General features: G+C 72.0%; 174 protein-coding genes, 1 tRNA gene and 4 pseudogenes (1 of these 179 cut by a window edge). 103 read left to right on the forward strand and 76 right to left on the reverse strand.

The annotated features are described in order from the left end of the window. Nucleotides 1–179 precede the first annotated feature (179 nt). Nucleotides 180–842: a TrkA family potassium uptake protein gene (locus tag AB0447_RS08610; protein WP_351309362.1), complete on the reverse strand. Its 663-nt coding sequence runs from the start codon at nucleotides 840–842 to the stop codon at nucleotides 180–182. Then, nucleotides 839–1,507 (reverse strand): TrkA family potassium uptake protein, encoded by a 669-nt coding sequence (locus AB0447_RS08615; protein WP_366475813.1) that lies wholly within the window; start codon nucleotides 1,505–1,507, stop codon nucleotides 839–841. The genes AB0447_RS08610 and AB0447_RS08615 overlap by 4 nt, the downstream gene beginning before the upstream one ends. A gap of 198 nt (nucleotides 1,508–1,705) precedes the next feature. Between AB0447_RS08615 and AB0447_RS08620 the strand changes: the two genes are divergently transcribed. The 3 genes from AB0447_RS08620 (at nucleotide 1,706) to AB0447_RS08630 (ending at nucleotide 7,993) form a co-directional block, all read left to right on the forward strand. Then, complete coding sequence (locus AB0447_RS08620) at nucleotides 1,706–3,757, forward strand: APC family permease (RefSeq protein ID WP_366475814.1); 2,052 nt, start codon at nucleotides 1,706–1,708, stop codon at nucleotides 3,755–3,757. 207 nt (nucleotides 3,758–3,964) lie between these two features. Then, nucleotides 3,965–5,302: a class I SAM-dependent RNA methyltransferase gene (locus AB0447_RS08625; RefSeq protein ID WP_366475815.1), complete on the forward strand. Its 1,338-nt coding sequence runs from the start codon at nucleotides 3,965–3,967 to the stop codon at nucleotides 5,300–5,302. 579 nt (nucleotides 5,303–5,881) lie between these two features. Further along, the gene (locus tag AB0447_RS08630) at nucleotides 5,882–7,993 is read left to right on the forward strand and encodes a DUF2075 domain-containing protein (protein WP_366476000.1); all 2,112 of its coding nucleotides are present in this window, start codon (nucleotides 5,882–5,884) and stop codon (nucleotides 7,991–7,993) included. Nucleotides 7,994–8,048: 55 nt separating this feature from the next. Here the strand turns inward: AB0447_RS08630 and AB0447_RS08635 are convergent, their stop codons facing one another. The 3 genes from AB0447_RS08635 to AB0447_RS08645 form a co-directional block, all read right to left on the reverse strand. After that, on the reverse strand, nucleotides 8,049–8,177 hold the full coding sequence (locus AB0447_RS08635; protein WP_366475816.1) for a DUF6408 family protein: 129 nt from the start codon (nucleotides 8,175–8,177) through the stop codon (nucleotides 8,049–8,051). A gap of 197 nt (nucleotides 8,178–8,374) precedes the next feature. After that, on the reverse strand, nucleotides 8,375–10,237 hold the full coding sequence (locus tag AB0447_RS08640; RefSeq protein ID WP_366475817.1) for a DUF2075 domain-containing protein: 1,863 nt from the start codon (nucleotides 10,235–10,237) through the stop codon (nucleotides 8,375–8,377). 319 nt (nucleotides 10,238–10,556) lie between these two features. Further along, entirely contained in the window at nucleotides 10,557–11,531 is a 975-nt protein-coding gene (locus AB0447_RS08645) for a LysR family transcriptional regulator (RefSeq protein WP_366475818.1), read from the reverse strand. A 156-nt stretch (nucleotides 11,532–11,687) separates the two neighbouring features. On the opposite strand from AB0447_RS08645, the gene AB0447_RS08650 reads away from it, so the two are divergent. Next, nucleotides 11,688–12,842: a M6 family metalloprotease domain-containing protein gene (locus AB0447_RS08650; protein WP_366475819.1), complete on the forward strand. Its 1,155-nt coding sequence runs from the start codon at nucleotides 11,688–11,690 to the stop codon at nucleotides 12,840–12,842. 64 nt (nucleotides 12,843–12,906) lie between these two features. Here the strand turns inward: AB0447_RS08650 and AB0447_RS08655 are convergent, their stop codons facing one another. Beyond that, complete coding sequence (locus tag AB0447_RS08655; RefSeq protein WP_366475820.1) at nucleotides 12,907–14,655, reverse strand: ABC transporter substrate-binding protein; 1,749 nt, start codon at nucleotides 14,653–14,655, stop codon at nucleotides 12,907–12,909. A gap of 159 nt (nucleotides 14,656–14,814) precedes the next feature. Here AB0447_RS08655 and AB0447_RS08660 point away from each other — a divergent pair, with 159 nt between their 5' ends. Together AB0447_RS08660 and AB0447_RS08665 are read left to right on the forward strand one after the other, a co-directional pair. Then, nucleotides 14,815–16,080, forward strand: coding sequence for an alpha/beta fold hydrolase (locus tag AB0447_RS08660; protein WP_366476001.1), 1,266 nt, complete (start codon nucleotides 14,815–14,817; stop codon nucleotides 16,078–16,080). Nucleotides 16,081–16,146: 66 nt separating this feature from the next. Continuing rightward, nucleotides 16,147–17,373 carry a M6 family metalloprotease domain-containing protein gene (locus AB0447_RS08665; protein WP_366475821.1) on the forward strand — a complete coding sequence of 409 codons (1,227 nt, stop codon included), beginning with the start codon at nucleotides 16,147–16,149 and terminating at the stop codon, nucleotides 17,371–17,373. Nucleotides 17,374–17,402: 29 nt separating this feature from the next. Here AB0447_RS08665 and AB0447_RS08670 read toward each other — a convergent pair whose 3' ends face one another. After that, nucleotides 17,403–19,604, reverse strand: coding sequence for an MMPL family transporter (locus tag AB0447_RS08670; RefSeq protein WP_366475822.1), 2,202 nt, complete (start codon nucleotides 19,602–19,604; stop codon nucleotides 17,403–17,405). A gap of 11 nt (nucleotides 19,605–19,615) precedes the next feature. Beyond that, nucleotides 19,616–21,412 carry a hypothetical protein gene (locus tag AB0447_RS08675; protein WP_366476002.1) on the reverse strand — a complete coding sequence of 599 codons (1,797 nt, stop codon included), beginning with the start codon at nucleotides 21,410–21,412 and terminating at the stop codon, nucleotides 19,616–19,618. A gap of 289 nt (nucleotides 21,413–21,701) precedes the next feature. On the opposite strand from AB0447_RS08675, the gene AB0447_RS08680 reads away from it, so the two are divergent. From AB0447_RS08680 to AB0447_RS08735, 12 genes and pseudogenes are all read left to right on the forward strand, one after another. Next, on the forward strand, nucleotides 21,702–22,100 hold the full coding sequence (locus AB0447_RS08680) for an SseB family protein (RefSeq protein ID WP_366475823.1): 399 nt from the start codon (nucleotides 21,702–21,704) through the stop codon (nucleotides 22,098–22,100). Then, entirely contained in the window at nucleotides 22,097–22,660 is a 564-nt protein-coding gene (locus AB0447_RS08685; RefSeq protein WP_366475824.1) for a hypothetical protein, read from the forward strand. The genes AB0447_RS08680 and AB0447_RS08685 overlap by 4 nt, the downstream gene beginning before the upstream one ends. After that, entirely contained in the window at nucleotides 22,660–27,282 is a 4,623-nt protein-coding gene (locus AB0447_RS08690) for a putative T7SS-secreted protein (RefSeq protein ID WP_366475825.1), read from the forward strand. Before AB0447_RS08685 ends, AB0447_RS08690 begins: the two co-directional genes overlap by 1 nt. A 28-nt stretch (nucleotides 27,283–27,310) precedes the next feature. Beyond that, nucleotides 27,311–27,730, forward strand: a complete 420-nt coding sequence (locus tag AB0447_RS08695; RefSeq protein WP_366475826.1) for a contact-dependent growth inhibition system immunity protein — start codon at nucleotides 27,311–27,313, stop codon at nucleotides 27,728–27,730. A gap of 157 nt (nucleotides 27,731–27,887) precedes the next feature. Further along, on the forward strand, nucleotides 27,888–28,337 hold the full coding sequence (locus AB0447_RS08700) for a hypothetical protein (protein WP_366475827.1): 450 nt from the start codon (nucleotides 27,888–27,890) through the stop codon (nucleotides 28,335–28,337). Nucleotides 28,338–28,514: 177 nt separating this feature from the next. After that, a complete protein-coding gene (locus AB0447_RS08705; protein ID WP_366475828.1) occupies nucleotides 28,515–28,730 on the forward strand; it encodes a hypothetical protein in 216 nt (71 codons plus the stop codon). 81 nt (nucleotides 28,731–28,811) lie between these two features. Beyond that, a pseudogene (locus AB0447_RS08710) lies at nucleotides 28,812–29,084 on the forward strand (hypothetical protein); the annotation flags it as partial. Nucleotides 29,085–29,181: 97 nt separating this feature from the next. Beyond that, the gene (locus AB0447_RS08715; RefSeq protein WP_366475829.1) at nucleotides 29,182–29,571 is read left to right on the forward strand and encodes a hypothetical protein; all 390 of its coding nucleotides are present in this window, start codon (nucleotides 29,182–29,184) and stop codon (nucleotides 29,569–29,571) included. A 22-nt stretch (nucleotides 29,572–29,593) separates the two neighbouring features. Beyond that, complete coding sequence (locus AB0447_RS08720; protein ID WP_366475830.1) at nucleotides 29,594–31,453, forward strand: RHS repeat-associated core domain-containing protein; 1,860 nt, start codon at nucleotides 29,594–29,596, stop codon at nucleotides 31,451–31,453. Beyond that, complete coding sequence (locus tag AB0447_RS08725; RefSeq protein ID WP_366476003.1) at nucleotides 31,437–31,511, forward strand: hypothetical protein; 75 nt, start codon at nucleotides 31,437–31,439, stop codon at nucleotides 31,509–31,511. The genes AB0447_RS08720 and AB0447_RS08725 overlap by 17 nt, the downstream gene beginning before the upstream one ends. Next, nucleotides 31,498–31,986: an Imm50 family immunity protein gene (locus AB0447_RS08730; RefSeq protein WP_366475831.1), complete on the forward strand. Its 489-nt coding sequence runs from the start codon at nucleotides 31,498–31,500 to the stop codon at nucleotides 31,984–31,986. The genes AB0447_RS08725 and AB0447_RS08730 overlap by 14 nt, the downstream gene beginning before the upstream one ends. Beyond that, complete coding sequence (locus AB0447_RS08735; protein ID WP_366475832.1) at nucleotides 31,973–32,368, forward strand: Imm50 family immunity protein; 396 nt, start codon at nucleotides 31,973–31,975, stop codon at nucleotides 32,366–32,368. The genes AB0447_RS08730 and AB0447_RS08735 overlap by 14 nt, the downstream gene beginning before the upstream one ends. 97 nt (nucleotides 32,369–32,465) lie before the next feature. On the opposite strand, the gene AB0447_RS08740 is transcribed toward AB0447_RS08735, so the two are convergent. After that, nucleotides 32,466–32,924, reverse strand: coding sequence for an Lrp/AsnC family transcriptional regulator (locus tag AB0447_RS08740; RefSeq protein WP_366475833.1), 459 nt, complete (start codon nucleotides 32,922–32,924; stop codon nucleotides 32,466–32,468). Between the two features lie 120 nt (nucleotides 32,925–33,044). On the opposite strand from AB0447_RS08740, the gene AB0447_RS08745 reads away from it, so the two are divergent. Further along, the gene (locus tag AB0447_RS08745; protein ID WP_366475834.1) at nucleotides 33,045–34,049 is read left to right on the forward strand and encodes an asparaginase; all 1,005 of its coding nucleotides are present in this window, start codon (nucleotides 33,045–33,047) and stop codon (nucleotides 34,047–34,049) included. 90 nt (nucleotides 34,050–34,139) lie between these two features. Next, nucleotides 34,140–37,496 (forward strand): NACHT domain-containing protein, encoded by a 3,357-nt coding sequence (locus tag AB0447_RS08750; protein WP_366475836.1) that lies wholly within the window; start codon nucleotides 34,140–34,142, stop codon nucleotides 37,494–37,496. Nucleotides 37,497–37,514: 18 nt separating this feature from the next. Here AB0447_RS08750 and meaB read toward each other — a convergent pair whose 3' ends face one another. The 4 genes from meaB to AB0447_RS08770 all read right to left on the reverse strand — a co-directional run bounded on the left by meaB (nucleotide 37,515) and on the right by AB0447_RS08770 (nucleotide 43,870). Continuing rightward, on the reverse strand, nucleotides 37,515–38,510 hold the full coding sequence (gene meaB / locus AB0447_RS08755; protein ID WP_366475837.1) for a methylmalonyl Co-A mutase-associated GTPase MeaB: 996 nt from the start codon (nucleotides 38,508–38,510) through the stop codon (nucleotides 37,515–37,517). A gap of 10 nt (nucleotides 38,511–38,520) precedes the next feature. After that, nucleotides 38,521–40,719, reverse strand: coding sequence for a methylmalonyl-CoA mutase (gene scpA, locus AB0447_RS08760; RefSeq protein WP_366475838.1), 2,199 nt, complete (start codon nucleotides 40,717–40,719; stop codon nucleotides 38,521–38,523). Beyond that, nucleotides 40,716–42,593 carry a methylmalonyl-CoA mutase family protein gene (locus tag AB0447_RS08765; protein ID WP_366475839.1) on the reverse strand — a complete coding sequence of 626 codons (1,878 nt, stop codon included), beginning with the start codon at nucleotides 42,591–42,593 and terminating at the stop codon, nucleotides 40,716–40,718. The genes scpA and AB0447_RS08765 overlap by 4 nt, the downstream gene beginning before the upstream one ends. Before the next feature lie 62 nt (nucleotides 42,594–42,655). After that, nucleotides 42,656–43,870 carry an ROK family transcriptional regulator gene (locus tag AB0447_RS08770; RefSeq protein WP_366475840.1) on the reverse strand — a complete coding sequence of 405 codons (1,215 nt, stop codon included), beginning with the start codon at nucleotides 43,868–43,870 and terminating at the stop codon, nucleotides 42,656–42,658. Nucleotides 43,871–44,508: 638 nt separating this feature from the next. Here AB0447_RS08770 and AB0447_RS08775 point away from each other — a divergent pair. From AB0447_RS08775 to AB0447_RS08800, 6 genes are read left to right on the forward strand one after another with little or no spacing between them, the layout of a single operon-like run. Next, nucleotides 44,509–45,549, forward strand: a complete 1,041-nt coding sequence (locus tag AB0447_RS08775; RefSeq protein WP_366475841.1) for a TauD/TfdA family dioxygenase — start codon at nucleotides 44,509–44,511, stop codon at nucleotides 45,547–45,549. Nucleotides 45,550–45,578: 29 nt separating this feature from the next. Next, a complete protein-coding gene (gene ssuE, locus AB0447_RS08780; RefSeq protein ID WP_366475842.1) occupies nucleotides 45,579–46,136 on the forward strand; it encodes an NADPH-dependent FMN reductase in 558 nt (185 codons plus the stop codon). A gap of 47 nt (nucleotides 46,137–46,183) precedes the next feature. Continuing rightward, nucleotides 46,184–47,218 carry an ABC transporter substrate-binding protein gene (locus tag AB0447_RS08785; protein WP_366475843.1) on the forward strand — a complete coding sequence of 345 codons (1,035 nt, stop codon included), beginning with the start codon at nucleotides 46,184–46,186 and terminating at the stop codon, nucleotides 47,216–47,218. A 7-nt stretch (nucleotides 47,219–47,225) separates the two neighbouring features. Beyond that, nucleotides 47,226–48,017 carry an ABC transporter ATP-binding protein gene (locus tag AB0447_RS08790; RefSeq protein WP_366475844.1) on the forward strand — a complete coding sequence of 264 codons (792 nt, stop codon included), beginning with the start codon at nucleotides 47,226–47,228 and terminating at the stop codon, nucleotides 48,015–48,017. Then, nucleotides 48,014–49,099 (forward strand): ABC transporter permease subunit, encoded by a 1,086-nt coding sequence (locus AB0447_RS08795; protein WP_366475845.1) that lies wholly within the window; start codon nucleotides 48,014–48,016, stop codon nucleotides 49,097–49,099. The genes AB0447_RS08790 and AB0447_RS08795 overlap by 4 nt, the downstream gene beginning before the upstream one ends. A 31-nt stretch (nucleotides 49,100–49,130) precedes the next feature. Further along, nucleotides 49,131–50,519 carry an LLM class flavin-dependent oxidoreductase gene (locus AB0447_RS08800; RefSeq protein ID WP_366475846.1) on the forward strand — a complete coding sequence of 463 codons (1,389 nt, stop codon included), beginning with the start codon at nucleotides 49,131–49,133 and terminating at the stop codon, nucleotides 50,517–50,519. Between the two features lie 152 nt (nucleotides 50,520–50,671). Here AB0447_RS08800 and AB0447_RS08805 read toward each other — a convergent pair whose 3' ends face one another. The 3 genes from AB0447_RS08805 to AB0447_RS08815 are packed head-to-tail and all read right to left on the reverse strand — an operon-like array spanning nucleotide 50,672 to nucleotide 53,015. Next, the gene (locus AB0447_RS08805) at nucleotides 50,672–51,589 is read right to left on the reverse strand and encodes an NADP-dependent oxidoreductase (protein WP_366475847.1); all 918 of its coding nucleotides are present in this window, start codon (nucleotides 51,587–51,589) and stop codon (nucleotides 50,672–50,674) included. A 47-nt stretch (nucleotides 51,590–51,636) separates the two neighbouring features. Next, nucleotides 51,637–52,359 carry a DUF2470 domain-containing protein gene (locus AB0447_RS08810; RefSeq protein WP_366475848.1) on the reverse strand — a complete coding sequence of 241 codons (723 nt, stop codon included), beginning with the start codon at nucleotides 52,357–52,359 and terminating at the stop codon, nucleotides 51,637–51,639. A gap of 47 nt (nucleotides 52,360–52,406) precedes the next feature. Continuing rightward, nucleotides 52,407–53,015 carry a helix-turn-helix domain-containing protein gene (locus AB0447_RS08815; protein ID WP_366475849.1) on the reverse strand — a complete coding sequence of 203 codons (609 nt, stop codon included), beginning with the start codon at nucleotides 53,013–53,015 and terminating at the stop codon, nucleotides 52,407–52,409. A 98-nt stretch (nucleotides 53,016–53,113) separates the two neighbouring features. Between AB0447_RS08815 and AB0447_RS08820 the strand changes: the two genes are divergently transcribed. Together AB0447_RS08820 and AB0447_RS08825 are read left to right on the forward strand one after the other, a co-directional pair. Next, a complete protein-coding gene (locus tag AB0447_RS08820; protein WP_366475851.1) occupies nucleotides 53,114–53,509 on the forward strand; it encodes a cell division protein SepF in 396 nt (131 codons plus the stop codon). Nucleotides 53,510–53,927: 418 nt separating this feature from the next. After that, entirely contained in the window at nucleotides 53,928–55,097 is a 1,170-nt protein-coding gene (locus AB0447_RS08825) for an ATP-binding protein (RefSeq protein WP_366476004.1), read from the forward strand. Nucleotides 55,098–55,110: 13 nt separating this feature from the next. Here AB0447_RS08825 and AB0447_RS08830 read toward each other — a convergent pair whose 3' ends face one another. Next, complete coding sequence (locus AB0447_RS08830; protein WP_366475852.1) at nucleotides 55,111–56,334, reverse strand: transposase; 1,224 nt, start codon at nucleotides 56,332–56,334, stop codon at nucleotides 55,111–55,113. A gap of 143 nt (nucleotides 56,335–56,477) precedes the next feature. Between AB0447_RS08830 and AB0447_RS08835 the strand changes: the two genes are divergently transcribed. Next, nucleotides 56,478–56,861: a nucleotide pyrophosphohydrolase gene (locus tag AB0447_RS08835; RefSeq protein WP_366475853.1), complete on the forward strand. Its 384-nt coding sequence runs from the start codon at nucleotides 56,478–56,480 to the stop codon at nucleotides 56,859–56,861. 120 nt (nucleotides 56,862–56,981) lie between these two features. Next, nucleotides 56,982–57,467, forward strand: a complete 486-nt coding sequence (locus tag AB0447_RS08840; protein WP_366475854.1) for a DUF6099 family protein — start codon at nucleotides 56,982–56,984, stop codon at nucleotides 57,465–57,467. Nucleotides 57,468–57,529: 62 nt separating this feature from the next. Here AB0447_RS08840 and AB0447_RS08845 read toward each other — a convergent pair whose 3' ends face one another. Then, nucleotides 57,530–57,730 carry a hypothetical protein gene (locus AB0447_RS08845; protein ID WP_366475855.1) on the reverse strand — a complete coding sequence of 67 codons (201 nt, stop codon included), beginning with the start codon at nucleotides 57,728–57,730 and terminating at the stop codon, nucleotides 57,530–57,532. Between the two features lie 207 nt (nucleotides 57,731–57,937). Between AB0447_RS08845 and AB0447_RS08850 the strand changes: the two genes are divergently transcribed. From AB0447_RS08850 to argF, 7 genes are all read left to right on the forward strand, one after another. After that, on the forward strand, nucleotides 57,938–58,861 hold the full coding sequence (locus AB0447_RS08850) for an LLM class F420-dependent oxidoreductase (RefSeq protein WP_366475856.1): 924 nt from the start codon (nucleotides 57,938–57,940) through the stop codon (nucleotides 58,859–58,861). A gap of 7 nt (nucleotides 58,862–58,868) precedes the next feature. Then, complete coding sequence (gene mmuM / locus AB0447_RS08855; RefSeq protein WP_366475857.1) at nucleotides 58,869–59,732, forward strand: homocysteine S-methyltransferase; 864 nt, start codon at nucleotides 58,869–58,871, stop codon at nucleotides 59,730–59,732. 43 nt (nucleotides 59,733–59,775) lie between these two features. Beyond that, nucleotides 59,776–61,263, forward strand: a complete 1,488-nt coding sequence (locus AB0447_RS08860; RefSeq protein WP_366475859.1) for a 3' terminal RNA ribose 2'-O-methyltransferase Hen1 — start codon at nucleotides 59,776–59,778, stop codon at nucleotides 61,261–61,263. Beyond that, nucleotides 61,260–63,839 carry a polynucleotide kinase-phosphatase gene (locus tag AB0447_RS08865; RefSeq protein WP_366475860.1) on the forward strand — a complete coding sequence of 860 codons (2,580 nt, stop codon included), beginning with the start codon at nucleotides 61,260–61,262 and terminating at the stop codon, nucleotides 63,837–63,839. The genes AB0447_RS08860 and AB0447_RS08865 overlap by 4 nt, the downstream gene beginning before the upstream one ends. 445 nt (nucleotides 63,840–64,284) lie before the next feature. Then, the gene (locus AB0447_RS08870; protein ID WP_366475861.1) at nucleotides 64,285–64,752 is read left to right on the forward strand and encodes a hypothetical protein; all 468 of its coding nucleotides are present in this window, start codon (nucleotides 64,285–64,287) and stop codon (nucleotides 64,750–64,752) included. Nucleotides 64,753–64,798: 46 nt separating this feature from the next. Further along, nucleotides 64,799–66,025, forward strand: a complete 1,227-nt coding sequence (locus AB0447_RS08875; protein ID WP_366475862.1) for an arginine deiminase — start codon at nucleotides 64,799–64,801, stop codon at nucleotides 66,023–66,025. A 111-nt stretch (nucleotides 66,026–66,136) separates the two neighbouring features. After that, the gene (argF, locus tag AB0447_RS08880; protein ID WP_366475863.1) at nucleotides 66,137–67,135 is read left to right on the forward strand and encodes an ornithine carbamoyltransferase; all 999 of its coding nucleotides are present in this window, start codon (nucleotides 66,137–66,139) and stop codon (nucleotides 67,133–67,135) included. A 12-nt stretch (nucleotides 67,136–67,147) separates the two neighbouring features. On the opposite strand, the gene AB0447_RS08885 is transcribed toward argF, so the two are convergent. Continuing rightward, nucleotides 67,148–67,594 carry an ATP-binding protein gene (locus AB0447_RS08885; RefSeq protein ID WP_366475864.1) on the reverse strand — a complete coding sequence of 149 codons (447 nt, stop codon included), beginning with the start codon at nucleotides 67,592–67,594 and terminating at the stop codon, nucleotides 67,148–67,150. Nucleotides 67,595–67,770: 176 nt separating this feature from the next. Here AB0447_RS08885 and AB0447_RS08890 point away from each other — a divergent pair, with 176 nt between their 5' ends. Together AB0447_RS08890 and AB0447_RS08895 are read left to right on the forward strand one after the other, a co-directional pair. Continuing rightward, complete coding sequence (locus tag AB0447_RS08890) at nucleotides 67,771–68,598, forward strand: enoyl-CoA hydratase family protein (protein ID WP_366475865.1); 828 nt, start codon at nucleotides 67,771–67,773, stop codon at nucleotides 68,596–68,598. Nucleotides 68,599–68,602: 4 nt separating this feature from the next. Next, nucleotides 68,603–70,840, forward strand: a complete 2,238-nt coding sequence (locus AB0447_RS08895; protein ID WP_366475866.1) for a bifunctional salicylyl-CoA 5-hydroxylase/oxidoreductase — start codon at nucleotides 68,603–68,605, stop codon at nucleotides 70,838–70,840. Between the two features lie 66 nt (nucleotides 70,841–70,906). On the opposite strand, the gene AB0447_RS08900 is transcribed toward AB0447_RS08895, so the two are convergent. Next, the gene (locus tag AB0447_RS08900) at nucleotides 70,907–71,716 is read right to left on the reverse strand and encodes a PaaX family transcriptional regulator C-terminal domain-containing protein (protein WP_366475868.1); all 810 of its coding nucleotides are present in this window, start codon (nucleotides 71,714–71,716) and stop codon (nucleotides 70,907–70,909) included. A gap of 4 nt (nucleotides 71,717–71,720) precedes the next feature. Next, nucleotides 71,721–73,319 carry an AMP-binding protein gene (locus AB0447_RS08905; protein ID WP_366475869.1) on the reverse strand — a complete coding sequence of 533 codons (1,599 nt, stop codon included), beginning with the start codon at nucleotides 73,317–73,319 and terminating at the stop codon, nucleotides 71,721–71,723. 146 nt (nucleotides 73,320–73,465) lie between these two features. Here AB0447_RS08905 and AB0447_RS08910 point away from each other — a divergent pair, with 146 nt between their 5' ends. The 3 genes from AB0447_RS08910 (at nucleotide 73,466) to AB0447_RS08920 (ending at nucleotide 75,531) form a co-directional block, all read left to right on the forward strand. Then, nucleotides 73,466–74,599, forward strand: a complete 1,134-nt coding sequence (locus AB0447_RS08910; protein WP_366475870.1) for an acyl-CoA dehydrogenase family protein — start codon at nucleotides 73,466–73,468, stop codon at nucleotides 74,597–74,599. Continuing rightward, nucleotides 74,596–74,994: a RidA family protein gene (locus tag AB0447_RS08915; protein WP_366475871.1), complete on the forward strand. Its 399-nt coding sequence runs from the start codon at nucleotides 74,596–74,598 to the stop codon at nucleotides 74,992–74,994. The genes AB0447_RS08910 and AB0447_RS08915 overlap by 4 nt, the downstream gene beginning before the upstream one ends. 93 nt (nucleotides 74,995–75,087) lie before the next feature. Beyond that, nucleotides 75,088–75,531 (forward strand): hypothetical protein, encoded by a 444-nt coding sequence (locus AB0447_RS08920; RefSeq protein WP_366475872.1) that lies wholly within the window; start codon nucleotides 75,088–75,090, stop codon nucleotides 75,529–75,531. A 15-nt stretch (nucleotides 75,532–75,546) separates the two neighbouring features. Here the strand turns inward: AB0447_RS08920 and AB0447_RS08925 are convergent, their stop codons facing one another. Then, entirely contained in the window at nucleotides 75,547–76,917 is a 1,371-nt protein-coding gene (locus tag AB0447_RS08925) for an aminopeptidase P family protein (protein ID WP_366475873.1), read from the reverse strand. 172 nt (nucleotides 76,918–77,089) lie between these two features. On the opposite strand from AB0447_RS08925, the gene AB0447_RS08930 reads away from it, so the two are divergent. The 14 genes from AB0447_RS08930 to AB0447_RS08995 all read left to right on the forward strand — a co-directional run bounded on the left by AB0447_RS08930 (nucleotide 77,090) and on the right by AB0447_RS08995 (nucleotide 93,388). Then, a complete protein-coding gene (locus AB0447_RS08930) occupies nucleotides 77,090–79,486 on the forward strand; it encodes a collagenase (protein WP_366475874.1) in 2,397 nt (798 codons plus the stop codon). A gap of 82 nt (nucleotides 79,487–79,568) precedes the next feature. Then, entirely contained in the window at nucleotides 79,569–80,729 is a 1,161-nt protein-coding gene (locus AB0447_RS08935; RefSeq protein ID WP_366475875.1) for an FAD-binding oxidoreductase, read from the forward strand. A 160-nt stretch (nucleotides 80,730–80,889) separates the two neighbouring features. Continuing rightward, nucleotides 80,890–81,252, forward strand: a complete 363-nt coding sequence (locus AB0447_RS08940; protein WP_366475876.1) for a (2Fe-2S)-binding protein — start codon at nucleotides 80,890–80,892, stop codon at nucleotides 81,250–81,252. A gap of 58 nt (nucleotides 81,253–81,310) precedes the next feature. Continuing rightward, entirely contained in the window at nucleotides 81,311–82,789 is a 1,479-nt protein-coding gene (locus tag AB0447_RS08945; protein WP_366476005.1) for an NAD(P)/FAD-dependent oxidoreductase, read from the forward strand. Between the two features lie 87 nt (nucleotides 82,790–82,876). Next, nucleotides 82,877–83,812: a dihydrodipicolinate synthase family protein gene (locus AB0447_RS08950; protein ID WP_366475877.1), complete on the forward strand. Its 936-nt coding sequence runs from the start codon at nucleotides 82,877–82,879 to the stop codon at nucleotides 83,810–83,812. A 26-nt stretch (nucleotides 83,813–83,838) separates the two neighbouring features. Beyond that, complete coding sequence (locus AB0447_RS08955; RefSeq protein WP_366475878.1) at nucleotides 83,839–84,843, forward strand: proline racemase family protein; 1,005 nt, start codon at nucleotides 83,839–83,841, stop codon at nucleotides 84,841–84,843. Beyond that, nucleotides 84,840–85,853, forward strand: a complete 1,014-nt coding sequence (locus tag AB0447_RS08960) for a proline racemase family protein (RefSeq protein ID WP_366475879.1) — start codon at nucleotides 84,840–84,842, stop codon at nucleotides 85,851–85,853. Before AB0447_RS08955 ends, AB0447_RS08960 begins: the two co-directional genes overlap by 4 nt. 24 nt (nucleotides 85,854–85,877) lie before the next feature. Beyond that, a complete protein-coding gene (locus tag AB0447_RS08965; protein WP_366475880.1) occupies nucleotides 85,878–86,831 on the forward strand; it encodes an ornithine cyclodeaminase family protein in 954 nt (317 codons plus the stop codon). Nucleotides 86,832–86,871: 40 nt separating this feature from the next. Further along, entirely contained in the window at nucleotides 86,872–87,531 is a 660-nt protein-coding gene (locus tag AB0447_RS08970; protein ID WP_366475881.1) for a GntR family transcriptional regulator, read from the forward strand. Between the two features lie 191 nt (nucleotides 87,532–87,722). Beyond that, nucleotides 87,723–89,474, forward strand: a complete 1,752-nt coding sequence (locus AB0447_RS08975) for an ABC transporter substrate-binding protein (protein ID WP_366475882.1) — start codon at nucleotides 87,723–87,725, stop codon at nucleotides 89,472–89,474. Beyond that, nucleotides 89,474–90,433, forward strand: a complete 960-nt coding sequence (locus AB0447_RS08980) for an ABC transporter permease (RefSeq protein WP_366475883.1) — start codon at nucleotides 89,474–89,476, stop codon at nucleotides 90,431–90,433. The genes AB0447_RS08975 and AB0447_RS08980 overlap by 1 nt, the downstream gene beginning before the upstream one ends. Next, nucleotides 90,430–91,416: an ABC transporter permease gene (locus AB0447_RS08985; protein WP_366475884.1), complete on the forward strand. Its 987-nt coding sequence runs from the start codon at nucleotides 90,430–90,432 to the stop codon at nucleotides 91,414–91,416. Before AB0447_RS08980 ends, AB0447_RS08985 begins: the two co-directional genes overlap by 4 nt. Next, a complete protein-coding gene (locus AB0447_RS08990; protein ID WP_366475886.1) occupies nucleotides 91,416–92,423 on the forward strand; it encodes an ABC transporter ATP-binding protein in 1,008 nt (335 codons plus the stop codon). The genes AB0447_RS08985 and AB0447_RS08990 overlap by 1 nt, the downstream gene beginning before the upstream one ends. Nucleotides 92,424–92,452: 29 nt before the next feature. After that, nucleotides 92,453–93,388: an oligopeptide/dipeptide ABC transporter ATP-binding protein gene (locus AB0447_RS08995; protein ID WP_366476006.1), complete on the forward strand. Its 936-nt coding sequence runs from the start codon at nucleotides 92,453–92,455 to the stop codon at nucleotides 93,386–93,388. Between the two features lie 112 nt (nucleotides 93,389–93,500). Here the strand turns inward: AB0447_RS08995 and AB0447_RS09000 are convergent, their stop codons facing one another. Beyond that, entirely contained in the window at nucleotides 93,501–95,564 is a 2,064-nt protein-coding gene (locus tag AB0447_RS09000; protein ID WP_366475887.1) for a prolyl oligopeptidase family serine peptidase, read from the reverse strand. Between the two features lie 156 nt (nucleotides 95,565–95,720). Here AB0447_RS09000 and AB0447_RS09005 point away from each other — a divergent pair, with 156 nt between their 5' ends. Further along, nucleotides 95,721–97,196, forward strand: a complete 1,476-nt coding sequence (locus AB0447_RS09005; protein WP_366476007.1) for an MFS transporter — start codon at nucleotides 95,721–95,723, stop codon at nucleotides 97,194–97,196. Nucleotides 97,197–97,586: 390 nt separating this feature from the next. Here AB0447_RS09005 and AB0447_RS09010 read toward each other — a convergent pair whose 3' ends face one another. Both AB0447_RS09010 and AB0447_RS09015 read right to left on the reverse strand, forming a co-directional pair. Beyond that, the gene (locus AB0447_RS09010) at nucleotides 97,587–98,462 is read right to left on the reverse strand and encodes a helix-turn-helix domain-containing protein (protein WP_366475888.1); all 876 of its coding nucleotides are present in this window, start codon (nucleotides 98,460–98,462) and stop codon (nucleotides 97,587–97,589) included. Nucleotides 98,463–98,519: 57 nt separating this feature from the next. After that, on the reverse strand, nucleotides 98,520–99,890 hold the full coding sequence (locus AB0447_RS09015) for a cytochrome P450 (protein ID WP_366475889.1): 1,371 nt from the start codon (nucleotides 99,888–99,890) through the stop codon (nucleotides 98,520–98,522). Between the two features lie 300 nt (nucleotides 99,891–100,190). Here AB0447_RS09015 and AB0447_RS09020 point away from each other — a divergent pair, with 300 nt between their 5' ends. The 4 genes from AB0447_RS09020 to AB0447_RS09035 all read left to right on the forward strand — a co-directional run bounded on the left by AB0447_RS09020 (nucleotide 100,191) and on the right by AB0447_RS09035 (nucleotide 103,744). Next, complete coding sequence (locus AB0447_RS09020) at nucleotides 100,191–100,412, forward strand: hypothetical protein (protein WP_366475891.1); 222 nt, start codon at nucleotides 100,191–100,193, stop codon at nucleotides 100,410–100,412. 78 nt (nucleotides 100,413–100,490) lie between these two features. Then, on the forward strand, nucleotides 100,491–101,384 hold the full coding sequence (locus AB0447_RS09025; protein WP_366475892.1) for an RNA polymerase sigma-70 factor: 894 nt from the start codon (nucleotides 100,491–100,493) through the stop codon (nucleotides 101,382–101,384). A gap of 169 nt (nucleotides 101,385–101,553) precedes the next feature. After that, a complete protein-coding gene (locus AB0447_RS09030; RefSeq protein ID WP_366475893.1) occupies nucleotides 101,554–102,795 on the forward strand; it encodes a glycosyltransferase in 1,242 nt (413 codons plus the stop codon). Between the two features lie 202 nt (nucleotides 102,796–102,997). Next, on the forward strand, nucleotides 102,998–103,744 hold the full coding sequence (locus AB0447_RS09035) for a class I SAM-dependent methyltransferase (RefSeq protein WP_366475894.1): 747 nt from the start codon (nucleotides 102,998–103,000) through the stop codon (nucleotides 103,742–103,744). Between the two features lie 264 nt (nucleotides 103,745–104,008). Here AB0447_RS09035 and AB0447_RS09040 read toward each other — a convergent pair whose 3' ends face one another. The 5 genes from AB0447_RS09040 to AB0447_RS09060 all read right to left on the reverse strand — a co-directional run bounded on the left by AB0447_RS09040 (nucleotide 104,009) and on the right by AB0447_RS09060 (nucleotide 111,611). Further along, entirely contained in the window at nucleotides 104,009–105,739 is a 1,731-nt protein-coding gene (locus AB0447_RS09040) for an ADP-ribosylglycohydrolase family protein (RefSeq protein ID WP_366475895.1), read from the reverse strand. Further along, on the reverse strand, nucleotides 105,736–106,455 hold the full coding sequence (locus AB0447_RS09045) for a DarT ssDNA thymidine ADP-ribosyltransferase family protein (protein ID WP_366475896.1): 720 nt from the start codon (nucleotides 106,453–106,455) through the stop codon (nucleotides 105,736–105,738). Before AB0447_RS09045 ends, AB0447_RS09040 begins: the two co-directional genes overlap by 4 nt. Further along, on the reverse strand, nucleotides 106,452–107,837 hold the full coding sequence (locus AB0447_RS09050; RefSeq protein WP_366475897.1) for a 3'-5' exonuclease: 1,386 nt from the start codon (nucleotides 107,835–107,837) through the stop codon (nucleotides 106,452–106,454). Before AB0447_RS09050 ends, AB0447_RS09045 begins: the two co-directional genes overlap by 4 nt. Before the next feature lie 127 nt (nucleotides 107,838–107,964). Continuing rightward, entirely contained in the window at nucleotides 107,965–109,494 is a 1,530-nt protein-coding gene (locus AB0447_RS09055; protein ID WP_366475898.1) for a UDP-N-acetylglucosamine 1-carboxyvinyltransferase, read from the reverse strand. 182 nt (nucleotides 109,495–109,676) lie between these two features. Further along, nucleotides 109,677–111,611: an amidohydrolase gene (locus AB0447_RS09060; protein WP_366475899.1), complete on the reverse strand. Its 1,935-nt coding sequence runs from the start codon at nucleotides 111,609–111,611 to the stop codon at nucleotides 109,677–109,679. A gap of 164 nt (nucleotides 111,612–111,775) precedes the next feature. Between AB0447_RS09060 and AB0447_RS09065 the strand changes: the two genes are divergently transcribed. From AB0447_RS09065 to AB0447_RS09085, 5 genes are all read left to right on the forward strand, one after another. Then, the gene (locus tag AB0447_RS09065; protein WP_366475900.1) at nucleotides 111,776–112,837 is read left to right on the forward strand and encodes a LacI family DNA-binding transcriptional regulator; all 1,062 of its coding nucleotides are present in this window, start codon (nucleotides 111,776–111,778) and stop codon (nucleotides 112,835–112,837) included. A 176-nt stretch (nucleotides 112,838–113,013) separates the two neighbouring features. After that, nucleotides 113,014–115,731 carry an aconitate hydratase AcnA gene (gene acnA / locus AB0447_RS09070; protein ID WP_366475901.1) on the forward strand — a complete coding sequence of 906 codons (2,718 nt, stop codon included), beginning with the start codon at nucleotides 113,014–113,016 and terminating at the stop codon, nucleotides 115,729–115,731. A 296-nt stretch (nucleotides 115,732–116,027) separates the two neighbouring features. Beyond that, complete coding sequence (gene ngcE, locus AB0447_RS09075; protein WP_366475902.1) at nucleotides 116,028–117,458, forward strand: N-acetylglucosamine/diacetylchitobiose ABC transporter substrate-binding protein; 1,431 nt, start codon at nucleotides 116,028–116,030, stop codon at nucleotides 117,456–117,458. 28 nt (nucleotides 117,459–117,486) lie between these two features. After that, nucleotides 117,487–118,431 (forward strand): sugar ABC transporter permease, encoded by a 945-nt coding sequence (locus AB0447_RS09080; RefSeq protein ID WP_366475903.1) that lies wholly within the window; start codon nucleotides 117,487–117,489, stop codon nucleotides 118,429–118,431. Nucleotides 118,432–118,446: 15 nt separating this feature from the next. Next, a complete protein-coding gene (locus AB0447_RS09085; protein WP_366475904.1) occupies nucleotides 118,447–119,373 on the forward strand; it encodes a carbohydrate ABC transporter permease in 927 nt (308 codons plus the stop codon). Between the two features lie 54 nt (nucleotides 119,374–119,427). Here the strand turns inward: AB0447_RS09085 and mgtA are convergent, their stop codons facing one another. Beyond that, nucleotides 119,428–122,205 (reverse strand): magnesium-translocating P-type ATPase, encoded by a 2,778-nt coding sequence (gene mgtA, locus AB0447_RS09090; protein WP_366475905.1) that lies wholly within the window; start codon nucleotides 122,203–122,205, stop codon nucleotides 119,428–119,430. 448 nt (nucleotides 122,206–122,653) lie between these two features. Here mgtA and AB0447_RS09095 point away from each other — a divergent pair, with 448 nt between their 5' ends. The 6 genes from AB0447_RS09095 to AB0447_RS09120 all read left to right on the forward strand — a co-directional run bounded on the left by AB0447_RS09095 (nucleotide 122,654) and on the right by AB0447_RS09120 (nucleotide 131,169). Then, the gene (locus AB0447_RS09095) at nucleotides 122,654–123,871 is read left to right on the forward strand and encodes an ROK family transcriptional regulator (RefSeq protein ID WP_366475906.1); all 1,218 of its coding nucleotides are present in this window, start codon (nucleotides 122,654–122,656) and stop codon (nucleotides 123,869–123,871) included. Between the two features lie 117 nt (nucleotides 123,872–123,988). Further along, nucleotides 123,989–125,101 (forward strand): substrate-binding domain-containing protein, encoded by a 1,113-nt coding sequence (locus tag AB0447_RS09100; protein WP_366475907.1) that lies wholly within the window; start codon nucleotides 123,989–123,991, stop codon nucleotides 125,099–125,101. Nucleotides 125,102–125,237: 136 nt separating this feature from the next. Then, nucleotides 125,238–126,026, forward strand: coding sequence for an ATP-binding cassette domain-containing protein (locus tag AB0447_RS09105; protein ID WP_366475908.1), 789 nt, complete (start codon nucleotides 125,238–125,240; stop codon nucleotides 126,024–126,026). Further along, on the forward strand, nucleotides 126,023–127,324 hold the full coding sequence (locus tag AB0447_RS09110) for a sugar ABC transporter permease (RefSeq protein ID WP_366475909.1): 1,302 nt from the start codon (nucleotides 126,023–126,025) through the stop codon (nucleotides 127,322–127,324). Before AB0447_RS09105 ends, AB0447_RS09110 begins: the two co-directional genes overlap by 4 nt. Before the next feature lie 223 nt (nucleotides 127,325–127,547). After that, nucleotides 127,548–129,464, forward strand: coding sequence for a 1-deoxy-D-xylulose-5-phosphate synthase (dxs, locus tag AB0447_RS09115; protein WP_366475910.1), 1,917 nt, complete (start codon nucleotides 127,548–127,550; stop codon nucleotides 129,462–129,464). 154 nt (nucleotides 129,465–129,618) lie between these two features. Further along, nucleotides 129,619–131,169: an amino acid permease gene (locus AB0447_RS09120; RefSeq protein ID WP_366475911.1), complete on the forward strand. Its 1,551-nt coding sequence runs from the start codon at nucleotides 129,619–129,621 to the stop codon at nucleotides 131,167–131,169. Nucleotides 131,170–131,258: 89 nt separating this feature from the next. On the opposite strand, the gene AB0447_RS09125 is transcribed toward AB0447_RS09120, so the two are convergent. Beyond that, entirely contained in the window at nucleotides 131,259–132,353 is a 1,095-nt protein-coding gene (locus AB0447_RS09125; protein ID WP_366475912.1) for an LCP family protein, read from the reverse strand. Between the two features lie 134 nt (nucleotides 132,354–132,487). Here AB0447_RS09125 and AB0447_RS09130 point away from each other — a divergent pair, with 134 nt between their 5' ends. Continuing rightward, nucleotides 132,488–133,609, forward strand: a complete 1,122-nt coding sequence (locus AB0447_RS09130) for a hypothetical protein (RefSeq protein WP_366475913.1) — start codon at nucleotides 132,488–132,490, stop codon at nucleotides 133,607–133,609. Nucleotides 133,610–133,642: 33 nt separating this feature from the next. On the opposite strand, the gene AB0447_RS09135 is transcribed toward AB0447_RS09130, so the two are convergent. From AB0447_RS09135 to AB0447_RS09150, 4 genes are read right to left on the reverse strand one after another with little or no spacing between them, the layout of a single operon-like run. Continuing rightward, on the reverse strand, nucleotides 133,643–134,746 hold the full coding sequence (locus AB0447_RS09135) for a hypothetical protein (RefSeq protein WP_366475914.1): 1,104 nt from the start codon (nucleotides 134,744–134,746) through the stop codon (nucleotides 133,643–133,645). A gap of 10 nt (nucleotides 134,747–134,756) precedes the next feature. Then, the gene (locus AB0447_RS09140; RefSeq protein WP_366475915.1) at nucleotides 134,757–135,659 is read right to left on the reverse strand and encodes an N-acetylneuraminate synthase family protein; all 903 of its coding nucleotides are present in this window, start codon (nucleotides 135,657–135,659) and stop codon (nucleotides 134,757–134,759) included. Between the two features lie 3 nt (nucleotides 135,660–135,662). Beyond that, complete coding sequence (locus tag AB0447_RS09145) at nucleotides 135,663–136,868, reverse strand: acylneuraminate cytidylyltransferase (protein ID WP_366475916.1); 1,206 nt, start codon at nucleotides 136,866–136,868, stop codon at nucleotides 135,663–135,665. Nucleotides 136,869–136,919: 51 nt separating this feature from the next. Next, complete coding sequence (locus AB0447_RS09150) at nucleotides 136,920–138,194, reverse strand: DUF6716 putative glycosyltransferase (protein ID WP_366476008.1); 1,275 nt, start codon at nucleotides 138,192–138,194, stop codon at nucleotides 136,920–136,922. Between the two features lie 340 nt (nucleotides 138,195–138,534). On the opposite strand from AB0447_RS09150, the gene AB0447_RS09155 reads away from it, so the two are divergent. After that, nucleotides 138,535–139,509 carry a glycosyltransferase family 2 protein gene (locus tag AB0447_RS09155; RefSeq protein WP_366475917.1) on the forward strand — a complete coding sequence of 325 codons (975 nt, stop codon included), beginning with the start codon at nucleotides 138,535–138,537 and terminating at the stop codon, nucleotides 139,507–139,509. After that, nucleotides 139,509–141,245, forward strand: a complete 1,737-nt coding sequence (locus AB0447_RS09160) for an alpha-2,8-polysialyltransferase family protein (protein WP_366475918.1) — start codon at nucleotides 139,509–139,511, stop codon at nucleotides 141,243–141,245. The genes AB0447_RS09155 and AB0447_RS09160 overlap by 1 nt, the downstream gene beginning before the upstream one ends. 107 nt (nucleotides 141,246–141,352) lie before the next feature. Here AB0447_RS09160 and AB0447_RS09165 read toward each other — a convergent pair whose 3' ends face one another. From AB0447_RS09165 to AB0447_RS09185, 5 genes are all read right to left on the reverse strand, one after another. Continuing rightward, nucleotides 141,353–143,491, reverse strand: a complete 2,139-nt coding sequence (locus AB0447_RS09165) for a 3-hydroxyacyl-CoA dehydrogenase NAD-binding domain-containing protein (RefSeq protein WP_366475919.1) — start codon at nucleotides 143,489–143,491, stop codon at nucleotides 141,353–141,355. Next, nucleotides 143,488–144,717 (reverse strand): acetyl-CoA C-acyltransferase, encoded by a 1,230-nt coding sequence (locus tag AB0447_RS09170; RefSeq protein ID WP_366475920.1) that lies wholly within the window; start codon nucleotides 144,715–144,717, stop codon nucleotides 143,488–143,490. Before AB0447_RS09170 ends, AB0447_RS09165 begins: the two co-directional genes overlap by 4 nt. Nucleotides 144,718–145,029: 312 nt before the next feature. Then, entirely contained in the window at nucleotides 145,030–146,313 is a 1,284-nt protein-coding gene (locus AB0447_RS09175; protein WP_366475921.1) for a ribonuclease D, read from the reverse strand. A gap of 195 nt (nucleotides 146,314–146,508) precedes the next feature. Then, the gene (locus tag AB0447_RS09180; RefSeq protein ID WP_150206749.1) at nucleotides 146,509–147,171 is read right to left on the reverse strand and encodes a response regulator transcription factor; all 663 of its coding nucleotides are present in this window, start codon (nucleotides 147,169–147,171) and stop codon (nucleotides 146,509–146,511) included. Between the two features lie 229 nt (nucleotides 147,172–147,400). After that, nucleotides 147,401–148,051, reverse strand: coding sequence for a DUF3000 domain-containing protein (locus tag AB0447_RS09185; RefSeq protein ID WP_366475922.1), 651 nt, complete (start codon nucleotides 148,049–148,051; stop codon nucleotides 147,401–147,403). Nucleotides 148,052–148,142: 91 nt separating this feature from the next. Here AB0447_RS09185 and hemE point away from each other — a divergent pair, with 91 nt between their 5' ends. Both hemE and AB0447_RS09195 read left to right on the forward strand, forming a co-directional pair. After that, nucleotides 148,143–149,207: a uroporphyrinogen decarboxylase gene (hemE, locus tag AB0447_RS09190; protein ID WP_366475923.1), complete on the forward strand. Its 1,065-nt coding sequence runs from the start codon at nucleotides 148,143–148,145 to the stop codon at nucleotides 149,205–149,207. Between the two features lie 7 nt (nucleotides 149,208–149,214). After that, nucleotides 149,215–150,105 (forward strand): aminoglycoside phosphotransferase family protein, encoded by an 891-nt coding sequence (locus AB0447_RS09195; RefSeq protein WP_366475924.1) that lies wholly within the window; start codon nucleotides 149,215–149,217, stop codon nucleotides 150,103–150,105. A 42-nt stretch (nucleotides 150,106–150,147) separates the two neighbouring features. Here the strand turns inward: AB0447_RS09195 and AB0447_RS09200 are convergent, their stop codons facing one another. The 3 genes from AB0447_RS09200 to AB0447_RS09210 form a co-directional block, all read right to left on the reverse strand. Next, on the reverse strand, nucleotides 150,148–150,870 hold the full coding sequence (locus AB0447_RS09200; protein ID WP_366475925.1) for a hypothetical protein: 723 nt from the start codon (nucleotides 150,868–150,870) through the stop codon (nucleotides 150,148–150,150). Nucleotides 150,871–150,999: 129 nt separating this feature from the next. Then, the gene (locus AB0447_RS09205) at nucleotides 151,000–152,382 is read right to left on the reverse strand and encodes an FAD-dependent oxidoreductase (protein ID WP_366475926.1); all 1,383 of its coding nucleotides are present in this window, start codon (nucleotides 152,380–152,382) and stop codon (nucleotides 151,000–151,002) included. 57 nt (nucleotides 152,383–152,439) lie between these two features. Next, a complete protein-coding gene (locus AB0447_RS09210; protein ID WP_366475927.1) occupies nucleotides 152,440–153,534 on the reverse strand; it encodes a DUF4349 domain-containing protein in 1,095 nt (364 codons plus the stop codon). Nucleotides 153,535–153,724: 190 nt separating this feature from the next. On the opposite strand from AB0447_RS09210, the gene hemG reads away from it, so the two are divergent. Beyond that, nucleotides 153,725–155,215: a protoporphyrinogen oxidase gene (hemG, locus tag AB0447_RS09215; protein WP_366476009.1), complete on the forward strand. Its 1,491-nt coding sequence runs from the start codon at nucleotides 153,725–153,727 to the stop codon at nucleotides 155,213–155,215. A gap of 22 nt (nucleotides 155,216–155,237) precedes the next feature. Continuing rightward, nucleotides 155,238–155,951, forward strand: coding sequence for a hydrogen peroxide-dependent heme synthase (hemQ, locus tag AB0447_RS09220; protein WP_351889993.1), 714 nt, complete (start codon nucleotides 155,238–155,240; stop codon nucleotides 155,949–155,951). 113 nt (nucleotides 155,952–156,064) lie between these two features. Here the strand turns inward: hemQ and AB0447_RS09225 are convergent, their stop codons facing one another. The 4 genes from AB0447_RS09225 to AB0447_RS09240 all read right to left on the reverse strand — a co-directional run bounded on the left by AB0447_RS09225 (nucleotide 156,065) and on the right by AB0447_RS09240 (nucleotide 161,445). Further along, entirely contained in the window at nucleotides 156,065–157,711 is a 1,647-nt protein-coding gene (locus AB0447_RS09225) for an alpha/beta hydrolase (protein WP_366475928.1), read from the reverse strand. Between the two features lie 87 nt (nucleotides 157,712–157,798). Then, the gene (locus AB0447_RS09230; RefSeq protein ID WP_366475929.1) at nucleotides 157,799–158,578 is read right to left on the reverse strand and encodes a TIGR04222 domain-containing membrane protein; all 780 of its coding nucleotides are present in this window, start codon (nucleotides 158,576–158,578) and stop codon (nucleotides 157,799–157,801) included. Between the two features lie 99 nt (nucleotides 158,579–158,677). Further along, entirely contained in the window at nucleotides 158,678–159,649 is a 972-nt protein-coding gene (locus tag AB0447_RS09235) for a TIGR04222 domain-containing membrane protein (RefSeq protein ID WP_366475930.1), read from the reverse strand. Further along, complete coding sequence (locus AB0447_RS09240) at nucleotides 159,646–161,445, reverse strand: DUF692 family multinuclear iron-containing protein (protein ID WP_366475931.1); 1,800 nt, start codon at nucleotides 161,443–161,445, stop codon at nucleotides 159,646–159,648. Before AB0447_RS09240 ends, AB0447_RS09235 begins: the two co-directional genes overlap by 4 nt. Nucleotides 161,446–161,687: 242 nt before the next feature. On the opposite strand from AB0447_RS09240, the gene AB0447_RS09245 reads away from it, so the two are divergent. After that, nucleotides 161,688–161,903 carry a hypothetical protein gene (locus tag AB0447_RS09245; protein ID WP_366475932.1) on the forward strand — a complete coding sequence of 72 codons (216 nt, stop codon included), beginning with the start codon at nucleotides 161,688–161,690 and terminating at the stop codon, nucleotides 161,901–161,903. Nucleotides 161,904–161,955: 52 nt separating this feature from the next. On the opposite strand, the gene AB0447_RS09250 is transcribed toward AB0447_RS09245, so the two are convergent. Next, nucleotides 161,956–162,702: an aminoacyl-tRNA hydrolase gene (locus AB0447_RS09250; RefSeq protein WP_366475933.1), complete on the reverse strand. Its 747-nt coding sequence runs from the start codon at nucleotides 162,700–162,702 to the stop codon at nucleotides 161,956–161,958. Nucleotides 162,703–162,785: 83 nt separating this feature from the next. On the opposite strand from AB0447_RS09250, the gene AB0447_RS09255 reads away from it, so the two are divergent. The 4 genes from AB0447_RS09255 to AB0447_RS09270 are packed head-to-tail and all read left to right on the forward strand — an operon-like array spanning nucleotide 162,786 to nucleotide 165,239. Continuing rightward, nucleotides 162,786–163,457, forward strand: a complete 672-nt coding sequence (locus AB0447_RS09255; RefSeq protein WP_366475934.1) for an AIM24 family protein — start codon at nucleotides 162,786–162,788, stop codon at nucleotides 163,455–163,457. A gap of 8 nt (nucleotides 163,458–163,465) precedes the next feature. Then, nucleotides 163,466–164,389: an ATP-binding cassette domain-containing protein gene (locus tag AB0447_RS09260; protein WP_366475935.1), complete on the forward strand. Its 924-nt coding sequence runs from the start codon at nucleotides 163,466–163,468 to the stop codon at nucleotides 164,387–164,389. Then, the gene (locus tag AB0447_RS09265) at nucleotides 164,386–165,042 is read left to right on the forward strand and encodes an ABC transporter (protein ID WP_366475936.1); all 657 of its coding nucleotides are present in this window, start codon (nucleotides 164,386–164,388) and stop codon (nucleotides 165,040–165,042) included. The genes AB0447_RS09260 and AB0447_RS09265 overlap by 4 nt, the downstream gene beginning before the upstream one ends. Nucleotides 165,043–165,056: 14 nt before the next feature. Continuing rightward, on the forward strand, nucleotides 165,057–165,239 hold the full coding sequence (locus AB0447_RS09270; protein WP_366475937.1) for a hypothetical protein: 183 nt from the start codon (nucleotides 165,057–165,059) through the stop codon (nucleotides 165,237–165,239). 15 nt (nucleotides 165,240–165,254) lie between these two features. Here AB0447_RS09270 and AB0447_RS09275 read toward each other — a convergent pair whose 3' ends face one another. The 4 genes from AB0447_RS09275 to zapE all read right to left on the reverse strand — a co-directional run bounded on the left by AB0447_RS09275 (nucleotide 165,255) and on the right by zapE (nucleotide 169,263). Beyond that, nucleotides 165,255–166,169: a polysaccharide deacetylase family protein gene (locus AB0447_RS09275; RefSeq protein WP_366475938.1), complete on the reverse strand. Its 915-nt coding sequence runs from the start codon at nucleotides 166,167–166,169 to the stop codon at nucleotides 165,255–165,257. 90 nt (nucleotides 166,170–166,259) lie between these two features. Next, nucleotides 166,260–167,603, reverse strand: a complete 1,344-nt coding sequence (locus AB0447_RS09280) for an alkaline phosphatase PhoX (RefSeq protein WP_366475939.1) — start codon at nucleotides 167,601–167,603, stop codon at nucleotides 166,260–166,262. 67 nt (nucleotides 167,604–167,670) lie between these two features. Then, nucleotides 167,671–168,099 (reverse strand): OsmC family protein, encoded by a 429-nt coding sequence (locus tag AB0447_RS09285; protein ID WP_366475940.1) that lies wholly within the window; start codon nucleotides 168,097–168,099, stop codon nucleotides 167,671–167,673. A 54-nt stretch (nucleotides 168,100–168,153) separates the two neighbouring features. Further along, nucleotides 168,154–169,263: a cell division protein ZapE gene (gene zapE / locus AB0447_RS09290; RefSeq protein ID WP_366475941.1), complete on the reverse strand. Its 1,110-nt coding sequence runs from the start codon at nucleotides 169,261–169,263 to the stop codon at nucleotides 168,154–168,156. A gap of 35 nt (nucleotides 169,264–169,298) precedes the next feature. On the opposite strand from zapE, the gene AB0447_RS09295 reads away from it, so the two are divergent. From AB0447_RS09295 to msrB, 4 genes are all read left to right on the forward strand, one after another. Further along, nucleotides 169,299–170,111 carry a pyrimidine reductase family protein gene (locus AB0447_RS09295; RefSeq protein ID WP_366475942.1) on the forward strand — a complete coding sequence of 271 codons (813 nt, stop codon included), beginning with the start codon at nucleotides 169,299–169,301 and terminating at the stop codon, nucleotides 170,109–170,111. A gap of 125 nt (nucleotides 170,112–170,236) precedes the next feature. Then, on the forward strand, nucleotides 170,237–170,704 hold the full coding sequence (locus AB0447_RS09300) for an indole-3-glycerol phosphate synthase (protein ID WP_366475943.1): 468 nt from the start codon (nucleotides 170,237–170,239) through the stop codon (nucleotides 170,702–170,704). Nucleotides 170,705–170,908: 204 nt separating this feature from the next. Beyond that, complete coding sequence (gene murC, locus AB0447_RS09305) at nucleotides 170,909–172,306, forward strand: UDP-N-acetylmuramate--L-alanine ligase (protein ID WP_366475944.1); 1,398 nt, start codon at nucleotides 170,909–170,911, stop codon at nucleotides 172,304–172,306. Between the two features lie 20 nt (nucleotides 172,307–172,326). Then, entirely contained in the window at nucleotides 172,327–172,734 is a 408-nt protein-coding gene (gene msrB / locus AB0447_RS09310) for a peptide-methionine (R)-S-oxide reductase MsrB (RefSeq protein ID WP_366475945.1), read from the forward strand. Nucleotides 172,735–172,800: 66 nt separating this feature from the next. On the opposite strand, the gene AB0447_RS09315 is transcribed toward msrB, so the two are convergent. The 5 genes from AB0447_RS09315 to AB0447_RS09335 all read right to left on the reverse strand — a co-directional run bounded on the left by AB0447_RS09315 (nucleotide 172,801) and on the right by AB0447_RS09335 (nucleotide 177,643). Continuing rightward, nucleotides 172,801–173,724 (reverse strand): phosphorothioated DNA-binding restriction endonuclease, encoded by a 924-nt coding sequence (locus tag AB0447_RS09315; RefSeq protein WP_366475946.1) that lies wholly within the window; start codon nucleotides 173,722–173,724, stop codon nucleotides 172,801–172,803. Nucleotides 173,725–173,827: 103 nt separating this feature from the next. After that, nucleotides 173,828–173,903 (reverse strand) — tRNA-OTHER (locus AB0447_RS09320). A 66-nt stretch (nucleotides 173,904–173,969) separates the two neighbouring features. After that, nucleotides 173,970–175,343 (reverse strand): hypothetical protein, encoded by a 1,374-nt coding sequence (locus AB0447_RS09325; protein WP_366475947.1) that lies wholly within the window; start codon nucleotides 175,341–175,343, stop codon nucleotides 173,970–173,972. A 183-nt stretch (nucleotides 175,344–175,526) separates the two neighbouring features. After that, nucleotides 175,527–176,360: a hypothetical protein gene (locus AB0447_RS09330; protein ID WP_366475948.1), complete on the reverse strand. Its 834-nt coding sequence runs from the start codon at nucleotides 176,358–176,360 to the stop codon at nucleotides 175,527–175,529. After that, nucleotides 176,360–177,643, reverse strand: coding sequence for a VWA domain-containing protein (locus AB0447_RS09335; protein WP_366475949.1), 1,284 nt, complete (start codon nucleotides 177,641–177,643; stop codon nucleotides 176,360–176,362). Before AB0447_RS09335 ends, AB0447_RS09330 begins: the two co-directional genes overlap by 1 nt. 61 nt (nucleotides 177,644–177,704) lie before the next feature. Here AB0447_RS09335 and AB0447_RS09340 point away from each other — a divergent pair, with 61 nt between their 5' ends. Further along, nucleotides 177,705–178,928, forward strand: a complete 1,224-nt coding sequence (locus AB0447_RS09340) for a cytochrome P450 (protein WP_366475950.1) — start codon at nucleotides 177,705–177,707, stop codon at nucleotides 178,926–178,928. 84 nt (nucleotides 178,929–179,012) lie between these two features. Here the strand turns inward: AB0447_RS09340 and AB0447_RS09345 are convergent, their stop codons facing one another. Beyond that, on the reverse strand, nucleotides 179,013–179,651 hold the full coding sequence (locus AB0447_RS09345) for a LuxR C-terminal-related transcriptional regulator (RefSeq protein ID WP_366475951.1): 639 nt from the start codon (nucleotides 179,649–179,651) through the stop codon (nucleotides 179,013–179,015). Then, the gene (locus tag AB0447_RS09350; RefSeq protein ID WP_366475952.1) at nucleotides 179,648–180,274 is read right to left on the reverse strand and encodes a response regulator transcription factor; all 627 of its coding nucleotides are present in this window, start codon (nucleotides 180,272–180,274) and stop codon (nucleotides 179,648–179,650) included. The genes AB0447_RS09345 and AB0447_RS09350 overlap by 4 nt, the downstream gene beginning before the upstream one ends. 333 nt (nucleotides 180,275–180,607) lie before the next feature. Here AB0447_RS09350 and AB0447_RS09355 point away from each other — a divergent pair, with 333 nt between their 5' ends. From AB0447_RS09355 to AB0447_RS09365, 3 genes are all read left to right on the forward strand, one after another. Then, nucleotides 180,608–183,982: a type 2 lanthipeptide synthetase LanM family protein gene (locus AB0447_RS09355; protein ID WP_366475953.1), complete on the forward strand. Its 3,375-nt coding sequence runs from the start codon at nucleotides 180,608–180,610 to the stop codon at nucleotides 183,980–183,982. 101 nt (nucleotides 183,983–184,083) lie between these two features. Further along, nucleotides 184,084–184,308 carry a hypothetical protein gene (locus tag AB0447_RS09360; protein ID WP_366475954.1) on the forward strand — a complete coding sequence of 75 codons (225 nt, stop codon included), beginning with the start codon at nucleotides 184,084–184,086 and terminating at the stop codon, nucleotides 184,306–184,308. Between the two features lie 89 nt (nucleotides 184,309–184,397). Next, the gene (locus tag AB0447_RS09365; protein ID WP_366475955.1) at nucleotides 184,398–187,301 is read left to right on the forward strand and encodes an AAA family ATPase; all 2,904 of its coding nucleotides are present in this window, start codon (nucleotides 184,398–184,400) and stop codon (nucleotides 187,299–187,301) included. An 86-nt stretch (nucleotides 187,302–187,387) separates the two neighbouring features. Here the strand turns inward: AB0447_RS09365 and AB0447_RS09370 are convergent, their stop codons facing one another. The 9 genes from AB0447_RS09370 to AB0447_RS09410 all read right to left on the reverse strand — a co-directional run bounded on the left by AB0447_RS09370 (nucleotide 187,388) and on the right by AB0447_RS09410 (nucleotide 212,094). Then, entirely contained in the window at nucleotides 187,388–188,659 is a 1,272-nt protein-coding gene (locus tag AB0447_RS09370; RefSeq protein WP_366475956.1) for an MFS transporter, read from the reverse strand. Between the two features lie 28 nt (nucleotides 188,660–188,687). Continuing rightward, on the reverse strand, nucleotides 188,688–190,016 hold the full coding sequence (locus tag AB0447_RS09375; RefSeq protein ID WP_366475957.1) for a cytochrome P450: 1,329 nt from the start codon (nucleotides 190,014–190,016) through the stop codon (nucleotides 188,688–188,690). Further along, entirely contained in the window at nucleotides 190,013–197,365 is a 7,353-nt protein-coding gene (locus AB0447_RS09380) for an amino acid adenylation domain-containing protein (RefSeq protein ID WP_366475958.1), read from the reverse strand. The genes AB0447_RS09375 and AB0447_RS09380 overlap by 4 nt, the downstream gene beginning before the upstream one ends. 388 nt (nucleotides 197,366–197,753) lie before the next feature. Next, a complete protein-coding gene (locus AB0447_RS09385) occupies nucleotides 197,754–204,140 on the reverse strand; it encodes an amino acid adenylation domain-containing protein (RefSeq protein WP_366475959.1) in 6,387 nt (2,128 codons plus the stop codon). Nucleotides 204,141–204,327: 187 nt separating this feature from the next. Next, the gene (locus AB0447_RS09390) at nucleotides 204,328–206,796 is read right to left on the reverse strand and encodes a lantibiotic dehydratase (protein ID WP_366475960.1); all 2,469 of its coding nucleotides are present in this window, start codon (nucleotides 206,794–206,796) and stop codon (nucleotides 204,328–204,330) included. A gap of 12 nt (nucleotides 206,797–206,808) precedes the next feature. Further along, complete coding sequence (locus tag AB0447_RS09395; RefSeq protein ID WP_366475961.1) at nucleotides 206,809–207,078, reverse strand: acyl carrier protein; 270 nt, start codon at nucleotides 207,076–207,078, stop codon at nucleotides 206,809–206,811. Beyond that, a complete protein-coding gene (locus AB0447_RS09400) occupies nucleotides 207,075–208,130 on the reverse strand; it encodes a pyridoxal-phosphate dependent enzyme (protein WP_366475962.1) in 1,056 nt (351 codons plus the stop codon). Before AB0447_RS09400 ends, AB0447_RS09395 begins: the two co-directional genes overlap by 4 nt. After that, on the reverse strand, nucleotides 208,127–209,632 hold the full coding sequence (locus tag AB0447_RS09405; protein ID WP_366475963.1) for an amino acid adenylation domain-containing protein: 1,506 nt from the start codon (nucleotides 209,630–209,632) through the stop codon (nucleotides 208,127–208,129). The genes AB0447_RS09400 and AB0447_RS09405 overlap by 4 nt, the downstream gene beginning before the upstream one ends. Continuing rightward, complete coding sequence (locus tag AB0447_RS09410; protein WP_366475964.1) at nucleotides 209,632–212,094, reverse strand: lantibiotic dehydratase; 2,463 nt, start codon at nucleotides 212,092–212,094, stop codon at nucleotides 209,632–209,634. The genes AB0447_RS09405 and AB0447_RS09410 overlap by 1 nt, the downstream gene beginning before the upstream one ends. Nucleotides 212,095–212,373: 279 nt before the next feature. Between AB0447_RS09410 and AB0447_RS09415 the strand changes: the two are divergent. The 3 genes and pseudogenes from AB0447_RS09415 to AB0447_RS09425 form a co-directional block, all read left to right on the forward strand. After that, nucleotides 212,374–212,559: pseudogene (locus AB0447_RS09415) on the forward strand (MbtH family NRPS accessory protein); the annotation flags it as partial. A 290-nt stretch (nucleotides 212,560–212,849) separates the two neighbouring features. After that, nucleotides 212,850–214,913, forward strand: a complete 2,064-nt coding sequence (locus AB0447_RS09420; RefSeq protein WP_366475965.1) for a phosphocholine-specific phospholipase C — start codon at nucleotides 212,850–212,852, stop codon at nucleotides 214,911–214,913. A 124-nt stretch (nucleotides 214,914–215,037) separates the two neighbouring features. Then, on the forward strand, nucleotides 215,038–215,793 hold the full coding sequence (locus AB0447_RS09425; RefSeq protein WP_366475966.1) for an alpha/beta hydrolase: 756 nt from the start codon (nucleotides 215,038–215,040) through the stop codon (nucleotides 215,791–215,793). Between the two features lie 79 nt (nucleotides 215,794–215,872). Here the strand turns inward: AB0447_RS09425 and AB0447_RS09430 are convergent, their stop codons facing one another. Together AB0447_RS09430 and AB0447_RS09435 are read right to left on the reverse strand one after the other, a co-directional pair. Then, nucleotides 215,873–216,685, reverse strand: coding sequence for a helix-turn-helix transcriptional regulator (locus tag AB0447_RS09430; protein ID WP_366475967.1), 813 nt, complete (start codon nucleotides 216,683–216,685; stop codon nucleotides 215,873–215,875). A 97-nt stretch (nucleotides 216,686–216,782) separates the two neighbouring features. Continuing rightward, nucleotides 216,783–216,989: a hypothetical protein gene (locus AB0447_RS09435; protein ID WP_366475968.1), complete on the reverse strand. Its 207-nt coding sequence runs from the start codon at nucleotides 216,987–216,989 to the stop codon at nucleotides 216,783–216,785. A gap of 273 nt (nucleotides 216,990–217,262) precedes the next feature. On the opposite strand from AB0447_RS09435, the gene AB0447_RS09440 reads away from it, so the two are divergent. After that, nucleotides 217,263–219,983 (forward strand): polymorphic toxin-type HINT domain-containing protein, encoded by a 2,721-nt coding sequence (locus AB0447_RS09440; RefSeq protein ID WP_366475969.1) that lies wholly within the window; start codon nucleotides 217,263–217,265, stop codon nucleotides 219,981–219,983. Nucleotides 219,984–220,883: 900 nt separating this feature from the next. Here AB0447_RS09440 and AB0447_RS09445 read toward each other — a convergent pair. The 3 genes and pseudogenes from AB0447_RS09445 to AB0447_RS09455 form a co-directional block, all read right to left on the reverse strand. Further along, nucleotides 220,884–221,195: pseudogene (locus tag AB0447_RS09445) on the reverse strand (tyrosine-type recombinase/integrase); the annotation flags it as partial. Between the two features lie 209 nt (nucleotides 221,196–221,404). Next, complete coding sequence (locus AB0447_RS09450; RefSeq protein ID WP_366475970.1) at nucleotides 221,405–221,743, reverse strand: hypothetical protein; 339 nt, start codon at nucleotides 221,741–221,743, stop codon at nucleotides 221,405–221,407. 245 nt (nucleotides 221,744–221,988) lie between these two features. Then, nucleotides 221,989–223,173: a helix-turn-helix transcriptional regulator gene (locus tag AB0447_RS09455; RefSeq protein ID WP_366475971.1), complete on the reverse strand. Its 1,185-nt coding sequence runs from the start codon at nucleotides 223,171–223,173 to the stop codon at nucleotides 221,989–221,991. A 1,441-nt stretch (nucleotides 223,174–224,614) separates the two neighbouring features. On the opposite strand from AB0447_RS09455, the gene AB0447_RS09460 reads away from it, so the two are divergent. From AB0447_RS09460 to AB0447_RS09490, 7 genes and pseudogenes are all read left to right on the forward strand, one after another. Beyond that, nucleotides 224,615–224,860, forward strand: a complete 246-nt coding sequence (locus AB0447_RS09460; RefSeq protein WP_366475972.1) for a hypothetical protein — start codon at nucleotides 224,615–224,617, stop codon at nucleotides 224,858–224,860. Between the two features lie 670 nt (nucleotides 224,861–225,530). Further along, nucleotides 225,531–226,697, forward strand: a complete 1,167-nt coding sequence (locus tag AB0447_RS09465) for a helix-turn-helix domain-containing protein (protein WP_366475973.1) — start codon at nucleotides 225,531–225,533, stop codon at nucleotides 226,695–226,697. Nucleotides 226,698–226,704: 7 nt separating this feature from the next. Further along, nucleotides 226,705–227,073 carry a hypothetical protein gene (locus tag AB0447_RS09470; RefSeq protein ID WP_366475974.1) on the forward strand — a complete coding sequence of 123 codons (369 nt, stop codon included), beginning with the start codon at nucleotides 226,705–226,707 and terminating at the stop codon, nucleotides 227,071–227,073. Between the two features lie 273 nt (nucleotides 227,074–227,346). Then, nucleotides 227,347–227,556, forward strand: a complete 210-nt coding sequence (locus AB0447_RS09475) for a hypothetical protein (RefSeq protein ID WP_366475975.1) — start codon at nucleotides 227,347–227,349, stop codon at nucleotides 227,554–227,556. Nucleotides 227,557–228,115: 559 nt separating this feature from the next. Next, nucleotides 228,116–228,271, forward strand: a pseudogene (locus AB0447_RS09480) (transcriptional regulator); the annotation flags it as partial. A 155-nt stretch (nucleotides 228,272–228,426) separates the two neighbouring features. Then, a complete protein-coding gene (locus AB0447_RS09485; RefSeq protein ID WP_366475976.1) occupies nucleotides 228,427–228,762 on the forward strand; it encodes a hypothetical protein in 336 nt (111 codons plus the stop codon). 547 nt (nucleotides 228,763–229,309) lie between these two features. Continuing rightward, nucleotides 229,310–229,876: a hypothetical protein gene (locus tag AB0447_RS09490; protein WP_366475977.1), complete on the forward strand. Its 567-nt coding sequence runs from the start codon at nucleotides 229,310–229,312 to the stop codon at nucleotides 229,874–229,876. 107 nt (nucleotides 229,877–229,983) lie between these two features. Here AB0447_RS09490 and AB0447_RS09495 read toward each other — a convergent pair whose 3' ends face one another. Beyond that, nucleotides 229,984–230,118 (reverse strand): YqhA family protein, encoded by a 135-nt coding sequence (locus AB0447_RS09495; RefSeq protein ID WP_366475978.1) that lies wholly within the window; start codon nucleotides 230,116–230,118, stop codon nucleotides 229,984–229,986. A gap of 90 nt (nucleotides 230,119–230,208) precedes the next feature. After that, a protein-coding gene (locus tag AB0447_RS09500; RefSeq protein ID WP_366475979.1) for an alpha/beta hydrolase-fold protein crosses the window boundary here: on the reverse strand, nucleotides 230,209–230,686 show its 3' end. Its footprint extends 641 nt past the window's final position; the window shows 478 of its 1,119 coding nt (coding positions 642–1,119); its start codon lies beyond the right edge, outside the window; it ends in the stop codon at nucleotides 230,209–230,211.

The following is a 230,686-nucleotide window of genomic DNA, read 5'->3' on the forward strand; positions in this document are numbered from 1 at the left end:
GCGCCTTGGTGGGCGGGGCCGCCCCCCCCCCGCCCGCCCGGGGGGGGGGCCGCGGGGGGGCCGGCGGCCGGCCCCCCCCCCCCCGGCCGGGGGGGGGGGGGCCCCCCCCCCGCCCCCCCGCCCCCCTTTTTCGCTGCACGTCGTGCTTTCGCTGCACGTCGTGCGCGGCGGGCCTTTGCCTAGCGGCGGGCCTGGAGGAGGTCCTCCAGCTGCTCCTCGCGCGCCTGCGCGGCCACGAACAGCAGCTCGTCGCCCGCCTCCAGCGTCTCCTCCGGGCTCGGCGTGAGCACCCGGTTGCCCCGGATGATCGTCACCAGCGAAGTGTCCTCCGGCCACTCGATCTCGCTGATCTGAGTGCCGGTCACGGAGGACTCGGGCGGCAGCGTCAGCTCGACCAGGTTGGCGTCGCCGTGGCTGAAGCGCAGCAGCCGGACCAGGTCGCCGACGCTCACCGCCTCCTCGACCAGCGCCGACATCAGGCGCGGGGTGGAGACGGCGACGTCCACGCCCCAGGACTCGTTGAAGAGCCATTCGTTCTTCGGGTTGTTGACCCGGGCGACGACGCGCGGGACGCCGTACTCGGTCTTCGCGAGCAGGGAGACGACCAGGTTCACCTTGTCGTCGCCCGTCGCTGCGATGACCACGTTGCAGCGCTGGAGCGCCGCCTCGTCCAGCGAGGTGATCTCACAGGCGTCGGCCAGCAGCCACTCCGCCTGCGGCACCCGCTCCACCGAGATGGCCGTCGGCGCCTTGTCGACCAGCAGCACCTCGTGGCCGTTCTCCAGCAGTTCACCCGCGATGGAGCGGCCGACGGCTCCGGCTCCGGCGATCGCGACCCTCATGCGTGTGCCTCCTCGGGCCCCTCGGCGAAGGCTTCCTCCACCTTGGCGATCTCGTCCGTCCGCATCATCACGTGGACCAGGTCGCCCTCCTGCAGCACGGTCTGGGAGGTCGGCAGCATCGCCTCGCCCAGCCGCGTGAGGAACGCGACGCGGACGCCGGTCTCGTCCTGAAGCCGGCTGACCTTGTGCCCGATCCAGGCGTGGGAGGTGTGCACCTCGGCGAGCTGCACACCGCCGCTCGGGTCGCGCCACAGCGGCTCCGCGCCCGAGGGCAGCAGCCGGCGCAGCATCTGGTCGGCGGTCCACCGTACGGTCGCCACGGTCGGGATGCCCAGTCGCTGGTAGACCTCGGCGCGCTTGGGGTCGTAGATGCGGGCGGCGACGTTCTCCACACCGAACATCTCGCGGGCCACGCGGGCGGCGATGATGTTGGAATTGTCACCACTGGAGACGGCGGCGAAGGCGCCCGCCTCCTCGATTCCGGCCTCGCGAAGTGTGTCCTGGTCGAAGCCGACTCCGGTGACCCGGCGGCCGCCGAATCCCGCTCCCAGCCGACGGAACGCGGTGGGGTCCTGGTCGATCACCGCGACCGTATGCCCCTGCTGCTCCAAGGTCTGCGCGAGGGCGGAGCCCACTCTTCCGCAGCCCATAATGACGATGTGCACGGCCGTCCTTCCGGCTGTCAGCGGCTGTTGTTCTCTCCAGCCTCATTCACGCTCAGGCTTCACAGGGTCTCAGACCATGGCCCAAGCTACACACGGGTGGTCGCCCGTGTGGTCCGTAACCGCGCAGTGGTGCGTAATTGGCCCGCGGCGGGGGTGGTGGTTGGGCAGCGGTCTTTTCGAACGCTTAACATCCTCTGCGTGTCCAAACTGACCGACGTGCCCAAACGGATCCTGATCGGCCGGGCGCTGCGCAGCGACCGCCTCGGGGAAACACTCCTTCCCAAGCGGATCGCCCTTCCCGTCTTCGCTTCCGACCCGCTCTCCTCCGTGGCATATGCCCCGGGCGAGGTTCTGCTGGTCCTTTCGATCGCGGGTGTGTCGGCGTACCAATTCAGCCCCTGGATCGCGGCCGCGGTCGTTGTCCTGATGTTCACCGTCGTGGCGTCCTACCGGCAGAACGTCCACGCGTACCCCAGCGGCGGCGGCGACTACGAGGTCGCCAACACCAACCTCGGGCCCAAGGCCGGCCTCACCGTCGCCAGCGCCCTGCTCGTCGACTACGTCCTGACCGTCGCCGTATCGATCTCCTCGGGCGTCGAGAATCTCGGCTCCGCCGTGGATTTCGTCATCGAGCACAAGGTGCTCTCGGCGATCGTCATGATCCTTCTCCTGACGCTGATGAATCTGCGCGGAGTGAAGGAATCGGGCAAGCTCTTCGCGATCCCGACGTATGTGTTCGTCGCCGCCGTTTTCATCATGATCGCCTGGGGTGCCTGGCGCGGTATGGTCATGGACCAGACCATGTCGGCCCCCACCGCCGACCTGGAGATCAAACCCGAGCACCAGGGACTGGCCGGCTTCGCCCTGGTCTTCCTGCTGCTGCGGGCCTTCTCCTCCGGCTGTGCCGCCCTCACCGGCGTCGAGGCCATCAGCAACGGCGTACCCGCCTTCCGCAAGCCCAAGAGCAAGAACGCGGCCACCACCCTGGCCCTGATGGGCGGCCTCGCCGTCACCATGTTCTGCGGCATCATCGGGCTGGCCATGGCCACCAACGTACGGATGGCCGAGAACCCGGCCGCCGACCTGCTGCGCGACGGCACCCCGGTCGGCGACTCCTACGTCCAGCACCCGGTCATCTCCCAGGTCGCCGAGGCGGTCTTCGGCCCCGGCAGCTTCCTGTTCATCCTGCTCGCCGCCGCCACCGCGCTGGTGCTGTTCCTCGCCGCCAACACGGCCTACAACGGCTTCCCGCTGCTCGGCTCGATCCTCGCCCAGGACCGCTACCTGCCGCGCCAGCTGCACACCCGCGGCGACCGGCTGGCCTTCTCCAACGGCATCGTGCTGCTGGCCGGCGCCGCCATACTGCTGGTGTGGGTCTACGACGCCGACTCCACCAAGCTGATCCAGCTCTACATCGTCGGCGTGTTCGTCTCCTTCACGCTGAGCCAGATCGGCATGGTCCGGCACTGGAACCGGCACCTGAAGACCGAACGGGACACGGCCGCGCGCCGCAGGATGATCCGCTCCCGGGCCATCAACACCTTCGGCGCCTTCTTCACCGGCCTGGTCCTGGTCGTCGTCCTCGCCACCAAGTTCACCCACGGAGCGTGGGTGGCCCTGCTCGGCATGCTGATCTTCTACGCCACCATGACCGCGATCCGGAAGCACTACGACCGGGTCTCGGAGGAGATCGCCGCCGCCGAGGGCCCCTCCGACGACAGCGTCCGCCCTTCCCGCGTCCACTCGATCGTGCTGGTCTCCAAGATCCACAAGCCCACCCTGCGGGCCCTCGCCTTCGCCAAGCTGACCCGCTCGGACACCCTCGAAGCACTCAGCATCAGCGTCGACGCCGCCGAGACCAAGGCGCTGCGCACCGAGTGGGAGCGGCGCGGGATCAACGTCCCGCTGAAGATCCTCGACTCGCCGTACCGCGAGATCACCAGGCCGGTCGTCGAGTACGTCAAGGGGCTGCGCAGCGAGAACCCGCGCGACGCGGTGAGCGTCTACATCCCCGAGTACGTGGTCGGCCGCTGGTACGAGCACCTGCTGCACAACCAGAGCGCACTGCGGCTCAAGGGCCGGCTGCTCTTCACCCCCGGCGTGATGGTCACCTCGGTGCCCTACCAGCTGGAGTCCTCGGAGATCGCCAAGAAGCGGGCGAAGAAGCGCCAGGAGTGGAACGCCCCGGGCGCGGTACGCCGCGGCCCGGTGAACGCCGCACGCCCGAAGGACCCCGCGTCGAAACCCTGACCGGGGCACTGACCCGACCGGGGCGCTGACTGGGCTGGGGACCCGACCGGGCTGGGGAACGTGACAAGTTCGGTCCCGTGACAGGGTCGGTGAGGTGACAGGCTCGGTCACGTGACAGGGTTGGTGAACGGCGGGACGAGATCCACGTAAACTGGTGGGTCGGTCGTCCGGCCGTTCCCCTTTTCAGGTTTTTGGAGTCTCCCCACCATGACGAGCGCCGAGCAGAACGAGAAGCAGTCACTGGTCGGGGAGGAGTACGAGGTCGAGGTCGGCCCCGTCGCGCACGGCGGACACTGCATCGCCCGCACCGCGGAGGGCCGGGTCCTCTTCGTCCGCCACGCCCTCCCCGGCGAGAAGGTCCTCGCCCGCGTGACCGAGGGCGAGGAGGACTCCCGCTTCCTGCGCGCGGACGCGGTCACCGTCCTCACGGCGTCCAAGGACCGGGTCGAGGCCCCCTGTCCGTACGCCGGCCCCGGCAAGTGCGGCGGCTGCGACTGGCAGCACGCCAAGCCCGGCGCCCAGCGCCGGCTCAAGGGCGAGGTCGTCGCCGAGCAGCTTCAGCGGCTCGCCGGGCTCACCCCGGAAGAGGCCGGCTGGGACGGCACGGTCATGCCCGCCGAGGGCGACAAGCTGCCCGCCGGGCAGGTCCCGCAGTGGCGCACCCGCGTGCAGTACGCGGTGGACGAGGACGGCCGCATCGGCCTGCGCAAGCACCGCTCGCACGACATCGAGCTGATCGACCACTGCATGATCGCCGCCCCGGGCGTCAGCGAGCTGGGCATCGAGAAGCAGGACTGGCCCCAGATGGCCACCGTCGAGGCCATCGCCGCCTCCGGCTCCGGCGACCGCCAGGTCGTCCTCACCCCCCGCCCCGGCGGCCGCCTCCCGCTCGTCGAACTCGACAAGCCGGTCTCGGTCCTGCGCGTGGAGGAGAAGGACGGCGGCGTCCACCGCGTCCACGGCCGCCCCTTCGTGCGCGAGCGCGCGGACGGCCGCACGTACCGGGTCGGCATGGGCGGCTTCTGGCAGGTCCACCCGCAGGCCGCCGACACCCTGGTCAAGGCCGTGATGCAGGGCCTGATGCCGCGCAAGGGCGAGATGGCCCTGGACCTCTACTGCGGCGTCGGCATCTTCGCCGGCGCCCTGGCCGAGCGCCTCGGCGACTCGGGCGCGGTGCTGGGCATCGAGTCCACCAAGCGCGCGGTCGAGGACGCCCGCCACAACCTGGCCGACCTGCCCCGGGTCCGCATCGAGCAGGGCAAGGTCGAGCAGATCCTGCCGCGTACGGGCATCACCGAGTGCGACCTGATCGTCCTGGACCCGCCGCGCGCGGGCGCGGGCAAGCAGACGGTCCGCCACCTCGCCGGCCTCTCGGCCCGCCGCATCGCCTACGTGGCCTGCGACCCGGCGGCCCTGGCCCGCGACCTCGGCTACTTCAAGGAAAACGGCTACAAGGTCCGCACCCTCCGCGTATTCGACCTCTTCCCGATGACCCACCACGTGGAGTGCGTGGCGATCCTGGAACCGATCGCAAAGGGCCTCTGACCTGCACGTTAGGCAGTGTGCATTGTGAGCGTTAAGGGCGACGCAGATTCGACGCTCATGACGCACGTTTGACGCACGTTCTGATGGGGCGTCGTCATGTTGGACGGCAAAGTCTGCAGGATGAGGCACGACCCACACGCCGGACGGGCATTTGGACCAGGCGGTGTTCTCCGAGGCACCGGACGTCTCGGAGAACCGGTCGTCCTCATGTGAAGGGCGGTGCCGCCTGCTGCTCTGCTGTGCATGACGTGGACGGCATTCAAGGGTTCCGGCCACGGTTGGCGCTTCGCACTGAAGAGCTGCTGGGCTCGGCCATCCGGCAGTAGAGGCTCTTCGGAGATCCCAACGGCCGACGTCCGAGGCAGCTGTGAGGAAGCGGGCAGCGGACCTCTGGTGACCCGGGGTTGATCCGGCCACGATGTCCGTACGTTTCGGCCGAGGGTCGTAGCCCGGCGTTCCTCGGCGGGCGACCCCTTCTCTAAGATCACCGATACCGATTGCGGCCCGACGGACTTCCTCGCGAGGACATGTCCCCACCCGCACGAGCTACTCGTGCCCTGGGGGAACCACCTCGTGTCCATGCTCCTGCTGAAGCTCTCGGCGCAGGATCTGCTCGCTCTGCACAGGCGCCGCCACATGGTGTCGCACCTCGCTGCGCGCTGGCGGTACTTCCGCGGCTCTGACGCCTCGGTCACCGAGCGCTCCGCCTGGGCGGAGAGTCTGATCAGTCTTGCGAACGACCTGGTCGCCGCCGATCGCGGGAACGTGGAGATGGTGGTCGAGTGCGCTGCCACGCTCGACGAATCCGACCGTCCGAATCCCCGGCTCGTCGACGTAGTCCTGGTCGGCCGGCATCCGCACGAGGACCGGCCGTCCGTACAGCTCGTCGAATTGAAGCGCTGGTCGACGGTGACCAGGATCGAACGGGCCACCGCGGAACTGGTGCACGTGCCGGGTATGGGCGACAAGAAGCATCCGGCGCTGCAGCTGCGTGAGTACTACGAGGCGTTCACGAGCAGCAGGGGTCCCTTCGAGAACTCCGCATTCGAGTGCGGGGGTTTCGCCTACCTCCACAACGCCACGGACGACTCCGTACGTCCGTTGATCGGTGTTGACGCACCGACGGGCGCGTACGCCCGTGTGTACACGGCCGACCGGCGCGCTCAGTTCCTAGACGACCTCAGGGAGAGCTTCGCCGCCGTGGGCGGGGCCTCGGAGGCCGAGACCATGCTGCGGACCATGGGGTTGCGCAATACACCGCTGCTCGACGCCATGAACTGGTCCCGAGGTGACGACACCGTATTTACCCTGCGCGGACGGCAGAAGGTGGTTGCGGACCAGATCCTGGACGCGGCGTCCAAGGTCCTTCCCGGCCCCGAGCAGCCCGCCCTGGTTCCGGACGAGAGGCGCGTGATCTTCCTGGTGACAGGTGGCGCCGGTACGGGCAAGAGTGCCATCGGCCTGCAGATCAAGGCGAAGCTGGAGGCACAGGGCCGGACCGTGAAGTACGCCAGCGGAAGCAGGGCTTTCAATGCGGCCATTCAGGAGCACGTCGGTTACGGGGACAGGGAGTTCAAGGAGACGTTCGCCTACTTCAGCAACTTCGTCGACACCCCGGTCCCCCCGCTGGACGTTCTGATCTGCGACGAGGCGCATCGCCTGCGCGACCGTTCGACGAATCGGTTCTGGACGCCGGAAGAGCGGGAGAAGTGGGGGAAGGGGCCGCAGGTGGACGAGCTGCTCGACGCGTCACGCCTGACGGTGTTCTTCCTGGACGAAGGACAGTCCGTGCGTCCGAAGGAAGTCGGCACCGTCCAGCTGATCAAGGACGCGGCCGAGCGCCACGGCGCTGACCTGCTCGAGTATCGCCTGCGCGAGCAGTTCCGGTGCGGTGGCAGTGGTTCCTACATCCGCTGGGTGCGCGCCGTACTCGGCGTGACGGACGACGTGCCAGAGCTCTGGAGGCCGGACGGACTGATGCATGTCGAGGTCGCGGACACCCCGGAGGAGCTCGAACGGATCATCCGGACGGAGGCCGAGGCCGGCGCGTCCGCGCGCATGGTTGCGGGCTACTGCTGGCCTTGGACGGACCCGGTGGGTGAGGAGAAGCGACTGGAGGCAGATGTCCGGATCGGTGAATGGCATAGGCCCTGGAACGCGAAGAGCGAAAGCTTCTGCGCTGACGGGGTGCCGCCGTCGGACATCTGGTCCGTCCACGCCAACGGCCTCGGTCAGATCGGCTGCGTCTACACGGCACAGGGCCTGGAATGGGACTGGTGCGGCGTGATCATGGGTGAGGACATGGTGCGGCGTGGTGATGAGTGGGTGTTCCGCCGAGGCAAGGAGCGCAAGGAAGGCCCGGATTCGGACATCAAGCGTGTCGATCTGCCCGGTTCGTTCGACCCGAAGGTCAGCGCCTCCAGTGTGGACGACGACGACTTCGCGCGGCTCGTCCGCCAGGCGTACCACGTGCTGCTGACCCGGGCGAGCCGTGCGACGGTGCTGTACTCCACGGACGAGGAGACCCGCGCCTACCTGAAGGGCCTGGCGGGCCAGGTGGAGATTCACGGGCTTCGCCCCACTCGGTGGAATCTTCCGAAAGAGGCTCGCCCACCGCACCTGCCGCGGGCGAACGGGAGGCGTAGCCGGAAGCGTCGGAAGTCGTCGGGTCCCGACCTTCGACTGTTCTGACACCGGGCATCGGGCAGTGGAGTGGCGGGCTCTCCGGGCCCGCCACGTACCTGCGTCAGAAGAGCAGGTCCGCCACCGCAGTCAAGGCCGTCGCCAGAAGGCTGGAGACAACTCCAACAGCGATGTCGATCAGGATTTCGCGAATCCGTTCACGACGCGCAGGCTTGTACTCGACGATGCTCATGTCGGCCTTCCAGGTTGGTGAGATCTGAATGGCAGGGGGCGCCCTGCGGGCAGCCACGCTCACGTCGTGTGTCGCCACACGACGGGCACAACCATTCGTCACTCACGGCCTGTTCGGCTTCACGCATGAACCACAGCCTCGTACCCTCCGGGAAGGTGCGCAGCGAGGTCATGCTATCCGTCGACCGGTGCCGTAGCTCAGGAAATAAGCGAGCGGAGCTTCTCACGCGTTTCAGGGTCCGTCGAGTAGACGACCGTTCCGATCATGCCCCGGGTCAGCAGTACCTTGTAGGTGTTGCGGACGAGCCGGTCGACGTCGTCGTCCGGTGTTGCCTTGGTGAACGAGGGGTCTTTCGACGCCGAGCGGTCCACCACCCACCGGTCGGTCCGCCAGACCAGGTCCGGTCCCATGATCACGCCCGACCAGTCGTACTCGAAGCCCTGCGCCGTGTACACGCACCCGACCTGGTCGAAGCCCGCGGGATCGGTCGCCCAGAGCGGGGCCGGTGGCGCGCCCAGAAGGGATCGGTCTCCGTACAGGTTCCACGGTTTCGACCAGTCGCCGATCACCACGTCCGAGGGCAGCGCGGTCATCCCGGGAGTGATCTTCGTGGTCCACTTCCAGCAGTAGCCGGCGGAGAGCCGGGCGCCGTACCCGTGGGCCCGCTTGTCGCTCAGGAACTCCTCGAGCGCTCGCGGGCTGTCCACCGTCAGCAGCTGCACCTTGCCGTCCGGCTCCCATACGACCGGCCCGTCGCCCTCCAGCCTCAAGAGACTGGTCACCCAGCGCAGATAAGCGTCGCTTCCCCCGCAGCGGAACTGACTGTCCAGCTCCACCAGCGTGCAGTCAACCTCCTGTTCGGCCGCGGCCTGTCGGATCTGCTCGACCGTCCCCATCTCGCCCGGACGCACCACCTGGTGCTGGTCGAGCAGGAACACCGGAACCCGGGCCGCGTCGATCAGCTCGGCGACCTGCGGCCGCCCGCTACGCAGGGCGGCCTTGGTGTAGCGGTTGGCGGAGGTCTTGCGGAGACGGTGTGCCTCGTCGCACACGAGCACATCGATGTCGTTGGGCTCGGCCTCCATGAAGCTGTTGAAGTACCGGAACAGGCGCTGAACCTCCGGCTTGCGCGCACCCGCGACCTTGCGCATCGTCTTGGTGAACGACTGTGACCCGGTCGCGTGGAGTGCAGGCACACCGCGCCGGTACAGGTCGCCGAGCACGGACAGGGCGATCACGCTCTTGCCGGAGCCGGGTCCCCCGGTGACGACAACCACCTGCTTGCGGTTGGACCGACGGGCCTTGCGGACCGCTGCCATCACCGTCTCGTAGGCGAGCCGCTGCTCGTCCAGAAGCACGAACTGCTCCCGGTCACGGACCTCTTCGGCAGCCACGGCCATCAACTGCTTGGACGGCCGCACCCTGGCCTGCAAGAGGTCGTCGGCAGCGGCGGCACCCGGCTTCGCGGCCAGCCTAGAGCGCAGGTAGTCCAGGAATGCGCCGCGCTGGTCGCCGGTGAACATACGGCCCCGGTGGTCCTCCTCGACCTCGCGTAGTCCCGCCACCCCGAACTCGGTCGCGTTGTGCAGGAAGGCCACACCGGTGACGGATGCAGGGTTCCGCTCGAGAGCCCCGTTGAACGAGACCAGGTAGTCGCAGTAGCCCCGCACCTGCTCGATGGGGTTGAGGACGGGATCCGGGTAGGAGGGCACGCGGCACCGCAGCGGATCGTCCTCCTCCGGGTGAGCCTCGCTCCATTGCTTGAGTTCCACAACGACGTACGACGGATCGCCGGAGGCCGGATGCACCCCGGCCAATATCACGTCCGCGCGCTTGCTGGTCAGCGGCAGCCCGTACTCCAGCAGCATCTCGACCTCACCGAGACCCGCTTCGACCAAGGCGTGCGTGAGGGCGGGGATGCTGCGCTCCCAGGACCGGACCTCCGCAACGTGGGGCTTGTAGCCGTGCCTGTGGAGGAAGTTCTCGCTCAGGAGTTCCGCCAGCCGTCCTTCGAGACGGGTGCGGTTGGCCAAGGACGCCGCGGACTCACGGAACAGCAAGAAATCGCCCCCAGGCAGCACGGAGTAGCTCGTGCGGGTGGGGGCATGTCCTTCGGTTCCACGGAGGTGGAGCGGAAGCCCGGCGGGCCGCTGAGATTGTCCTCGTCATCCTATGGCAGCTATGGATCAAGCAGCCAGGGCACGAACCTCGATCCAGGTCGAGGGACCTCAGCGCTGAATAGGGCAATTCGTGGAGCGTGGCCGCACCGGACCCGGTGCCGTCGACGCGTACTCCCGCCTCCGACCAGACGTCCGGAATGCGTTGACTCCCGTCTGGAACCTGCTGCCACGCCCTGGCCAGGGAGTGGGCGGGCGGCGGTCAGGGGTGGGGCCGTTGGCGGCCGGGCGTGGTCGGGTTCAGGTGCTGCCAGTGGGTGTATGCGGGGCTGGATGTGCAGGTGGTCTGGTAGCCGGTGGTGACTCGGCGGAGGATTTCCGTTTCGTAGGACGTGAGGGGGCCGTCCTGGCGCCAGGCCAGGAGGTGGCGGTACCACAGGGGGTTTCCGGTCAGGGGGCGGATCGCGATGCCGGGGGTCTCGATGAAGGTGGCCTGGCAGAGGCTGACGGCCAGGCCCGCTCGGATGATTTCGATCAGTTGCCGGCCTTCCGCTTCGTAGGGGGCGGAGGGGGTGCGGCCCGTCAGGGCGCAGACCGACGCCCAGTATTCGCGGGTGCGGTCGCCGTCGGGGCGGGGCACCGCCCAGTCCTCGTCGAGGAGTTCGGGCAGTGAGACCTCGTCGTGCGCGGCGAGGGGGTGGGTCGCCGGCAGGAGGGCGAAGACCGGCTCGGTGGCGATCGGGTGGAGGGTCACGCCGTCCCGCTGCGGCAGCTGTTCGTCCGGGTGGTCGCCGAGCACCGCCGCTTCCAGCCGGCCCGCGGCGAGGTCGTCGAGCAGGGCGAAGGGGGAGTACTGGCAGCGGGAGGTCAGGTCGGCCTCGGGCAGGAACGCCTTCACGGCCAGGAGGAGATGGCCGAGCAGCGGAGCGCCGACCGAGCCGATGCGGATCCGGTCCGCGGCCGACATGCGCCGGGCGGCGCGGGCCGTGTCGGCGAGCAGCCCGTCGATGCCCGGCAGGATGGCGCGGGCCCGGCCGAGTACCAGCTCACCGAAGGGCGTGGGGACCGTGCCCTCCTGCCGCCGGTCGAACAGGGTGCCGCCCAGCATGGTTTCGATGCGGCGCAGTTGGGCGCTGAGGCCCGGCTGCGTCATGTGGAGTGCGGTGGCCGCCCGGGTGAGGCTCCCCTCCTCGGCGATCGCACGTACCACCCGCAGGTGCCGTATCTCCAGATCCATGGCGCGGATGTTATGGACCGACGACAGCTTTCGGACAGGGGCGTGCGTCGACAGTCTTATGTGAAATGTCACACGCCGTTCATCGTTCATGGAAGGTGCGATCACGTGAGAGCCCCACATCTCCCGTCGAAAACCGTTCGGTCGGCTGTCTCGGCGTTGCTTTTCGCCGCCCTGTTCCCGCTCCTCCTCCTCGGCGCGCCTCCCGCCCGCGCTGCCGTGGCCGCCGACAGCGTGTCGTCCTGCGCGCTGCGCGGCACCACCGGCTGGACGGACGAAGGGCGCGACACGGACTACTCCGTGTTCAAGCGCCCGGTGGGAACCGTCAGGGTTGCCATGATCTTCGTGGACTTCCCGGACGCGCCGGCGACGGAAACCCCGGCCCAGGACGCGGCACAGCTCACGCCCGGCGCTGACTGGCTGTGGAACGCCTCCTACGGCAAGGCGTGGCTCGCCATCACCCAGCACCCGCGCTGGGTGAGGATGCCGCACCGCTCCACCGACTACGGCTACGCGCGCGGGCTGACGCACGAGTTGCACGAGGCGTACCTGAAGGACGCGGTCGCGGCGGCCGATCCCCACGTGGACTTCTCCCCGTACGACATGGTCTACGTCGTGGCGACGAAGAACGCGTCGGCGGTCTCCTTCACCCCCACCTATGTGTACGACCCCGGAACGGCGGGCGTCGTCGCCGACGGCAGGAGGATCAGGTGGGCGGTGACCTTCGGCCAGGACATGTGGCACTGGGGCAGGAAGTTGGTGGCCCACGAAACCGGCCACGCCTTCGGGCTGCCCGACCTGTACGCCTTCGCTGCGGGCACCGATGCCCACCGCTTCGTGGGCGGGTGGGACGTGATGGGCCTGATCGGAGGGGCCGGGTCGCAGTACTTCGCCTGGCACTCCTGGAAGCTGGGCTGGACCCGGGACGATCAGGTAGTCTGCCGGGCCTCGGCAGGCAGTGACACCGTGTACCTCACTGCAGTCGAGTACGGGTCCGGCACCAAGATGGCGGTCGTCCGTACCGGCCCCACCACCGCGTACGTCGTCGAGTCGCGACGGGCCGTCCAAGGGGACACGGCCGTCTGCTCGACCGGTGCGCTGATCTACCGGGTGGACACCTCCGTGCGGACCGGCGAAGGGCCGATCCGGGTCATGGACGCCAAGCCGGGCGCCACGCCGGCGCCCGGCTGCCGGCCGCTGGACGACGCCCCGTACTGGGCCGGTCAGTCGTTCACCGACGCCACGGCAGGTGTCCGGATCGACGTGCTGAGTGCGGACGGGTACGGGGAGACCGTACGGATCACCAAGTCGTAGCGCGCCCGCGGACGGCTGTGCCCCGGCTCCTCGATCGTAGGGAGCCGGGGCACGCCTCGTTCCTTCAGCCGGTGCTCTGAGCGGGGTTCTTGAGGCCGACGGTGGCGTAGTCGATCTGGCCGCCGAAGGACGTGTGGCCGAAGGCGCCCGCCACGTTGGTGCCGAGCAGCAGGGGCATGCGTTCCATGACGACGGGTACCGCCGGGGCCTTGGCGAGGATCAGGCCGTCCAGTTCGCGCCACGCCGTGCCGGCCTGCGCGGCGTCGGTCATGGCGGCGATCTCGTCCATCCGCTTCATGGTCGCCTCGTCGCGGAAGAGCGAGTGGTTCCCGGAGTTGCCCTTCTCCTTGATGTAGCGGCCGTCGAAGACGAAGGGCAGGAAGGTGGAGCCGGAGGGGTAGTCGGGACACCAGCCGGTGTAGACCAGGCCGGTGCGGTTCTTGGTGTCGCCGATGGTGTCGTAGAAGGCGGACGGGTCCACCGTCTCGATGGTGACCTTGATCCCGGCGCGGCCCAGCGACTGCTGGATCGACTCGGCGGTCCCCTTGTCGCCGTTGGAGACGGTGATGGTGGTGGCGAAGCCGTCCGGCTTGCCCGCCTCCTTCAGCAGCTGCTTCGCCTTCTCCACGTCACCGGTGGCGGGGATCTTCAGGGTGTCGGGCTGGCTGCCGCCGAAGAGCGGGCCGGGCATGTAGGCGGTGGCCACGTCGTTGAGCGCCGGCCCGCCGGAGGCGGTCACGATGCCCTCGCGGTCCAGGGCGTACTGCACTGCCTGCCGCACCTTGACGTCGTCGAACGGCGCGCTGCCGGTGTTCATCTGCACCATCTCGGTGCAGGTGGTGGACTCGGCCAGGAGCCGCGCCCTGACGTCGGCCTTGGTCAGCACCTTGGGGGTGCTCTCGGGGCGCAGCTTGCCCCAGGACACGGCGGAGGCGTCCACGCCCGCCGAGGCGATGAGCCGGTCGTCGATCTGGTTGGCCCTCAGCCCCATCACGACGACCACCTTGTCCGGATACGCCTTGCGCACCGCGTCGGTCTTGGCGTCCCAGTGCTCGTTGCGGACCAGGACCAGCTTCTTGTCCCGGTCGTACGACTCGATCCGGTACGGGCCCGAGGAGAACGGGCGGCTGTCGTACTGCGGGCCCTTGTCCTGGGCCTTGGGCACCGGGGCGAAGGTCGGCAGCACGGTCGCGTAGGGGAACTCCGCGAAGGGTTTGCGGAGTTCGAAGACGACCGTGTGGTCGTCGGGCGTCCTGACCGAGTCGAGGTGCCGGCCCTGAGCGGGGCCCCGGTACCCCTCGGCGCCGGCCAGGTAGCGGGCCGCGTAGTCGGGGCCGCCGGGCAGGTCGGGGGAGAAGGACCGCTCCACGTTGTACTTGATGTCCTGGGCGGTGATCGGCGAGCCGTCCTCGTACTTCAGGCCCTTCTTGAGCTTGAAGGTCCACGTCCTGGCCCCGTTGGAGGAGACGCCGAGGTCCTCGGCGAGGTCGGGGACCAGTTCCCCGCCCTTGGCGCCCGGCTCCGCCCGGTAGGTGACGAGGGTGCGGTAGAGCAGCCGGGTTCCGAAGTCCATGTCGCCCAACACCCAGTTGCGGGCCGGGTCGAGGTGGGTGAAGTCCTGGTTGGACAGGACGGTGAGGGTGCCGCCCTTCTGCGGGGTGCCGCCGACCACCTGTCCGCTGTTGGACGTTGCCGGGTTCTGGCCGCTGCGGTCGCCGCCCGCCTTCTGTCCGCCGGTGCAGCCGGCCGCGGCCCCGAGGGTGAGGGCGGCCGCCAGGGCGGTGGCGAGAGTGGTTCTGGTGCGCGCGTTCATGGGTGGTCACTCCCGGAGCCGGTGAAGCCGAAGCTGGAATGTGACCCGTAAAATAGTAATGTGAAATTGCATTGCTCAAGATGTCGCGTAACCCCATAACACGGTGCTATGCCCCGGCGGGAGCTTTTCGCGGCGGGCGCGGTGATCGACGCTGACGTCATGAATCCGGCGTACGCCACCACCGATCACTTCTTCACCGTCCCGCTGGACCACTCCCTCCCGGCCGGTCCGACCATCCGGGTGTTCGCGCGGGAGGTCGTCGACCCGGCCCGCACCGGTGAACAACTGCCGTGGCTGCTCTATCTGCAGGGCGGGCCCGGCGGCAAGGCTCCCCGTCCTTCGGCGGGTTCGCCGGGCTGGCTGCCCCAGGCGCTCAAAACCCACCGGGTGCTGCTCCTCGATCAGCGCGGCACCGGCCGTTCCACCCCGGTCACCGCCCGCACGGCCTCCCGGTTCGACTCCCCGGCCCGACTGGCCGCGCACCTGTCCTGCTTCCGCGCCGATGCCATCGTGGCCGACGCGGAACTGATACGCCGCCAACTGTGCGGTGACGCCCCCTGGGAGACGCTCGGCCAGAGCTACGGCGGCTTCATCACCCTCACCTACCTCTCCCGGGCCCCCGAGGGGCTGCGGGCCTGCTACGTCACCGGCGGCCTGCCCGGCTTCACCGCGACCGCCGACGACGTGTACGCCCGCACCTACCCCCGGGTGCGGGACAGGGTCCTCGACCTGTACGCCCGCTACCCCGACGACGCCCCCCGACTCCGCAGGATCGCCGACCTCCTCGCGGCCCACGACGTCCGGCTGCCGGGCGGCGACCGCCTCACGGTCCGCCGCCTGCGCACCCTCGGTCTCGCCCTCGGCATGGGTGACGGCTTCGAACGGATCCACTGGCTCCTCGACGAATCCCTGGACGAGGACGGCCGGTTGACGGACACCTTCCTCCACCAGGTGGAGGCCCTGACCGGCTTCACCGACAACCCGCTGTTCGCCGTCATGCAGGAGACCCTGTACGGACAGGGAACCGGTCCCACCGACTGGGCGGCCTCCCGGGCACTCGCCGGCTTCCCCGAATTCGCCGAGGACGCCGACCCCCTCCTGCTCACCGGAGAGATGATCTACCCCTGGATGTTCGAGGAGATCAAGGGCCTGCGCCCCTTCGCGGACGCCGCAGACCTCCTGGCCCGGCGCGGCGACTGGACCCCGCTCTACGACCCTCACCGCCTGGCCGCCAACGACGTCCCGCTCGCCGCGGTCGTCTACCACGACGACATGTACGTCGACGCCGGCCTCTCCCTGCGCACGGCGCGTGCCGTCGGCTCCGCCCGTGTCTGGGTCACCAACGAGTGGGAGCACGACGGCGTCACCGCCTCCGGCGGCCGCGTCCTCGCCCGCCTGATGGACCTGGCCGCAGGCCGCGCCTAACCCCCGTTCCCCGCCTCGCTCCGCTGCCCTGTCCGTCCGTCACGGACCGCCTCCGACGGGAGTCCCATGTCTGCCCTGTCCGCCCTCTCCGCCGTACCTGCCGTGCCTGCCCGCCTGGGTGTCATCACCGCAGCTCTCGCCCTCGCCGCGGGCCTGACAACCTCCGCCACAGCGAACGCGGTCGCCCCCTCCACCGAGCCCCGGCCGGCTGCTCCCGCCTCCGACTGCTCGCTCCCCGGCAGGACCGGGTGGACCGACGAAGGCCACGACACCGACCGCGTCCGGTTCCAGCCGTCCACGGGCACCCGGCGCGTCCTGACGCTGTTCGTGGACTTCCCCGACGCCCCGGCCACCGACGCCACGGACGCGTACGCCGCCCAACTGGCCCCGGCCGCCGACTGGATGCGCACGGCCAGCCACGGCCGCTCCCGCCTCGCCCTCACCTCCCTGCACCGCTGGATCCGCATGCCCGCGGACTCGGACTCGTACGGCTTCCAGCGCGGCCTGACCTTCGAGACCCACGAGAAGTACGTACGCGACGCCATCGCCGCCGCCGACCCGTACGCGGACTTCTCGCACTACGACATGGTCTACGTCGTTCCCACCAGGGCGGCCTCCGCGATCTCCTTCTCCCCGACCTACCTCCACGACCCCGCCACGGCCGGCGTGACCGCCGACGGCACCCGCCTGAAGTGGGGTGTGACCTTCGGTCAGGACCTCTGGCGCTGGGGCCACAAGGTCGTCGCCCACGAGACCGGCCACACCTTCGGCCTGCCCGACCTGTACTCCTTCACCGGCGCCACCCATCAGCACGTCGGAGGCTGGGACGTGATGGGCAACATCGCCGGCCACGCTCCCCAGTACCTCGGCTGGCACTCCTGGAAGCTGGGCTGGACCCGCGACGACCAGGTCGCCTGCCTCGCCGCCACCGGACAGCGGCGCACCGTACGCCTGACCCCGGTGGAACGGCCCGGCGGCACCAAGATCGCCGTGCTGCGCACCGGCGAGACGACGGCGTACGTCGCGGAGTCCCGCCGAGCGGAGGGCACCGACCAGGACGCCTGCTCCGCAGGCGTCCTCATCTACAAGGTCGACTCCGCGACCCCGACCGGCGAGGGACCGGTCCGGATCGTCAACGGCAACCCCGGCGCAACCCCGCCGGCCGGCTGCACCGGCCCCGACATGGCGGCCTTCACCCCCGGCCAGACCTTCACGGACCCCGCCGCCGGCATCCGCATCGACGTCCTTGCCGGCGGCAGGACGGGGGACGTCGTACGTCTGCGCAGGTCCTGAAGGCGCGGCACCGGTGCCGCCGTACGTCGTCAACGTTGCGGTGCGGGCTCCGGTGCGGTCCCCGGTGCGGGCCGGGCCGCCGGGGCCGGCGGGCTGAGGCGGGTGCGGCGGAGGGCCCGTGGGGACCACCAGTTCGCCGTGCGGAGGAGGGTCATCGTGGCCGGGACCAGGAGGCAGCGGACCAGGGTGGCATCGACCACCACGGCGACCGTCAGGGCGACGGCCAGCTGTTTCATCATGATCAGCCGGCCCAGGGCGAAACCGGTGAAGACGATGCACATCAAGGCGGCCGAGGAGCTGATGATGCGGGCGGAGCGCTGGACTCCGAGCTCGACCGCGCGGTCGTTGGGCACCCCGGAGTCGTGGAGTTCCTGGATGCGGGAGAGCAGGAACACCTCGTAGTCCATCGACAGGCCGAAGGCCAGGGCGAACACCACCACGGGCAGCCAGTAGCCCAGTCCGCCCAGGGTGTGCACGCCCAGCGTGCGGGCGCCCCAGCCGTCCTGGAAGACCAGGACCAGGGCGCCGAACGAGGCGCCCAGGGACAGGGTGTTCATCGCGATGGCCTTCAGCGGGAGCAGCACCGAGCCCGTCATCCGGAAGAGGAGGACGAAGGTGGTCAGCGCGATCAGGGCGGCTGCCTGGGGCGCGTGGTCGGCGACCTCGGCTCTGAAGTCGAGGTCGAGGGCGGGGCGTCCGGTAATCCAGACCGGGAAGTCGGGCGGCCGGTCCGCCCGGAGGCGCCGGACCAGCCCTTCGGCGGCCGTGCCGGCGGAGTCGGACAGCGGGGTGATGCGGACGACCGCGACGCCGGGGCCGGCGGCCGTAACCGTGCCGACCGCCTCGACGTCCGGGCCGCCGGCGAACCGGGCCGCCCACCCCTGGAGCCGGGCCGGGTCGGTGCGTGCCACGACGACCACCGCGTCGGCGCGGTGCTGGGGGAACCGCTCGGCCACGGCGTCGGCATAGCGGCGCGCCTCCGCCCCCGGCGGGAGCTGCTGCTCCCCGACGGGGCTGACCAGGTGGACGCGGAGGAAGGGGATGGCGCAGGCGAGCAGCAGCACCCCCACGCCGACGGCCACGACCGGTGCGTGCCGGCGGGTCCGGCGGGCCAGCCGGGCGAACCCTCCGGAGTCCGTGTGAGGGGCCGCGGCACACGCCCCGATCCGCTTCGGGAAGGCCGCCAGGAGCGCCGGGGTCAGGGTCAGCGCCGCCGCGAGGGAGAGGGCGACGGTTCCCGCCGCGGCCAGGCCGATCGCGGCGTAGAACTCGCTGGGGAAGGCGGCCAGTCCGCACAGGGCGGCGGCCACGACCAGCCCGGCGAAGCGGATCGCGCGGCCCGCGGTGCCCATCGTCCGCACCACCGCCTCGGGGACGCCGTGTCCCGCGGCCCGCTCCTCCCGGAACCGCCCCACCGTCACCAGCGAATAGTCGATGGCCAGGGCCAGCCCCACCATCGTCGTCGTCGAGAGCGCGGGGGTGGTGAGGCCGTACCAGCGGGAGAGGAGGAGCAGCCAGAGCATGCCCGTGCCGACCGTGCAGACGGCCGCCAGCACCGGTACGGAGGCGGCCACCAGGCCGCCGAAGAGCACATAGACCACCGCCAGGGTCACCGGCAGTGTGATCATCTCGCTGCGCCGGGTGTCGGCCAGCGACTGGTCCGCCACCGCGCGGCGCGCGCGATCGCTGCCGCCGAGGGTCACCTCCAGGCCGGGGACGGCGTCGGCGATGTTCCGCAACCGGGATTCGACGGCCTGTTCGGACGAGCTGCGCAGGCGGTCGGGAAGGTTCTGTTCCAGGCGGACCGAAACCAGGGCGGCGCTGCCGTCGGCCGAGACCGCCGAGGGGTTCCGGCCGGGGCCGGTCACCGAGGACACACCGGGGACCGCCGACAGGTCGTGTTGCGCGGAGGCCAACTCCCGCCGGAACCGGGGATCGGCGACCGGCATGCCCGCCACCACCGCGTCGATCTGCGCTCCGTACGACCGGACGCCGTCCATCAGACGGTTCGCCCGGACCGACTCGTGCGGGGCCACGCTCCAGGGCTGCCGGTCCAGCCGGTCCACCACGGGGCCGACGGCGGCCAGGCCGGCGCCCAGGAGCAGCAGCCACACCAGCAGGACGAGCCGGTGGTGGCGGACGCAGGCGAGCGCGAGCCGGGCCGACAGCGGTGCCGCCCACAGTGACACCGGGGCTTCCCGCCGTGACACCGGGGCTTCCCGCCGTGACACGGGGGTCTCCTTCAGGCTGCGCATCGGCGGTCCCCGGCGCGGTACGCGGAGCCGATCGTGACGTTGCCCGGCCGGGCCACCGTCAGCCGGGTCAGCCCGCCGTCGGCCCCGGCCGGGGCCAGGCATCCGCCCGCCGCCCGGAGCCACGGCGAGTAGGCGATCCGCAGGGTCACGGTGCCGGGCCTGGGCATCCGTACCACCACCTCGGCACGGTCGGACCGCACCACGGACGCGGGTGCCGTCACCAAGGGCGTCGGATTGCTGACCCGGTAGACGCGCCAGTTCGCGTCCCGCCACACCGCCTGGAGGTACGCGGGGCCGCTCGCCACCAGGGCGTGTTCCCGCTCCGAGGCGGCGTCCAGCGGGCCGGCGTGCAGCACGACGAAGCCCACCGCCCAGCGGTCGAGCCAGGCGCGGTACGACGCTTCGGTCAGCGTTCCCTCGTAGAACAGGCGGCCGCGCTCGACATCGGCCTGCCGGTTCCAGCCGCGCGCCAGAGGGACGTACGGCGCCAGCACGGCCGCCTCGCGATGGCTGCGTGCCATGACCACCTCCACCCTGCTGCGGTCCGCCCCCAGCCGTTCGAGGGCGCGTACGACCCCGCCGGTCTGCGCGGCCCATGCGGGGACCCGGGCGGTGTCGCCGATGTGGGCCGCGGTGTTCCCGCCGACCCAGGCCACGGAGAGGAGGAGGGCGAGGGCGAGAGAACCCCGTCGCACCGTCAGGAACCGCCGGTGGACGCCGTCGGCCAGCGCGGCGGCGAGCAGGAGCGGGGGGACCGCGAGATGGGCGAGCCGCTCGACGTTCGTCCCCACCGGCGAGGGGAACAGATAGGTCAGTCCGACTCCCACCGCGTACACCGCCGCGGCCGCCCTCACCGTGCGCCAGGAGCGCGGGGCCGCCAGGGCGGCGGCCACTCCCATGAGCAGCGGGGGCCAGAGCCGTACCAAGGGCATGGGCTGTTCGCCCTGGAAGGGGAACAGCCAGGCGGTCAGGCCGAGGACGGCGGCGGGGGGCAGCAGTGTCGCGGCGGCCGCCGCCGCCCGACGGGAGGTCAGCAGCCCTGCCGCGCCCACGACCAGGAGGAACAGCCCGGCGACGGGGCTCGCCATCGTGGCCAGCACCGCCCAGCAGGCGATGACCGGGCCGCGGCGCCGGCTCGTGCGGTGCCGGCTCATGCGGCGCCGGCTTGCGCGGCGCCCGTTCGCGGGGTCCCTGTTCACGCGGCGCCCGTTCGCGCGGACCCCGTTCGCGCGGTCCTCGCGCGCGCGGTCCTCGCTCACGCGGTGACCGCCGGCGCGGTGGCCGCCGGCGCGGTGCCCGCTCACGAGCGCCCGTACCGCCGCGAGCCCGAAGGCGGCGCCCAGCAGGAATGTGGTGCGTCCCGAGGCCGCCTGGCACCAGAGCATCAGGCCCGCCAACAGGGCGGGCCAGCAGGCCCGGTGCAGGCCGCTGCCGGCCCAGAGCCGTCCCGCCAGCCAGGTGGACACCAGGCCGCTCGCCACGGTCACGGGAACCACCCCGAAGGCCGCCATCACATAGGGCGAGATCAGGCTGTAGGCGCCGGTGTGCAGCCCGCCGTGCCAGGACAGGTTGTACGCGGAACCGGGGTGGCGTGCAGCGAACCCGGCCCACGCTTCCTGAGCCGCCAGATCCCCGCCACCGGTCGCCAAGGCCACCGCCCACAGGGCGTAGAGCGGAAGCACGCACACGGTGGCGAACAGCGGCACACGGCGGCGCCGGTGCCACGGCTCGCGGGCGGGCGCTGCCGCGGCGCCCACGTCGCCGGGCGCTGCCGCGGCGCCCATGTCGGCGGGCACTGCCATGTCGCCGGGCACTGCCGCCCCTGCGTCGCCGGGCGCCACCGCACCCGCGCCGCCCGGCGCGACCTGGCGCGTGGACAGTTCGACTGGGGTCACGGGCCGGGCTCCGTTCGGCTGTTCTGCGGGGGCTGGCCGGTCACACGATCGTCGACGGCGTGCCTGCCCAGCCGATGGCGCGCCCGGGGGCCGTCCGGAGTGCCCTCGCACGGCCCCCGGGTTGGTCCCCCGGCTGCCGTCGCGTAGGTTGGACGGCCGAGCGAACGGGGGCGTTGACATGGGACTGGTCGAAGAGATAGCCGGGATGCGGGCCGAGGAAGGTGACCCCGGGCGGCTGCTGGGCGAGTTCCGGCGGGCGGTGCTGCTGGCGCCGGTGGCCGACGGCGCCCTGATGTCGGGGCAGCAGGGCGGGATCCGCTGGATCTACGCCTTCACGGACGAGGAATCGCTGGCGCGCTTCGCCCTCCGGCGGGGCGCCGACGCGACGGCCGAGCTGGAGTACCTGGCCATCCTCGGTGCGCGGCTGGTGGACGCGGTCGTACCGGAGATGGACGGGCCGACCGGGGTGGCCGTCAACGTCGCCGACGAGGACGGCTCGATGCTGTTCCCGCCGGTCGGCGGGATCGTGCCGGACGCCGCCGCCGTCGACCTGGCGGGGCAGGAGGACGCCCGATGAGCGGCAACGAAGACCTGGGGATGGACCCCGCCGCGGTCAAGAACATCACCGAGGGCCTGCGCGGCGCGGTGGCCGAACTGCGGGAGATCGGGACGGCCGGCGGCGCTTCGATGGGCGCCGGCTTCGAGTCCATGTCGATGACCGGCATGGAGGCGGGCCACCCCGGCCTGGCCGATGCGTTCGAGGGCTTCTGCGAGCTGTGGGAGTGGGGCGTACGGGGTCTGGTGCAGGACGCGAGCACGCTCGCCGCCAACCTCGGGATCGCGGCCGGCACGCTCTGGGAGGAAGACCAGTACATCCAGGGCGCGTTCAAGGTCGCCGTCAACGCGGGGTACGGCAACCCGCACGCCAGTGAGGACGACATCGAGAAGAAGGAGTGGGGGGACCTCTTCCGCGGCGACGTCTACAAGCCGGACTGGAGCGGCGAGTCCTTCGAGAAGGCCGGCGAGGACATCAAGGGGACCTGGCAGCAGACCGGCGAGACCCTCAAGAACAACGGGCGGATCGGTTCGCTGAACGATCTGCTGGAGCAGGCCAAGGGTAACGGGGGCAACGGCTGATGGGCTGGCGGGACTTCACACCGGACTTCATCGAGGACGCCGGCGAGGACGTGGTCGAGGGGATCGGCGACGGCGTCGAGTGGGTCGGCGACAAGACCGCCGACCTCGCCGAGGACGTCGGCTGGGACGACGGCGCCGACTGGATCCGCGAGAAGAGCCGGTCGCTGGCCAACAGCATGGGCGCCGAGGTCGCCGAGCTGGAGCTCGACCAGACCGAGGACCCCAAGAAGATCATCTACGGCAGCGTCTCCAAGATCCGGGAGAACGCCAAGCACCTCGCCGACTTCCGCACGAACTTCGACAAGGTCGGGAAGGGCATCAAGGGCCTCAACGCCGACGCCATCAAGGGCGTGACCGCCGACTCCTACGCGGAGCACGTCGCGAAGCAGCCCCCGAAGTGGTTCAGGGCAGCCGACGCCTTCGAGAAGGCCGAGGGCGCGCTGACCCGGTTCGCCGAGACCGTGGAGTGGGCGCAGGGCCAGGCCAAGGACGCCATCGAGCAGTACAAGACGGCGAAGAAGACCTCCGAGGACGCCCGCACGGCCTACAACAACAAGGTCGACGAGTACAACGACGCGGTCAAGGCGAAGAAGGACGACCTCCCGCCCCGCCCCTCGGGGTTCACCGACCCGGGCGCGGCCGGCATCAAGGCCGCGTACGACAAGGTCATCGAGGCGCGCAAGCAGCGCAACGAGGCCGCGGACACGGCCAAGGCGGCGGTGGAGGCGGCCCGCGACGCCGCCCCGCCCAAGCCCTCGTACGCCGCGCAGGTCGGCGACGGCTTCGAGGCGATGGTGATCGACACCACGCACCTGGTCGGCGGCGTCATCAAGGGCACGGCCGGCATCGTCAACTTCGCCCGCTCGGTCAACCCGCTGGACCCGTACAACCTGACCCACCCCGCCGAGTACGTCACCAACCTGAACAACACGGCGGCGGGCCTGGTCACGGCGGTCAACGACCCGGTCGGCACCGCCAAGAACATGGTCGACGCCTTCCAGAAGGACCCGTCGGAAGGCCTCGGCAAGCTGATCCCGGAGATCCTGGGCACCAAGGGCCTGGGCATGGCGAAGAAGGCGGCGACGGTCGGCAAGTTCGCCGACAACGGCAAGCCCAGCAGCCCCGGTCGTACGTCCAGTACCGACGGACCGCTGGAAACGTCACGCAACAAGACGAACGAGATCAAGTGCGATGACGACCCCGTCGATGTCGCGACGGGCCGCGTCGTCCTCCCGCACACGGACCTCGTGCTCGACGGGGTGCTTCCGCTGGTCTTCCGGCGTACCTTCGAGTCGGCGTACCGCGCGGGCCGGTGGTTCGGCCCGTCCTGGGCCAGCACGGCCGACCAGCGGCTTGAGATCGACGCTGAAGGCGTCCTGATGCACCGGGAGGACGGCAGCCTCCTCGCCTACTCTCATCCGGCGCCCGGACTGCCGGTACTCCCGCGCCACGGTCAGCGGTGGCCGCTCGAACGCCTGCCGGACGGGGGTTACCGGGTCAGCGACCTTGAAACCGGACACACGTGGTGGTTCGACGAGCAGACCCCGGAACTGGCCGTGCTGGCCAGGCAGGAGAACCGGAACGGGGACTGGACAGCCTTCGAATACGACGCGGAGGGCGCTCCGCGGGCCGTCGCGCACAGCGGCGGTTACCGACTGCTCATCGCGGTCGAGGACGGCCGTGTCCGAGGGCTGTCGCTCGCCGACGGTACGCGGATCGTAGGCTTCGGCTACTCCGGCGGCAACCTCACCGAGGTGGTGAACGCCTCGGGCAGGCCGCTGCAGTTCTCCTACGACGCCCACGACCGCATCGTGTCCTGGACCGATACCAACGGCCGCCGTTTCGATTACACCTATGACGACAGGCACCGCTGCGTCGCTCAGGTCGGTGGCAACGGGCACATCGATTCGCGCTTCGATTACGGCGGCAGGGACGAGGCCACCGGGCTTGCCGTCACTGCCATCACCAACGTCTTCGGCCACACCCGGCGCTATGTCATCAACGACTCGGCACAGGTCGTCGCGGAGATCGACGCCACTGGAGCCGTGCGGCGGTTCGAGTGGGACGGCTACAACCGTCTCCTGGTGGAAACCGACCCCCTGGGCCACACCACCCGTTTCACGTACGACGAGCAGGGCAGGCTCGTCGAAATGGTGCGGGAGGACGGCCTCGCCGCGAAGGCCGAGTACGACGAGCACAGCCTGCCGGTCAGGATCGTCCGGCCCGACGGCACCGTGATCCGCCAGACCTTCGATGAGCGCGGCAACCGTACTTCGGTCACTGAACCGGGCGGTGCCACGACTCTCTTCGGCTACGACGCACGCGGGCGCCTGGAGTCGGTAGCCGACGGTATGGGCAACATGTCGCGGATACGCTGCGACAGCGCCGGCCTGCCTTTGGAGATCACCGATCCGCTGGGTGCCGTCACCTCCTTCCAGCGCGACGCCTTCGGGCGCGCCGTGCGGGTGGTGGACCCGGTGGGCAACACGACGCTGCTGCGGTGGAGCGTTGACGGCCGGTTGCTGTACCGCCGGGACCCGGACGGAGCCGAGCGCCGCTGGGACTACGACGGAGAAGGGAACTGCGTCCGCCACACGGATGCCGCCGGCGGTGTCACGCACTACGAGTACGGCGACTTCGACCTGCTGACGGCCCGAACCCACCCCGACGGCACGCGGTACACCTTCGTCCACGACCTCGACCTGCGGCTGACAGAGGTCGTCAACCCACAGGGCCTGACCTGGTCGTACACGTACGATCCGGCAGGCCGACTGGTTGCCGAGAAGGACTTCGACGGACGTGTCGTGTCCTACGGCTACGACGCCGCGAGCCGCCTGACGTCCCGGAAGAACAGCCTGGGCGAAACGATTCGCTATGAGCGGGACGTGCTGGGCCGGATCATCCGCAAGGACGCGGACGGTGCCGTCACCACATACGAGTACGACCTCTCCGGCCGACTCGCCGTGGCAGCGGGTCCGGATTCCTCCATCACCTGGCTGCGTGACCGTGCCGGCCGTTTGGTCTCCGAAACCGTCGACGGCCGGGAGATGTCCTTCGGATACGACCTCCTCGGGCGGCGGGTCCGCCGCACCACACCCACCGGAGCGGTCAGTGAATGGGCGTACGACGTAGCCGGCAACCTCGCCTCACTGACCGCCAACGGTCACGGCATGCGATTCGGCTACGACGCCGCGGGGCAGGAGATCGAGCGGCACATCGGCGGGACACTGAGACTCTCACAGTCCTGGGATCCCTCCGGCCGTCTGGCCGGCCAGACGGTCACCGCCGGTGACCGGCTGCTTCAGCACCGCGGGTATGAGTACCGCGCCGACGGTCACCTGGTCTCCGCGGACGACTCGCTTGCAGGCCGCCGGGAATTCGAGCTCGATCAGGTTGGCCGGGTCACCGCCGTGCAGGCCGGCTCATGGTCCGAACGCTACGCGTACGACAGCGCCGGCAACCAGACACAGGCCGACTGGCCGCCGACGGCCGGCCGCGGCGACGCCCGGGGCGCCCGGGAGTACGCGGGCACACGCGTGCTCCGTGCCGGCGGGCAGCGATACGAGCATGATGACCTGGGCCGGGTGGTCCTGCGCCGCCGGACCCGGTTGTCGGGCGGGTCGGAGACCTGGCGCTACAGCTGGGATACGGAGGACCGGCTCACCTCGGTCGTCACCCCGGACGGCACCGTGTGGCGCTACCGGTACGACCCTCTCGGCCGACGCATCGCCAAGCAGCGGCTCGGGGGTGATGACGGCCTGACGGTCGTGGAGGAGGTCCGGTTCACGTGGGATGGCACCAACATCTGCGAACAGGTGACGTCAACGAGTGACGCCCATGTCGTCCTGACGTGGAACCATGAGGGTCTCCACCCCATCGCGCAGACCGAGCGCGTGCTGTCAGCGTCCCAGGAAGAAGTCGACAGCCGATTCTTCGCCGTTGTCACCGACGTCATCGGCAGCCCGACGGAACTGCTCCACGAGGACGGCCGGGTGGCCTGGCGTGCGCGCAGCACCCTCTGGGGCACCACGTCGTGGTCCCGCGAGTCCACGGCGTTCATCCCCCTGCGCTTCCCCGGCCAGTACTTCGACCACGAGTCCGGGCTCCACTACAACTACTTCCGTATGTACGACCCGGAGACGGCGCGCTACCTGACGCCTGACCCGATCGGCCTGGGCCCGGCTCCCAACCCCTGCGCATACGTCCCCAATCCGCAGACCTGGTCGGACCCGCTCGGCCTGGCCGGATGCCACCGGGCACTCGGGCTCAGTTCCGACGCGCAGCGCGCACTGGAGAAGCTGGAGAACATCAAGAGGGACCCGGTCGGGGCCATCAACTCGGAGCCGAACCACAACCACTACAGCGCCGCCCGCCGCGAAGCCAATGGCGAAGTCGTCGCCAGGAAGGAGGACGGCACGCCCTTCGACCACATCAAGGACCTCTCCCAGGGGCGCAATGGGCTCGACAAGGTCCGCAGGATCCTCGAGGCAGAGCTGGACCGGCTCCCCGAAGGCCTGACGGAGCGCGGGCTGGAAGTGTTGATGAAGAAACGCAAGGAGACCATTGACATGCTCGACCAACTGAACGGATTCCTCCACTCCATTGGCCACCGCAAGGGGTGACGGAGAACGCTGGGGTAGGTTGGGGCCCATGAAGAGCACATTCGACCGGAGCCGCTCGCTGGAGCAGTTGGAAGGCCGGCGCTGGCCGGATCCTCCGCAGGACAGCACCAGCCTGGTGAAGGTGGTCCACGCTCTGCGGCGTCGGCCCGTCGAGCAGCTCACGGTGGAGGAGCTCGCACGGCTCATCGGCCAGGAAGTCGGGTTGCGCTGGCTGATGCCGGTCGCCCTGGAGATCCTTCGGGAGACCGCGCCCGGCCAGGCTGCGGGCGGCTTCTACGACGACGACCTGCTGACCGCCGTCCTCACGGTGAACCCGGACTTCTGGCGGGCCGAGCCCGGGCCGGCCGCGGAACTGCGGGAAATTCTTGGCATCCTGGTCGACCTCGGGCCCTACATCGAACCGGATGCCGAGAGGTTCCTGAAAGCCTTCCCCGGCGTCGACTCGTAGCGGTTGCCGGTGCCGAAGGGGGCCTGGGTGATCTCGTCGCGAACCGGCACCACCTACTCGGCCCTCTCTTCGGTCCGGTGACAGCGTGCAGTGTCCTCTGCGGTTCGGGCACATCGGGGCCCTACGGCCCGCCCCGACGAATTGCCGAGATGACGTGATGGAACCGATGGAAGACCCGGACATCCGGGAGTGGGTGACCGGTGTGGGCGGCGACGTCGACTACCTGGACTTCCTGGCGCAGCGCGTGGGCATCGCCGAGTGGTCGGCGATCTCGCGCGTGTTCATGCCCCGGTTTGTCGAGGTGGGGGACTGCGTGCTGTGGGACCGGGCCTATGAGCCTGGAAACTTCGCACGATGGCAGACGGAACTCCCCGGAAATCTGACTGCGGTGGAGGCCGTCCTCAACCAGTTCCGGCTGTGGCAGTACCTCGACTTCGACTCCGACGCCCAGGCGACGGCCCTCGCCGAGGACATCGCCTTCTGCTGGCGCGGCGCGCTCGCGCGGCAGTTTCCCGCCCGCGAGTTCGACGTCTCGGTGGTGGCCACGGAGGACGGCCCCGTCGTCCGCTGCACGACGCGCCGGCCGGTGGCGGAGTCCGGCACGTGATCGGTGGAGTTCGCCGCTGCGGGCGCCGAGGCGCTCGGCACCGCCGTGCGGCTCCACGGCGGCCTGTGAGCGCGCCGCTGTGACCGGAGCCGAGTCGTCGCGTCCTTGATGGCCACCGGCAGTCTGTGTGGGCTGCGGCCCGGGGGCGGGCGCGGGGATGCAGATCGGGCCGTCCCCGTGGAGTTCGTCGAGGTGGAGGACGTGCCCGGGCGGGCGCTGCGCCGGGACTACGGGCTGCTGGAGTTGTACTTCTCGGCGGACGGCCGGGCCGGGTGGGCGCTGACCGGCGGCATGCTCCAGGTGCACCGGCTGGCCGGGGAGCCGGAGCTCGCCGCCGGGTGGCGGCGGGCGGTCGGCGCGGACTTCGCCCCGTCCACCGCGTGGGTGGACTGATACCAACGGCAGCCGCTACGACTATGAGTACGACGAACTCGACCGCTGCGTCTTCGAAGGCGGCAATCCGGCCATTACACGATGCGGTTCGACTATGACGAAGTCGACCCGTCCACCGGTCACCGCGTCACCACCACCACGAACGCGGCCGGGCATGTCCGCCGCTACGTGGTGAACGAAGCCCGTCAGATCGTGGCGGAGACCGGGGCTCTCGGCGCCTTCACCCGGTCCCGATACGACCGGCGCAACCGTTTGCTCTCCCGTACCGACCCGCTGGGGCGGACCACCGAGTTCCACCGTGACGGGGAAGGGCGCCTGACGCGCGTGGTGCGTCCCGACGGCCGGGAGCTGATCACACAGTACGACGCCGAGGGCCGACCGGTCCTGCAGACCCGCGCCGAACCGCACCAGCTGGCGACACGCCTACGACGCCCGGGGCAACCGCACCTCGGTGACCAACCCGGCCGGCGCCACGACGCGCTACACGTACAACGAGTACGGTCACGTCATCGCGGTCACCGACCACTTGGGCGGCACCACCCGCATCCACTGCAACGGAGCAGGACTTCCCGTCGAGATCACCGACCCGCTCGGCGCGATCACACGTTACGAGCGGGACGCCTTCGGCCGCGCCGTGCGCATCACCGACCCGCTCGACCGGGTCACCGGCTTCGCCTGGACACCGGAGGGCCGGCTGGCCCGCCGCATCGAGCCGGATGGCTCCGAACAGACCTGGACGTACGACGGCGAGGGCAACTGCCTGACGCACCGGGACGCCAACGGCGGAGTGACGGAGTTCGAGGACCGGTCCGGACCGGGTCCGGCACACCTTCGTGCATGACGCCGAGCTGAGGCTGGTAGAGGTGGCCGGTCCGCTCGGCCGGTGGACCTACACCTACGACGCCTCCGGGCTGCCGGCCTCCGAGACGGATTACGACGGCCGCACCCTCCACTACTCACACGATGCCGCCGGCAGGCTGGTCGCCCGTACCAACGCGGCCGGCCGCACCACCCGGTTCGAGTACGACGTACTGGACCGGCGTGTCGCCAAGGAGGTCGAAGGCGCGGTCACCCGATACGAGTACGACGTGTCGGACCGCCTCTCGGCTGTGACCGGTCCCGACTCCCGGATCGTCTACGTGCGCGATGCTGCCGGTCGGATCCGCTCCGAGACCGTCGACGGCCGCACCCTGCTGCGCACCTACGATGAACTGGGCCGGAGACGTACCCGCACCACTCCGTCCGGTGCAGTGAGCTCCTCGTCCTACGACGCGGCCGGCCGGCGGAGCGAGCTGTCGGCCTCAGGCCGCCGTATCGTCTTCGAACGCGACGCCCTCGGCCGCGAGACCTGCCGTCGCATCGGTGAGACCGTCGCCCTGGAAACCGAGCGGGACGAGCTCGGCCGGACGCTGGCCCAGCACATCCGGACCTCGGACGGGCGTACCCTGCAGCGGCGCGGCTACAGCTACCGCGCGGACGGCAACCTGTTGGCCATCGACGACCTCCTCGCCGGCTCGCGCCGGTTCGCCCTGGATCCGGTGGGCAGGGTCACGGCCGTCACAGCCGAAGACTGGACCGAGCGCTACGCCTACGATGCGGCCGGCAACCAGACCGAGGCATCCTGGCCGCAGTCCCATCCGGGCGGTGCCGACGCTGCCGGTGGCCGTACCTATCAGGGAACTCGGCTCACTCGGGCCGGCTCGGTCCGCTACGAGCACGATACGTCGGGCCGAGTGACACTACGTCAGTGTAGTCGGCTGTCCCGCAAGCCCGAAACGTGGCGCTACGCCTGGGACGACGAAGACCGGCTGATCTCCGTGACCACGCCGGACGGCACGGTGTGGCAGTACACCTACGACCCTCTGGGCCGCCGCACAGGCAAGCGGCGCCTCGCCGCGGACGGTGTGACGGTCGTGGAGGAGACCGTCTTCGTCTGGGACGGCAATACGCTGTGCGAGCAGACGACCTCCTCCGCTGAGCTCGCCCATCGGATCTCGCTGACCTGGGACCACGAGGGACTTCAGCCGCTGGCCCAGACCGAGCGGATACTCGGCCCGCAGGGCGGGACTGCTGGGCAGGAGGAGACCGATCGTCGCTTCTTCTCCATCGTCACGGACCTGATCGGCACCCCTCAGGAACTTGTCGATGAGGACGGGGAGATCACCTGGCGGACCCGCTCCACGGTGTGGGGAACCACCGGCTGGAACACCGACGCCCGCGCTTACACGCCGTTGCGCTTCCCGGGGCAGTACTTCGACCACGAGAGCGGGCTGCACTACAACCTCTTCCGTCACTACGACCCCGAGACCGGGCGATACGTCACGGCGGACCCGCTCGGGCTCGCACCCACCCCGCACCCCTCGACGTACGTGCCCAACCCGTTCGTGTGGACAGACGCGCTGGGGCTCGCCCCGGACGCGGATGCGTGCCCGAAGGTGGGGAAGACCAAGGAGGAGCAGAAGCAGAAGGCCCTGCGCGATGCCGGCATCCCCGAAGGCACCGAGCCCTTCGACGTCAACGACTGGGTGGAGGCACGCGGCCCCGAGTGGGCGGGAGGCAAGAACGTCCTCGGGCCGGACGGGAAGCCGATCTACTACACCGAGGAATGGTACGAGCATCCGAACGGTGACATCGTCGTATACCAGGACCACTGGTTCGGTCATCAGAAACCCGGTGAGCCGGGCTACCAGCCCGGCTCACCTTCACGTGCGCCCGTACGATGACACCCGTAACGGCCAGATCGACGGAGCCGAGGAGCATTACTACTATGACCTGGAGTGACCTCGTCGCCAATCGACGTGCGGTCCTCGATCCGCTCTTCGACGAACTGCCCGAACTGACCGGGGTCCGGCTGCGGTCGGTGCGCGTCGACGGGTGGGCTCCGACCGTCACGCTGCGCATCGACCTGCCGGTCTTCCCGGATCGGTGGGAGGGCGCGCTCGGCGACACCGTCCAGTGCCACCTGCAGTTCGGGCACGTCGCGGACTTCGCGATGGAGGGCTGGCAGCCGCCCGCGACCGTGGACTTCTCTTTTGAGGAGCTTCCGGATCACCGGCTGGCCGTACGGGTCACGGGGTCGGGCGTGCGGCTGTCGTTCACCTCGCACGCGTCCCCGCTCGCCGGTCACCTCAGCGTGTTCACGCAGGATGCCGACGGCGGAGACGGCGGTCCGCACCAGTTCGTCCGCAAGCTCGATGCCAAGCTGTACGACACCGTCCCGCCGATTACTGCGAAGACCTTCTATGAACACCTCTGAGCTGTCCGGGCCGAACGAGCTGAGTGAGCTGTTCGGGGGCGGGCCGCCTGCCCTGGGCGACTGCCTGCTGTTCTCGGTGCACATCGACGAGCGGGACACCTCGGTGACCCTCGGATTCGAGACCCGGGAGCTGCCGACCCGGCCGAAGGCGGAATGGGCCGGGACGGTCTACAACACCTTCGTCTTCTCGGTGCTGTTCCCCCGGGTGGCCGGCCTCAGCCTGCGGGGAATCCTCGCCGAGGAGCACCGCGAGGTGTCCCTCACGCCGGCGCCCGAGGGCCGCATCGCCGTTTCCGTGACCGGCCCGCACCGGTCGCTGGAGTTCACCGCCGCGGGCGCCCGGGTCGTGGGCACCGCCGTCCGGCTCCAAGGCGGTCTGTGAGGGGCCGCGTGACGGTGACCGGAGCCGAGTTCATCGCCTCCTTGCAGGCCACCGGCCGTGCGGCCCGGGTCGGGTCGGGTGCGGGACGTGTGGAGCGTCAGCTTCGGGTGACGGGCAGGCCCGTCGGTTCCTTGATGCGCTTCATGATGATCTGGGAGTTCACCTCGGTGACCCCCGAGAGGGCGGTGAGCTGCTCGATCCACAGGCGTTCGTACGCGCGGAGGTCGGCCACCGCGATGCGGAGCAGGCAGCCCGGGCTGCCGAAGAGGCGGTAGGCCTCGACGACGTCCGGAATGTCCTGGAGGGCGGCCTCGAAGGCCTCCACCGCCTCGCGGTCGCGGCGGACCTCGACGGAGACCAGCACCTCGAAGCCGCGGCCCACCGCCTCGGGGTCGATCACCGCGCGGTAGCCCTGGATCACCCCGTCCTGTTCGAGCTGACGCACCCGGCGCATGCAGGGTGACGGGGTGAGGCCCACTCGCTGGGCCAGCTCCTGGTTGCTGAGCCGGCCGTCCTGCTGGAGCTCGCGCAAGATTTCACGGTCGATCGCGTCCATGGCGCAATTATCCCCCACGGAGTATGAACGTGGCGCGGCCATTGGCAATCCGATTGCGCGCGCAAGTTCCTATCATTGCGGGGATACGTATGTGTGTGCGAGGGGAAGGGTAGGCAGGCCGTGGGACGGATCGTCGTCATCAGCACCGGCGGGACGATAGCGAGCCGCTGGCAGGGTTCCGGCTTCGCCGCGGACGCGGACGGCAATGAGGTCATGGCCACCGCGCCGCTGCCCGAGAACGTCACCGTCGAGGTCGTCGACCTGTTCAGCGTGAACAGCCCCCGGCTCACCACCGCCCACCAGCTCACCCTGCTGCGCACCGTGCACGAGGTGCTGGCCGACCCCGGCGTCGACGGCATCGTCGTCACCCACGGCACGGACACCCTGGAGGAGTCCGCCTTCCTCGTGGACCTGCACCACCACGACGAGCGCAGCGTCGTCTTCACCGGTGCGCAGCTGCCCATGGGCGCGGAGAACGGGGACGGCCCCGGCAACCTGTACGACGCGCTGCTGGTGGCGGCCACCACGCGCGGGCTCGGCGTGCTGGTCTCGTTCGCCGGCCGGGTACACGGCGCGCGCGGCACCATCAAGACCCAGACGCTGGCGGCCGACGCCTTCGCCGACCCGTCGGGGGACTGGCTCGGCAAGATCGGCTTCGGGAAGGTGACCGTGCTGCGGCAGCTCGAGCGGCCGGCCCCGCTGGAGCTGCCCGCGATGCCGGACGCGCTGCCGCGGGTGGACATGGTCATGCACCACGCCGACGGCGATCCGCTGCTGTTCCGCGCGGCGGTCGAGGCCGGGGCGCGGGGCGTGGTGCTGGTCGCCACCGGGGCGGGCAACGCCACCCCGGAGTTCGTGGACGCGGTCAAGGACGCGACCGCGCGCGGTGTGCTGGTGGCGCTGACCACGCGGGTGCCGGCCGGGCCGGTCACCGAGATCTACACGCACGGCGGAGCCGTCGACCTGGTCGCCGCCGGTGCGGTGCCGACCGGCACGCTGCGCGCCGGGCAGGCGCGGATCGCGGTGCTCGCGGCACTGCTGGCCGGGACCGGCCCCGTCGAGCAGGAACGTTACCTCCGGCAGGCCCTCGGTATGCCGGAGGCCGCTCCGGTATACATCGCGTAAAGCGCGTCTCATCCTCGGCGGCTCCCCACACCCACCTCCCCTCGCAGGGCTACGATCTGATCATCGGTCAGAGCTCAGCGGGGGGCGTGCGTGGAACCGGGGACCATCGGCATTCGACTGGCGTCGGCGGTGCTCGGCCCGCTGGTGCGGAAGCTGTTCGTCAGCGAGGGGCCGGGCGCCGGGATCGTCGACAAGCCGGTCCGGATCTCCGGGTACGTCTCCTTCAGGGGCGAGAAGCGCAGCCTGACCGAGGCCGACGTCCGCAGCCTGGCCGCGAAGGTCGTCAAGCACGCCCTCCGCACCGGCGGCGAGCGGCCGGTCCCCGCCGACGAGGAACAGGCGGTCACCGATGCCCTGGCCGCCACCCTCGGGGCGCTCGGCGAGCTCACCATCACGGACCTGGACGCGGTCCGGCTGGGCGCGCACGCCTTCGCGCGCGAACTGCGCCGCGCCGCCGACCACCCGGAACGCGAACTGAGCGCGGACGCCACCTACTTCTACGAGCGCCTGCTCGACTCGGCCTGTCTGCACATCCTGCACTTCTTCACCCAGCGGTCCACCTTCGTGGCGCACACGCTGGTCGAGCAGACCCGGGCGGTCGGCGAGCTGACGGCCAGGGTCGACGAGCTGATCCGGCGCCATCCGCTGCCGGGTGCGGAGGACGTGGCGTTCGAGCAGAAGTACCTGCGGTACGTGGCGAGGAAGCACGGCAGGCTGACGATCTACGGGATCGACCTCAACCGGTCGCCCGAGCGGTGGCCCCTGGACGTCGCCTACCTGAGCCTGGAGGCGACGTCCACGGGCGTACGCGACCCGCGCGCTGCCGTGTCCACCATCGAAGTCTTCGACCGAGCGCTCGCCGAGGCGATGCAGGGCCACCTCGACGAGGAGGCCCCGGGAGTCGGCCCGCAGCCCGCGGACCAGGTCCCGGCCACCAACCGCCGGGTGCTGCTCCGCGATGAGGCCGGGTCGGGCAACTCCGCCCTGGGGCGGTGGACGGTCGGTGCCATGCACCAGGACCCCGCCCCGGCCCCGCAGCCCGCGGACCAGGTCCTGGCCGCCAACCGCCGGGTGCTGCTCCGCGGCGAGGCCGGATCGGGCAAGTCCACCCTGGTGCAGTGGCTGGCGGTCAGTGCCATGAACCCGGACCCGGCCCCGGGGATGGCCTACCTCCACGACCGGATCCCGTTCGTACTGCCCCTCCGTACCGTCACCCGCAACGGCGACCGGCTCCCCGCCCCCAAGGACTTCCTCTCGGCCGTGGACTGCCCGCTGGCCGGCTCCCAGCCCGCCGGCTGGGAGCAGCGCGTCCTCGCCGCCGGCCGCGGCCTGATCCTCGTCGACGGCATCGACGAGGTGCCCGAGCGGGAGCGCGAACGGACCCGCCGGTGGCTGCGGGACCTGATGGACACCTACGACGGGGACAACCGCTGGCTGGTCACCTCCCGCCCGTCCGCCGTGGGCGAGCGCTGGCTGGCGGAGGAGGGGTTCAGCGAGCTCACGCTGTCCGCCATGGGCCCCGCCGAGGTCGCCACGTTCATCCGGCGCTGGCACGAGGCGGCCCGCCCCGACGCCGAGGACCCGGCCGAGCTCGGCGCGTACGAAGAGCAGCTGCTGGCCGCCGTACGCACCAAGCCGGACCTGGGGCGGCTGGCCACCAACCCGCTGATGTGCGGGCTGATCTGCGCCCTGCACCGCGACCGGCGCGGCTACCTGCCGCACGGCCGCAAGGACCTCTACGAGGCCGCGCTGTCCATGCTGCTGAGCCGCCGTGACCGCGAGCGGGACATCGAAGTCCCCGAGCTGGGGGAGGACGCGCAGCTGGACCTGCTGCAGCGGCTGGCGTACTGGCTGATCAAGAACGGCCGTACGGAGATGGACCGCTCCCGGGCGGAGGACATCATCGGTCGGGCCCTGCCCGCCGTGCCCGAACTGGCCGCGCTGGGGGACGCCCGGGCGGTCTACGAGCACTTCCTGCTGCGCAGCGGCCTGCTCCGGGAACCCACCCCGGACACCGTGCACTTCGTGCACAAGACCTTCCAGGACTTCCTCGGGGCCCGCGCGGCCGTCGAGGAGGGCGACTTCGGCCTGCTGAACGGCCACGCCGGGAACGACCAGTGGGAGGACGTCATCCGGATGGCGGTCGCCCTCGCCAAGCCGCGCGAGCGCGCCGAGATCCTCCGGGGCCTGCTGGCCGCGGGGGACCGGTCCGAGGACCGGCGGTCCCAGGCGTGCGCGTACCTGTTGGCCGCAGCATGCCTGGAGCAGGCCACCGTGCTCGCCCCGGCCGTCCGCGAAGCCGTGCAGGAGCGCACGGCCACCCTCATCCCGCCGAGGAGCGAAGAGGAGGCACGTGCACTGGCGGAGGTCGGTCCGCTGGCCCTGGGGCTGCTGCCGGGACCGGAGGGGCTGGACGATTTCGATGCGTACTGCGTGACCGTCGCAGCCACCCACATCGCAGTGGACGCGGCCCTTCCGTTCCTCGCCCGGTACGCGGAGCACCCCTTCCTGTCGATCCGTTCCCAACTCGTGTGGGCATGGTCTCGCTTCGAGGCCGCTGCGTACGCCGCGGAGGTCATCGCCCGGCTGGATCCCACCGGGCTCGACTACACGGTGCGGACGGCGGAACAGCTGGACCTGCTCCGCCGGCTCCCGGCGAGGCCGCGCGGGCTGGACGTCCGCAGCGGCGTCCCGCTCGAGGACCTGGCCGCCTACGCCGCCGAAACCGGGCTGACCTCACTCGTACTGGCCCACCCCGACGTGACCGGCCTGGACTTCCTGGCCGGTCAGAAGGAGCTGTCGGGGCTCAACCTCCGGGAGTGTCCCGCCCTCGTCGACCTGTCGCAGGCCGACGGGCTGCCGCTCGACACCCTGCAGTTCAACGCCTCCCCGGACCTGCGCGCCCATCCGGTCGGCTCGCTGCCCCGGCTGCTGGGGCTCTGGGCGAACTTCTCCGCGGGTACGGCGTGGGACGTCCACCTGCTTCCCGCCGCCCCATTGCTCCGCGTCCTGCGTCTGGGGTCCGAGACGCCTCCGGCACGGGGTCTGAGCGGACTGAGCTCCTACCGCACGCTCGAAGTCCTTGAACTGAGCCCCGCGTGCGGCCCGTTCTCGGCCGACGACTGGCGGGAGATCCTCGGTCTTCCCCGGTTGTGGGACCTGCAACTGCACGTGTCGGCCTTCGAAACCCTGCCCGCCGACGCGGTCCTCGCTTCGCTCACCAGCCTCCACGTCCACGGTGAGTCAGGGGACGCAGGCACGGTCACCCACAGACTCCCCGACCTGTGCCCGGCGATGCAGAAGCTGGCCCTGCCGGCGGGCGTCGATCTCGACCTGGCGCCGCTCGCCGGCCTCCCGCACCTGACGTCCGTGTACGTACCCGTGCCGGCGCACCTGATCCTCAACGCCGAGGCCCTGCCCGACCGGGTCCGCCTGACCACGCTCTGACCCCACGGGGACGGAAGCTCAGGCCCCCGCCGCCTCCCCGAACGCCTCCAGGATCCGGTCCGCCGCCGACGTCGCCGTCAGCTCCCCGTCCCGGACCGCCGCCTCCAGGTCCGGGGCCAGGCCGCGCACCCCCGGGTGGGCGTGGAGGCGGTTCAGGAGTTCGTCGCGGACCATCGACCAGGTCCACTCCACCTGCTGGGCCGCCCGCTTCGCCGCCAGGCGGCCCGTGGAGGACAGCAGGGTGTGGTGGGCCTCCAGGCGGGACCAGACCTCGTCCAGGCCGGTGGACTCGCGCGCGCTGCAGGTCAGGACCGGCGGGGTCCACGCCGCGTCCGCCGGGTGCATCAGGCGGAGCGCGCCGGACAGTTCGCGGGCCGCGGACTTCGCGTCCCGCTCGTGCGGGCCGTCCGCCTTGTTGACCGCGAGCACGTCCGCCAGCTCCAGGACGCCCTTCTTGATGCCCTGCAGCTGGTCGCCCGTACGGGCCAGGGAGAGGAGGAGGAAGGAGTCGACCATGCCGGCGACCGTCGTCTCCGACTGGCCCACGCCGACCGTCTCGACGAGGACGACGTCGTAGCCCGCCGCCTCCATCACGATCATGGATTCGCGGGTGGCCTTCGCGACCCCGCCCAGGGTGCCGGCGGAGGGGGAGGGCCGGACGAATGCCGCCGGGTCCACCGACAGGCGTTCCATCCGCGTCTTGTCGCCGAGGATGGAGCCGCCCGTCCGGGTGGACGACGGGTCCACGGCGAGGACCGCCACCCGGTGCCCGAGCGCCGTCAGCATCGTGCCGAAGGCATCGATGAAGGTGGACTTCCCGACGCCCGGCACACCGCTGATGCCGATCCGCCGGGCCCGCCCCGCGTGCGGCAGCAGCTCCGTCAACAGCCGCTGGGCCAGCGCCCGGTGGTCGGCGCGGGTGGACTCGACGAGGGTGATGGCGCGGGCGATCTGCGCGCGCTTCCCGTCGAGCACACCCTTCGCGTACGCGTCGATGTCGATACGAGGGGGCATGACCGGCGGCCTACTGCAGCTCGTGGCCGAGGTCCGCCGCCAGGCGGGTCACCAGGTCGTGCGCCGCGTCCGGGATGACCGTGCCCGGCGGGAAGACGGCCGTCGCGCCCATCTCCAGCAGGGTGGGCACGTCCGCCGGCGGGATGACACCGCCCACCACGATCATGATGTCCTCGCGGCCCTCCTCCGCCAGCTGCTCGCGCAGCGCCGGTACGAGGGTCAGGTGGCCGGCCGCCAGCGACGAGACGCCCACCACGTGGACGTCCGCCTCGACGGCCTGGCGGGCCACCTCCGCCGGGGTCTGGAACAGCGGGCCGACGTCCACGTCGAAGCCCAGGTCGGCGAAGGCGGTCGCGATCACCTTCTGGCCGCGGTCGTGGCCGTCCTGGCCCATCTTGGCGACCAGGATGCGGGGGCGCCGGCCCTCGGCCTCCTCGAACCGGTCCACCAGTGCGCGGGTGCGCTCCACCGACGGGGACTCCCCTGCTTCGTTGCGGTACACACCGGAAATCGTACGGATCTGGCTCGCGTGCCGGCCGTACACCTTCTCCAGGGCGTCCGAGATCTCGCCGACCGTGGCCTTGGCGCGCGCCGCGTCCACCGCCAGGGCGAGCAGGTTCCCGGAACCGTTCCCCGCCGCGTTCGTCAGCGCCCGCAGCGCGTCCTGGGTGACCGCCTCGTCGCGCTCCTCGCGCAGCCGCCGCAGCTTGGCGATCTGCTGGGCGCGCACCGAGGAGTTGTCGACCTTGAGGACCTCGATCTGCTCGTCCGTCTCGACCCGGTACTTGTTGACGCCGATCACCGGCTGCCGGCCCGAGTCGATCCGAGCCTGGGTGCGGGCCGCGGCCTCCTCCACCCGGAGCTTGGGGATGCCCGCGTCGATGGCCTGCGCCATGCCGCCGGCCGCCTCGACCTCCTCGATGTGCTGCCAGGCCCGGCGCGCCAGGTCGTACGTCAGCTTCTCGACGTACGCGCTGCCGCCCCACGGGTCGATGACCCGGCAGGTGCCCGACTCCTGCTGGAGCAGCAGCTGGGTGTTGCGGGCGATGCGCGCCGAGAAGTCCGTCGGGAGGGCCAGCGCCTCGTCGAGGGCATTGGTGTGCAGCGACTGGGTGTGGCCCTGGGTCGCCGCCATCGCCTCGATGCAGGTGCGGGTCACGTTGTTGAACACGTCCTGCGCCGTCAGCGACCAGCCCGAGGTCTGCGAATGGGTGCGCAGGCTGAGGGACTTGGCGTTCTTGGGGTCGAACTGCTTGACCAGACGCGCCCACAGCAGGCGGGCGGCCCGCAGCTTCGCGACCTCCATGAAGAAGTTCATGCCGATCGCCCAGAAGAACGACAGGCGCGGCGCGAACGCGTCCACGTCCAGCCCGGCACCCTGCCCGGCCCGCAGGTACTCCACGCCGTCCGCGAGGGTGTACGCCAGCTCCAGGTCGGCCGTGGCCCCCGCCTCCTGGATGTGGTACCCGGAGATCGAGATGGAGTTGTAGCGCGGCATGTGCTGCGAGGTGAAGGCGAAGATGTCGGAGATGATCCGCATCGACGGCTTCGGCGGGTAGATGTAGGTGTTGCGGACCATGAACTCCTTGAGGATGTCGTTCTGAATGGTCCCGGCGAGCTTGTCGGGGGAGACGCCCTGCTCCTCCGCCGCCACGATGTAGAGGGCCAGGACCGGCAGCACCGCGCCGTTCATGGTCATGGACACGGACATCTTGTCGAGCGGGATCCCGTCGAACAGCTGCCGCATGTCGTAGATGGAGTCGATCGCCACGCCCGCCATGCCGACGTCACCGGTCACCCGCGGGTGGTCGCTGTCGTAGCCGCGGTGCGTGGGCAGGTCGAAGGCGACCGACAGGCCCTTCTGGCCGGCCGCGAGGTTGCGCCGGTAGAAGGCGTTGGACTCCTCGGCGGTGGAGAAGCCCGCGTACTGCCGGATCGTCCAGGGCTGGTTGACGTACATCGTCGGGTACGGGCCGCGGAGGTACGGAGCCACGCCCGGGTACGTCGCCAGGAAGTCCAGGCCCTCCAGGTCCCGCCCGGTGTACAGCGGCTTGACGCCGATCCCCTCGGGGGTCTCCCACAGCAGGTCCGAGGCGGCCGTGCCGGTGGACTCCTTGACGGCCGCCCGCCACTGGTCCTCGGTGGCGCCGCCGGGAGCTCCCGGAGCGCCCGTGTCGAGCAGCAGCTCGGAGAAATCGGGGATGCTCATCGGGCAACTCCCATCCGGTCGAGTACGGAGGACAGCACGGCCACCGCGTCGCAGCCGGCGTAGACGTACTCGTCCACGAAAGGCCCGGCGGTGCCCGGCCGGCCGGCCAGGAACAGGGTCGTGGCGCCCGCCGCGCGCAGCGCGGCCGCCACCGCCCCGGCCTGCTCCTCGTACAGGGGGTCGCTGGAGCACAGCACGGCCATGCCGCCGTCCGCGCCACTGGCGGCGAAGGCCGGGCCGGCCGTCCCGGCGTCCACCGACACCGGGTCGTGCACGGCCTCGATCCCGCCGGCCTGGAAGAGGTTGGCGGCGAAGCTCGCCCGCGCGGTGTGGGCGGCGGCCGGGCCGAGCGCGGCCAGGAAGACCCGCGGCCGGGCGCCGGTCGCCGCGAGGTGGGCGTCCGAGCGGGCGCGCAGCGCCTCGTACGCCTCGTCGCGGCGGACCCGCGGCAGCCCGCCGGAGGGCTGTTCGGGGGCCGGTTCGCGGACCGGCAGCTTCTCGGTGAGCAGCGGGAACTCGCTCACCCCGGTGATGGGCTCGCGGCGCTTGGCCAGCTTCTTCGACCGCTCGGCCCAGGTGGCGGCGAGCCGCTCGGCGACCAGGCCCGAGCGCAGGGCGGCGGCCTGGCCGCCGGCCTTCTCGATCGTCCGGAAGAACTCCCAGGCGGCGTGGGCGAGTTCGTCGGTGAGCTGCTCCACGTACCAGGAGCCGCCGGCCGGGTCGATCACCCGGGCCAGGTGGGATTCCTCCAGCAGCACGGTGGAGGTGTTGCGGGCGATCCGGCGGGCGAAGGCGTCCGGCAGGCCCAGCTCGTGGTCGAAGGGCAGCACGGTGACGGCGTCGGCGCCGCCGACCCCGGCGGCCATGCAGGCCACGGTGGTGCGCAGCATGTTCACCCACGGGTCGCGCCGCGTCATCATCACCGGCGAGGTCACCGCGTGCTGCCGCTGGGCACCCGCCTCCGGGGCCCCCGAGGCCTCGGCGATCCGGGCCCACAGCCGGCGGGCGGCACGCAGCTTGGCGATGGTGAGGAACTGGTCGGCGGTGGCCGCGTAGCGGAACTCCAGCTGCCCGAAAGCCTCTTCGGTGCCGAGGCCGCCGTCGGTGAGGGCGCGCAGGTAGGCCACGCCGGTGGCCAGCGACAGGCCCAGCTCCTCGGCGGCCGAACCGCCCGCCTCGTGGTAGGGCAGGGCGTCCACGGTGAGGGCGCGCAGGCCGGGCCACGCGGCGGCGGTCTGCCGGGCGAGGGCGACGGCCCCGTCGAGTTCCAGGGTCTCGTCGGTACGGGCCTCATGGCCCAGCGGGTCGGCGCCGAGGCTGCCGCGCGCCGCCTCCGGGGCCACTCCGGCCTCCGTGTACAGCCGCAGCAGGGCGTCGGCGGCTTCGGCGAACTCGGCACCGGCGTCCAGGGACACCGGGGCCAGGTCGAGGTACACCCCGTCCAGCGCCCGGGCGAGACCGGAGACGGGGACGCCGCCCCGGCCCACGGTGAGCCACAGCGAGGTGACCCCGTTCTCGAGGTCGGCGAGGACCGCCTCGTTCAGCCGGGCCGGGTCGGTGTGCACGAGCCGCTGCCGTACGTCCCATCCGGAGGCGGCGTTGCCGGCCGCCCGGCCGCCGCGCACGAAGGGCGCGAAACCGGGAAGGCCGGTGCCGGACCGGACCTCGGGCGCGGCGGAGGTGGCCGCGGTGTACAGCGGGCGGGTGCGGAGCCCGTCCTCGAGCTGGGTGGACAACGCGTCTTCCGCGGCCGAGCCGGAGGCTTCCTTGCCCGACTTGCGCAGTACGCCTTCAACCAGGCGCTGCCACTGCTCATGCGTCGCGTCAGGGAACTCGGCGGCCAGGGAGAGCCCGTCGTCAGGCAGGACCGTCATGGCTCGAATGCTAGGGGGGTCGCTCATGCGAGACCATAAGCACCGGATGTGATCTCGCCCTCTCAGGTGACAACGGACGGATCGGGCGGAACGGACGGACCGGAGGAGGCGGACGGGTCGCTGAACAGCGGGCCGAGCAGCACGGCCGCGGCCGCCTCGGGCAGTACCGCCGGGCCCGCGTGCGGTCCGACGATCCGCTCCGGGTCGGCGCAGACGTGCGAGAGCGCCACCGCGGCCTCCCTGATCTCGTCCAGGTATCCCTCGTGCAGCACGCTGGACAGTTCGGTGACCACCATCACGGCCGGATCGAACACGTCCAGCAGCAGGGCGGCGGCCCGGCCCACCGCCCGGGCCCGTTCGCGCAGCAGCCGGTCCGCGCGCGGGTCGCCCGCGGCGGCCGCGTCCACCAGTAGCCAGATGGCCGGGTCCGGGACGATGCGCCGCCGGACCGCTTCGGCGCAGACCGCCGCGTCCGAGGCGGTCGCCTGCAGGCAGCCGGTACGCCCGCACGCCGCGCAGGGCACGGTCGACCCGGGCACCGGCAGGTGGGCCACCTCGCCGGCCGCCGCGTTCGGCCCCCGGTGCAGGGCGCCCTCGATGCCGAAGGCGGCGTCGACCACATTGCCGATGAAGAGGTGCACCAGGCTGCGGCGGGCTTCCGGGCGGCCGAAGAGGATCTCGGCGCCGGCCACCGCCCGGGCGTGGTTGTCCACCCGCACCGGCAGTCCGAGCACCTCCGACAGCTCGCGGGCCAGCGGCCGGTCCCGCCAGCCGAGCGCCTCGTGCCGGACGACGACCCCGTCGTCCGGCCTGACCCGGCCGCCCAGCGCCGCACCGGCCCCGAGCAGCGGCCGGCCGCCGGCGAACTCGGCCAGGAACCGCGCCAGTTCGGCGCCGATCCGGGCGGGGGAGTGGCCGCCGTCGTGCGGGAACGTACGCCGGGCCAGCACCTGGCCGCGCAGATCCACCAGGCCGAACGTCGAGGCGGGCACGCCGATGTGCAGACCGGCGGCCACCGCCCCGCCGACCGCCCCGGTGTGCAGGTCGAGCGGGATCCGGGGCCGGCCGATGCCACCGGAAGCGGCCGGCCCGGGCGGCTCGCGCAGTTCCCGCAGCAGGCCGCGGCGGATCAGCCCGGTGGTCTGCCGGGAGACCGCGGCCGGACTGAGGCCGCAGAGGCGGGAGATGACGCTGCGGGCGACCGGTCCGTGGTCCAGGACGGTGCGGAGCACGGCGGCGGCGTTGACCGCCGCCCGGTCGTCCCCTGCGTGTGTCACATCGACTCCTTCGTCGGCCGCATGGCGGTGGCATTGCGGGGCCGTGAAATCCCCCGGCGGTACCGAACGGTTGGTGAAGTCCCCCCGCGGAACCCCGTACCGGTCAATGAAACCGCAGGTCAAGGGCGGTTTGCCCGGGCGGTGCGAACGGCCGTACGGGCCACGATTCAATCAGCACCCGGTGTTCCGGCCCGCCGCGGCCGCCCTGGGCGGGCCTTGACCGGCACCCGGAGCGCTGACACGCTCCGAGCCATGTCCGCGACCGAAACCTTCGCCCCGCGGCTCCACACCTCCGGCCCGGGCCTCGCACCGGACGGGTGTCCGGGCCGCTGTTGTCCGGCCCCCCTCTGCCGGTAGGGCCACACCCCCCGCCGCCGGGACCGCACCCTCCGCCGCGCCCGCCCCAGGGCCGGCTCCATCGAGCCCGCGCCGCGGACCGTGCTGCCCGGCCCCCGTCAGGCACGGGGCTGTCCCGGCGCCGGACACCGTCCCGTGCCGGGCCTTATCCGCACCCGTCTTTCTTCCGCTGCGGAATGAATCCCCTCGCGCTTCCCCGCTTCCGCGCTTCCCCTGCTTCCCCGGTTCCCCTGCTTCCCCGGTTCCCCGCTTCCCCGCTTCTCCCAAGGAGTGCTGCTGCCATGACCACCGCCACCCGCACCGAGCTCACCGTCACCAGGATCGGCGGCCGGATCGGCGCCGAGATCGGCGGCGTACGGCTCGCCGGCGACCTCCCGGCCGAGTCCGTCGCCGGAATCCGGGCCGCGCTGCTCGCCCACAAGGTCGTCTTCTTCCGCGGCCAGGACCACCTCGACGAGGACGGCCACGAGGCCTTCGCCCGGCTGCTGGGCACCCCGGTCGCCCACCCCACCGTCCCGTCCGCCGACGGCCGCTACGCCCTGGGCATCGACTCCCACCACGGCGCCCGCGCCAACCAGTGGCACACCGACGTCACCTTCGTCCCCGCCTACCCGGCCTTCTCCGTCCTGCGCGCCGTGACCGTCCCGCCGTACGGCGGCAACACCCTGTGGGCCAACACCGCCACCGCCTACAACACCCTCCCCGAGCCGCTCCGGGCCCTCGCCGACAGCCTGCGCGCCGTCCACTCCAACGAGTACGACTACGCCGCCCTCAAGCCCGACGCCCTGCCCGAGGCGCTCGCCCAGTACCGCGAGGTCTTCACCTCCACCACGTTCCTCACCGAGCACCCGGTCGTCCGCATCCACCCCGAGACCGGCGAACCCGCCCTGCTCCTCGGCAACTTCGTACAGCGCATCAGCGGACTGACCGGCCGCGACTCGCGCACCCTGCTGAACCTCTTCCAGGAGCACATCGAGAGCCCCGAGAACACCGTCCGCTGGCAATGGCAGCCCGGTGACGTCGCCATCTGGGACAACCGCGCCACCCAGCACTACGGGGTCGACGACTCCGACGACCACGAGCGCACCCTGCGCCGCGTCACCGTCGACGGCGACGTCCCGGTCGGCCCGGACGGGCGCCGCTCCGTCCTCATCAGCCCCGAGACCGTGCCCGACCCCTCCTTCGGCATCCCCTCCGGCGCCTCCCACGCCGACAGCGCCGTCGCCGCCCACGCCGACAGCGCATCCGCCTCCCACACCGACAGCGCCGCCGCCTCCGCTTCCGACAGCGCCGTCGCCGACGCAGCCGCCGCCTCCGCCTGACCCGCCCCGCGTCACCCGAAAGGGACCCCGTGCCCCACATCCTCGCCCTCACCGGCAGCCCGTCCGTCCACTCCCGCACCGCCGTCGTCGCCGACCACGCCCTGCGCCGCCTCGCCCACGCCGGCCTCGACACCGCCCACCTGGCCGTACGCGAACTCCCCGCCGCCGACCTGCTGGCCGCCCGCACCGGACAGCCCGAACTGCGCCGCGCACTGGCCGCCGTGGCCCGGGCCGACGGCGTGGTCATCGCCACCCCCGTCTACAAGGCCTCGTACACCGGCCTCCTCAAGTCCTTCCTCGACCTGCTCCCGCAGGACGGCCTGGCCGGCAAGACGGTGCTGCCGCTCGCCACCGGCGGCAGCCTCGCCCACGTACTCACCCTCGACTACGCCCTGCGCCCGGTGCTCGCGGCGCTGGGCGCCCGCCACGTCACCGCCGGCCGGTTCGTCCTCGACTCCTCCGTCGAGCGCGGCGACGGACCCGACCGGCTGCGGCCCGAGGCCGAACTCGACCTCTACCAGGCCGTGGACGAGTTCGCGGACGCCGTCCGCACAGGTGCCGCCGTCGTCACCGCCGCCACCCCCTGACCGACACCGACCGATCCCCCCCCCGGCACCGACAAGGAACCACGACCATGCCCGCAGCCTTCACCTCGTCCACCACCTCCCGGCGCCAGTTCCTCACCCTGCTCGGCATCTCGGCGGCCGCGGTGAGCTGCGGCACGGCCACCGCCGAGGGCGGCGGTTCCGGCAGCCGGGTCAAGACCCTCAAGTACCAGGGCGCCGTCGGCCAGGTCACCCTTCCCGAACTCGCCGCGGACCTCGGCCACTTCGGCGACGTCACCCTGGAGTGGGTCGGCAACACCATCAGCGGCCCGCAGGACATCCAGTCCGCCGCCACCGGCCAGACCCACTTCGGCAGCGCCTTCAACGGCGCCGTCATCAAACTCGCCTCCACCAAGGCCCCGATCAAGGCCGTCATCTCCTCCTACGGATCGGACCGGCACTCCTACGGCGGCTACTTCGTCCTGGAGGACAGCCCGATCCGCTCCGCCCGGGACCTGATCGGCACATCGGTCGGCATGAACACCCTGGGCGCCCACTACCAGGCCCTGCTGGACATCTACCTGAGCCGCAACGGCCTCTCCGAGGCGGAGGCGGCCAAGGTCGAACCCCTCGTGGTGCCGCCCGTCAACACCGAACAGGCGCTGCGGCAGAAGCAGATCGAGGTCGGGGTGCTCAGCGGGGTCCTGCGCGACAAGGCCCTGGCGAACGGCGGCATCCGCCCGCTGTTCACCGACACCGAGCTGCTCGGCCCGTTCAGCGCCGGCACCTACATCATGACCGAGCGCTTCATCAAGCAGAATCCGGACACCGTACGGACCTTCGTGACCGGCGTGGCCAAGGCCATCGAGTACTCCCGTACGACCCCCCGCGACGAGGTCGTCGCCCGGATGACGGAGATCGTCGGGAAGCGCGGCCGCAACGAGGACACCGCCGCCCTGAAGTACTGGCGCTCGTACGGGGTCGCCGAGACGGGCGGCCGGATCTCCGACAAGGAGTTCCAGCTGTGGCTCGACTGGCTCGGCGGGCGGGGCGACATCAAGCAGGGGCGGCTGAAGGCCTCCGACCTCTACACCAACGAGTTCAACGCATACGGAAAGGGCTGAGGCCGCCATGGCGGACATCGTGTTCGACGGGGTGCGCAAGGACTTCGGGGAGTTCACCGCCCTCGACGGCATCGACCTGGAGATCGGCAGCGGCGAGTTCACGGTGGTCGTCGGCCCCAGCGGCTGCGGCAAGTCCACCCTGCTGGACCTGCTGGGCGGGCTGGCCGAGCCCAGCGGCGGCCGGATCCTCCTCGACGGGCGCCCGGTGACCGGACCCGGCCTGGACCGGGGCATCGTCTTCCAGCAGTACGCGCTGCTGCCGTGGCGTACGGCGCAGGGCAACGTGGAGTTCGGACTGGAGGCCACCGGCGTGCCGCGGCGGCAGCGCGCCGCCCGGGCGCGGGAGTTCCTCGACCTGGTCGGACTGGCCGGCTTCGAGGAGCGCCATCCGCACGAGCTGTCCGGCGGCATGCGCCAGCGCGTGGCGATCGCCCGCTCCCTCGCGTACGACCCGGACGTGCTGCTGATGGACGAGCCGTTCGCGGCGCTGGACGCCCAGACCCGCGAATCGCTCCAGGACGAGCTGCGCCGGATCTGGCAGAGCACCGGCAAGACCGTCGTGTTCATCACCCACGGCATCGAAGAGGCCGTCTACCTCGGGCAGCGGGTGGCGGTCATGACGTCCCGGCCCGGCCGCATCAAGGAAGTCGTCCCGGTCTCCTTCGGGGACCGTTCCGGACTGCTGGGCGAGGACCTGCGGTCCAGCCCGGAGTTCGCCCGCTACCGCCACGAGATCTGGACCCTCCTCCACGACGAGGTGGCCCGGGCCCAGCAACTGGAGAAGGAGGCCGTCGCATGACACCGCACACCACGACGGGTCTGACACGGCCGGCGGCCACCACGGCCCCGCCGGGCCCGGAGGCGCAGGCCGCCGCGGCACCCGTGGAGACCGGGGCTGTGGCGTCGTCCACCGGGACGGAGGTTTCGGCGCCCGCCGGGATGGATGCGGCGTCCGCCGACCGGACGGGGACGGAGGTTCCGGCGCCCCCCGGGACGGGGGTTCCGGCGAAGGCGTCGGCTCCCGCCGGCCCGCGCCCCGTCCGCGCCGGGTCCGCCGGTTCCGCCCGGTCCGCCGGGTCCGCCGGGTCCGCCGCCCGTTCCGCCGCCCTCGCCGTCGGCCGCGCCCTGCGTGCCGTGGCCGTCCGTTCCGCCGCCGTCCTCGCCCTGATCGTCCTCTGGGAGACCGCCCCGCGGGCCGGCCTGGTCGACGCCACCTTCCTCCCGCCGATCAGCGAGGTCGCCGTCGCCTGGTGGGAGCTGCTCGGAGACGGACAGCTGGCCGAGCACGCCCGGGCCAGCCTCGTCCGCTCCTTCGGCGGGTTCGGCATCGCCGTGGCCGCCGCCGTGCCGCTCGGCCTGCTGATCGGCTGGTACCGGCCGCTCGCCGACCTCCTCAACCCGCTGCTGGAGGTCTTCCGCAACACCGCCGCCCTGGCGCTGCTGCCGGTCTTCGTCCTGCTGCTGGGCATCGGCGAGACCTCCAAGGTGTCGATCGTCGTCTACGCCTGCCTCTGGCCCGTCCTGCTCAACACCATCAGCGCCGTCCGCAACGCCGACCCCACCCTGGTCAAGCTGGCCCGCTCGATGGACCTGTCCACGCTCCGGCTGTTCCAGAAGGTGATCCTCCCGGCCTCCGTCCCGGTGATCTTCACCGGGATCCGGCTGGCCGGCGCCGTGTCGATCCTGGTCCTCGTCGCCGCCGAGATGATCGGAGCCAAGGCCGGCCTCGGATACCTCATCAACGCCTCGCAGTTCAACTTCGCGATCCCGCAGATGTACGCGGGGATCATCACGATCTCGGCGATCGGCGTGGCCTTCAACCAACTCCTCGTCACCCTCGAGCGCCGCCTCAGCCTCTGGCGCGTCCCCACCAACGGCTGACCAGCCGCCCCGACCACACCCAGGAAGCGCCATGACCGATCAGACGCCCCGCACGCCCCGCACGCCCCGCACGCCCAGTACACCCCGCACGTCCCGCACCCTGCACCTCAACGCGTTCCTGATGAACGCCGGTCACCACGACGCCGCCTGGCGCCACCCGGACAGCAGCCCCGAGCGCGTCACCGACCTGCGGTACTTCCAGGAGCTGGCCCGCACCGCCGAGCGCGGACGGCTCGACTCGGTCTTCTTCGCCGACGGGCTCGCCCTCTGGGGCAAGGCCCGCTACAACGCCCTCGGCGGGTTCGAGCCGCTCACGCTGCTCTCCGCCATTGCCGCCGTCACCGAGCACATCGGGCTCATCGCCACCGTCTCAACCACCTTCAACGAGCCCTTCCACACGGCCCGGAAGTTCGCCTCCCTCGACCACATCAGCGGCGGCCGCGCCGGCTGGAACATCGTCACCTCCGGCACCGTCGACGAGGCCCGCAACTTCAACCGGGACGAGCACCTGGAGCACGGCCTCCGCTACGACCGGGCCCGCGAGTTCCTCGACGTCGCCACCAAGCTCTGGGACAGCTGGGAGGACGACGCGATCGTCCTCGACAAGGAGCGCGGCATCTACGCCGACACCGACAAGCTGCACCCGGCCGCCCACCGCGGCGAGCACTTCGGCGTCGCCGGCCCGCTCAACGTGCCCCGCTCGCCCCAGGGCCACCCGCTCCTGGTGCAGGCCGGATCCTCCGAGGACGGCAAGGAGTTCGCCGCCCAGTACGCCGAGGCCGTCTTCACCGCCCAGCAGACCCTCGCCGACGGCCAGACCTTCTACAAGGACCTCAAGTCCCGCCTGGCGAAGTTCGGCCGCACCGAGAGCGACCTGCTCGTCCTGCCCGGCATCGCGCCCGTCATCGGCTCCACCGAGGCCGAGGCCAAGGCCCTGGAGCAGCAGCTCACCGAGCTCCAGGTGCCGGAGTACGGACTCGCCCAGCTCTCCGGGATGCTCGGCGTCGACCTCACCGGGCTCCCCCTCGACGGCCCGCTGCCCGACCTGCCCGAGGAGCGGGACATCAACGGCAACAAGAGCCGCTTCACCCTCGTCGCCGAGCTCGGCCGCCGCGAAGGCCTCACGCTGCGCGAGCTGATCGCCCGCCTCGGCGCCGGCCGCGGTCACCGGGTCTTCGCCGGCACCCCGGAGCAGATCGCCGACCAGCTGGAGGAGTGGTTCACCCGGGGAGCCGCCGACGGCTTCAACATCATGGCGCCGGTCCTGCCCACCGGCCTGACCGACTTCGTCGACCAGGTCGTGCCGATCCTCCAGCGCCGCGGGCTCTTCCGCACCGAGTACACCGGCCGCACCCTGCGCGAGAACTACGGCCTGCCGCGCCCCGCCAACCGCTACGCCCGTGCCGGGCGGAGCGCATGACCGGCCACCCGGCGGAGCGGGGCTCCGGCCCGGCGGCGCAGCCGATCACCGCGTAGCGCCGCTCCTGGCCGGGGTGCCCTGAACCGCGGGTGCCGCCGGAGACCGGGGCTCGGTCTCCGGCGGCACCCGCCCGTGCGCGCGCGGTCCTGACGTCAGACCGTCAGGACGATCTTGCCGCGGGTGCGGCCGGAGGCGCTGAGCTCCCACGCCTTCGCGGCTTCCTCCAGCGGCAGCGCGTGCGCGACGCTGACGTCCAGCTTGCCGGCGTCGGCGAGTTCGGCCAGGAAGGTGAGGTCGGTGGTGTCCGGCCGCACCCACAGCTGGTGGGCGCCCTTCGAGGCGGCCTGGTAGTCGGCGATGGACACCACCCGGTCGCGCTGCCGCACCAGCGGCTGGAGGATGTCCACCCCGTCCCCGTAGAAGTCGAGGCCGGCGTCGATGCCGTCGGGGGCCAGGGCACGGATCCGGTCCGCGAGGCCCTCGCCGTACAGGACCGGCTCGGCACCGAGCGACCGCAGGTAGTCGTGGTTGTGGGCGCCGGACGTGCCGATCACGCGCAGGCCGAGGGCGACCGCGATCTGCACGCCCAGGGAGCCGGTGCCGCCGGCCGCCGAGTGGATCACCACGGTCTCGCCGGCCTTCAGGCCGACCCGGGTGAGGGACTGGTACGCGGTCAGGCCGGCCAGCGGTATGCCGGCGGCCTGCTCGAAGGTGAGGGCGCGCGGCTTGCGGGCGAGGGTGCGGACGGGGGCGGCGACCAGCTCGGCGTAGGTGCCGAGCTCCACCCACTCCTTGCGGACGTAGCCGTAGACCTCGTCGCCGACGGCGTAGTCGAAGGTGTCCTCGCCGACCGCCTCGACGACACCGGCCACGTCCCAGCCGGGGATGACGGGGTAGCGGACTTCGAGGATGGAGTCGAGGTATCCGGAGGACAGCTTCCAGTCGACCGGGTTGACCCCGGCGGCCTTCACCCGCACCAGCACCTCGCCGGGCCCGACCTTGGGCTGCGGGACCTCAACGAGCTGAAGAGCAGCGGGTGTTCCGTATGCGCTGTACGTGATTGCCTTCATGATCTAGGGCAACCGGGCGCCGTACCGCGGTATTCCGGGAGGTCCGGTCAGGCGGGCAGGGTGTTGCGGTGCGAGCGCCGGCGGGCGGCGCTGAGCAGGGCATGGATCTGGGCGCCGGACTGTTCCACGTCGTCCAGCGGGGAGGGGAAGGGCAGCCGGACGTCGCGGTGGCCGCTGCGCAGCTCCAGCCGCAGGGTGATCCCGTACCGGTCGATCGCGAGCGGCAGCGCGCGCAGGACGGCGCCGGCCGGCTGCTGCGGGACCAGCCGGAGCAGCAGGGTGACCAGCTCGGGGTGGTCGTCGAGGAGGTGGGTGAGCATGCCCGCCTCGTACGGGGCGAGCGGGTCGGGACAGGCCTCGTCCAGCTCGTCGAGCCCGATGTACGCGCGGCCCCCGGAGGTCTCCAGGACGGCCTGGGCGTACTCCACGCAGGTGCTGTCGGCGAGGTCCGCCGGGAACGGCGTCAGCAGCCGCCCGAGGATGGTGACGCGGGCGCGCACCCGGTCGCGGACCGGAGCGGGGGAGACGTCGGTGAACTCCAGCCGGATCGCGGGGCGGTCGTCCTGGGCCGGGGCGCGTTCCGGGACGGGGTGGAGGTGGAACCGGCCGAGGACGTCGGAGCCGTCCATCTGGCGGACCTCGGTACGGATTCCGTCGGTGACCACGGTCATGGAGTGGGCGGCGGCGAGTACGGAGCGGACCCGTTCGGCGTCGGTGGGCCGGGCGGGGGTGCTGGCGGCCGGGGAGGCAGGGGCACCGGGCATGCGCATGCGGATCTCTCCATCATCCCGAGGAGGCGTGGTTAGGCATGCCTAACCTAACCCATCTCCCGGCTGCTGAGTAGCCGGTGGGTCAGCGCGCCGAGGGCGCGCGCGATCCGCTCCGGGCTGAGCCCGCGGCCGTGCCGCTGGTACTGGTAGGCGTCCGGGGCCAGCGGGCTGAGCGCGATGTCCGCCCAGGCGTCGGGATCCTCCACTCCCGCCTCGGCCAGCAGGGCGCGCACGTGGCGGCGCCAGTCGCCGTACGCATCGCCGGTGTACCGGGCCGGTCCCGTCCCGGCCCCCAGGGCCAGCGGAAGGTGGCGTTCGAGCAGCTCCACGGCCGCCGTGTAGAAGGCGGCGAGCCGCTCGGCGGCCGGCGCGCCGGGGCCCAGCGGCGGCGGACCGTACGTCAACCTCTCCTGGAGCAGCCGCTCGTGCTCGTCGAGGAGGGCCGCGGCGACCGCCCGGGGATCGGGGAACCGGCGGTACAGGGTGGCCCGGCCCACCCCGGCCGCCTTCGCTATCTGGTCCATCGTGACGGTCCGCGGATCCCGTTCGGCGAACAGCTGGTCGGCCGCGGCGAGAATCTGCTCGCGGTTGCGCACCGCGTCGATCCGCCGGGTGCGCGGACGGGGCAGTGTACGAAGCTCATCGCGACTGCTCATGGGCGCGACCCTACGTCGTTCGTGTCGGTGTTGGGCTGAACGGGTGAAACGCGAGAGGATGGCGGGATGCACATGAAGCGTGGGGCCGAGGTGGGCCGGTGAGCAGGTACGACGTCACCGACGAACAGTGGGAGGGGCTCGCGCAGGTCGTGCCCCTGCGCAGTCGCAACGAGTGGCCGTCGCGGGTGGATCACCGCACCATCCCCGCGGCCGACCGGACGGCCGGCGCGGAGCAGCGGCGCTTCGTCGTCCTCCGGGTCCAGGTCTTCGCGGACGCCCGCGAGGTCGCCGAATACCTGGTCGCGCAGATCCCGGTCCTGCTCGACCTGACCGGTGCCGACGGCGAAGTGGCCAAGCGCATCCTGGACTTCAGCAGCGGGGTGGTCTTCGGTCTGGGCAGCGGGATGCACCGGGTGGACCGGAACGTCTTCCTGCTCGCCCCGGTCGGCACCGAAGTCGAGGGCATCGCGGCTGCAGCCGTCCCCCGATCGTAGGAAGGTCCCGCCGGTGGAACGGTTCGGCGGCGCACCGCGCCACCGGCCGGGCCGTACCGTCCGCCGCATGGACGCCACCCTGCACCCCGCCGCGCCGGCCACCGGGCGCGGCACCGCCGACCTGCCGGCTGATCCGGTCGGTCCGGCAGATCCGGTCGGTCCGGCAGATCCGGTCGGTCCGGCTGGTCCCGCCGGTCCCGCCGGTCCCGCCGGTCCCGCTGGTTTCGTCGGTCCGGCTGGTCCGGTCGGTTCGGCTCGTTCGGCCGAGCCTGGTTCGGCGCCCGGTTCGGTCTTATCCGCCGGACCGGAGGCCGGGCCGGCCGCGCCCGTACGGTCCGCCGGCCCGACAGCGCCCGTACGGTCCGCCGGAGCGGGGCGGGGCGGTGGGGTGCCGGACCCGCGGACGTACGACTGGCGGATCGGGCGGCCGGACGCCGGCGTTGCGCCCCCGCACACCCGGGTGGCGGGCGGGCAGCTGCGGCCGGCCGTGTCCGAGTTGAGGCTGTCCGCCTTCGGGCGGCACCGCGCCGCCGCCTTCGCCTTCGGGCCGGTCACCCTCCTCGCCGGACCCAGCGGCAGCGGCAAGTCCCAGGTGCTTGCCGCCTACTCCGCCCTCGCCGGACTCGGGTCCGGGGCCGCACTGGACGAGGTGTTCCCCGACCCGGCCGGCTGCGTCCCGGACCGGGCCCTGCCGGACGCGGCCGGACGCCGCGGCTTCCGGATCGGCTGTACGGTCGACGGCCCGGGCGGGCCCGTCCGCCTCGACCTCGCCGTGCAGGCCGAACCCGAGCTGCGGATCGTCGGCGAACGGCTCAGCGCGGCCGGGCAGACCCTGCTCACCACCGCCCTGCGGGACCCCGGCCGGCGGACGGTCCAGGCCGCCTGGCTGACCGGCGGCACCGGCGGGGTCACCCGCGCCCCGCTGCCCGACGACCTGCTCGGCACCGCCCTGCTGCCGCTGCGGGTGGCCGGCCGGACCGAGGGCCAGCGCCGGGTACTGGACGCCGCGGAACAGGTGGTGGTCGCCCTGCGCTCGGTGTACGCCTGCGACCCGAAGCCGGACCGGATGCGGGCGCCCGCGGTCCTGGGGGAGGGCCGGCTGGCCGGTGACTGCGGCAACCTGGCCGACGTACTGCGCCGGACCCGCAACGAGTGCGGCACCCGGCACGCCCTCCTGGTGGACGCGGCGCGGAACGCCTGCGCGGGTCCGGTGCAGGACCTGGCGGCCCGGGCGGTCGCCGGCGGGCGGGTGGCCGCCGACCTGCTCCGCGGCACCGGCCCGGCCACCGTGCTGGGCCGGCTGGGCGACGGCGAGCTCCGCTTCCTGGCGCTGGCGCTGGTGCTGCTCACCGGGCCCGGGGTGCTCGCGGTGGAGCCGGCCACCGAACTGCCCTCGGCCCGGCAGGCGCTGACCGTGCTCGCCGACGGCTTCGACCGGGGGATGGACGCGCGGCAGCGGGCCGAACTGGTCCGGCTGGCCCGGCTGTCCGGCGGGCGGGGGCACCTGCGGCTGGTCGCGGCGGTCGGAGAGGAAGCGGCGGGCGCACGCGGGCTGCCGGGGGTGACGGTGGTAGACCTGGGGCTTTGACATCCTCCCCGCCCTAAAGGACGGGGATTCCTGGCTCACGTCGCCTGCGGACCGGCGGTCCGTCAGGTCTTGCACGATCAGCACCAGCCGGGTTGAGACCAGCCCGGACGAGCATCACGCGGGCTGAGTTCTTGTCTCTTGGCGAGACGGCTCCGCACGCGGTGCACGTATACGTTCGTTCTGAAAGAGGTAGTGCGTGCTTGGCTCTTGCTCCGCACTGTGCGCAGTCCATGGTGGTGTGCGCGGGGTTGACGAGGTGGAGTTCACGGCCGTGTTTGCGGGCCATGTGGATCAGCGCCTGTTTGGTCGCGGAGATCGACGCGTCGGCCGCCTTCTTCGCCATGGTGGACTTGGCGAGGAACTTCGGGCGGAAGTCCTCGACCGCGAGCCGGTCATGGTCGCGGACCACGCTCTTCGCCCACTTGCGGCCGGTGTCCTCACGCTGCCGGACCACCTTCTTGTGCAGCTTCGCGGTCTGCCGCTTCGCCTCCCGGTAGCCCTTCGACCCCGGCTTTCCCTTCGGGGGACGACGCCGGGCCATCATCCGCTGATAGCGGGCCAGACGCTGAGCGGCGGTCTTGCCGTGCTGCGCGTGGGGCAGATCGTGGGTGTCGCTGGTTGTGGTCGCCGTCTCCTGCACGCCCCAGTCGATCCCAATGTCCCGGCCCGTGGCGGGCAGGGCCTCGGTCGTGGTAGCGACAACGAAGCTGGCGTACCAGTGCCCGAGGCTGTCCCGGTAGATCCGCACCGAGGACGGCGGCTTGGGCAGGTCCCGCGACCACACCACCGATACCACGACACCGCCCGCCAGGTGCAGACGACCGTCCTTGATCCCGAAACCGCGCTGCGTGTAGTTCAGGCTCGGGTCCGCCGTGTGCTTCTTCTTGTAGCGAGGCATACTCGTCCGCTGCCGCACCGGCAACCGGGCCTTGATGTCCTTCAACGCCTTGGCCCGGGACTTGGCGAAGTCCCGGATGATCTGCTGCTGCAGAACCGACGAACCTTCGCGCAGCCACCCGTTCGCGGCGCGGGCTTCGGTCAGCATCTTGTCCAGACGGGCCGGACCGCATTTCTCATCCTCGGCGTAAGCCTTCTTCGACCGGGCCGCACACTCGTTCCAGACCCACCGGCACCGCACCCACTCCGCTTCCAGAGCGGCACGGGCCGTGGACGACACACGAAGCCGGTAGGTGTACCGGGCGTGCCCGGCCTCCTCGGCTATCGCTGTCGTCGTCATGGATCAAAGCTAGCCGTCGACACTGACAACAGCCGAAAGCGCAGGTCACACCAGATGCGACACGAACTCCGCCGCTCCGCGGCTCCGCCCCAAGGACCCATTCCTCCCCGGGCTGAAGGCCGGGGCATCCTGGGAGAGACCTGGTGAACGCAGACAGGGAAGACAGGGCGGACGGCGGCGAGCGGCTGGGGCAACTCCAGCGACGGCTCGCCGAGTTCGCGGCGGCGCGCGGCTGGGAGCCGTACCACACGCCGAAGAACCTGGCGGTGGCGCTGAGCGTGGAGGCCGCCGAACTGGTGGAGATCTTCCAGTGGCTGACCCCGGAACAGTCGGAGCGGGTGATGGAGGAGCCGGACACCGCGCACCGGGTGGCCGACGAGGTGGCCGACGTCCTGGCGTACCTGCTGCAGTTCTGTGAGGTCCTCGGGGTGGATGTGCTGGATGCGCTCGCCGCGAAGATCGAGAGGAACGAGCTCCGCTTCCCGCTGCCGGGTGCTCGGGGACCGGACCGTCACTCTTCGGAGTGATGGCGTCATCCACAACCTTGATTCTGTCCACATTTTCCGAATACCCCTAGCCTTACCGGCCCGTTGCCCTCACTCTGGGTAGTGGTGAGTACGGGGTGTCGTGCGGACGGGGGACGGCATATGGATGCGGTACGGCTTATTGCGGCCGGCCGGCATGCGCTGGCACAGAGCGGGGCGGCGACGGACATCGTCGCCGAAGCCTGGCAGGCGCAGGCATTGGCCCAGGGGATCGGGAGCTGGCTGGCGGTCACCGGGCCGCGGGAGCTCAGAGCGGAGGCCCGGGGGCTGGGCGAGGCGGGGACCAGAGGCTGCGGTGTGCTCGACCGGGCGCAGCTACAGGGGGAGGGCAGAGTGCCCGACCATCCGCCGCGGGCTGCCCAGTTGAGCGGGGTCTCGGACATCCGGCAGGTGCTGCTCGGGTTGCAGGCGCTGTTGGGCGAGGTGGGCATAGCGCTGGTCGGGGTGGCCTGCGCCACCGATGACGATGCCCTGTACTGGCCGTGCATAGAGGCCATCGACGCGGCAGACGAGTCCAGCGACCGCGTCCGGTCGATCCTGCGCCGGCTGTCGGTGCGCGAGCGGGGTTCAGCCTCCGGGGTCGCCTAGGTTCCGTCCGGGCGGGGCCCCGGGCGGGTCCCGCCGCGCGGGGCGGCGGGACCGGGACCTGCTCAGCTCCGGAAGGGGGAGGGGTTCCCGTTCTCGGGGGTGCGCTCCGCGGAGGACTGGAGGTCGGCGTCGAGCTGGGAGAGGTCGGCGTTCAGTGCGGCCATCAGCTCTTCCATCTGCTGGAGAAGTCCCTTCGGTGCGCCGCTCTGTGCGGGTACCGCGGGCTCCGGTCCGGTGTGCTCGGGCACGGACTCCTGGGACATGGCGGCGGCCTCCTCGGCCCGGTCCCTTCCAAAGCGGAAGGGTGCGGTGGACGCACCGGCGAACGGGCCGCCGGCGCGCGGGCCGGGCGGTCCGGCTCCGTCCGAGCCAACGATCCCCATCGGCGCTGGTCACTGGCGAGGACGGGGCCGGGGCTCGACGTTGACGGAGATTCACCCGGCAGGGGTGGGAAGGGCAGGATGGGATGCATGGATCTCCGCATTTTCACCGAACCCCAGCAGGGCGCCGACTACGACACCCTGCTGAAGGTGGCCAAGGCCACCGAAGACCTCGGCTTCGACGCGTTCTTCCGCTCGGACCACTATCTGAAGATGGGCTCGGCCGACGGGCTGCCCGGCCCCACCGACGCCTGGATCACCCTCGCGGGCCTGGCCCGAGAGACCAAGCGGATCCGGCTCGGCACCCTGATGACCGCCGGCACCTTCCGGCTGCCCGGGGTGCTCGCCATCCAGGTCGCGCAGGTGGACCAGATGTCCGGCGGCCGGATCGAACTGGGCCTCGGCGCGGGCTGGTTCGAGCAGGAGCACAAGGCGTACGGGATCCCCTTCCCGGCGGAGCGGATCGCCCGGCTGGAGGAGCAGCTGGCCATCGTCACCGGCCTGTGGGGCACCGAGACCGGGCAGACCTTCGACTACACCGGCGCCTACTACCGGATCGAGGACTCGCCCGCGCTGCCCAAGCCCGCCCAGGCCAGGGTGCCGGTGCTGATCGGCGGCCACGGGGCCAAGCGCACCCCGGCGCTGGCGGCCCGGTACGCGGACGAGTTCAACATGCCGTTCGCCTCCGTCGCCGACAGCGAGCGGCAGTTCGGCCGGGTCCGGGCCGCCGTCGAAGAGGCAGGCCGCAAGCCCGAGGAGCTCGTCTACTCCAACGCGCTCGTCGTGTGCGTCGGCAAGGACGAGGCCGAGGTGGCCCGCCGGGCCGCCGCCATCGGCCGGGAGGTAGACGAGCTCAAGGCCAACGGGCTGGCCGGCTCGCCCGCCGAGGTGGTGGAGAAGATCGGCACCTACGCGGAGCTCGGCTCCTCGCGGATCTACCTCCAGGTGCTCGACCTCGACGACCTGGACCACCTGGAGCTGATCTCCTCCCAGGTCTTGTCCCAGCTCGGCTGACGGCCCGATGACCCGCGCATCCGGCCCGCTCGCCGACGCCCTCGCCCGCCGCACCGTCCTGCTGGACGGCGGGCTCAGCAACCAGCTCGCCGACCAGGGCTGCGACCTGTCCGGCGGCCGTTGGACGGGCCGGGTGCTGGACGAGGCCCCGGAGCAGGTCCTGGCCGCCCACACCGCCTACGCCCGGGCCGGCGCCGAGGTGCTGATCACCGCGAGCTACCAGGTCGGGGCCGAACCGCCGCTGCTGCACCGCAGCGTCGCCCTGGCCGCGCGGGCCGCCGAAACCGCGGACCACGAGGTGTGGGTGGCCGCCTCGGTCGGCCCGTACGGCGCACTGCTGGCGGACGGCTCCGAGTACCGCGGCCGGTACGGCCTGAGCGTGGCCGCCCTGGCCGACTGGCACCGCCCCCGCATCGAGGCCCTGCTGGCGGCCGGCCCCGACGTCCTCGCCCTGGAGACCGTCCCGGACACCGAGGAGGCCGAGGCCTTGCTGTCCGTCCTCGCCGGGACCGGCGCCCGCGCCTGGCTGTCGTACACCGTGCAGGGCGGCCGGACCCGGGCCGGCCAGCCCCTCGCCGAGGCCTTCGCACAGGCCGCCGCATCCGAGGAGGTCATCGCGGTCGGGGTCAACTGCTGTGACCCCGCGGAGGTCCTGCCGGCCGTCGCCCTCGCCGCCGCCACCGGCAAACCCGTCGTCGCCTACCCCAACGACGGCTCCGTCTGGGACGCCACGGCCGGCCTCTGGCACCCGCCGCCCGCCCCCGTCCCCTGGCCGGTCACCGCCTGGCAGCAGTCCGGCACCCGCCTCATCGGCGGCTGCTGCCGCATCGGCCCGCCCGACATCGCCGCCCTGGCAGCCCGGACCACCTGAAAACCGTTGGCCGGACGACAGCGGTCCGCACATACTCACACGCATGTTCCTGACGATCACTACGACCGGTACCACCGAGCACCCCGCCACTGACCTGGGCTTCCTGCTGCACAAGCATCCCGGCAAGGCGCAGGCGTTCGCCACCTCCCACGGCACGGCCCACGTCCTCTACCCCGAGGCCACGGACGAGCGGTGCACGGCCGCGCTGCTGCTCGAGGTCGACCCGGTGGCGCTGGTCCGGCGAGGTCAGGGCAAGGGGCGGGGCGGGACTCCCGATGCCGCGCTCGGGCAGTACGTCAACGACCGGCCGTACGCCGCGTCCTCGCTGCTCGCCGTCGCGCTCAGCAGCGTCTTCCGCAGCGCCCTGAAGGGGCAGTGCGCCGCCCGGCCGGAGCTGCCGGAGCGGGCACTGCCGCTGCGGATCGAGGTTCCGGTGCTGCCCGCGCGCGGCGGCCCCGAGCTGGTTCAGCGGCTGTTCGGGCCGCTGGGCTGGGCATCCGTGGAGGCCGTCCCGGTCCGGCTGGACGCCGAGTTCCCGGAGTGGGGCGACTCCCGCTACGTACGGCTCGTCCTCGAAGGCGAGCTCAAGCTCGCCGACGCGCTGCGACAGCTGTACGTCCTGCTGCCCGTGCTGGACGACGCCAAGCACTACTGGGTGGCCCCCGACGAGGTCGACAAGCTGCTGCGGGCCGGTGACGGATGGCTGGCCGGGCACCCCGAACACCAGCTCATCACCGCCCGCTACCTGTCCCGCCGCCGGGGCCTGACCCGGGACGCCATGGAGCGCCTGGAACTGGTCCGGCTCGCCGAGGCCGACGGCAGCGAGGTCGAGGAGATCGACAACGCCGTCGACGAATCCCAGGACACCGAGGAGCGGCCGGTGCCGCTGGCCGTGCAGCGCCGCGACGCCATCCTCGCCGCCCTGCGCGCGGCCGGCGCGCAGCGCGTGCTGGACCTCGGTTGCGGGCAGGGGCAGCTGGTGCAGGAACTCCTCAAGGACGTCGCCTTCACCGAGATCACCGGCGTGGACGTGTCCATGCGCGCCCTGACCGTCGCCGCCCGGCGGCTGCGGCTGGACCGCATGGGCGAACGGCAGGCCGCCCGGGTCACCCTGTTCCAGGGCTCCCTGGCCTACACCGACAAGCGGCTGGCCGGCTACGACGCGGCCGTGCTCAGCGAGGTCATCGAGCACCTGGACCTGCCCCGGCTGCCCGCCCTCGAGTACGCGGTGTTCGGCTCGGCCCGCCCCCGCACGGTCCTCGTCACCACCCCGAACGTCGAGTACAACGTCCGCTGGGAGTCCCTGCCCGCCGGCCACGTCCGGCACGGCGACCACCGCTTCGAATGGACCCGGGACGAGTTCCGGGCCTGGGCGGGGGAAACAGCCGGGCGGTACGGGTACGAGGCCGCGTTCCTGCCGGTCGGACCCGACGACCCCGAGGTCGGGCCGCCCACCCAGATGGCCGTCTTCACCCTGGTGAACGACAGCGAGAGCGCCAACGAGAGCCCGAAGGAGGGCAAGGCCGCATGAACACCACCGAGAACCTGAACAAGCGGGTGCTGCCCGTCACCGACCTGTCCCTCGTCGTCCTGATCGGCGCCACCGGCTCGGGCAAGTCCACCTTCGCCCGCAAGCACTTCAAGCCCACCGAGATCCTCTCCTCCGACTACTGCCGGGGCCTGGTCGCCGACGACGAGAACGACCAGAGCGCCAGCCGGGACGCCTTCGACGTCCTCCACTACATCGCCGGCAAGCGGCTGGCCGCCGGCCGGCTCACCGTCGTGGACGCCACCAGCGTCCAGCAGGAAGCCCGCCGCCAGCTGGTCCAGCTGGCCCGCGCCCACGACGTGCTGCCCATCGCGATCGTCCTCGACATGCCCGAGGAGGTGTGCGCCGAACGCAACGCGGCCCGCCCCGACCGGGCCGGGCTGCCCCGCCAGGTCATCCAGCGGCACCGCCGCGACCTCCGCCGCTCGCTGCGCGGCCTGGAGCGGGAGGGCTTCCGCAAGGTGCACGTCCTGCGCAGCGTCGAGGAGGCCGAGGCCGCCGAGGTCGTCCTGGAGAAGCGCTTCAACGACCTCACCCACCTCACCGGACCCTTCGACATCATCGGTGACATCCACGGCTGTTCCTCCGAGCTGGAGACCCTGCTCGCCAAGCTCGGCTACCGGGACGGTGTCCACCCGGAGGGCCGCACCGCCGTGTTCGTCGGCGACCTCGTCGACCGCGGACCCGACAGCCCCGGCGTCCTGCGTCGCGTCATGGGCATGGTCAAGTCGGGCAACGCCCTGTGCGTGCCCGGAAACCACGAGAACAAGCTCGGCCGGTACCTCAAGGGGCGCAAGGTCCAGCAGACCCACGGCCTCGCCGAGACGGTCGAGCAGCTGGCCCGGGAGGACGAGGAGTTCGTCGCCGAGGTCCGCGAGTTCATCGACGGGCTGGTCAGCCACTACGTGCTCGACGGCGGCAAGCTGGTGGTCTGCCACGCTGGCCTGCCGGAGAAGTACCACGGCCGCACCTCCGGCCGGGTCCGCTCGCACGCCCTCTACGGGGACACCACCGGCGAGACCGACGAGTTCGGCCTGCCCGTGCGCTACCCGTGGGCCGAGGAGTACCGGGGCAAGGCCGTGGTGGTGTACGGCCACACCCCGGTCCCGGACACCTCGTGGATCAACAACACCATCTGCTTGGACACCGGCGCCGTCTTCGGCGGCAGGATGACCGCGCTGCGCTGGCCGGAGCGCGAACTGGTCGACGTACCGGCCGAGAAGGTCTGGTACGAGCCGGTCAAGCCGCTGGTCGCCCAGGCGCCCGGGGGCCTGGAGGGGCGCCCGCTGGACCTGGCCGACGTCCACGGCCGGCGGATCGTCGAGACCCGGCACCTCGGCAACGTCACGGTGCGGGAGGAGAACGCGGCGGCCGCCCTGGAGGTGATGAGCCGGTTCGCGGTCGACCCGCGGCTGGTGCCGTACCTGCCGCCGACCATGGCACCGACCGCCACCTCGAAGGAGGAGGGGTACCTGGAGCACCCGGCCGAGGCGTTCGCGCAGTACCGCAAGGACGGCATCGAGCGGGTCGTGTGCGAGGAGAAGCACATGGGCTCGCGCGCGGTCGTGCTGCTCTGCAAGGACGCGGCCGCGGCCGGGGAGCGCTTCGGGGTGACCGGAGCCACCGGGTCCGTCTACACCCGCACCGGGCGGCCCTTCTTCGACGACCCGCAGGTCACCGAGGAGGTCCTCACCCGCCTGCGGGACGCGGTCGACGGCGCCGGCCTGTGGGAGGAGCTCGCTGCATCCGACAGCGCCTCCGGCGCGGGCGACTGGCTGCTGCTCGACGGCGAACTGCTGCCGTGGTCGCTGAAGTCCACCGGACTGCTCCGCAACCAGTACGCGGCGGTGGGCGCGGCGGCCGGCGCGGTGTTCCCGGAGGCGCTGGCCGCGCTGGAGGCGGCCGCCGCGCGCGGTGTCGACACCGGCGAACTGCTCGCCCGGCAGCGCGGCCGGGCGGAGGGCGCGGCCGCGTTCACCGAGGCGTACCGGCGCTACTGCTGGACCACCGACGGCCTCGACGGGGTCCGCTACGCGCCGTTCCAGCTGCTGGCGGCGCAGGGCCGCAGCCTGGCCGCGGTCCCGCACGACCGGCAGCTGGCCTGGCTGGACCGGCTGGTCGAGGCGGACGAGAAGAACGGGACCGGGCTGCTGCGGCGGACCGGCCGGATGGTGGTGGATCCTGCGGACCCGGAGTCGGTACGGGCGGGCACCGAGTGGTGGCTGGAGCTGACGGCCGCGGGCGGCGAGGGGATGGTCGTCAAGCCGCTGCAGGCGTATGCGCGGGGCGCGGACGGGCGGCTGGTACAGCCGGGCGTCAAGGTCCGGGGACGGGAGTACCTGCGGATCATCTACGGGCCGGAGTACACGCGTCCGGAGAACCTTGAGCGGCTGCGGCAGCGGTTCCTCGGGCACAAGCGGTCGCTGGCGCTGCGGGAGTATGCGCTGGGTCTGGAGGCGGTGGACCGGCTGGCGGCGGGGGAGCCGTTGTGGCGGGTGCACGAGGCGGTGTTCGCGGTGCTGGCGCTGGAGTCGGAGCCGGTCGACCCCCGGCTCTGAGCTCCGCCCCCTGCCGCCCGCTGCCGCCGGGCTTCCGGCCTCCGCTGCCGTACCCCGGCGGGTCGAAACCCGCCGGGGTACGGGCCGTGCTCGGCTGCGGCGCCGTTGCCGGGGCGCTGCCCCGGACCCCGCGCCTCAATCGCCGGCGGGGCTGGATTTGGCTGCTGCCGGTGGTGTGGTGCGGCGCCGTTGCGGGGGATCCGTCCCTGGGCCCCGCGCCTCAATCGCCGGCGGGGCTGGATTTGGCTCCTGCCGGTGGTGCGGTGCGGCGCCGTTGCGGGGGCTCCGCCCCCGGGCCCCCGCACCTCAAACGCCGGGAGCCTGGAGATGCCCTGTGACCAGCGGCGCGCGGGATCGTTCTTCCAGGGCAGCGGTGTGTATGCACGGACGGAAGGACGGAACGTCAGATATGAAGATGACCGCGCGCGGAAGCATTGCGGCGCTCATGACCTGTATGGCAGCGGCGGGGGCGGCGGCTCCTGCCGTGGCCGACGCGGTTCCGGTGGAGGTGCCGCTCGAGGCGCTCGAGGCCTCCCTGGGGGTGGACGCGCCGCGCGTGGGCACCGGTGTGCCGGTGCCGGTGGTCGGCGCGATCGAGCCGCCCCGGCACCACACGGGCGACATGCTGCCCAGCCCCCTCCTGCCGGTGATCCCGATCGGCACGGAGCTCGGCGACACCCTGGTCAGCTCCCCGGTGCCGAACCTGCTGGGCAAGCCCGAGACGGACGGCAAGGGTACGGTCGCCGCCCCCGCCACCCCCCTGCTGGCCAGGGGGCCGGGCGCGGTGGTCGGTTCGCCGCTGACCATGCCGGACGCCTCCAACTTCGGGCTGCCGAACGTGGTGACCCCGAAGCTCGGCGTGATCACCCCGGAGCTCATTGCCGCACCGAAGGCGCTCCTCGGCCTTCACTGAGGCAACGGGACGTCAAAACGCCGCCCGGTCTGCGAACGTGTACGGCATGGGATTCCATGTCGACTCCGAGACCGGGCGGCTGCGCCGCGTCATACTGCACCGGCCCGACCTGGAGCTGAAGCGGCTCACCCCCAGCAACAAGGACGCGTTGCTCTTCGACGACGTGCTGTGGGTGCGGCGGGCCCGGCAGGAGCACGACGGGTTCGCCGACGTCCTGCGCGACCGGGGTGTCGCGGTCCATCTGTTCGGTGATCTGCTGCGGGAGGCGCTGGACATCCACGAGGCCCGGCGCCTGGTCCTGGACCGGGTCTTCGACGAGAAGGAGTACGGGCCGCTCGCCACCGACCACCTGCGGGCGGTGTTCGACGAGCTGCCGTCGGCGGACCTCGCGGAGGCGCTGGTCGGCGGGATGACCAAGCGGGAGTTCCTGGAGCGGCACGCCGAGCCGGTGTCGGTCCGCTTCCACGCCCTGGACCTGGACGGCTTCCTTCTGGGCCCGCTGCCCAACCACCTGTTCACCCGGGACACCTCCGCCTGGATCTACGACGGGGTCTCCATCAACGCGATGCGCTGGCCGGCCCGGCAGCGCGAGACCGTGCACTTCGAGGCCATCTACAAGCACCATCCGCTGTTCACCGCCTCCGGGGCCTTCCACTACTGGTCGCAGGGGCAGGCGGACTATCCGTCCACCATCGAGGGCGGGGACGTCCTGGTCATCGGCAACGGTGCGGTGCTCATCGGGATGAGCGAGCGGACCACCCCGCAGGCCGTGGAGATGCTGGCGCGCGGACTGTTCGCGGCGGGCTCCGCGCACACCATCGTGGCGCTGGACATGCCGAAGAGCCGAGCCTTCATGCACCTCGACACGGTGATGACGATGGTCGACGCGGACACCTTCACCCAGTACGCGGGCCTGGGCATGCTGCGCTCCTACACGATCGAGCCGGGCGACGGCGAGCGGGAACTGAAGGTGACCGACCACCCGCCGGAGCACATGCACCGGGCCATCGCGGCGGCCCTGGGGCTGGATGCCATCCGGGTGCTGACGGCCACCCAGGACGTGCACTCGGCCGAGCGGGAGCAGTGGGACGACGGGTGCAACGTGCTCGCGGTGGAGCCGGGGGTGGTGGTCGCCTACGAGCGGAACGTCACCACCAATACGCATCTCCGCAAGGAGGGCATCGAGGTGATCGAGATCCCGGGCAGCGAACTGGGGCGCGGGCGGGGCGGCCCGCGCTGCATGAGCTGCCCGGTGGAACGCGACCCCGTGTGACGCCCGCAGAGGGCGCCGCGGTGTGAGTCTGTTCACCCGCTCTGTATAGCGATGCAATGCGTCGTATAGACTTCCAGTATCCCCTGTCCATGTGATCCTGGAGCGCACCCCATGGCCATCGACCTCGCCGGCCGCAGTTTCCTCAAGGAGCTCGACTTCACCGCCGACGAGTTCCGCGGCCTGATCGACCTGGCCGCCGAGCTCAAGGCGGCCAAGCGCGCGGGTGCCGAGGTGCGCCGGCTCCAGGGCCGCAACATCGCGCTGATCTTCGAGAAGACCTCGACCCGCACCCGCTGCGCGTTCGAGGTGGCCGCCGCCGACCAGGGTGCCCACACCACCTACCTGGACCCCTCCGGCTCGCAGATCGGGCACAAGGAGTCGGTCAAGGACACCGCCCGGGTGCTGGGCCGGATGTTCGATGCCATCCAGTACCGGGGCGACAGTCAGGACGCCGTCGAGGCGCTGGCCGAGTTCGCCGGCGTCCCCGTCTACAACGGGCTGACCGACGACTGGCACCCCACCCAGATGCTCGCCGACGTGCTCACCATGACCGAGCACACGGCCAAGCCGCTGGAGCAGGTCTCCTTCGCCTACCTTGGCGACGCCCGCTTCAACATGGGCAACTCCTACCTGGTCACCGGCGCCCTGCTCGGCATGGACGTACGGATCGTCGCTCCGAAGGCCTACTGGCCGGCCGAGCAGGCGGTGGCCCGGGCCCGGGCCGTCGCCGAGTCCTCCGGGGCCCGGATCACCCTCACCGAGGACGTGGCCGAAGGCGTCGCGCAGGCCGACTTCGTGGCCACCGACGTATGGGTGTCCATGGGCGAACCCAAGGAGGTCTGGGACGAGCGGATCAGGGCCCTGTCCGGCTACGCGGTCACCATGGACGTGCTGCGCGCCACCGGCAACCCCGGGGTGAAGTTCCTGCACTGCCTGCCCGCCTTCCACGACCTGGACACCAAGGTCGGGCGGGAGATCTTCGACCGGCACGGGCTGGATTCCCTGGAGGTCACCGACGAGGTGTTCGAGTCGGAGCACTCGGTCGTCTTCGACGAGGCCGAGAACCGGCTGCACACCATCAAGGCCGTGCTCGTCGCCACCCTCGCGTAGCCCCGCGCATACTCATACGCCCGGCCGGGCGGCCAGGGTGAACCACACGGCCTTGCCGTGCGCGGTGCTGCGGTGGCCGCAGGCCGAGCTGAGCGCGCGGATCAGGAGCAGCCCGCGGCCGTGCTCCTGCCAGGGGTCGGGGGAGCTGTCGCCGGAGCGCGGCCGGACCAGATCGCCGGGCGGCCGCGGATCGCCGTCGTGGACCTCGACCCGGCAGCCGTTCGGCAGCAGTTCCACGACCAGCTCGATGGGTGCGCCGCCCCGGGTGTGCTCCACGGCGTTGGCGACCAGTTCGGCGGTGAGCAGCTCCGCCGTGTCGCTGTCCGCGGACTCCTCGGCCTCGGTGAGGGCGGTGCGGACCAGCGCGCGGGCCATCGGTACGGCCACGGTGGTGTGCGGGAGGCCGATGCGCCAGGCGGAGGCCCTGGTTTCCCTCACGGCTGTTGTTGCGGGTTCCATCCCGACTCCCTCCTGGTTTCAACATTCAACGATACGAAGTGGAAATGGCGCGCCCCAGGGCACCCCGGCCGAAGCGGAAGGGACCGGTGCCGCCACGGGCGGGACGTTCGACCCGAGTGGCGCAGCCTGTTGCGTTTCTGTGACGGCAGTCACCAAGCAGTGATACCGTCGAGGACGTGAGCCCCTTCACTGGTTCCGCAGCCGGCACCGAACGGTGGCGCCACCTCCGGGTCACCCGGCAGGACGGCGTGGCCACCGTCACCCTCGACCGCCCCGAGAAGCTGAACGCGCTCACCTTCGGCGCCTACGCCGACCTGCGCGATCTGCTCGCCGAACTCTCCCGCGAACGCTCCGTCCGCGCCCTCGTCCTCGGCGGCGAAGGCCGCGGATTCTGCTCCGGCGGCGACGTGGACGAGATCATCGGCGCCACCCTCGCCATGGACACCGCCCAACTCCTCGACTTCAACCGGATGACCGGCCAGGTCGTCCGGGCCGTCCGGGAATGCCCCTTCCCCGTCATCGCCGCCGTGCACGGAGTCGCGGCCGGCGCGGGCGCGGTCCTCGCCCTCGCCGCCGACTTCCGCATCGCCGACCCCACCGCCCGCTTCGCCTTCCTCTTCACCCGGGTCGGCCTGTCCGGCGGCGACATGGGCGCCGCCTACCTGCTGCCCCGGGTCGTCGGACTCGGCCACGCCACCCGGCTGCTGATGCTCGGCGAACCCGTCCGGGCCGCCGAGGCCGAGCGGATCGGCCTGCTCAGCGAGGTCACCGAGGAGGGCAAGGCCGCAGCCCGCGCCGCCGAACTCGCCGCCCACCTCGCCGCCGGCCCCGCCCTCGCCTACGCCCAGACCAAGGCCCTGCTCACCGCCGAGCTCGACATGCCGCTCGCCGCCTCGGTGGAACTGGACGCCGCCACCCAGGCCCTGCTGATGAACGGCGAGGACTACGCCGAGTTCCACGCGGCCTTCACCGCGAAGCGCCCGCCCGACTGGCGGGGACGGTAGCGCCGTGCGGGCCGCCGTGACCGGCGGAGGACCGGGCGGACTGTACGCGGCGGCGCTCCTCGCCCGCCGGGGCCACCGGGTCACCCTGTGGGAACGCAACGACCCCGCCGACACCTTCGGCTTCGGAGTCGTGCTCTCCGACGAGACCCTCGGCGGCATCGAGAGCGCCGACCCCGAGGTGTACGAGGCACTGTCCGCCGAGTTCGTCCGCTGGGACGACATCGACATCGTCCACCGGGGGCGGCTGCTGACCTCCGGCGGGCACGGCTTTGCCGCCCTCGGCCGCCGCCGGCTCCTGGAGGTCCTGCACCAGCGGTGCGCCGCCCTCGGCGTGGACCTGCGCCCGAGGTCCACCGCCCCCGCCCCGGCCGCGCTGGCCGGCGCGTACGACCTGGTGGTGGCCGCCGACGGCGTGCACAGCAACACCCGCGAGGCCCTCGCCGAACACTTCCGGCCCCGGCTCACCCCCGGCCGCTGCCGCTACATCTGGCTGGCCGCCGACTTCGCCTTCGACGCCTTCCGCTTCGAGATCGCCGAGACCGAGCACGGCGTCATGCAGCTGCACGGCTATCCGTACGCGGCAGACGCCTCCACCGTCATCGTCGAGATGCGCGAGGAGGTGTGGCGGGCGGCCGGGTTCGACCTCTGCGACGAGACCGAGTCGGCCGCCCGCTGCGCCAAGATCTTCAGCGAGGCGCTGCGCGGCCGCGGACTCACCGGCAACCGCTCGGCCTGGACGGCCTTCCGCACGGTGACCAACGAACGGTGGTCGCACGGCAACATCACCCTGCTGGGCGATGCCGCGCACACCGCGCACTTCTCCATCGGCTCGGGCACCAAGCTCGCCGTCGAGGACGCCCTGGCCCTGGCCGACGCGGTGACCGCCGCGCCCGACGACGTGCCCGCCGCCCTCGCCGCGTACGAGGAGGCCCGCCGCCCCGCCGTCGCCTCCACCCAGCGGGCGGCGGCCGCCAGCATGCGCTGGTTCGAGAACCTCGCCGGATACGTCGGCCAGCCCGCCCGGCAGTTCGCCTTCAACCTGCTCACCCGCAGCCGCCGGGTCACCCACGACAACCTGCGGCTCCGCGACGCCCGCTTCACCCGATCCGTCGAGCGGGACTTCGGCTGCCCGGACGGGGACACCCCGCCGATGTTCACCCCGTACCGGCTGCGCGGACTGACCCTGCGCAACCGGGTCGTGGTCTCGCCGATGGACATGTACTCCGCCACGGACGGGATGCCCGGCGACTTCCACCTGGTCCACCTGGGCGCGCGGGCCCTCGGTGGGGCGGGCCTGGTGATGACCGAGATGGTGTGCGTCTCCGCCGAGGGCCGCATCACCCCCGGCTGCGCCGGCCTGTACACCGACGACCAGGCCGCGGCCTGGACCCGGGTGGCGGACTTCGTCCACACCGCCGCGCCCGGCACCGCACTCGGCGTCCAGCTGGGCCACTCGGGCCGCAAGGGCTCCACCCGGCTGATGTGGGAGGGCATCGACGAACCCCTGCCCGAGGGCAACTGGCCGGTGGTGGCCGCCTCCCCGCTGCCGTACCGGCCCGGGGCGAACCAGATCCCGCACGCCCTGACCGAGCCGGAACTCGGCCGGATCCGCACGCAGTTCACCACGGCCGCGACCCGGGCCGCCCGCTGCGGCTTCGACCTGCTGGAACTGCACTGCGCCCACGGCTACCTGCTGTCCGGCTTCCTCTCCCCGCTGACCAACCACCGCACCGACGCCTACGGCGGCAGCCTCGAGGGCCGGCTCCGCTTCCCGCTCGAAGTCTTCGACGCGGTCCGCGAGGTCTGGCCCGACGACCGGCCCATGACCGTCCGCATCTCCGCCACCGACTGGGCGGAGGGCGGCACCACCGAGGAGGACGCGGTGGCCATCGCCGCGGCCTTCGCCGAGCACGGCGCCGACGCGATCGACGTCTCCACCGGCCAGGTCGTACCGGACGAGACCCCGGAGTACGGCCGCTCCTACCAGACCCCCTACGCCGACCGGATCCGCAACACCCTCGGCGTCCCGGTGATCGCGGTCGGCGCGATCTCCTCCTGGGACGACGTCAACTCCCTGCTGCTGGCGGGCCGCGCCGACCTCTGCGCCCTGGCCCGCCCCCACCTGTACGACCCGCACTGGACCCTGCACGCGGCCGCCGACCAGGACTACCGGGGCCCCGGCGCCCCCTGGCCGGCCCCGTACCGGGCGGGCAGCCGGAAACCGCCGACCGGCCGGGGCTGAGCCCGGCCGGCACCCGCTCACGCCGACCCGAGGTCGCGGACCGGCCCGGCGTACCGAAGCCGGGTGTCAGAGGTCCGTGAACCCCGCGCCCACGTCCCGCAGCCGGGCGTGCAGCTCCCCGAACACCGCGGCGGACCGGTCGCCCGGCCAGTCCGACGGCAGCAGGTCGCGCGGCAGACCCGGGTCGGCGTACGGCAGGCGGCGCCAGGTGTCCAGCGCCAGGAGGTAGTCGCGGTAGGCGGCCTCCGGGGTCGGCGCGGGACCCGACTGGTAGCTCCGCAGGACCGGCTCGTGCAGGTCCAGGAACTCCTCGTGCTGCTTCGCCAGCGAGGTCAGGTCCCACCAGCGGGCCACCGCCTCCGCGGTCGGGGCGAACCCCAGATGGCTGCCGCGGAAGAGCTCCACGTACGAGGTCAGGCCCAGCCGCCCGAGGGTGTGCCGGGTCTCGTCCTCCAGGTGGGCGGGACCGATCCACAGGCCCGGCGCGACCGTGCCGAAGCCGAGCCGGGCCAGCCGGGAGCGCAGCAGGTGCCGCTTGTGCCGCTCCTGCTCCGGCACCGTGAAGGTGGCCAGCAGCCAGGCCGGCTCCTCCCCGGCGGCCGGCGGCCGGGCGTAGATCCGCCGGTCGCCGTCCTCCAGCAGCTCGCGGGCCTCCTCCGACAGGCCGTACCCGGCCGAGCCGTCCGCCGCCCGGGCGGGCAGCAGGAAGCCGCGCCGTTTGAGCCGGGACACCGAGGAGCGCACCGAGGGGGCGTCCACGCCGGCCGCGCCCAGCAGGCGGATCAGCGCGGACACGGCGACGGGGCCCTCGGCGGTCCTTCCGTAGGCTCCGTAGAAGGTGACGATCAGGGAACGCGGGGTGTGCTGCTCGGCCACGGGTTCACTCTAGATCGCGCAGCCGGAACCGTTGCAGCTTGCCGGTGGCGGTCCGGGGCAGCGAGGGCACGAACACGAAGGCGCGCGGGCACTTGTGCGGGGCCAGCTCGGCCTTCATGAAGACCCGCAGGGCGTCCTCGGAGAGGGCGGTGCCGTCCCGGGCGACCGTGTAGGCCACCACGATCTGGCCCCGGTGCTCGTCCGGCCGTCCCACCACTGCAGCCTCCGCCACGTCCGGGTGACGGAGCAGCGCCTCCTCGACCTCCGGCCCGGCGATGTTGTACCCCGCCGAGATGATCATGTCGTCGGCGCGGGCGACGTAGCGGAAATACCCGTCCGGGTCACGGACGTAGGTGTCACCCGTGAGGTTCCAGCCGTCCCGGACGTATTCGCCCTGCCGGGGGTCGGCCAGGTACCGGCAGCCCACCGGGCCGCGCACCGCGAGCAGCCCCGGCTCGTCGTCCGGCACCGGCCGGCCCGCGCGGTCCACCACCCGCGCCTGCCAGCCCGGCACCACGCGGCCGGTGGAGCCGGGGCGGATGTCCCCGTCGGCGGCCGAGATGAAGATGTGCAGCAGTTCGGTGGCGCCGATGCCGTTGATGATCCGCAGGCCGGTGCGCGCGTGCCAGGCCTCCCAGGTCGCGGCGGGCAGGTTCTCGCCCGCCGAGACGCACCGGCGCAGCGCGGACAGGTCGTGCGAGTCGAGCTCGTCGAGCATGGCCCGGTAGGCGGTGGGAGCGGTGAACAGGACCGTCACCCGGTGCTCGGCCAGGGCCGGCAGCAGCTGTCTGGGGCCCGCCTGCTCCAGCAGCAGCGCCGAGGCCCCGGCGCGCAGCGGGAAGAGCACCAGCCCGCCCAGGCCGAAGGTGAAGCCGAGCGGCGGACTGCCCGCGAACACGTCGTCGGGGCGGGGGCGCAGCACCCGGCGGGAGAAGGTGTCGGCGACGGCCAGTACGTCCCGGTGGAAGTGCATGCAGCCCTTGGGCCGTCCGGTGGTCCCGGAGGTGAAGGCGATCAGCGCCACGTCGTCGGCGGAGGTGGCGACGGCCGGGAAGGCGCGGCCCCGGTGCTTGTCGGCCAGCCGCAGCAGGTCGTCGGCGCTCTCCCCGCCGTACGGGGTGATCCGCAGGTCCGGCACCCCGGCCCGGTCCAGGTCCTCCAGCGCCCCGGCATGGCACAGGGCGTGCCCGACCCGGGCCATCGCGCAGACGGTGGCCAGCTCCTGGGCGCGCTGCTGTGCCAGCACGGTGACGGCCACCGCGCCGGCCTTCATCACCGCCAGCCAGCAGGCGGCCAGCCAGGGGCCGGTCGGGCCGCGCAGCAGCACCCGGTTGCCGGGGACCACGCCGAGGTCCTCGGTGAGGACGTACGCGATGCGGTCCACCCGCTGGAGGAGTTCGCCGTAGCTCCACACCTCCCCGGCGGCGGTACGGAAGACCGGGCGGTCGGCGCCGAACCGGGCGACCGTGCCGTCCAGCAGCTCGGCCCCGCAGTTCAGCCGGTCCGGATAGGCCAGCTCGGGCAACTCGAACAGGAGGTCCGGCCATTCGTGCGCGGGTGGGAGGTGGTCGCGCGCGAAAGTGTCGGTGTGGGCGGAAGGCATGAGCTCCAAGGCGGGATCGCCCCCTTGCAACGGTCCGGGCCCCTTTGTCTGGGACCGAGTGGGTGGAGCCGGCCGTGCGGTCGCCAGACGAGCGTATCGTGATGGTGACGGCAGTCAACTGGACGCGATAAAACAGGGGACATCGGATGCCCGTATTCGCGCTTGAGGCGGAACAAGAGGACTGGGCCGGGCGGCTGCGCGCCCTGGCGGCCGACCGGCTGCGGCCCCTCGCGGAGAAGGGGGAGCCCGGCCGGGTCAACCGGCCGCTGCTGGCCGCATTGGGAGAACTCGGCCTGCTGGAACGGCTCTTCACCTCCGGAGCACTGGAGCTGTGCCTGCTGCGCGAATCCCTCGCGTACGGGTGCACCGAGGCCGAGACGGCGCTGGCCCTGCAGGGGCTCGGGGCCCACCCGGTGCTGAGCGCGGGGAGCGCCGAGCAGCGGGAGCGCTGGCTGCCCGCCGTACGGGAGGGCGCGGCGGTGGCGGCGTTCGCGCTGAGCGAGCCGGGGGCCGGGTCGGACGCCGCGGCGCTGGCCCTGCGGGCGGAACCCGACGGGGCGGGCTGGCGGCTGACCGGGGAGAAGCGGTGGATCTCGAACGCCCCCGGGGCCGACTTCTACACCGTGTTCGCCCGGACCGGGGAGGCCCCGGGCGCGCGCGGGGTGACCGCCTTCCTGGTGCCGGCCGGCCGGGCCGGGCTGACCGGTGAGCCGCTGGACATGCTCTCCCCGCACCCGATCGGGGCGCTCGCCTTCGACGGGGTGCCGGTCGGGCCGGAGGACCGGCTGGGCGGGCCGGGGGAGGGCTTCCGGGTGGCCATGGGGACCCTGAACCGGTTCCGGCCCAGCGTGGGGGCCTTCGCGGTGGGCATGGCCCGGGCCGCCCTGGACGCGACCCTGGCGCACACGGCGGGCCGGGAGGCCTTCGGCGGGGTGCTGGCCGACCTCCAGGCGGTGGCCCACCGGGTCGCCGAGATGGCCACCCGGACCGAGGCGGCGCGGCTGCTGGTCTACGCGGCGGCCGCGGCGTACGACCGGGACAGCGGGGCGCCGGACGTGCCGCGGCGGGCGGCGATGGCGAAGCTGCTGGCCACCGAGACCGCGCAGTACGTGGTGGACCATGCGGTCCAGCTGCACGGCGCCCGGGCCCTGCAGCGCGGACACCTGCTGGAACACCTCTACCGGGAGGTGCGGGCGCCGAGGATCTACGAGGGGGCCAGCGAGGTGCAGCGCACCGTCATCGCCAAGGAGCTGTACCGCGGGGCAGGGGTCGTCCGATGAGCCTGGAGCGGATCAATCCGGCGGAGCTCTCGCCGCCCACGGGTTTCTCGCACGCGGTGTCGGCCACCGGCTCCCGCCTGGTGCTGCTGGCCGGCCAGACCGCCCTGGACGCGACGGGCGCGGTGGTGGGGGAGTCCCTGCCCGAGCAGTTCGAGCGCGCGCTGGCCAATCTGCTGGCCGCCCTTGCGGCGGCCGGCGGCACCCCGGACCGGCTCGCCCGGGTCACCGTGTACGCCGCCGACGTCGCCGCGTACCGCGAGCACGCGGCCGAACTGGGCCGGATCTGGCGGAAGTTGGCCGGGCGGGACTATCCGGCGATGGCGGTGGTCGGCATTACCCGGCTGTGGGACGAGCAGGCGCTGGTGGAGCTCGACGGAATCGCCGTTCTCGACTGAATGTTCGAGTGATTTTGACAGCGGGCCGGGTCGGGGGGACGGTGGAAATGCCCCTTGGTGTTCACCGCCAACTATGTTCGGAGGTGCATGAACATGCGCCGTAGGATCGGTGCGGCAGTCCTGGCAGGGGCCGCCGGGGTCACCCTCGGCCTCATGCCCGTCAGTGGCGCTGCTGCCGCCTCAACCCCGCAGACCCTTCCGCAGGTCCAGACCGGCAACGGCGGCTGCGACGACGACTGGCACGGCGGCCATCGCTGGCACGACCGCGATTGGTGCGGAGACCGTGACCACGGCCGCTGGTACAACGACTACGTCGGGTACGGCGGCTACAACCCCTACTGGGGCGGTTACGGCGGCAACGGCTGGCACGACGACGACTGGAACGGTTACGGAGGCAACGGCCACGGCCACCACGACGACTGGGGCGGCCACGGCGGTTACGGCGGCAACGGCCACCACGACGACTGGGGCGGCCACGGCGGCTACGGCGGCAACGGCCACCACGACGGCGACTGGGGCGGTCATGGCGGCCACTAGCCACCGCGTGACGTTCTAGCCCTCGAGCAGGTTCCCCATCCACTCCTCGATTCCCGCCACCGTGCGCGGCAGGGCGCCCGACATCAGTCGGGCGCCCTCTGCCGTGATGACCAGGTCGTCCTCGATGCGGACGCCGATGCCGCGCAGTTCGGCGGGGAGGGTGAGGTCGTCGGGCTGGAGGTAGAGGCCGGGCTCGACGGTGAGCACCTGGCCCTCCTCCAGCACCCCGTCCAGGTAGGTCTCGGCGCGCGCCTTGGCGCAGTCGTGGACGTCCAGACCCAGCATGTGGCCGCTGCTGCACAGGGTGTAGCGCCGGTGCAGGTCGCCTTCGGCGTCCTTCAGTACACCCCACTCGGCCAGGCCCTCGGCGATGACCCGCATGCCCGCCCGGTGGAAGTCCCGGAAGCTGGCGCCCGGCCGCAGCGCGGCCATGCCCGCCTCCTGGGCGGCCAGGACCAGCTCGTAGACCTGGCGCTGGACGGGGGAGAAGCGCCCGGAGAGCGGCAGGGTCCGGGTGATGTCGGCGGTGTAGAGGCTGTCCGTCTCCACCCCGGCGTCCAGCAGGAGCAGTTCGTCGCGGTTCAGCGCGCCGTCGTTGCGGATCCAGTGCAGTACGCAGGCGTGGGCGCCGGAGGCCGCGATCGTGTCGTACCCGGTGCCGTTGCCCTCGGCGCGGGCGCGCAGCCCGAACACCCCCTCCAGCCAGCGCTCGCCGCGCGGGTGGGCGAGTGCGCGCGGCAGGGACCGTACGACGTCCTCGAACCCGGCGGCGGTGTGGTCCACGGCCAGCTGTAGCTGTGCCACCTCCCAGGCGTCCTTGACCAGGCGCAACTCCGAGAGTGCGGCGGCCAGTTCGGTGTCATCGGAGGCGTCCCGGCCGGCCGGTGAGCCCAGGGTGTCGAGGTGGGCGCAGCGGATCCCGGTGAGCCGCTCGGCCTCGGCGAGATCGGGACGCCGACCCACCCAGAACTCGCCGTACCTGCGGTCCCGGAAGAACTCCTCGTTGCCGTCGGCCCGCGGAGAGCGGGGGCGCAGGTAGAGGACGGCCTCGTGGCCGTGCGGGCCGGACGGCTCCAGCACCAGGACGTGGCCGACCTGGTCCTCGCCGGTGAGGCCGGTGAGCCAGGCGTAGGCGCTGTGCGGGCGGAACCGGTAGTCGCAGTCGTTGGACCGCACCTTGAGCGCGCCGGCCGGGACGATCAGCCGCTCGCCCGGGAAGCGGGCGGAGAGCCGGGCCCGGCGGGCCGGGGTGACGGCGAAGGCGGAGACCCGCTCGGAGTCCGGCAGGGGGGAGGGGGCCCAGTCTCCCGCCATGAAGCGGGACAACTCGGCGGATACCGGCAGGTCATGACTGCCGATGTGGAGCTGGGAGGGGCGGTCGGTCACAGGGGCTCCCCAAGATGATGCGAACTGGTGGGCGCACAGGTCTTGTCAGTGCAATTTCACATTACTATGTTACAGCTCACACCGCGGCTCGTTAACTCCCGTCAAATGCCGCGTGAAGCAGGGCAGTTCAGCACCACATCCCCCACCTCCCCTCCCCAACCAGGAGTTCTTGGTGTCCAAGCACACAGCTGTGCGCTCTTCCCTTCTGGCCACTGCCGTCGCCGTCGCCCTCGTCGCCTCCGCCGGGCAGGCCGTCACCCAGGCCGCCGAGAAGACGGCTCCGGTGCCCGCCGCCCTCGCCGGCGCCCCCGCTGCCCTCTCGCACGGCGAGAACCCGTTCGACGAGGTTCAGCGCCTGGCCGCCGCGCCCGAGGTGGTTCCGGCCCCGGCGCCCGCCCCCGGGGGCACCAACGCCCAGGCCAAGGCCGATGCCAAGACCGAAGCCAAGACCGAGGCCAAGGTGCCCGGCCCGGCCAAGGACCCGCGCTCCGAGCAGAGCCGCATGCGCGCCCAGCAGACGGCCCCGACCGCACGCGCCGCCGGCGTCCCCTGCACCCTCGACGGGATCAAGAACCTCGGCCCCGAGCAGTTCGCCGACTTCCTCGCCGACCAGGCCGTCCTCGCCGACGGCTGCCTCCGCGACATCATCTGGACCTGGGACGCCCGCCTCGCGCCCCTGATGTCCGACGCCCACGTCCAGGCCGTCTCCCGCCGGATATCCAGCCTGGCCGCCTCCCACGACGGCCGTAACTCCTCGCACCTGGAGGAGATGTTCACCTACCTGCACGCGGTCGCCTACCACGACTACGGGCGCGACGAGATCGACGTCACCGACGCCCCGACCGTCGCCGCCATGCGCCAGGCCGTCGCCGACTTCGGCAACGCGCCGCGCACCTTCGACGTCACCAAGACCAACGCCAACACCCTGCGCGAGGCCCTCTACGCCGCCAGCGCCCCCGGTCTGCGCCAGCACCAGCTCGGCCTGATCAAGAAGGTGCTGGCCACCATGGGCCCGGACCGCCCCGCCACCCACCACGACGCCGCCTGGGCCGGAGCCGCCCTGGCCGCACTGTCCGTCAACTACCTCGGCGTCTACCCGGGCAACCAGGACGCGGCCTTCCACTCGGCGGCGGCCGCCGACCCCTCCTACCGGGCGGCCTTCAAGGCCTTCGCCGGATACACCCACCTCAAGGACTCGGCCAACGCCTGGGTGGGGCGCGACGCGCTCAGCGAGTACGGCCGCTTCGGCCAGATCGAGGGGCTCAAGGCCGGCATCGTGGCCGACCTCGGCGGGCTGCTCGGGCCGGTGAAGAGCGGCTGGGGCTCGGGCAGCGCGCCGTGGGCCAGCCTGGTGTCCTGGCTCAACTTCTACGAGGCCTGCAAGCCGTACGGGGTGTGCAAGGAGGACATCGAGCGCCAGATCTTCCCGTACACGTACACCTACGACAACGGGGCCATCAAGGTCCGCACCGGCCTCCCGCAGTCCACCGTCGACAAGCTGTACTACGCCAGCAAGCAGGTCAAGGCGCAGTACCACCGGGTGCTCGGCACCGAGCAGCCGCTCGCCGGGGACCCCAACACCACGCTGAACATCGTGCTGTACGGCTCCCGCGCCGACTACGAGCAGTACCACCCGATCCTCACCGGGATGGACACCAACAACGGCGGCATCTACATCGAGCGCGGCGCCACCTTCTACACCTACGAGCGGCGCGTCCCGCAGGACTCCTCCCTGACCCTGGAGGAGCTGTTCCGCCACGAGTACACGCACTACCTCAACGGCCGCTACGCCGTCCACGGCTTCTTCGGCGACGGCCCCTGGTACGAGGGCGACCGCACGACCGCCATGGACGAGGGCACCGCCGAGTTCTTCGACGGCGCCACCCGCGACAACGGCATCGCGGTCCGCAAGTCGCTGGTGCGGAGCATCATCAACGACACGGCGGGCGGCGGCCCGCGGATGAACGTCGAGCAGATCCTCAACGCCACCTACGACGGCGACGGATTCCGCTTCTACTCGTACGCGGGCACGTTCTTCGAGTTCCTGTGGACCGAGAAGCCCTCGCTGCTCCGCGAGATGTACACCCACCTGCGCAACAACGACGTCGCCCGGTACGACGAGTGGCGCCACCGGCTGGGCGCCGACACCTACCTCCAGCGCGACTACGACCGCTTCCTGAACGCGCAGATCGCCAAGGTCGACGAGCTGTTCGTGCCCGACACGAAGTTCACGCCCAACGCGCAGCTGCGGGACTCGGCGCTGGCCTCGGTGAAGTCCTCCTTCGCCACCGCCACCTACAACACCCCGGACTGCGTGGAGAACGGCGAGCCCGGCAAGCGCCGCTTCACCTGCACCGGCCGGATCAGCGCCAACCTGAAGAACTGGCGGAGCGACGACCAGAACTTCAAGGACATGTCCGAGACCGTGGACTACTTCATCCTCGACCGGGCGGGCGCGGCCTCCAACAACCTGGCCGACATGAACTGCTCCTTCGGCCCGGTGGAGATCTGGTCCAACAAGGTGGCCGGCTCCTCGTCCTACAGCTGTGAAGGCCCGCTGCGCGGCTGACCTGCCCCGGTGCGATGCGGTGCCCCGCCCCCGGGAAGGGCGGGGGCTGGGCACCCTCAAAAGAATGTGACATATTACTGTCGTGGACGTCGTGATCATCGGTGCGGGCGTCGTCGGAGCCGCCTGCGCCTACTACGCGAGCAGGGCCGGACTGTCGGTGGCCGTGGTGGACCGGGGCCCTGTCGCCGGCGGTACGACCGGTGCCGGGGAAGGGAACCTGCTCGTCTCCGACAAGGAGGCGGGCCCCGAGCTCGACCTCGCGCTGCTCTCCACGAGACTGTGGCGCGAACTGGCCTCCGGACTACCCCCGGAGACCGAGTACGAGCCCAAGGGTGGTCTCGTCGTCGCACCCGACGAGACCACCCTGAAGGCCCTGCGCGGCTTCGCCGAGGGGCAGCGGGCGGCGGGCGTCGACGCCGTGGAGGTCGCGGCCGACTCCCTCCACGCCCTCGAACCCCACCTGGCCCCGGGCCTGGCCGGCGGATTCCACTACCCGCAGGACGCCCAGGTCCAGCCCGCCCAGGCGGCGGCCCGGCTGCTCGCCGCGTCGGGGGCCGAGACCTACCTGGGCGAAGAGGTCACCGCCGTGCTGCGCCACCCCTCCGGCGCGGTACGGGGCGTCCGCACCCCGCGGCGCGAACTGGCCGCCCCCGCCGTGGTGAACGCGGCCGGCACCTGGGGCGGCGCGATCGCAGCCCTCGCCGGGACGACCCTGCCCGTGCTGCCCCGCCGCGGGTTCGTCCTGGTGACCGAACCCCTGCCGAGGGTCGTCCGCCACAAGGTCTACGCCGCCGACTACATCGCCGACGTGGCCAGCGGCTCCGCCGCCCTCCAGTCCTCGGCTGTGGTCGAGGGCACCCCGGCCGGCCCGGTCCTGATCGGCGCCACCCGCGAACGGGTCGGCTTCGACCGCTCGTTGTCCACCGAGGCACTGCGGCGGCTGGCCGGACAGGCCGCGGCGCTCTTCCCGGTGCTCGCGGACGTCCGCGTGCTGCGCACCTACCACGGGTTCCGCCCCTACCTGCCCGACCACCTCCCGGCGATCGGCCCCGACCCCCGGGTGCCGGGCCTGCTGCACGCCTGCGGGCACGAGGGCGCCGGCATCGGGCTCGCCCCGGGGACCGGCCTGCTGATCGCCGCCGCGCTGACCGGCGCCCGGCCGCCGCTCGACCCGGCGCCGTTCCGCCCCGACCGCGACTTCGGCGCGGCCGGGACCGGCGCCGCCGGGGAGGCTGCGCGATGACGCGCCGGGAGACCGGCCCCGGCCGCCGCCTGCGCACCACCTGCTCCCGCACCACCTGCTCCCGCACCACCTGCTTCCGCACCACTTGCCTCCGTATCGCCAGCCTCCGTACCGCCTGCTTCCGTACCGCCCGTGCCCGCTGCCCGAAGGAGTCCGGCCGATGAACACCCCCCAGGACCGGGACGGCCGGGCGGCCGGCCCCGCGGCCCGTGCGCGGACCCCGCGCGGCCTGGTCGGCGGGGCGCCCGAAGCCTCGTACGCCATCCGCTTCGACGGGCGGGAGATCCCGGCCGAGGCCGGGCAGAGCATCGCCGCCGCCCTGTGGGGCGCCGGCATCCTGGCCTGGCGCACCACCCGGGACGGGGGCGCGCCGCGCGGAGCCTTCTGCGGGATCGGGAACTGCTACGACTGCCTCGTCACCGTCAACGGGCGGCCCAACCAGCGGGCCTGCCTGGTCCCGGCCCGGGCCGGGGACACCGTCACCACCCAGGAAGGAACCGGCCGTGCCGAACTCGCCGTCTGAGCCCGCCGGAGCGAGCGGCGGACCGGCCGGCCGGCCGGGCGTCACCGCCGACCTCGCGATCGTCGGCGCCGGGCCGGCCGGGCTCGCCGCCGCCGTCACCGCCGCAGGCCTCGGCCTGCGGGTCGCCCTGCTGGACGCGGGCGACCGGCCCGGCGGACAGTACTACCGCCACCCGGCCCCCGGCCTCGGCGCGGCCAGGCCGCAGGCCCTGCACCACGACTGGTCCGCCTTCGCCACCCGGGAGGCGCAGCTGCGCAGGGAGGAGGCGGAAGGCCGGGTCACCTACCTGCCCGGCCACCACGTCTGGGCGGTCGTCCCGGCGGCCGGCCCGGCCGGCGTTGACGCCGGTGCAGGTGCGGGTGCAGGTGCAGGTGCAGGTTCCGGTTTCGGGGAGGCGGCCGGCCCCGCCGTCTGGACCCTGCACGCCGTCGCCGGGCCCGAGGAGCGGCCGGCGGCGGTCACCGCCTCGGCCGTCCTGATCGCCACCGGCGCCTACGAGCGGCAACTGCCCTTCCCCGGCTGGACGCTGCCCGGGGTGATCGGGGCCGGGGGCGCGCAGGCCATGCTCAAGAGCGGGCTCGTGCTGCCCGGGAAGCGCGTGGTCGTCGCCGGCAGCGGGCCGCTGTTGCTCGCCGTCGCCGGATCCCTGGCCGCCGCCGGAGCGCGGGTGCCGGCCGTGGTCGAGGCCGCCTCCTACCTGGCGTACGCCGGCCGGGTGCCGGCCCTGCTCCGCAACCCGGGCAAGCTCGCCGAAGGCGCCCTGTTCGGCAGCGCCCTGCTGCGCCACGGGGTCCGGCTGCTCACCCGGCAGGCCGTCGTCGCCGCGCACGGCACCGACCGGGTGGAGGCCGTCACCGTGGCCCGGCTGGACCGGGACTGGCGGCCCGTGCCCGGCACCGGGCGCCGCATCCCGTGCGACGCCCTCGCCGTCGGGCACGGCCTGGTCCCGCAACTGGAGCTCGCCACCGGCCTCGGCTGCGCCACCCGGCTCGCCGCCGACGGCACACCGGCGCTGGTGCTGGACGCCGAGCAGCGCACGTCGGTGCCCGGCATCTGGTCCGCCGGCGAGACCGGCGGCATCGGCGGCGCCCAGCTGGCCCTGGTCGAGGGCGAACTGGCCGCGCACTCCATCGCGTCCGCGCTGCGCGCGGCCGGCGAAACCGCCCCGAGCAGCAGCAGCGGCGCCGCCGCCCGGCTCGACCGCCGCCGGGCCCGCCTGCGCGCCTTCGCCGAGGCCATGGGGGCCGCCCACCGGCCCGCCCCCGGCTGGACCGAATGGGTCACCGAGGACACCGACGTCTGCCGGTGCGAAGAGGTCCCCGCCGGTCGGATCCGGGAGGCCGTGGCGGAGCTCGGCGCCCGGGACGCCCGTACCGTCAAGCTGCTCACCCGGGCCGGCATGGGCTGGTGCCAGGGCCGCATGTGCGGCCAGGCCGTGGCCGCGCTGGCCGGGACCGAGCCGGGCCCCGACCGCCGGCCCCTCTCCTGCCCGGTACCCCTGCGCAACCTGGCCGAACTTCCCCCGGCCGACCACTGATCCGCGCAGGATCCCGTCCCGCGGAAGCCTTGTGGCTTCCGTATACCACACAGTAAAATGTCACACACCACACAAGGGAGTCCCCTCATGAGCCTCGCGCCCACCCCCGCGGCCACCTCCGCGCAGCTTCCCGCCCGCTCCCGCCCCTGGCACGGCATCATGGTCGCCACCACCCTGCCCATGCGCGCCGACCACTCCGTCGACTACGACGCCTACGCCGAGCACGTGGCCTGGCTGATCGCCAACGGCTGCGACGGCGTCGTCCCCAACGGCTCCCTCGGCGAGTACCAGACCCTCACCGACGAGGAGCGCGCCCGGGTCGTCCGTACGGCCGTCGAGGCGGCCGGCGACGGAGCGCGGGTCATGCCCGGCGTCGCCGCGTACGGCAGCGCCGAGGCCCGCCGCTGGGCCGAGCAGGCCGCCGAGGCCGGCGCCGGATCCGTGCTGCTGCTCCCGCCCAACGCCTTCCGGGCCGACGAGGACACCGTGCGCGCCCACTACGCCGAGGTCGCCCGGGCCGGGCTGCCCGTGGTCGCGTACAACAACCCGTACGACACCAAGGTCGACCTGACCCCGGCCCTGCTCGCCCGGCTGCACGCCGACGGCAGCATCGTCGCCGTCAAGGAGTTCAGCGGGGACGTCCGCCGCGCCTACGAGATCGCCGAGCTCGCCCCCGGCCTCGACCTGCTGATCGGCGCCGACGACGTCCTGCTGGAGCTGGCCCTGGCCGGCGCCGTCGGCTGGATCGCCGGCTACCCCAACGCCCTGCCCGCCTCCTGCGCCACCCTGTACCGGGCCGCCGTGGCCGGGGACGTGGACACCGCCCTGCCGCTCTACAAGTCCCTGCACTCGCTGCTGCGCTGGGACTCCAAGACCGAGTTCGTCCAGGCCATCAAGCTGTCCATGGACCTCGCCGGCCGTCCCGGCGGGGCCACCAGGCCGCCGCGCTTCCCGCTCACCGGGGAGGTCGAGGCCGCCGTCCGCGCCGCCACCGAAAAGGCCCTCGCCGAGGGTCACCACTAGCCGCAACGACAACCCAGGAGAAGCCGATGCGCACCCGTCATATCTACCACGCGGTGGATTCGCACACCGAGGGCATGCCGACCCGGGTCATCACCGGGGGCGTCGGGGTGATCCCCGGCGCCACCATGGCCGAGAAGCGCCTCCACTTCATCGAGCACATGGACCACCTGCGCACCCTGCTCATGTACGAGCCGCGCGGGCACTCGGCGATGAGCGGCGCCATCCTGCAGCCGCCCACCCGGCCCGACGCCGACTTCGGCGTGCTCTACATCGAGGTGTCCGGGCTGCTGCCGATGTGCGGGCACGGGACCATCGGGGTCGCCACCGTCCTCGTCGAGACGGGCATGGTGCCGGCCGTCGAGCCGGTCACCACCGTCCGCCTCGACACCCCCGCCGGACTGGTGAGCGTGGACGTCCGCGTCGAGGACGGCGCGGCGACGGCCGTCACGTTCACCAACGTCCCCTCCTTCAGCGTCGGCCTCGGCCTCAAGGCCGAGGTCCCCGGATACGGCACGGTCGGCTACGACCTGGCCTACGGCGGCAACTTCTACGCCTTCGCCGAACTCGACGCCCTCGGGCTGCCCTTCGACCGGGACCGCAAGGAGGACCTGCTCGCCGCCGGGCTCGCGATCATGGACGCGGTCAATGCCGGCCCGGACCGGCCCGTGCACCCGGAGAACCCGGCCATCGCCGGGATCAAGCACGTCTACCTCGCCGCCCCCGGCTCCGACGCCCGCCGCTCCCGGCACGCCATGGCCATCCACCCCGGCTGGTTCGACCGCTCCCCGTGCGGCACCGGAACCTCCGCCCGGATGGCCCAGCTGCACGCCCGCGGCCTGCTGCCGCTGCACACGGACTTCGTCAACGAGTCCTTCATCGGAACCGAGTTCACCGGCCGGCTGATCGAGGAGACCACCGTCGGTGGGCTGCCCGCGGTGGTGCCGACCGTCACCGGCCGGGCCTGGATCACGGGCACCGCCCAGTACTTCCTCGATCCGGCCGACCCCTTCCCCGGAGGCTTCCTCCTTTGACCAGTACGGTCCGGACCACCGACTACCACGCCGCCGGGGAACCCTTCCGGATCGTCACCGGCGGCCTGCCGCCGGTGCCCGGGGACACCGTCGCCGAGCGCTGCGCCACCGCCATCGGCCCGGGCGGCTCCGGCACGGCCCCGCGCCGCGGCGCGCTGGACGACGTACGGCGCCTGCTGGTGCAGGAGCCGCGCGGGCACGCCGGCATGTACGGCGGGTTCCCGGTCCCGCCCGACGACGACGGAGCCCACCTCGGCGTGCTGTTCTGGCACAAGGACGGGTACTCCACGGCCTGCGGGCACGGCACGATGGCGCTCGGCGCCTGGGCGGTGGACAGCGGACTGGTCCCCGCCCCGGACGACGGGGACGCGCAGGTGCGGATCGACGTACCGTCCGGCCGGGTCACCGCCACCGTCCACCGGGCCGGCGGCCGCACCACGGGCGTCACCTTCCGCAACGTCCCGGCCCGGGTCGCGGCCCGCAAGGTGCCCGTCGCCACCTCCGTCGGCGTCGCCGAGGTCGACATCGCCCACGCGGGGGCCTGCTACGCGGCCGCCTCCGCCCGCGACTTCGGCCTGCGGGTGACCCGGGAGGCCCTGCCCGACCTGGTGCGCACCGGGCAGGAGATCCGGGCCGCGCTCGCCACCCACCCCGCCACCTGGCACCCCGACGGCCCGCTGCTGTCGGGGGTCTACGGGGTGATCCTCCACGAGGAACTGCCCGACACCCCCTTCGGGCCGCACCAGCGCAACGTCACGGTCTTCGCCGACGGCCAGATCGACCGCTCGCCCTGCGGATCCGGCACCTCCGCCCGGCTCGCGCTGCTCGCGGAGGACGGCCGGCTCGGGGCGGGGGAGGACCTGCTGCACGAATCGGTGACGGGCACCGTGTTCACCGGCCGGATGCTGGCCGACGGCATCACGGAGGTCACCGGAACCGCCTACCGGACCGGCGAACACACCTTCCTGCTGGACCCGCGGGACGGCCTCGGCACCGGATTCCTCCTGTGAAGGACCTGATGTGAGGGGCGTGCGGTGAAGGATCTGCTGCGGCTGGACGCCGAAGAGATGGCGGCGCTGCTCGGCCCGGTGGCCGCCGCCGACGCCCTGGCCGGGATGCTGCGGGACGGCCTCGACCCCGAGAGCTGCCCGCAGCGCACCTCCCTGCCCGTCGCCGGCGGCGGTGAACTGCTGGTGATGCCGGCCGCGTCCGGGGCCTGGGCCGGTGTGAAGGTCGCCGGGGTGGCGCCGGGCAATCCCGCCCGCGGACTGCCCCGGATCACCGGCAGCTACCTGCTGCTGGACGGGGCCACCCTGCAGCCGGTCGCGCTGCTGGACGGCGCGGCGCTCACCGCACTGCGCACCCCGGCGGTGTCCGCGCTGGCCGTCCGGCACTTGGCACCGCCCGGCCGGCCGCTGCGGCTGGTGCTGTTCGGCTCCGGCCCCCAGGCCTACGGGCACCTGGACGCCCTGCACGCCGAACGGGACCTTGCCGAAACAGTGGTGGTGGGCCGGAGCCGGGCCGGGGCGGACCGGCTCGCCCGGTACGCGGCCGCGCGGGGGATCCCGGCCCGGACCGGCACCGCCGCCGATGTGGCCGGAGCCGATCTGGTGGTCTGCTGCACCACCGCCCGCGAACCCCTCTTCGACGGAGGGCTGGTGGCCGACGGGGCCACCGTCGTCGCGGTCGGCTCGCACGAGCCGGACGCCCGCGAGACCGACACCGCCCTGGTGCGCCGCTCCGCGGTGTACGTCGAATCGCGCGCGGCGGCGCTCCGCGAGGCCGGGGACCTGCTCGTCCCGGAGGCGGAGGGCGCGATCGGGGCCGGTCACATCACCGGGACCCTCGCGGACCTCGTTGCGGGCCGGCAGCCCGGTCCGGGGCCGGCGACCTGTCCACAGCTCTTCAAGAGTGTGGGCATGGCCTGGGAAGATCTCGCTGTGGCGGTGGCTCTGTACCTCGCCACCGGGGCGGACAGCGAAACGTGACATTGTACGCTGTTCCTCTGCGATTTCTCGGAGGATGGCGATGGGTGACCTGAAGCAGCACAGTCTCATCAAGGCACAGGAGCGGCTTCGTGATCAGGTGGGCCATGCTCTCCGAGCAGCTCTGATAGCGGGCCAGCTGGAGCCGGGGCGGGTCTACTCGGCGCCGACCCTGGCCGCGGACCTCGGTGTGTCGGCCACCCCGGTGCGCGAGGCGATGCTCGACCTGGCCCGCGAGGGCCTGGTCGAACCGGTCCGCAACAAGGGCTTCCGGGTCACCGAGATGAGCGAGCGCGACCTGGACCAGTACACGGAGCTGCGCACGCTGATCGAGGTGCCGACCATCGGCATCGTCGCCCAGATCGCCCCGAGGGAGCGGCTGGAGGAACTCCGGCCCATCGCCGAGGAGATCGTCAGCAGCGCCCGCGAGCACGACCTGATCGGGTATCTGGAGGCCGACCGCCGTTTCCATCTGACCCTGTTGGGCCTGGCGGGCAACGAGCGGCTGGTGGAGACCGTCGGCGATCTGCGCAAGCGGTCCCGGCTGTACGGGCTGACCAGCCTGGACAAGGCCGGGCTGCTGGTGTCCTCGGCCGAGGAGCACCTGGAGCTGCTCGACCTGATGCTGGAGCGGGACACCCCGGGCGCGGAGGCCTGCATGCGGCGGCACCTCGGACACGTCCGCTCACTCTGGGCGCAGTGACCCGGCCGCAGTTGGGGCCCGCACCGAACGGTGCGGGCCCCAACTCGTGTGCTGAGTAAGGGATTTGGACACGGCTGAGTAACGGCGGTGCACGCCTCTTGTGCAGTGCAATTTCACATTACTATGTTACCGGTCACATAGCAGAGCGTCGCGGCGTCCACCGCACAGCGCGGCCCATCCCTGGAGTGACCATGACCCAGCGCACCCGACTCGCCCTAGCCACCGGCCTGGTGGCGGCCCTCGCCCTCGGCGGGGCAGGCTGCTCCGACACCGGCTCGAAGGGCAAGGGCGCCAGCACCCAGGGCGCCGCGAACCCGGCCGCCGCCAACAACGGCAAGATCCTCGGCGGCACCCCGGTGAAGGGCGGCACCCTCACCGTCCTGTCCAACCAGGACTTCTCCCACCTCGACCCGGCCCGCAACTGGACCATGCCCACGATGGACTTCGGGATCCGGCTGCTCTACCGCACCCTGGTCACCTTCAAGGCCGAGCCCGGCAAGGCCGGCAGCGAACTGGTCCCCGACCTCGCCACCGACCTCGGCACCCCCTCCAACGGCGGCCGCACCTGGACCTTCACCCTCAAGGAGGGCGTGAAGTACGAGGACGGCACGCCCATCAGGGCCCAGGACATCAAGTACAACGTCGAGCGCTCCTTCGCCCCCGACCTCACCGGCGGACCCGACTACGCCGCCCAGTACCTGGCCGGCACCGAGGGCTACAAGGGCCCCCTCCAGGGCAAGCACCTCGACTCCGTCAAAACCCCGGACGACCGCACCATCGTCTTCGAACTCAAGCGCCCGGTCGCCGAGTTCTCCGCCACCGCCACCCTGCCGACCTTCGCCCCGGTCCCGCAGTCCCAGGAGAAGGGCACCCAGTACGACGCCCGCCCGTTCTCCTCCGGCCCGTACAAGATCGAGTCCTACGACCGGGACAAGAAGCTGGTCCTGGTCCGCAACGAGCACTGGGACGCCAAGACCGACCCGGTCCGCAAGGCGTACCCGGACAAGTTCGTGGTCGTGATGGGCCTCAAGGGCGGCCAGATCGACGACCGCATCATCGCGAGCGCCGGCGCCGACGCCTCCGCCGTCCAGTACATGGACATGCGGCCCGAGAGCGCCCCCAAGGTGCTGCCCAAGCCGGACGTCAAGCAGCGCTTCCTCGCCGAGTCCCAGGGCTGCACCGAGATGCTCCACCTCAACAACTCCCGGGCCCCCTTCAACGACCCCAAGGTGCGCCAGGCCCTGCAGTACGCCGTCGACAAGGAATCCCTGGTCACCGCCGGCGGCGGCCCCGCCCTCACCGAGATCGCCACCGCCTACCTGCCGCCCGCCCTGTCCGGCGGCAAGCAGGCCGACACCCTGAAGATCCCGCCGGCCGGCGACCCCGCCAAGGCCAAGGAGCTCCTCAAGGCCGCCGGCAAGGAGAACCTCAAGGTCTCCCTGTCCGTGTCCACCGGCGACAAGGGCAAGGCCGAGGCGATCCAGCAGGGCCTGGCCCGGGCCGGCGTGCAGGTCACCGTCGACACCGTCGACCCCGGCGCCTACTACGACGTCATCGGCGACCTGTCCACCACCCCCGACATGACCCTCACCGGCTGGTGCCCCGACTACCCCTCCGGGTCCACCTGGATCCCCTTCGTCTTCGACGGACGCACCATCAAGGACAAGGGCAACCAGGGCAACTACAGCCAGTTCCGCGACGACGAGACCATGAAGAAGATCGACGAGATCAACGCCATGTCCGACGCCAAGGCCGCCAACCAGGCCTGGATCGACCTCGACGCCGCCCTGATGGCCAAGTCCCCCTCCATCCCCCTGCTGCTGGAACGCAAGCCGCTGCTCATCGGCACCAACATCGCCGGAGCCTTCGGCCACCCCGTGTGGACCGGCACCATCGACTACGCCACCGTGGGCCTCAAGGACCCGGCGAAGAGCCAGGGCTGATGACCTCCACCGCCACCCCGGCCCCCACCGCCGCCACCGCACCGGCCGGGGAGATCCCGCCGGGCAGCAGCCCCTGGCAGCTCGCCCGGCAGGAACTCCGCCGCCGCCCCGCCGTCAAGATCAGCCTCGCCGTCGTCACCCTGTTCCTCCTGATGGCCGTCACCGCCCCCTGGCTGGCCGCGCTCGGCGGCTGGTCCCCGGACCAGTTCGACAAGAGCGCCGTCGACCCCTACCTCGGCGGACTCCCGATCGGCTCCCTCGGCGGGATCAGCGGAGAGCACTGGCTCGGCGTCGAACCCGTCACCGGCCGCGACCTGTTCGCCCGCGTCGTGCACGGCGCCCAGGTCTCCCTGCTCATCGCCTTCGCCGCCACCGCCGTCGTGGTCCTCACCGGCACCGCCGCCGGGATCGCCGCCGGCTACTTCGGCGGCCGCACCGATGCCGTCCTGTCCCGGCTCATGGACCTCACCATGTCCTTCCCCTCGCTGATCTTCATGATCGCGATGCTGTCGGTGGCCAAGGACGTCAACCGGATCCTCCTGATGACCGCCGTCATCGGCCTCTTCGGCTGGCCCGGCATCGCCCGCGTGGTCCGCGGCCAGACCCTCTCCCTCAAACACCGCGAGTACGTCGACGCCGCCCGCGTCGGCGGATCCAGCTCCTGGCGGATCCTCACCCGGGACATCCTCCCCGGAGTCTCCGGCCCGGTCATCGCCTACACCACCCTGCTCATCCCCGGAATGATCAGCACCGAGGCCGCACTCAGCTACCTCGGCGTCGGCGTCCGGCCGCCCACCCCCTCCTGGGGCCAGATGATCGCCGAGAGCGTCGCCTTCTACGAGACCGACCCCATGTACTTCGTCATCCCGAGCACCTTCCTCTTCCTCGCCGTGCTCGCCTTCACCCTGCTCGGCGACGCCCTGCGCGACATCCTCGACCCCAGGGGCGGCCGCACATGATCCTCTACCTGGTGCGCCGGCTGCTCGCCCTCGCCGGCGTCCTGCTCGCCATCGCGGCCGTCACCTTCCTCATCTTCTACGTCCTGCCCGCCGACCCGGCCGCGGCCGCCTGCGGAAAGACCTGCAGCGCCGAACGCCTGGCCGAGGTACGCCACTACCTCGGCCTCGACCAGCCGCTTCTGAGCCGCTTCGCCGACTTCCTCACCGGCATCTTCACCGGCCGCACCCTCGGCACCGGCCAGTACGCCGTCCGCTGCGACTTCCCCTGCCTGGGCTACAGCTACGAGAACTCGCTGCCCGTCTGGGACCTGCTGATGGACCGGCTGCCGGTCTCCGCCTCGCTCGCCGTCGGCGCCGCCGCCCTCTGGCTCCTCCTCGGCCTCGGCGCCGGCGTCACCGCCGCCCTGCGCAAGGACACCGCCGTCGACAAGGCCCTGATGGTCGGCGCCGTCGCCGCCGCCTCCCTGCCCGTCTACTTCACCGCCGTGATGCTCATCCACGGAGTCATCCGCATCGGCGGCCTGCTGCCCTACCCCACCTACCAGCCCTTCACCGACGACCCCCTCGGCTGGGCCTCGAACCTGCTGCTGCCGTGGACCGCACTCGCCCTGCTCTACGCCGCCATGTACGCCCGGCAGAGCCGCGGCTCCATGATCGAGGCGATGGCCGAGCCGTACATCCGTACCGCCCGCGCCAAAGGCATGCCCGAACGCACCGTCGTCGTCAAACACGGCCTGCGCTCCGGCATGACCCCCATCCTCACCATCTTCGGCATGGACCTGGGCGGCCTGCTCGCCGGCGCCGTCATCACCGAGTCCATCTTCGGACTCCCCGGCATCGGCCGGCTCTTCTACGGCGCCCTGATCAGCTCCGACCAGCCCGTGGTCCTCGGCGTCACCCTGCTCGCCGCCTTCTTCATCGTCGTCGCCAACCTCGCGGTCGACCTCCTGTACGCCGTCGTCGACCCGAGGGTGAGGTACTGATGACCGCTCCACTGCTCGAAGTACGCGATCTGCGCGTCGCCTTCACCACCCCGCGCGGCACCGTCACCGCCGTCGACTCCCTCGGCTTCACCGTCGAGGCCGGCCGCACCCTCGGCATCGTCGGCGAATCAGGATCCGGCAAGTCCGTCACCTCCCTCGCCGTCATGGGCCTGCACCGCGACGCCCGCGTGGAGGGCTCCATCGCCCTGGCCGGGCAGGAGCTGACCGGCCTGAGCGAGCGGGAACTGTCCCGGCTCCGCGGCCGCAGAATGGCGATGATCTTCCAGGATCCGCTGTCCAGCCTGCACCCCTACTACACCGTCGGCGAGCAGATCGCCGAGCACTTCCGGGTGCACTTCCGGACCGGCCGGGCCGCCGCCCGCAAACGGGCCGTCGACATGCTCGGCGAGGTCGGCATCCCCGAACCGGCCCGCCGCGCCGGGGAGTACCCGCACCAGTTCTCCGGCGGCATGCGCCAGCGCGCGATGATCGCCATGGCCCTGGCCTGCGAACCCGACCTGCTGATCGCCGACGAGCCCACCACAGCCCTCGACGTCACCGTCCAGGCCCAGGTCCTCGAACTGATCGCCAGGCTCCAGCAGGACCGCGGCCTCGGCGTGGTCCTGATCACCCACGACCTGGGCGTGGTCGCCCGGGTCGCCCACGAGGTGCTCGTCATGTACGGCGGCCGGGCCGCCGAACAGGCCCCGGTGGACGACCTGTTCGCCGACCCGGCACACCCCTACACCCGGGGCCTGCTCGACTCCCTGCCCCGCCTGGACGACACCGACGACCAGCCGCTCCGCGCCATCCCCGGCTCCCCGCCCTCGCTGCGGGAACCGGCCCCCGGCTGCGCCTTCGCCCCGCGCTGCGCGGTGGCCGCGGCCGGCCCGGCCGAGCACCGGGACCGCTGTACGACCGAACGCCCCGAACTCCGCCCGTACACCGCGGCGGACCGGCTGGCGGCCTGCCACTTCGCGGGCACCGCCCTGGAGGTGGCGCAGTGACCCCCCTGCTCTCCGTACGCGATCTCACCATGACCTTCCCCGGGAAGCGGTCCGCGACCGGGCGGCGCGGTGCCCCGGTGCGGGCCGTGGACGGTGTCTCCTTCGACCTGGCCGCCGGGGAGACCCTCGGCCTGGTCGGGGAGTCCGGCTGCGGGAAGTCCACCACCGGGCGGATGCTGGTGCGGCTGCTGGAACCCACCGCCGGCAGCGTCACCTTCGACGGGCACGACATCACCCGCATGTCACAGGGCGCGCTGCGGCCGCTGCGCAGCCACCTCCAGATGGTCTTCCAGGACCCGCACTCCTCCCTCAACCCCCGGCAGACCGTGGCCCGGATCATCTCCGACCCGCTGCTGGTGCAGGGCTGGAGCGCGGCCGACGCCCGCCGCCGGGCGGCCGAGCTGATGGATCTGGTCGGCCTCATCCCCGAGCACATCGACCGCTACCCGCACGAGTTCTCCGGCGGCCAGGCGCAGCGCATCGGCATCGCCCGGTCCCTCGCCACCGGCCCCCGCCTGGTCATCGCGGACGAACCGGTGTCCGCCCTGGACGTCTCGGTCCAGGCGCAGGTGGTCAACCTGATGGAGCGGCTCCGGCGGGAACTGGGCCTGGCCTACGTGTTCATCGCCCACGACCTGTCGGTGGTGAAGCGGGTCAGCGACCGGGTCGCCGTCATGTACCTGGGCCGGATCGTCGAGATCGGCGACAAGCAGTCCCTGTACGGCGACCCGCAGCACCCGTACACCCGGGCGCTGCTGTCGGCCGTACCGCTGCCCGATCCGGCGGCCGAGCGCCGCCGGGAGCGCATCACCCTGCTCGGTGATCCGCCCAGCCCGGCCGCCCCGCCGCCCGGCTGCAGCTTCCATCCGCGCTGCCCGAAGGCGCAGGACGTCTGCCGGACGGACCGCCCGTCGTTGCAGACCGTCCGGGGGCGCGAGGTGGCCTGCCACTTCCCCGGGGACTGACGGGGCCCCGCGGGAGGAAGGGAAGGGCCCCGGAGACAACGGCGTCTCCGGGGCCCTTCGCCGTCCCGCCCGCGCTGGGCGCGGTGGCGGGGCCGGGTGGGGGTGGTGGGTGTCAGCGGGCCAGTGCGGTGCGCAGGAACTCCAGCTCCTGCACGGCGAGTTTTTCGTACGTCCCGCCGGGGGTCATGTGGGTGACCCCGGGCAGCGCCAGCACCTGGTGCGGGCGGCCCGCGTCGGTCAGGGCCTGCGAGAGCCGCAGGGTGTGCGAGGGGTGCACGTTGTCGTCGGCGAGGCCGTGGATCAGCATCAGCGGCCTGGTCAGGGCGGGTGCGTCCCCGATGAGCGACTCCCGTTCGTACACCTCCGGGTTCTCCTGGGGCAGACCCAGGTAGCGCTCGGTGTAGGCGGTGTCGTAGTGCCGGAAGTCGGTGGGCGGGGCGCCCGCCACGGCCGCGTGGAACACATCGGGGCGGCGCAGCACGGCCGCCGCGGCGAGGTAGCCGCCGTACGACCAGCCCTTGACGCCGACCCGGTCCAGATCCAGGTCCGGGTGCCGTTCGCCGAGCGCCCGCAGGCCCGCCACCTGGTCGCGGAGGGTGACCTCGGAGAAGTCGCGGTACATGGCGTGGGTGAAGGCGGGGGAGACGTACGGGGTGCCGCGGTTGTCGATGGTGACCACCGCGAAGCCCTGGTCGGCCCACCACTGGCGGTGCTGCCAGCGGCGCGGCTCCGCGGACACGTCCTGGAAGCCGGGACCGCCGTACACCTGGAGCAGGACGGGCAGCCGGCGGCCGGGCACATGGTCCCGGGGCAGCACCACGGCGGTGGGCAGGGCGTGCTCGGTGACCCGGGCCAGCTGCGGGACCACCCGGTAGGGCAGCGGCTCGGACAGGTCGGCCGGGGTGAACTCGCGGCCGTCGGCGGTGCGTACGGTCCTGCGGACGCCGTCCGGGCCGGCCGAGGTCAGCAGCAGGGTTCCGGCGGCGGCGACGGCGCTGTGCACCCCGGGCCCGTCGGCGACCGGGGTGAGCTTGCCGGAGTCCGGGTCGAGCAGCAGCACCTGCTGTTCGGCCGGGTCGCGCAGCCCCGCCTCGATGAGCAGGCCCCCTTGGTGCTCGCCGGCCAGCCGGCGCACCTGGACGTCCTCGCCGGTGAGCAGGACGCCGTCCAGCGCGAGGGCGCGGGCCGCACCGCCGGGGGTGTCGGCAGCGGTGATCATCCGGCCGTCCGACAGCCGGGCCGGGGTGCCGGGGAGCATGGTGTCCACCCACTGGGGGTGGGTGGTGCGGGACAGCTCGCGGGTGGCACCGGTGGCCGGGTCGGCGGAGAGCAGCAGCGCGCAGCGCTGGAGCCGGTCGTGCACGGTCAGCAGGATCTCGTCGGCGCTCTCCCAGCCGGCTTCGGACACGTACGGGTAGGTGCCGGCGTCCCAGTCCAGCCGGACCCGGCTGCCGTCCCGGCCGCCCAGCACCCACAGCTGCACCTCCGCGTTCGGGCCGCCCGCCTCGGGGTAGGCGAAGTCCTCGGCGGGGCGCTCGGGGTGGGCGGGGTCGGTGAACCAGCGGCGCTGCAGGGCCGTCTCGTCGACCCGGGCGGCCAGCAGGGTCTCCCCGTCGGGGGACCACCAGTGGCCGCGGGAGCGGCCCAGCTCCTCGGCGGCGGCGAACTCGGCGAGGCCCCAGCGGGCGCCGTCGTCCGGGCTGATCCGGCCGCCGGGGGAGACGTACAGGGCGTCGTCGGTGACGTAGGCGGTGCGGCTGCCGTCGGCATTGGGGCGGGGGTCGACGGCCGGCCCGGCGGCCGGGATCTCCAGGGGCCCGCCGGTGCCGTCGGCGGCGACCCGGTAGAGGCGGCCGTACAGGGCGAACACCGCGGTGCGGCCGTCGCCGGAGAGGGCGTACGAGCCGATGCCCGCCGCAACGAGGCGGGTGCGCTCGCGCAGCCGGCGCTCGGCTACGGGCAGTTCGCCGGGTTCGGGGGAGAGCGCGCGGGGATCGGCGAGCAGGGTCTCCGTACCGGTCGCGGTGTCGAGGACCCGGAGGCTGTCGAAGGGGTCGGTGGGGCCCGAGGAGCGGAGGAAGTACAGCAGGCGCCCGCCGTCGCCGAAGGCGAAGGCGCGCGGGGCGCCGAACGTGAATCGCTGCGTGCGGGCCGAGAGATCGAGAAACGCGTCCATGAGGCAGAAGTGTGACATGTGAAATACCACAGCTCTAGGCCATTCGGGTGGTGACGTCTCCGGGGCGGGCTTAGCGTCGGAAGGGTGGACCGCAAGGCTCCGCCATCCACCGACCGGACCGACGGCAAGGCCCGAGAGCGCGCCAACGGACTCGCACTGTTCGTCATCGCCTCGTGTCAGCTCATGGTCGTTCTCGACATCACCATCGTCAACATCGCCCTGCCCCACATCCAGACCGCCCTCGGCTTCTCGACGGAGAGCCTGTCGTGGGTGGTCAGCGCCTACACCCTCACCTTCGGCGGACTGCTGCTGCTCGGCGGACGCACCGGCGACATCCTGGGCCGGCGGCGGGTGTTCATCACCGGCGTGCTCGTCTTCGGACTGGCCTCGCTGCTCGGCGGGTTCGCCCAGAACGCCGGCCAGCTGCTGGCCGCCCGCGCCCTCCAGGGCGTCGGCGGCGCCGTCGCCTCACCGACCGCCCTGGCCCTCATCACCACCACCTTCAGGGAAGGTCCCGCCCGCAACCGCGCCTTCGGCGTGTTCGCGGCGGTCTCCGCGGGCGGCGGCGCCATCGGCCTGCTGGCCGGCGGCATGCTCGTCGAATGGCTCGACTGGCGCTGGGTGCTCTTCGTCAACGTGCCCATCGCGCTGGTCATCGCCCTGCTCGCGGCGCGGGTCATCCGGGAATCCGAACGGCACCCCGGACACTTCGACTTCGCGGGCGCGCTGACCGGCACCCTCGGCATGGTGTCCCTGGTGTACGGGTTCATCCGGGCGGCCCAGGACGGCTGGCGGGACCCGCTGACCCTGACCTCGTTCGGCACGGCCGTGGTCCTGCTCGGCTCCTTCCTGCTGATCGAGCGCCGCTCGCGGCAGCCGATCACCCCCCTGCACATGTTCGCCGACCGCAACCGGTCCGGAACGTACGGCATCATGCTCTTCCTGGCCTGCGCGATCTTCGGGATGTTCTTCTTCCTCACCCTGTTCGTGCAGAACGTGCTCGACTTCAGCCCGATCCAGGCCGGCCTCGCCTTCCTCCCGGTCAGCGTGGTCGTCGCGGTCGGCGCCGGCATCACCGCACACCTGCTGCCGAAGTTCGGGCCCAAGCCCTTCATGGTGCTGGGGGCCCTGTCCGCGGCCACCGGCCTGGGCTGGCTGACCCGGACCGACATCCACTCCACCTACCTGGGCAGCGTCCTGGGGCCGATCCTGTTCTTCGCCCTCGGCATGGGCATGCAGTTCGTGTCCCTGACCCTGATGGCACTGTCCAACGTCCCGGACCGGGAATCGGGCGCCGCCTCCGGACTGCTGAACACCACGCAGCAGGTGGGCGGCTCGCTGGGCCTGTCCATCCTGGTGACCGTGTTCGGCACGGCCAGCCGCAACGAGGCCGAAGAGCAGGTGCCGGCCTTCCTGGCCACGGCCCGGCCGGGTCAGCTCCTGATGTTCGAACGCACCAATCGGCTCCCCGACCCCTGGGGCGACGAGGTCCTCACCGCGGGCGTCTCGGCGGCGTTCGTGGTCGCGGCCCTGTTCACCCTGGTCGGGGCGTTGATCGCGCTCTTCGCGATCCAGGTCCGGCCCGCGGACCTCGAACGCCTGCAGGGCAACCACGTGCCGGCGGGCAGGTGACCGGCGGGCGGGCAGGGACCGGGCGGGGGCGGTGACCGGCCGACGGGCAGGTGACCGGGCCGACGGGCGGTGACCGGGCCGGCGGGCGGTGACCGGGCCGGCGGGCGGTGACCGGGCGGCGGGCAGATGACCGGGCCGGCGGGAGGGGGTGACCGGGCCGGCGGGAGGGTGGCCGGGCCGGCCGTCCAGGATCCGGCGGGCGGCGGGGGGCGGGGGGGGGGGGGGCGGGCCCCCCCCCCCGGGGCCGGGGGGGGGGGGGGGGCGGGGCGGAGTGCACCGCCCGGCCCCACCCCCGTGCGCCCGTCGGATCAGGTGGGCGCCATCCTGCCAGCGCGGCCGGATCCGGTATTGGAAAAAACCGCACTCACGGAATCGGGGCCCACGGCGGTTTCAGAGCAGCACGCTGGTCACCTGCCCCGGCACCCGGTCCACCGGGCGCCCGCCCCCGCCCCGGTAGGACAGGAACCGGCCGGGCGCGCACCCCGTCATCTCCCGGAAGTCCCGGTGCAGATGGGCCTGGTCGTAGAACCCGCACGCCGACGCCGCCTCGGAGGCGGGCCGCCCGCCGGTCAGCATCCGCAGCGCCCGCTGGAGGCGCAGCACCCGCGAGGCGGACTTGGGGGACAGCCCGATCTGCTCGCGGAACCGCTGCTCCAGCCGGCGGGCGCTCCAGTCGGTGCCGCGGGCGAGTTCGGCGACCGGCAGCAGGCCGCCCGTACGCAGCAGCCGTTGCCAGGCCCACACCGTCTGCGGGGCGGCCACCGGTCCGGCGGCGGCCCGTTCCAGCAGTACGGCGTCGAGCAGTTCGAACCGCTCCTGCCAGCCGGCGGCCCGCGCGAGCCCGGCCTGCAGCCGGTCCGCCTCGACGCCCAGCAGCTCGGGGAGCGGAACCAGCCGGTCCCGCAGTTCGTGCATGGCCGTCCCGAAGACGGTGAACGCCATCCACGGGGCGAAGTGGATCTCGACGCCGTGCAGCCGTCCGCCGTGCTCGCCGAGGGTCGCGTCGGTGCGCAGGCCGTTGACCAGCGAGCGGTAGGGCACTCCGGGGCCGGGCGAGCCCGCCTTCGAGACCCGCACCGGATCCGCGAAGTTGACCACCATGGTCACGGTGCCGTTCGGGATCTCGATCCGGCGCTGGGGCAGGTCCATCGACACCCGGTACCCGCGGTACCCGCGCACGCCCGGCCGCAGGGCGGGCGCGGGCGCCGCGGCGGCCAGCCGCCAGGTCCCGTGCTCGGTGATGCCCCAGGACAGCTTCACGGCCACCGCGCCCGTCTCACCGGCGGGTCCTGCGGCTGGTCATCCGACGGGTCCTCAGGCTGGTCATCCGACGGGGCGGATGCGGCAGCGCGCCGGGCCGTCGGCGCGCAGGGTGATGCCGGTGCTGACCGGGATGTCCCGGTCCACCGGCTCGAACGTGTACTCCCGCAGGATCATCGCCAGCGCGATCACCGACTCCAGCATCGAGAAGTGCTGGCCGATGCAGGCCCGCGGCCCCCCGCCGAACGGGAACCAGGCGTACCGCGGCCGGGCGGCCTCCGCCTCCGCGGTGAACCGCTCCGGGTCGAAGCGGTCCGGGTCCGGCCAGTAGCGCGGATGCCGGTGGGTGACCCACGGGGCGAGGATCACGTCCGCCCCCGCCGGTACGGTGTGCCCGCCGATCTCGGTGGCGGCGACCGACCGGCGCCCGATCACCGGGGCCGCCGGGTACAGCCGCATGGCCTCCTTCAGCACCTGCGTCAGGTACGGCAGCCGGTCCAGGTCGGCGGCCTCCGGCGGACGGTCGCCCAGCACCCGGGACACCTCCGCCCGGGCCCGGTCCTGCTGCTCGGGGTGGAGCGCGAGCAGATGCAGCGCGAAGGCCAGCGAGGTCGCGGTCGTCTCGTGCCCCGCGAGCAGGAACACCAGTACCTGGTCGCGGAGTTCGGCCGCGTCGAAGGAGGCGTCGTCGGCGTTCTCCGCGGCCGCCAGCAGGGTCAGCAGGTCCTCGCCCGGCTCCACGCCGGCTCCCCGCCTGTCGGCGATGATCGCGTCGCAGACCCCGTACAGCTCGGCCATCGCGGCCGCCGCCCGCTGGTTCCCCGGGGTCGGCCAGCTGCGCGGGACGTTCACGGGGGAGTAGCCGCGCCGCAGCACGTACTCGGTGATGACCGGAAAACACCGGTCCACGACCTCGACGGTGGCCTCGACATCGGCGCCGAACAGGATCCGGGCCACCGCGCGCAGCGCCAGCGCCATCATCTCCTCGGCCACGTCGACCACCGCGCCGGGGGCGCCGCGCCAGGCGTCGATGCTTGCCTGCGTCTCGGCGGCGACGGCGCCCGCGTACGTGTCCACCCGACGGCGGGTGAACAGCGGCTGCACCAGCCGCCGCTGCCGCAGGTAGTCCTCGTCCTGGCTGGTCAGCAAGCCGTTGCCGAAGGAGTCCCGCACCTCCTGGTACAGGGCGTTGTCCTTGCGGAAGTTGGCCGCCTCCGAGGCCAGCACCTGCTGGGCGCCCTCCGCGGAGAACACGCAGTGCAGCTCGGCCCGCAGCCCGGGCGGGCCGGCGCTGATCCGTACGACGTCCCCGTGCTGCTGCCGGGCCCGCAGATAGGTGCCGAGGGAATCGCTCTTGAGGTCGAACAGGGACCCGACCAACGGTGCCCCGGCGAGCTCCGGAATCCCCGTACCGACGCCATCCACCACTGCCACAGCCGCTCCCTCGTCCCGAACCGTGCTCCCGATTCTGCCCCTCAGGCCGACCCCGGGGCGACCCCCCGCCCCCACCGGGTCCGAATCCCGCCAAACCCGGCCCGGCCACCCAACTGCCCGGGTCGGTCATGCCGTTGACCCGGTTCCGGCTCGCCCGAGGCGCTGAATGGGCATTGCCGTCCGCTAGCCCGCTGCGCGGGCTGTTCGCTACGCTGAGCTGCCCTGTTCGCCCCGCTGTCCGCGGCCTGCGCACACACGCTGAAAGTGCCTCGTTCTGTCGGCGCTCCCGACGAACCACCCGTGAACAAGCGCATCTCCGCGTCCGGGAAGCGGGCGGCATCGGTAGGGAGGAACGAGGGCACCATCATCACCGGCGATGTGACGACGGAACGTCGCGTGGCGCGGAGCGCCCGTCGGCTGGGCAATGAGGCTGGCGTTCACGGGTTGAGCGCAGTGCGCACGGCGCAGGCGCTCGAAGGGCTCGGGCCCCAGGATCGGCTCCCCCTCTGTGCGGTGGAGTGATCTGTCTCACGCGTTGTCACAGCGGTCGGCCGGGCGGTGTCTCATGATCGAACGGCTGTCAATGAAAAGGACCTTGCTGTGGATCACGCCACCGACCCGGCGACCGAGACGTTCGTTGCCCATCGCAACCTGCTCTTCACCGTCGCCTACGAGATGCTCGGATCGGCGGCCGATGCCGAAGACGTCCTCCAGGAGACCTGGCTGCGGTGGGTCGCGGTCGACCTGGGGCAGGTGAGCGACCGGCGTGCCTACCTGGTCCGGATCACGACCCGGCAGTCGCTCAACCGGCTGCGCACCATGCAGCGCCGCAGGGAGTCGTACGTCGGCCAGTGGCTGCCCGAGCCGATGCTCACCGCGCCGGACGTGGCCGAGGACGTCGAACTCGCCGAGAGTGTGTCGATGGCGATGATGCTCGTCCTGGAGACGCTGTCGCCGACCGAACGCGCCGTCTTCGTGCTGCGCGAGGTCTTCGATGTCGGCTACGACGAGATCGCGGCCGCCGTCGACAAGAGCCCCGCAGCCGTTCGCCAGATCGCGCACCGCGCCCGCCGGCACGTGGAGGCCCGCCGCCCCCGCACGGTGGTCTCCCCGAGCGAGACCCGGGCGGCTCTGGAGTCGTTCCGGCGCGTACTCGAAACCGGCAACCCGCAGGACCTCCTCGACGTACTCGCCCCGGACGTCGTCCTGGTGAGCGATGGCGGCGGCGTCAAGCGGGCCGCGCTGCGCCCGGTCGTCGGCGCCGACAGGGTGGCCCACTTCATGGCCGGCGGCCTCGGCAAGAACACCCTCCCGATCACCGTCGCTCCCACCACGGCCAACGGCAACCCGGCACTCCTCGTGTACCTGGACGGGGAGCTCGACGGCGTCATGGCGGTCCGTGTCGAGGACGCCCGCATCACCGGCCTCTACTACGTCCGCAACCCGGAGAAGCTGACCCGCGTCGGATCCGAGACCCCGCTCGCCCTGCGATGAATGCGGGTGCCGTGCAAGCCACTTGGAAGACCTACCGGGGAGGGAAAGGGGAGTACCCACGCCTTTCCACTCTCAACGTATAGCGCACGAGGGGGCTTGCGGCAAGACCCGGGGCGTGCCGCAGAATCGCCAACCTAGGCCAGAACATGCAGAAAACGGGGAGTCGCAAGTGCGCGTGTTGTTGTCGACGTACGGGTCGCGCGGGGATGTCCAGCCGATGGTGGGGCTCGCGGTGCGGTTGCGGGAACTCGGCGCGGAGGTGCGGGTGTGCGCGCCGCCGGACGAGGAGTTCGCGAAGCTGCTGGCCGGTGTGGGTGTGGAGTTGGTGCCGGCCGCCGAGCCGGTACGCACGGTGGTGACCGGGACGACGGCGCCGTCGGCCGAGGGTCTGCCCCAGCGCGCGGCCGCGTTGGTGGCCGCGCAGTACGAGGCGGTCGCGGCGGCGGCCGAGGGATGTGACGCGGTGGTGGCGACCGGCCTGGTTCCGGCGGTGGCCGCGGCGCGGTCGGCGGCCGAGGAACTGGGCATCCCCTTCGTGTACGTGAGCTACTTCCCGTCCATGCTGCCGTCGCCGTACCACGAGCCGCACCCGCTGCCGCTCTGGCCGTTCCCGCCGGGCATGACCGACAACCGGGAGATGTGGGATCTGAACGCCCAGGCCTTCAACGCGCTGTACGGCCCGGGGATCAACGCTCACCGGGTGTCGGTCGGCCTGCCGCCGGTGGACGACGTCCGCAGCCACGTCTTCACCGACCGGCCGTGGCTGGCGGCCGACGCGGTCCTGGCGCCGTGGCAGGAGCCGGCGGACCTGGACGTCGTACAGACCGGCGTGTGGATCCTGCCGGACGAACGGCCGCTGTCGGCCGAGTTGGAGGCGTTCCTGGACGCCGGCGAACCGCCGGTGTACGTGGGCTTCGGCAGCATGCCCATGCGCGAGTCGACGGACGTCGCCCGGGTGGCCGTCGAGGCGGTGCGCGCACAGGGCCGCCGCGTCCTCGTCTCCCGCGGCTGGGCCGACCTCGGCCTGATCGACGACCAGGACGACTGCTTCGCCGTCGGCGAGGTCAACCACCAGGCGCTGTTCCGCCGGGTGGCCGCCGTCGTGCACCACGGCGGCGCGGGCACCACGACGGCGGCCGCCCGGGCCGGCGCTCCCCAGGTGCTGGTCCCCCAGCTCGTGGACCAGCCGTACTGGGCCGGCCGGGTGGCCGAGCTGGGCATCGGCGCGGCACACGAAGGCCCGACCCCGACCTTCGAGTCCCTGTCGGCCGCACTCCGGACGGCCCTGACCCCCGAAACCCGCGCACGGGCTGCCGCCGTGGCCGCCACGATCCGCACCGACGGGACGACGGTGGCCGCGAAACTGCTGCTCGACACGATCGCCGCCGAACGGCCGCCCGTCTCCGCATGAACCACCCGGGATCGCCGGGCCGGACGAACTGCCCGGCTCGGCGATCCCCCGCAGGGCCGTGCGGTTCGCGGCGTGCCCAAGCCGGAGGTGCGGGCCTGGCAGAGAAGGGTCAAGTACCGGCCCGCCCCGAACCGTGTGATCGGAGCAGGTGGAAGGGAAATGCGTCGACAGCGCCCCTCGGTACCCGGCAAAGTGGCCACCCGTGACGAACAGTGAGCTGTGGACCCGTGCGACCGCCGACCGCTACGACGCCGAGGAGACCGAGATGTCCTCGGCCGCCGTTCTCGGACCGACTCTCGCCTTCCTCGCCGAGCTCGCCGGAGACGGCCGGGCACTGGAGTTCGCCATCGGGACCGGACGGGTGGGCGTCCCGCTCCGGGAACGCGGCGTGCCGGTCGTGGGCATCGAACTGTCCGAGCACATGGCAGCGGTGCTGCGGCGCAAGATCGACGAGGACGCTCTCCCGGTGGTCATCGGGGACATGGCCACCACCGTCGTTCCCGGCGAGTTCTCCCTGGTCTATCTCGTCTACAACACCATCACGAACCTGCTCACGCAGGACGAGCAGGTCGAGTGCTTCCGCAACGCCGCACGTCATCTGGAGCCCGGCGGCCGATTCGTCATCGAGCTGGGCGTGCCGCCGCTGCGGTTCCTGCCGCCCGGCCAGGTCGCGGTGCCGTTCGACGTCTCCGAGCAGCATCTCGGCTTCGACACCTTCGACCTCGTCGAGCAGATTCTCGTCTCGCACCACTTCACCCGCGACGGCGACGGCGACGACGTCCGCTACCGCCGCGGCAATTCCCGGCACCGCTACGCCTGGCCGGCAGAGCTCGATCTGATGGCACGGATCGCCGGGCTCGAGATGGAACGTCGCGTCGCGGACTGGGACGGGGCGCCGTTCACCCAGGACTCCGCGAAGCACGTCTCCGTGTGGCGCAAGCCGGCCTGAGGCCGGCCACCGTGCCGTCAACGTAAGCCGGCGGTGGGTTGCGGAGCAGCTCATCGTCCACGACGAGGTCGAACGCGGACGACAGGTTCGTGAAGACGAGTCTGAGGGAGGAGTCCTCCAACCCGTTGTTCGTAGCGCTGGTATGTGCGGGGGTTGGGTCTGCCCCTCCAGCCACCGCGTGACGATCTCGGAGACGCGCGAGGCCTCCGCCACGGATGGCGAGGACCCGTTCCCCTTGAGACGGCATACCGCCACGAGGTCCTGCTATGCGACGGGACGCCCATCCACCGGCCAAACCAGGACCTCGTGGCCGTCCGGGTCGATCACCCGCAGAGAGCCCGGGATGTCGCGGGGCCCCCGCGGGGTGACCGGCACGTTGTACTTCTCCACCATGGCCGAGATGCGCGCCGGGTCCGAGGTCTGCACGGTGAACTGCAACGGTCCTGCCGTCGGAGTGTCCAGGGGGCCCGACATCTCCAACAGGGCTAGCCAGGGCGTCACATAGAGCACAGGCCCCCTGTCTTGCACAGGAAGCCCGAGCACCTCGCCGTAGAACTTCCGGGTCTCCGCGAGGTTGCGTACGTGGATGGCCATACGGGTCACCGTCGCGGCGGGTGCGGCAGGTGGCTCCTGCCCTACGAGGGCCGGAGACCCTCCCCGCTTCACCGCGCGATCCACGTACAGCGACTGGCCGTCGTCCAGGGTCAGTGCGAAGCGCGTGACGTCCTGGCTCTTGCTGTCCAGGCTGTAATGCCGCACCTGTGTCACAGCGCGGCCGTCAACGAACCGCTCCGTGCTCCCGTCCTCCGCGAGGGAGCTGAGCCACTGGGCCTGTTGCACCTCCGGGCGCTCCTTCTCGGTCGCGTCCGCGGCAGGGAGCGGTTCGATCAACGCGGCGGCCGTGCGCGAGAGGCAGGCGTCGTCCTGTACCTCGCGCATGAGCGGCGCGATCCAGTCCGTGCCGTGCAGGGCGCCGAGCAGCGCGGCGGTCATCGAGGCGAGCGTGTCGGTATCGGCACGGTCCAGGAAGGCAGCCCTGAGCAGCCCCATGGTCGGACGTACGGAGGAACGTGCCGCCAGGTAGCAGGCGGCGGCCGCCGAGACGGTTCCCGCGCCGTTGCGCTGCTTGTCGAAGCAGCCGAGTGCCGCGAGGGTCTGCGCGTCGTCGGCAAGGGCAGCCCGCTCCAAAGATGATCGCGCCGTTGCGAGCAGCTCGTCCATCTCCCGAGCGGTGTCGGCCCATGCTGTGTCGAACGAACCACCGGTGGCGTCCGTGAAGGCGGCCGACCAGCCCTCGGGGAGGGCCCCGCGCGCGAGGACGGGGTCGCGCCACTGTGGCATGTCGGCCACGGCGAGCACGACGTCCCCGTACTCGCCGGCGTCCTGCTGACGGAGCGTGTGTCGGATGGCCAGGGCGTAGACCGCCGCGCCGAGCAGCGCGCGCGGATGCCCGTGGGTCAGTACCCCGTCGGCCACCACACGCGACATCAGCCGCTCGGGAGAGGAGTCGGTCAGCGTGTGGACGGCGTGGGGCGCGATCCTCATGGCCACGCCGTTCGCGCCGGCGTTGAAGTAGGCGCCGGCTTTCGTGCGTTGACCCTCCCAAGGACGGGCACCGGCCTGCCAGCTGCGGCACGCGCTGAGCACGGCCCGACCGCCACCGCGCTGGTAGAGCGGCCATGCCGGGAGCTCGACTTCGGTGAGCCAGGTTCGCCAGTCGTCTCCGCGCAGGCAGGCGCGAGCCGTGGCGAGCAGCAGCTGGGTGTCGTCGCTGTACTCGCCCGCTGCGACCGGGTCCCGGTAGCGGTTGTACTGGCTACCGGCCCAGCGCAGCCACGGGCGGAAGGCGAGAGCCGGCGCTGTGGTGCGCGAGGCCTGGCCTCCGACGATGCCGCTGCGCTGCTCCTGTGGCCAGCCCAAGGCATCACCGACGGCCGCCCCGAACAGCAGGCCGCGGGTACGGTCCAACAGGTCTGCCGGCTTCTGTCCGGTCACCGGGTCATCCCATCACTCTGCGGCGGCACCCAGACGGCCTCGGTGAGGGGAGGCCCGTTGCGCACGCGGCTGCTCAGTCGGTTCCTATCAAACAGCACCGGCTCCACGAGCCAGGTCAAAGGCGGTACTTCTGCCTTGAGGACGCGGAGCCGCGCCAGCTCGTTGGTCACTGCCTCGTGGCTGGGCATGGCGACGGCCAGTACGTGTTTGAGTTCAATGGGGCCCGGTACCAGCACCTCCGCCTGCAAGTTGGTGGCGGCCCCCTGCAGATGGCCCGCTCCGCGTGGCCAGTTATCGCTCGTCGCGGCGAAGAGTTCCAGCAGCGCCTCGGGGCCAGGGCGCAGCCGCGCGCCGTTCTGCCTCGCCGCGTTGCACGGCGCGAAGAGCGTGCCTTCGCGCAGGGCCAGCTCCACGTCCAGGAACAGGCAGATCCAGTCCGGGTAGTTCTGGTGGTCGGGCTTCTGCCGAGCCTGTGCCAGGTAGTAGCCGTTGGGGAACTGGAAGGTGCAGCAGACCTTGTCGGGATGTTGGTCGAACCGCTCGCGATCGGTGGGGGTGAACTGCTCGGGTGCCGCTTCCGCGAGGTCCTTGCTGCTGCGGATCGCCCCGTCGCGCAGGATATGCGGGAAGCTGCGGGCAGGGGTGAAGTGAGCGAGCCGGGTGGCTTTGCTCCGTTGCAGCGCTTCGGCCAGGGCGAGGCCACTGGTACGGGTCACGGCTGCACCTCCGCGCACAGGCCGTCGCCCTCGGGCAGCAGGCGCGTCTTCGTTCCGCTGTAGGTGATGACCAGGTCCGACTTGGCGCGAGTGATGCCGACGTAGAGGAGCTTCGACTCCCGCTCGTCCGCGTCGTCCACGCCCAGGGCCTTGACCACCTCGGGGAGGGGCACGGTGTCCCCAGAGCAGAAGGGCATCAGGACCGTGTCGAACTCGAGGCCCTTCGCTGAGTGGTACGTGGTGCAGTACACCCCCGGCGCGTAGTCCCAGCGGAACTTCTGGTCCTTGTCGATCCGCCGGACCGTCAGGCCCGCGCAGGCCTCGTCCACATCGGCCCAGGTACGGCCGAGTACGGCGACCGTCCCCACCTGGCCCAGCTGCTGGGCAGTCGACCGGATCACCGATACCTCCTGTGCGCGGTCTGCGCACGCGACAAGTGTGGGCAGCGAACCCTTGGAGCGGGGCGCGACCGGTGGCACTAGCTCGTCGGTGCGGCCGAAGAAGGGCAACTCGCTCAGGGCGATGGCGAACTCGGCGATGGCGGTCGAATTGCGATAGTTGTCCTTGAACATCTCGACGCGGGCCACCTTCAGGCCGCAGGCCCGCCACGACATGCCCTGCCCGTAGATCTGCTGGGCGTAGTCGCCGAAGAAGGTCACAGAGCCCTCGGGGTCGACGACCTCCGCGAGGGACCGGATCTCCTCCGGGGAGAGGTCCTGGCCTTCGTCGATGATCACGTGCCGGTACATCCGCGGCCCGTCGTCCGCGGCCTGGTGGTCGCGCACGGCGGCGGCCATGTCGTGCCAGTCGTACGCGTGGCCCGCCGCTGCCCGCTGCAGCCGGTACTCCTCCGCGATCTTCCACACGACCTCGCGCAGCGAGACGCTGAGGGGCGTCCGGCGGCCCAGCCGGTCAACGGCCTCGTACGCCTCCCAAGTGCGCAGGCCCATACCGGAGATCCAGGCGATCTCGTCCTCGAACCATCCGGGATCCCTCTCGAAGAACTTGTGCGTCGCGTATTTCGAGGCCACAGCCTTGAGCGCGGACCGGATCAGCCGCCGACGAATGTAGGACGGGGCAATCGCCTGGCCCTTCATGGCGCCGTGGTGATGCAGGAAGCCGCGGGCGAACCGGCCGTAGGTGCGGATGTCGAGCCGGTCGGTTTCGCCGGCGAAGTGTTTGAGGTAGGAGACGAGGGCGTTGTTGTAGGTCACGAGCAGAGTTCTGCCGGATCCCGCCACTCCTGGATCCGACAAGTACAGCGCCCGCAGCATGGCCATCACGGTCTTGCCGGTTCCCGCCGTACCGAGAACCACGTGATGGCCGGCCGCGGGCAGGTACGCCACGTCCGACTGCCGTCCCACCGGCTCCGGAAGCCCCATCCCCCACCCCTTCAGCTCTGAGACACCGTCAGTGCCTCTGTGAAGGATGCCTGTTCTGCCCGGATGATCCAGATGGTTTTACGCCAAGGACCCCGCCCGGGTCGGGCGGGGTCCGGATTCGCGGCCTTTAGATGTCCCTGAAGATTTCGATCTGGGCGCCCACCGAGTTGAGGCGTTCCGCCAGTTCCTCGTAGCCGCGGTTGATGACGTACACGTTGCGCAGCACCGACGTGCCTTCCGCCGCCATCATCGCGAGGAGGACGACCACCGCCGGGCGGAGTGCCGGGGGGCACATCATTTCCGCGGCGCGCCAGCGGGTCGGGCCCTCGACCAGGACGCGGTGGGGGTCCAGGAGCTGGAGGCGGCCGCCGAGGCGGTTGAGGTCCGTGAGGTAGATCGCGCGGTTGTCGTACACCCAGTCGTGGATCAGGGTCTGGCCCTGGGCCACGGCGGCGATGGCCGCGAAGAACGGGACGTTGTCGATGTTCAGCCCGGGGAACGGCATCGGGTGGATCTTGTCGATCGGGGCTTCGAGTTTGGAGGGGCGGACCGTGAGGTCGACCAGGCGGGTGCGGCCGTTGTCGGCCGTGTACTCCGCCGAGCGGTCGTGGTCCAGGCCCATCTCCTCCAGGACCGCGAGTTCGATCTCCATGAACTCGATCGGGACGCGCCGGATGGTCAGTTCGGACTCGGTGACCACGGCCGCGGCCAGCAGGCTCATCGCCTCGACCGGGTCCTCGGAGGGGGAGTAGTCCACGTCCACGTCGATGGTGGGCACGCCGTGGACGGTGAGGGTGGTGCTGCCGATGCCCTCCACCTTCACGCCGAGCGCCTCCAGGAAGAAGCACAGGTCCTGGACCATGTAGTTGGAGGAGGCGTTGCGGATGACCGTGACGCCGTCGTGGCGGGCTGCGGCCAGCAGCGCGTTCTCGGTGACCGTGTCCCCGCGCTCGGTCAGCACGATCGGGCGGTCGGGGGAGACGCCGGAGGCGACCTTGGCGTGGTAGATGCCCTCGGTGGCGGTGATGTCCAGGCCGAACCGGCGCAGCGCGATCATGTGCGGCTCGATGGTGCGGGTGCCCAGGTCGCAGCCGCCCGCGTAGGGCAGCCGGAACTGGTCCATCCGGTGCAGCAGCGGGCCCAGGAACATGATGATGCTCCGGGTGCGGCGGGCGGCCTCCGCGTCGATGGCGTCCATGTCGAGGCGGGCCGGGGGCACGAGTTCGAGGTCGACGCCGCCGTTGATCCAGCGGGTGCGGACGCCGATGGAGCCCAGGACCTCCAGCAGCCGGTAGACCTCTTCGATGCGGGCGACCCGGCGCAGGACGGTGCGGCCCTTGTTGAGGAGGGACGCGCAGAGCAGCGCCACACACGCGTTCTTGCTCGTCTTGACGTCGATGGCGCCGGACAGGCGGCGGCCGCCGACGACCCGCAGGTGCATGGGGCCGGCGTAACCCAGCGAGACGATTTCGCTGTCGAGCGCTTCACCGATTCGGGCGATCATCTCAAGGCTGATGTTCTGGTTGCCGCGCTCGATCCGGTTCACTGCGCTCTGGCTGGTGCCGAGCGCATCGGCAAGCTGACTCTGTGTCCAGCCCCGGTGCTGCCGGGCGTCACGGATGAGCTTGCCGATGCGTACGAGGTAGTCGTCTGCCATGGGTGCACGGTATCTCAGATATGAGATTGCGCTCGCGTTGGGTGTGGCAGACGGGTGTTACCCGCCGTCAGATGTGCTCTGCGGCACCCCGGCAGCCGCCTTCACCAGCATGGAGTGTTCCGGTAAACCCGGCCATCCATACCGGTTCGGGGTAGAACTCGCAAAACGGTCACGGCTGCTGTTCAGTGGCCACAGGCGTGGTGGCGGCCGGCCGGGTGGACCGAGGCGTACGAGGCGGGGCGCGCGCCCGAGGCCGCGCGGGACAGCCGGGCCGCGGCCGCCCGCCCGGCCGCCGAGTGCACGTCGTGCACCGCACGCCCGGCCACCAGGGTGAGCTCCACCCGGGTGTCGCTGATGTCGGCCACCGGGCAGCGCGTCACATCCCGGTCCAGCAGCACCAGATCCGCCGCCTTGCCCTGCTCCACCGTCCCGGTCAGCCCGTCCTGGCGGAGCTGCCAGGCCGTGCCCAGCGTGTGCATCCGCAGGGCCGAGGACCGGCTCAGCCCCTCCAGCTCCCGGTACAGCTCGCCCTTCCCGTGCGCGCCCCGCCGGTCGATGGCCGTCCGCAGCTGGTTCCACACCTGCAGCGCGTCCACCGGCCAGTCGGAACCGCCGGTCAGCCGGGCCCCGGCCCGCTCCAGGCTGCGTGCCGGATACATCCAGCGGTGCCGCTTCGGGCCGATGTACGGCAGCAGGGCCTCCATCGTCCAGGTGTCCCGCGCCGCCCACTGCAGCTGCATGCAGGCCGCGACGCCCAGCTGCGCGAAGCGCCGCAGATCCGCCGGGTCCACGATCTGCAGGTGCGCGATCGCGTTGCGCGGGTCGCGCTGCCCGGTGGTGCGGCGGGCGTACGCGTACCCGTCGAGGGCCGTCCGGACCGCCCGGTCGCCCAGCCCGTGGGCGTGCATCTGCCAGCCGGCCCGGTTGAACGCGGCCGTCAGCCGGCCGTACTCGGCGGCCGAGGTGTACAGCTCGCCGCGGTTGGCCGTCGGCTTCCCGGTCGTGCCGTCGAGGTACGGCTCCAGCAGGGCCGCGGTCTGTGCCGGGTACTCGATGACCCCGTCCAGGAACACCTTCACCATGCCGAAGCGCAGCCCCCGCACCCCCTCGAACTCCCGGGCCAGGCCCCGCGCGTACGCCAGGGCGCCCGCCGGGTCCCGGGTCTGCTCCACCTCCAGCCGCAGCGCCGGCACGATCCGCTGCGGCAGCTTCCCGGCCGCCGACAGCGCCCGGTACAGCTCCAGCTCGTGCCGCCCGGCCAGCGCATCCATCATGGTCGTGACACCGGAGGCGGCCGCCTGCTCCAGCACCTTCGCGCAGGCCGCCACCAGCTGCTCCCGGGTGGGCGCCGGGATGTGGCGCTTCACCAGCTCCTGGGCGTCGTCCTTCAGCACCCCCGTCGGCTTCCCGGCCGCGTCCTTGACGATCCTCCCGCCGGCCGGGTCGGGCGTGGCGGAGGTGATGCCCGCAATGTCCAGGGCGCGCCGGTTCACCCACATGTTGTGGCCGTCGCCGCCGACCAGTGCGACCGGCCGGCGGGTCGGGAGGGCGTCCAGCAGGGAGTGGTGCGGCACCGTGCCGGTGGGCAGCAGCCCGACCGGGTTCCAGTCCTCCACCACCAGCCAGCCGTCCGGTTCGGCAGCCGTGCCGCCGCCCGTGTCGGCGAGGAATCCGCGCAGGATCTCCTGGAGTTCGGCGACGGTGGTCTCCGCGCCGTCGAGGGAGGGCCGCAGCGAGCGGTCGCCGGCGCCCAGGGGGTGGACGTGGCCGTCGTGGATCCCGCTCATCACCGTGTTGCCGCGGCCGTTGACCACCTCGGTGTCCCGGCCGATCAGCCGTCTCAGGGCGGAGCCGCTGCCGGTGGCGAGGATCTTCCCGTCCCGGCCGACGGCCACCGCCTCCACCGGCGCCCGGCCGGGGGTCCCGGTGAACACCCGGGCGTTGTGGATGATCAGCGCGGCGGACCGGGGGCCGCGGGCCGGTGCGGCCTGCCCCGGAGCCGGGACGGGTGCCGTCGCCGCATGGGCCGTACCGGCCTCCGCCGCGCCGAGCAGACCCGCCGCGCCGGCGGCACCCGCGGCCGCGAGAAGTCCCCGCCGGGACAGAGAAGACGTCATGACCACTCCAAACGTTGGCTGTGGCCAGGACACTGGGTGATTAACCCCTTAACCAGAACCCGCCCCGGACGACGGATTCCGCACCGGCACCCGGACGGAGCCAGGACCGCGGCCCGCTCCGGTGCCACTCCCGCCCCTACGGAATCCGGGCCGGGATCCGTACGATGACCGGCGTGCCCGCAGGACCGACCATCGCCGACATCGCGCGCGCCGCCGAGGTGTCCACCGCGACGGTCTCGCACGCCCTCAACGGCACCGGCCGGGTCGCCGACGCCACCCGCCGCCGGGTCCGCGAGGTCGCGACCGGCCTCGGGTACGGGGCCCCGCGCGCCCCGCGCACCCGCACGCTCGGCCTGGCCGTCACCACCTTCGCCGGGTCCTCCTGGAACTACGTCGCCGTCACCTACTTCTCCCGGTGGCTGACCGCCGCCACCTCCGCCGCCCACGCCCGCGGGTACGCCCTCACCACGCTGCCCGCCGAGCGGGGCGCCGAGGCGCTCTGGCACACCCTGGCCGTCGACGGAATGCTGCTGCTCGACAGCCCCGAGGGCGATCCGGTGCTGCGGGCCCTGCGCGCCCGCGGCATCCCCGTGGTCTTCGACGGCCGGCCCGCCGCCCCGCGCCCCGGCGACACCTGGGTGGACAACGACCACGCGGCGACCACCCGCGAGGTGCTCGGCCATCTGGCCGCGGCCGGTGCCCGGCGGATCGCGCTGCACGGCGGGTTCGGCAGCGAGTACTACACGCATGCGGTGACCCGGACGTACGAGGAGTGGTGTGCGGAACGGGGGCGGCCGGTGCTGCCGGTCCGCTTCGAGCCGGACGACGCCGACGGCCGCGCCTTCGACCGGGTGTTCGCCGGGGGCGAGGCGGACGCGGTCTACTCCCTCTACGACCCCGGGGGCCGCCAGGTGCTGGCCGCCGCGGCCCGCCACGGCCTGGCCGTGCCGGCCGACCTGCTGGTGGTCTGCGCGAGCGAGGACCCGGCGTACGAGACGGCCGGGGTCCCGGTCACCACGGTGACCCTGAACCCGGAGCTGACCGCCGAGGCGGCGGTCGCCGCGCTGGTCGAGAGGATCGAGCACGACCCCGCCCGGCCCGGCCGCCCGTTCCGCTCCGGCGGGCTGACCGTCCCCTCCGCTCTGCTGGTCCGCGCGTCCTCACGGCCCCGGCCGGAAGGCAGGGCGGGCGGGCATGCAGGCAAGGACACTCGGCCCCGTGCATGACCATCGCGCGACGATGCACTAGAGTTATCTCGACATCGAGATATCTGCCAAAGGTGAGCCGCAGCCGCCCCGCAGGTAAGGGTTACCTAACTTAGCCTTACCTTAGCGGAATGGCCAGACTGCACAAGCGGCAGGATGCGGTAGAACGCGCGAATTCATGCATGAAGGAGACTGTCGTGTCGGCGAACAGCTTCGACGCCCGTAGCACGCTGCAGGTGGGCGACGAGTCGTACGAGATCTTCCGGCTGGACAAGGTGGAGGGCTCCGCCCGGCTGCCGTACAGCCTGAAGGTCCTGCTGGAGAACCTGCTCCGTACCGAGGACGGCGCGAACATCACCGCCGACCACATCCGGTCGCTCGGCAACTGGGACTCCCAGGCGCAGCCCAGCGAGGAGATCCAGTTCACGCCCGCCCGCGTGATCATGCAGGACTTCACCGGCGTGCCCTGCGTCGTCGACCTCGCCACCATGCGCGAGGCCGTGAAGGAGCTCGGCGGCGATCCCTCGAAGATCAACCCGCTGGCCCCGGCCGAGCTGGTCATCGACCACTCCGTCATCGCCGACAAGTTCGGCACCAAGGACGCCTTCACCCAGAACGTGGAGCTGGAGTACGGCCGCAACAAGGAGCGCTACCAGTTCCTGCGCTGGGGCCAGACCGCCTTCGACGAGTTCAAGGTCGTCCCCCCGGGCACCGGCATCGTCCACCAGGTCAACATCGAGCACCTGGCCCGCACGGTCATGGTCCGCAACGGCCAGGCCTACCCCGACACCCTGGTCGGCACCGACTCGCACACCACCATGGTCAACGGCCTCGGCGTGCTGGGCTGGGGCGTCGGCGGCATCGAGGCCGAGGCCGCGATGCTCGGCCAGCCGGTCTCCATGCTGATCCCGCGGGTCGTCGGCTTCAAGCTGACCGGCGAGCTGCCCACCGGCACCACCGCCACCGACCTGGTGCTGACCATCACCGAGATGCTGCGCAAGCACGGTGTCGTCGGCAAGTTCGTCGAGTTCTACGGTGAGGGCGTCGCCGCCACCTCCCTCGCGAACCGCGCCACCATCGGCAACATGTCGCCCGAGTTCGGCTCCACCGCCGCGATCTTCCCGATCGACGGCGAGACCCTGAAGTACCTGAAGCTCACCGGCCGCTCCGAGCAGCAGGTCGCGCTCGTCGAGGCGTACGCCAAGGAGCAGGGCCTGTGGCTGGACCCGGCCGCCGAGCCGGACTTCTCCGAGAAGCTGGAGCTCGACCTCTCCACGGTCGTCCCCTCCATCGCCGGCCCGAAGCGCCCGCAGGACCGCATCGTCCTCGCCAACGCCGCCGAACAGTTCGCGCAGGACGTGCGCAACTACGTCGACGACGTGGACGAGGCGGGCAAGGAGTCCTTCCCGGCCTCCGACGCCCCGGCGAACCACCCGAACGGCGCCCCGTCCAAGCCCACCCCGGTCACCCTGGCCGACGGCACCTCGTTCGAGATCGACCACGGCGCCGTCACCGTCGCCGCGATCACCTCCTGCACCAACACCTCGAACCCCTACGTCATGGTCGCCGCGGCGCTCGTGGCCAAGAAGGCGGTCGAGAAGGGCCTGACCCGCAAGCCGTGGGTCAAGACCACCCTGGCCCCGGGCTCGAAGGTCGTCACCGACTACTTCGACAAGGCCGGCCTCACCCCCTACCTCGACAAGATGGGCTTCAACCTCGTCGGGTACGGCTGCACCACCTGCATCGGCAACTCCGGTCCGCTGGACGAGGAGATCTCGAAGGCGATCAACGAGCACGACCTCGCGGTCACCTCGGTGCTCTCCGGCAACCGCAACTTCGAGGGCCGGATCAACCCCGACGTCAAGATGAACTACCTGGCCTCCCCGCCGCTGGTCGTCGCGTACGCCATCGCGGGCTCCATGAAGGTGGACATCACCAAGGACGCCATCGGTATCGACACCGAGGGCAACCCGGTCTTCCTCAAGGACATCTGGCCCTCCGAGGCCGAGGTCAACGACGTCGTCGCCAACGCCATCGGCGAGGACATGTTCAACAAGTCCTACCAGGACGTGTTCGCGGGCGACGCCCAGTGGCAGGCGCTGCCGATCCCGACCGGCAACACCTTCGAGTGGGACCCGCAGTCCACCTACGTGCGCAAGCCCCCGTACTTCGAGGGCATGACCATGGAGACCACCCCGGTCTCCGACATCGCCGGCGCCCGCGTGCTGGCGAAGCTGGGCGACTCGGTCACCACCGACCACATCTCCCCGGCCGGTGCGATCAAGGCCGACACCCCGGCCGGCAAGTACCTCACCGAGCACGGCGTCGAGCGCCGCGACTTCAACTCGTACGGTTCCCGCCGCGGCAACCACGAGGTCATGATCCGCGGTACGTTCGCCAACATCCGCCTGCGCAACCAGATCGCGCCGGGCACCGAGGGCGGCTTCACCCGCGACTTCACCGTCGACGGCGCGCCGGTCTCCTTCATCTACGACGCCTCGCAGAACTACCAGGCCGCCGGCATCCCGCTGGTCATCCTGGCGGGCAAGGAGTACGGCTCCGGCTCCTCGCGCGACTGGGCGGCCAAGGGCACCGCGCTGCTCGGCGTCAAGGCCGTCATCGCCGAGTCCTACGAGCGCATCCACCGCTCGAACCTGATCGGCATGGGCGTCCTCCCGCTCCAGTTCCCGGAGGGCGCCTCGGCCGCCGCCCTGGGCCTGACCGGCGAGGAGACCTTCTCCTTCACCGGTGTGGAGGAGCTGAACAACGGCACCACCCCGCGCACCGTGAAGGTCACCACCGACACCGGTGTGGAGTTCGACGCGGTCGTCCGCATCGACACCCCCGGTGAGGCGGACTACTACCGCAACGGCGGCATCATGCAGTACGTGCTCCGGAACCTCATCCGCGGCTAGTCGCGGCTGAACACCGGCACCAAAGGGCCGTATCCCCGTTAAGGGGGTACGGCCCTTCCGCTTTTCGTGCGGGCGGTGCCAGATGACGGACAGGTCTCAACTCGGAAAAGCCCGCAGCCATCCTTGTGCACGATCTTGCTGAGCCGAGCGGAAGTGGACTATACCTGTGCGCGTCCGGGCCATCGCGGTACGAGCGGCCCCGGGCCGGGGGACGGCGGGGAGCTGCGGAGATGTCCGCATGCACGGCAACTGCCGTGTTTTCCTGCCTCCTTCACACTTCTGACGAAGGCGAGGACATGAGCATGGCATCCACCGGTGAGGGCCTCGGCCGCCGTGACCTGATCAAGCGCTCCGCGGCACTCGGACTGATCACCGTGCCGACGATGAGCTTCCTGTCCGCCTGCGCCTCGGGCGGCGAGGAGCCCACCAAGGGCCCGTCCGCCGCTCCCAAGAGCGCGGACAACCCCTTCGGCGTGGCCAAGGGCAGCAAGCTCGACGTGGTGATCTTCAAGGGCGGGTTCGGCGACGACTACGCCAAGGCCTGGGAAGCCGCGTTCGACAAGAAGTGGGGGACCACCAGCACCCACCTCGGCACCCAGGAGATCACCTCCAAGCTCCAGCCCCGGTTCAACAACAACACGCCGCCGGACGTCGTCGACGACTCCGGCGCCCAGAAGATCAAGCTGGACGTGCTCTTCAAGGCCAACCAGCTCGCCGACCTCACCCCCGTGCTGGACGCGCCCTCGCTGGACGACCCGAACAAGACGGTCCGAGACGTCCTGATCGCCGGCACCATCGAACAGGGCACCCAGGGCGGCAAGTTCGTCGCGCTCAACTACGTGTACACGGTCTTCGGGTTCTGGTATTCGGGCAAGCTCTTCAAGGAGAAGGGCTGGACCCCGCCGAAGACCTGGGACGAGTTCCTCGCGGTCTGTACGAAGGCCAAGGAGGCGGGCATCGGCGGCCTGGCCCACCAGGGCAAGCACCCGTACTACATCAACGTCGTCATCATGGACCTGATCGCCAAGAAGGGCGGTCTGGACGCCATGAAGGCGATCGACAACCTGGAGCCGAACGCCTTCGAGGGCAGCGCGGCCGCCCTCGAAGCGGTCGAGGCGGTCTACGAGGTCGTCGAGAAGGGCCTGCTCATGCCGGGCACCAACGGCCTCAGCCACACGGAGTCGCAGACCGCCTGGAACCAGTACAAGGCGGCCTTCATCCCCTCCGGCTCCTGGCTGGAGAACGAGCAGCTCAAGCAGACTCCGGACGACTTCGACATGCAGTTCCTCCCGGTGCCCGTGCTGGCCGGCAGCAAGCTGCCCTTCGAGGCCATCCGGGCCGGCGCCGGCGAGCCCTTCATCGTCCCGGAGAAGGCCGCCAACAAGGCCGGCGGCCTCGAATTCGTCCGTTCGATGCTGTCCCGCGAATGGTCGACCCTCTTCGCCCAGCAGGCGAACTCGCTCACCGTGGTCAAGGACGGCGTTGACCCGAACGTGAAGCTCCGGCCGGGCACCCAGTCGGCCGTGACCGCCCTGAAGACGGCCGGCGACAACACTTTCAACTACCTGTACCCCGACTGGTACAGCGAAATGGACACGGCCATCCAGGACGCGTCCAATGAGCTGATGGCCAAGCGGATCCAGCCAAAGGAGTGGATCAAGCGGGCCCAGGCTGCGGTAAACAAGGCGGCACAGGACCCGAACGCCAAGAACAACCGCCGTAGCTGACATCTCCTGTACCGCAGGGACGGACACCATGAGCCAAGTAGCCCAGGGCAAGGGGCGCGCCGGTTTCATCGTCGGCTTCCTCTTCGCTCCCATCGCGCTGTACCTGACCTTCGTGATCTGGCCGTACGTACAGACGTTCGGTTACTCCTTCACCAACTGGAGCGGCCAGTCCCCGACCTTCGACTTCGTCGGCCTGGACAACTACACGGAACTGGCGAAGGACGAGGTCTTCCGCGGCGCGCTCTGGCACAACCTGCTGCTCCTGGTGTTCGTCCCGGCGGTCACCATCCTGCTCGCCCTCTTCTTCGCCTTCATGCTGAATGCCGGCGGGCGCAGCGGGGCCGGCGGAGTCCAGGGCGTACGCGGATCGGGCTTCTACAAGATCGTCTACTTCTTCCCGCAGGTCCTCTCCCTCGCCATCCTCGCGGTCCTCTTCGGCGCCGTGTACCGCAGCGACGAGGGCGGCCTGCTCAACGGGTTCCTCATCAAGCTCGGCCTGGTCGACCGCATGGAACCGGTCGAATGGCTCAACGAACCCAACTTCGTCCTGTGGTGCCTGCTGCTGGTGGTCGTCTGGCACGGGGTCGGCTTCTACCTCGTCCTCTTCTCGGCCGCCATGCAGTCCGTGCCCAAGGACATCTACGAGGCCGCCCTGCTCGACGGCGCCGGGCGCGCCCAGACCTTCTTCAGGGTCACCCTGCCCCTGCTGTGGGAATCCGTGCAGACCTCCGCGGTCTACCTGGGCATCGCCGCCATGGACATGTTCGTCCTGGTGTCGACGATGACCTCGGGCCAGTTCGGCGGCGGACCCGACCACCACAGCGAGGTCATGGCCACGGTGCTGATGCGCAACTTCCTGGTCTTCGGCAAGAGCGGCTACGCCTGCGCCATGGGCGTGGTCCTGCTCGTCCTCACCATGATCCTGTCCGTCATCACGCTGCGCGCCACCCGCCGTGAGCGCATCGAGTTCTAGGAGCGGGAGACCACGATGACCACAGTGATCAAGGCCCCCGGAGAGTCCGCGGCCGAGCGGACCGGCGGCAGCGGCCGTCCCGGGGAGCGGGGCAAGGGCACCTCCGAGGGCTTCGCCCTCAACGTCTTCTCCCACGGCTTCCTCGCCCTCTGGGCCGTACTGATCGTCCTGCCCCTGTTCTGGCTGGCGCTCGGCTCCTTCAAGACCGACGCGCAGATCGGCGGGTCGGCCCTGAGCTGGCCCTCCAACTGGCACTTCGACGCCTTCGGCCGGGCCTGGGAGAAGGGCATCGGCGACTACTTCGCCAACACGCTGATCGTGATGGTCTTCTCGGTCCCGCTGACCATGCTGTTCGGGTCGATGGCCGCGTACGTCCTGGCCCGCTACCCCTTCCCGGGGAACCGGTTCATCTACTACTTCTTCGTCAGCGGGGCGATGTTCCCCGTCTTCCTGGCCCTCGTCCCGCTGTTCTTCATGGTCAAGCGGTTCGACATGCTGAACACGTACCAGGGCCTGATCCTGGTGTACGTCGCCTACTCGATGCCGTTCACCGTCTTCTTCATGCACTCGTTCTTCCGCACGCTGCCGACGGCCGTGCACGAGGCGGCGGTGATCGACGGGGCCTCGGACACCCGGATCTTCTTCCAGGTGATGGTCCCGATGGCCAAGCCCGGCCTGATCAGCGTCGGGATATTCAACATCCTGGGCCAGTGGAACCAGTACATCCTGCCCTCGGTGCTGATGCAGCCACAGACCGGATCGGACCCCGAGCGCTACCTGCTCACCCAGGGCCTGATCCAGCTCCAGCTGCAGCAGGGGTACGAGACCGACCTGCCGGTGCTCTTCGCGGGCGTGACCATCGCGATGATCCCGATGCTGGTGGTCTACCTCTCCTTCCAGCGGCAGATCCAGGCCGGCCTGACCTCCGCCACCCTCAAGTAGCCGCATCGGGGACGACCGCCCGGCGCCGCCCCGGCCGTGAGGCCGGGGCGCGCGTCACAGCCAGGTGCCGAAGCGGCGGATGTACCGGGTCTTCACCAGCTGCGTGAGGGTGCAGTACGCGAGGAGCACCCCGATCAGCCACGGGAAGTAGGACGCCGGCAGGGCCACGAAGCCCAGCGACCCGGCCAGCGGGGAGAACGGCAGCCACAGGCCGGTCAGCACCGCGAGCACCGTCATCACCATCACCGGCCGGGAGGCACGGGACTGGACGAAGGGGATCTTCCGGGTACGGATCATGTGGACGACCAGGGTCTGCGACAGCAGGCCCTCGATGAACCAGCCGGACTGGAACAGCGACTGTTGCGCCTCGCTGTTCGCCCCGAACACGTTCCACATGATCAGGAACATGGCGATGTCGAAGATCGAGCTGATCGGTCCGATGGTCACCATGAACCGGCCGATGCCCTTGGCGTCCCAGTTCCGCGGCTTGCGCAGGTACTCCTCGTCCATCCGGTCCCACGGGGTGGCCAGCTGAGCGATGTCGTACACCAGGTTCTGCACCAGCAGCATGATCGCCGGCATCGGCTGGAACGGGATGAACGCGCTCGCCACCAGCACCGAGAAGACGTTGCCGAAGTTCGAGGAGGCCGTCATCTTGACGTACTTGACGGTGTTGCCGAAGGTGGTGCGGCCCTGGATCACGCCCTGCTCCAGGACGGTCAGGTCCTTCTCCAGCAGGATGATGTCCGCGGACTCCTTCGCGATGTCCACCGCCGTGTCCACCGAGATGCCGACGTCGGCGTCGCGCAGCGCCGCCGCGTCGTTGATGCCGTCCCCGAGGAAGCCGACGGTGTGCCCCTCGGCCTGCAGGGCCCGTACGATCCGGGCCTTCTGCACCGGGTTGACCTTGGCGAACACCGTCGTACGGGCGGCCAGCGCGCGCAGGCCCAGGTCGTCGAGGGCGTCGATCTCCGGGCCGAGCACCACGTGCCCGACGTCGATGCCGACCTCGGCGCAGACCCGGGCGGCGACCAGGTCGTTGTCGCCGGTGACCACCTTGACCGCGATCCCCTTGTCGGCCAGGCCCCGCAGGGCGGCGGCCGCCGAGGCCTTCGGCGGGTCGAGGAAGGCCAGGAAGCCGACCAGGGTCAGCCCCTCCTCGTCCGCGACGGTGTAGGTGTCGCGGGGCGTCTCCACGGTGCGGGTGGCGACCGCCAGCACCCGCAGGCCCCGGCGGTTGTTCTCCTCGGCCGTCAGGGCCGCCCGGATGCGGGCGGATTCGGTCAGCTCGACGGTGCGCCCGCCGTCGACCACGTGGGTGCACAGGTCCAGGACCTCCTCGACCGCACCCTTGGTGATCAGGACGTGCTCTGCGTTCTCGGCGGGTCGGGCGGGTCCGGTGCGTCCGGCGCTGCCGGCGGCATCGGCTTCGGCTTCGGGGCCGCCGACCAGCCGGTTGCGGTTGAGGACCACGGACATCCGGCGCCGGGCGAAGTCGAAGGGGATCTCGTCGACCATCGAGAACCGTGCGTCGACGACAACCTCCTCGGCCTCGTTGACGCGGTCGATGACCGCCTGGTCCATCAGGTTCTTCAGCCCGGTCTGGAAGTGCGCGTTGAGGTAGCCGTACTCCAGGACCTCGTTGTCCTCGGCGCCGTGCACGTCCAGGTACCGGTCCAGGACGATGCGGTCCTCGGTGAGGGTGCCGGTCTTGTCCGTGCACAGCACGTCCATCGCGCCCAGGTTCTGGATCGCGTTCAGCCGCTTGACGACCACCTTGTGCCGGGACATGGCGACCGCACCGCGGGCCAGGTTGGCGGAGACCACCATCGGCAGCATCTCGGGGGTCAGACCGACCGCGACGGCGATGCCGAAGAGGAGGGCCTCGTCCCAGTCGCCCTTGGTGAGGCCGTTGATCGCGAACACCACCGGGACCATCACCAGCATGAAGCGGATCAGCAGGAAGCTGACTTTGCGCACGCCGGTGTCGAAGTTGGTCTGCGGGCGCTCGCCGGCCAGCGAGCCGGCCATCGAGCCGAAGTAGGTGTCGGCCCCGGTGGCGACGACCACCCCGGTGGCGGTACCGGAGGTCACCGAGGTGCCCATCAGGCAGAGGTTGTCGGCCTCGACCGGGTCGGTGGTCTCGTGCTGGCCCAGGTCCTCGGTCCGGGTGTCGGCCTTGGCCACCGGCAGTGATTCGCCGGACAGCGCGGCCTGGCCGACCATCAGGTCCTTGGCGGTGATCAGCCGCAGGTCGGCGGGGATCAGGTCGCCGGCCGCCAGCTTCACGAGGTCGCCCGGAACCACCTGGTCCATCGGCACCTCGATGGTGGTGGGCCCGGAGCCGCCGCCGGCCCGGCGCTGCACCGCGCAGGTCGTGGTGACCAGCTTCTTCAGGGCGTCGGCGGCCCGGCCCGAGCGGTACTCCTGCCAGAACCGGAGCAGTCCGCTGACCCCCACCATCACGGAGAGGATGACCACGCCCGGGTCCGCGGGGTCCTGCCAGTACATGACCGCGGCGAGGAAGACCAGGACCGCGATGAAGGGGTTGCAGTAGGCCTTGGCCAGCTGGACGAACCAGTGCGGGGCGCGCTCCCGGGCGACCTCGTTGGCGCCGTGCCGGTCCAGCCGCAGTGCGGCCTCGGCGTGGGTCAGCCCGTGGTGCGAGGAGTCCACGGACTGCAGGACCCGTACGGCGGGGCGGGCGCTGACCGAGGCGAGCTGCTCGCCGACCCGGCGGGTGCGGGCCTCCAGCTCGGCGGCCTTGCGCTCGCGGCGGCCCCGGCCCGGCGGGCCGAGCTTCCGGGGGGTACGGGGGGTGAGCATGGTCATGACGAAACCTCCCTCTGGGCGGAACCGGGCAGCACGGAGCCGCGCGGTCACACAGAGTGGTCATGGACCGGCGGAGGGCGGCACGGAGCGGCCGCGCCCGCAGGTCGGCATGGGTGTGTCGCAGCCCTCGGGGGCGCAGCGGTGCGCATCAGGGCATGCGGAAGGGAAAAGAAGGGGATCTACTGAAGAACGGCGGTCGGCCGGTCAGCCGACGAGGGCGCGGCAAGGACTTCGGTCGGGACTCATCCCGAACACCTCCTCGCGTCGCGCTGTCGTGTCAGGCGCCCGGTCCGGCCTCGAAAGCCGCAGAGGACCGGCGCCGCAGCGACCGTAGCACGAAGTCGAAGTGTCCTTTCTCGTACTTTCGGTCGGTTCCTCCTCTTGACGTCAGGAAGGCCGCGGGCTCGACTTAGGGTTCACAAGTTGGAGATATGGCAGGAGTGGATCAGTGGCGGAGACTCCGGGTTCGCAGTCGTCCTTGCACCGCGCGAATCTCGAGCGGGTGGTGCGTGCCGTCCGGCTCGCCGGTTCGCTGACCCAGGCGGAGATCGCCCGTACCACCGGACTGTCGGCGGCCACGGTCTCCAACATCGTCCGGGAGCTCAAGGACGGCGGGACCGTGGAGGTCACCCCGACCTCGGCGGGCGGCCGGCGGGCCCGCAGCGTCTCGCTCAGCGGGGACGCGGGCATCGTGATCGGCGTCGACTTCGGCCACACCCACCTGCGGGTGGCCGTCGGCAACCTCGCCCACCAGGTGCTGGCCGAGGAGTCCGAGCCGCTGGACGTGGACGCGTCCTGGGTGGACGGGTTCGACCGGGCGGAACACCTGGTCGGGCGGCTGATCGAGAGCCTGGGGACGGTCCGGGAGAAGGTGATCGGGGTCGGCCTCGGCGTGCCCGGCCCGATCGACGTGGAATCCGGGACCCTCGGCTCCACCGCGATCCTGCCGGGCTGGGCCGGCATCAACCCCCGCGACGAGCTCTCGCGGCGGCTGGGGGTGCCCGTGTACGTCGACAACGACGCCAACCTCGGCGCGCTCGGCGAGCTGGTCTGGGGGAGCGGCCGCGGGGTCAAGGACCTCGCGTACATCAAGGTGGCCAGCGGCGTCGGCGCCGGCCTGGTCATCAACGGGCAGATCTACCGGGGGCCGGGCGGCACCGCCGGGGAGATCGGGCACATCACCCTGGACGAGTCCGGCCCGGTGTGCCGCTGCGGCAACCGGGGCTGCCTGGAGACCTTCGCCGCGGCCCGCTACGTCCTGCCGCTGCTGCAGGGCAGCCACGGCCCCGAACTCACCATGGAGCGCGTGGTCGAACTGGCCCGGGAGGGTGATCCCGGCTGCCGCCGGGTGATCACCGACGTGGGCCGGCACGTGGGCAGCGGGGTGGCCAGCCTGTGCAACCTGCTCAACCCCAGCCGGGTGGTCCTGGGCGGTTCTCTCGCGGACGCCGGTGAACTCGTCCTGGCTCCCATACGTGAATCCGTCGGGAGGTACGCGATCCCCAGCGCGGCACGGCAGTTGTCGGTGCTGACGGGTTCTCTGGGCGGCCGGGCCGAGGTGCTGGGCGCCCTGGCCCTGGTGTTGAGCGAGATGGGCGATTCGACGCTTTTGCTGGGCAAGGGCGGCGGGGCGCAGACCCCTCAACTCTTGTCTTCAGTTAGATAACGGATGGCACCGTTGTCATCTCGTTAAGGATTCACTCCTTGACGACAAACTGGGGCCGGGGTTGACTCACATCCACCTCGGCCGCAGCGTTGCGGCCTCGTCAGGGAGGTTCAAGAAATGAACACGCGTATGCGTAGAGCCGCCGTTGCCGTAGCCGCCACCGCGATGGCCGCCTCGCTCGCCGCCTGTGGCAGTGCGAAGGAGTCGGGCGAGAAGGCGAAGGACTCCGCAGCGCCCGCGGGCGACGCGATCAAGGTCGGCCTGCTCCTGCCGGAGAACCAGACCGCGCGCTACGAGAAGTTCGACAAGCCGCTGATCGAGAAGAAGGTCGCCGAACTCACCGGCGGCAAGGGCACGGTGGTCTACGCCAACGCCAAGCAGGACCCGACCGTTCAGAACTCGCAGGTCGACACGATGATCACCAACAAGGTGAACGTCCTGATCGTCGACGCCGTGGACTCCAAGGCCATCGCCGGCTCGGTGAAGAAGGCCAAGGACGCCGGCATCCCGGTCGTCGCCTACGACCGCCTCGCCGAGGGCCCGATCGACGCCTACACCTCCTTCGACAACGAAGAGGTCGGCAAGGTCCAGGGCAAGGCCCTGCTGGAGGCCCTGGGCGACAAGGCCAAGAGCGGCCAGATCGTCATGATGAACGGCTCGGTCACCGACCCGAACGCCAAGCTGTTCAAGCAGGGCGCGCACTCCGAGCTCGACGGCAAGGTCACCGTCGGCAAGGAGTACGACACCAAGGAATGGAAGCCGGAGAACGCCAACACCAACATGGCGGCGGCCATTTCGGCCCTCGGCAAGGACAAGATCGTCGGCGTCTACTCCGCCAACGACGGCATGGCCGGCGGCATCATCACCGCCCTCAAGGCCGCCGGCGTCTCCCCGCTGCCGCCGGTCACCGGCCAGGACGCCGAACTCGCCGGTGTGCAGCGCATCGTGGCGGGCGAGCAGTTCATGAGCGTCTACAAGCCGTACGCGCCGGAGGCCGAGGCCGCCGCGAAGATGGCCGTCGCCCTCGCCAAGGGCGAGAAGCTCGAGGGCGTCACCACCTCCACCGTGGACAGCCCCACCACCAAGGGCGTTCCGTCCGTCCTGGTCCCGGTCGTCTCGCTGACCAAGGCCAACATCAAGGACACCGTCATCAAGGACGGCGTCTACACGGCCGACGAGATCTGCACCGAGAAGTACGCGGCCGCCTGCGCCTCCCTGGGCCTCAAGTAAGTCCGCCGCGGGCCCCTGCGGGGGCCCGCGCCCCCACCCTCTCCGGCGCCCCGCCCCCTCTTCCCCCCGCCATCCGCGGGGCGCCGGTGCAGAATCGTTAATGCAAGGCATCCCCGCCGGTCAGGCGGCGAAGGAGATGATTCACGTGTCCGCTGCGCCCGTGCTGGCGTTGCGAGGGGTCTCGAAGCGGTTCGGCGCCGTCCAGGCCCTCACCGACGTAGAACTCGAGATCCACTCCGGCGAGGTGGTCGCCCTCGTCGGCGACAACGGCGCCGGCAAGTCGACGCTCGTCAAGACGATCGCCGGCGTCCACCCCATCGATGACGGGGTCATCGAGTGGGAAGGCCGCCCGGTCTCGATCAACAAGCCCCACGACGCCCAGAACCTGGGCATCGCGACGGTCTACCAGGACCTCGCGCTCTGCGACAACATCGATGTCGTAGGCAACCTCTTCCTGGGCCGCGAGCTCAAGCGCCGCGGCGTCCTCGACGAGGTGGAGATGGAGCGGCGCGCCCGCGAGCTGCTCACCACCCTCTCCATCCGCATCCCGAGCGTCCGGATCCCCATCGCCTCGCTCTCCGGCGGCCAGCGCCAGACCGTGGCGATCGCCCGCTCCATGCTCGGCGAGCCCCAGCTGGTCATCCTCGACGAGCCCACCGCGGCCCTCGGCGTCGAGCAGACCGCCCAGGTCCTCGACCTGGTCGAGCGGCTGCGCGAACGCGGTCACGCCGTCATCCTCATCAGCCACAACATGGCCGATGTGAAGGCCGTCGCCGACAAGGTGGCGGTCCTGCGGCTGGGCCGCAACAACGGCGTCTTCAACGTCGCCGACACCACGCAGGAAGAGATCATCTCCGCCATCACGGGCGCCACGGACAACGCCGTGACCCGCCGGGCGGCGCGTACCGGGGAGGCTCGCAAGTGAGCACCGACAACACGTCGAAGCCGGCCACCGTCCCGGTCGACCACCAGGTGGTCAACCCGGCCGCGGCCGACGACGCCATCCCGGCGGTCGACCCGCGCCTGCTGGTGCGCGAGGAAGGCCTCGCCGGCTACCTGCACGAGTTCAAGCGCAAGATGCGCGCCGGCGACCTGGGCTCCCTCCCGGTCGTCATCGGCCTGGCCGTCATCTGCATCATCTTCCAGAGCCTGAACTCGAACTTCCTCTCCGCCGAGAACATCAACAACATCGCCGTCACGATGGTCGCCACCGGCATGATGGCCGTCGGCATCATCTTCGTGCTGCTGCTGGGCGAGATCGACCTCTCGGTCGGCTCGGTCAGCGGTGTCTCCGGCGCGATCGTCGCCGTCCTCGCCGTCACCCACGGCGTGAACGAATGGCTCGCCGTGCTCGCCGCCATCGCCGGCGGTGCGCTCATCGGAGCCGTCCACGGCTTCTTCTTCGCCCGGATCGGGGCCCCGGCCTTCGCCGTCACCCTGTCCGGCCTGCTCTTCTGGTCCGGATTCATGCTCCAGCTGCTCGGCAGCAACGGCACGATCAACCTGGACTCCGAGGGCGTGGTCGGCAAGCTCACCACGTACTACTTCTCCGACGTCGCGGCCGCCTACGGCCTCGCCGCGGTCGCGGTCGCGGTGTTCTTCCTGTCGTCCTTCCTGGACTCCAAGCGGCGGGCCGCCGCCGGGGTCCCCTCCCGGCCGCTCGCCGAGATCGCGCTGCGCACCGGCCTGCTGGCCGCCGTCGCCTTCACCGCCGCGGCCGTCTTCAACCAGTACAAGGGCCTGCCGCTCGCGGTGCTGCTCTTCCTGCTGGTCCTGGTCGGCACCGACTTCCTGCTGCGCCGCACCGGCTTCGGCCGCAAGGTGTTCGCTCTCGGCGGCAGCGTCGAGGCCTCCCGGCGCGCGGGCATCAACGTGACCGGCGTCCGGATCGCGGTCTTCGCCATCGCCGGCACCTTCGCGGCCGTCGGCGGGCTCTTCTGGGCCTCCAAGATCGCCGCGGCGAACCAGAGCGCCGGCGCCGGCGACCTGCTGATGAACGTGATCGCGGCGGCCGTGATCGGCGGCACCAGCCTCTTCGGTGGCCGCGGCCGGACCTGGAACGCCCTCCTCGGCGTCATGGTCATCACATCGATCCAGTACGGTCTCGCCCTGCAGGGCATCGCCACACCGATCCAGTACATGATCACCGGTGCGGTGCTGCTGGCCACCGTGGTGATCGACTCGGTCACCCGCAAGACGCAGAAGACCGCAGGCCGCGCCTAGGGGACACCCTCCCTCCGGGCCCGTACGCCGTACCCGTGCCCGGCGCCACCGAACGTGGCGCCGGGCACCTCCGTGCGCACGGCCGCTCGAACGTGTGGTGTGGGCTCGTACGGATGTGCCCACATATGACAAGACCGTTGCCCGCTCAGGACCGCCCGATGACGTAGCGCTCGGGGGGAACATTAGACTCGACGGACCAGCCAGCAACTGCAAGGAGGCACGGGTGCTGCTGACCCGCATCAAGGGACCGCGCGATCTGGACCGGCTCAGCCCGGAGCAGCTGAACCAGCTGGCCGCAGAGATCAGGTCCTTCCTCGTCGACGCGGTCTCCAAGACCGGCGGGCACCTCGGCCCCAACCTCGGCGTCGTCGAACTGACGATCGCCCTGCACCGGGTCTTCGAGTCCCCGAAGGACAAGGTCCTCTTCGACACCGGGCACCAGGCCTACGTGCACAAGCTGCTCACCGGCCGCCAGGACTTCACCGGCCTGCGCACCAAGGGCGGCCTGTCCGGCTACCCCTCCCGCGCCGAGTCCGAGCACGACGTCATCGAGAACTCGCACGCCTCCACCGTGCTGGGCTGGGCCGACGGCATCGCCAAGGCCAACCAGGTGCTCGGCCGCGAGGACCACCACGTGGCCGCCGTCATCGGCGACGGCGCCCTCACCGGCGGCATGGCCTGGGAGGCCCTCAACAACATCGCCGCCGCCAAGGACCGCCCGCTGGTCATCGTCGTCAACGACAACGAGCGCAGCTACGGCCCCACCATCGGCGGTCTCGCCGACCACCTGGCCACCCTGCGCACCACCGACGGCTACGAGCGTTTCCTGGCCCGCGGCAAGGACCTCCTGGAGCGCACCCCGGTCGTCGGGAAGCCGCTCTACGAGACCCTGCACGGCGCCAAGAAGGGCCTGAAGGACTTCATCGCCCCGCAGGGCATGTTCGAGGACCTCGGCCTGAAGTACATCGGCCCCATCGACGGGCACGACATCGAGGCCCTGGAGTCCGCCCTCACGCGCGCCAAGCGCTTCAGCGGCCCCGTCATCGTCCACTGCCTCACCCAGAAGGGCCGCGGCTACACCCCGGCCCTGGAGCACGAGGCGGACCGTTTCCACGCGGTCGGCGTCATCCACCCGGACACCGGTCTGCCGGTGAAGACCGCGGCCGCCAGCTGGACCTCCGTCTTCGCCGACGAAATGGTCAAGATCGGCCACGAGCGCCCGGACGTCGTCGGCATCACCGCCGCCATGCTCCACCCGGTCGGCCTCAACAAGTTCGCCGAGGCCTTCCCGGACCGGATCTACGACGTCGGCATCGCCGAGCAGCACGGCGCGACCTCCGCGGCCGGCCTGGCCACCGGCGGCGCCCACCCGGTCTTCGCCGTCTACGCCACCTTCCTCAACCGCGCCTTCGACCAGGTCCTGATGGACGTGGCCCTGCACAAGTGCGGGGTCACCTTCGTCCTGGACCGGGCCGGGGTCACCGGCGACGACGGCGCCTCCCACAACGGCATGTGGGACATGTCCATCCTCCAGGTCGTGCCGGGCCTCCGGCTGGCCGCCCCGCGCGACGCCGAGCAGCTGCGCGCCCAGCTCCGCGAGGCCGTGGAGGTCAAGGACGCCCCCACGGTCGTCCGGTACTCCAAGGGCGTCGTGGGCCCGGCCGTGCCGGCCCTCGGCCGGATCGGCGGCATGGACCTGCTCCGGGCCCCGGCCCCCGAGGTCCGGCAGCCCGACGTCCTGATCGTCTCGGTGGGCGCGCTCGCCCCGATGTGCCTGGAGATCGCCGACCTCCTCGACAAGCAGGGCATCTCCTCCACCGTGGTCGACCCCCGCTGGGTCAAGCCGGTGGACGAGGCGCTCGCCCCGCTCGCCGACCGCCACCGGGTGGTCGTCACCGTCGAGGACAACGGCCGTACCGGCGGCGTCGGCGCTGCCGTCTCGCAGGCTCTGCGGGACGCGGGGGTCGACGTACCGCTGCGTGACTTCGGAATCCCGCAGCGCTTCCTCGACCACGCCCTCCGCAAGGAGATCCTGGCCGAGATCGGGCTGACCGCTCCGGACATCGCGCGGCAGGTCACCGGCCTGGTCGCCAAGCTGGACGGCCGCTACGACAGCGAGCCGGCCGCGGCAGTGGACTGATCCCGCGCCGGGGCGCACGCCGGACACCCGTCCGGCGGACGCCCTGTTGCGGGTCCCGGGCCGGGGGGATCATCCTTGAGTGGGTGATTCGCCCGGCCCGTTCGCGCGCCGGCACCCCCCTCACTCCGTGGGGGCCCCGTTCGGAGGTGTGCCCGTGACTGCGAATCTGAACAGTCCCTTCCGTACGAAATCGGTGGAACAGTCCATCCGTGATACGGAAGAGCCCGAGCACCAGTTGCGGAAGTCCCTCTCCGCCTGGGACCTCACGATCTTCGGCGTCGGTGTCATCATCGGCACCGGCATCTTCGTGCTGACGGGCATCGCGGCCCGGAACAACGCCGGACCCGCCACCGCCCTGTCCTTCGTGGCCGCGGGCGTCGTCTGCGCCCTCGCGGCCCTCTGCTACGCCGAGTTCGCCTCGACGGTGCCGGTGGCCGGGTCGGCGTACACCTTCAGCTACGCCTCGATCGGCGAACTGCCCGCCTGGATCATCGGCTGGGACCTCGTACTGGAGTTCGCCCTGGGCACCGCGGTGGTCGCGGTCGGCTGGTCCGGGTACGTGCGCCACCTGATGCACACCAACCTCGGATGGGACCTGCCCGTCGCGCTGTCCGGACCCGATGCGGGCGGATCCTTCGACCTGCTGGCCTTCCTCCTGGTCCTGGCGCTGACCGCGATCCTGGTCGTCGGGACGAAGCTCTCGGCCCGGATCACCGCGATCGTGGTCGCCATCAAGGTCACCGTGGTGCTGCTGGTCATCATCGCCGGCCTGTTCTTCATCAAGGCGGACAACTACCAGCCGTTCATCCCGCCGGCCCAGCCGCAGCCCGAGGGCACCAGCGGCTGGCACGCGCCGCTGATCCAGGTCCTCTTCGGCTACGAGCCCACCAACTTCGGCATCATGGGCATCTTCACCGCGGCCTCGCTCGTGTTCTTCGCCTTCATCGGCTTCGACGTCGTGGCGACCGCCGCCGAGGAGACCAAGAACCCCCAGCGGGACATGCCGCGCGGCATCCTGGGCTCGCTGCTCATCTGCACCGTGCTCTACGTCGTCGTGACGCTGGTCGTCACCGGCATGCAGCACTACACGCAGATGTCGCCGACCGCCCCGCTCGCCGAGGCCTTCAAGTCCGTGGACCAGCCGTTCTTCGCCGGTGCCATCAGTCTCGGCGCGGCCGTCGGCCTGATCACGGTCAGCATGATCCTGCTGCTCGGCCAGACCCGGGTGTTCTTCGCGATGAGCCGTGACGGGCTGCTGCCACGCTTCTTCTCCGTCACCCACCCGAAGTACCGGACCCCGTACCGGGCGACCCTCGTGCTCGGCGTGGCCATCGCCTTCCTCGCGGGCTTCACCAGCCTGGAAAAGCTCGCGGAGCTGGTGAACATCGGCACCCTGTTCGCCTTCGTGGTCGTCGCACTGGGCGTCATCATCCTGCGCCGGACCCGCCCGGACCTGCACCGCGCCTTCCGCACCCCGTGGGTGCCGGCGCTGCCGATCGTCTCGATCGCGGCATCCCTGTGGCTGATGCTCAACCTGCCGGCCGACACCTGGATGCGGTTCGCGGTGTGGATGTTCGCCGGCTTCTTCGTCTACTACCTGTACGGCCGCCGGCACAGCCGGCTGGGCCAGGGGCTGGAAGGCCCCCGCGGGGACGTCCCCACGGCCCCGCCCACGCCGCCCGCGCCGCCCGCGTCCGGCGCCTGACACAGGGACACCGGGCACACAGGCCGCAACGGCGAGCGGCCGGACCCCCGTTCGGGGCCCGGCCGCTCGCCGTTCGCGCATTCAGAGGGTCATCCGGCCTTGGCGGGGGACTTCTTGGCCGAGGCGGGGATCTTCTGGTCGGTGCGCAGGGCCTCCCACAGCTGGGTGGTCTGCGGCTCGGCGGCGACCACCCGGTTGGGGTCGATCTTGTCGTACGCCACCGGGAGCATGATCGTCTCCATGGTCGCCGGGTCGACGCCCTTCATGCTCTTCGCGAAGTCGGACAGGGCCGTCAGCGAGGCCAGGTCCTTGTCCGTGGTCAGCGACTTGGTGCCGGCGTCGGCGAGCTTGTACAGCCGGGCCGGGTTGCCGAGCGCGTCCTGCTTCTTGATCTCGGTGAGCATCGCGATCATGAACTTCTGCTGCAGGCCGATCCGGCCGAGGTCGCTGCCGTCGGCGTAACCCTTGCGGGTACGGACGAACTTCAGCGCGTCGGTGCCGTCGAGCTTGTGCTCGCCGGCGTCCAGCTTGATGCCGCCCTTGGAGCCGTTGATGGGCTGGTCCAGGTTGACCGTGACCCCGCCCAGCGCGTCGACCAGACCCTTGAAGCCGGCGAAGTCCACCTCGATGAAGTGGTCGACGCGGATGCCGGACATCTGCTCCACGGTCTTGACCACACAGGCCGGCCCGCCCAGCCCGTACACGCCGTTGATCATGGCGCGCTTCTGGCCGGGGACGGTCTTGCCGTTCTCGCCCTTGCAGTCGGGCCGGGTGATCAGGGTGTCACGCGGGATGCTGATCGCGGTGGCCTTCGCCCGGCCCTCGGGTATGTGCACCAGCATGGTGGTGTCCGAGCGGGCGCCGCTCACATTGCCGCCGTCGAGCTCGCCGTTGTCCCCGGCGCGCGAGTCGGAGCCGATCACCAGGATGTTCTGGGCGCCGGCCACCACCTTCTGCGGGCGGTTGTCTCCGATCGCCTGGTCCAGGTCGACGCTCTGGATGTTCCCGTTGAGGTGGCTGTACGTCCACCACGCTCCGCCGCCGAGGGCGACCACGATGACGAGGAGGCTCCACAGCAGGACCCGGCGGATCTTCTGCCCCCGGGTACGCGTGCGGGTGGCGCTCCGGCGCCGCGCGGCGCGGCCCGCCGGCGGGGTCGTCGTACCTGAACTGTCTGCAGTCATTCCCGGGGACCGGCCCTTCCGCACTGATGAAAGAAGTCACGCGGCCTATAACATAAACGCACTCTTGAGCGAGTAAGTCGCCGGGGTATGCTCAACTCCGTTCGAATGATGATGTGGGAAGGCTGCTTCGGTTCATGGCTACGCGATCCGCGCGCAGGTCCCACAAGCAGGTGGCCGGCGCTTCCAGTGCGGACGCGGTGTACGACCGGGGCGCTGCCGCCCTGGGCCCCGCTTCCGGATCCTGGATCCTCGTGGGCAAAGACGGCCGGTTGAGCGCGTACGCGATGGCCCGGGGCGGACTGGTCCGCTGGACCGAGAGCGCTCCCGGCGGCCTTGCCTGGACCGGCCCCGACTTCTTCCCGGCCCCTGATCTGACCCACCTCTGCCTGGCCCAAGGCCAGGACGGCTACGTGCACTTCGTCGGCCGGCGCCGCCGGGTCGTGGACGGCCGGGAGCAGATCACCTTCCATCATGCGATGCAGTACCAGACGGGCCGGCCGCTGGGCCCCTGGGCCTCGCTGGGCAGCCTCTACCAGAACGAGGACATGGCCCGCACCGCGGGCGCGCCGAGCGCGGCCGTCGATGCGCACGGCGGACTGCACGTCTTCGTACGGAACTTCGGCAAGGGCGTCCACTCCCGCCGGCAGGACAAGAAGGGCAAATGGACCAAGTGGGCCGACATCAAGGGCAGCGGAACCCTTGACGGCTCCACCGGGTTCGCGACCTTCGGCGGCCGGGTCTCCCTCATCGCCCCGGCCGAGAAGCGGGTGAGCCTGTGGACCCAGTCCGAGCCGGGCGGTTCGGTCGACAAGGCCGAGGACCTGCCCTTCCTCGCCCAACCGGGCTCCGGCTGCGGGGTGGAGACGGCCCCTGACCGGGTCACGTACTACTGGCATGCGGCCGACGGCCACGGCGTCTGCGCCTACCGCGCCGGAGTCGGCGTGATGGCCCTGGGCGGCGGACCCGCGCACGGCGCGGTCGCCGGCACCCGGGCCTTCGTCGACGGCTACGACTGCACGATCCTCGCCTACCGGGGCCTGAACGGCCGTACGGCGCTCGCCGCCTATCCGACGGAGAACGAGGCGGCCGGCCTGTGGTGGACCGAGACCGGTGAGGAGTCGGTGGGCTCTCCCGGCCTGGCCGTCGACGCGCACGGCCGGATCGTGATCGCCTCGATCAGCGTGTCGGGCGAGCTTCTGGTGACCCGCCAGAAGGACAACATGGGCCTGTCGCTGGGCCGTTGGATGCGCTTCTGAGGCCGGCGCCGGACCGCCTGCGGTCCGGGCGGTTCAGTACGGCTCGTGGGAGCCGTGCGGGCTCTGCCGGCCCGGCACGCCGGGCAGGCCGTAGCGGGCGGGCGGAAGCTGCCGCTGCGGCGGGATGCGCGAGAGGCCGTGGCGGTCGACGGCGAGGGACGAGATGTTCCGGAGGAAGTCCACCGAACGGGCCGCCGTGCCCTCGGTGATCCACGCGTCGTCGATCTCGCAGAGCTCCACCCGGACCGGGGAGTTACGCAGCACGATCGGCAGGGTGTAGGCGATGGTGGAGGCGAAGGTCAGCACGGTGTGCCCGATGGGCTCCACCCGCGCCATGACCTCCATGGGCAGCTCGGGGTGGAGGATCTCCATGCCCGTCGCCCCGGCTATCTCCCGGAGTTTGTCCGGGCTTTCCCGGCGGTGGGCCAGGTAGCGCCAGACCCCGCGGGACCGGGCGATCCAGGTGATCGCCTCCAGATAGCGCTGCTGGTCGATGATGCCCGTCTCGACCAGCGAGGTGCCGGCCAGATCGGCGCCGCCGCGCACCTGCACCGGGCCGAAGGTGTCGCGGATCCAGCGGTACTCGTTGGGTATCACCACGGCGCCTGGGGGCGGGGCCACCGGCATGCAGGTGAAGAAGGCGAACCGCTCCAGGGTGTCCCGGGCCAGCCAGCGGCCGACCGAACTCCCCTTGCCCTCGGATTTCTTGGGCGCCTCGCCCTGGTGCCAGCGGCTCAGGTTCTGGCCCTGCGTCAGCAGGGCCACCAGCTCGGTGGTGGCGGTGCCGTCGTCGACGACGACCACCTCGCGGGCCTTGGAGAAGGGCAGCAGCGCCTGCACGGTGCGGGAGAACAGGTCCCCGATCACCAGCCGTTCGGCGTTGGACACCGACCGGCCCAGGCGGAGCAGGGTGCGGGCCCGGCTCACCGAGCCGGACCGCACCTCGTAGCGCCGCCAGACCAGCCTGGCCTGGGACGCGAACTTGCACAGCCGCCGCACCTGTTCACGCGAGTGGCGGTCGGTCGGCTGCAGGATGGCGATGCTGAGAGAGGACGCCTCGCCCGGGTGGACATGCGCCCACTCGAGTACGTTCAGCAGTTGAGCAGGGCTCTCCACCAGGGCGAGGGTCTCTGTCATCGACGGTTCGTCACTCCCCGGCGACGACGCCCTGAACGCGGCGCAGCTTCTTCATCGGGCCGAGCTCGGACTCGTAGACCTTCTTGATGCCGTCGCCCTTGGCCTCCTCGATGACACGGATGTCGCGGACCAGGCGCTGCAGGCCGCCCGGCTCGACGGACGCGGCCTGGTCGGAGCCCCACATGGCGCGGTCGAGGGTGATGTGCCGCTCGACGACGCAGGCGCCCATGGCGACGGCGGCGACGGTGGTCTGCAGACCGATCTCGTGGCCGGAGTAGCCGATCGGGATGTTCGGGTACGCGGCCTCCAGCGAGTGGATGACGCGCAGGTTGAGCTCCTCGGTCACCGCCGGGTAGGTGCTGGTGGCGTGCAGCAGGATGGTGTTCTCGCTGCCCAGGACCTCCACCGCGTGGCGGATCTGCTCCGGGGTGGACATGCCGGTGGAGAGGATGACCGGCTTGCCGGTGGCGCGCAGGGCGCGCAACAGCTCGTCGTCCGTCAGGGAGGCCGAGGCCACCTTGTGGCACGGGACGTCGAACTTCTCCAGGAAGACGACGGCCTCGGTGTCCCACGGGGAGGCGAACCAGTCGATGCCGCGGGTCTTGCAGTGCTCGTCGATGGCGCGGTACTCGTCCTCGCCGAACTCCACCTTGTGGCGGTAGTCGATGTAGGTCATGCGGCCCCACGGGGTGTCCCGCTCGATGTCCCACTGGTCGCGCGGAGTGCAGATCTCCGGGGTGCGCTTCTGGAACTTCACGGCGTCGCAGCCGGCTTCGGCGGCGGCGTCTATGAGGGCGATGGCGTTGGCCAGGTCGCCGTTGTGGTTGATGCCGATCTCACCGATGACGTAGGTGGGCAGCCCCGGGCCCACCTGCTTGGTGCCGACCTGGCGGATGCGGTTGCTGTGCACCACTGTTCAGAGTTCCTTTCCAAGGATCCATTCGGCGATTTCTCGCACGGCGCCGTGCCCTCCATGGGCCGACGTGACAGAACGAGCGCGTTCGCGGACCCCGCGGTGGGCGTCGCCCACCGCCACGGGCCAGCCGACGAGCTCGAAGCAGGGGAGGTCGTTCACGTCGTTGCCGACGTAGAGGATGCGGTCGGGGTCGATCCCGGCCCCGCGGAACCACTTGGCCAGCTCGACGTCCTTGGTCTCCACCCCGTGGACGACCTCGACCTTGAGCTTCTTCGCGCGGGCGGCGACCACCGGATTCGTCTCGCTGGACAGGATGAACACCGGGATGCCGGCCTTGCGGAGCCGGGCGATGCCCATGCCGTCGCCGCGGTGGGCGGCGATCATCTCGCGGCCGGTCTCGTCGATCCAGACCCGGTCGTCGGTCTGCGTCCCGTCGAAGTCGAGGACCACGGCGTCGACGTCCGCGCGGCCCGGCAGGTCCGCCGCGTCCAGCAGCGGAGCCAGGGCGCGGGCCCGGTCGAGGTCGCCGGGCTCGTCGATCTCGATGGCCCGCTCGGGGGCGGTGGGGACCAGCTGGGTCCGGCCGAAGAAGCGGTGCCCGTGCTCGCGGAAGCCGTCGGCGCGCATGGCGTAGACGGTGCCGGTCTCCAGGTACTCCGGGTGCCGGTCCTGGCGGCGCTGGCGGACGGCCTTGTCGTGGTTGACCCCGTCGGCGCCGTGTCCGGCCGGGGCGCCGTCCGGGTCGGTGCGCCACACGAAGCCGTGGAAGGGGACCGCGGTGAAGGCCGTGTCGGCGCCGTCGCGGGTGATGGCCAGGACCGTCTCGTCCACCTCGGCGGTGGTGATGAACGGGCTGGTGCACTGGACGAAGACGAGCACCCCGACCGGTTCGCCGTGGCGCTCCTCGAGGGCGTCCAGCGCGTGCAGCAGGGCCGATTCGCTGGAGGACCGGTCGGAGGCGAGCTCGGCCGGGCGGTCGACCACCTCGGCGCCGGCCGCCCGGGCGGCCTCGGCGATCAACGGGTCGTCGGTGGTCACCACGGTGCGGGTGACGTGCTCGGCGGCCAGGCAGGCGCGGACGGCGCGGGCGACGAGCGGGACCCCGCCGATCGGAGTGACGTTCTTTCCGGGTATGCCCTTGGACCCGCCCCGGGCGGGTATGACAGCGGTGACGGCGGACGAGGCCTGCCGGACGGCCGTGTTCACAAAGGTCTCCAAGGAAGGGTGAGGACGGTGCGGGCGGTCGTGGGGCACGGGCTACACGCCGCCCCATTGCTGGATCTTCGGAGCCACCCGCTGGACGCCGAACTGGTAGGCGCCCTTCATGACACGGCGCGAGGTGCGGCGCATGGCACTGCTCGACCGGCCTCCGGGCAACTGCCCCGGAGACCCGTCGAGGTTCAGGCCGCGCCGGCCGAGCAGCGTGCCGACGTAGTCCGGCGCGCTGCCGGCGGTGTAGTACGGGGTGATGGGCGGGAGCGGCCCGCTGCTCAGCTCCGCGACCCGGGCCCGGAGTTCTCCGAACGGATCGGTGGAGCGGATGCCCTGGTCGTGGGTCCAGGATTCGTGCGCCATCGGCGCGGCACCCTGGTCGATGGCCTCCCAGTCGGTGACACAGCCGGACCCCACGAAATAGTGGTTGCCGTGGATTTCGCGGACCCCGAGATCGCTCAGGATGGCGGTCGGCATTCCGCGGTGCATCGATTCCAGCGCGGCCGTCGAACTCACCGTCACGAGCAGGTCGGTCCGGTCCAGGGTGTCGGACATGTTCCCGTAGACGAAATGCAGGTTGGGCGGCAGGGATTCTTCCATCTCTTCCGCCAGCACCTGGTAGTGGTGCGTTTCCACGTGAGTGGTCGCTTCACCCGGCTTGCTGCGGAGTTTGATGAGCACATCACGCCCCGGCCGGAGCCGCGCGTGTTCGATGGCGCGACGCAGCATATAGGTGCGGCCCTTTCGGTCTCCGGGGACCGAGGGCTGTACCGCGAAACACAGGGTGTAAGGGTGCTGGGCATTGGTCCGGTTCATGTCGTACGGCCGGTGGTCGAGGAAAGGCAGAGCGGTCTGCACGATGCTCGATCCGGGAATTCCCAGCGGTACGTACGTTTCACGGAACCGGCGGGCGTCGAAGGGGCTGTTGGCCAGCACGATATCGGCGCCGGCACGCAGCAGCAGGCCGTCCGTCACCTTTTCGTAGACGACACCGACATAACCGGTCATCAGAATGGGGCGACGCCATTGCCCTTGGAAACGGTAGGCCAGCGCGTGCAAAGCGGCATGGGTCGCTCCGCCCACCGTGCCCAGGATGATCACGTCCGCGTCGTCCAGCTCCGGCGCCGCGGCGAACTCCGGGAGCGTGGACTCGGAGATGGAGGCGGGTGTGATCCCCACCTCAGCCAGCTGCCGGGCCGTGGGGGTGCTGCGCCCGCGCAGCATGTGCGCGTGGACCTGTCCGCGCGGAGCCATCCCGACGGCGAGGCCCGCCCCCCATTTCCAGCGGGTGTCGGAGTCCGCGAGTACGTGGATGCGCACTGTGACCCCCGGCTCGTTGTGGAAAAGCGGACGTAGGGCTTCAGCTGACTCTGTGTGCGAAACCTGCCGATCCGCCCCCAACTGCCCCCGGCCCTCGCGCTCCAGCGCAGTGACTCTGGTCCGGATAGCCCCGCAGTCCGGATCACTGTACATCCTGACCAGACCTTTACAAGTCGGCCGAGTGGTACGTCACACGCCCCGGAATCGGAGGGGGATCCGAGTGGTTCTGTCATGATGTCCGGCGGGCTTACTGATGCGTGGGCCCGACGTGTGCTCGGCGCCTGCGCCGGCGCAGTCCGACGGGGGTGCATCTGTGAATGGAAGAAGGTGAGTGTTACTGATGGTTACGTTGTCGGTGATTGTTCCAATGTGCAATGTCCGCGACTACTGTCGGACGACACTTAAGTCTCTGGCGCTGAATGCGAGAGAGGATTTCGAGTTCATCATCGTGGACGACTGCTCCACGGATGGGACTTTGGAAATCATCCAGCAGATGGCGCCGGCCATTCCGGGTGCGGTTCTGATACCGAACCCGCACAACATGGGGATCTCGGCCACCCGGAACCGGGGACTCGCCGCTGCACGCGGGCGCTACGTCACGTTCCTCGACGGGGACGACTGGTACGGCCCCGGATATCTCGCGCAACTGGTGAGCTGGATGGGCCAGTCGGGCGTCGACTTCATACGCACCGGACACGTCAAGGTCTTCGGCAAGAAGCGCGAGATCGCCAAATGTCCGGTCTCTCCGCGGGCCATGCAGCTGGACCCCGCGGACTACATCCTTCCGGTCGATGCCTCGTCCATCGTCGACTACCCGCTGGTGTGGGCCGGAATCTACGACCGCGAGCGCCTGCTCTCCTTCGACGGCCTGTTCTTCGACGAGACCCTGCGCACGGCCGAGGACCGCCACTGGATGTGGCGCCTGCATCTGCGGGCCCGTTCCTTCGGTGTCGTCGATCTGCACGGCATCTTCTACCGCCGAGATGTCGCCGGCTCGCTCACGAAGATTCCCGACGAGCGCCAGCTCGATTTTATCGTGTGCTACCAGAAGGTGTTCCAGGAGATTGCCGGGCATCCGCGCGGATATGAACTGTCGTTCAAGGCGATGCGCACGCTCTGCGCGATGATCTGCATCCACCTGGACCGCGCCGAAACCTACGACGAGTACACCCGCTCCCTGCTCATGGAGCGCAGCGCCCGGGCCCTGATGGAGTGCCCCCAGGACGTGCTCGAGGGGACCCTGGCCGGAATGGATGCGCGCCGGGTGAAGATGCTGCGCTCGCTGCTGTCGACCGTGCTGGGTGTTGCCGCGTAATGACACAGATATTTGCTGCTTCAACCCTCTACGGCGCGATGACGGTCGCGGCCGCCATCGACGCCGGCCAGTTCGGCCCGCCGGGCGGACGCGAGCGCATCCTGCTCGTGTGCAACAACGTGGACATTCCGGAAGTATCGACTCCGCTGCACCGGATGCACGGGGCCAATTCCGTCGTGTCCCGCTTCACCCGGATCGTGTACTGGAACGAGCTCATCGCCCCGTACCACCCCTCGATGTGGGGCCCCCGGGGCGAGGACCTCCTGCTGTGGCGCACCATGCTCGGGGAGAAGATGCGCCTCGCCCCCGGCCCGCTCGAACTCATCGTCGAGTCCATCCAGGTCAAGCCGGCCCAGACGCTCTGCCAGATCTTCTCCGACGCCACGGTCACCGTCTACGCGGACGGGGTGATGAGCTACGGCCCCACCCGCAACGACCTGCACCGCGACATCCACGCGCGGATCTCCCGGGTGCTCTACCTGGACCTCATCCCGCAGCTGGTCCCCATGCTCCTGACGGAGTACCGGATTCCCTCGCAGCCCGTGGACACCCGCGCCGTGCTCGGACTCATGTCGGAGCTCACCCGGGAGTGCCGCCCGCTGCTCGACGCGGCGATCCCCCCGCACATGCTCCAGCGCGGCCAGGAAACCGCCGTCCTGCTCGGCCAGTACCTCTCCGCCCTCAACATCCTCTCGGAGGAAGAGGAGGAGCAGCTCCACCTGCGGATGTTCGAGGCCGCCGTGGGCATGGGCTTCCGCTCGGTCATCTTCAAGCCGCACCCGAGCGCCCCGTCCAACCTGGCCGACACCCTCGCCCTGGCGGCGCAACAGGCCGGGGTGGACTTCCTGGTGGTCGACGCACCCGTCCTGGCCGAGACCATCTTCGAGTACCTGAAGCCCCGTACCGTCATCGGCTGCTTCTCCACCGGCCTGTTCACCGCCCGTTCGCTGTACGGGATCCCGGTCGGCCAGATCGGTGCGCTCGAGGTCATCCGGCGGATGCGGCCGTACGAGAACAGCAACCGCATCCCCGTCACCATCACCCACGCCCTGCTGCCCGACCTCGAAGCCCCGGGCAACGGGATGGGCGACCGCATCCTGGACGCCGCCTATGTGACGGGCGAACTCGCCGCGTACGTCTCCACCGTCGGGTTCTGCATGCAGCCCAAGCGGTACTCCTTCCTCCGCCCGATCGCCGAGCAGTACATCGCCGCAGCCGTACCGGGCTGGGAGGAACGCCCCGAGCTGGGCATGCACTTCAACGACAAGACCCGGGACAAGCTGGACCTGCCGGGTCCGCCGACGAAGAAGACCCTGCGCGGCCGCCGGATGCGGTCCGTCCCCTCCCAGGGCATGCAGTTCGAGGTCCCGGTCACCGAGGTGTCCCTCGCCGGGTTCACCTCCCTCCTGGAGGACGGCGACGACGAGGGCGCCCTGCAGGTCGGTACGAAACTGCTCGCCGAGCGCGAGCACTTCGACGTCCTCATCGGCATGGCCCAACTCCGCATCCGCAGCGGCGAGCTGGACCTGGCCGAGGGGCACCTGAGGAAGGCGGTCAGGAGCGCCGAGGGCAGCGAACGGGCCCTGACCTGGCTGCGCATCGGCGAGACCGCCGCCCGCATGGGCAAGCGGGGCACCGAGCTGCGGCAGCTGGCCGGCCGGGAGGCGCTGCGCATCAACCCGAACTCGCCCGCCGCCGAGCGGCTGGTCAAGGGCAAGCGCTTCCTCCGCCGCTGACGGCGCACCCCGGCCGCACGGCCGGACAGGCCGCGCGGGCCGCGCAGTACGGCGAAGCCCCTCCGCACCGGGTGCGGAGGGGCTTCGCCGTGTCTGCCGTACGTGCCTTACGCCGGGACGCTCGCGACACCCGGGGCGAGGAACTTCTTGCCGTTCACCCGCTCGGAAACGCCCTCACGGTCCAGGTACGGGGTGATGCCGCCCAGGTGGAAGGGCCAGCCCGCACCGGTGATGAGGCAGAGGTCGATGTCCTGGGCCTCGGCCACGACACCCTCCTCCAGCATCAGGCCGATCTCCTGCGCCACCGCGTCCAGGACGCGGTCGCGGACCTGCTCCTCGGTCAGGACGCTGTCGCCCTGGACGAGGAGGGCGGCGACCTCGGGGTCCAGCTCGGGCTTGAAGCCATTCTCGGCGGAGTAGACGTAGAAGCCGCGCTTGCCGGCCTCGACGACCCGCTTCAGGTTCGGCGAGACGGTGAAGCGCTCCGGGAAGGCGCGGTTCAGGGTCTCGGAGACGTGCAGGCCGATGGCCGGGCCGACCAGCTCCAGCAGCACCAGCGGGGACATCGGCAGGCCGAGCGGCTCGATGGCCTTCTCCGCCGTGACCACCGGGGTGCCCTCGTCGATGACGTTCTGGATCTCGCCCATGAAGCGGGTGAGGATGCGGTTCACGACGAACGCCGGGGCGTCCTTGGTGAGGACCGCGGTCTTCTTCAGCTTCTTGGCCACGCCGAAGGCGGTGGCCAGCGAGGCGTCGTCGGTCTGCTCGCCGCGGACGATCTCCAGCAGCGGGAGGATCGCGACCGGGTTGAAGAAGTGGAAGCCGACCACGCGCTCCGGGTGCTGGAGCTTGGAGGCCATCTCCGACACCGACAGCGAGGAGGTGTTGGTGGCGAGGATCGCGTGCGCCGGGGCGACCGCCTCGACCTCCGCGAACACCTTCTGCTTGACGGACATCTCCTCGAACACGGCCTCGATGATGAAGTCCGCGTCCGCGAAGCCCTCGGCCTTGTCCAGGACACCGGTCACCAGCGCCTTGAGGCGGTTGGCCTTGTCCTGGTTGATGCGGCCCTTGCCGAGCAGCTTCTCGATCTCGGCGTGGACGTAGCCCACACCCTTGTCGACCCGCTCCTGGTCGATGTCGGTGAGGACCACCGGCACCTCCAGGCGGCGCAGGAACAGCAGCGCCAGCTGCGAGGCCATCAGACCCGCGCCGACGACGCCGACCTTGGTGACCGGGCGCGCCAGGTTCTTGTCCGGGGCGCCGGCCGGGCGCTTGCCGCGCTTCTGCACCAGGTTGAAGGCGTAGATGCCGGAGCGCAGCTCGCCGCCCATGATGAGGTCCGCGAGCGCGGTGTCCTCGGCGTCGAAGCCGGCCTGGAGGTCGCCGTCCTTGGAGGCGGCGATGATGTCGAGGGCGCGGTAGGCGGCCGGGGCCGCGCCGTGCACCTTGGAGTCCGCGATGAAGCGGCCCTTGGCGACGGCCGCGTCCCAGCCCTCGCCGCGGTCGATCTCGGCTCGGACGACCTCGGTCTCGCCCTTCAGGACCTTCGCGGTCCAGAGCAGCGACTGCTCCAGGAAGTCGGCACCCTCGAACAGGGCGTCGGCGATGCCCAGGTCGAAGACCTGCTGCCCCTTGAGCTGCTTGTTCTGGTTGAGCGAGTTCTCGATGATCACCGAGACGGCACGCTCGGCGCCGATCAGGTTCGGCAGGATGGTGCAGCCGCCCCAGCCCGGAACCAGACCGAGGAAGACCTCGGGCAGCGAGAAGGCCGGGATGGCCTTGGAGACGGTGCGGTAGGTGCAGTGCAGGCCGACCTCGACACCGCCGCCCATCGCCGCGCCGTTGTAGTACGCGAAGGTGGGGACGGCGAGCGCGGCGAGACGCTTGAAGACGTCGTGGCCGCCCTTGCCGATGGCCAGGGCCTCCTCGTGCTTCTTCAGCAGCTCGACGCCCTTGAGGTCGGCGCCGACCGCGAAGATGAACGGCTTGCCCGTGATGCCGGCGCCGACGATGGAGCCGGCGATGGCCTCCTGCTCGACCTGGTCGATCGCCGCGTTCAGGTTGGCGAGGGACTGCGGGCCGAAGGTGGTCGGCTTGGTGTGGTCGAAGCCGTTGTCCAGCGTGATGAGCGCGAAGCGCCCGGCGCCGTACGGCAGCTCGAGGTGGCGGACGTGCGCGGACGTGACGACCTCGTCCGGGAACAGCTCGGCCGCGCCCTTCAGGAGCTCAGCGGTGGTGCTCACTTGGAGTCTCCCTCGGCGTTGGTGAAGTGCGGGTTCTCCCAGATGACCGTGGCGCCCATGCCGAAGCCGACGCACATGGTGGTCAGGCCGTAGCGGACGTGCGGCTGCTCCTCGAACTGGCGGGCCAGCTGCGTCATCAGGCGGACGCCGGAGGAGGCGAGCGGGTGGCCGAACGCGATGGCGCCGCCGTACTGGTTGACGCGGGCGTCGTCGTCGGCGATGCCGTAGTGCTCCAGGAAGGCGAGGACCTGGACGGCGAAGGCCTCGTTGATCTCGAACAGGCCGATGTCGGAGATCGACAGGCCGGCCTGGGCGAGGGCCTTCTCGGTGGCCGGGATCGGGCCGTAGCCCATCACCTCGGGCTCGACGCCGGCGAAGGCGTACGAGACCAGGCGCATCTTGACCGGCAGGTTGTTCTCGCGGGCGAAGTCCTCGGAGGCGATGAGGGCCGCGGTGGCGCCGTCGTTCAGGCCGGCGGCGTTGCCCGCGGTGACCCGGCCGTGGACGCGGAACGGGGTCTTCAGGCCGGCCAGGTTCTCCAGGGTGGTGCCCGGGCGCATCGGCTCGTCGGAGGTGACCAGGCCCCAGCCGGTCTCGCCCACGGCCTCGTTGGTGTTGCGCACCGAGATCGGGACCAGGTCCTGCTGGATCTTGCCGTCGGCGTACGCCTTGGCGGCCTTCTCCTGCGAGCGCACGGCGTACTCGTCGGCGCGGAGCTTGGTGATCGCCGGGTAGCGGTCGTGCAGGTTCTCGGCGGTCATGCCCATGAACAGGGCGGACTCGTCGACCAGCTTCTCGGAGACGAAGCGCGGGTTCGGGTCGACGCCCTCGCCCATGGGGTGGCGGCCCATGTGCTCGACACCGCCGGCGACGGCGACGTCGTACGCACCGAAGGCCACGCCGCCCGCGACGGCGGTCACGGCGGTCAGCGCGCCGGCGCACATGCGGTCGATCGAGTAGCCCGGCACGGACTGCGGGAGCCCGGCGAGGATGCCGGCCGTGCGGCCCAGCGTCAGACCCTGGTCACCGATCTGCGTGGTGGCCGCGATGGCGACCTCGTCGATCTTCTTCGGGTCGAGGTCCGGGTTGCGGCGCAGCAGCTCCCGGATCGCCTTCACGACGAGGTCGTCGGCGCGGGTCTCGTGGTAGATGCCCTTCGGGCCCGCCTTGCCGAACGGGGTGCGGACGCCGTCGACGAAGACGACGTCCCTGACGGTACGAGGCACGATGGCTCTCCTCCAGGGTGCGGGGTTGCACTGCTGCGCGGCGTCGCGCTCCGATTTCCTGAGCGCGCGCTCACCTGGCCCATGCTACTTGCGGGTAACCGGTGTGGACACCCCTTGCCGTCGGAGCGGCGAAGGTCACACTCGGGTCCGCTGCGCGGGCTGGATGTGCGCAGCACATTCCAGCCCCGCCGGCGTTTGAGGCGCGGGGCCTGGGGCGGAGCCCCAGTTCGGGAAGGGGCGGGGAGGGGAAAAGGCCCCGCAGGGTGCGGCGAAGCCCCCGGCCGGTGGGGCCGGGGGCTTCGGGGGAGTCGGTCAGGCCGTCTCGGTCAGGGCCTCGGTCAGCACGGGAGTGACCTGTTCGACCTGCCAGGGGCGGGCCCCGCAGTCCCCCAGGGCCTGGGCCACCGAAGCGGCCGAGACCTGCATCGGCGGCTCCCAGCACAGCCGCCGAACGGTGTCCGGGGTGATCAGGTTCTCCTGGGGCAGGTTCAGCTGCTCGGCTAGCGCCGATACGGCGGTCCGGGCCGCCGACAGGCGGGCCGCGGCGGCCGGGTCCTTGTCCGCCCAGGAGCGGGGCGGCGGCGGGCCGGACGGGGTCGCCCCCGGCTGCGGCAGCTCGGCCTCGGGCAGGGCCTTGGCCCGGTCCACCGCGGCCATCCACTGCTCCAGCTGGCGCCGCCCCATCCGCTGCCCGTAGCCGGGCAGGGCGGAGAGTGCGTGCACGTTGGCGGGTACGGCGAGGGCGGCCTCGACGATCGCCGCGTCCCCCAGCACCTTGCCCGGGGAGACGTCCCGCCGCTGGGCGATCCGGTCCCGGGTCTCCCACAGCTCGCGCACCACGGCCATCTGCCGACGCCGGCGCACCTTGTGCATGCCGGAGGTGCGCCGCCACGGGTCCTTGCGGGGCGGGGCCGGCGGTGCCGAGGCGATGGCGTCGAACTCCTGCCGGGCCCAGTCGAGCTTGCCCTGCCGGTCCAGTTCCTTCTCCAGCGCGTCCCGCAGGTCGACGAGGAGCTCCACGTCCAGCGCGGCGTACCGCAGCCACGGCTCGGGCAGCGGCCGGGTCGACCAGTCGACCGCCGAGTGCCCCTTCTCCAGCGCGTAGCCGAGCACGCTCTCGACCATCGCGCCCAGCCCCACCCGGGGGAACCCGGCGAGCCGGCCGGCCAGCTCGGTGTCGAACAGGGAGGTCGGCACCATGCCTATGTCGCGCAGGCACGGCAGGTCCTGGGTGGCGGCGTGCAGGATCCACTCCGTACCGGACAGCGCCTCGCCGAGGCCTGACAGGTCGGGGCAGCCCACCGGGTCGATCAGCGCGGAGCCGGCGCCCTCGCGGCGCAGCTGCACCAGGTAGGCGCGCTGGCCGTAGCGGTATCCGGAGGCGCGTTCGGCGTCGACGGCGACGGGTCCGGTTCCCGCGGCGAAGGCCGCGATCACCCGGGCGAGGGAGTCCTCGTCGGCGACCACCGGGGGAATCCCGTCGCGGGGTTCGAGCAGCGGAATCGGCAGCCCATCGGACGGAACTTCGACGTCGTCCGGGGGGCCGCCCCCGGTGGTGGTGCGCAGGTCTGCTGCGGTCTCTTGGGCGTCGGTCACCGGTCAAGGGTATCCGTGTATACGACGCGCCCGTCGCCGGAACGTTCCGTCGACGGGCGCGATGCGTATGTACTGCGTCATCTCGGGGTTCGCCGGGGGATCCCCGGGCGTTCGTCCCGGCTTCGGTCGGAGGGTCTGTCGGGGACTCTGTCAGGGAGTCCGTCGGGGGATCTATTCGGGGGCCGCGGCCCGGACTCAGTGGATGATCCCGGTCCGGAGGGCGACGGCGACCATTCCGGCACGGTCGCCGGTGCCCAGCTTGCGGGCGATCCGGGCCAGGTGGGACTTGACGGTCAGGGCGGACAGGCCCATCGAGACGCCGATGGCCTTGTTGGACTGGCCCTCCGCGACGAGGCGCAGGACCTCGACCTCGCGGCCGGAGAGCTCGCGGTAGCCGCCCGGGTGGCTCGGGGCACCCGGGGGGCGGCGGTGCATCCGTGCGGCGGCCGACCCGATGGGCGCGGCGCCCGGCCGGGTGGGCAGCCCGATGTTGGTACGCGTACCGGTGACGACGTAACCCTTGACGCCGCCCGCGAGGGCGTTGCGGACCGCGCCGATGTCGTCGGCGGCGGACAGGGCCAGGCCGTTCGGCCAGCCGGCGGCCCGGGTCTCGGAGAGCAGGGTGAGACCGGAACCGTCGGGCAGGTGGACGTCGGCCACGCAGATGTCGCGCGGGTTGCCGACGCGGGGACGGGCCTCCGCGATGGACGATGCCTCGATCACGTCTCGTACTCCGAGGGCCCACAGGTGGCGGGTCACGGTGGAACGGACGCGCGGGTCGGCGACGACGACCATGGCCGTCGGCTTGTTCGGGCGGTAGGCGACCAGGCTTGCGGGCTGCTCGAGAAGAACGGACACCAGGCCTCCTGGGGGAGTGGCGGGACGGCGCCGGCTCGGGGAAGGAAGCCGGTGCGCTCCGTGCGGATGGTCACTGACTCCTTCGGCACGTCACCCGCCCGGCTTTAGGGAATGATCACGATTTGGTGAGTAACAATTCGGGCAATTCGGACGCGCGATCGATCGGTGATCGATCAGGGCGCGATCAGGAACCCGCAACGGATGCCCCGTTCTGACACTCGGTTACGAGTCACGGGTGGTGCGGACCGCGCCGCTGGGGCAGGGAGACCACGCCCGGATCGGCCGGAGGCAGCGGTTCCAACCCGGCGATCTGACACAGCAGCTCGCACCACGCGGACAGGTGGGCCGCCGTGTCCGGCACCCCGCCCACCCCCTCCCGGGGGGTCCACGAGGCCCTGATCTCGATCTGCGTCGCAGGCCGCCGCTCCCCGAGCCCGCCGAAGTAGTGCGAGCTCGCCATGGTCACGGTGCCGCTCGCCTCCCCGTACGTCAGCCCGCGCGCCTCCAGCGCCCCGGTCAGCCAGGACCAGCACACCTCCGGCAGCAGCGGGTCCGCGGCCATCTCCGGCTCCAGCTCCGCCCGTACGAGCGTCACCAGCCGGAAGGTCCCGTGCCAGGCCTCGTGCCCGGCCGGGTCGTGGAGCAGGATCAGCCGGCCGTCGGCCAGGTCCTCCTCCCCGTCGACCACCGCGGCCTCCAGCGCGTAGGCGTGCGGGGCGAGCCGTTGCGGCGGCTTGGTCGGGTCGATCTCGATCTCCGGACGCAGCCGGGCCTTCTTCAAGCCCTCGACCGCCCGTCGGAACGGCAGCGGGACGGAGGTCTCCTTCGCGCTGTCCACACCGTCGGCGCCATCTGAAAATCGTCCCTGAGCCGCAGCCATGCGGGGAAGACTAGGCGGAAGAAGGCCCCGTTCAGCGCAGGGACACCCGTGCCGAGGCGGGCACTTCTTCATACGTGCGAAGATTTGGGTCGTGAGCGCCAACGAACGCCCGACGGGCCAGCCGAGTCAGACGTACGATTCCGCCTTCCTGAAGGCTTGCCGGCGCGAGCCGGTGCCGCACACCCCGGTGTGGTTCATGCGGCAGGCCGGGCGCTCCCTCCCCGAATACCGCAAGGTCCGCGAGGGCACCGCCATGCTGGAGTCCTGCATGCGGCCCGACCTGGTCACCGAGATCACCCTGCAGCCGGTGCGCCGCCACAAGGTCGACGCGGCGATCTTCTTCTCCGACATCGTGGTCCCGCTCAAGGCCATCGGCATCGACCTGGACATCAAGCCGGGCATCGGTCCGGTCGTCGCACAGCCCATCCGCCGCCGCGAGGACCTCGCACAGCTGCGCGACCTGACACCCGAGGATGTCGCCTACGTCACCGAGGCGATCGGCATGCTCACGGGTGAACTCGGCTCCACCCCGTTGATCGGCTTCGCCGGCGCACCTTTCACTCTTGCGAGCTACCTCGTCGAGGGCGGACCGTCCCGCAACCACGAGCACACCAAGGCGCTCATGTACGGCGACCCGCAGCTGTGGGCCGACCTGCTGGACCGCCTCGCGGAGATCACCTCCGCCTTCCTGAAGGTCCAGATCGAGGCCGGTGTCTCCGCGGTCCAGCTCTTCGACTCCTGGGTCGGCGCGCTCGCCCCGGCGGACTACCGCCGCTCCGTGATGCCGGCCTCGGCGAAGGTCTTCGAGTCGGTGGCCTCCTACGGCGTCCCGCGGATCCACTTCGGCGTGGGCACCGGCGAGCTGCTGGGCCTGATGGGCGAGGCCGGCGCGGACGTCGTCGGCGTCGACTGGCGCATCCCGCTGGACGAGGCGGCGCGCCGGGTCGGGCCCGGCAAGGCGCTGCAGGGCAACCTGGACCCGGCCGTCCTCTTCTCCACCGAGGAGGCCGTGCGGGCCAAGACCGACGAGGTGCTCGCCGCGGCCTCCTCGCTGGAGGGCCACGTCTTCAACCTGGGCCACGGCGTCCTGCCGACCACGGACCCGGACGCCCTGACCCGCCTGGTGGACTACGTCCACACGCAGACGGCCCGCTAAGCCCGGCATGGCGGCGGAGCGGCTGCACGCGGACGAGCCCGAGCTGGACGAGGACCTGGTCCGGCGCCTGGTCCGGGCACGTTTCCCGCAGTGGTCCGGGCTGCCCGTCACCCGGGTGCCCTCGGGCGGCACGTCCAACGTGATGTACCGGCTCGGCACCGACATGGTGGTCCGGCTGCCGCGCACCGCCTCGGCCGCCGGCGACGTGGACACCGAGCACCACTGGCTGCCGCGGCTCGCGCCGCAGCTGCCGACGGCGGTCCCGGTCCCGCTGGGGCGGGGGGAGCCGGCCGAGGGCTACCCGTGGCCGTGGTCGGTGTACCGCTGGCTGGACGGGGACACGCCGGCCGCCGCGCCGCCCGCCGACGCCGGGCCGCTCGCCGCGGACCTGGCCGGCTTCATCACCGCCCTGCGGGCGGCCGACCCCGCCGGCGGGCCCGCCGCGTACCGCAGTGAACCCCTGGCGGCACGGGACGCGGCCACCCGGGAAGCGCTCGCCGAGCTGTACGACGAACTCGACACCGCCGGGGCGGCCGCCGTGTGGGAGGCGGCCCTGGAGGCGCCCGGCTGGACCGGGCCGCCGGTGTGGATCCATGCCGACCTGCAGCCCGGCAACGTGCTGACCGTGCGGGGGCGGTTGAGCGCCGTCATCGACTTCGGCTGCCTGGGGCTGGGCGACCCCGCCGTGGACACGATCGCCGCCTGGTACATCCTGCCCGCCGAGGCCCGGCCGGCCTTCCGGGCCGCGCTGGACGCCGACGGGGCGATGTGGGCGCGGGGTCGCGGCTGGGCGCTGTCGATCGCGCTGATGGAGCTCCGCTACTACCGCGAGACGAAGCCGGAGATGGCCGATACGGCCCGCCGGGTGATCACCGCCCTGCTGTCGTCGGCGGCCTGACCGCCGGAGTCCGGCCGCCGGACGGCTGCATCCGCGGCCGGCTCACTGCTTCTTGGCGCAGGGAAGTTTCACCTGCTCGCTGCGCGCGCTCAGCTCGTGGTCCGGGACATGAAGGGTCATGAAGACGTCCAACGACGTCGTGGGGTTCGTCGTACCGGGCACCTCGACCACCTTGAGGATGGAATGGCCCGTGGTGCCGGGCTCGAAGGTGACAGAGCCCGTGGCGAAGGGTTCGGCGCTGGACGCGAACGTCCAGTAGTAGGGGACCTTTCCGTGACCGACGGCCGTGATCTTGCCGTCGAAGGCCACCTTCTGCGGCTTGGTGCAGTCGACGGGAGTCGCAGGCTTGTCGATGGTGAGCACCTCGACCTTGGTGACCTTGATCTTCTGCTTGCCGCCGTCCTGCTTCCGGGGCGGCGCGCTGCACCGGAGCCGCTTGTCCTTCTGCGCCCCTTCTTCCTTGTAGCTGACGCTGTACGTGCCGTAGCGGACGTTCTGCCGCTCGAGCTGGCCCTGATCGTCCACCGTCGTGCGCAGGGCCGTCTTCGGCCCCTCGACCCGTACCGACTGGTTCGGGGCGAAACCGCGGAGGAGGAGGTCGTAGCCGCTGGCCTGGCCCGGCTGGCCGGTCCTGTGCGGGACCAGCTCGCACAAGGGGGCCGGGCCTCGCGCGGACGCCGCGCCGGCCTCCGCCGTGCGGCCCTGGGCCGCGAAGGCGGGGGTGAGGGCGACCGAGGAGGCCAGGAGCGGGGCGGTGAGGAGCATGAGACAACGATGACGGTTCATCGTGGTCACCTGTGACCTTCTGAGTGGGGAGCCCCCGAGGTTCCGCCACCAGGATATCGGCGCGCCGCCGCGGGGGCAGGGGCAGCGGCGGGGGACGGCCCCGCCTGGTCAGACGCCCGTCGCGCGGACCGCCTGGACCGCCTTGCGGGCCGCCACCAGGACCGGGTCCCAGACCGGGGAGAACGGCGGGGCGTAGCCCAGGTCCAGCGAGACCACCTGCTCCACCGTCATGCCGGCGGTCAGCGCGACCGCCGCGATGTCCACCCGCTTCGCGGAGCCCGCGCCCCCGACGATCTGGACGCCCAGCAGGCGCCCCGTCCGGCGTTCCGCCAGCATCTTCACCGTCATCTCCGCCGCCCCCGGGTAGTACCCGGCCGTGTTCGTCGAACGGATCGTGGAGGTGACGAAGCGCAGGCCCACCGCCCGTGCGTCCTTCTCCCGCAGTCCGGTCCGGGCGATCTCCAGGTCGCACACCTTGCTCACCGCCGTGCCGACCACCCCGGGGAAGGTCGCGTAGCCGCCGCCCACCCCCGATCCGATCACCTGCCCGTGCTTGTTCGCGTGGGTGCCCAGCGGAATGTGCCGGGTGCGGCCCGAGACCAGGTCCAGCACCTCCACGCAGTCCCCGCCCGCCCAGATGTTCTCGTGGCCCCGGACCCGCATCGACAGGTCGGTCAGCAGCCCGCCCGACTCGCCGAGCGGCAGGCCGGCCGCCCGGGCCAGGGCGGTGCGCGGTTCCACGCCGATGCCCAGGACCACCACGTCCGCCGGATACTCCTCGCCGGCCGCGGCCGCCACCGCCCTCGCCCTGCCGTCGCCGTCCTGAAGGATCTTCACGGCCTCGGCGCGGGCGACCGTACGGATCCCCATGCCGTTCATCGCGCTGTGCACCAGGCCGCCCATGTCCGGGTCGAGGGTGGACATCGGCTGCTCGCCGCGGTGCAGCACGGTCACCTCGAAGTCCCGCTGTACCAGGGCCTCCGCCATCTCCACGCCGATGTACCCGGCGCCGACCACCACCGCCCGGCGGCCCCGGGTCCGCGCCAGGGAATCCAGCAGCCGCTGCCCGTCGTCGAGGCTCTGCACTCCGTGCACCCCGGCCGCCCCGATCCCGGGCAGCCGGGGCCGGACCGGCCGGGCGCCGGTGGCCAGGACGAGGCGGTCGTAGCCGGTCCAGGACTCGGTGCCGCTCTCCAGGTCCCGGCTGCGCACCCGCTGCCCGGCCAGGTCCAGCTCGGTGACCTCGGTCCGCATGCGCAGGTCGATGTCCCGTGCCCGGTGCTCCTCCGGCGTACGGGCGACCAGCGCGTCCCGCTCCGTGACCAGGCCGCCGATCCAGTACGGGATCCCGCACGCCGAGTACGAGGTGAAGTGCGACCGCTCGAAGGCCACGATCTCCAGCTCGTCCGCGCCCTTCAGCCGGCGGGCCTGCGATGCGGCGGACATGCCCGCCGCATCGCCCCCGACCACGACCAGTCGCTCCGCTGCCATCACCCGTACCGCCCTCCGCCGACGTCATCCGCGGAACACGCTATGCGTGAAGGCGCGTCAGTGCCGTACGTCGGCCCCGGTGTCCGTCGCTCCGGGGTCCGTCGCTCCGGGGTCCTCGGCGGCGGCGGCCGGGGCCGCGGAACCGGACCGGCGGTCGCCGGGGCCGGGCCACTGCGGCCCCACCCGCGGGGCGGCCGGTGCCAGCCGCTGCCGGGCCGGAGCAGGGCGGACCCGCCGGTACACCTTCCACAGCGCCAGCAGGACCGCGCCGGCCAGGGCGAACGGCAGGACCGCGCCCACCACCAGGGTGATCCACTTCAGCACCGCGAGGAACACGCCCCAGCTGCCCTCCAGGGCGTCCAGGAAGGCCGGTTCGTCCTCCTTCTCCTTCGCGGGCTTGGCGGCGGGCTCGCTCACCTCCATGGTGATCGTGCCCAGCGAGGTCTGGTCCTTCAGCGCCGTCTGCTGCGCGAGCAGCGACTCCAGCTCCGACTGACGCTTGCTCAGTTCCCCTTCCAGCATGACCACGTCGCTCAGCGCCGAGGCCTTGTCCATCATCTCCCGCACCCGGGCCACGCTGGCCTGCTGGGACCGGACCCGGCTGTCGACGTCGACCACCTTCTCGGTGACGTCCTGCGCCTCCACCTTGCGGTGCAGCAGCTTCCCGCCGCCCTCCAGCGCGCTCAGCACCGAATCGAAGCGGTCCCCGGGCACCCGCAGGGTCACCGTCGAGGTCATCACCCCGGAGTCGTCGCGCCGGGTGGACTCGTTGCCCACGTACCCGCCCGCGCCCTCGGCCGCGGTGCGGGCCGCCGCCAGGGCCTCCTGCGCGTCCTTCGCCTCGACGCCCAGCGTCGCGGTGCGGATGATGTGCTGCCGCACCTGCACCGGCTTGCCCGGGGCCCCGGCGGCGGCCGACGGGGCGGCCGCGCCCGCGCCCGCCGCCTCCTTCTCCCCGGGTTTGGCGTCCGCGGCCCCCTGCGGGGCGGCGGCCGCCCGGTCGCTCTTGGCGTCGGCGCTCCCGGCGCCGTCCTCCGCCGCGCAGCCGGTGAGTGCCAGCGCCCCCACGGCGGCCAGGGTCACCAGCACCCCGGCCGAACGGCCCCTGGTCGAGCGGCGTCTGGTGGAGCGGATTCCGTACGTACGCGTCATGCTGACTGCCCCCCGGGGCTCGGCCGAAGTATCGCTGGTTCGACGTGCCGGGCCCCGCCGCCGGTTTCGCATCCACGGTTCCGAGCCGGTTCCGAACCGGTCACGGTCCGGCCTCGGGCCATGCCCGGACCATGCCCGGGCCGGGCCCGGCGTCCGGTCTGAGACGATGTCGTCCATGGACGAAGCGGACATGCGCACAGCGGACTTGAACCGGCCGGACCCGGCGACCCGGCAGCCCGGCGGACCCGGCCATGTCCTCGTGGTCGGCGGTGGCATCGCCGGCCTCGCAGCCGCCCACCACCTGCTCGCCGAGGGCGCCCGGGTGACCCTCCTGGAAGCCGGCCCCCGGCTCGGCGGCAAGCTGTACGCGGCCGAACTCGCCGGCGTCCCCGTCGACCTCGGCGCCGAATCCCTCCTCGCCCGCCGCTCCGAAGCCCTGGACCTCGCCCGCGCCGTCGGCCTCGGCGACGCCCTGCAGCCGCCCGCCACCGCCACCGCCCAGCTGTGGACCCGCGGTGTGCTCCGCCCGATGCCCCGCGGCCACGTCATGGGCGTCCCCGGCGAACTCGGCCCGCTCGCCGCCTCCGGGGTGCTCTCCGCCGAGGGCCTGGCCCGCGCCGAGGCCGAGCGGCCCCTGCCGCCCGGGGAGGCCGGCGAGGACCTCGCCGCCGGCGGGGACGTCGCCGTCGGCGAGTACGTCGCCGCCCGCCTCGGCCGCGAGGTCGTCGACCGGCTCGTCGAACCGCTGCTCGGCGGGGTGTACGCCGGGGACGCCTACCGCATCTCGATGCGCGCCGCGATCCCCGCCCTCCACCGGGCCCTGCTCGCCCACCCCTCCCTCACCGAGGCCGTCCGCTCCATCCAGCGGGAGGCCGCCGAACGCACCCACACGATCGGCGCCGCCGCCTCCGGCCCCGTCTTCGCCGGCATCGAGGGCGGCATCGGACGGCTGCCGCTCGCCGTCGCCGAGGCCTGCCGGGCGGCCGGCGCCCGCATCCTCACCGACACCCCGGTCACCGAACTGCTCCGTACGCCCGGGGGCTGGCGGGCCGTGACGGCGGACGGCGGCACCGTCGACGCCGACGCGGTGGTCCTCGCCACCCCGGCCGGGCCGGCCGCCCGGCTGCTCGACGGCCCCGCCCCCGCGGCCGCCGCCGAGCTGCGCGCCGTCGAATACGCCTCCATGGCCCTCGTCACCCTGGCGTTCCGGCGCTCCGACCTGCCCGCGGCGATCACCTCGGGGGCCGCCAGCGGGTTCCTCGTACCGCCCGTGGACGGCCGGACGATCAAGGCGTCCACCTTCTCCAGCAACAAGTGGGCCTGGAACGACGCCGACCCCGGCCTGTTCCTGCTGCGCGCCTCGGTGGGCCGCTACGGCGACGAGAAGGACCTCCAGCGGGAGGACTCCGAACTCGTCGACGTCTCCCTCGCCGACCTCGGCGAGGCCGTCGGCCTGGCCGCCCGCCCGGTGGCCGCCACCGTCACCCGCTGGGACGGCGGACTGCCCCAGTACCCGGTCGGCCACCTCGACCGGGTGGCCCGGATCCGGACCGCCGTCTCGGCCGTCCCGGGCCTCGCCGTCTGCGGTGCGATCTACGACGGCGTGGGCGTCCCCGCCTGCATCGCGAGCGCGCGCGCGGCCGTGTCCGGCCTTGTGGGCACCCCTGGCACGGACCACTGATCAGGGCAGGGACAATGGATACATGACTGCACCGGAGAAGATCCCCAACGCGGGGAAGAAGGCCAAGGACCTCAACGAGGTCATTCGCTACACCCTGTGGTCCGTCTTCAAGCTGAAAGACGTGCTTCCGGAGGACCGCGCCGGCTACGCCGACGAGGTGCAGGAGCTGTTCGACCAGCTCGCGGCCAAGGACATCACCGTCCGCGGCACGTACGACGTGTCCGGCCTGCGCGCCGACGCCGACATCATGATCTGGTGGCACGCCGAGACCTCGGACGAGCTGCAGACCGCCTACAACCTGTTCCGCCGCACCAAGCTGGGCCGCGCCCTGGAGCCGGTGTGGTCGAACATGGCGCTGCACCGCCCCGCCGAGTTCAACAAGTCCCACATCCCGGCCTTCCTGGCCGACGAGGTCGCCCGCGACTACGTCAGCGTCTACCCGTTCGTGCGCTCGTACGACTGGTACCTGCTGCCCGACGAGGACCGCCGCCGGATGCTCGCCGACCACGGCAAGATGGCCCGCGGCTACCCCGACGTCCGCGCCAACACCGTCGCCTCCTTCTCGCTGGGCGACTACGAGTGGCTGCTCGCCTTCGAGGCCGACGAGCTGTACCGCATCGTCGACCTGATGCGTCACCTGCGCGCCTCCGAGGCCCGCATGCACGTCCGTGAAGAGGTGCCCTTCTACACCGGACGCCGCAAGTCCGTCGCCGATCTGGTGGCCGGGCTCGCCTGAGACCTCCCCTGGGGGGAAGGACCGGAGGACGACCACACCGCCAGGTGAGTGCCTCCGGTGGATCGGGAGGCCCTGCCCCCGAAACGACGCAGCCGGAGACCCCGCCCGGAAGTTCAGACGGCCGGAGGCAGCAGCGACCCGCGGGTCGCAGCTGCCCCGCCGTCCAGCGACACCGGTGCGGGCTCCGGATGCGGCGCACAGCCGGACCGCCGTCCCGCGGTGTGACCGGTCAGCAGATACCGCTCCAGATGCCGGTCCACGCAGGCGTTGCGGCCGCCCGCCACCCCGTGGGTGCCCGCCCCCCGCTCCGTGACCAGGGCCGCCTCCGGGCCGAGCCGCCGCTGGAGCTCCAGCGCCCCCCGGTACGGGGTGGCCGCGTCCCGTTCCGCCGCCAGGATCAGCGTCCGGGGCAGCCGGCCCGGCTGCCCGCCCACCTCCACCGGCTGCTGCCGGGGTGACACCGGCCAGTACGCGCACGGCAGGTTCAGCCAGGCGTTGGCCCAGGTCTCGAAGGGGGCCCGGCGCGCCAGTTCGGTGTGGTCGCGGTCCCAGACGGCGAAGTCGCCCGGCCAGGGCGCGTCGTTGCACAGCACCGCCGTGTAGACCGCGGTGGCGTTCTCGTCCGCCGCGGCCGCCGCAGGATCGGGGGCGGCCTGCTCCACCAGCGGCTTCGGATCCCCGGCCAGGAACGCGGTCAGGGCGGCCGCCCGCATCGGCCAGACCTCGTCGTAGTACGCCGCCTTCAGATAGGCGGCCTGGAGTTCCCCGGTGCCCACCACCCCGCCGGCCGGCCGCCGGGCCACCGCCTCCCGCACCTTCTCGTAGCTCGCCCGCACCGCAGCCGGGGTGGCGCCCAGCCGGTACGTGGTGTGGTGCCGGGCCGCCCAGGCCCGGAAGTCGTACCAGCGCCGTTCGAAGGCCGCGGACTGGCCCAGGTTGTTGCGGTACCAGATGCGCCGCGGATCGGGGTCGACCGCCGAGTCGAACACCATCCGGCGGACGTGCCCCGGGTAGAGGGTGGCGTACACCGCCCCGTAGTAGGTGCCGTACGAGGCGCCGAAGAAGCTCAGTTTGGGCTCGCCCAGGGCGGCCCGCAGGACGTGCAGGTCGCGGGCGTTGTTGAGGGTCGAGTAGTACGGCAGGGCAGCGCCCCCGCGCTCCGCGCAGCCCCGCGCGTAGGCCCGGGCCTCCGCGATCCGCTGCCGTTTGTACGCGGCCGAGGGCGCGGCCGGGACCTGGCGGGGAGCGCGGGCGTGGTCGTCGGCGGACCGGCAGGACAGCGGGGCGGAACCGCCCACTCCGCGGGGGGCGTAGCCGACCAGGTCGTAGGCGGCGGAGATCCGCTGCCACTCGGGGAGACCGGCCACCATCGGGAAGAACGTGCCCGAGGCGCCCGGCCCGCCGGGGTTGTAGACCAGCGCGCCCTGGCGGCGGGTGGTCCTGCGGCCGGTGGCGGGCACCCGGCTGACGGTCAGGGAGATTTGCGGGCCGTCCGGGCGGGCGTAGTCGAGCGGGACCCGCAGCAGCGCGCAGCGGACCGGGGCGGGCAGGCCTTCGGCGGCGGGGCAGGTACCGAAGGCGAGGGGGCGGGCGGCGGCCCGGCGGGCGGCGAGCTCGGCGCCGGCGCCCTCGGCGGTGTTGCGGGCGGGGATGGTCGTGGGGGTGGTCGTGGCCGCGCGGGCGGGGGCCGGGTCCGGGGCGCACAGGGTGAGGGAGAGCACCGCGGCGGCGGCTCCGTAGCGGGCGAGCGGAGTCCGCATGGCAGCGGCCCCTTTCTCATGTCATCGGATGGTCCGATCACAGGGCCGACCGCCCTCCATGTAAAGCAGGGCCGCCGGGTGTCGCGGTCAATGACCCCGTTGCCGCGGCAGGAGCCCCCGGTCGCCGGAGGACAGGGCGGCGCGCAGCCCCGGGTCGGTGACCGCGGACACCCCGCGGACGGCGACGGCGGCGAGATAGCCGTGGTCGGCCGAACGCAGCCCGGTCAGCAACCGCTCCCCGGCGGGGGAGGCCCAGGCGGAGTGCGTGGACATGTCGAACCGGGCCATCGCGAGGAGGGCCAGGGCCAGCAGCAGCGGCAGCCCGAACCAGCACAGGACCAGGGCGGTGTCGGTGCTGGCCGAGGGCATCGAGAGGGCGGCCGCGGTCATCGCGACCACCAGCAGGGCGGCGCCCCGCACCGCCCGGACGCCGGTGCCGAGGCCGGCCCGGACGCCCGGCGGCACGGCCAGTCCGGCCTCGCCGAGCTGCTCGGCGAGCCGGCGTACGGCCCGGTCCTCGGCGGCCGCGGTACGGACGGCCGCGACGGGGGACTGGCCGTCCGGGCCGATGGCGCCGAGCACGGACCGTTCGAGCGGGTCCCGGCCGACCGGATCCACCACGGTCGCCCAGCCCGTGTGCGCCAGCAGCAGGCGCCGCTCGCGCTCCATGGAGACCAGGGTGAGGTCGGCGACCCGGCGCGGGCCGCCGGCCAGATAGGCCGCCTCGTAGAGGTTCAGCTCGTCGTGGTGGTGGACGGTGACCGGGCCGGCGGCGGGCTCGGCGGCTTCGGTGGCTGCTCGCAGCAGGCAGGTGCCGGATATCAGCACTCCGGCCCAGGCCACGAGCAGGAACAGGACCCAGAACATTGGGGATGTCTACAAGACGTGGAACGTCCCAGGTCAGGGTGGTGCAGAGGTGTGAACAGGTCGTGATGAGCCCGTGATGAAGCGTCAGGAGCTGCTGCTTCAACCGGAACTGGACGAACTGCCGCAACCCGATCCGCCGGAACTGCTCGCACAGCTTGAGCCGCTTGAGCCGCCGGCGCAGCTCGACCAGCTCGAGCAGCCGGAACCGGAAGGGGAGCCGGAATCGCCGTTTCCACTCGCGCAGGAGCTGTTCCCGGCGGCGCACCACACCGACGGCAGCTGGCCGCCGTCGCCCGAGGAGGAGCGGGTGCCGCGGGACGGCGGCCGGGACCCGGGCCGGGGCCCGGGTCGGGGCCCCGGCGCGGTACGGACCAGCTGCATCCGCAGCAGCCGGTCGGGCACGGCGAGCGGCCCCTTCAGCGAAACGGCCACCCGCGGGTCCGGACTGTGCGCGTAGGCCCGGCGGTAGGCGTCCAGCGCCTGCCGGCCCGCCCGGGTGGTCCGGCTGCCGGCCGGCACGGCCAGCACCACGGCGGCGGCGATCCCCAGCAGCGGCGCGGGCAGCGCGGCCAGGGCCGGCCCGAGGTCGACGGCGGCGAGCACCGCGAGCGTGGGCAGGGCCAGGAAGCAGAGCACGGCCTGGACCGCCGCCCAGGTGCGCCAGCGGGACAGCGCCCGCGGCGCGCCCAGCAGCCCGCGCGCGGCGAGCCCTTCACCGGTCTCCCGGACCGCCGGGTGGGTCTGCGTCGCCGACCGCAGCGGGTACAGCGCGCCGCTCGCCGCCCCGCCGAACACCTCCAGCACGGCGCGTTCCACCGGGTCGTGCCCCTGGGCCCCGGTCCGCACCTGCACGATGCCGGGACCGCCGATCATCATCCGCCCGTCGTAGCAGAGCGAGACCAGCGCCGCGTCCACCACCCGGCGGGGGCCGCCGGTCAGGAACGCGGCCTCGGTGCTGTCCAGCAGCGCCGGCCGGGGCAGGGCCGGGCCCCGGGCCCGCCGGATGCCGAGGGCGGCGTACCCGGTGGAGCCGGCCACGGCCAGCCAGACCAGCACGGTGACCACGATCATGCGGCGGCCCTCCCCGGACGCGGGCCCAGTCCGAGCCGGCGGGTCCACCGGCCGAGCAGGCTGCGCGGCGGGCCGTCCGCCCGGTCCTGCCACCAGCGGGTGAGCCGGCGCCGGGCGGCCGGTTCCGCCGGCCGGCCGTGGACCAGCAGGTGCTCGGCGAAGTCCAGGGCGTCCCGCCGGTAGCCGCCGGTCATCGGCCGGTGCCGGGCATAGCCGGAGAAGGCCGACCGGAACGCGTCCGGGCCGCCGAGGATGCCGACGAGCTCGGGCGCGATCCTGCGCACCACCGAGGCCCGCTTGGCCACCAGCGCCCGGGCCTGCACCGCGACCCGCTGCCGGTCGAAACCCTCGGGCACCGGAGTTCCGGCGACGAGCGCGGACAGCAGCGCGATCTGCGCAACCCCGACCCGGCCACGTGCACCGTCGATCCCGACCGCCGCGGTGGGCGCGTCCGCGGCCACCGCTCCCGCCGCGGCCACCGGTCCGGGCGCGGCCACCGGATCGGCTGCGGCCACCGGCTCGGCCGCGGGCACCGGTCCGGGCGCGGGCACCGGTCCGGCTGCGGCCACCGGCGCGTCCGCGGGCACCGATCCGGCTGCGGCCACCGGTCCGGCTGCGCCCCCCGGTCCGGCTGCGCCCCCCGGTCCGGCCGCGACCGCCAGCCCTGCCGCGACCGCCAGCCCTGCCGCGGCCGCGCCGACCGTCCCGGCCGCGGTCACCGGTCCGGCCGCGACCGCCGACTCGACCCCGGGCGCGACGGCCGGCCGTGCCGCGGCCGCGCCGACCGGCCCGGCCTCGGGCGCGACCGCCGGCCCGGCCCCGGCTGCGACCGGCTCGGCCGCGGACTTTCCGTCCGCCGGCTGCCCGGCTCCGGCGGGGGACTTCCCGGCGGGCGACTGCCCGGCCGAGGTCCGCCCGGGCGGGAGCTCTCCGGCGGGGGGCTGCGCGGCTGTGGCCGGCCTCTTTGCGGACCGTCCGGCCGGGGCGGCCAGGACGGCGCGGATCGCGGCCAGTTCGCCCGCCAGTTCCGCCTCCGGCGGGAAGTCGTCGTCCCGTTCCAGCAGCACCCCCGGCGGGTCCACCCGCTCCCGCAGCTCGCCCAGCAGGTCGAGGACCTGCGGCGGCACCGGGTGGGCGTGCGTGTCGTGCCACACCCCGTCCCGCTCCACGCCGCCGGCCACATGGACGTACGCCAGGGCCTCCGGCGGCAGCGCGGCCAGCACGGACAGCGGGTCCTCGCCGCGGTTCACCCGGTTCGTGTGCAGGTTGGCCACGTCGATCAGCAGCCGTACGCCGGTCCGCTCCACCAGCTCGGCCAGGAACCGGCCCTCCGTCAGCTCCTCGCCGGGCCAGTTCACCAGCGCGGCGATGTTCTCCAGTGCCAGCGGCACCGGCAGCGCGTCCTGCGCGATCCGCACGTTCTCGCAGAGGACGTCCAAGGCGTCCCGCGTCCGCGGCACCGGCAGCAGGTGCCCGGCCTCCAGCACGGGCGAGGAGCTGCGGACGAACGCGATGTGCTCGGTGACCAGCGGGGCCCCCAGCGCCACCGCCCGCTCACCCAGGTCGGCCAGCCGGCCGGGATCCGGCCGGTCCGCCCCGCCGAGACCCAGCGAGACCCCGTGCGGGACCACCGTCACGCCGCGCTCGCGCAGCCGCAGCAGGGACTCGGGCAGGTGGCCGGGACACAGGTTCTCGGCCACCACCTCGACCCAGTCCAGTCCCGGCAGCCGCTCCACCGCCTCCGCGATCTCCGGCCGCCAGCCGATCCCCACCCCCAGGCGTGCCATGGGCTTCATGCCCCTCGCCCCCCTTCCATCGCTCCGTGCCGGTGTCATGACCCCGGCAGCGGGACGCCAATCGCAGCGGGAACGGTTTCAGAGCAACATTTGAGCTTCCGCGCGGGGTCCGGCGAAGGCGCAGGCATTCGGGTGGTCCAGGGCCGCGTCGGCCGCCCCGCCGGGCCGGGCTTCGCCATGCTGGGTCGGGAGCGGACCAGCCGCCCCACCCCCTTCTCCACCCCGGCGACAAGGAGCTCGGCATGGCTACGGACGCGGTCGTACGTTTCCTGAAGGCCCTGGACCCGGAGCACCGGGAGGCGGTCGGCGGGAAGCCGCGCGAGGAGCAGGAACGGCTCGCGGCCACCTGGGAGCGGGAACTGGAGTCCGACGACGAGCTGGACACCCTGGACGAGCTCTCCCCGCCGGCGGCGGAGGCCGAGGCGGCCCGCCGCGTCATGGAGCACGAAGCGGACTAGCGGGGCCGGGAGCGCGCCGCTGTCGACCCGTCCGCCGCCCGTCGGCCACCCCCTAGCGGGGCAGCCGGGTCCGCAGGGCCGGGTGGTCCGCCACCACCGTGCAGGAGCCCGGCGCGATCTCGGTGAAGCCGGCGTCCCGGACCAGCGGCAGGCCGCTCCCGGTCAGCTCCGCCCACCGCTCCGGCGCGGCCGTCCGTACGGCCAGCCGGAAACCGGACTCCCGCCACTCGGCGCGCTCCACGCCGCTCAGCTCCCACCAGGCCAGCTGCGCCGCATGCCCGGCCTGGGCCATGGACTTGCCGGCCGACATGTCCAGGTCCGGGTTGAGCCACAGCACCGGCACCCCGGGCCCGGCCGGGCCGACCGGCTCCGGGTCGTCCAGGTCGGTGCCCGACACCTGGAGCTTCACGAGCTCCTTCGGCCAGCCGTCCAGCGGCACCGGCGGGAACACCCGCACCTGTGCGCCCGCGCCCTCCACCGTGATGCCGGGCAGGGCCTCCGCCTTGCGCCACTCCGCGCCGCGCGCCCGCCGCACCACCTTGCGGATCCGGGCGTCCTGCCAGTCGCGGACCGCCTCGGCCCAGGCGCCCTCGCCGTGTGCCCGCTCGTCCGACAGCAGGACGAGCACCGCCCGGGCCGCCGTCTCCAGCGCGTCCGTCCGGGCGGGCGGTTCGCTCTTCTCGATCCGCACCACCAGGGGAAGGACGAACTGGGGTGCCTCGTCGCGGGCGATGCGCTCCTGCCGGAAGGGGCTGTCCGCCCCGACGGCCGGCCGGTCTTCGGTGTCGTTGCTGCTCACCCGCCCAAGGATGCCAGGGGAGGAGGCGGGTTCCGACTTCAGGAGGATGCCGGCGGCTCGGATGCCGGGCGAGGATCGAGGCCATGAAGAGCGATCTTTTCTCCGCCGAGCACCTCGCCCATCCCGCCACCGCCCCCGGTATGACCCTGCAGAACGCCAAGTCCGTCAAGTACGCCGTCAACGGGGAGATGCTGGCCCGTCAGGGTTCGATGATCGCCTTCCGCGGCAACCTGCAGTTCGAACGCAAGGGCCAGGGCATCGGCGGCATGCTCAAGCGGGCCGTCACCGGCGAGGGCCTGCCGCTGATGTCCGTCCGCGGCCAGGGCGAGGCCTGGTTCGCGCACGAGGCCGGCAACTGCTTCATCGTCGACGTCGAGCAGGGCGACGCGTTCACCGTCAACGGCCGCAACGTGCTCTGCTTCGACCCGACCCTCTCGTACGAGATCAGGACGGTGAAGGGCGCCGGCATGACCGGCGGCGGCCTCTTCAACAGCGTCTTCACCGGCCACGGCAAGCTCGCCCTGGTGTGCGACGGCAGCCCGATCGTCATCCCGGTCACCGCCCAGGCACCCGTGTACGTCGACACCGACGCGGTGGTCGGCTGGAGCGCGCAGCTGGAGACCGGCCTGCACCGCTCCCAGTCGGTGGGGTCGATGATCCGCGGCGGCTCCGGCGAGGCCGTCCAGCTGATGCTGCGCGGCGAGGGCTTCGTCATCGTCCGGCCCAGCGAGGTCGTCGAGACGACGGCCGGCTGAGCCACGCCGTGCTGCTCGCGAACGTGGGCCGCCGGTACGGAGCCCGGCGGCCCTGGGTACTGCGCGGGGTGGAACTCGAACTGCCCCGGGCCGCGCTCGTCCGGATCGAAGGCCGCAACGGCGGCGGCAAATCCACGCTGCTGCGGCTGGTCGCCGGGGTCGACTCGCCGTCCGAGGGCCGGATCACCGGCCGCCCGCGCCGCACCGCCTTCGTGCCCGAACGCTTCCCGGCGGCACTCCCGCTCACCGCGCTCGCCTACCTGACCCACCTCGGCCGGGTGCAGGGGCTCTCCCGCGGTGAGGCGGCCTCCCGGGCCGAGGTCTGGCTGGAGCGCTTCGGCGCGGCCGGTCACGCCCGCCGTCCGCTCGCCGAACTCTCCAAGGGCACCAGCCAGAAGGTGGCCGTGGCCCAGGCACTGCTGGCCGATCCCGGGCTGCTCGTCCTCGACGAGGCCTGGACCGGGCTGGACGTGCCCGCCCGCGCCGAGCTGGACCGCGCCGTCCTCGACCGCACCGCCGCCGGCGGCACGGTCGTCTTCGTCGACCACGACCCGCGGCGGCTCGCCGGGGTGCCCTGCGCCCGCTACCGCGTTCAGGGCGTCGCCGTACTGCCGGTGGCGGGGGACCGGGCGGCCGACGACCCGGCGGCGGGGAACCGGGCTGCGGCCGGCCACCCGGCAGCGGGGGACCGGGCGGTCGAGGGGCCCCGGGTACGGATCGAAGCGGTGGGGCCGCCGGGGGCCGCCGCACCGTCCTCGCTCGGTGCGGAGCCGATCGCCGGGCCGGCCCCCGGCGGCGGCATCGCCCTCACCGTCCCCGCCGCCCGCTCCGACGCGGTGCTGCGGGAGCTGCTGACCGCCGACCCGCCCTGGCACATCCGTGCGGTGTCTGCCCTCCCGGCGCCGGAACCGGTCATTCGGGAGACCCCGTGACGGCCCCTCTGCTCCGCTACCAGGGCGCCCTGCTGCTCCGCTCGCAGCGCTGGCTCGCGCCCCTGCTGCTGTACGCGGCCGTCCTCGTCGTCGGGTTCCGTCCGGGCGACCGGGTGCTCGACTCGCTGGGCTACGCCGCCGCCCCCCTGGTACCGGTGACCGCCTGGCTGGTGCGGGTCTGCGTCACCGTCGAGCCCGACGCCGCCCGCGACTGCGCGGCCGCCGCGGCCGGCGGGCCGGCACGGTTGCACGCGGCGGCCCTGCTGACCGCGGTCGACTGCGCGGTGCCCGCCGGGCTGGCGGCGGTCCTGGGCGTGCTGCTGCTCGGCGATCCGGGCCGGACGAACCTTCTCGCGGCGGCCCTGGCCGGGGTCTCGGCGGTGCTGGTGTGCGTACTGACCGGCGCCGCCGTCGGGGCGCTGTGCAGCAGACCGCTGCTGCGGGCCCCCGGGTACGCGATTCCGGCGGCGGTCCTGGGCAGCCTGCTGGCCCTGGTGGCCGACGGGTCCCCGGCGCAGGCCGCCGTGTCCGCGCTGGTCGGGGGCGCCCCTTCGGGCACCGTCGTGCTCTCGCCGGTACCGCCGGCGGCCGCGCTGCTGCTCGCGGCCGCCGCGGGCGCGGTGGCCTGCCGGCTCAGTGCCCGGCGCGGCTGAGTACGCTCGTACGCATGGACGAGAACGAGCCGTACTGTGCCGCGCCGGCCCGCCCCGCGGTGGTGGTGGCCGGGCCGCCGTACGCGGACTGTGTGGACTGCGGCAAGCCCACCGAGTACGGGGTGGCCACTCCGGGCCGGGTGCTCTGCCCGGTCTGCGAGTGGCAGGACGCGCAGCGCACCGCCTGCTCCGGCTGAGCCGCCGGAAACCTCTCAGGTCCCGATGAGTTCGGACACCTTCACGAAGCGGTAGCCGCGCTTGCGCAGCTCCGGGACGATCGTCCGGATGGCCTCCTCGGTGACCGGAGCAGCGCTGCGGGTGCAGTGCAGGACCACCACCGAGCCGGGCTTCACCCCGGCCAGCACCTGTTCCGCCACCGCGTCGGGATCCTTCGCGAAGGCGTCCCCGCTCACGACGTCCCACTGCACGGCGGTCACCTTGGCCGTGGACAGGGCGCGCAGCGCCTGGTCGTCGTAGCAGCCTCCGGGGAAGCGGAAGTACGGAACCGTGTTGACCGCGCCCGCCTTGCGGAACGCCTCGAAGGCCCGGTCCACGTCGGCGCGGGCGGCGGCGCCGTCGAGCGCGGGCAGCCCGTAGCAGGGCGTGGTGAAGGCGTGGTGGCTGTAGGAGTGGTTCGCGATCTCGAAGGCCGGATCGGTTCCGATGGACTTCGTCTGGTCCGGGTACTCCTCCGCCCACCGCCCGGTCATGAAGATGGTCGAGGGCACCTTGAGCCGGCGGAGGGTGTCGATCAGGGCGGGGTTGTCGAAACGTTCCCCCTGGGCTGCGCGCGGCCCCTGATCGGCGGTCATGTCGGCGTCGAAGGTGAGCGCGACGGTCTTGTCGGTCCGCTGCCGGGCCCGGGAGAAGACCGGGGCCAGGCCGTTCGGGCCGGGGGCGAGGGTCGGAGGCTTGGCGGGCGCCCCGCCACCGGCCCGCCCCGGGCCGGGCGCGGCGGACGCGCCGGGCGCGGCAGGTGCGGCGGCCGAGGAGGCCGGGGGAGAGCCGGTACGGGAGGTCTCGCGGCCGAGGTCGGCCTTCGACGACGTGCCGGCCCCGCCCGCACACCCGGCGAGGGCGGCACCGAGCACGGCAAGGGCTGCCACTTTGCGCACAGAAAGGGTCACGTACGCAAAATATATGATTATGTGCTCAGCGTATGGATGCGGCGCCCACGGGAGACCCCACGTCACCCCGCCGCACACTGCGGGCCGTTGTCAGCACCAGGGGCCGGTCACCGCGAACGTCGTGCCCGGGGTGTAGGCGTTGAGGAACATCGTCTCGCCGTCCGGTGAGAAGGTGACCCCCGCGAACTCCCCCCACTCCGGCACTTCCGCGGTGCCGAGGTTGTCCGCGTTGCGGGCCACCGGGTAGACCGTGCCGTCCCGGGTGACCCCCAGGACGTACTGGGCCCCGCCGCCGTCCTCGCACACCATCAGCCCGCCGCCCGGGGCCAGGCAGATGTTGTCCGGGGAATCGCCCGGCAGCCGGATGTCCGTGGCCGGGCCGAACAGCACCTCCAGGGTGATCCGGGCGTGCCGGGGGTCGTAGAACCAGACCTGGCCGAAGTGGTCCGCGGCAGCGCCCTCGCGGGCGCGGGCGTAGCTGGACACGAAGTACACCCCGGCCCCGCCCCAGTAGCAGCCCTCCAGCTTCTGCGCGTGCGTGATCCCGCCCCGGCCGAAGTCCTGGAGGCGGATCGGGGTGCTGGCCGCCGACGGGTCCGGCACCGGCACCCATTCGACCGGCAGGACCGTCCCCGGCTCGGTGACCTGCGCCAGGTCCGGCACCCCCGGCACCCGCATCGCCTCCAGCCGCCCGCCGGCCCGCAGCGAGCCCCGGCCGCCCAGCGGCAGTTCCGGCAGGAAGCGGTAGAACAGCCCGAAGGGCCGGACGAAGGCGTCCTCGGTCTCGTAGACGACCCCCCGGTACGGGTCGACCGCGACCGCCTCGTGGGCGAACCGGCCCAGCGCGGTGAGCGGGACCGCGCCCGTGCGGTGCGGTGCGGCGGGGTCCACCTCGAAGACGTACCCGTGGTCCTCGGCGTAGCCGTCCGTACCGGCCCGGTCCTCGGTCTCCTCGCAGGTCAGCCAGGTGTGCCAGGGGGTGCTGCCGCCGGCGCAGTTGACGGCGGTGCCGGCGATGCCGACCCGCTCGCCGGCGACCTCGCCCCGCTCGTCCAGGGTGAGCACCGTGCAGCCGCCCCGCGCGTACGGGTCGTACGTCAGCCCCTCGACGGTCGGGACCGGCAGCGCGGCCGTGGCCCGGTTCTCGTGGTTGCGGACCAGCCGGACCCGCCCGCCGCCGGCGGCGAACGCGCCCATGCCGTCGCAGTTGGCCGGAACCGGGCCCTCGCCGGAGCGCAGCGGGCTGCCGGCCCGGGACAGGACGCGGTACCGGAACCCCTCCGGCAGGTCCAGCAGCCCCTGCGGGTCGGGCAGCAGCGGCCCGTAGTCGGCCGGGGCGCGCGGTTCGGCCGCCGCCGGGGACCCGGTGAAGAGGGCGCCCAGCGCGCCGTGGAAGACGACCCCGGTCAGGATCTGACGTCGTGTCGTGGACATGCGACCTGTCGTACCACGCGGCGGTACGGGGACCCCGTACCGCCGCGCGCGTCCGGATGCCGGGCGGTCAGACCAGCTTCGCGTTCAGGGTGATCGTCGTACCGGTCAGGGCCTGGCTGACCGGGCAGTTCTTCTTGGCGTCCTCCGCGGCGGCGAGGAAGCCGTCGCTGTCCAGGCCCGGCACCTCGCCCTCCACCGTCAGGAGGATGCCGGTGATGCCCTGGCCGGGGACGAAGGTGACGTCGGCGCGGGTGTTCAGGCGGGTGGGCGGGTTGCCCGCCTTGGCGAGGATGTTGGAGAAGGCCATGTTGTAGCAGCTGGAGTGCGCGGCGGCGATGAGTTCCTCCGGGCTGGTCCGGCCGTTGGCTTCCTCGTCGGTGCGCGCGGGCCAGGAGACCGGGAACTTGCCGAGACCCGAGGAGTCGAGCGTCACTTCGCCCTTGCCCTTGAGCAGATCGCCTTCCCAGACGGCGTGTGCGTGGCGCGTGGCGGCCATGGTGGTTCCCTTCAGGCAGGTCCGTCGGGCCGGGTCGGCCCGACCGGCCCAAACCTACTGCTCCACCAGTGCCTTCGCGTCGCGCGCGAGCGCGGTGAGCCGCGAGATGGCGCGGAAGTACTTCTTTCGATAACCGCCGTTCAGCATCTCTTCGCTGAACAGCCGGTCGAAGGGGACGCCGGAGGCGAGGACCGGTATCTCCCGGTCGTAGAGGCGGTCGGCGAGGACCACCAGCCGCAGCGCGGTCGACTGGTCCGGGACCGGGCCGACGTCGGTCAGGCAGACCGCGGCTATGCCCTCGGTCAGCGCGCCGTACCGGCTGGGGTGCACCCGCGCCAGGTGCTCCAGCAGGCCGGGGAAGTCGTCGAGGCTGGCGCCCGGGGTCGCGTACGCCGTCTTGGCGACCTGCTCGTCGGAGTACGGCGACGGGGCCGCGGGCAGTCCGCGGTGCCGGTAGTCCTGGCCGTCGATCCGCAGCGGGCGGAAATGGGCGGAGAGACCTTGTATCTCGCGCAGGAAGTCCACCGCGGCGAACCGGCCCTCGCCGAGCTTGCCCGGCAGCGTGTTGGAGGTGGCGGCGAGCGCCACGCCCTGCTCGACCAGCTTGCCGAGGAGGGAGGAGACCAGGACGGTGTCGCCCGGGTCGTCGAGCTCGAATTCGTCGATGCACAGCAGCCGGTGCCCGGACAGGGTCTGCACGGTCTGCTGGAAGCCGAGCGCGCCCACCAGGTTGGTCAGCTCCACGAAGGTGCCGAACGCCTTGAGGGAGGGGTCGGCGGGGGTGGCGTGCCAGAGCGAGGCCAGCAGGTGGGTCTTGCCGACGCCGTAGCCGCCGTCGAGGTAGACCCCGCGCGGACCGGTCGGTGCGTTCTTCTTCCTGGCCCCGGCGAACCAGCGGCGCTTGCCGGCGCCGGAGGCGTGCGCCCCGCCGAGCCCGGCGGCGAAGCCGCTCAGCACGGTGACGGCCTCGGCCTGGCTGGGCTGGCCCGGGTCCGGGTCGTACGTGTCGAAGCGCACCGCGTCGAAGCGCGGCGGCGGCACCATCTCGGCGACGAGTCGTTCGGCGGGAACCCGGGGCTCGCGGGCGCACAGGGCATGCGGGCCCGCGTCGGCTATGTGGCTCCGTCCGGCGGACGCGCCGGACTCGGTGAGAGATGTTGACACAGCATTCAACTCTACGGCGTGCCACACTGCACCCCATGCGCCGCCTGTTCCCTGTGACCGATCAGACACTGACCGAGAACGAAAGCGGGGCCGTCCGGGCCGACCGCGAACGCGACCGGACCGACCGGGAATGGTCGCTGGACGAACTCGCGGAGGCCTACGCCTACCCGCCGCTGACCGGGGGCGCGCACTGGCTGCGCGCGAACATGGTCTCCACCCTGGACGGCGCGGCCCAGCACGACGGCCGCTCGCAGCCGATCTCCAACGACACCGACATGCGGATCTTCGGGACCCTGCGGGCCCTGGCCGATGTGGTGGTGGTCGGCGCGGAAACGGTTCGGCTGGAGGGCTACCGGCCGGCCCGGGCCCGGGAGGCCTTCGCGGCCCGCCGGGCGGCCGCCGGACAGGGCCCCGCGCCCGCCGTCGCGGTGGTCTCGGCCGGCCTGGACCTGGACTTCTCGCTGCCGCTGTTCACCGCCCCCCTGGTGCCGACCCTGCTGGTGACCGGGGCGGCCGCGCCGGCGGACCGGGTGGCGGCCGCGGTGAAGGCGGGGGTGGAGGTACTGGTGGCCGGCGAGGGCGCCGCGGTGGACCCGGCCCGGGCGGTACGGGAACTCGCCGTACGGGGCCACGTACGGCAGCTCACCGAGGGCGGGCCGCGGCTGCTGGGCCAGTTCGTCGCGGCCGGGGTGCTGGACGAGCTCTGCCTGACCGTGTCCCCGATGCTCACGGCGGGTGACGCCCAGCGGATCGCGGGGGGCCCGGGAGTGGAGGTGCCGAGGCGGCTGGAACTGGCATCGCTGCTGGAAGAGGCCGGGTTCCTGTTCAGCCGCTACCGTCGGATGTGAGAGGCTGCGGAATTTATCGTTCCGCTTAGCTCCCGCTGGGCACTATTACCAGCGCGAGCCCCGTGCCACAGCGGGGCAGGATGGTTTCCGCAGGGGCCGCACGGCCCATGAAGGAGAGGGCGTCCGTGTTCACGAGCGTATTGATGATCGAGAAGCCTCTGACATCCGTAGACGTGGACTTCGTCACCACCCTGCACGGAGACGACCCCGTTTCCTTCGTCGTCCTGCTGCAGCCCCGGGGCGACCAGGACCGGCTGCTGCGCGCCATCGACGACGTGGCGCTCGGCGAGCTCCCGGACGCGATCCGGGAAGGCGACGAACCCGAGGGGGACGAGGCCCGGGGCCCCGCCGCCCAGGCCCTGGAGCACTCCCTGCAGGCGCTGCGCGCCAAGCGCCACTCCGCCGTGGGACAGATCATCGAGGACCATCCGCTCGACAAGCTGAAGGCGGTCGTGGAGCAGACCGGCGCGGACGAGGTGATCGTCCTGACCGCCCCGCACTTCGTCGAGGAGTTCTTCCACCGCGACTGGGCCTCCCGGGCCCGCCACAAGGTGGGCGTCCCGGTACTGAAGCTGTTCGCCCACAACGAGTAGGCGCCGGCGCCGCGCGGGGCCGGGCATGCCGCACCGCGGTACGTCCGGCCCCGTCCGCGCCGAACCGGCGTCCGAGGCGCAGTGGCACGGTGGCGGGCGCCGGCGGGCAGGGTGGCGGGGTGTGCGGCGGGAGCCGCCGGAGCCGGGTCGAGGAATTAGGCTGGGGCCCGTCACACTCCTACCGACGACCCTGGAGCACCACGGATGACGCCCGGCCTGCCCACCGCCATGGACCGACCCCACTTCATCGGCATCGGCGGGGCCGGCATGTCCGGGATCGCGAAGATCCTCGCCCAGCGCGGGGCCCGGGTCGCCGGCAGCGACGCCAAGGACTCCGCCACCGCCGAGGCGCTCCGCGCCCACGGTGCCACCGTCCACATCGGACACGCCGCCGGCCACCTCGCCGACGACGCCACCTGCGTGGTCGTCTCCAGCGCCATCCGCGCCGACAACCCGGAGCTGGCCCGGGCCGCCGAGCTCGGCGTCCCCGTCGTGCACCGCTCCGACGCGCTCGCCTCCCTCATGGACGGCCTGCGCCCGATCGCCGTCGCCGGCACCCACGGCAAGACCACCACCACCTCCATGCTGGCGGTGTCCCTGTCGGCCCTCGGCCTCGACCCCTCCTACGCCATCGGCGGCGACCTGGACGCCCCCGGCTCCAACGCGCACCACGGCGAGGGCGACATCTTCGTCGCCGAGGCGGACGAGAGCGACCGCAGCTTCCACAAGTACGCCCCGCAGGTCGCCATCGTGCTCAACGCCGAGCTCGACCACCACGCGAACTACGCGTCGATGGAGGAGATCCACGAGTCCTTCGTGACGTTCGCGGGCCGCATCGTGGCCGGCGGCACCCTCGTCGTCTCCGCCGACCAGGACGGCGCGGTCGAACTGACCCGCCGGGTCCGCGCCGCCCACCCCGGCCTGACCGTGGTCACGTACGGCGAGTCCGAGTCCGCCGACATCCGCATCACCAAGATCACCGCCCGTGGCCTGACCAGCGAGGTCACGGTCCTGCTGGACGGCCGGATGCTCACCTTCACCGTCTCGGTGCCCGGCCGCCACTACGCCCACAACGCCGTCGCCGCCCTCGCCGCCGGCACCGCCCTCGGCATCCCGGCGCACAACCTGGCCTCGGCCCTCGGCAAGTACACCGGCGTCAAGCGCCGCCTCCAGCTCAAGGGCGAGGCCCGCGGCGTCCAGGTCATCGACTCGTACGCGCACCACCCGACCGAGATGACCGCCGACCTGGAGGCCATCCGCGGGGCCGCCGGCGACTCCCGCATCCTGGTCCTCTTCCAGCCCCACCTCTTCTCCCGCACCCAGGAACTCGGCGTCGAGATGGGCCAGGCCCTCGCCCTCGCCGACGCCTCCGTCGTCCTGGACATCTACCCGGCCCGCGAGGACCCGGTCCCCGGGGTCACCAGCGAGATCATCATCGCCGCCGCCCGGGCCGCCGGAGCCGACGTCACCGCCGAACACGACAAGGTCGAGGCCCCCGGCGTGATCGCGGGAATGACCAAGCCCGGCGACCTCGTTCTCACCATGGGTGCGGGCGACGTCACCGATCTCGGACCCGAGATCCTCGCCCGCCTGAGCGACTGAGGACCGAGGGAGCGAGCGCAATGGCGTACGAGATCGAGAAGCCCGACGAGCAGTGGCAGGCCGAGCTCACCCCGACCGAGTACCGGGTCCTGCGCCTGGCCGGCACCGAGCCCGCCTTCCGCGGCGAGTACACGGACACCAAGACGGCCGGCACCTACTCCTGCCGCGCCTGCGGCGCCGAACTCTTCCGCTCGGAGACCAAGTTCGACTCCCACTGCGGCTGGCCGTCCTTCTACGACCCGAAGGACACCGACGCGGTCGAACTCATCGCGGACACCTCCCACGGCATGATCCGCACCGAGGTCCGCTGCGCGAAGTGCGGCTCCCACCTGGGCCACGTCTTCGAGGGCGAGGGCTACCCCACCCCCACGGACCAGCGGTACTGCATCAACAGCATCTCGCTGCGCCTGTCCGCCGACGAGAACTGAGCCCCTGCCGCCGGGGCCGTACGGCCCCGGCGGCAGGGGGCACGCTGCGAACGGCTGCCCCTCGGGTCACGGGACTTGCGCGCCGGGCCGCTTGAACACCTGCCGGCCGTGCCAGAGGACGAACCTCACGTCGACGGCAGGCCGTCCGGGCCTGGGCGCTGCCACCGGGCGGCCGTGGAGGGCATCGACGGCCTGCCCTGACCGGCTGCGGGCCACGTACAGCCGGGACACCTGGATGCGCAGGTCGGGCAGGAGCCCCAGCACTCCGAGGTCGAAGAGCGTGTGGTGGAGGGAGCACAGGGCCAGCCCGTTGTTCACCTCGTCCGGGCCGTCCTGGCTGTGCCACCGCACATGTGCCGCCTCCAGCCCAACGGGATTCCTGCCCAGCGCCCCGTCGAACCCGCAGAAGGCGCAGGCATACGCGTACGCCTGCAGTACTTCCTCTGCGAACCCGGCACGCCGTGCGCGCCGCTTTTGCTGCGCGGGCACGTATGCCGCCCCGTCGAGGGCTGTCAGGTCCAGCCCGACGGCTTCGCAGACGGGCGCCTCCAGTACGGCGGTGAAATGCTGCTCCAGCAGGAGTCGGGCCGCGTCTGCCAGCGTGCCCGGGTCGGTGAGCAGCGTCTCGGTCTCGGGGTGCAGCCGCCCGTAAGCACCTTGTGCCCGCAGCAAGTTGCCTCTCTCCGGGGCGTCCGGGCCGATGGTCTTGCCTTCGCGGTCGCGAGGGTCCCACAGCTCGCGTTCCAGGTGGACGAAGGGCATCGCGGCGCGCTCCCGCGCCCGGGTGCGGCTCGTCACGGCAGGCCCGAAGTCGTTGATCAGCCGGCTGACGGGCTCTTCCAGTTCCTCGTAGCTGACCGCGGTGCTGCCGGAGGCGGCGAAACGCCCCAGGAGCCAGAGCACGAGCAGGGGCTTGTGCGGGGCGCGCCGCTCGCCGATCTGCGCCCGGCGCAGCCCGGACAGGGCGCTCATCAGCTCATCTCGAGTCACGGGATCCATACACTCCGACGGCATCGGTCGCGGAATGGCCACGGCAGGCCCTGCACGGTTCAGGTCCTCCGGTGCAGGATGCCATGCCGAGGGAGTGGCGGGGTGGCGGCAAAGGCAGGATTCGAACCTGCGTCCACCCGGAGAACGAGCCGGGCGCTCCTCCGCAGAGCTTCCTTGCCGCCGGCTCGATCCTCGTCGGTGGCGGCCGTCCCGGCAACCGGTTTTGGCCCGGGGCGGTCCGAGCGTCACAGCCATTCCTCGGCGGCCGCGCGCTTGCCCCGGCCGGAGAACACTCCGGCGGAGCGCAGGGCGCTCGCCATGAGGGGATCCGCGACGGCCACGCCGTGTACGAGTTCCGGTGTTCGGCTGAAGCGGACGGCCTCCGCGGCCGGCCGGGGCGCGGTCCAGCCGCCGGCCACCGGGTCCACGCCGTGCCGTGCGCAGACCGCCTCGACCAGCGAGCGCGGGCAGTCCTTCTCGCCCCGGAGCACTTCCCACGGCAGGGGCAGCTCGGCCCATACGTGAGTGTCGGGGTGCAGTCCGCCGCCGCTCATGCGGTGCCAGTAGGCCACGTCCGCAGCCATCAGCCGGGGGACCTTGCCCGGGCACAGGCGGTCCAGGATCTCCTCCTGTCCCAGCTCGGTCAGGAGCGCGAACCAGTGCGCACGGGCGGTGCCCCAGGACTGCGCCGCCTGGTTCCATGTGGAGGAGTCGTTGCCGGGCCGCACGATCATGGTCTCGCGTTCGAGGCGGCAGCGGTTCCAGGCGTCCTCCAGCAGTTCGGCCACCTCGCGCAGGAAGCGGTTCCAGCGGACGAGGAGCCGCACCAGGTCCTCGTCCGACAGGTGCCCGAGAACCTCGGCGGTGGGGTGCACATGCGCCACCGCGTACCAGCTCGTCTGCTCGGGCGCCGCGCGCAGCCGCTGGAACAGGGCGTCGGCGACCTCGTCGTACGGCCGCCGCTGCTTGCCGTTGGTGAAGATGCTCCGCATGTGCGTGCGGGCGGTGAGGTACGCGATGAAGGCGGCGGTGTCCGGGTCGGCGGCGAAGAGGTCGTACGGCAGGGTGTGCGCGAACGCGCCCTTGCCGGTTATGGTGACCTCGCGGCGGCGCTGCTCGTGGACGAGCCGGGCCAGTTTGGCCTCCATCCGCCGCAGCAGCCGGAAACGCTTGTTGTACTGGCGCTTGGAGATCTCGCCGATGCCGGCTTCGGCGCGCTCGGCCCGGTTCAGCCGGTCCAAGCCGAAGTCGTTCTCCCCGTACTGCCGGTGGATCTCCTCGCCGGCCCGGCGGATCACCGATTCGATCGCCGCGGGGTCGTCCCCGGCGTCCGCCGGGAGGTCCGGCACGCCGGCGAACAGAGTTGCGGCCCGGGTGAGCTGGCGCTGCGCGCCGACGGGCCGGGCGAAGTCCTCGAGCATGGACGTGTAGCCGTGCCAGAGCCTGTGCAGCGAGTGCTCGGCGGCCTTCTCCAGGGCTGTGGCCGTTGCCGGATCGAGTACGGCCTTCCGGGCGGCGAACAGGTTCTGTATCAGCTGGGCCACGTCTTCGGGACGTTTGCGGAGTCCGAGCGAGGCGTGCAGCTCGCGCAGCAGTTGCTCGGAATGGTGCGACGGCATGCGCCTTACCCTGCCATCACACGCACGGGGCCTCCACCGGTTAACCGGCGGTCACTTCGCTTGGCCTTTCGGCATGGCAGGCAGACACCTCACCTTGGTCTCGTGCCCTGATGGATGAGGCTGCCCCGCCCGGCCCCTCGGTCGAGGGGCCGGGCGGGAGAGCACCGACCGGCGGGGGGCCGGTCAGGCGCCGGGAGGCATCCGGTGGGGGCGGCCCGTGCCGCGGGTGAGGGCGTAGCCGCCGATGCCGGCGAGGGCGGCCAGGAGGCCGCCGGCGGCGGTCCACAGCCAGCGGTCCGTCCACCGGCCGGAGGCCCAGCCGTCCTCCGGTTCGCCGGAGAACAGCCGCGCCACGGATGTGCGGGCGTCCGCTCCGGATGATGCGCCGGAGTCCGCGGCCGTCGCGATGCCCGGGACCAGCGGCACGGCGAGGCTCCCGTCCACCGCGGCCGAACCGCCGACGTCCGCCGAGGCCACCTGGACCTCCGCGTGCACCGGCAGCCCCAGGTCCGTCTTCGCCAGTCCGACCGCGGTCAGCCGGACGTAGTACGTCCCCGGCAGCGGATCGTCGGCCCACGGCTCGGCCCAGCCGCGCACCGTGCGCAGGGTGCAGGACAGTTCCACGGACGGGGCGCCGGCCGCCGTCGAGCGCGTCGAGGCGCCGTGCGTGCAGGCCTGCCGGCGCCGCAGCCCGTCGTACACGTCGAGCTGCCAGGTCGAGGCGGGCGGCCGGGCGGCTGTGTCGGCCGGCCGTACCGTCGCCCGGACGGTGGCCCGCTGACCGGTGTCGGCGGCGAAGGACCAGTAGAGGTAGTCACCGGAGGAGGCGTCGGCGGTGGCCCGCTGGCCCTGGCGGATCTCGGTGGCGGTACGGAACGAGGTTCCGGCCTCGGTGGGCGCGGCGGCGTCACCGCTCGCGGCCGGGGACGGGCCGGCCGCGGCGGCGGGCAGGACGGCGGGCCCGAGCAGGAGGGCGAGGGCCGCCGTTCCGCTCGCCAGGGAACGGGTGGTCCACATCAGTTGGTCCTCCAGACAGTCACGCGCCAGCGCGAGATCCAGCCCCACAGCAGCCCGGCGAGGAAGCCGGCGACCACCAGTACGCCGAGCAGCCACCAGCCGCGGCCCAGACCGAACGCGGCGACGTCCGAGGCGTCGCCCGGCCCCTCCACCACATCGATGGTGAGCTCGACGGGCAGACCGGGAGTGGTCTTCACGGCCGGGGCCGCCGAGTACGAGTTGCTGACGCGCAGGCAGACGGTCTCCGCGCCCGCGCGGCCGCCGGCGGCGTCGTCGTCATCGCCGTCCACCTCGGCCTTCGGGTAGCGCAGCCCGGTCGAGATGGCGTCGGTGCGGCCGTCGCCCGACTCCTGCCCGCGGACGATCTCCCGGCCGTGCAGGGTCGTGGCGCGCAGCAGCACGCCGTAGTCCTGGTTGACGACCCGGTCGGCGGCGACGCTCACCGAGGCGCGCAGCTCCTGCCCGGGACGCACCTCCACCCGGTACCAGCGGTGCTTGCCGAACTCCTCGCGGTCGGAGTAGATGCCGGACGTGAGGACCGGGGCCGCGGTGCACTCGGCGGCGCCCTGAACGGCGACCGGAGTCACCTCCGGCTTGGCCGCCCGGTCCACCAACTGGGCTACTTTGTCCGACAGTTCCTTCTTGTGTCGGACCGCGGTGTAGGTACCGCCGGTGGCTTCCGCGATGCAGCTCAGCTGCTCCTGCGTCTTGGCGTCCGGCACCAGGCCGAGGGTGTCGATGGTGATGTGGATGCCCTGGGCGGCGATGTCCCGCGCGACCACGCACGGGTCCAGCGGTGCGCAGGTGTCCTCGCCGTCACTGATCAGGACGATCCGCCGCGATCCCTCGCCGCCCTTCAGGTCCTCCGCCGCCTTCAGCAGCGCGGGCCCGATGGGGGTCCATCCGGTCGGCGCCAGCGTGGCGACCGCGGTCTTCGCCTCCGTACGGTTCAACGGGCCCACGGGGTAGAGCTGCTGGGTGTCCTTGCAGCCCTCCTGCCGGTCGTTCCCGCGGTACTGCGCGCCCAACGTGCGTATGCCCAGGTGGACTTCCTGCGGGGTGGCGTCCAGCACCTCGTTGAAGGCCTGCTTCGCGGCGGCCATCCGCGTACCGCCGTCGACGTCCTGGGCCCGCATGGACCCGCTGACGTCGAGCACCAGCTCCACCTTCGGCGGCGGCTGCCCACCCGGTTCACCCGCGAGGGCCCTGCTGGGCTGGAGGCCCACGGTGAGAGCGGCCAGCACGAGGCAGAGCCATGTCGACAGCCGTAGTCTTGTGATCACCGGCGGATCCTATTGATCACGGTTCCGCTCGTCCAAACGGGGAGACGCATGGGGGAGACGCATGAGTGAGACCACGGTGGACGCCGCCCTTCCGCAGCCGTTCGGCGAGGAGTTCCGGGCCGATCCGTACGCGGTGTACGCCCGGCTGCGCGCCGAAGGGTCCGTGCACCGGGTCGAGCTGCCCGACGGATCGCCCGTGTGGCTGGTCACGCACGAGGCCGATGTCCGGGCCGGGCTGTCCGATCCCCGGCTGTCGGTGGACAAACGGCATTCCACCACCGGGTTCAGCGGCTTCTCGCTGCCGCCGGCCCTCGACCGGAACCTGCTGAACCTCGACGGCGCCGACCACCTGCGGCTCCGCCGCCTCGTGTCCCAGGCCTTCACCCCACGGCACGTCGAGATGCTGCGGGGCGGCATCCGGTCCGCGGTCGACGGCCTCGTCGAACGGCTCGCGGAGCGCATCCGCAGCACCGGACGGGGCGACGTGGTCGCCGAGTTCGCCAAGCCGCTGCCCCTGCACGTCATCGGGGAGCTGCTGCGGGTGCCCGCGGCCGACCGGCACCGCTTCTCCGGATGGGTCGCCGGCATGCTCACCCCGCGCAGCCGCGAGGAGCTCGCGGCCGCCATCGACCAGGTCCGGGAGTTCCTCACCGGCCTCGTCGCCGACCGGCGGGCCCATCCCGGCGACGACCTGCTGTCCGGCCTCATCACGGCACGGGATGCGGAAGACCGGCTCTCCGAGGACGAACTCGTCTCGCTCGCCTTCCTGATCCTGATGGCCGGCAGCGAAAACGTCCAGCACCTCATCAGCAACGGCCTCCTCACCCTCCTCTCCCACCCCGGGGAGCCGGCCGCCGTCCTGCGCGCACGCCCCGAACTGCTCCCCGAGGCCGTCGAGGAACTGATGCGCCACGCCCACCCGAACCAGACGGCGATCCGCCGCTTCACGGTCGAGCCGGTCGAGATCGGCGGTACGGAGATCCCCGCGGGGGACACGGTCCTGCTCTGCCTGGGGTCGGCCCACCGCGACCCGGCCCGCTACCCGGAACCGGACCGCTTCGACCTCCACCGCACCGACAAGGCCCATCTCGCCCTGGGGCAGGGCCTGCACTACTGCCTCGGCGCGCCGCTGGCCCGGCTGCAGACCACCCTCGCGCTGGAGGCGCTCCTCCGGCGGTTCCCACGCCTGAAGGTGGCCGACCCGGTGGAGCGGCTCCCCTGGAACACCACTTTCCGCTTCCACGCCCTCCGGGAACTCCCGGTCACCGAGGAGCCTCTCGGATGATGCCCGGACGATTCGGGTCCGGGTCCGGGTCCGGGTCCGGGTTCGGGCTCGGATTCGGGTTCGGATTCGGGGTCGGGTTCGGGGTCAGATGATGCTGTGCCGGACCGCGCAGGCCACCGCGTGCGCGCGGTTGCGGGCCTGGAGGCGGCCCATCAGTTCGTAGATGACGTTCTTGACGGTGTGCTCCGAGCAGGACAGGGTGCGGGCGATCACCGCGTTGCCGTGGCCCTCCGCCATCAGGGTCAGCACGGCCGTCTGGCGGGCCGTCAGCAGCGGGGCCTCCGGCAGGGCCGTCGTACGGGGCACCGCCGGGCTGCCCGCGCTGCCGAGCAGGCGGACCAGGGCCGCGTACGGCATCCGGCCGTCGCCCTGGTGCGCGCAGTGCACGGCGGCCACCAGCTGCGCCGGGGTGAGGTCGGCCGAGCGCAGGATGGCCAGCACCCCGGCCCGGATGGCCAGGCGCAGCCCCTCGGGGGTGACGGTGTCGCAGATGGCGAGGAGCCGGTGGCCCGGTCCGGGGCAGGCCGCCAGGGCCTCCTCGACGGTGGCGGCGACCGCCACCACCACCGTGTCCGGGGCCGGTTCAGAGGCTTCGGCCAGGCCGCCGCCCGCCTCGGCCAGCATCCGGGTCAGACCCTCCGGCGGCCGGCCGCCGGGGCCGCCGACCACGTGCACCCGCACGCTGTGCCCGGGCCGCGCCGGCGCGGCGACGGCGGCGCTCACAGCAGGCCCGTCCGCAGCGCGTAGGCCACGGCGTGGGCGCGGTTGCGCAGCCGGAACCGCTGGGTGATGTCGTGTACGACGGTCGTCACCGTGCGCGGCGAGTAGCACAGCCGCTGGGCGATCTCGCTGGTCTCGTGGCCGTCGGCGACCATCCGCAGGACGGACCGCTCCCGGTCGGTGAGCCCGGCCGCCGCCCATGGGGCGGCCGCCGGATCACCGTCCCGGCCGGGGGCGCCGGAGTGCTTCAGCAGCAGGTCCAGCAGGTCCGGCGGCAGCGTGCAGTCGCCGCGGGCGGCGGCCAGCACCGCCCGGGACAGCCGGGGGGCGTCCGCCTCTCTTCGGCGCAGCAGCCCGCGGGCTCCCGCCGCTATCGCGTGCAGGGCGCCGCCGGGCGCCAGTTCGGCGGCCACCAGCACCACGTCGGGCCGGTGGGGTGCCTCCCGGATGGTGCGCAGGGCGTCGAGCTCCGGGTGCCCGACCTGGTCCACGGTCATGACCACGACCCGCGGCTCACCATCGGGCTGTGTCAGGGACACCTCCGGGCAGGCGAACAAGGTGGACTTGGTGCCGGCTTCCAGCACCGGGTCGAGTGCGACGACGTTGACAGGTACGGGCTTTCCCACCGGGTCCTCCGAGGCGTCATGGGAGTGGGGTGCTGGAGAGCAGACTGGCGGCGGCGGCCGGGCCCCGGCATCGGGCCCCGGCCCCCACATTTGTGAAAGGTCCGTGAGCACGCCCCGCAGATCCCGTGCGGACCCGTCCGCAGAGCTCACGGCGCGGACGGCGGTCCGGCCGGGCGGCGCGGAAGCGCCCCAGGCCGGGCGGGTGCGGGGCGTACCCGGGGGGTGCCGCGCCCCTAGGTCCGTACGTCCCGGCGGGGAGGTGGGGGAGGGCCCGCAGAATATGGGGGAGTTCCCCCCATGTGGGGGACGGCGGGAGCTGCGAGTTTTTCTCCCGTGACTGATACCGCCACTGACCGAGAGACCCGGGTCGGCGCCCTCACCTACGGGTGGTGGGCCCGGGGCCTGAACCTGCGGGAGAGGCTCGCCGCCCCGGACGCCCCGGTGTCCGCGGCGGATGCCGCCCCCGGCAGCCGGCCCGCGCCGTGGTCCTGCGGGGACCGGGACGGCTTCGCCGCCCGCCTCGCGAGCCTGGGGGTCGGGGCGGACGTGGCGCACGCCCTTGCGGAGGAGGCGCCGGCCCGGCTCGCCGGGCGGGCCGCGGTGCCGCACTGGGCGGCGTACATCGAGCGGGCGGTCGCGCAGGCCGGCCGGGTGGCACGGGCCGCGGAGGTTTCCGGGCCGGGGCGGGCAGCTGAGGACCGGGCGGCCGCCGGGGCCGAGTCTGCCGGTGCAGAGGCCGCCGACACCGAGGCCGCCCACACCGAGGGTGCCGGTGCCGAGGGTGCCGACGCCGATGGTGCCGCGCTGTTCCTGCCCGTGCTGCGGCCCCTGATCGACCTCGCCTGGGCCGAGGTCGCCGCCCGTACCGAGGCGGGCACCGACTGCGGGCAGGCCGAACTGGCCGCCGTCCGCGCCGGATTCGAGGAGCGGCTCGGCGAGCGGCTCACCCGGCAGGCGGCCCGCACCCTGGTGAAGGAGCTGAACCTGGCCCGCGCCGGGGGAGAGCTGCCCGGCCGGACCCCGCAGGACAGGTTCGCCGCGTTCATCGCCCGCCTGAGCACTCCGCAGGGGCTGGCCGGGCTGTTCACCCGCTACCCGGTGCTGGCCCGGATGCTGGGCCAGGCCTGCGGGTTCGCGGCCGAGGCCACCGCGGAACTGCTGGAGCGGTTCACCGCCGACCGCCCCGAGATCGTCAAGGAGCTGTTCGAGGGCACCGACCCGGGCGAACTGGTACGCATGGACATCGGCCGCGGCGACGCCCACCAGGGCAACCGGGGGGTCGCGCTGCTGCACTTCGCCGACGGCGCCACCGTGGTCTACAAGCCCCGCCCGCTGGGCCAGCACGAGCTGCTGGACCGGGCGGTGGGCTGGCTCAACGGAAAGGTGCCCGGCCTGGGGCTGCGCACCCCGCGGTCGGTCCGCGGAACCGGCCACGGATGGCTGGAGTTCATCGAGCACCGCGGCTGCGGGTCGGTCACCGAACTCGACCGGTTCTACCGCCGCCAGGGTGCGCTGCTCGCCCTGCTGTACGCCATCGACGGCGTGGACATGCACTACGAGAACGTCATCGCCTGCGGGGACCAGCCGGTCCTGGTGGACGCCGAGACCCTGCTGCACACCGGGCTGCCGGCGGCCATGACCGCCGGACCGGACCCGGCCGCGGACGCCCTCCAGGCCTCCGTGCACCGCACCTGCCTGCTGCCGAGCCTGCTGATCGGGGAGAACGGCGGCCTGGACATCTCCTCGCTCGGCGGCGGCGAGGGCGGCGCCTACCCCAGCGACGCAGTGTGCTGGGAGGCGGCCGGAACGGACGAGATGCGGGTGCGCCGGGCCGCCGTGGCCTGTCAGGCCGGGCAGAACCGGCCGGAGCCGCAGGGCCGGACCACCGGGCACACCGATCACCGGGCCGCCCTGCTGGAAGGCTTCCGGGCCGGGTACGAGGCGATCACCGCGCACCGCGCGGAACTCCTCGGGGCCGAGGCGGCCGAGGGGGCCGAGGGGGCCGAGGGGGCCGAGGGGGCCGAGTTGGCCGACGGCGCGGAGGGGCTGCTGGCCCGCTGGGCCGACAGCCCGGGTCGGCTGATCGCCCGCTCGACCCGCCTCTACACCGCCCTGCTCGACGAGTCCACGCACCCCGACGTGCTGGGCGACGCCCTGGCCCGCGAGTCCGTGTTCGCCCTCCTGTGGTCGGAGTCCGTGCACGACGCGGCCCGGCAGCGGCTGGTCGAGGACGAGATCGCCGACCTGTGGTGCGGGGACGTGCCGCTCTTCTTCCACCACCCCGCCGGCACCGCGGTGCTGACCGCCCGGGACGGCCGCCTCGACGGGGTGCTGCCCGCCGCCGGACTGGACGCCGTACGCACGAAGATCGCCGCGATGAGCGAGGTGGACCGCTACGACCAGGAGTGGATCATCTCCGCGACGCTGGCCGTCAGCAGCGCCAACTCCGGAGCCGCACGGCCCCGTTCCGTACTGGCCGGGCAGCCCGCACCCGCCGTGGTGCCCGAGCCGTCCCGGCTGCTGACCGCCGCCTGCGGGATCGCCGACGAACTCGCCGCCCGCGCGGTGCCCGGCGGCGGCCGGGTCAACTGGCTCGGCCTGGAGCAGGTCGCCGGCGACCACTGGGCGGTCCTGCCCATGGGCGGCGGGCTCGCGCAGGGCTACTGCGGGGTCGCGCTGTTCCTCGCCCAGATCGGCGCCCTGTCCGGCGCCGAGCGCTACACCTCGCTGGCCCGGCAGGCCGTACGCCCGCTGCCGGAGCTGCTGTCGGTGCTGGCCGCGGACCCCGAGCTCAGCGCGGCGGCCGGACCGGGCGCCCTGCACGGCCTGAGCGGCATCGTCTACGCGGTGGCCCGGCTGTCCGCCCTGTTCGGCGAGACCGGCGGCGGCCCGGACGGCGCCCCGGTCAGCGCCTCGGACGGCGCCTCGGACGGCGCCTCGGACGGTATCGGTGCCTGCCTGCCGGCCGCGCTGGCCGCCCTCGAACTGGCCGCCGACGCCGATCCGGACGGCCCCTGCGACCTGGCCGACGGACTCGCCGGCGCGCTGGCCGTCACGGTCGCCGTGTCCGGCACCCCCGGCGCGGAGGGCGCGGCCGCCCTGGCCGACCGCCTCGCCGACCGGCTGCTCGCCCGGCTGGGCGGCACCACCCCGGCGCCCGGCTTCGCCCACGGCGACGCCGGCGTGGGCTGGGCCCTGCTCCGCTACGCCGCCGCCCGGCCGGACGCCCGGCGGCACGCCGAGACCGGTGCCGCCCTCCTGCGGTCGGCGCTGGACACCGCACTCCTCCACCCCGGGCACCTCGACTGGTACGCCGGACTCGCCGGCACCGCGCTGGCCGCCGCCGACACCCTGCCGACCACCGGGCACCACCCGGCCGCCGGGGCCGCGCTCGACCGCTGCGCCGGACTGCTCGCCGAGGCCCCGGCCTCCGCCGACCTGGCTCTCCAGCACGGCACCCTCGGCACCCTCGAACTCCTCTCCGTACTCGCCGCCCAGGGCCACGACGGGGCCCGCGGCGCACTCACCCACCGCACCGGGGAACTGCTGGGCCGGCTCGCCGAGTACGGCCACCGGTGTGGCACCCCCGACCAGGTCCCGTCCCCCGGACTGCTCGCCGGACTGTCCGGCATCGGATACGCCCTGCTCCGGCTGGGCTTCCCGGAGGCCGTCCCGTCCGTCCTGCTCCTCGAACACACCGCTCGCTGAACCACTCGCCGAACCGCTGCGGCCCGCAGCATCGCTCACCGAACCGCCCGCAGCTCCCGCTCGCGCTCCGCTCACCGACTCCCCGAAAGGCAGCCACCGCCATGCAGAAGAACCTCGCCGCCGTCCAGTCCCTCGCCGCCACCCGCTCCGACGCCACCGCCGCCCCCGCCGCCTCCGAGGACCCGGCCGGCCCGCTCACCCTCTCCGGCCGCAACAAGGTCTGCGCCCGCGCCCGCGTCCTGTCCGGCATGGTGCTGACCAGCGGGATCGTCATCACCCTGGGCCAGCTCGACACCAGCGTCTCCTTCATCAAGGCCGGCGCCTGAGCGCCCGCCGAGTAGGTCATTCCGGACCTCGGAGGAAAGGCCAACTTTGAGTGGACCTCGAACAGTTCGTATGAACTAGCATCACGCTCATGCGTTCCCGTGCGCGGTACCTCGTGGGTCGTGACTCCCAACTGGCGGAGATCAAGCTGGCGTTGGCCGACGCGCGTGAGGGGCGCGGCGGGGTGGTCTTCCTGGTCGGCGAGGCGGGAATCGGAAAGTCCCGCCTCGCCGCCGAGGCCGTGGGTCTGGCCTTCGACTCCGGGATGCGCGTGCTCCGCGGCCGGAGCAGCACCACCGGACCGACCGTCCCTTTCCGGCCACTCACCGAGGCGCTGATGTCGCTGTTCCGCAGCGGCGCACCCCTCGACGACCTGCCGCTCGGCCCCTACCGGCCGGCCCTCGGCCGGCTCATACCGGACTGGAGCAGCGACGCCCAGGACAGCAGCTCCATGATCATCCTGGGTGAGGCGGTGCTGCGCCTGCTCATCGCCACCGCCGCACCGGGCGGCCAGCTGCTTTTGCTGGAGGACCTGCACGACGCCGACCCCGAGACCCTCGCGGTGGTCGAATACCTGGTCGACAACCTGGAGTACACCCCGGTGGTGCTGCTGGCCACCATCCGTACCGAACCCTGCGACGCGCTCGACATGGCCGACTCGGCCCGGCGCCGCGGAGTGGGCACCGTACTCGAACTCGCCCCGCTCACCCGCCCCGAGGTGGGCGCCGTGATCGCCGCGCAGCTCGGCACCGAGCCCGACGGGGTGCCGCCCGCGGCCCTCGCCCGGCTCTGGGACGACAGCGCCGGCAGCCCCTTCCTCGTCGAGGAACTCCTCCAGAGCATGATCAGCGGAGGCGCCCTGGTCCAGGGCGACGAGGGCTGGCGGGTGGTCGGGGACCTGCGCAGCGACGTCTCCACCGCCCTGGCCCGCGGAATCCTGCGGCGCATCGACCGGCTCGGCCCGCAGGGCCTGACCCTGCTCTCCGCGGCCGCCGTGATCGGCCGGCGCTTCCCGCTGACCGTGCTCCAGCGGATGACCGGCATCGACGACCGCGGACTGCTCAGCCACCTGCACGCCGGGGTCGCGGCCCAGCTCGTCGTGCCCGACGAACCGTCCCCCGACTGGTACGCGTTCCGCCACTCCCTCACCGCCGAGGCGCTGCTCACCCAGCTCACTCCCGGCAACCGGGCCGCAATGGCCGGGCAGGCCGCGGACGCCGTCCAGGACCTCCACCCGGAACTGCCCGGCGACTGGTGCCCGCTGACCGCCGAACTCCGCTCGCAGGCCGGGGACCACGACGAGGCCGGCCGGCTGTTCGCCGAAGCGGGCCTGCGGGCCCTGCGGGCCGGCGCCATCGGCTCGGCGATCACCCTGCTCAGCCGCGCCGAACGGCTGCTGGCCGACAGCCGGGACGCCACCCGCCGGGCCGAGGTCCTCGAAGCCCTGCTGCCCGCCCTCGCCGAAGCCGGCCAGTTCTCCGAGGCCTTCGGCTTCGCCGAGAACCTGCACGTCCTCGGCAGCCTGACCGCCGTACGCCTGGCCGCCCTGCACACCCGGCTCGCCAAGGTCGCCCACACGGCCGGCCGCTGGGAGGACGGCAACCGGCAGATCGCGCAGGCCAGAGCCCTCCTGAAGGCCGAACCCGACGAGCGCAGCACCGCGCCCATCGACGTCACCGCCGCCTACCTGGCCCTGGACACCCCCGGCCCGGACCGCACCCAGCTCGCCGAGAAACTCGCCCGCTCCGCCCTCCAGGCCGCCGAACGGCACGGCCTGTCCACGGTCGTCTGCCAGGCCTGGGAACTCCTCGCCACCCTCGCCCGGGAACGCGACTTCGACGAGGCCACCGCCCTCCTCGAATCCGCCCTCTACACCGCCGAACAGCACCGCCTCCCGGTCCAGCGGATGTACGCGCTCACCCGGATCGGCGGCAACAACTGGCTCACCGAGGGCAACACCGGCCCGCTGCTCTCGGCCCGCGGCGAGGCCCTCCGGCTCGGCTCCGCCACCGTCGTCTACACCATCGACGGCATCCTCATCCTGGACACCGTCCTGCGCGGCGAGTTCACCGCCGCCGCCCGCGCCGCCGAGGAATGCCTCAGCGTCGTCCAGCGCCTCCGGCTGGCCCCCGCCACCCGCTACGTCCTGATGTCCCAGGCGGTCCTCGCCGCCCACCAGGGCGACCGGCCGGCCATGGACCGGGCCCTGTCCGCATTCGCCGACTGGGACGGCGCCGGCTCCCAGGAAGAACCGCTGACGCTCGGGCTCGCCCGGGCGTTCTGCGCACTCATGGAAGAGGACAGACCCGGCGCGGTCCGCGAGCTCCATGCGGTCCGCGACCTCGAGGACGCCAACCCCAGCACCTACTACCTCAGCGGCCGGTACGGCATCGGCCTGCTCCTCGACGTCCTGTCCGGGGAGGTCGGCCGCAGCCCGTACGAGGAGATCGCCGCGACCTCCCCCGGCCGCATGCGGTGGAACCGGCAGTTCGTCCTGCTCGCCGGCGCCGTCCTGCTCGGCCGCGAGGGCCGCCCCGCCCAGGCCGCCACCGCCGTCGACGACGCCCTGCGGATCGCCGAGTCCTACCCCACCGCCCTCCACCTGGGGCTGCGGCTCATCGCCGAGACCGCCCACCAGGACGGCTGGGGCGAGCCGGTCGCCTGGCTGCGCCGCGCCGAACACCACTTCCACCAGAACTCCGTGGCCAGCGTCGCCAACGCCTGCCGGGCCGCCCTGCGCCGCCTGGGCGCCCCCGTCCACCAGCGCCGCAGCGGCTCCAGCAGCATCCCGGAGGCGCTGCGCACCCTGGGGGTCACGGTCCGCGAGTACGAGGTGTTCCAGCTGCTCCCCGAGCGGCTCGGCAACAAGGAGATCGCCGACCGCCTCTACATCTCCCCCCGCACGGTGGAGAAGCACATCGCCGCGCTCGGCACCAAGACGGGCCACCCGACGCGGTCCGCGCTGTGCGAGTTCGCGGCCGCCGTGCTGGCCTGACCGTACGGCAGGACACCCCGGGGGAAACGGCGGCGGCCCGGTCGCCCCCGTGGCGGGGGGACCGGGCCGGCCGGAGGACGCGGAGGTCAGCGCATCTCGCGAACGTGCCGGGAGGTCAGGACGCCCGCCGCCGTCACCGCCAGGACCACCGCCGACAGGGCGAACATCGGGCCGGTGCCCGACTGGGCCAGAGCGCCGCACAGGACCAGGGAGAGCGGGGCGACCGCATAGCCGAGGACCATGTCCACCGAGATCACCCGGCTCAGCACCGAGCCGTCGATGTTCCGCTGGATCCAGCTGAGGCCGAACACCCCCTGGAAGCCCATCCCGAAGCCCATCACCAGCACCGTGCCGATGGCCGCCGCGGTGTTGTCGACGAGGCCGAGGATCCCCGACCCGACGGCCAGCCAGCCGGCCAGCGCGGCGATCAGCAGGCCCACCCTCGGCCGGGCGGCGAGGGCGCCGCCGGCCAGGGTACCCAGCATGGCACCGCCCGCCAGCGCGCCGTTGAGCAGGCCCAGGGTGGTCGAGCCGCCCTGGAGGTCGACCTTGGCCAGGGTGGCGAAGCCGACCGTGAACGGCCCCGCCTGACAGAACGTCACCGCCATGTCGATGGCCAGGATGGTCCGGATCCGCGGATCCTCCCAGGCGTAGCGCAGCCCGGCCCTGATACGGGCGCCGAGCGAATCCCCGGCCGCCTTGCCGGCCTTCGGAGCCGGGGCGGCGTCCGGGGCGGTGGCCGGGTCCGCCGCCGGCCGGGTCCGTATCCGGGCCACGCACAGCCCGCACAGCGCGAAGCACAGTGCATCCACCAGGAAGGCGATGTGGGCGTCGGAGAGCGCCACCACCATGCCGCCGACGGCCGGGCCGAGCACCGCCGACACCTTCGTGCCGACCCCGAGCAGGGCGTTCGCGGGCGGCAGCAGCTCCTTCTCCACCACCGACGGCAGGATCGAGGCCCGGGCCGGCTGGAAGAACGCGTCGACCGCGCCGAAGGCGGCGGCCGCGCAGCACAGCAGCCAGACGTTGAGCGCCCCGGCCATGCCGGCCACGCCCACCGCCGCCATCAGGGCGGCCCGGGCCCAGCTGGAGAACTTCATCAGGGTGCGGCTGGACCACTTGTCGCTGAGGGATCCGCCGACCAGGGTCAGCAGGGCCCGCGGGACGGCCTGGCAGGCCAGGACCCATCCGAGGGCCAGGGTGGACCCGGTCAGGCCCAGGGTGATCCACGAGAACGCGATGTAGCTGAAGCCGTCGCCGAGCAGGGACAGGGACTGGCCCAGCCACAGCAGCCGGAACGACGGCTGCCGGGCGGGCGTCCACAGGCGGGTGCCCGCGCTCGCCAGGGTGCTTGCCATGGTCGGATCTTCCTTCGGTCGGTGGCAGTCAGTAGCGGACGGGCAGCGCCGTCAGCGCCCGGTTGAGCAGGGACAGCTGCCAGGTGTGGGCCTGTTCGACCAGTTCCAGTCCCGGGTACTCGCGGACCAGTACGTCGACCACCGCGCCGGCCACCAGCCGGGCCAGCGCCGCACCGATGCAGAAGTGCGCGCCGAAACCGAACCCGAGGTGGGAGGCGCTGCCGCGGCGGACGTCGAACACGTCCGGGTCGGGGAACCGGTCCGGGTCCCGGTTGGCGGCGGCGGTGACCAGGAACATCCGGTCCCCGGAGCGGACCGTGCGCCCGTCGAGGTCGAGGTCCTCCCCGGCGGTGCGGATGGACATCTTGGAGGGCCCGTCGAACCGCATCGCCTCCTCCACGGCCATCGGCACCAGCTTCGGGTCCTCGCGTACGGCGGCCAGCTGTTCCGGGTGCTGCAGCAGCGCCAGCAGGCAGTTGACGATCAGGTTGCTGGTGGTCTCGCCGCCGGCGAAGGCCATCTGGGTCAGCATCCCGACGAACTCCTCCTCGCTGACCGAGGTCCCGATCCGGCCGCCCGCCAGCACGTTGCTGATCAGGTCGTCCTTCGGGTCGGCGCGGCGCTGCCGCACCAGATCGGCCAGGTAGTCGTCCAGGTTCACCAGGGACTGCAGGGACGTGCGGTACTCGCGCTCCTCCTGGGCGGCACCCAGCACCAGGTCGCCCACCCGGGCGTTCCAGTACCAGAAGGACGGGCCGTGGGCCTGGGGGACGCCCAGCCAGCGGGCGAAGACCAGGGCGGGCAGCGGCCGGGCGATGTCGGCGACCAGGTCGCCGATGCTGCCGGGCACCGCGCGCCGGGCCAGCATGGCCCGGGTGGCGCGTTCCACGAAGGCCCGGTAGCGGCCGATGGTGCGGGCCGCGAACTGCTCCTGGAACACCTGGCGGAGCCGGCGGTGCTGCGGCGCGTCGTTGAACACCATCCAGCGCGACAGGATCGCGAAGGCCCGCTCGGCGTCCTCGCGGGCGCCCTCCGGCACGGCGTCCATCAGCGGGCCGACCCGCTCGGCGGAGACCGCCGGGTCCCGCAGGCAGTGCATCAGCTGGCCGTGGCCGGTGATCAGCCAGGCCCGGTGCATGGCGCTCCAGTACACCGGATCGTGGTCGCGGAGCGAGTTGAGGTACCGGTACGGGTCGGCGTTGACCGCCGGGTCGAGGAGGTACCGCTCGGTGAACGGCGCGGTCCGAGCGGCGGCCGTGACGAGCGGTGCGGGGCCGCCCGGCCGCATCGGCGGGGCGTCCGCGGTGGCGCCCGTCACCGGGCAGACCAGGGGGGTGTTCGGGGTCGTGATCGTCATCGACGTACCCCCGCCTCGATCGTGGCGAGCAGCGCCGCCGTGCTCGGCATCAGCCGCTCCGACATCATCGACATGTGGTCTCCTTCGGTGACGTGGACGGTGAGTCCGCCCAGGGCCAGCTCGCGCCAGCGTTCGACGTAGGTGGGGTAGTCCACGTCCAGGCCCGGCATCGGCTCGCCGTCCGGCAGCCCGGCCGCCAGGGAGCCCACCACCAGGTGGATGTGGCCCGGGTAGGGCCGGAGTTCGTAGCCGGCCAGCGCCACCAGCAGCGAGTGCCACACCTCGATCGGTGCGTTCTCCACCAGGGCGGCCTCGCTGGGGCTCATGCCGGCGCCCAGCAGCAGGGCGGTGAGTTCGGCCACCGCCGTGTCCCGTTCCCGCGACGGTGCCAGCGACCGCACCCGGTCGCGCATCCGCAGTCCGGTCTCCATGTCCCGGCCGACTCCGGCCAGCCGTTCGCGGGTGGCCGGGTTGGGCAGGTAGGGCTCGATCAGCACCAGCGGTTCCACGCCGTGCCCGGCCTCGTACAGCTGGGTGGCCATCTCCAGGGCGATGTTGGCGCCCATGGACCAGCCCAGCAGGTCGTGCGGGCCCTGCCCGCCGTGCGCGGTGATCTCCGCGGTGTAGTTGGCGGCGATCCCGGCCACCGTGGTCGGGTCCACCCCGCCGAGCAGGCCGCGGGCCTGGAAGGCGTGCACCGGCCGCCCCGGCGGCAGGGTCCGGGCGAGCGGCACGTACCAGGCGGCGCTGCCGCCCGTGGGGTGCACGCACCACAGCGGGGAGCCCTCGCCCTCGCGCAGCCGGACCTCGGACCTGACCTCGGCCGCCGCCACGCCGGCCGCGGCGGCCTCGGCCCGCTCCGCCAGCCGGGCGATCGTCGGCCGTTCGATCAGGTCCCGCACCGTGACGGGAAGGCCCCGCGAGCTCGCCTGCGCGGCCACCCGGACCGTGGACAGCGAACTCCCGCCCAGGTGGAAGAAGTCGTCGTGGACGCCGACCTCGTTGATGCCGAGCACGGTGCACCACACCTCGGCGAGTTCCTTCTCGGCCGGCGTGCGGGGCGCCACGTACTCCGCTCCGCCGTCCTCCCGGCCGGTCGCCGGCAGCGGCAGCGCCCGCTTGTCGATCTTGCCGCTGCTGGTGACCGGCATCGCGTCGAGGAAGACGTACCGGCCCGGCACCATGTATCCCGGCATCTCGGCCCGCAGGGCCCGCCGGAGCTGCTCCGCGCCGGTCTCCGCCCCCTCGCGCGGCACCACGTACGCGACCAGGGCAGGCTCGCCCGGCAGGTCCCGCCGGAGCAGCACCACCGCCTGACGCACCTCGGGCACCTCGCGGAGCCGGTGCTCGATCTCGCCCAGCTCGATCCGGTAGCCGCGCAGTTTGATCTGGCTGTCCCGGCGGCCCAGCCACTCCACCGTGCCGTCGGGCCGCTGGGCACCGATGTCGCCGGTCCGGCACAGCCGGTCGCCCGGGGCGCCGTACGGGTCGGGCACGAAGGTGGCGGCGGTCAGCTCGGGGCGGTTCAGGTAGCCGGGGCCGACGCACAGGCCGCCGAGGTAGATCTCGCCCGGGACGCCGACCGGGACCGGACGCATGTCCTCGTCCAGCACGTACATCTGCGTGTTGCGGACCGGGCGGCCGACCGGGACCCGCCGGGTGTCCGGGGTCAGGTCGGCGCACACCGACCAGACGGTGGCCTCGGTGAGCCCGTAGATGTTGAGGAAGCGGCGGCCCCGCGACCAGGTTCGGGCCAGTTCGGCCGGGCAGGCCTCGCCCGCCACCTGGAGCACCGCCAGGTCCGGGAAGCGGTCCTCCCCGAGCACGGCCAGCGCGCTCGGCGGCAGCATCGTGCCGGTGATCCCGTACTCCAGCAGCGTGTCCGCCAGGTCGGGGCCGGGCCGCAGGGCGTCCTTGGGCGGGGTGCACAGCCGTCCGCCGTTCGCCAGCGACCAGGTCAGCTCCAGGATGGACGCGTCGAAGCTGAGCGAGGCGAACTGCAGGACCCGGTCGGCGGGCGTCGGGCCGAACACGTCCCGCTGGGCCTCCAGCATGTTGGTCAGGCCGCGGTGGGCGATCGCCGTGCCCTTGGGGATGCCGGTGGAGCCGGAGGTGTAGATCAGGTACGCGGTGCCGTCCGGGTCCGTACGCGCGCCGCCCTCCCGGGCCGGGCCCCCGTACCCACCGGCAGCCCAGACCTCCGGGTCGTCCAGCAGCAGCACCTCGCCGTCGAACGGCACCCGGCCGGCCAGCGGGGACTGGGTGAGCAGCACCCGCATCCCGCTGTCCCGGGCGGTGAACTCCAGCCGGTCCGCCGGGTGCTGCGGATCCAGCGGCAGGAACGCGCCGCCCGCCTTCAGCACCCCGAGCACCGACCGCACCCAGTCCGGGCCGCGGTCCACGCAGATGCCGACCACCACCTCCGGTCCGACGCCCAGCCCGCGCAGCCGCCACGCCAACCGCTCGGCCGCCTCGTCCAGTTCGGCGTAGGTCAGCTCCCCGCCGTCGTACGCCACGGCCACCGCGTCCGGGGTCCGTCCGGCGTGCCCGGCGACCAACTCGTGGAACGCCAGCGGGGTGTTCTCCCGCTCCGCGCCGCGCGCCCAGTCCCGCAGGGCCTGCTCCCGGGCCGCGCCGGCCAGCACGGGCCGCACCACCGGGGCCTCCGGGTCGCCGGTCATCGCCTCCAGCACCTGGCACAGCAGGTCCGCCAGCTGGTCGGCGGTGGCCGGGGCCAGGTACTCCGGGTCGGCGTCCAGCTGGAAGCCGTCCACGCTCGCGTTCACCAGCAGCGGGAACATGGTCCGGGCGATCTCCAGCGACTCGTCCCAGCTGTCCCCGGCCAGCCGGTGGAAGTTGACGAAGTTGAAGATGGCCTCGACCAGGCCCGGCTCGCCGGGCCGCAGCTGCTGCAGCCGGACCAGCGGCACCCGGCGGTGCGGCAGCATCTCCTGCTCGGCGGCGAACACCGCCTGCACGTACTCCAGCCAGCTGCCCTCGGGCCGCCGCACCCCGAACGGCACCGTGTTGAGGAACAGCCCGCGCATCCGGTCGCCGCCCGGCAGCTCCGGCCGCCCGTTGGTGGCCAGGCCGATCGAGTGCCCGGCCGCGCCACCGTCCCCGCCGTTGTCTCCCCGCTCCGCGAACAGGCTCATGGTGTGGTGGAAGGCGGTCAGCAGGACCGTGCGCCGCGGCACCCCGGCCTGCCGGGCCAGCCGGCCGATGGGCTCGGCGAGCCGCGCGTAGGACCGCTTGATCTCGTACACCGGCTGCCCGTCCTCGGCGGGCGGCTCACCGTGCCGCGGGAACCGGACCGGACGGAGTTCGGCGAGCGCAGACCGCCAGTGGGCGAGGGCCTCCTCGTCCTGGAGCGCCGCCCGTTCCAGGGCGACGTACTCGGCGAACCGGGGCGCGGCCGGCAGCTCCGGAGCGCGGCCGTGCGCCACCGACTTCCGGTGCAGGTCGAGAAGGTCGGCGATGAGCGAGGTCAGGCTCCAGCCGTCGAGGACGATGTGGCAGTCGGTGAGGGTGAGCCGCAGCCCGGTGTCGGTGATCCGGTGCAGGTGGATGCGGATCAGCGGGGCCGCGCCGAGGTCGAACCGCCGGCCGAACTCCTCCTGCACGAACTCGCGCAGCACCGCCCGCTGTTCGTCCTGCGGCAGGCCCCGCAGGTCGGTGTACCCGACCGGGACGTGTGCGGTGCGGTGCACCAGCTGGAGGGGCTCGGAGAACGACCCCAGGTCCACGGAGGTGCGCAGGATGCCGTGGTCGCGTACGACGGTGTCCACCGCCGCCTGGAACGCGGCGAGGTCGAAGCCCTCCGGCACGGAGATCTTCAGGTCGGTGACGTTGTGGTAGGCGCCGCGCCGCTCGTCGGCGAGCATCTCGTGCAGCATGCCGGCCTGGAGCATGGTCAGCGGGTACGCGTCCTCCAGGCCCTCGGGCAGCCGGGCCGCGTCGGCCGGGTCGAGCTGGGAGAAGGGCTCCACCGGCGCCGGGCCGTCGTCTTCCGCCACGGTTGCGGCCCGGGCCAGGTCGCCCAGGGTGCGGGCCCGGAACAGGTCCGGCACGCTCAGCGCGAGACCGGCCGAGCGGGCCCGCCCGATCACCTGGAGGGCGAGGATGGAGTCGCCGCCCAGGTCGAAGAAGTTCGCCGTGCTGCCGACCTGTTCGGCCCCCAGCACCTCGGCCCAGATCCGGGCCAGGGTCTCCTCGGCCGGCCCGGCCGGGGCGACGTACCCGGCGGGCGCCGCCGTTCCCTCGGCGGCGACCGCGACCAGCGCCTTGCGGTCCACCTTGCCGTTGGCGGTGATGGGCAGCTTCGGGTGGCGGACGAACAGGGCCGGGACCATGTACTCGGGCAGGGTGAGCCGCAGCCGGTCGCGGAGGTCCGCCGCGTCCAGCGGGCGGCCCTCGGTCAGCACCACGTGGGCGACCAGCCGGGCGCCGCCGTGCCCGTCCGGGCGGGCCACCACGGCCGCGTCCCGGACCCCGGGCAGACCGCGCAGCGCCGTCTCGATCTCGCCCGGCTCGATCCGGAACCCGCGGATCTTCACCTGGTGGTCGGCGCGGCCGCAGTAGGCCAGCTGCCCGTCGGGCAGCACCCGCACCAGGTCGCCGGTGCGGTACATGCGGGAGCCCTGCGGGCCGAACGGGTCCAGCGGGAACCGCTCGGCGGTCAGCTCGGGCCGGTTGCGGTAGCCGCGGGCCACCCCGCCGCCGGCCACGTACAGCTCGCCCACCGTGCCGCGCGGCACCAGCCGTCCGGCCCGGTCCAGGACGTAGCCGTGCTGGCCGGCCAGCGGGCGGCCGATCGGCGAGTACACCGGGGAGCCGGGGTCCTCCTCGGTGATCAGCCGGTAGGTGACGTGCACGGTGGTCTCGGTGATGCCGTACATGTTGACCAGGGCCGGCCGGCGGTCTTCCGGTACGGCGAACCAGTCGCGGTAGTCCCGGGTGTCGAAGGCGTCACCGCCGAAGATCACGGTGCGCAGCGCCAGGTCGGCGAAGCCGGCGCCCTGCTGGGCCAGATGGGCCCGGAGCCCCTTGAACGCGGCCGGGGTCTGGTTGAGGACGGTGACCCGCTCGGTGCGGAGCACGGCGTGCACCGCGGCGGGGTCGCGGACCTCGTCCTCGGTGAGGACCACCACGCGGCCGCCGGAGGTCAGCGGACCCCACAGCTCCCAGACGGAGAAGTCGAAGGCGGGGGAGTGGACGAGGGTCCACACGTCGTCGGGGCCGAAGTCGAAGTGCCGGTCGGCGGCGTCGAACAGCCAGGCCGCGTTGGCGTGGGTGATCTCGACCCCCTTGGGCTGCCCGGTGGAGCCGGAGGTGTAGATGACGTAGGCGAGGGTCCCGGGCCCGGGGCGCACCGCGGCAAGGTCCGCGTCCGTATCGGCACCGGCTTCCTGGTCTGCGGCGTACGCGGTGTCGTCGAGCGGGATCAGGCCCACCGGCAGCCCGGCCACCGCCTCCTGCCCCGTGGCGTCGGCGACCACCCACTCCACCCCGGCGTCGGTCACCGTGAACTCCCGCCGCGCCCGCGGGTGCGCCGGGTCCAGCGGCAGGTAGGCCGCGCCGGCCCGCCACACCCCCAGCAGGGCCACGGCCAGGTCCACCGAACGGCCCAGGCAGACCCCGACCAGGGACTCCGGCCCGATCCCGGCTGCCCGCAGCCGCCGGGCCAGCGCCCGGGAGGCGGCGTCGAGTTCGCCGTACGTCAGGCTGCGCCCGCCGCCGGAGACGGCGACCGCGCCGGGCGCCCGGCGGATCTGCTCGTCCAGCCGGTCCAGGGCGAGCCGGGGCGCCGGCTCGGGCGCCTGCGCCTGTGCCTGCGTCCGTGCCTGCGCCTGCGTCTCCAGGCTGCGGCGGGCGGGGCCGTCGGGGCCCAGCAGCTCGGCGATCTCCTCGTCGGTGAGCAGCCCCATCTCGCTCAGCGGGACGCCCGGCACCTGGGTGAAGGCCCGTAGCACGGCCACGGTGTGGGCGGCCAGCCGGGCCACCGACTCCTCGGTGAACAGGTCGGGGCGGTAGACGAACCGCAGGGTCTGCCGGCCGTCCGCCTCGTACACGTCCAGGGTCAGGTCGAACTTGGCGGTGATCAGGTCGACGGGGAAGGCGGTGCCGGTCGCGCCGCCGAGGACGTACGCACCGGCCTGCCCGGAGGTGTGGGTGTACAGCACCTGGAAGAGCGGATTGCGGGACAGGTCCCGCTCCGGGCTGAGCTCGTCCACCACCCGCTCGAACGGCAGGCCCTGGTGGGAGAGCGCGCCCAGCACGCTCTCCCGGGTGCGGGCGAGCAGCTCGGCGGAGGTCGGGTCGCCCGCCAGGTCGGTGCGGACGACCAGGGTGTTCACGAAGAAGCCGACCAGCTGCTCGGTCTCCGGCCGGTCGCGGTTGGCGACCACGGTGCCGATCGCGATGTCGTCCTGGCCGCTGTGGAAGGCGAGGGCGGCCTGGAACGCCGACATCACCGTCATGTAGGGGGTGGTGTCGGCCCGTTGGCCGGCCTCGGCCAGGGCCGCCGTCAGCGCGGCGGGAAGCTCCACGCTGTGCATCGCGCCGGAATAGGAGCGGGTGGCGGGCCGCGGGTGGTCGGTGGGCAGGTCGAGCGGGGTCAGACCGGCGAGGGTGGTGCGCCAGTAGTCGAGGTCGGTGCTCTCGTCGGTGCCGCGCTGCCAGACCGCGTAGTCGGTGTAGTCGATGGGCTGCGGGGCCAGTTGCGGGGTGCCGCCCTCGGTCCGGGCCCGGTACAGCTCGCGCAGGTCGCCCATCAGGATGTCCAGGGACCAGCCGTCCGACACGATGTGGTGCATGGCGAGGACGAGCACGTGGTCGTCCTCGGCGATCCGCAGCAGGGTGGCCCGGAAGGCGGGCTCGGCGGCCAGGTCGAACGACCGTACCGCCACCTCCCGTACGGCCTCCGCTATCGCCTGCGCGCCGGCCTCCCGCACGGCGGCGGGCAGCACCGTCAGGTCCAGGCCGGCGCCGTCGGCGGGCAGTACCCGCTGGGCGGGCACGCCGTCCCGGGCGGGGAACACGACCCGCAGCTGCTCGTGGCGGGCGACCAGGTCGCGGACCGCCGCGTCCAGCGCGGCCGCGTCCAGCGGGCCGCTGAACCGCCAGGCCGCGGGCATCAGGTACTCGGCGCCGCCGGGGTCGAGCTGGTCGAGGAAGTAGAGGCGCTGCTGGGCCGCCGACAGCGGGGCCTGCTCCGGGCGCGGGTCGAGGCGCGGGATCCCGGCCGGGGCGGCGGTGGCCTTGCCGCGGAGGCGGCGCTCCAGGAGGGCGCGGGCGGCGGGGGAGAGACCGCCGTGGGCGGCGGAGGTTTCGGCCTGGGTGGTGGTCATGGCTGTTCCGTCCAATCAGGGAAGTCGTGAGGTCTGGGAGCGCGCTCCGAGGGGGCCCGGCTTGCCGACGGGGGGCGGTCGGCGGCCGTGAGGCCATCGGGAGCGGTCGGCGGCCGCGCGGCCGGCGAGGCCGGGGGCCGGGGGGCCGGTGCGGCCCGGACCCGGACCCGGGCCGCACCCGGGTCCGGGGCCGCTGCGCGGGCCGCCGGTGGGCCGGTCGCCCGGCCCTGCGCGGGTCGTGGCCGGGTCCGGTGGCCGCGGGCGGCCCGCCGGTCGTGCCCGGCGCTGCCGCGCGCCGCCGGCGGACCGTACCGGCCGGGGCCCTCCGGGCAGCCGCCGCCTGCGCGATGCCGGCCGGGTGGGCCGCCGGAGCGGGCCGCCGGGTGGGTCAGAAGTCGTCCGTCAGGGAGAGGTCGATCTCGTCGTCGCTCATGTCGGCGATCAGGGCGATGAGTTTGCGTTCCACCTCGACGGCGAGCTGTTCCACCGTCGGGTGGTCGAACAGGTCGCGGACCTGCATCTCGCAGTCGAAGGCGGCGCGCAGCCGGGAGGCGACCGCCACCGCGCGGAGCGAGTGGCCGCCGAGGGCGAAGAAGTCGTCCCGGATACCGACCTCCGGCAGCCCCAGCACCTCGGCCCAGATCTGGGCCGTCACCACCTCGGTGGGGGTGCGCGGCGGCACCGATTCGGCCGCCGCGGGCAGTTCCGGGTCGGGCAGCGCGGCCGTGTCCAGCTTGCCCTGGACGGTCCGCGGCAGTTCCTCCAGCACCACGAACGCGGCCGGCACCATGTAGCCGGGGAGCAGCGACCGGCAGTGCGCGGCCAGTGTTCCGGCGTCCAGGCCGGGCCGGCCGGCCGCGTAGCCGACCAGGGCGCGGTCCCCGCGCAGCTCGCGCACCAGGACCGCGGCCGCGTGCACCGCTTCGTGCTGTTCCAGTACCGATTCCACCTCGCCGAGTTCGATGCGGAACCCGCGGATCTTGACCTGGTGGTCGGTGCGGCCGAGGAAGTCGAGTTCCCCCGACGGAAGCCGGCGGACGATGTCCCCGGTGCGGTAGAGCCGGCCGCCCGGGGCGCCGCCGAACGGGTCCGGGATGAACCGTTCCGCGGTCAGCTCCGGCTGCCCCAGATAGCCGCGGGCCAGCTCGGGCCCGCCGACGAGGAGTTCACCGGGCACCCCGACCGGGACGAGGCGGTCGTGCGCGTCCACCACGTAGGTCCGGCGGGCACCCCAGGCCCGGCCGATCGGAACCCGGCCGTCCACCGGCCCCGTCACCAGGTGGGAGGTGGCCGAGATGACGGTCTCGGTCGGCCCGTAGGTGTTCTGGAACGGTACGTCGGGGAGTTCGGTGAACCAGCGGGCCAGCGGGGCGGACGGCAGGGTCTCACCGCCGGTGACGGCCAGCCGCAGGCTCTTCAGGTCGCCCGCGACCCCGTCCAGCCGGGCGATGATCTCCTCCCAGTAGGAGGGGGTGGCCTCCATCACGGTGACCCCCTCGGACCGGACCCGGGCGGCGAGTTCCTCCACCGTCCACACCTCGTCCGGCCGGATCACCACCGTGGCGCCCGCGCCGAGCGCCGGCAGGATCTGTTCCAGCGAGGCGTCGAAGGAGAACGAGGCCAGGTTCATGACCCGGTCGGCGGCGGTGATGCCGAACCGCTCCCGGGCGGCCACCGCGTGGGCGGCCATCGCATGGTGTTCCACCCCGACGGCCTTGGGCCGGCCGGTGGAACCCGAGGTGAAGATCACGCAGGCGAGTTCGCGGGGGCCGGGCACGTGCCGTGGCCCGTCCGGGTCCGGCCGGACCCCGTCGAAGGACACCGTGGGCACCCCCAGCCCGCCCGCCGGTCCGGCGGCCGCCGCGTCGGTCACCACACAGTGCACCCCGGCCCGCTCCACCATGTAGCGGAGCCGGTCCGCGGGCAGTTGCGGGTCCAGCGGCACGTACACGCCGCCCGCCCGCCAGACCGCGGCCATCGCCGCCACCGAGCGCAGCCCCCGCCGCAGGCACACGCCCACCGGCACCTCCGGGCCGACCCCGGCGGCCGTCAGCGCCCGCGCCAGGCCGCCGGTCAGGGCGTCCAGTTCGCCGTACCGCAGGGACTCGTCACCGCAGACCAGCGCGACCGCCTCCGGATCACCGGAGACCTCGAAGGGAGGCACCCCGGAGACGAGTTCCGGCCCGCCGGACTCCCCTTCCTGCGCGGTGAGTGCGGCGTACTCGGCGGCCGACAGCAGCTCCAGCCGCCCCACCGGGGTCCCCGGGTCGGCCAGTGCCGATTCCAGCAGCCGGCCCACGTGCCCGGCGAACCGGGTGACCGTCGCCGCGTCGAACAGATCGCTCGCGTACTCCACGTTCAGCGCGAACCGGTCCGGATAGAGCAGGAAGGTGGCCGTCATGTCGAACTTGGCCGAGCCCCAGGGGAGCAGGAAGTGCTCCACGTCCAGGCCCTCGACCCGCGGCCCGCCGGTGGCGCTCTCCTGTACGTCGAACATCACCTGGAACAGCGGATTCCGGGACGGGTCCCGCTCCGGCCGCAGCTGCTCCACCAGCCGCTCGAACGGCACCTCCTGGTGGTCGAACGCGCCGAGCACCGACTCCCGGACCCGGCCCAGGAACTCCTCGAACGTCGGCTCCCCGGACAGGTCGCCGCGCAGCACCACCGTGTTCACCAGCAGCCCGACGAGGCGCTCCAGCTCCAGCTGGCCGCGGCCGGCCACCGGCGTGCCCACCGCCACGTCCTCCTGCCCCGACCAGCGGGCCAGCACGATCTGCGTCACCGCCAGCAGCACCATGAACCGGCTCACCCCGTACCGGCGGGCCAGCTCGCCCAGCCCGGCCGCCAGCTCCGGCGCCAGATCCACCTCGACCGCGCCGCCCCGGCCCGACCAGCCAGCCGGGCGCGGCCGGTCGGTCGGCAGCTCCAGCACCGGCACCCCGGCGAGGGCTCCCTCCCAGTACTCCAGCTGCCGCTCCAGCACTCCGCCGGCCAGCCGGTCGCGCTGCCACACCGCGAAGTCCCCGTACTGCACCGGGACCGGCGGCAGCCCGGCCGGGCGGCCCTCGAGCCGCGCCCGGTACCCGGCCGCCAGCTCCTCGATCAGGATGTCCTTGGACCAGCCGTCGGTGGCCACGTGGTGGAAGGCGATCACGGCCACGTGATCGGCCGGCCCCAGCTCCCACACCCCGGCCCGCAGCATCGGCGGCCGCGCCAGGTCGAACCGGCGGGTGGCGAACGCCACCGCCAGCTCCCGCACCCGGTCCAGCCGGCCGGCCTCGTCGCCGCCCGGCGGGACGGCCTGCCACTCCACCGGTACGCCGACCCCGTCGACCACCCGCTGCGCCGGACGGCCGTCCACCTCGACCAGCGCGGTCCGCAGCGCCTCGTGCCGGGCCACCACCTCGTCGAGCGCCCCCTGCCAGGCGGCCCGGTCCAGTCCGCCGCGCATCCGCCAGGAGAACCAGAGCACGTACTCGTCACCGACGTCCGACATCCGGTCCAGGAACCACATCCGTTCCTGCGCGAAGGACAGCGGCAGCGGCCCGGACCGGTCCACCGGGACGACCGTGGCCGCACCGGCCTGCCGGGCCGCGGCGACCACCGGCCCGAACGCGCGGATCCGCGGGTTCTCGAACAGGGTGCGGAGCTCGACCTCGCGGCCGAGCCGCTCCGCGATCCGGGACACCGCCATGGTCGCGAGCAGCGAGTGCCCGCCCAGGTCGAAGAACCCGTCGTCGATGCCGACCCGGTCCACGCCCAGCACCTCGGCCCAGATCTCGGCGACCACCCGCTCGGTCTCGTCGCGCGGCGCGACGAACTCCACGCCGCCCACCGCCCGGTCCCGGTCGCGGTCCCCGGACACGGCGGGCAGGGCGGCCCGGTCGAGCTTGCCGGAGGCGTTCACCGGCAGGGCGTCCAGCGCCACGAAGTCCGCGGGCACCGCGTAGTACGGCAGCCGATCGGCACACCAGGCCCGCAGCGCGGCCGGCTCGACCGGGCCGTCCGGGCCCGCCACCACATAGCCGGCCAGGCTCTGCCCGCCCTGGGCGTCCTCGCCCGCGGCGACGGCCGCGGCCACCACCCCCGGGCATTCCCGCAGCACCGCCTCGACCTCGCCGAGCTCGATGCGGAACCCGCGGATCTTGACCTGGTCGTCGGCCCGGCCGAGGAACTCCAGCTCCCCGGAGGGCAGCCGGCGGACCAGGTCCCCGGTCCGGTACAGCCGCCCGCCGGCCGCCCCCGGGGTGAACGGGTCGGGAACGAACCTTTCGGCGGTCAGGGCCGGCTGCCCGAGATAGCCGCGGGCCAGCTCCGGCCCGCCGACCAGCAGTTCGCCGGCTACACCCTCGGGCACCAGCTCGCCGTACCCGTCCACCACGTACGCCCGGCGCCCGCCCAGCGGGCGGCCGATCGGGACCGGGCCGGGGCCGGCGGCCGGGTCCACCGTGTGGGTGGTGGCCGTGACGGTGGTCTCGGTCGGGCCGTACGCATTGCACACCCGGGCCTGCGGTACCGCGGCCAGCCAGGCGGCCAGGGCACCCGCCGGCACCGACTCCCCGCCGAGGATCAGCAGCCGCAGCGAGGCCAGGTCGGCCGCGTGGCCGCTGCCGGTGCCGCCGGCGGTGCCGCCGTCCAGCGAGTGGGCCAGCTCGGCCCAGTAGGTGGGCGGCAGATTGAGCACGGTGATCCCGTGCCGTCGGACCGCCTCGGCGACCCGGGCGGGCAGCCACTGCTCATCGGGCCGGATCACGACGCTCCCACCGCAGCCGAGGGCGGTCAGCAGCTGGTCGAAGGAGGCGTCGAAGCAGAAGGAGGAGAACGCCAGCACCCGGTCCTCGGCGGTGATCCCGAACTCGGCCCGGGCGGCGGCCACATGGGCGGCCATGGCCCGGTGCTCGACCCCGACGGCCTTGGGCCGCCCGGTGGACCCGGAGGTGAAGATGACGTACGCGAGGTCTTCGGGCGCGGGGGTGTAACGGGGCGCGGCCTCGCCGGGATTCCGGTCCGCCGTCCCGGAGGGTGCGGTGGCCTCGGCCGGGATGACCGCGGGGCCGAGGGTGCTCGCCAGGAACGCCGTCGACGGATCGGCCAGGACGAAGCGGACGTCCGCCTCTGCCGTCATGAACCGCAGCCGTTCCTCCGGGAGTTGCCGGTCCAGCGGGACGAAGACCCCGCCGGCCCGCCACACCGCGGCCATCGCCGCGACCGCCGGGATGCCGCGCCGCATGCACACGCCGACCGGGGTGCCCGGGGTCACGCCCGCCGCCGCCAGGCGCGCCGCCAGCCTGCCGGTCAGGGCGTCCAGTTCGCCGTACCGAAGCGTTTCGTCCCCGCACACCAGCGCCACCGCCTCCGGCTCGCCCGCCAGCTCGAACGGCGGCGCCTGCGCCGCCGCCGCGGACGGGCTGCCGGCCAGGGCGATCAGGCGGGTGCGCTCGCCGCCCGGCAACGGCTCGATCCGTGCCGCGAGTTCGGCGACCGGCCGGTCCGGCTCGGCCGTCACCGCGCGCAGCAGCCCGACGTAGCCCTCGGTGAACCGGCGCATGGTGTCCGCGTCGAACAGCGCGGTGGCGTACTGCAGGCGGGCGGCGATCCCGCCGTCCGCGGCCAGGCCGAGGTCGAGGAACACGTCCAGCGGGGTGCCCCGCAGCGGGGTCCGGACCAGTGCCACCTCCAGGCCGTCCAGCCGGGCCGGTTCCGGAACCGTGTTGAGCAGGGTGAACGAGGCCTGGGCGAGCGGGTGCCGGGACAGGTCGCGTTCGGCACCCACCTCGCCGACCACCCGGTCGAAGGGCGCCTCGAAGTGCGAGAAGTCCTGGAGGGCACGGCTGCGGACCCGGCCCAGCAGCTCGGCGAAGGTCGGCGCGCCGGACAGGTCGGTGCGCAGCACGATCGTGTTTACGAACGGGCCGATGACACCGGCCACTTCCGCCTGACCGCGATCGGCGAGCGTGGTGCACACGGCGATGTCGGACCGGCCCGAGTAGCGGGCCAGCAGCGCCTGGTACACGGACAGCAGCAGCATGTACCGGGTCGCGCGGTGCCGGCGGGCCACCCGGTCGACCTCGCCGACCAGCTCGGCCGGCAGGTGGAACCGGACGACGTCGCCGGAGCCGTCCCAGAACTGCGGCCGCGGCCGATCCGCGGGCAGGGCGAGCGGGGACACCCCGGTCAGCCGGTCCCGCCAGTACCCCAGCAGCCGCTCCATCCGGGCCCCGCCGAGCCGCTCCGCCTCGGCGCGGGCCACGTCCGCGTACTGGAGTGCAGGCGCCGCCGGCTCCTCCCCGCGGTACCCGGCGGCCAGTTCGCGCAGCAGCACGTCCCAGGACCAGCCGTCGACGGCGATGTGGTGCACCACGACCAGCAGCAGGTGCTCGGCCGGCCCCAGCCGGGCCAGCGTGACCCGCATCGGGTGATCCGCCGCCAGGTCCAGCGGGCGGGCCAGTTCCCGGTCGAAGAGCTCCTCGGCGCTGTCCGCCTCGGTCCGCTCCACCACCAGGGCGCCCGGCGGGTCCACCCGCGGTACGGGCTCCCCGTCGACCTGCACGTACCGGGTGCGCAGCACCTCGTGGCGGTCCGCGATGCCCGTCAGGGCGCGTTCGAGGGCCGGGACGTCGAGGTCGCCGCGGATGCGCAGCGCCAGGGGGAGCAGGGAATCGGATGAACCTCCGGCGAGCTGGTCGAGGAACCACAGCCTCCGCTGCGCGAACGATGCCACCCGCACATCGCTGCTCTGCCCCGCCGTGCCGTGCGCTGCGCCGCCAACCTTCACTGTGGGCCTCCAGGCCTCCAAGCCGGTGTTTTCCACAACACTGCTGGCTGCGGGATCGGCTCAGTAGGGAAGAAGACGCAGCGCCGCGCGCGTCAGTACGCGCAACCACGCGCGACGGCGGCCCGCCCGGCGGGATGTTCCGCCGGGCGTGCCGCCGCCGCGCATCACTTTCCTTCCAGGTCGCGTCCTACGCCTCGTCCACCGCCACGAAGCGCAGTTCCGAGGTGTAGAGCTCGCCCTGGTCGTCCGTCAGCCAGGCCTGTTCCGGGGTCGGCAGCATCTCGGTGATGACGGCGCGCCCGTCCGGGTCCTTGCGGGACAGCCGGCGCAGTGCCTTGGCGAGGATGTTGACGTACACGGGGCTGTCGAAGTCCACGTAGAACGGCCGGGTCTCGGTGGGCAGGACCACGAACACGAAGCGCGGCAGCTCGTGCTGCTCCCGCCACTGCCGGGCCCGGACGAACCGGCGGGCCTCGTCCTTCTCCTCCGCGAAGGCGATGCCGGCGGCGGGCAGCCGCCAGGTCTCGCGGGCCACCACCAGCCGGTCGACGGTGACCCGCGGCGAGTGGGCGGGTTCCTCGGGCAGGATCTGGAACAGGTCCATGGCCAGGGTGGTCAGCACGTGCGAGAACACGTCCACCGCGGCGAACTCGGCCCCGTCGGGCAGCACCACCCGCAACGCGCCGTCCCGTTCCGTGACCAGCACGTCCGCGCTGAGTGCGGTCCGCGGCCGGGCGGGGTCGGCGGTGAAGTCCACCAGGGCCACGTAGTGGTCCTCGGGCCGGACCAGGGTGTGCCGGATGCGGGCGGAGAGCCGGGACCGGTGCTCCTTCGGCAGCAGCGGCATCAGCCGGGGGCCGGGGTGGTCCCGGTCGGTGAGCCGTACCAGTTCCCCGGGGTCGGGGTGCTGGTTGACGAACAGGGAGGCGCCCAGGGTGTTGGCCGCCATGTGGAGTTCGCCGAGGACCAGTTCGAAGTCCCCGCGGGCCACGGCCTCCGCCCCGGTCGCGCCGATCATGATGTCGGGGCTGAGGTACCGGGCGGCGGTCCAGCCCGCACCCCCGGTCCCGCCCGCGTCCCCCGTCCCGGTCCCGGTCCCGCCCGGGGTTCCGGCGTCGCCGAACTGTTCTGCGACCGGCCCGGCGATGTCGGCCAGGGACAGCCTCAGGTGCCGGGCGTCCGGCGGCGCGGACAGGACGGCGTCCCAGCGCCGCCGGAACTCCCGTTGCAGCGCCGCCGCTTCCTCGCGGGCCGCGCCGTGCAGGACCGGCATGCAGGCGAACCAGAACGCCGCCAGGTCCACCGGGTCGCCCTGCGCGGCCAGCTTCGCGTACACCTCCTTCGCCCGGGCCATCACGGCCTCGGCCAGCCGGGCGGTGAGCCAGCCGGCGCTGGCGAGCAGCGGCTCCAGCGGGGCCAGGGCCTCCTGTACGGAGCTGCCCACGGTGGCGGTCGCGGCCCGGCGGCAGTCGGAGTACACCAGGGCCCGGCAGGGCGCCGTACCGGCCGATTTCTCCCGTACGGCGGCGGTCTCGGTGAGGGCGGTGAACTCCCCTTCCAGTGCGGTGAGGGCGGCGACCAGGGCGTCGGCGCCCTCGGCCGCCCGCACCCGGTCCCGGCCGCGTTCCAAGCTGTCGAGGGCGGCGAGGCCGGGCCGCCGCAGTTCCGGGTCGCCGATCCGGTCGAGCCAGGCCCGCAGGTGGCGTTCGGGGCGGGCGTCGGCGGGTATCTCCAGCCGCCACACCACCCAGCGGCGGGCCACCAGGTCCTCCAGTACGGCGGTCACGTCGACGTCCGGCAGCGCGGCGCGGATCTCCCGGGCCGGCCGTACGCCGTCGCACAGCCGGAGGACGGCGGCGGCCTCGTCGGTCACCTCCGCGGCCGGCCGGCCGGGCACGGCCACCCGGGTGCCGGTGTGGCGTACGAACGGCACCCGCCGGGGCGCCACCCAGTCCCGCAGGGCCGGGTCGGCGCCGATGACGGCGGCCAGCGCGTCGATCGCCCAGGAGGCGAAGTACACCTCCGAGCCGGCGACCAGGCCGCGGCCGGGATCGACTTCCACCCCGTCGGTGCCGAGGTCCCAGCGGCCCCAGCCGACGGGGCCGAAGAAGCCGATGGTGTCGTTCTTGACGCAGAACCGCTGCCAGTAGTGGGCGACGAGTTCCTCCCGCTGGCGCGGCATGCTGGTGCGGCCGGCCGCGGTCGGGGTCCAGTTGAGGAACGGGGTGATGCCGGACTGCAGGACGGGCCGGTTCTGCCATGCCACCGCCTCGCGGAAGGCGGGCGTCCGGGCGATGTCCTGGAGGGCGTGCGCGGTCTCCACGGCGGCCTCGGCGAACAGGCCGGCGAAGTCCCGCCAGTCGTCCCCGTCGAGACCGGCCCCGGGGTCCTCCGCCCCGAACTTGTCGGCGGCCGCGGCCAGCCCGTCGGGGGCCAGCCGCAGCACACCGCGGGCCGGGAAGCCGGGGCCGCGCAGGGCGAACTGCTCCCACAGGCGCCAGCGTCCGCCGGGCAGCCGGGGGCCGGGTGCTGCGGCCGGTGCTGTGACGGGTGCCGTGGTCGGTGCTGTGATAGGTGCTGTGGTCGGTGCTTTCGCCGGTGTTGTGGCCGGTGCTGTGTCGGTACCGGTGGCGGTACCGGGATCCGTGTCGGTCATGGCGGGCAGCCCTCACACCTGGACGAGGTCGGACTCGACGACGGAGGCGAGGTCCGCGGGCGAGGGGTAGGCGAAGACCAGCGCGACCGGCACCTCCACCCCCAGCGTCTCCTCCAGCCGCGCGGTGATACGGAACGCGGTGAGCGAGTCGCCGCCCCACTCGTAGAAGTCGCTGGCCTCGTCGAGCTCCGCGACGCCGAGGGTCTCCCGGTAGACGGACACCACCAGTTCGGTGAGGGCGGTGCCGACGGGCTGTGCAGTCAGGTTCTGGGTGCTGGTCATGAGAGGTCCTCCCGGTGCGGGTGTGCGGCGTACGACGTGTGTGAGGCGTGCGGGGTGTATGAGGTGTGCGGCGTGTGTGAGGAGTACGGGGTGTGCGACGTGTACGAGGTGATCGCGGCGGTCAGTGCCGCCGTGGTGTTGCCGCCGGAGACGATGGCGACGGCGCGGCCGCCGTCACGTCCGGCGCGCAGGGCCCCGGCCAGCGCGACGGCTCCGCTGGGCTCGGCCTCGACCCCGCGGCGGCGCAGCAGCGCAACCGCGGCGAGGATCTCGGAGTCGGACACCGCAATCAGGTCGTCGACCCGGTCGCGGATGATCGGGTACGGCACCAGGCCGGGCTGCTGGCCGCGCAGCCCGTCGGCCACGGTGTCGCCGGGCGCCAGCCGTACGGGCCGGCCGGCGGCCAGCGACCGGGCGTAGCGGGGGGTGCCCGCGGGCTCGACGCCCACCACCCGGACCGGATGGTCGCGGGCGGCCAGGCAGACCCCGGCCAGCAGGCCGCCGCCGCCGGCCGGCACGTACACGGTCTCGGTGTCGGGCGCGTCGGCCAGGATCTCCCGGCCGACCGTGCCCTGTCCGGCGACCACGAGCTCGTCGTCGGAGGAGGGCACCAGCACCGCACCGGTCTCCCGGGCCAGTTCCCGGGCCCGGGACTCGCGTTCGGCGACCCCGCCGGGCACGCTGACGGTCTGTCCGCCGAGCGCCCGGATCAGGGTGATCTTGGCGGGGCTGGCGCCTTCGGCGAGGACCACGGTCACCCGGACGCCCAGCGGGGCGGCCAGCCGGGCCAGCGCGATCCCGTGGTTGCCCGAGGAACCGGTGACGATCTCACGGGCACCCAGGGCCAGTACCGCGTTGGCCGCCCCGCGCATCTTGAAGGAGCCGCTGTGCTGGAGGTGTTCGGCCTTCAGCAGCAGCCCCCAGCCCCTGCGGCGGCGGCCGGGCGCCGGCAGCCCCGGCAGCAGCGGGGTGTGCCGGACCTGGCCGGCGATGCGTCCGGCCGCGGCCTCCACATCGGCCGGGCCCAGGTGGGTGGTGAGGGCGGCGGTCACGGCCGGCCTCCCGTCTCGGCGAGGGCCCGCCGGTCCGCTTTGCCGCCGCGGGTGGTGGGCAGCCGGTCCAGCCGGACGAACCGGCGCGGTATCAGGTGCGGGGGCAGGGTCCTGCCGAGGTGGGTGCGGAGCGCAGGATCGCCGGTGTCCGCCGGCACGCCGGTGACATGGGCGACCAGGAACACCCGGCCCTGCGCGTCGGTGTCGGCGGTGACCACCGCCCCCGTGACCTCGGGGTGCGCCAGCAGGGCGCCCTCCACCTCGGCCGGGTCGACCCGGTAGCCGCGGATCTTCACCTGCCGGTCGCTGCGGCCCAGGTACTCCAGGCCGCCGGGGCCCCGGCGGGCCAGGTCCCCGGTCCGGTACAGGCGGGCGCCCGGCGCCCCGAGCGGGTCGGGCACGAACCGCGCGGCGGTCCGGGCGGGCAGCCCGCGGTAGCCGCGGGCCACCCCGGCCCCGCCGATGTACACCTCCCCGGTCTCCCCGTCGGGCACCGGTGCCAGGGCCGCGTCCAGCAGCCGTACCACCACCCCGTCGATCGGGGTGCCGACCAGGTCGCATCCGGTGTCCGGGGCGGCCGGGACGGCGTACCGGGTCGAGGTCATCGTGCATTCGGTCGGCCCGTACTGGTTGACGAGGCCGCCGCTCAGCAGGGACCGCCCGCCGGCCGCCAGGAAGGGCCGCAGCGACTCCCCGCTGGACACCACCAGCCGCACCCCGTCCAGCAGCCGGGCGGGGTCGGGCTGCCCCGCCAGGAAGGACAGGAAGGACGGGGTCACCGACAGCAGCGCGGTCACCCTGTGCTCGCGCACGGCGGCCCCGAACTCCTCCGGCCGCAGCAGCGCCGACCGCGGTACGAGGACCAGCCGGCCGCCCGCCAGCAGCGGGGCGAAGGTGTCCCGCAGGGAGGCGTCGTAGCCGAGCGGGGCGACCTGCAGGGCCACGGTGTCCGGGCCCAGACCGTAGTCGCGGGCCACGAACCGCAGGTAGTTGTCCAGCCCGCCGTGCTCGACCAGGACGGCGCTGGGCTCCCCGGTGCTGCCCGAGGTGTGGCTGACGTAGGCCAGGGACCGCTCACCGGGCGGCTCGGCCGGGGCGGCAGGGTCGGGCACCGGACCGGGCCGGTCCAGCAGTACCGGCCGGCCGGGTATCCCCAGCTGCTCCATGGGTGCGGCGAGGTCCGAACAGGTCAGCAGCAGGTCGGCGCCGCCGCTGCGGACCAGCGCGGCCAGACGGGCCGGCGGCTGCTCCACGTCCAGGCTCAGGAAGGCCGCCCCGGACCGCACCACGGCGGCCATCGCGACCACGGCGTCCGCGCCGCGCGGTACGGCCACGGCGACCACCGTCTCGGGCCGGGCGCCCCGGGCGCGCAGCGTCCCGGCCAGCGCCTCGATGCGGGCGCTGAGTTCCCCGTACGTCAGCTCGCCGTCCGGGGTGGTGAGGGCGGTCCGGTCGGGGGCGAGGGCGGCGTGTGCGGCGATGTCGTCGACGAAGGTGCGCATCACGCCTCACCCGGGCCCTCGGTATCGACGCCGGTCCGTCCGACGGCGGTGTCGTCCGTGCCCGTCCGGCCGACGGCGGTCCGGCCGACGGCGGTCCGGCCGACGGCGGTCTGCTCGACGGCGGTCCGGCCGACGGCGGTCTGGTCGACGGCGACGAACCGCAGCTCGGAGGTGTAGGTGCTGCCCTCGTCGTCGGTCAGCCAGGCCTGCTCGGGCGTCGGCAGCATCTCGCTGATCTTCAGGCGGGCGTCCGGGTCCTTGCGGGCCAGCCGGCGGGCCGCCTTGGCCAGGATGGTCACGTACACCGGGCTGTCGAAGTCCACGTAGAACGGCCGGGGTTCGGTCGGGGACACCACGAACACGAAGCGGGGGAGCTCGCGTCCGGCCTGCCAGTGCCGGGCCCGGACGTACCGCTTGGCCTCCGACTTCTCCTCGGCGAAAGCGAGTTCGGACACCGGTACCGACCAGGTCTCCCGGGCCACCACCATCTTGTCGATGGTGATCCGGGGGGTGTGCTCGCCCTCCGGGCGGAGCGTGAACCGGTCCATCACCCGCTGGGTGAGGGTGTTGGCGTACACGTCGAGCAGGTCGAACACGGCGCCGTCCGGCAGCACCACGACCAGGGCGCCGTCCCGGTCCTCCACCACGGCGTCCGCGCCGAGCACGGTGCGCGGCCGGTGCGGGTCGCCGGTGTCGTCGATCACGGCCACGTAGTAGTCCTCGGGCCGGTCCAGGGAGGGCCTGCTGCGCGCCGACCACTTCAGCGGCAGCTCCTTGGGCAGCTGCGGCAGCAGCCGGGGCCCGGGGAAGTCGCGGGTGGTCTCGGCCAGCAGCTCGTCGCGGTCGGGGTGCTGGTGCACGAACAGGGAGGCGCCCATCGTGTTGAGCGCGGAGTGCATCTCGCCGAGGACCAGCTCGAACTCGCCGCGGGCCACCGCGGCCCGGTCCTCGGCCAGCACCAGTACGTCCGGGCTGAAGTAGCGGGCCAGCGACCAGCCGGCGCCGGACTCCTCGAACGCGGCCCGCACCTGCTCGGCGATGTCGGCCGAACTCCGGCGGACACTGCGCGCCCCCTCCGGCACGGCCAGGATCTCCGCCCACTTCTCCCGGAGTTCGGCCTGGACGGCGTCGATGATCGCGCCGGCCTGCGGGTGCGGGGACGGCAGGGTCGCCATCCACATCGACCCCAGGTCCACCGGATCACCGGAGGCGGCAAGCCGTTCGTACGCCTCCCGGATGCGGGCACCGACGGCCTCGGCCACCCGGTTGGTCATCCAGCGGGCCGCGGTCAGGCACAGGGAGAGCGGGGTCAGTTCGTCGAGCAGGGCGGTGCCCAGGGTGGCGGTCGCCGCCCGTCGGGCGTCCGAGTAGACGAGGCCGCGGCACGGCGCGGTCCGGGCGCCCTTGGAGCGCTGCGCGTCGGTGGCGGTGAGCGCGGCGAAGTCCGCCTCCAGTGCGCCGATCGCCGCGGTCAGCGCGTCCGCGTCCAGGCCGGCGGCCTGGACCGCGTCGCGGCCCCGCTCCAGTACGGCCAGCTTCTCCAGCGCCGGCTCCCGGACCGCCGGGTCGCCGATCCGCTCCAGGATGGTCCGCAGCTCCCGCTCCGGGTGGGTGGCCGACGGCACGTCGAGGCGCCAGTGCGCCCACCGCTTGGCGACCAGCGCCTCCACGGCGGCGGTGGCCTCGGCCTCCGTCAGGCCGGCCGCCGCGGCGACGGCCGCGACCGGCCGGGTCCCGTCGCAGAGCTCCAGCACGGCCCGCGCGGTCGCACCGATCTCCTGCGGCGGCCGGCCCGGCACCCGGACCGTACCGTCCGCGATCCGTACGAAGGACACCCGGCGCGGGGGTATCCACGCCCGCACGGCCGGGTCGGCGCCCAGCGATTTGGCGAGGGCGTCGATCGCCCAGGAGGCGAAGTACACCCGCGAGTCGGCGAGGAATCCGCTGCCGGGGCTGCCCGGGTCCACGGCGATCCCGTGGGTGCCGAGGTCCCAGCGGCCCCAGCCGACGGGGCCGAAGAAGCCGATGGTGTCGTTCTTGACGCAGAACCGCTGCCAGTAGTGGGCGACGAGCTCCTCCCGCTGGCGGGGCATGCTGGTGCGGCTCGCGGCGGTCGGCGTCCAGTTCAGGAACGGCGCGATGCCGGTGCGCAGCACGGCCGGGTTCTGCCAGGCCACCGCGGCGCGGAAGCGCGGCGAGGCGGCGATCTCCTGCAGCAGTCCGGCGGTGCGCACGGCGCCCGTGTCGAAGTCCGCGAGGAAGGCCTCCCACTCCGGCCCGGCGAGGGCGTCGGCCGGCCCGAACTTGTCGGCGGCGGGTGCGAGCCCCGGCGGGGCCATGCGCAGCACCCCCTCGGCCGGAAAGCCGGGGCCGCGCAGGGCGAAGTGCTCCCACAGGCGCCACCCCCCGGTGGGCAGATGCACGTTCTCCGGGCTGCGTGGCGTATCCGGCATCTCCGGCATGATGAAGCTCCTTCCAGGCTGGCTGCCCCGAACACTGCCGGGGGCCGGGCCGGGCGGACAGGGAAGGAGCAGCAGGGTCTTCCGCCGGTCCTGCTGCGCGTTTGTCCCTATGGCCGGCCGGGGCGACGGGGCACGCTGGGGCCCGTCGACCGAGCGAGCGAGTGCGGGAGGACCAACGCAATGACTGCCAGCAGTGACAGCAGCGGGACCGGAACCGGGGCCGGGACCGGAACGGGAACCGGGGCCGGAACGGGAACCGGGGCCGCGACCGAGGCCGGTTACCAGGTCGTGCACAACGACGAGGAGCAGTTCTCCGTCTGGCGCGCGGACCGGGACCTGCCGGCCGGATGGCACGCCGAGGGCACGCGGGGCACCCGCCAGGAGTGCCTGGACCACATCGGCCGGGTGTGGACGGACATGCGGCCGCGCAGTCTGCGGCTGCGGATGGCCGGGGCGAGCGCCTGAGGCGGCGGACGGGACCGTCCGGAACGGCACGTACGGCGGCGGGGCCGGACCCATCGGAGGTCCGGCCCCGCCGCCGTGCCGGTGGCCGTGCGGTGGCCGTGCCGGTGGCCGTGCCGGCCGCCGTGTCGAGGGCTCCGGCGGCCTGGTGAAGCAGCAGGAGCCTGCGTACTCTGCCCCGCAGTTAGCCAGCTGTACGACCAGCCGTCACGGAGGGGACCCCGGCCCGTTCGCCGGGCGCGCTGTCCTTGGGGCGCCCCTCGCCACCCCCTCACCCGCAGAGGTCGTCACCCATGGCAGAAGTAAATCGCCGCCGGTTCCTGCAGATGGCAGGCGGTACCGCCGCCTTCGCGATGCTGTCCGAGAGCATCGCGCGGGCCGCCGCCATCCCCGCCCAGGGCTCCACCGGCACCATCCAGGACGTCGAGCACATCGTGGTCCTGATGCAGGAGAACCGGTCCTTCGACCACTACTTCGGCACGATGAAGGGCGTACGCGGCTTCGGTGACCCGCGCCCGGTCCTCCTGGACAACGGCAAGTCCGTCTTCCACCAGTCGAACGGCACCAAGGACATCCTGCCCTTCCACCCCGAGGTGGAAGACCTCGGCATGCAGTTCCTGGAAGGCCTCAACCACGACTGGGCCGGCGGCCAACAGGCCTACAACAACGGCAAGTACGACAAGTGGGTGCCCGCGAAGACCGCCAACACCATGGCGTACATGAATCGCGCGGACATGCCCTTCCACTTCGCCCTCGCCGACGCCTTCACCGTGTGCGACGCCTACCACTGCAGCTTCATCGGAGCCACCGACCCCAACCGCTACTACATGTGGACGGGATACACCGGCAACGACGGCACCGGCGGCGGCCCGGTCCTGGGCAACCAGGAGCTCGGCTACGGCTGGAAGACGTACCCGGAGCGCCTCGAGGCGGCCGGCATCAGCTGGAAGATCTACCAGGACATCGGCGACGGCCTGAACGCGGCCGGGCACTGGGGCTGGATCAACGACGCCTTCCGCGGCAACTACGGCGACAACTCCCTCCTCTACTTCAACTCCTTCCGCAACGCGCAGCCGGGCAGCCCCCTCTACGAGAAGGCCCGCACCGGCACCAACGCCAAGGCGGGCGACGGCCTCTTCGACCGGCTCCGCGCCGACGTCACGGCCGGCACCCTCCCCAAGGTCTCCTGGATCACCGCCCCCGAGGCGTTCAGCGAGCACTCCAACTGGCCGGTGAACTTCGGCGCCTGGTACATCTCCCAGGTCCTCGACGCCCTCACCTCCAACCCCTCCGTATGGGCCAAGACCGCCTTCTTCGTCACCTACGACGAGAACGACGGCTTCTTCGACCACGTCGTCCCGCCCTACCCGCCGGCCTCCGCCTCCTGGGGCCTGTCCACGGCAGACGTCACCGGGGACCTCTACAAGGGCGGGGTCTCCGGCTACGCGGCCGGCCCGTACGGCCTCGGCCCGCGCGTCCCGATGATCGTCGTCTCCCCGTGGAGCAAGGGAGGTTTCGTCTGCTCCGAAACCTTCGACCACACCTCGATCATCCGCTTCATGGAGAAGCGTTTCGGCGTGCAGGAGCCCCAGATCTCGCCGTGGCGCCGCGCCGTCTGCGGCGACCTCACCTCCGCCTTCGACTTCACGGTCGCGGACGCCGCGCCGGCGCCCCTCCCCTCCACCTCCGGCTACCTCCCCCCGGACCACAACCGGCACCCCGACTACGTCCCCACCCCGCCGGCCACCGGCACCCTCCCGCGCCAGGAAGCCGGCTCCAAGCCCTCCCGCGCCCTCGGCTACGCCCCGTACGTGGACGGCGTCCGCACCACCTCCACCGGCAGGTTCACCCTCACCTTCTCCTCCGGCCCGGCCCTCGGCGCCCACTTCCACATCACCTCGGGCAACCGCACCGACGGCCCCTGGCCCTACACGGTGGAAGCCGGCAAGACCCTGTCGGACACCTGGAGCACCAGCGGCTCCACCGGCAACCAGATCAACCTCACGGTGTGGGGGCCCAACGGCTTCCTGCGCGCCTTCAAGGGCCCGGCGAAGAAGACCGGCCCCGAGGTCACGGCCCGCCACGACGCCACCACCGGCAACCTGAAGCTCACCCTCACCAACGGCGGCACCACCGCCGTCAACCTCACCGTCACCAACGCCTACGGCGGCACCCCCGTGACCCTCCGGGTCGCAGCCGGCTCGACCACCACCCACACGGTCGACCTCCGCACCACCGGCCGCTGGTACGACGTCAAGGTCGTCTCCGACCTCGACAGCACCTTCCTCCGCCGCTTCGCAGGCCGCGTGGAAACGGGCGCCCCGGGCATCTCCGACCCGGCGATCAAGACGGTCTGACCGCCTCCCGCCCCGCACCGTGCGGCCGCCACTCCCGCAGTGGCGGCCGCACGGTGTGACGGTGGGTCCGCTGGGCAGAAAGCGTGGGTCGGTTCCTCCCACCTCCAACACCGAGGGAGAACACATGGCCATCGCCCACCGCAGGATCGGCAGCGGCCCCATCCGCGTCATCGTGCTCCACGACTGGTTCGGCACGTCCGCCAACTGGGGCTCCGCGCTGGACTACTTCGACCCCGAGGCCTTCACGTACGCCTTCCTGGACTACCGCGGCTACGGCGACCGCCGCGGGGTTCCCGGCCGCTACACCCTCCCCGAGATCGCCGACGACGTCCTCGCCCTCGCCGACGAGCTCGGCTGGGACACCTTCTCGCTCATCGGCCACTCGATGGGCGGCAAAGCCATCCAGCAGGTCCTGGTCCGCGCCCCGGAACGGGTGGAGAAACTGATCGGCCTCGCCCCCGTCCCGGCCGCCCCCTACGCGATGGACGACACCACCCACGCCCTCTTCTACGGGGCCGCCGAATCCCCGGAGAACCGCCGGGCCATCCTCGACCTGGTCACCGGCAACCGGGCGAGCCGCCACTGGGTCAACCGCATGGTCTCCCACTCCCTCGAGGTCTCCCTCCCCGAGGCGTTCGCCGGCTACCTGGCCAGCTGGCAGCCCCTGGACCTCTCCTCCGCGGTCAAGGGCAACCCGGTCCCGGTGCTGATCCTGGTCGGCGAGTACGACCTGGCCCTGACGGCCGAGGTCATGCAGTCCACCTGGGCGACCTGGTACCCCCACACCACCATCCACACCCTCCCGGGCACGGGCCACTACCCGCCCCACGAAACCCCGGTGGCCTTCGTCACGGCAGTGGAAGCCTTCCTCCGCACCTGAACCACCCCAACGCAGGCCGGGCCGCCTCCCCGACATTGGGGGAGACGGCCCGGGGCTGAGCTGGGCCGTGCTCGGGGCGTCAAGCGTCCGGTGAGAAGTACTGCTCCCTCAGAACGTCCCTGATGTCGTCGAGCGCCGACCAGGGAAACTTCCCGCCCAACAGTTCCCGCCCGAGCGTCGACCGTACGTTCAGGAACTCGAGGGAATCGACGGCCACCACGTCCAGGAACGCCATGGCGTTGCCGACGATGTGGTAGCTCACGTCCTCCTGGGCTTTGCCCTGCTCGAACACGAGCTCACTCAACTCGGTCAGGACCGCCAGCAGAAGCAGGCCCTCAGCCGCTCCGTCAGCATCGTGGATCACGTCCATGGCCTCCACGCACTCGTCCGCGTACTGCACGGCGCGGGCGGGGAGTTCGGCGTCCTCGACGGCCCAGGACTGGAAGATGTCCACCGTTCGGATCCTCAACCGGACGACGGGCGAGGACCGCAGTTTGTCGTGCAGGACGCGCAGGAGGCCCGTCGGGCGCTGCCCGAGGTACTCGTAGGTGAATCTGGTCTCCCGCGGCCGGGATTCGCAGGTCGCTCCCTCCGCTCCCTCCACCCCCTCCACGGCCACGGCCCGTGCGACCGCCGAGGCCCGAAGCTCGAGGAGGGGTTCCGCCGGAGTCCTGAGGGCCTTCGCAAGGGAGACGAGCGTCGGCTCGCTGGGGACGGTGTCCCCGTTGAGGGCCTGGCTCGCCGTGGTCCTCCCCAGACTGGCGCGGAGAGCCAGCCCGGCCATGCTGAGTCCTCGCTCCACCCGAAGCCGGCGAAGCTGCCGCTTCAACGCGGCCAGGGCCTCTTCCTCACCCCGCCCATGCGTCGGCAGGACAGACGCACTCTCGCTCATCAGGCATCCCGCTTCCGGTCCACTCGGCTGCTCGTTCCCCGTACCGCTCCTGAACCCTACGGTCCTCGCCGCCCAACTCGCCATGAGCAGAAGGCCGTCAGCCGCCGGTAAGGGAAGCGAGGGCGCCGGCGAGGGCGGCGGCCAGGCTGAGGGTGGCTGCGAAGGCCACCCCCGCCCGGGACAGCGCCGCAGGGTAGGTGGCGCGGTCCCGACGGGCCAGGTAGCCGGCGGCGGCGCCGACCAGCACGGCTGTCACGAGAACCAGGGCAACGGCAAGCAGGACCACGGCAGTGCGGACGGACACGGAAGTCTTCCCTTCGACAGGACAACTGGGTGACGCCACAGTCGGTCGCGTCGCGTTCAGCCCCGTTCACCCGAACCAACATGAACGCATCGGTCACTGTCCTCGGAGGCCTTCCGCCACACCCGACCCGCCGCAACGGACGACGGGCCGCCTCCCCGACACCGGGGGAGACGGCCCGCCTCAGCGACCTCGCCAGGTCTCAGTACAGGGCTGACCTTCGGCTACAACGTCGGCGGCAGCCTCACCGCCCTGGATGGAACCCAGGGCGCCCTGATGACGCCGTACGTTGCGGACCTGCGCTACGACCCGTACGGCCGGGTCATCCGCACCACCGTCGGCGACACCGGCAAGCAGGTCGTCTCCACCGTCGACTACGACGCGGGAACGGGTCGCCCGGTCCGCTCCACCTTGGACAAGCAGACGGCGGCCACGGCCAGCGCCAGCGTGGACGTCACCGACTACACGTTCAACAAGGCGGGTTCGCTCACCTCCATCCGCACGGTGGAGGACGGTGCGAAGACCGACCTGCAGTGCTTCCCCCACGACTACCTGGGCCGTCTCACCCAGTCCTGGACCGACAGCGGCACCACCAACACCGCACCCCAGCCGAGCGTCCGCGGCATCGGCGGCTGCACCAACGCCGGCGGCCCGTCCATCGACGGCACCGGTAAGCCCAGTGTCGGCGGCCCTGCCCCGTACTGGCTGAAGTACGAGTACGACAAGCTCGGCAACCGCACCAAGCTGGTCCGCAAGGACACCACTGGCACCACGTCCAAGGACGTGACGGTCACCCAGACCTTCGCGGACGGCCCCAACACCCCGTCCTCCGACCCGAAGACCGGCGGCGGCACCGGCGGCCCGCACGCCCTCCTCACCTCCACGGAGACCGGCCCTTCCGGCACCAAGGTCACCTCCTACACGTACGACGCCGCGGGCAACACGGCCTCCATCACCAGCACCCCGGGCACCAAGACCCTCACCTGGAACGGCCAGGGCAAGCTCGACAAGATCACCGGCACCGGCGAGAGCGCCGGCACCAGCTACCTCTACGACACCGGCGGCAACCAGCTCATCCGCCGCGACCCCGGCAAGACCGTCCTCAACCTCGGCAGCGACCAGATCACCCTGGACACCGCCACCAAGAAGGTCTCCAACGTCCGTACCTACGCGGCCCCCGGCGGCCTGTCCATCACCCGCACCACCACCGGCGGCGTCAGCGACCTCTCCTACCAGGGCTCGGACCACCACGGCACCGGCGGCGTCCAGTTCGACGCCACCACCCTCGCCCAGGCCCGCCGCCACTCCGACCCCTTCGGCAACGCCCGCGGCACCCAGCCCGCCCCCGGCACCTGGGTCGGCGACAAGGGCTTCGTCGGCGGCACCAAGGAAGAATCCACCGGCTTCACCCTCCTCGGCGCCCGCGAATACGACCCCACCACCGCCCGCTTCATCAGCCCCGACCCCATCATCGATCCAGGCGACCCCCAGCAATGGAACGCCTACGCCTACGCCAACAACAGCCCCTTCAACGCATCGGACCCGACAGGCCTGAAGACGGCCTGCGACCCCGGGGACCGCTCCGGCATCTGCGGCCCCGACAAGAACCGACCTGGCGCAGGCCACAGCGATGCGTCGCCGGAGGTCGAAGAATACGAAGAAGCTCAGCAGGCGGTCACGAAGGCCAAGAAGAGGCGCGACGAGCTCAAGCGCGAGGTCATCAACGTCGTCATGGACTTGATCGGCTACAACGACGCCCGCGACTGCTTCACCAAGGGCGACGTCATGGCCTGCATCAACACCGCCCTCAACGCGGTTCCCTGGGGCAAGCTCTTCAAAGCCGTCAAGATCGGCATCAAGGCCTACAAGATCTACAAGGAACTCAACAAAACCTACGACGCCATCCAGGCCGGCGAGCGTCGAGCTGCCAAGGCCTTGGCAGCCGTCAGCAGGGCCAAGAAAGCTGACGACGAAGCAGCAGCAGCCAGCGCGAAGGCTGCAAAATCAGCCGAAGAAAAAGCCGGAACCGAATCTGCAAGTGACGCGGCCGGCACGGAAGCCAAGGCTTCGAAAAGCGACGCTGACGCGGAGGCAGACGCAGGCAGCGCCGATTCCCGCGGCGGTGGCGCGGATGCCGAATCGGGAGCGACCTGCAAGCTCAACAGCTTCCCGACCGGCACCCGCGTCCTGATGGCCGACGGCTCGACCAAGGCGATCCAGGACGTCAAGGTCGGCGACACCATCCTGGCCACCGACCCTCAGACCGGCGAAACCCGCCCGAAGAAGGTCACCGCCACCATCACCACCCCGGACGACAAGGAATTCACCGACCTCACCCTGACCGACGATGCGGCTCCCCGCGGCCCGCCGTCCACGCTGACCTCCACCCGCCGCCACCCCCACTGGAACGAAACCCGCAAGCAGTGGGTCGACGCCGGCGACTTCGCCCCCGGCGACCAACTAATCCAGCCCGACGGCCGCACCCTCACCGTCAACGCCAAGCGCAACTACCCCCACACCGTCACCACGCACAACCTCACCGTCGACGACTTCCACACGTACTATGTGCTCGCAGGTGCCACCCCGATCCTGGTCCACAATTGCGGGCAGGCCGAAAGTGATCTTCGCGCATTTGCAGATCTCAGCCGTCTGGGTCCTGGTAGAAACGAGGGCGCGGCAAGCGTTCTACTGACCCCTTCGGGAGGTGCGTTTGACGTAAGTACGCGCAGGGTTGGAGAGGCAAGGCGGAGCCTCCCCCTTCCCCTTCGCAGGGTTCTAGATCAGACAGGCCATCACGGTGGTTGTGCCGAGATCGGATGTATCGCGCAGGCGATGGAAGCCGGGGACCTAGTGCGAGGGAGCAGTAGCTTGGCGCTCCTCCGTAAGCCATTCGATCACCCGCGATACAGGGACCTCCTTCCGGCTTGTGGATCGTGTCAACTCGTCATGGCCAGGCTCCGAATCGCTGACCTATACCCAGGAAATGGGGCGCCGTAGTGGGTAGAGTTCTCAAGCGGTTGGCCCGAGTGCGCTGGGCCGACCTGTCGGACGCAACTGGCTCGGCAAGTGGTATTCCCGCTTTACTTTCACGGGCAGCGTGGGCCGATGGGCCAGCTGCATGTGCGGCTGTAGACGAATTGTCGGATAGGGTCTGTGCGCTGGGTTTCGTGGTGTCTGAGGCCACGCCGGTCACGGTGCCATTCCTTATAGAACTGGCAGGTCACCCTGAGGCGCAGTGCCGAGTGGAGGTGATTGACTTGGTCACCTCGATTTACAAGACAACGCAGTGGGCAGATGCCTCGGCTGCGGCCGATCCGAGATATCGTTCAGCGTTCGAAGAAAAGGTCGCATGGGAGGCGACGGCGAAGGATGCGGTGCTAGCGCACAGGCAAGTCGTCGAGGTTCTTGCGCGGGACGCAGACCGTGGAGTGGCAGCTGCCGCCAGTCGTCTTCTTTCGCTTCTATCGAGCTGACGAGGGTGTCAAGGATTCAGCTCTGGAACATCTCATTTCCGAGGTAGCAGCGGCACGACTCAGCAAGGAAACGGGAAGCGCAAATCAAATGGCGCCAGTGCAGATATATGCCACCTGCGACTGGTTAGCGTTGTAGGTAGGTACTCGGCGGCCCCAGCGGATCGTTTCCGTTGGGGCCGCTGGTAGTGTTTGACAACAGTGGTTAGCGCACGACAAGTCGGCCCGCGTATGCCTCTTTACGTGCTCGCCGACTCCACCCCGGTCCTCCTCCACACTTACGGCGAAGTCCTCTCCGGGGAGTGTGCGGCATACGGGTCTTCCAAGCGCGCCTTCTAGCGCGAGATGCAGCAGCCCAAAGATGCCCCGCCGGATTCGGTTCCGGCGAGGCTTCTGGGGGCGTCTGACGGCAACGGTGACGGCAACGTCAGCGGACGACCGCTGCGGCGGAGGGGTCGTCAGGGGCGTCGTTGCTCGTGCGGAGGGCACTGCCCAGGGTGTTGGTGGCTTGGCGTTGGAGGTGGAGCCTTACGTGGGCGTAGACGCCGATGTGGGCATGGCCGATCAGTTCCTTGATGACGACGAGGTCGACTCCCTGTTCCAGGAGCAGGGTGGCGGTCGAGTGCCGTAGGTTGTGGAAGCGGATGCGGCGCAGCCCTGCCCCGTCGAGCAGGCCGCGGAAGCGGCGGGTGAGGTTGGCGGGGTCGAGTGGGCCGCCGGTTGGGGTGGTGAAGACGAGGTCCCTGTCCCTCCCTTCCACTGCCGGGTTCGCAGGGCTGGCCTACAAGCTGGAACGCGCCCTGGAGCAGGATCGACGAACTCCAAGAGCGCGTCGACCAACTGGAGCCCGGCCAGCCCTCAGATGCAGAGGCGGGCTGAAGAACTCAGTCAGGAAGGACAGGGAGTCCCCGCCGAGACAGCTGCAGAGACTCCCCGTGTTTGGCTCGGCTACGCCATGCCGTCGCCGTCGCCCTGACCGCCGATGGCGTCAACGTCCTCGCGGGCGAGTACGTGAACTCGGGCACCCCGGCTGACAGCGATGCGGTGCACGGTGGTCAATGCCTCGGCGAGCTGAACCGCCAGCAGATGCAGTTCTCCCGGTGTCCAGGAGCGCCCTTCAAGGACCTCCCGCCCCTCTTCGATGAGGTCGTCGGCCAGGCCGAGTTGCGTGGCCTCGATGTTGTCGGCGAGGCGTGACAGGAATCCGGTCCCATCCCCGGCGAGGTAGCACGGCTTGCCCTCCACACCCGTCCATGGCAGCAGCCGCAGGTCATCAGCCAGGCTCATACGGCCGCCCCCGTCCCGCCTGTGATGTTGCGGCGGAGGCCCCTGGTGAGCCAGGTCAAAGCCAATAGTGGCTCGAAGGCGTGGGCGATACAGTTCGGCATGTCGACGCTCCTACAAGGCGTTGGCCACGCCCCCGGACCGTCCACAACGGTCGCGGGGGTCTTCCGACCCTTGCATCGTGACGACAGTCGAAGGCCGGAACTATCAGACATCGCTGATAGCCCCGGCCATTGATTGACGTTATGTCACATTCCAAGCCACAAGCCGTAGCTGTTGAAGCTGTCCGGCATCCTGCGTCTCGCAGACTCCAGCCCGGCATACGTCTCGCGCGCCGTCGGGTGATACCGCGTCTGCTGAGGTGCGAGCTTGCGTGCTGCCAACAGGCTCTTGAACGCCGAGTCGGTCTGGCCGGTCCACATCTGCGCCCGAGCCACCTCAACCTGGTGATGCGCGACCCGGGACGGCGGCCACCCATCCGGGATTGCGGTGGCCTCGGCAGCCTGCACGGCTTCCGGGTACAGATCGAGTTCCGCCAGCACGCTCACTCGGTGCACGCTGACATTGGTCGGTCCGAACGACAGCCAGTGCACCTTCTCCGCCGGCCCGGTCCGCTCGGCAATGCGCTGCGCCTCACCGAGATGCGCCTCGGCCGCCTCCCGGTTCTTCTCCCGGCCCGCCAGCACAGCCGCACCCAAGTGCATCTGCCCGGTGACGACATCAAGGACGCGCCCCGCCTCGGCCTGCTCCAGCGCGGCCATTCCCAAAGTGACCAGCCGCTTGCCGGTGCGGTAGTCGCTCGCCCGCAGATAAGCCAGCGCCCGCAAATACTGGCGCATGCCACCCAGCACCGGGTCTGAGGCGCGCTGCGCGGCCCAGTCCATCCGATCCAGAGCCACCGCGCACAGATCGGGGAACCCGAGCTTCGTCGTCACGTCGTACGCCGTGCGGTATGTACTGGCGAGCAAGCGCCAGTGTCGGTCAGTCAGGGCCGTGTGCGCGATCGTCGTGGCCTCGTGGATCAGGCCAGGGAGGTCTGCGGCGACCTGCTTGATGTTCGTTGCCCGGACCAGAGCGCAGAGCGCCTCGGCGTGCGCCTCCAATTCCTCCACAGGGCGCGGATTCACGTCCGGGTCGGGGCCGAGATCGTAGATGTTCAGAGCCTCGCGGATCGGGTTGATCAGCCCGTCCAATTGATCCTGGCGCAGCTCCGTCAGGTAGGGCTGCCCGGTCAGCTCGGTCACCGGGACTGAGAGAGCGCGGGCCAACGCGCCGATCACGGAAGGGCTCGCGGGCAAGGCGCCCTGCTCCACCTTGGTCAGCGTGCTGTACGAGACATGAGAGAGATCGGCCAGCTCACGTTGCGTCAATCGGCGAACTTTGCGCGTGTGCGCGATGCGTGCGCCCGTGTGCTCGGCAGTGTGCGGGGGCATACTGGTCTCCGTTCTGCTTCGACACCAGAACGGTACCCCTGGCCAGTTACGGGGGAACGGCGATTGGCCCCCACCACCGGGCGGGGGTCATCGCGCAGTCGACCACCACCTGACCTCGCACCGTCGAGCAGAGGCACCAGGCCACCACGCCAGCGTGCAACCCCAGCCAACGGCCACGGCGTACCGCCGAAGCAGGATGCGTCCAAACTTTCTATACGTCTTCAAGGCGACCCGCTGGCGCGGGTCGCGCGCGGCACGGCCGCCCACCCGGCCCGCTCTCGGCTCCGCCACCGCGGGCCGGCCAGCGACCAGGCCGCGCAAGAACAGCGCAGCGGATGACCGGAAGCGCAAAGAACTCGGACGCGCCCGCACGACGAGCGCCTGGCCGACGGCGAGGCATAGGCTGGGAGTTGGCCGGGGGCGAAGGCCCGGAGGTGGTGTCGGTCGGCTCCGTGGGCTTTACCCACCTGTTCGGGCCGGGACCCGCGTCGGGCAAGGCCAGGGGGCCACTCGTTCACATTGCGGTCAGGCCCAAAGCCTGCCCGAGTTGCCGGCCAGCGTACGGCCCCCTGGCCATGCCCGACCCCAACCCGAACAGGACACCGGCCAAAGCCCACTCCACCGCCCTCGCGCGCGTAGCCGTCTGACGGCAACGCCGACGGCAACAGGGGCGCACAGCATCGCACTTCCACGCACACCCACGGACTGGCCGAATTCCGCTGACCTGCGAAAACGCAGATGACAGCACCTCAGCATGCACACGTACTATGTGCTGGCAGGCGCCGCGCCAGTTCTCGTCCACAATTGCGGCGGGCGAACCAACTATATGGAAGCGGACGATCCATTCGCTGTTAATCATGCGAATGCGGAGCCGCTCGAAGGTTTTCATGATGTGGTAATTCACGGAACGCCGAACTCGGTGACTCCTGCACAATCTGGATCTCCGCATTACGACCACCGGTGGCTTGCGAACAGGCTGTCCCGTGACCCCACCTATCCAGGTGGAGACATTCGCCTGTGTGCCTGCTCTAGTGGTTCGCCTGACGGCTCCTTTGCTCAGGATTTGGCAAATAAAATGGGGGTTAATGTCCTAGCTCCACATCACACGCTCTGGGCGTTCCTTTCGGGTAATCTGTGGGTTGGGCCATCTCGACCCAAATAAGCAGGTCCTCTGACATGTGGACACTCTTCACGCCGGGCGGCGGAAGATAGTCTGGGCGCGCAAGAGCCGGGGCGGGGTTGCGGTGACAGATGTCGCGCACCCCGCCCCGGGGTGAAATGTTCACATCGATCGAAAGGGGATTTAATGATTATTAGGAACCTGGGATTCTTTAAGGAATTCCCTCATGGTGATACTCAAGGCCCTTCCTTGTTGGAGTGTGTAGCGAAAGGGGATCCCCGGATCCAGGACTCAATTGCTGAATACCTGGAGGGAGGGGCTATGTTGGCGGTGACCGCGCAGAGAGTGCTCGATGTGCTGAGTGAAGAAAAACAGGATGCGGGTCTGCTTGCCATTGTGACGGATGGCGTATGGATGTGGCCGGCCGACCTTGCATACTACGTACGTAGATACAACATCTCACTTCCAGAAGATTTTATTGCCCATGCTCGGTCTCTGGAGTGGGTGGCTCCTCATCTGACCTCGGCAGACCTCCTCTTGATCGAGGCAGAGATGTTTCCCGAGTGATGTCGGCGTCTATCTTTGCCAGGCGCCGTGAGCTTCTTCAGGTGCTGTCTCGATGAGTTATGAGACGTCTTGACGGCAACAGCTGACGGCAACGTCAGCGGACGGGTGCTGCGCAAGCGGCGCGTCGCCGCCATCCCTGGACGCGCTGTTGTGGTCGTCCAGACCGGAGGACGCGACCGGGTCGTCGATCTCACCGAACTGGCGGCGGACGCGGACTGTGAGAGGCGTATGGGCGTCTTGTGGCTGAGGGCTTTCTCAGTTGTTCACTTACTTGATCAAGGCGGCCCGCTGACGCGGCCCGCGCGCGCTCCGGCCCCTCGGGGCCGCCGCCCGCTCCTGTCTCCGCCCCGCTCGCCGGCTGCCCCGCTGGGCCGGGCGCGCAACAGCCGCCAGCGTGGATTGTTCTGGGGCTCTGCCCCAGGCCCCTGCCCTTTCTCCGAGGGGGAGAAGGCCGAGTGCGGGTGCGGCTTCGTCGTGGTGATGGACGTTCGGGGTCGCGGGAGGGGTCCCTTGTCGGTCGGGCCCCGGTTCTGCCGGCGCCCGGCCCTGGGTCCGGCCACCTGCTCTGCACCAAGTCGGTGGTAGGTCACCGCTTCGGGCCGGTATCTGCCGGATAGCCCTCAGCTGACTCGTCGGACCGGCGTACCGTGGCGCTGGAGGTGGTCAGCTGATGACTACGGAACTGGCGGACAACGTCCGTAAGTACCGGCGTCGGGCCGGGATGAGCCAAGAAGAACTGGCCCACGTCGCGGCCGTCTCGCCGGGCACGGTGCGCAAGGTAGAGCAGGGCGGCACGGTCCGCATGGAAACCCTTCACGCCCTGGCCCGCGCGCTGGGTGTGACCACGGGCGCGCTGATGGCGTCCGATGCCCCCGAACCCGTGGGCCGTGCAGAGGAGCCGAACCGGGTCAACCTGATCCAGCTTCGCGCCGTACTCACCCCGGCTGTCGGGCTCGTGGACCAGGACGCCGAAGTGGTGGGCGAGGAGCCGAACCTGCGCGCCTTCAGGCGGACGGTGGGAGACGCGCGGGTCCTGTACTTTTCCGACAGCTACAAGAGCGTCGCGTCCCAACTGCCGGACCTGCTGCGCGATGCCGCGAAGGCCGTTGCCTACTACGACACCGGAGACGAGCACCAGCAGGCCCTGCTCGCCCGCGCCGAGGCGCTGCGTCTGGCCGGGACCTACCTCACCCAGGTCCGGCAGTACGACATCGCCTACACCGCCCTGGCTGGTGCGATCACGGATGCCCGGCGTGCCGGGGACATGCTCGCGGCAGGCTCGGGCGTCGGTGGCATGTGCTGGCTGCTCGTGCGGCAGGGCCGGCTGGACGAGGCGGAGCTGATCGCCGCCCAGAGCATGGACGCGGTGGAACCGAAGATCACCGGGGCCGAGTCGGACCATTACGCGGTGTGGGGCGGTCTGGCGATGGAGGCCGCAGCCGCAGCCGCCCGCAACAACCGACCGGATTCGGCCAAGGAATACCGGAAGGCAGCCCGGGTGGCGGCAGCCGCCGTTGGTACGTCGCACCGCAACGTCTCCCGGCACTGGTCCGTCTTCGGGCCGGTCACGGCGGCGATGGCTTCCCGGGCAAGGGAAACCGGATCACTGCGACGTCATTCGAAGACCATGCCGAAGGTGACGTCTTCTCTCAGGCTATGGCAAGCACGAATCGTGGCGGTGTTGCCTCGCTGTACGTGGATAGAGCTGTTTGCTCGTTCTGTGCGAACAGCATGGCTGGATATGCTGACGCTCCGGGGCTCGATGCGCTCATGGTGTTTGATCGCGATGGTCTCGCCGGTGTCTACACTCGCACCCGCGGTAAGTATACGAAGCTGAGGTAAGTGTGGAAGTTCGTTTCGAAACCTACGACCCCAGCCCGGGGAGTAAGAGAATTGATCTCAGCGAGGTTGCGGTTGAGCTTGAATCCGTCCCGTCTGATGCCTCGGTGACATTCACTTGGAATGACGGTGAGGACGACGTTCTCATTGTGGGGTTCGGTGAGGGGTTCGCGGTGGCGACAATGCTCCGTGATGGAACCTTCTATGATCTCCAGGCAAACGAGGATGAAGGGTTTGAAGAGGTTGAGATTGGGGGGCAGTGGTCCGATCATCCGAAGAAGTTCCTGATGGATCGGTCACTGGGATTGGAAGTCTTGGCGCAAGCCGGTGACTCGGATGGCCTGTTCGAGCGGTACGCCTGGGTAATCCAGTAGCGACATCTTCGGTATCTCGCATGCTTGCGCGGCGAGGGAACAAAGGCGGATGCAACGTTTCGCCCGCAAAGATGAAGCCCTGTCAAGTCATGCTTGGCAGGGCTTCGTCTGTGTTGACGGCAGTAATTGACGGCAACGTCAGAGGACGCGGGCGGTGAGCGGAGGCGGTTCGTGGGTGCAATCTCGATCACCCTGGTGTCGCCATTGAGCGTCGCGGTGAGAGTATCGATGGCTTCTCGTTGGAGGTGGAGGAGCCGGACGTGGGTGTAGACAGTGGCCGAGCTGGACCCGCGATGGGTCACGATCCGGGAGGAACACCAGAGGGTCTTCAATGAGCGCGGGAAGACCAAGCGAGAGAAGAGCCTGCGCGGCCTGTTCCTGCCACTTCTCCACGGCGACGACGCCGGCTTGGCTGCATCACCGCGCGAGAAGCTGGAAGCGGCACTGGACGAATCCAAGAAGCGGCGGCAGCAGCGCCCCTGACTCTCAGCCTGGCCCCTTGGCCAGTTGGGCGGTAGTCGGAGCTGTTCAGAGTTTCTTTCCTTGATCAAGGCGGCCCCGCTGACGCGGCCCGCGCGCGCTCCGGCCCTGCGGGGCCGCCGCCCGCTCCTGTCTCCGCCCCGCTCGGCGACGACCCCGCCGGTCCGGGCGCGCAACAGCCAGCAGCAGGCACTGTTCTGGGGCTCTGCCCCAGGCCCCGGCCCTCTCTCCGAGGGGGGTGGAGGCCGAGTGCGGGTGTGGCTCCGTTGTGATGATGGGTGGTCGGGTCGCGGGAAGGTTCCCTCGTCGCCCGGCCACCGGAGGCGTACCAGGAACCCCCGGGGGCCGCCAAGGCCAAGCGCAAGCGTCCCGGGGTGAGCCTTGGCGGCCCCCGGAGAACCCTGGTACGGCGAAGCTGCCCGACCGACGAGGGACCCCTCCCGCTCACGCTCTGATCCTGGGCTGGGGCCCGGCCTCTCCCCGGCTCGGGTCGGCTGAGCGCCATAGTGCGGGCGGCACGGTGGTGAGTGACCGCTCCTGGGCGGGTATCTGCCAAATAGAGATGGACGAGCTGACCGGAGTCCGCCGTGCATCCCCGGAGTGGCTGAGGCATCAGCGGATGGCCGCCGAGACCATGCAGGAGATCCTGAAGAAGCGCAAGCGCACCCTCACCGCAGAGATGCGCGACATGGCCTCCTACCTGGCCGTCGTCGGATAGGTGCCACGCAACGCGATACTTCTGGCACCCTCCGTAGCCAACTGGCATGCCTCACCGATGGAGTGACGGACAGTAGGCCCCTACGGTCGCCGTATTTCATTCGGTTACCCAGGTGGGGGTGCACCGTGAGTACATCCAGGACCGACGCAGACCGTATGCGACGGAGGGAGCTGCACGACGCGGCAGCGGGCGTGACCGGTCCACGCTTACTGCCATGGACCACACAGGACGGGAACCCCTGCTACCTCAGCACCGACGGCGGGGGCTACCTCTCCTCCCTCGCCGACAGCATCGAAGAAGTGCAACTCGACATGGGCGAGGAACTCCTGGAGTACGCCCGCAAAGTCGTAGCCCCCGGAGCAAAGATGCTGTCGGCCGTGGAGTACCGGTGGCTCGCCTGCCGGCTGACTGAGGCCCTGACCGACGCGCTCCGGGTCGCCGAGGCACGTGGCGACCGCATCCCCGACCCTCCCGAGAACCCCGGCTCCTGACGGCAGTAGCGAAGGCAACAAGCACGGATTCAGGCGCACAACCACGGACTCCGGTGGACCGCCAAACCCCTCCTCACCTGCATAGAAGCAGCTAGAGGAGCGGCTGCCAGCACACGTACTATGTGCTCGCTGACGCCACGCCGGTACTCGTCCACAACTGCGGTCCGAGTGGTGAAGGAGATGTGTTCTCCCACTTCACTGATGCGGGAGGGGTACGTGGAATCACAGGTGTTGATCCGAGCGCCATGGCCGTCGGGGAGACCGCTGTCGTGAACAGGCTTTCATTCGGTCGAGGTTCGAATGGGTTCATGGCGGAGGGTGAGGGCGATGTATTCGTCACGACTCTCGGGCGTGACGCGACGGCTGGCCAGTTGGAGCGCATCGGGGTTTTTGGCGAGAGGCAGGATTTTGTGATCCAATTCACTCAGGAGACGGCTCTCTGGAGTGATGTGCGCGTGAAACAGAACCCAGGGAAACCCTTGATCAGCACCATTCCCGGGGGGTCGGCTGTTGCGGCAGGATATTCATTCACAGTGACGAGACGGCGATGACGGAACTGGTGCAGCGAGTCGCTGAAGGGCTGGCGCGTTTGGAGTCGGCGGATCTGGAGACGAGGGTCAGGGCCGTCGAGGAACTTGCCCGGTGCTCGGAAGCGATCGTCGATCGAGTCGCGCAGGTTGCCGCGAAGGATGAGGATGCGCGGTTTCTCGTCTTCGAGCGGATCGGACGGTTCGGTTCGCTTTCGGTGGCCGCCGTGGAACGCGTGTACCGGGAGGCCGAGGATGCTTCCCTTCGGCTGATGTCGGCCTCGGTCCTGCTGGAGATGGGAAACCGAGCCGGCGTCCCGGATCTGATGGCGGCTTTGGGCGATCAAGGGGATCGGCTGTGGACAGCGGCGCTGTCCCTGTCCGACGCGGGGATCGCGGAGGCGGCGGGGCCGATCGAAGAGGCTTTGCTGGCCTGCGATCTCGCGGATACGCGCATGTTGGACTGTCTCGCTACCTCGCTCCGGCGGCTCCGGAAACCGCTGCCCGAACGGGTGCAGGAGCGGCTGTCGTGCGTTGAGCCCGCCTGGTTCCGGGACTCGTTGCTCGGGCGGCTCGGGCCGTACTGACGGCCACATCGTGTGTTGCCAGTGCCAGGACGTCCCGGTGATTTCGATGAACGACTTCAGCGGGTGGACGGAGGAGATGCCGATGGCGGCGGTCGCCGGCTTCACCTTCAGGACGCTCGCGTTGACGTGGCTGAGCCATTCCGGCTCGTCCTGGCCACGAAGGTCTCGTAGCCGCCGACGATCACCATCAGGAGGAGGTTCGCCACCATCACCACATCGACCAGGCGCAGCACCATCAGCATGGTCCGGGTAGACCATCTGGGCCACGATCAGGCCCAAGTGCCGGGGGAGTTGCAGAGTGGGTGGGCGGGGGCCGTATATGGGACGGTCTTTCAGGGGGTTTGGAGGCGGGAGACCAGCCATTCCAGGGTTGGCTTCACCTCCCGGTTCCACGTCTCGTAGTTGTGGCCGCCGCTGGGGAGGGTGATCGAGGAGACCCGAGCGGGCCACTGCACCGCGTTGATGAAGTCGACGGTGTCGGGGTATTGGTGTTCGCCCGTGCGGCTGCTCGCGACCAGGAGCGATACCGGGGGCTGGGGGAGGTTTCGGAGGCGCCAGAGGAGGTCGTTCTCGCGGCGGTAGCGGGGGTTGCCGCCGAAGAGGTTGCCCGTCGTCGGGTCCTCGGCCGCCTCGTAGGAAGCCGAGAGACCGGCTGCCGCACGGTACGAGTCCGGTTTGCGCAGGGCCAGTTTCAGGGCGCAGTAGCCGCCCACCGAGTTTCCCATCACGCCCCAGGCCTGCGGGTTCCTGGTGAGGCCGTAATGGGAGGCGATCGCCGCCGGGAGGTCGGCGGCGAAGAAGGTCTCCGTC

It is taken from the genome of Streptomyces sp. NPDC051211, assembly GCF_040689505.1.
Taxonomy (GTDB): Bacteria; Actinomycetota; Actinomycetes; order Streptomycetales; family Streptomycetaceae; genus Streptomyces.

Excerpts from the sequence above, each read along its gene's own strand:
- AB0447_RS08610 (WP_351309362.1), bottom strand. The coding sequence starts at position 842 with ATGAGGGTCGCGATCGCCGGAGCCGGAGCCGTCGGCCGCTCCATCGCG.
- AB0447_RS08625 (WP_366475815.1), top strand. The coding sequence starts at position 3,965 with ATGACGAGCGCCGAGCAGAACGAGAAGCAGTCACTGGTCGGGGAGGAG.
- AB0447_RS08630 (WP_366476000.1), top strand. The coding sequence starts at position 5,882 with ATGCTCCTGCTGAAGCTCTCGGCGCAGGATCTGCTCGCTCTGCACAGG.
- AB0447_RS08635 (WP_366475816.1), bottom strand. The coding sequence starts at position 8,177 with ATGAGCATCGTCGAGTACAAGCCTGCGCGTCGTGAACGGATTCGCGAA.
- AB0447_RS08645 (WP_366475818.1), bottom strand. The coding sequence starts at position 11,531 with ATGGATCTGGAGATACGGCACCTGCGGGTGGTACGTGCGATCGCCGAG.
- AB0447_RS08655 (WP_366475820.1), bottom strand. The coding sequence starts at position 14,655 with ATGAACGCGCGCACCAGAACCACTCTCGCCACCGCCCTGGCGGCCGCC.
- AB0447_RS08660 (WP_366476001.1), top strand. The coding sequence starts at position 14,815 with ATGAATCCGGCGTACGCCACCACCGATCACTTCTTCACCGTCCCGCTG.
- AB0447_RS08665 (WP_366475821.1), top strand. The coding sequence starts at position 16,147 with ATGTCTGCCCTGTCCGCCCTCTCCGCCGTACCTGCCGTGCCTGCCCGC.
- AB0447_RS08675 (WP_366476002.1), bottom strand. The coding sequence starts at position 21,412 with ATGGGCGCCGCGGCAGCGCCCGGCGACGTGGGCGCCGCGGCAGCGCCC.
- AB0447_RS08680 (WP_366475823.1), top strand. The coding sequence starts at position 21,702 with ATGGGACTGGTCGAAGAGATAGCCGGGATGCGGGCCGAGGAAGGTGAC.
- AB0447_RS08685 (WP_366475824.1), top strand. The coding sequence starts at position 22,097 with ATGAGCGGCAACGAAGACCTGGGGATGGACCCCGCCGCGGTCAAGAAC.
- AB0447_RS08690 (WP_366475825.1), top strand. The coding sequence starts at position 22,660 with ATGGGCTGGCGGGACTTCACACCGGACTTCATCGAGGACGCCGGCGAG.
- AB0447_RS08695 (WP_366475826.1), top strand. The coding sequence starts at position 27,311 with ATGAAGAGCACATTCGACCGGAGCCGCTCGCTGGAGCAGTTGGAAGGC.
- AB0447_RS08700 (WP_366475827.1), top strand. The coding sequence starts at position 27,888 with ATGGAACCGATGGAAGACCCGGACATCCGGGAGTGGGTGACCGGTGTG.
- AB0447_RS08730 (WP_366475831.1), top strand. The coding sequence starts at position 31,498 with ATGACCTGGAGTGACCTCGTCGCCAATCGACGTGCGGTCCTCGATCCG.
- AB0447_RS08735 (WP_366475832.1), top strand. The coding sequence starts at position 31,973 with ATGAACACCTCTGAGCTGTCCGGGCCGAACGAGCTGAGTGAGCTGTTC.
- AB0447_RS08740 (WP_366475833.1), bottom strand. The coding sequence starts at position 32,924 with ATGGACGCGATCGACCGTGAAATCTTGCGCGAGCTCCAGCAGGACGGC.
- meaB (WP_366475837.1), bottom strand. The coding sequence starts at position 38,510 with ATGCCCCCTCGTATCGACATCGACGCGTACGCGAAGGGTGTGCTCGAC.
- scpA (WP_366475838.1), bottom strand. The coding sequence starts at position 40,719 with ATGAGCATCCCCGATTTCTCCGAGCTGCTGCTCGACACGGGCGCTCCG.
- AB0447_RS08765 (WP_366475839.1), bottom strand. The coding sequence starts at position 42,593 with ATGACGGTCCTGCCTGACGACGGGCTCTCCCTGGCCGCCGAGTTCCCT.
- AB0447_RS08775 (WP_366475841.1), top strand. The coding sequence starts at position 44,509 with ATGACCACCGCCACCCGCACCGAGCTCACCGTCACCAGGATCGGCGGC.
- AB0447_RS08785 (WP_366475843.1), top strand. The coding sequence starts at position 46,184 with ATGCCCGCAGCCTTCACCTCGTCCACCACCTCCCGGCGCCAGTTCCTC.
- AB0447_RS08790 (WP_366475844.1), top strand. The coding sequence starts at position 47,226 with ATGGCGGACATCGTGTTCGACGGGGTGCGCAAGGACTTCGGGGAGTTC.
- AB0447_RS08795 (WP_366475845.1), top strand. The coding sequence starts at position 48,014 with ATGACACCGCACACCACGACGGGTCTGACACGGCCGGCGGCCACCACG.
- AB0447_RS08800 (WP_366475846.1), top strand. The coding sequence starts at position 49,131 with ATGACCGATCAGACGCCCCGCACGCCCCGCACGCCCCGCACGCCCAGT.
- AB0447_RS08805 (WP_366475847.1), bottom strand. The coding sequence starts at position 51,589 with ATGAAGGCAATCACGTACAGCGCATACGGAACACCCGCTGCTCTTCAG.
- AB0447_RS08810 (WP_366475848.1), bottom strand. The coding sequence starts at position 52,359 with ATGCGCATGCCCGGTGCCCCTGCCTCCCCGGCCGCCAGCACCCCCGCC.
- AB0447_RS08815 (WP_366475849.1), bottom strand. The coding sequence starts at position 53,015 with ATGAGCAGTCGCGATGAGCTTCGTACACTGCCCCGTCCGCGCACCCGG.
- AB0447_RS08830 (WP_366475852.1), bottom strand. The coding sequence starts at position 56,334 with ATGACGACGACAGCGATAGCCGAGGAGGCCGGGCACGCCCGGTACACC.
- AB0447_RS08840 (WP_366475854.1), top strand. The coding sequence starts at position 56,982 with ATGGATGCGGTACGGCTTATTGCGGCCGGCCGGCATGCGCTGGCACAG.
- AB0447_RS08845 (WP_366475855.1), bottom strand. The coding sequence starts at position 57,730 with ATGTCCCAGGAGTCCGTGCCCGAGCACACCGGACCGGAGCCCGCGGTA.
- AB0447_RS08850 (WP_366475856.1), top strand. The coding sequence starts at position 57,938 with ATGGATCTCCGCATTTTCACCGAACCCCAGCAGGGCGCCGACTACGAC.
- mmuM (WP_366475857.1), top strand. The coding sequence starts at position 58,869 with ATGACCCGCGCATCCGGCCCGCTCGCCGACGCCCTCGCCCGCCGCACC.
- AB0447_RS08860 (WP_366475859.1), top strand. The coding sequence starts at position 59,776 with ATGTTCCTGACGATCACTACGACCGGTACCACCGAGCACCCCGCCACT.
- AB0447_RS08865 (WP_366475860.1), top strand. The coding sequence starts at position 61,260 with ATGAACACCACCGAGAACCTGAACAAGCGGGTGCTGCCCGTCACCGAC.
- AB0447_RS08870 (WP_366475861.1), top strand. The coding sequence starts at position 64,285 with ATGACCTGTATGGCAGCGGCGGGGGCGGCGGCTCCTGCCGTGGCCGAC.
- AB0447_RS08875 (WP_366475862.1), top strand. The coding sequence starts at position 64,799 with ATGGGATTCCATGTCGACTCCGAGACCGGGCGGCTGCGCCGCGTCATA.
- argF (WP_366475863.1), top strand. The coding sequence starts at position 66,137 with ATGGCCATCGACCTCGCCGGCCGCAGTTTCCTCAAGGAGCTCGACTTC.
- AB0447_RS08885 (WP_366475864.1), bottom strand. The coding sequence starts at position 67,594 with ATGGAACCCGCAACAACAGCCGTGAGGGAAACCAGGGCCTCCGCCTGG.
- AB0447_RS08905 (WP_366475869.1), bottom strand. The coding sequence starts at position 73,319 with ATGCCTTCCGCCCACACCGACACTTTCGCGCGCGACCACCTCCCACCC.
- AB0447_RS08910 (WP_366475870.1), top strand. The coding sequence starts at position 73,466 with ATGCCCGTATTCGCGCTTGAGGCGGAACAAGAGGACTGGGCCGGGCGG.
- AB0447_RS08915 (WP_366475871.1), top strand. The coding sequence starts at position 74,596 with ATGAGCCTGGAGCGGATCAATCCGGCGGAGCTCTCGCCGCCCACGGGT.
- AB0447_RS08920 (WP_366475872.1), top strand. The coding sequence starts at position 75,088 with ATGCGCCGTAGGATCGGTGCGGCAGTCCTGGCAGGGGCCGCCGGGGTC.
- AB0447_RS08940 (WP_366475876.1), top strand. The coding sequence starts at position 80,890 with ATGAACACCCCCCAGGACCGGGACGGCCGGGCGGCCGGCCCCGCGGCC.
- AB0447_RS08950 (WP_366475877.1), top strand. The coding sequence starts at position 82,877 with ATGAGCCTCGCGCCCACCCCCGCGGCCACCTCCGCGCAGCTTCCCGCC.
- AB0447_RS08955 (WP_366475878.1), top strand. The coding sequence starts at position 83,839 with ATGCGCACCCGTCATATCTACCACGCGGTGGATTCGCACACCGAGGGC.
- AB0447_RS08970 (WP_366475881.1), top strand. The coding sequence starts at position 86,872 with ATGGGTGACCTGAAGCAGCACAGTCTCATCAAGGCACAGGAGCGGCTT.
- AB0447_RS08975 (WP_366475882.1), top strand. The coding sequence starts at position 87,723 with ATGACCCAGCGCACCCGACTCGCCCTAGCCACCGGCCTGGTGGCGGCC.
- AB0447_RS08980 (WP_366475883.1), top strand. The coding sequence starts at position 89,474 with ATGACCTCCACCGCCACCCCGGCCCCCACCGCCGCCACCGCACCGGCC.
- AB0447_RS08985 (WP_366475884.1), top strand. The coding sequence starts at position 90,430 with ATGATCCTCTACCTGGTGCGCCGGCTGCTCGCCCTCGCCGGCGTCCTG.
- AB0447_RS08990 (WP_366475886.1), top strand. The coding sequence starts at position 91,416 with ATGACCGCTCCACTGCTCGAAGTACGCGATCTGCGCGTCGCCTTCACC.
- AB0447_RS08995 (WP_366476006.1), top strand. The coding sequence starts at position 92,453 with ATGACCTTCCCCGGGAAGCGGTCCGCGACCGGGCGGCGCGGTGCCCCG.
- AB0447_RS09000 (WP_366475887.1), bottom strand. The coding sequence starts at position 95,564 with ATGGACGCGTTTCTCGATCTCTCGGCCCGCACGCAGCGATTCACGTTC.
- AB0447_RS09050 (WP_366475897.1), bottom strand. The coding sequence starts at position 107,837 with ATGGGGCTTCCGGAGCCGGTGGGACGGCAGTCGGACGTGGCGTACCTG.
- AB0447_RS09055 (WP_366475898.1), bottom strand. The coding sequence starts at position 109,494 with ATGGCAGACGACTACCTCGTACGCATCGGCAAGCTCATCCGTGACGCC.
- AB0447_RS09060 (WP_366475899.1), bottom strand. The coding sequence starts at position 111,611 with ATGACGTCTTCTCTGTCCCGGCGGGGACTTCTCGCGGCCGCGGGTGCC.
- AB0447_RS09065 (WP_366475900.1), top strand. The coding sequence starts at position 111,776 with ATGACCGGCGTGCCCGCAGGACCGACCATCGCCGACATCGCGCGCGCC.
- ngcE (WP_366475902.1), top strand. The coding sequence starts at position 116,028 with ATGAGCATGGCATCCACCGGTGAGGGCCTCGGCCGCCGTGACCTGATC.
- AB0447_RS09080 (WP_366475903.1), top strand. The coding sequence starts at position 117,487 with ATGAGCCAAGTAGCCCAGGGCAAGGGGCGCGCCGGTTTCATCGTCGGC.
- AB0447_RS09085 (WP_366475904.1), top strand. The coding sequence starts at position 118,447 with ATGACCACAGTGATCAAGGCCCCCGGAGAGTCCGCGGCCGAGCGGACC.
- mgtA (WP_366475905.1), bottom strand. The coding sequence starts at position 122,205 with ATGACCATGCTCACCCCCCGTACCCCCCGGAAGCTCGGCCCGCCGGGC.
- AB0447_RS09100 (WP_366475907.1), top strand. The coding sequence starts at position 123,989 with ATGAACACGCGTATGCGTAGAGCCGCCGTTGCCGTAGCCGCCACCGCG.
- AB0447_RS09105 (WP_366475908.1), top strand. The coding sequence starts at position 125,238 with ATGATTCACGTGTCCGCTGCGCCCGTGCTGGCGTTGCGAGGGGTCTCG.
- AB0447_RS09125 (WP_366475912.1), bottom strand. The coding sequence starts at position 132,353 with ATGACTGCAGACAGTTCAGGTACGACGACCCCGCCGGCGGGCCGCGCC.
- AB0447_RS09130 (WP_366475913.1), top strand. The coding sequence starts at position 132,488 with ATGGCTACGCGATCCGCGCGCAGGTCCCACAAGCAGGTGGCCGGCGCT.
- AB0447_RS09135 (WP_366475914.1), bottom strand. The coding sequence starts at position 134,746 with ATGACAGAGACCCTCGCCCTGGTGGAGAGCCCTGCTCAACTGCTGAAC.
- AB0447_RS09155 (WP_366475917.1), top strand. The coding sequence starts at position 138,535 with ATGGTTACGTTGTCGGTGATTGTTCCAATGTGCAATGTCCGCGACTAC.
- AB0447_RS09160 (WP_366475918.1), top strand. The coding sequence starts at position 139,509 with ATGACACAGATATTTGCTGCTTCAACCCTCTACGGCGCGATGACGGTC.
- AB0447_RS09185 (WP_366475922.1), bottom strand. The coding sequence starts at position 148,051 with ATGGCTGCGGCTCAGGGACGATTTTCAGATGGCGCCGACGGTGTGGAC.
- AB0447_RS09195 (WP_366475924.1), top strand. The coding sequence starts at position 149,215 with ATGGCGGCGGAGCGGCTGCACGCGGACGAGCCCGAGCTGGACGAGGAC.
- AB0447_RS09200 (WP_366475925.1), bottom strand. The coding sequence starts at position 150,870 with ATGCTCCTCACCGCCCCGCTCCTGGCCTCCTCGGTCGCCCTCACCCCC.
- AB0447_RS09205 (WP_366475926.1), bottom strand. The coding sequence starts at position 152,382 with ATGGCAGCGGAGCGACTGGTCGTGGTCGGGGGCGATGCGGCGGGCATG.
- AB0447_RS09210 (WP_366475927.1), bottom strand. The coding sequence starts at position 153,534 with ATGACGCGTACGTACGGAATCCGCTCCACCAGACGCCGCTCGACCAGG.
- hemG (WP_366476009.1), top strand. The coding sequence starts at position 153,725 with ATGCGCACAGCGGACTTGAACCGGCCGGACCCGGCGACCCGGCAGCCC.
- hemQ (WP_351889993.1), top strand. The coding sequence starts at position 155,238 with ATGACTGCACCGGAGAAGATCCCCAACGCGGGGAAGAAGGCCAAGGAC.
- AB0447_RS09225 (WP_366475928.1), bottom strand. The coding sequence starts at position 157,711 with ATGCGGACTCCGCTCGCCCGCTACGGAGCCGCCGCCGCGGTGCTCTCC.
- AB0447_RS09230 (WP_366475929.1), bottom strand. The coding sequence starts at position 158,578 with ATGTTCTGGGTCCTGTTCCTGCTCGTGGCCTGGGCCGGAGTGCTGATA.
- AB0447_RS09235 (WP_366475930.1), bottom strand. The coding sequence starts at position 159,649 with ATGATCGTGGTCACCGTGCTGGTCTGGCTGGCCGTGGCCGGCTCCACC.
- AB0447_RS09240 (WP_366475931.1), bottom strand. The coding sequence starts at position 161,445 with ATGAAGCCCATGGCACGCCTGGGGGTGGGGATCGGCTGGCGGCCGGAG.
- AB0447_RS09245 (WP_366475932.1), top strand. The coding sequence starts at position 161,688 with ATGGCTACGGACGCGGTCGTACGTTTCCTGAAGGCCCTGGACCCGGAG.
- AB0447_RS09255 (WP_366475934.1), top strand. The coding sequence starts at position 162,786 with ATGAAGAGCGATCTTTTCTCCGCCGAGCACCTCGCCCATCCCGCCACC.
- AB0447_RS09270 (WP_366475937.1), top strand. The coding sequence starts at position 165,057 with ATGGACGAGAACGAGCCGTACTGTGCCGCGCCGGCCCGCCCCGCGGTG.
- AB0447_RS09280 (WP_366475939.1), bottom strand. The coding sequence starts at position 167,603 with ATGTCCACGACACGACGTCAGATCCTGACCGGGGTCGTCTTCCACGGC.
- AB0447_RS09285 (WP_366475940.1), bottom strand. The coding sequence starts at position 168,099 with ATGGCCGCCACGCGCCACGCACACGCCGTCTGGGAAGGCGATCTGCTC.
- AB0447_RS09295 (WP_366475942.1), top strand. The coding sequence starts at position 169,299 with ATGCGCCGCCTGTTCCCTGTGACCGATCAGACACTGACCGAGAACGAA.
- murC (WP_366475944.1), top strand. The coding sequence starts at position 170,909 with ATGACGCCCGGCCTGCCCACCGCCATGGACCGACCCCACTTCATCGGC.
- msrB (WP_366475945.1), top strand. The coding sequence starts at position 172,327 with ATGGCGTACGAGATCGAGAAGCCCGACGAGCAGTGGCAGGCCGAGCTC.
- AB0447_RS09325 (WP_366475947.1), bottom strand. The coding sequence starts at position 175,343 with ATGCCGTCGCACCATTCCGAGCAACTGCTGCGCGAGCTGCACGCCTCG.
- AB0447_RS09330 (WP_366475948.1), bottom strand. The coding sequence starts at position 176,360 with ATGTGGACCACCCGTTCCCTGGCGAGCGGAACGGCGGCCCTCGCCCTC.
- AB0447_RS09340 (WP_366475950.1), top strand. The coding sequence starts at position 177,705 with ATGAGTGAGACCACGGTGGACGCCGCCCTTCCGCAGCCGTTCGGCGAG.
- AB0447_RS09360 (WP_366475954.1), top strand. The coding sequence starts at position 184,084 with ATGCAGAAGAACCTCGCCGCCGTCCAGTCCCTCGCCGCCACCCGCTCC.
- AB0447_RS09365 (WP_366475955.1), top strand. The coding sequence starts at position 184,398 with ATGCGTTCCCGTGCGCGGTACCTCGTGGGTCGTGACTCCCAACTGGCG.
- AB0447_RS09370 (WP_366475956.1), bottom strand. The coding sequence starts at position 188,659 with ATGGCAAGCACCCTGGCGAGCGCGGGCACCCGCCTGTGGACGCCCGCC.
- AB0447_RS09375 (WP_366475957.1), bottom strand. The coding sequence starts at position 190,016 with ATGACGATCACGACCCCGAACACCCCCCTGGTCTGCCCGGTGACGGGC.
- AB0447_RS09380 (WP_366475958.1), bottom strand. The coding sequence starts at position 197,365 with ATGACCACCACCCAGGCCGAAACCTCCGCCGCCCACGGCGGTCTCTCC.
- AB0447_RS09390 (WP_366475960.1), bottom strand. The coding sequence starts at position 206,796 with ATGACCGACACGGATCCCGGTACCGCCACCGGTACCGACACAGCACCG.
- AB0447_RS09395 (WP_366475961.1), bottom strand. The coding sequence starts at position 207,078 with ATGACCAGCACCCAGAACCTGACTGCACAGCCCGTCGGCACCGCCCTC.
- AB0447_RS09405 (WP_366475963.1), bottom strand. The coding sequence starts at position 209,632 with ATGCGCACCTTCGTCGACGACATCGCCGCACACGCCGCCCTCGCCCCC.
- AB0447_RS09410 (WP_366475964.1), bottom strand. The coding sequence starts at position 212,094 with ATGCCGGAGATGCCGGATACGCCACGCAGCCCGGAGAACGTGCATCTG.
- AB0447_RS09420 (WP_366475965.1), top strand. The coding sequence starts at position 212,850 with ATGGCAGAAGTAAATCGCCGCCGGTTCCTGCAGATGGCAGGCGGTACC.
- AB0447_RS09425 (WP_366475966.1), top strand. The coding sequence starts at position 215,038 with ATGGCCATCGCCCACCGCAGGATCGGCAGCGGCCCCATCCGCGTCATC.
- AB0447_RS09430 (WP_366475967.1), bottom strand. The coding sequence starts at position 216,685 with ATGAGCGAGAGTGCGTCTGTCCTGCCGACGCATGGGCGGGGTGAGGAA.
- AB0447_RS09440 (WP_366475969.1), top strand. The coding sequence starts at position 217,263 with ATGACGCCGTACGTTGCGGACCTGCGCTACGACCCGTACGGCCGGGTC.
- AB0447_RS09450 (WP_366475970.1), bottom strand. The coding sequence starts at position 221,743 with ATGAGCCTGGCTGATGACCTGCGGCTGCTGCCATGGACGGGTGTGGAG.
- AB0447_RS09455 (WP_366475971.1), bottom strand. The coding sequence starts at position 223,173 with ATGCCCCCGCACACTGCCGAGCACACGGGCGCACGCATCGCGCACACG.
- AB0447_RS09460 (WP_366475972.1), top strand. The coding sequence starts at position 224,615 with ATGTTGGCGGTGACCGCGCAGAGAGTGCTCGATGTGCTGAGTGAAGAA.
- AB0447_RS09465 (WP_366475973.1), top strand. The coding sequence starts at position 225,531 with ATGACTACGGAACTGGCGGACAACGTCCGTAAGTACCGGCGTCGGGCC.
- AB0447_RS09485 (WP_366475976.1), top strand. The coding sequence starts at position 228,427 with ATGCGACGGAGGGAGCTGCACGACGCGGCAGCGGGCGTGACCGGTCCA.
- AB0447_RS09490 (WP_366475977.1), top strand. The coding sequence starts at position 229,310 with ATGACGGAACTGGTGCAGCGAGTCGCTGAAGGGCTGGCGCGTTTGGAG.
- AB0447_RS09495 (WP_366475978.1), bottom strand. The coding sequence starts at position 230,118 with ATGCTGATGGTGCTGCGCCTGGTCGATGTGGTGATGGTGGCGAACCTC.